At 74.6% G+C, this 227,557-nt stretch carries 208 protein-coding genes, 5 tRNA genes and 1 riboswitch (2 of these 214 cut by a window edge); of the genes, 89 read left to right on the plus strand and 124 right to left on the minus strand.

Annotated features, from left to right (window positions below; translation table 11 throughout):
* The 12 genes from ACI79T_RS02855 to ACI79T_RS02910 all read left to right on the plus strand — a co-directional run.
* Window positions 1-348: the 3' portion of a flagellar basal body-associated FliL family protein gene (locus ACI79T_RS02855; RefSeq protein ID WP_456608538.1), read on the plus strand. It extends 135 nt beyond the left edge of the window; 348 of the gene's 483 nt are visible here — the last part of the coding sequence; its start codon lies off the left edge, out of view; its stop codon occupies window positions 346-348.
* Between the two features lie 177 nt (window positions 349-525).
* A complete protein-coding gene (locus tag ACI79T_RS02860) occupies window positions 526-1,509 on the plus strand; it encodes a flagellar motor switch protein FliM (protein ID WP_456608539.1) in 984 nt (327 codons plus the stop codon).
* Window positions 1,506-2,249, plus strand: a complete 744-nt coding sequence (gene fliN, locus ACI79T_RS02865; protein ID WP_456608540.1) for a flagellar motor switch protein FliN — start codon at window positions 1,506-1,508, stop codon at window positions 2,247-2,249. Before ACI79T_RS02860 ends, fliN begins: the two co-directional genes overlap by 4 nt.
* Before the next feature lie 70 nt (window positions 2,250-2,319).
* Window positions 2,320-2,757, plus strand: a complete 438-nt coding sequence (locus ACI79T_RS02870; protein WP_456608541.1) for a FliO/MopB family protein — start codon at window positions 2,320-2,322, stop codon at window positions 2,755-2,757.
* Window positions 2,754-3,593 carry a flagellar type III secretion system pore protein FliP gene (gene fliP, locus ACI79T_RS02875; RefSeq protein WP_456608542.1) on the plus strand — a complete coding sequence of 280 codons (840 nt, stop codon included), beginning with the start codon at window positions 2,754-2,756 and terminating at the stop codon, window positions 3,591-3,593. The genes ACI79T_RS02870 and fliP overlap by 4 nt, the downstream gene beginning before the upstream one ends.
* Complete coding sequence (gene fliQ, locus ACI79T_RS02880; RefSeq protein WP_269191466.1) at window positions 3,593-3,868, plus strand: flagellar biosynthesis protein FliQ; 276 nt, start codon at window positions 3,593-3,595, stop codon at window positions 3,866-3,868. Before fliP ends, fliQ begins: the two co-directional genes overlap by 1 nt.
* A 4-nt stretch (window positions 3,869-3,872) precedes the next feature.
* The gene (gene fliR, locus ACI79T_RS02885; protein WP_456608543.1) at window positions 3,873-4,637 is read left to right on the plus strand and encodes a flagellar biosynthetic protein FliR; all 765 of its coding nucleotides are present in this window, start codon (window positions 3,873-3,875) and stop codon (window positions 4,635-4,637) included.
* 22 nt (window positions 4,638-4,659) lie between these two features.
* Window positions 4,660-5,808: an EscU/YscU/HrcU family type III secretion system export apparatus switch protein gene (locus tag ACI79T_RS02890; RefSeq protein WP_456608544.1), complete on the plus strand. Its 1,149-nt coding sequence runs from the start codon at window positions 4,660-4,662 to the stop codon at window positions 5,806-5,808.
* A gap of 131 nt (window positions 5,809-5,939) precedes the next feature.
* Window positions 5,940-7,985 carry a flagellar biosynthesis protein FlhA gene (flhA, locus tag ACI79T_RS02895; RefSeq protein WP_456608545.1) on the plus strand — a complete coding sequence of 682 codons (2,046 nt, stop codon included), beginning with the start codon at window positions 5,940-5,942 and terminating at the stop codon, window positions 7,983-7,985.
* Window positions 7,966-11,181, plus strand: coding sequence for a hypothetical protein (locus ACI79T_RS02900; protein WP_456608546.1), 3,216 nt, complete (start codon window positions 7,966-7,968; stop codon window positions 11,179-11,181). Before flhA ends, ACI79T_RS02900 begins: the two co-directional genes overlap by 20 nt.
* Window positions 11,178-11,423 (plus strand): hypothetical protein, encoded by a 246-nt coding sequence (locus ACI79T_RS02905; RefSeq protein WP_456608547.1) that lies wholly within the window; start codon window positions 11,178-11,180, stop codon window positions 11,421-11,423. The genes ACI79T_RS02900 and ACI79T_RS02905 overlap by 4 nt, the downstream gene beginning before the upstream one ends.
* A 220-nt stretch (window positions 11,424-11,643) precedes the next feature.
* Window positions 11,644-12,579: a type IV toxin-antitoxin system AbiEi family antitoxin domain-containing protein gene (locus ACI79T_RS02910; protein ID WP_456608548.1), complete on the plus strand. Its 936-nt coding sequence runs from the start codon at window positions 11,644-11,646 to the stop codon at window positions 12,577-12,579.
* A gap of 92 nt (window positions 12,580-12,671) precedes the next feature.
* On the opposite strand, the gene ACI79T_RS02915 is transcribed toward ACI79T_RS02910, so the two are convergent.
* The 4 genes from ACI79T_RS02915 to ACI79T_RS02930 all read right to left on the minus strand — a co-directional run bounded on the left by ACI79T_RS02915 (window position 12,672) and on the right by ACI79T_RS02930 (window position 16,772).
* Window positions 12,672-13,967, minus strand: a complete 1,296-nt coding sequence (locus tag ACI79T_RS02915) for a PhoH family protein (protein WP_456608549.1) — start codon at window positions 13,965-13,967, stop codon at window positions 12,672-12,674.
* 328 nt (window positions 13,968-14,295) lie between these two features.
* Window positions 14,296-14,724 (minus strand): hypothetical protein, encoded by a 429-nt coding sequence (locus ACI79T_RS02920; RefSeq protein ID WP_456608550.1) that lies wholly within the window; start codon window positions 14,722-14,724, stop codon window positions 14,296-14,298.
* Window positions 14,725-14,727: 3 nt separating this feature from the next.
* Complete coding sequence (locus tag ACI79T_RS02925; protein WP_456608551.1) at window positions 14,728-15,945, minus strand: DUF885 domain-containing protein; 1,218 nt, start codon at window positions 15,943-15,945, stop codon at window positions 14,728-14,730.
* 47 nt (window positions 15,946-15,992) lie between these two features.
* A complete protein-coding gene (locus tag ACI79T_RS02930) occupies window positions 15,993-16,772 on the minus strand; it encodes an isoprenyl transferase (protein WP_456608552.1) in 780 nt (259 codons plus the stop codon).
* 141 nt (window positions 16,773-16,913) lie between these two features.
* Between ACI79T_RS02930 and trhA the strand changes: the two genes are divergently transcribed.
* Window positions 16,914-17,726, plus strand: coding sequence for a PAQR family membrane homeostasis protein TrhA (gene trhA, locus ACI79T_RS02935; RefSeq protein ID WP_456608553.1), 813 nt, complete (start codon window positions 16,914-16,916; stop codon window positions 17,724-17,726).
* 26 nt (window positions 17,727-17,752) lie between these two features.
* Here trhA and ACI79T_RS02940 read toward each other — a convergent pair whose 3' ends face one another.
* From ACI79T_RS02940 to mca, 8 genes are all read right to left on the minus strand, one after another.
* Window positions 17,753-18,769 (minus strand): HAAS signaling domain-containing protein, encoded by a 1,017-nt coding sequence (locus tag ACI79T_RS02940; RefSeq protein ID WP_456608554.1) that lies wholly within the window; start codon window positions 18,767-18,769, stop codon window positions 17,753-17,755.
* Window positions 18,766-19,128, minus strand: a complete 363-nt coding sequence (locus tag ACI79T_RS02945; RefSeq protein ID WP_456608555.1) for a PadR family transcriptional regulator — start codon at window positions 19,126-19,128, stop codon at window positions 18,766-18,768. Before ACI79T_RS02945 ends, ACI79T_RS02940 begins: the two co-directional genes overlap by 4 nt.
* Before the next feature lie 64 nt (window positions 19,129-19,192).
* On the minus strand, window positions 19,193-20,443 hold the full coding sequence (locus ACI79T_RS02950; RefSeq protein WP_456608556.1) for a geranylgeranyl reductase family protein: 1,251 nt from the start codon (window positions 20,441-20,443) through the stop codon (window positions 19,193-19,195).
* Window positions 20,444-20,477: 34 nt separating this feature from the next.
* Window positions 20,478-20,978, minus strand: coding sequence for a hypothetical protein (locus tag ACI79T_RS02955; protein WP_456608557.1), 501 nt, complete (start codon window positions 20,976-20,978; stop codon window positions 20,478-20,480).
* Between the two features lie 239 nt (window positions 20,979-21,217).
* Entirely contained in the window at window positions 21,218-22,657 is a 1,440-nt protein-coding gene (locus ACI79T_RS02960) for a sodium/glutamate symporter (RefSeq protein ID WP_456608558.1), read from the minus strand.
* Window positions 22,658-22,840: 183 nt separating this feature from the next.
* Window positions 22,841-23,656, minus strand: coding sequence for a discoidin domain-containing protein (locus ACI79T_RS02965; RefSeq protein ID WP_456608559.1), 816 nt, complete (start codon window positions 23,654-23,656; stop codon window positions 22,841-22,843).
* Between the two features lie 62 nt (window positions 23,657-23,718).
* Window positions 23,719-24,048 carry a hypothetical protein gene (locus tag ACI79T_RS02970; RefSeq protein ID WP_456608560.1) on the minus strand — a complete coding sequence of 110 codons (330 nt, stop codon included), beginning with the start codon at window positions 24,046-24,048 and terminating at the stop codon, window positions 23,719-23,721.
* Window positions 24,045-24,932 carry a mycothiol conjugate amidase Mca gene (gene mca / locus ACI79T_RS02975; protein ID WP_456608561.1) on the minus strand — a complete coding sequence of 296 codons (888 nt, stop codon included), beginning with the start codon at window positions 24,930-24,932 and terminating at the stop codon, window positions 24,045-24,047. Before mca ends, ACI79T_RS02970 begins: the two co-directional genes overlap by 4 nt.
* A gap of 245 nt (window positions 24,933-25,177) precedes the next feature.
* Between mca and greA the strand changes: the two genes are divergently transcribed.
* Together greA and ACI79T_RS02985 are read left to right on the plus strand one after the other, a co-directional pair.
* Window positions 25,178-25,678 (plus strand): transcription elongation factor GreA, encoded by a 501-nt coding sequence (gene greA / locus ACI79T_RS02980; RefSeq protein WP_456608562.1) that lies wholly within the window; start codon window positions 25,178-25,180, stop codon window positions 25,676-25,678.
* Window positions 25,679-25,685: 7 nt separating this feature from the next.
* Window positions 25,686-26,018, plus strand: coding sequence for an RNHCP domain-containing protein (locus ACI79T_RS02985; RefSeq protein ID WP_456608563.1), 333 nt, complete (start codon window positions 25,686-25,688; stop codon window positions 26,016-26,018).
* Window positions 26,019-26,099: 81 nt separating this feature from the next.
* On the opposite strand, the gene ACI79T_RS02990 is transcribed toward ACI79T_RS02985, so the two are convergent.
* From ACI79T_RS02990 to ilvA, 4 genes are all read right to left on the minus strand, one after another.
* Window positions 26,100-28,163, minus strand: coding sequence for a M3 family metallopeptidase (locus ACI79T_RS02990; RefSeq protein WP_456608564.1), 2,064 nt, complete (start codon window positions 28,161-28,163; stop codon window positions 26,100-26,102).
* Window positions 28,164-28,428: 265 nt separating this feature from the next.
* Window positions 28,429-29,238: an ABC transporter permease gene (locus ACI79T_RS02995; protein ID WP_456608565.1), complete on the minus strand. Its 810-nt coding sequence runs from the start codon at window positions 29,236-29,238 to the stop codon at window positions 28,429-28,431.
* Window positions 29,235-30,233 (minus strand): ATP-binding cassette domain-containing protein, encoded by a 999-nt coding sequence (locus tag ACI79T_RS03000; protein WP_456608566.1) that lies wholly within the window; start codon window positions 30,231-30,233, stop codon window positions 29,235-29,237. Before ACI79T_RS03000 ends, ACI79T_RS02995 begins: the two co-directional genes overlap by 4 nt.
* Window positions 30,234-30,338: 105 nt before the next feature.
* A complete protein-coding gene (gene ilvA, locus ACI79T_RS03005; protein ID WP_456608567.1) occupies window positions 30,339-31,601 on the minus strand; it encodes a threonine ammonia-lyase in 1,263 nt (420 codons plus the stop codon).
* Between the two features lie 228 nt (window positions 31,602-31,829).
* Here ilvA and ACI79T_RS03010 point away from each other — a divergent pair, with 228 nt between their 5' ends.
* Together ACI79T_RS03010 and ACI79T_RS03015 are read left to right on the plus strand one after the other, a co-directional pair.
* Window positions 31,830-33,293 carry a sigma 54-interacting transcriptional regulator gene (locus tag ACI79T_RS03010; protein WP_456608912.1) on the plus strand — a complete coding sequence of 488 codons (1,464 nt, stop codon included), beginning with the start codon at window positions 31,830-31,832 and terminating at the stop codon, window positions 33,291-33,293.
* 1 nt (window position 33,294) lies between these two features.
* On the plus strand, window positions 33,295-35,280 hold the full coding sequence (locus ACI79T_RS03015; RefSeq protein WP_456608568.1) for a VWA domain-containing protein: 1,986 nt from the start codon (window positions 33,295-33,297) through the stop codon (window positions 35,278-35,280).
* Window positions 35,281-35,378: 98 nt separating this feature from the next.
* On the opposite strand, the gene ACI79T_RS03020 is transcribed toward ACI79T_RS03015, so the two are convergent.
* Window positions 35,379-36,731, minus strand: coding sequence for a DUF2252 domain-containing protein (locus ACI79T_RS03020; protein WP_456608569.1), 1,353 nt, complete (start codon window positions 36,729-36,731; stop codon window positions 35,379-35,381).
* Between the two features lie 95 nt (window positions 36,732-36,826).
* Between ACI79T_RS03020 and ACI79T_RS03025 the strand changes: the two genes are divergently transcribed.
* Together ACI79T_RS03025 and ACI79T_RS03030 are read left to right on the plus strand one after the other, a co-directional pair.
* Window positions 36,827-37,858, plus strand: a complete 1,032-nt coding sequence (locus ACI79T_RS03025; RefSeq protein ID WP_456608570.1) for an SGNH/GDSL hydrolase family protein — start codon at window positions 36,827-36,829, stop codon at window positions 37,856-37,858.
* A gap of 130 nt (window positions 37,859-37,988) precedes the next feature.
* Window positions 37,989-39,209 (plus strand): acetyl-CoA C-acetyltransferase, encoded by a 1,221-nt coding sequence (locus tag ACI79T_RS03030; protein ID WP_456608571.1) that lies wholly within the window; start codon window positions 37,989-37,991, stop codon window positions 39,207-39,209.
* 96 nt (window positions 39,210-39,305) lie between these two features.
* Here ACI79T_RS03030 and ACI79T_RS03035 read toward each other — a convergent pair whose 3' ends face one another.
* The 17 genes from ACI79T_RS03035 to ACI79T_RS03115 form a co-directional block, all read right to left on the minus strand.
* On the minus strand, window positions 39,306-40,157 hold the full coding sequence (locus tag ACI79T_RS03035) for a Bax inhibitor-1/YccA family protein (protein ID WP_456608572.1): 852 nt from the start codon (window positions 40,155-40,157) through the stop codon (window positions 39,306-39,308).
* 151 nt (window positions 40,158-40,308) lie between these two features.
* A tRNA-Leu gene (locus ACI79T_RS03040) sits at window positions 40,309-40,382 on the minus strand.
* A 41-nt stretch (window positions 40,383-40,423) separates the two neighbouring features.
* Window positions 40,424-41,191, minus strand: a complete 768-nt coding sequence (locus ACI79T_RS03045; RefSeq protein ID WP_456608573.1) for a uracil-DNA glycosylase — start codon at window positions 41,189-41,191, stop codon at window positions 40,424-40,426.
* Between the two features lie 10 nt (window positions 41,192-41,201).
* Window positions 41,202-42,152, minus strand: coding sequence for a Ppx/GppA phosphatase family protein (locus tag ACI79T_RS03050; RefSeq protein ID WP_456608574.1), 951 nt, complete (start codon window positions 42,150-42,152; stop codon window positions 41,202-41,204).
* Window positions 42,149-42,679, minus strand: a complete 531-nt coding sequence (locus ACI79T_RS03055; protein WP_456608575.1) for a DUF501 domain-containing protein — start codon at window positions 42,677-42,679, stop codon at window positions 42,149-42,151. Before ACI79T_RS03055 ends, ACI79T_RS03050 begins: the two co-directional genes overlap by 4 nt.
* A complete protein-coding gene (locus ACI79T_RS03060; protein ID WP_456608576.1) occupies window positions 42,676-43,284 on the minus strand; it encodes a septum formation initiator family protein in 609 nt (202 codons plus the stop codon). The genes ACI79T_RS03055 and ACI79T_RS03060 overlap by 4 nt, the downstream gene beginning before the upstream one ends.
* 10 nt (window positions 43,285-43,294) lie before the next feature.
* The gene (eno, locus tag ACI79T_RS03065) at window positions 43,295-44,572 is read right to left on the minus strand and encodes a phosphopyruvate hydratase (RefSeq protein ID WP_456608577.1); all 1,278 of its coding nucleotides are present in this window, start codon (window positions 44,570-44,572) and stop codon (window positions 43,295-43,297) included.
* Between the two features lie 32 nt (window positions 44,573-44,604).
* Window positions 44,605-45,939 (minus strand): mechanosensitive ion channel family protein, encoded by a 1,335-nt coding sequence (locus ACI79T_RS03070; RefSeq protein ID WP_456608578.1) that lies wholly within the window; start codon window positions 45,937-45,939, stop codon window positions 44,605-44,607.
* Window positions 45,940-45,990: 51 nt separating this feature from the next.
* Entirely contained in the window at window positions 45,991-46,914 is a 924-nt protein-coding gene (locus tag ACI79T_RS03075; protein ID WP_456608579.1) for a MazG family protein, read from the minus strand.
* A gap of 4 nt (window positions 46,915-46,918) precedes the next feature.
* Window positions 46,919-47,902, minus strand: a complete 984-nt coding sequence (locus ACI79T_RS03080; protein WP_456608580.1) for a peptidylprolyl isomerase — start codon at window positions 47,900-47,902, stop codon at window positions 46,919-46,921.
* A 227-nt stretch (window positions 47,903-48,129) separates the two neighbouring features.
* Window positions 48,130-51,666: a transcription-repair coupling factor gene (gene mfd / locus ACI79T_RS03085; protein ID WP_456608581.1), complete on the minus strand. Its 3,537-nt coding sequence runs from the start codon at window positions 51,664-51,666 to the stop codon at window positions 48,130-48,132.
* A gap of 162 nt (window positions 51,667-51,828) precedes the next feature.
* Window positions 51,829-52,281 carry an adenylyltransferase/cytidyltransferase family protein gene (locus ACI79T_RS03090; RefSeq protein WP_456608582.1) on the minus strand — a complete coding sequence of 151 codons (453 nt, stop codon included), beginning with the start codon at window positions 52,279-52,281 and terminating at the stop codon, window positions 51,829-51,831.
* Window positions 52,282-52,416: 135 nt separating this feature from the next.
* The gene (locus tag ACI79T_RS03095; RefSeq protein WP_456608583.1) at window positions 52,417-53,076 is read right to left on the minus strand and encodes an arsenate reductase/protein-tyrosine-phosphatase family protein; all 660 of its coding nucleotides are present in this window, start codon (window positions 53,074-53,076) and stop codon (window positions 52,417-52,419) included.
* Window positions 53,063-54,589 (minus strand): polysaccharide biosynthesis tyrosine autokinase, encoded by a 1,527-nt coding sequence (locus ACI79T_RS03100; RefSeq protein WP_456608584.1) that lies wholly within the window; start codon window positions 54,587-54,589, stop codon window positions 53,063-53,065. Before ACI79T_RS03100 ends, ACI79T_RS03095 begins: the two co-directional genes overlap by 14 nt.
* Window positions 54,586-55,968 (minus strand): hypothetical protein, encoded by a 1,383-nt coding sequence (locus ACI79T_RS03105; protein WP_456608585.1) that lies wholly within the window; start codon window positions 55,966-55,968, stop codon window positions 54,586-54,588. The genes ACI79T_RS03100 and ACI79T_RS03105 overlap by 4 nt, the downstream gene beginning before the upstream one ends.
* The gene (locus ACI79T_RS03110) at window positions 55,965-57,392 is read right to left on the minus strand and encodes a lipopolysaccharide biosynthesis protein (RefSeq protein WP_456608586.1); all 1,428 of its coding nucleotides are present in this window, start codon (window positions 57,390-57,392) and stop codon (window positions 55,965-55,967) included. The genes ACI79T_RS03105 and ACI79T_RS03110 overlap by 4 nt, the downstream gene beginning before the upstream one ends.
* Window positions 57,393-57,505: 113 nt before the next feature.
* On the minus strand, window positions 57,506-58,585 hold the full coding sequence (locus ACI79T_RS03115; RefSeq protein WP_456608587.1) for a polysaccharide pyruvyl transferase family protein: 1,080 nt from the start codon (window positions 58,583-58,585) through the stop codon (window positions 57,506-57,508).
* 131 nt (window positions 58,586-58,716) lie between these two features.
* Between ACI79T_RS03115 and ACI79T_RS03120 the strand changes: the two genes are divergently transcribed.
* Window positions 58,717-59,760, plus strand: a complete 1,044-nt coding sequence (locus ACI79T_RS03120) for a glycosyltransferase (RefSeq protein WP_456608588.1) — start codon at window positions 58,717-58,719, stop codon at window positions 59,758-59,760.
* Between the two features lie 31 nt (window positions 59,761-59,791).
* Here the strand turns inward: ACI79T_RS03120 and ACI79T_RS03125 are convergent, their stop codons facing one another.
* The 15 genes from ACI79T_RS03125 to ACI79T_RS03195 all read right to left on the minus strand — a co-directional run bounded on the left by ACI79T_RS03125 (window position 59,792) and on the right by ACI79T_RS03195 (window position 80,094).
* Window positions 59,792-60,751: a glycosyltransferase family 2 protein gene (locus ACI79T_RS03125; protein ID WP_456608589.1), complete on the minus strand. Its 960-nt coding sequence runs from the start codon at window positions 60,749-60,751 to the stop codon at window positions 59,792-59,794.
* Window positions 60,748-62,847: a glycosyltransferase gene (locus ACI79T_RS03130; RefSeq protein WP_456608590.1), complete on the minus strand. Its 2,100-nt coding sequence runs from the start codon at window positions 62,845-62,847 to the stop codon at window positions 60,748-60,750. Before ACI79T_RS03130 ends, ACI79T_RS03125 begins: the two co-directional genes overlap by 4 nt.
* Window positions 62,840-64,123 (minus strand): Coenzyme F420 hydrogenase/dehydrogenase, beta subunit C-terminal domain, encoded by a 1,284-nt coding sequence (locus ACI79T_RS03135; RefSeq protein ID WP_456608591.1) that lies wholly within the window; start codon window positions 64,121-64,123, stop codon window positions 62,840-62,842. The genes ACI79T_RS03130 and ACI79T_RS03135 overlap by 8 nt, the downstream gene beginning before the upstream one ends.
* A 158-nt stretch (window positions 64,124-64,281) precedes the next feature.
* Window positions 64,282-68,772, minus strand: a complete 4,491-nt coding sequence (locus tag ACI79T_RS03140; protein ID WP_456608592.1) for a PKD domain-containing protein — start codon at window positions 68,770-68,772, stop codon at window positions 64,282-64,284.
* A gap of 326 nt (window positions 68,773-69,098) precedes the next feature.
* On the minus strand, window positions 69,099-70,307 hold the full coding sequence (locus tag ACI79T_RS03145) for an acyltransferase family protein (RefSeq protein WP_456608593.1): 1,209 nt from the start codon (window positions 70,305-70,307) through the stop codon (window positions 69,099-69,101).
* A 17-nt stretch (window positions 70,308-70,324) separates the two neighbouring features.
* Entirely contained in the window at window positions 70,325-71,005 is a 681-nt protein-coding gene (locus ACI79T_RS03150) for a hypothetical protein (protein WP_456608594.1), read from the minus strand.
* Complete coding sequence (locus tag ACI79T_RS03155) at window positions 71,002-71,766, minus strand: CDP-alcohol phosphatidyltransferase family protein (RefSeq protein ID WP_456608595.1); 765 nt, start codon at window positions 71,764-71,766, stop codon at window positions 71,002-71,004. The genes ACI79T_RS03150 and ACI79T_RS03155 overlap by 4 nt, the downstream gene beginning before the upstream one ends.
* Entirely contained in the window at window positions 71,763-73,004 is a 1,242-nt protein-coding gene (locus ACI79T_RS03160) for a DUF1972 domain-containing protein (RefSeq protein WP_456608596.1), read from the minus strand. Before ACI79T_RS03160 ends, ACI79T_RS03155 begins: the two co-directional genes overlap by 4 nt.
* A gap of 153 nt (window positions 73,005-73,157) precedes the next feature.
* Complete coding sequence (locus ACI79T_RS03165; RefSeq protein ID WP_456608597.1) at window positions 73,158-74,525, minus strand: sugar transferase; 1,368 nt, start codon at window positions 74,523-74,525, stop codon at window positions 73,158-73,160.
* Between the two features lie 331 nt (window positions 74,526-74,856).
* Window positions 74,857-75,423: an aminoacyl-tRNA hydrolase gene (gene pth, locus ACI79T_RS03170; RefSeq protein ID WP_456608598.1), complete on the minus strand. Its 567-nt coding sequence runs from the start codon at window positions 75,421-75,423 to the stop codon at window positions 74,857-74,859.
* A gap of 89 nt (window positions 75,424-75,512) precedes the next feature.
* A complete protein-coding gene (locus ACI79T_RS03175) occupies window positions 75,513-76,226 on the minus strand; it encodes a 50S ribosomal protein L25/general stress protein Ctc (protein WP_456608599.1) in 714 nt (237 codons plus the stop codon).
* Between the two features lie 168 nt (window positions 76,227-76,394).
* Entirely contained in the window at window positions 76,395-77,435 is a 1,041-nt protein-coding gene (cysC, locus tag ACI79T_RS03180) for an adenylyl-sulfate kinase (RefSeq protein WP_456608600.1), read from the minus strand.
* Between the two features lie 47 nt (window positions 77,436-77,482).
* Entirely contained in the window at window positions 77,483-78,463 is a 981-nt protein-coding gene (locus ACI79T_RS03185; RefSeq protein WP_456608601.1) for a ribose-phosphate diphosphokinase, read from the minus strand.
* 13 nt (window positions 78,464-78,476) lie between these two features.
* Window positions 78,477-79,988 (minus strand): bifunctional UDP-N-acetylglucosamine diphosphorylase/glucosamine-1-phosphate N-acetyltransferase GlmU, encoded by a 1,512-nt coding sequence (gene glmU, locus ACI79T_RS03190; RefSeq protein ID WP_456608602.1) that lies wholly within the window; start codon window positions 79,986-79,988, stop codon window positions 78,477-78,479.
* 30 nt (window positions 79,989-80,018) lie between these two features.
* A tRNA-Gln gene (locus ACI79T_RS03195) sits at window positions 80,019-80,094 on the minus strand.
* Window positions 80,095-80,327: 233 nt separating this feature from the next.
* On the opposite strand from ACI79T_RS03195, the gene ACI79T_RS03200 reads away from it, so the two are divergent.
* Window positions 80,328-81,293, plus strand: coding sequence for an acyl-CoA desaturase (locus ACI79T_RS03200; RefSeq protein WP_456608603.1), 966 nt, complete (start codon window positions 80,328-80,330; stop codon window positions 81,291-81,293).
* A gap of 148 nt (window positions 81,294-81,441) precedes the next feature.
* The gene (locus ACI79T_RS03205) at window positions 81,442-82,023 is read left to right on the plus strand and encodes a TetR/AcrR family transcriptional regulator (RefSeq protein WP_456608604.1); all 582 of its coding nucleotides are present in this window, start codon (window positions 81,442-81,444) and stop codon (window positions 82,021-82,023) included.
* Window positions 82,024-82,045: 22 nt separating this feature from the next.
* On the opposite strand, the gene ACI79T_RS03210 is transcribed toward ACI79T_RS03205, so the two are convergent.
* From ACI79T_RS03210 to ACI79T_RS03240, 7 genes are all read right to left on the minus strand, one after another.
* The gene (locus ACI79T_RS03210) at window positions 82,046-82,984 is read right to left on the minus strand and encodes a 4-(cytidine 5'-diphospho)-2-C-methyl-D-erythritol kinase (RefSeq protein ID WP_456608605.1); all 939 of its coding nucleotides are present in this window, start codon (window positions 82,982-82,984) and stop codon (window positions 82,046-82,048) included.
* The gene (gene rsmA / locus ACI79T_RS03215) at window positions 82,981-83,886 is read right to left on the minus strand and encodes a 16S rRNA (adenine(1518)-N(6)/adenine(1519)-N(6))-dimethyltransferase RsmA (RefSeq protein WP_456608606.1); all 906 of its coding nucleotides are present in this window, start codon (window positions 83,884-83,886) and stop codon (window positions 82,981-82,983) included. Before rsmA ends, ACI79T_RS03210 begins: the two co-directional genes overlap by 4 nt.
* Window positions 83,853-84,944 carry a ubiquitin-like domain-containing protein gene (locus ACI79T_RS03220; protein ID WP_456608607.1) on the minus strand — a complete coding sequence of 364 codons (1,092 nt, stop codon included), beginning with the start codon at window positions 84,942-84,944 and terminating at the stop codon, window positions 83,853-83,855. Before ACI79T_RS03220 ends, rsmA begins: the two co-directional genes overlap by 34 nt.
* 347 nt (window positions 84,945-85,291) lie before the next feature.
* Window positions 85,292-86,131, minus strand: a complete 840-nt coding sequence (locus tag ACI79T_RS03225; protein WP_456608608.1) for a hypothetical protein — start codon at window positions 86,129-86,131, stop codon at window positions 85,292-85,294.
* Between the two features lie 93 nt (window positions 86,132-86,224).
* Window positions 86,225-87,127, minus strand: a complete 903-nt coding sequence (locus ACI79T_RS03230) for a TatD family hydrolase (protein WP_456608609.1) — start codon at window positions 87,125-87,127, stop codon at window positions 86,225-86,227.
* Window positions 87,124-88,929, minus strand: a complete 1,806-nt coding sequence (gene metG / locus ACI79T_RS03235; protein ID WP_456608610.1) for a methionine--tRNA ligase — start codon at window positions 88,927-88,929, stop codon at window positions 87,124-87,126. The genes ACI79T_RS03230 and metG overlap by 4 nt, the downstream gene beginning before the upstream one ends.
* A 73-nt stretch (window positions 88,930-89,002) precedes the next feature.
* Complete coding sequence (locus ACI79T_RS03240; RefSeq protein ID WP_456608611.1) at window positions 89,003-89,683, minus strand: hypothetical protein; 681 nt, start codon at window positions 89,681-89,683, stop codon at window positions 89,003-89,005.
* Window positions 89,684-89,864: 181 nt separating this feature from the next.
* Between ACI79T_RS03240 and corA the strand changes: the two genes are divergently transcribed.
* Together corA and ACI79T_RS03250 are read left to right on the plus strand one after the other, a co-directional pair.
* A complete protein-coding gene (gene corA, locus ACI79T_RS03245) occupies window positions 89,865-90,986 on the plus strand; it encodes a magnesium/cobalt transporter CorA (protein WP_456608612.1) in 1,122 nt (373 codons plus the stop codon).
* Between the two features lie 198 nt (window positions 90,987-91,184).
* The gene (locus ACI79T_RS03250) at window positions 91,185-92,108 is read left to right on the plus strand and encodes a DUF559 domain-containing protein (protein ID WP_456608613.1); all 924 of its coding nucleotides are present in this window, start codon (window positions 91,185-91,187) and stop codon (window positions 92,106-92,108) included.
* Between the two features lie 78 nt (window positions 92,109-92,186).
* Here ACI79T_RS03250 and rsmI read toward each other — a convergent pair whose 3' ends face one another.
* Window positions 92,187-93,023: a 16S rRNA (cytidine(1402)-2'-O)-methyltransferase gene (gene rsmI, locus ACI79T_RS03255; RefSeq protein ID WP_456608614.1), complete on the minus strand. Its 837-nt coding sequence runs from the start codon at window positions 93,021-93,023 to the stop codon at window positions 92,187-92,189.
* Between the two features lie 53 nt (window positions 93,024-93,076).
* On the opposite strand from rsmI, the gene ACI79T_RS03260 reads away from it, so the two are divergent.
* Window positions 93,077-94,609 (plus strand): dolichyl-phosphate-mannose--protein mannosyltransferase, encoded by a 1,533-nt coding sequence (locus ACI79T_RS03260; protein ID WP_456608615.1) that lies wholly within the window; start codon window positions 93,077-93,079, stop codon window positions 94,607-94,609.
* A gap of 8 nt (window positions 94,610-94,617) precedes the next feature.
* On the opposite strand, the gene ACI79T_RS03265 is transcribed toward ACI79T_RS03260, so the two are convergent.
* The 7 genes from ACI79T_RS03265 to galU all read right to left on the minus strand — a co-directional run bounded on the left by ACI79T_RS03265 (window position 94,618) and on the right by galU (window position 100,345).
* Window positions 94,618-95,142, minus strand: a complete 525-nt coding sequence (locus tag ACI79T_RS03265; protein WP_456608616.1) for a DUF4396 domain-containing protein — start codon at window positions 95,140-95,142, stop codon at window positions 94,618-94,620.
* A gap of 239 nt (window positions 95,143-95,381) precedes the next feature.
* The gene (locus tag ACI79T_RS03270) at window positions 95,382-96,026 is read right to left on the minus strand and encodes a ScbR family autoregulator-binding transcription factor (RefSeq protein WP_456608617.1); all 645 of its coding nucleotides are present in this window, start codon (window positions 96,024-96,026) and stop codon (window positions 95,382-95,384) included.
* A 136-nt stretch (window positions 96,027-96,162) separates the two neighbouring features.
* Window positions 96,163-96,236, minus strand: a tRNA-Ala gene (locus ACI79T_RS03275).
* Window positions 96,237-96,311: 75 nt separating this feature from the next.
* Complete coding sequence (sepX, locus tag ACI79T_RS03280) at window positions 96,312-97,037, minus strand: divisome protein SepX/GlpR (protein ID WP_456608618.1); 726 nt, start codon at window positions 97,035-97,037, stop codon at window positions 96,312-96,314.
* Between the two features lie 179 nt (window positions 97,038-97,216).
* The gene (locus tag ACI79T_RS03285) at window positions 97,217-97,849 is read right to left on the minus strand and encodes a GNAT family N-acetyltransferase (RefSeq protein ID WP_456608619.1); all 633 of its coding nucleotides are present in this window, start codon (window positions 97,847-97,849) and stop codon (window positions 97,217-97,219) included.
* 11 nt (window positions 97,850-97,860) lie between these two features.
* The gene (gene glp, locus ACI79T_RS03290) at window positions 97,861-99,312 is read right to left on the minus strand and encodes a molybdotransferase-like divisome protein Glp (RefSeq protein ID WP_456608620.1); all 1,452 of its coding nucleotides are present in this window, start codon (window positions 99,310-99,312) and stop codon (window positions 97,861-97,863) included.
* A 112-nt stretch (window positions 99,313-99,424) separates the two neighbouring features.
* Window positions 99,425-100,345 carry a UTP--glucose-1-phosphate uridylyltransferase GalU gene (gene galU / locus ACI79T_RS03295; protein ID WP_456608621.1) on the minus strand — a complete coding sequence of 307 codons (921 nt, stop codon included), beginning with the start codon at window positions 100,343-100,345 and terminating at the stop codon, window positions 99,425-99,427.
* Between the two features lie 26 nt (window positions 100,346-100,371).
* Here galU and ACI79T_RS03300 point away from each other — a divergent pair, with 26 nt between their 5' ends.
* The 5 genes from ACI79T_RS03300 (at window position 100,372) to ACI79T_RS03320 (ending at window position 105,788) form a co-directional block, all read left to right on the plus strand.
* Window positions 100,372-100,965: a 5-formyltetrahydrofolate cyclo-ligase gene (locus ACI79T_RS03300; protein ID WP_456608622.1), complete on the plus strand. Its 594-nt coding sequence runs from the start codon at window positions 100,372-100,374 to the stop codon at window positions 100,963-100,965.
* A 42-nt stretch (window positions 100,966-101,007) separates the two neighbouring features.
* Window positions 101,008-102,345, plus strand: a complete 1,338-nt coding sequence (locus tag ACI79T_RS03305) for an SLC13 family permease (RefSeq protein WP_456608623.1) — start codon at window positions 101,008-101,010, stop codon at window positions 102,343-102,345.
* A gap of 85 nt (window positions 102,346-102,430) precedes the next feature.
* Window positions 102,431-103,618, plus strand: coding sequence for a CaiB/BaiF CoA transferase family protein (locus tag ACI79T_RS03310; RefSeq protein WP_456608624.1), 1,188 nt, complete (start codon window positions 102,431-102,433; stop codon window positions 103,616-103,618).
* Window positions 103,615-105,141, plus strand: coding sequence for a carboxyl transferase domain-containing protein (locus ACI79T_RS03315; RefSeq protein ID WP_456608625.1), 1,527 nt, complete (start codon window positions 103,615-103,617; stop codon window positions 105,139-105,141). The genes ACI79T_RS03310 and ACI79T_RS03315 overlap by 4 nt, the downstream gene beginning before the upstream one ends.
* A 194-nt stretch (window positions 105,142-105,335) precedes the next feature.
* The gene (locus ACI79T_RS03320) at window positions 105,336-105,788 is read left to right on the plus strand and encodes a DUF5313 family protein (protein ID WP_456608626.1); all 453 of its coding nucleotides are present in this window, start codon (window positions 105,336-105,338) and stop codon (window positions 105,786-105,788) included.
* Between the two features lie 10 nt (window positions 105,789-105,798).
* Here ACI79T_RS03320 and ACI79T_RS03325 read toward each other — a convergent pair whose 3' ends face one another.
* Genes ACI79T_RS03325 through ACI79T_RS03335 form a run of 3 tightly spaced genes read right to left on the minus strand, consistent with a single transcriptional unit; the run spans window position 105,799 to window position 109,071 of the window.
* Window positions 105,799-108,189, minus strand: coding sequence for an ATP-binding cassette domain-containing protein (locus tag ACI79T_RS03325; RefSeq protein ID WP_456608627.1), 2,391 nt, complete (start codon window positions 108,187-108,189; stop codon window positions 105,799-105,801).
* Window positions 108,190-108,205: 16 nt separating this feature from the next.
* Entirely contained in the window at window positions 108,206-108,616 is a 411-nt protein-coding gene (locus ACI79T_RS03330; protein WP_456608628.1) for a VOC family protein, read from the minus strand.
* A 5-nt stretch (window positions 108,617-108,621) separates the two neighbouring features.
* The gene (locus tag ACI79T_RS03335) at window positions 108,622-109,071 is read right to left on the minus strand and encodes a helix-turn-helix transcriptional regulator (RefSeq protein WP_456608629.1); all 450 of its coding nucleotides are present in this window, start codon (window positions 109,069-109,071) and stop codon (window positions 108,622-108,624) included.
* A gap of 192 nt (window positions 109,072-109,263) precedes the next feature.
* Here ACI79T_RS03335 and ACI79T_RS03340 point away from each other — a divergent pair, with 192 nt between their 5' ends.
* The 6 genes from ACI79T_RS03340 to mscL all read left to right on the plus strand — a co-directional run bounded on the left by ACI79T_RS03340 (window position 109,264) and on the right by mscL (window position 113,408).
* A complete protein-coding gene (locus ACI79T_RS03340; protein ID WP_456608630.1) occupies window positions 109,264-109,857 on the plus strand; it encodes a helix-turn-helix domain-containing protein in 594 nt (197 codons plus the stop codon).
* A complete protein-coding gene (locus ACI79T_RS03345) occupies window positions 109,854-110,585 on the plus strand; it encodes a B3/B4 domain-containing protein (RefSeq protein ID WP_456608631.1) in 732 nt (243 codons plus the stop codon). The genes ACI79T_RS03340 and ACI79T_RS03345 overlap by 4 nt, the downstream gene beginning before the upstream one ends.
* A gap of 55 nt (window positions 110,586-110,640) precedes the next feature.
* Window positions 110,641-111,582 carry a DMT family transporter gene (locus tag ACI79T_RS03350; RefSeq protein WP_456608632.1) on the plus strand — a complete coding sequence of 314 codons (942 nt, stop codon included), beginning with the start codon at window positions 110,641-110,643 and terminating at the stop codon, window positions 111,580-111,582.
* A 309-nt stretch (window positions 111,583-111,891) separates the two neighbouring features.
* On the plus strand, window positions 111,892-112,233 hold the full coding sequence (locus ACI79T_RS03355) for an FmdB family zinc ribbon protein (protein WP_456608633.1): 342 nt from the start codon (window positions 111,892-111,894) through the stop codon (window positions 112,231-112,233).
* An 88-nt stretch (window positions 112,234-112,321) separates the two neighbouring features.
* A complete protein-coding gene (gene cpaB / locus ACI79T_RS03360; protein WP_456608634.1) occupies window positions 112,322-112,945 on the plus strand; it encodes a Flp pilus assembly protein CpaB in 624 nt (207 codons plus the stop codon).
* 46 nt (window positions 112,946-112,991) lie between these two features.
* Window positions 112,992-113,408, plus strand: a complete 417-nt coding sequence (gene mscL, locus ACI79T_RS03365; protein ID WP_456608635.1) for a large conductance mechanosensitive channel protein MscL — start codon at window positions 112,992-112,994, stop codon at window positions 113,406-113,408.
* A 7-nt stretch (window positions 113,409-113,415) separates the two neighbouring features.
* On the opposite strand, the gene ACI79T_RS03370 is transcribed toward mscL, so the two are convergent.
* Window positions 113,416-114,108 (minus strand): YbaK/EbsC family protein, encoded by a 693-nt coding sequence (locus tag ACI79T_RS03370; protein WP_456608636.1) that lies wholly within the window; start codon window positions 114,106-114,108, stop codon window positions 113,416-113,418.
* A gap of 138 nt (window positions 114,109-114,246) precedes the next feature.
* Here ACI79T_RS03370 and ACI79T_RS03375 point away from each other — a divergent pair, with 138 nt between their 5' ends.
* Both ACI79T_RS03375 and ACI79T_RS03380 read left to right on the plus strand, forming a co-directional pair.
* Window positions 114,247-114,606, plus strand: a complete 360-nt coding sequence (locus tag ACI79T_RS03375; protein WP_456608637.1) for a VOC family protein — start codon at window positions 114,247-114,249, stop codon at window positions 114,604-114,606.
* A complete protein-coding gene (locus tag ACI79T_RS03380; RefSeq protein ID WP_456608638.1) occupies window positions 114,603-115,016 on the plus strand; it encodes a PaaI family thioesterase in 414 nt (137 codons plus the stop codon). Before ACI79T_RS03375 ends, ACI79T_RS03380 begins: the two co-directional genes overlap by 4 nt.
* Here the strand turns inward: ACI79T_RS03380 and ACI79T_RS03385 are convergent.
* Both ACI79T_RS03385 and ACI79T_RS03390 read right to left on the minus strand, forming a co-directional pair.
* Window positions 115,013-115,927 (minus strand): MSMEG_6728 family protein, encoded by a 915-nt coding sequence (locus ACI79T_RS03385; protein ID WP_456608639.1) that lies wholly within the window; start codon window positions 115,925-115,927, stop codon window positions 115,013-115,015. The genes ACI79T_RS03380 and ACI79T_RS03385 overlap by 4 nt on opposite strands.
* Before the next feature lie 99 nt (window positions 115,928-116,026).
* The gene (locus ACI79T_RS03390) at window positions 116,027-116,872 is read right to left on the minus strand and encodes an NAD-dependent protein deacetylase (RefSeq protein WP_456608640.1); all 846 of its coding nucleotides are present in this window, start codon (window positions 116,870-116,872) and stop codon (window positions 116,027-116,029) included.
* Window positions 116,873-116,996: 124 nt separating this feature from the next.
* Here ACI79T_RS03390 and ACI79T_RS03395 point away from each other — a divergent pair, with 124 nt between their 5' ends.
* Window positions 116,997-118,010, plus strand: a complete 1,014-nt coding sequence (locus ACI79T_RS03395; RefSeq protein ID WP_456608641.1) for an ion channel — start codon at window positions 116,997-116,999, stop codon at window positions 118,008-118,010.
* 21 nt (window positions 118,011-118,031) lie between these two features.
* On the opposite strand, the gene ACI79T_RS03400 is transcribed toward ACI79T_RS03395, so the two are convergent.
* Genes ACI79T_RS03400 through ACI79T_RS03410 form a run of 3 tightly spaced genes read right to left on the minus strand, consistent with a single transcriptional unit; the run spans window position 118,032 to window position 119,630 of the window.
* Window positions 118,032-118,478, minus strand: a complete 447-nt coding sequence (locus tag ACI79T_RS03400) for an SRPBCC family protein (RefSeq protein WP_456608642.1) — start codon at window positions 118,476-118,478, stop codon at window positions 118,032-118,034.
* A 53-nt stretch (window positions 118,479-118,531) separates the two neighbouring features.
* A complete protein-coding gene (locus ACI79T_RS03405; RefSeq protein ID WP_456608643.1) occupies window positions 118,532-118,888 on the minus strand; it encodes a hypothetical protein in 357 nt (118 codons plus the stop codon).
* Between the two features lie 46 nt (window positions 118,889-118,934).
* Complete coding sequence (locus tag ACI79T_RS03410; protein ID WP_456608644.1) at window positions 118,935-119,630, minus strand: LuxR C-terminal-related transcriptional regulator; 696 nt, start codon at window positions 119,628-119,630, stop codon at window positions 118,935-118,937.
* Window positions 119,631-120,207: 577 nt separating this feature from the next.
* On the opposite strand from ACI79T_RS03410, the gene ACI79T_RS03415 reads away from it, so the two are divergent.
* Window positions 120,208-121,215, plus strand: coding sequence for an anti-sigma factor RsbA family regulatory protein (locus ACI79T_RS03415; RefSeq protein ID WP_456608645.1), 1,008 nt, complete (start codon window positions 120,208-120,210; stop codon window positions 121,213-121,215).
* Between the two features lie 28 nt (window positions 121,216-121,243).
* Here ACI79T_RS03415 and ACI79T_RS03420 read toward each other — a convergent pair whose 3' ends face one another.
* Together ACI79T_RS03420 and ACI79T_RS03425 are read right to left on the minus strand one after the other, a co-directional pair.
* Window positions 121,244-123,982 carry a SpoIIE family protein phosphatase gene (locus ACI79T_RS03420; RefSeq protein WP_456608646.1) on the minus strand — a complete coding sequence of 913 codons (2,739 nt, stop codon included), beginning with the start codon at window positions 123,980-123,982 and terminating at the stop codon, window positions 121,244-121,246.
* A 211-nt stretch (window positions 123,983-124,193) separates the two neighbouring features.
* Window positions 124,194-124,269, minus strand: a tRNA-Arg gene (locus ACI79T_RS03425).
* A gap of 173 nt (window positions 124,270-124,442) precedes the next feature.
* Between ACI79T_RS03425 and ACI79T_RS03430 the strand changes: the two genes are divergently transcribed.
* The 3 genes from ACI79T_RS03430 to ACI79T_RS03440 are packed head-to-tail and all read left to right on the plus strand — an operon-like array spanning window position 124,443 to window position 126,497.
* Window positions 124,443-124,775, plus strand: coding sequence for a GNAT family N-acetyltransferase (locus ACI79T_RS03430; protein ID WP_456608647.1), 333 nt, complete (start codon window positions 124,443-124,445; stop codon window positions 124,773-124,775).
* Between the two features lie 33 nt (window positions 124,776-124,808).
* Complete coding sequence (locus tag ACI79T_RS03435) at window positions 124,809-125,618, plus strand: Fpg/Nei family DNA glycosylase (RefSeq protein WP_456608648.1); 810 nt, start codon at window positions 124,809-124,811, stop codon at window positions 125,616-125,618.
* Between the two features lie 48 nt (window positions 125,619-125,666).
* On the plus strand, window positions 125,667-126,497 hold the full coding sequence (locus tag ACI79T_RS03440) for a hypothetical protein (RefSeq protein WP_456608649.1): 831 nt from the start codon (window positions 125,667-125,669) through the stop codon (window positions 126,495-126,497).
* An 8-nt stretch (window positions 126,498-126,505) separates the two neighbouring features.
* Here the strand turns inward: ACI79T_RS03440 and ACI79T_RS03445 are convergent, their stop codons facing one another.
* Window positions 126,506-126,814, minus strand: coding sequence for a putative quinol monooxygenase (locus ACI79T_RS03445; protein ID WP_456608650.1), 309 nt, complete (start codon window positions 126,812-126,814; stop codon window positions 126,506-126,508).
* Window positions 126,815-126,958: 144 nt separating this feature from the next.
* Here ACI79T_RS03445 and ACI79T_RS03450 point away from each other — a divergent pair, with 144 nt between their 5' ends.
* On the plus strand, window positions 126,959-128,302 hold the full coding sequence (locus ACI79T_RS03450) for an NADP oxidoreductase (RefSeq protein WP_456608651.1): 1,344 nt from the start codon (window positions 126,959-126,961) through the stop codon (window positions 128,300-128,302).
* Window positions 128,303-128,418: 116 nt separating this feature from the next.
* Here the strand turns inward: ACI79T_RS03450 and ACI79T_RS03455 are convergent, their stop codons facing one another.
* The 6 genes from ACI79T_RS03455 to ACI79T_RS03480 form a co-directional block, all read right to left on the minus strand.
* On the minus strand, window positions 128,419-129,525 hold the full coding sequence (locus tag ACI79T_RS03455; RefSeq protein WP_456608652.1) for an inositol monophosphatase family protein: 1,107 nt from the start codon (window positions 129,523-129,525) through the stop codon (window positions 128,419-128,421).
* Window positions 129,518-132,325, minus strand: coding sequence for a phosphoenolpyruvate carboxylase (ppc, locus tag ACI79T_RS03460; protein WP_456608653.1), 2,808 nt, complete (start codon window positions 132,323-132,325; stop codon window positions 129,518-129,520). The genes ACI79T_RS03455 and ppc overlap by 8 nt, the downstream gene beginning before the upstream one ends.
* Window positions 132,326-132,377: 52 nt before the next feature.
* Complete coding sequence (locus tag ACI79T_RS03465; protein ID WP_456608654.1) at window positions 132,378-133,238, minus strand: tetratricopeptide repeat protein; 861 nt, start codon at window positions 133,236-133,238, stop codon at window positions 132,378-132,380.
* A 118-nt stretch (window positions 133,239-133,356) separates the two neighbouring features.
* A complete protein-coding gene (locus ACI79T_RS03470; protein ID WP_456608655.1) occupies window positions 133,357-134,337 on the minus strand; it encodes a TIGR03557 family F420-dependent LLM class oxidoreductase in 981 nt (326 codons plus the stop codon).
* Between the two features lie 38 nt (window positions 134,338-134,375).
* On the minus strand, window positions 134,376-135,575 hold the full coding sequence (locus tag ACI79T_RS03475) for an ABC transporter permease (RefSeq protein WP_456608656.1): 1,200 nt from the start codon (window positions 135,573-135,575) through the stop codon (window positions 134,376-134,378).
* A complete protein-coding gene (locus ACI79T_RS03480) occupies window positions 135,572-136,489 on the minus strand; it encodes an ABC transporter ATP-binding protein (RefSeq protein ID WP_456608657.1) in 918 nt (305 codons plus the stop codon). The genes ACI79T_RS03475 and ACI79T_RS03480 overlap by 4 nt, the downstream gene beginning before the upstream one ends.
* A 144-nt stretch (window positions 136,490-136,633) precedes the next feature.
* Here ACI79T_RS03480 and ACI79T_RS03485 point away from each other — a divergent pair, with 144 nt between their 5' ends.
* Window positions 136,634-137,302: a UdgX family uracil-DNA binding protein gene (locus tag ACI79T_RS03485; protein WP_456608658.1), complete on the plus strand. Its 669-nt coding sequence runs from the start codon at window positions 136,634-136,636 to the stop codon at window positions 137,300-137,302.
* A gap of 118 nt (window positions 137,303-137,420) precedes the next feature.
* On the opposite strand, the gene ACI79T_RS03490 is transcribed toward ACI79T_RS03485, so the two are convergent.
* A complete protein-coding gene (locus tag ACI79T_RS03490) occupies window positions 137,421-138,797 on the minus strand; it encodes an MFS transporter (protein ID WP_456608659.1) in 1,377 nt (458 codons plus the stop codon).
* 162 nt (window positions 138,798-138,959) lie between these two features.
* Window positions 138,960-139,607 carry a pyridoxamine 5'-phosphate oxidase gene (gene pdxH / locus ACI79T_RS03495; protein WP_456608660.1) on the minus strand — a complete coding sequence of 216 codons (648 nt, stop codon included), beginning with the start codon at window positions 139,605-139,607 and terminating at the stop codon, window positions 138,960-138,962.
* A 147-nt stretch (window positions 139,608-139,754) separates the two neighbouring features.
* On the opposite strand from pdxH, the gene ACI79T_RS03500 reads away from it, so the two are divergent.
* The 3 genes from ACI79T_RS03500 (at window position 139,755) to ACI79T_RS03510 (ending at window position 144,802) form a co-directional block, all read left to right on the plus strand.
* Window positions 139,755-140,873, plus strand: a complete 1,119-nt coding sequence (locus ACI79T_RS03500) for a citrate synthase 2 (protein WP_456608661.1) — start codon at window positions 139,755-139,757, stop codon at window positions 140,871-140,873.
* A gap of 102 nt (window positions 140,874-140,975) precedes the next feature.
* Window positions 140,976-142,088 carry a phosphoserine transaminase gene (gene serC / locus ACI79T_RS03505; RefSeq protein ID WP_456608662.1) on the plus strand — a complete coding sequence of 371 codons (1,113 nt, stop codon included), beginning with the start codon at window positions 140,976-140,978 and terminating at the stop codon, window positions 142,086-142,088.
* 32 nt (window positions 142,089-142,120) lie between these two features.
* Window positions 142,121-144,802, plus strand: a complete 2,682-nt coding sequence (locus ACI79T_RS03510) for an ATP-binding protein (RefSeq protein WP_456608663.1) — start codon at window positions 142,121-142,123, stop codon at window positions 144,800-144,802.
* A gap of 13 nt (window positions 144,803-144,815) precedes the next feature.
* On the opposite strand, the gene ACI79T_RS03515 is transcribed toward ACI79T_RS03510, so the two are convergent.
* Together ACI79T_RS03515 and ACI79T_RS03520 are read right to left on the minus strand one after the other, a co-directional pair.
* Window positions 144,816-146,285 (minus strand): circularly permuted type 2 ATP-grasp protein, encoded by a 1,470-nt coding sequence (locus ACI79T_RS03515; protein ID WP_456608664.1) that lies wholly within the window; start codon window positions 146,283-146,285, stop codon window positions 144,816-144,818.
* Entirely contained in the window at window positions 146,282-148,183 is a 1,902-nt protein-coding gene (locus tag ACI79T_RS03520; RefSeq protein WP_456608665.1) for a prolyl oligopeptidase family serine peptidase, read from the minus strand. Before ACI79T_RS03520 ends, ACI79T_RS03515 begins: the two co-directional genes overlap by 4 nt.
* 246 nt (window positions 148,184-148,429) lie before the next feature.
* Between ACI79T_RS03520 and sepH the strand changes: the two genes are divergently transcribed.
* From sepH to ACI79T_RS03540, 4 genes are read left to right on the plus strand one after another with little or no spacing between them, the layout of a single operon-like run.
* Window positions 148,430-149,344 (plus strand): septation protein SepH, encoded by a 915-nt coding sequence (sepH, locus tag ACI79T_RS03525; RefSeq protein WP_456608666.1) that lies wholly within the window; start codon window positions 148,430-148,432, stop codon window positions 149,342-149,344.
* 52 nt (window positions 149,345-149,396) lie between these two features.
* Window positions 149,397-151,181: an ABC transporter ATP-binding protein gene (locus ACI79T_RS03530; protein ID WP_456608667.1), complete on the plus strand. Its 1,785-nt coding sequence runs from the start codon at window positions 149,397-149,399 to the stop codon at window positions 151,179-151,181.
* The gene (locus ACI79T_RS03535) at window positions 151,178-153,052 is read left to right on the plus strand and encodes an ABC transporter ATP-binding protein (RefSeq protein ID WP_456608668.1); all 1,875 of its coding nucleotides are present in this window, start codon (window positions 151,178-151,180) and stop codon (window positions 153,050-153,052) included. The genes ACI79T_RS03530 and ACI79T_RS03535 overlap by 4 nt, the downstream gene beginning before the upstream one ends.
* 36 nt (window positions 153,053-153,088) lie before the next feature.
* Window positions 153,089-153,562, plus strand: a complete 474-nt coding sequence (locus ACI79T_RS03540) for a general stress protein (protein ID WP_456608669.1) — start codon at window positions 153,089-153,091, stop codon at window positions 153,560-153,562.
* 4 nt (window positions 153,563-153,566) lie between these two features.
* Here ACI79T_RS03540 and ACI79T_RS03545 read toward each other — a convergent pair whose 3' ends face one another.
* Window positions 153,567-154,373 (minus strand): TrmH family RNA methyltransferase, encoded by an 807-nt coding sequence (locus tag ACI79T_RS03545; protein ID WP_456608670.1) that lies wholly within the window; start codon window positions 154,371-154,373, stop codon window positions 153,567-153,569.
* 95 nt (window positions 154,374-154,468) lie between these two features.
* Here ACI79T_RS03545 and ACI79T_RS03550 point away from each other — a divergent pair, with 95 nt between their 5' ends.
* From ACI79T_RS03550 to ACI79T_RS03565, 4 genes are all read left to right on the plus strand, one after another.
* Complete coding sequence (locus ACI79T_RS03550) at window positions 154,469-156,538, plus strand: putative bifunctional diguanylate cyclase/phosphodiesterase (RefSeq protein WP_456608671.1); 2,070 nt, start codon at window positions 154,469-154,471, stop codon at window positions 156,536-156,538.
* Between the two features lie 89 nt (window positions 156,539-156,627).
* Entirely contained in the window at window positions 156,628-157,347 is a 720-nt protein-coding gene (locus ACI79T_RS03555) for an ABC transporter ATP-binding protein (protein ID WP_456608672.1), read from the plus strand.
* A complete protein-coding gene (locus tag ACI79T_RS03560) occupies window positions 157,344-158,114 on the plus strand; it encodes an ABC transporter permease (RefSeq protein ID WP_456608673.1) in 771 nt (256 codons plus the stop codon). The genes ACI79T_RS03555 and ACI79T_RS03560 overlap by 4 nt, the downstream gene beginning before the upstream one ends.
* Complete coding sequence (locus ACI79T_RS03565; protein WP_456608674.1) at window positions 158,030-158,749, plus strand: TetR/AcrR family transcriptional regulator; 720 nt, start codon at window positions 158,030-158,032, stop codon at window positions 158,747-158,749. The genes ACI79T_RS03560 and ACI79T_RS03565 overlap by 85 nt, the downstream gene beginning before the upstream one ends.
* Before the next feature lies 1 nt (window position 158,750).
* Here the strand turns inward: ACI79T_RS03565 and ACI79T_RS03570 are convergent, their stop codons facing one another.
* On the minus strand, window positions 158,751-159,587 hold the full coding sequence (locus ACI79T_RS03570) for a thioesterase family protein (protein WP_456608675.1): 837 nt from the start codon (window positions 159,585-159,587) through the stop codon (window positions 158,751-158,753).
* A gap of 27 nt (window positions 159,588-159,614) precedes the next feature.
* Between ACI79T_RS03570 and ACI79T_RS03575 the strand changes: the two genes are divergently transcribed.
* Window positions 159,615-160,583, plus strand: coding sequence for an aldo/keto reductase (locus ACI79T_RS03575; RefSeq protein WP_456608676.1), 969 nt, complete (start codon window positions 159,615-159,617; stop codon window positions 160,581-160,583).
* Between the two features lies 1 nt (window position 160,584).
* On the opposite strand, the gene thpR is transcribed toward ACI79T_RS03575, so the two are convergent.
* The 5 genes from thpR to ACI79T_RS03600 are packed head-to-tail and all read right to left on the minus strand — an operon-like array spanning window position 160,585 to window position 164,994.
* Window positions 160,585-161,178 carry an RNA 2',3'-cyclic phosphodiesterase gene (gene thpR, locus ACI79T_RS03580; RefSeq protein ID WP_456608913.1) on the minus strand — a complete coding sequence of 198 codons (594 nt, stop codon included), beginning with the start codon at window positions 161,176-161,178 and terminating at the stop codon, window positions 160,585-160,587.
* Complete coding sequence (locus tag ACI79T_RS03585) at window positions 161,139-161,522, minus strand: hypothetical protein (RefSeq protein ID WP_456608677.1); 384 nt, start codon at window positions 161,520-161,522, stop codon at window positions 161,139-161,141. Before ACI79T_RS03585 ends, thpR begins: the two co-directional genes overlap by 40 nt.
* A gap of 59 nt (window positions 161,523-161,581) precedes the next feature.
* The gene (locus ACI79T_RS03590; protein ID WP_456608678.1) at window positions 161,582-162,916 is read right to left on the minus strand and encodes an MFS transporter; all 1,335 of its coding nucleotides are present in this window, start codon (window positions 162,914-162,916) and stop codon (window positions 161,582-161,584) included.
* 47 nt (window positions 162,917-162,963) lie between these two features.
* Complete coding sequence (locus ACI79T_RS03595; protein WP_456608679.1) at window positions 162,964-163,398, minus strand: MarR family winged helix-turn-helix transcriptional regulator; 435 nt, start codon at window positions 163,396-163,398, stop codon at window positions 162,964-162,966.
* A 27-nt stretch (window positions 163,399-163,425) separates the two neighbouring features.
* On the minus strand, window positions 163,426-164,994 hold the full coding sequence (locus ACI79T_RS03600) for an NCS2 family permease (RefSeq protein WP_456608680.1): 1,569 nt from the start codon (window positions 164,992-164,994) through the stop codon (window positions 163,426-163,428).
* A 105-nt stretch (window positions 164,995-165,099) separates the two neighbouring features.
* On the opposite strand from ACI79T_RS03600, the gene ACI79T_RS03605 reads away from it, so the two are divergent.
* Window positions 165,100-165,327, plus strand: coding sequence for a DUF2530 domain-containing protein (locus ACI79T_RS03605; RefSeq protein WP_456608681.1), 228 nt, complete (start codon window positions 165,100-165,102; stop codon window positions 165,325-165,327).
* Between the two features lie 7 nt (window positions 165,328-165,334).
* Here ACI79T_RS03605 and ACI79T_RS03610 read toward each other — a convergent pair whose 3' ends face one another.
* Window positions 165,335-166,147 (minus strand): DUF3027 domain-containing protein, encoded by an 813-nt coding sequence (locus tag ACI79T_RS03610; protein ID WP_456608682.1) that lies wholly within the window; start codon window positions 166,145-166,147, stop codon window positions 165,335-165,337.
* Between the two features lie 65 nt (window positions 166,148-166,212).
* Between ACI79T_RS03610 and ACI79T_RS03615 the strand changes: the two genes are divergently transcribed.
* Both ACI79T_RS03615 and ACI79T_RS03620 read left to right on the plus strand, forming a co-directional pair.
* Entirely contained in the window at window positions 166,213-167,739 is a 1,527-nt protein-coding gene (locus ACI79T_RS03615) for an MFS transporter (protein ID WP_456608683.1), read from the plus strand.
* Complete coding sequence (locus ACI79T_RS03620; RefSeq protein ID WP_456608684.1) at window positions 167,736-168,200, plus strand: DUF2771 family protein; 465 nt, start codon at window positions 167,736-167,738, stop codon at window positions 168,198-168,200. The genes ACI79T_RS03615 and ACI79T_RS03620 overlap by 4 nt, the downstream gene beginning before the upstream one ends.
* A 6-nt stretch (window positions 168,201-168,206) precedes the next feature.
* On the opposite strand, the gene ACI79T_RS03625 is transcribed toward ACI79T_RS03620, so the two are convergent.
* The gene (locus ACI79T_RS03625) at window positions 168,207-168,602 is read right to left on the minus strand and encodes a cold-shock protein (RefSeq protein WP_456608685.1); all 396 of its coding nucleotides are present in this window, start codon (window positions 168,600-168,602) and stop codon (window positions 168,207-168,209) included.
* A 143-nt stretch (window positions 168,603-168,745) separates the two neighbouring features.
* Here ACI79T_RS03625 and ACI79T_RS03630 point away from each other — a divergent pair, with 143 nt between their 5' ends.
* Together ACI79T_RS03630 and ACI79T_RS03635 are read left to right on the plus strand one after the other, a co-directional pair.
* Window positions 168,746-169,105 carry a YidH family protein gene (locus tag ACI79T_RS03630; RefSeq protein ID WP_456608686.1) on the plus strand — a complete coding sequence of 120 codons (360 nt, stop codon included), beginning with the start codon at window positions 168,746-168,748 and terminating at the stop codon, window positions 169,103-169,105.
* On the plus strand, window positions 169,102-169,419 hold the full coding sequence (locus tag ACI79T_RS03635; RefSeq protein WP_456608687.1) for a DUF202 domain-containing protein: 318 nt from the start codon (window positions 169,102-169,104) through the stop codon (window positions 169,417-169,419). Before ACI79T_RS03630 ends, ACI79T_RS03635 begins: the two co-directional genes overlap by 4 nt.
* Here ACI79T_RS03635 and ACI79T_RS03640 read toward each other — a convergent pair.
* Entirely contained in the window at window positions 169,406-169,972 is a 567-nt protein-coding gene (locus tag ACI79T_RS03640) for a hypothetical protein (RefSeq protein ID WP_456608688.1), read from the minus strand. The genes ACI79T_RS03635 and ACI79T_RS03640 overlap by 14 nt on opposite strands.
* A 77-nt stretch (window positions 169,973-170,049) precedes the next feature.
* Between ACI79T_RS03640 and ACI79T_RS03645 the strand changes: the two genes are divergently transcribed.
* Together ACI79T_RS03645 and ACI79T_RS03650 are read left to right on the plus strand one after the other, a co-directional pair.
* Complete coding sequence (locus ACI79T_RS03645) at window positions 170,050-170,817, plus strand: endonuclease/exonuclease/phosphatase family protein (protein WP_456608689.1); 768 nt, start codon at window positions 170,050-170,052, stop codon at window positions 170,815-170,817.
* A 50-nt stretch (window positions 170,818-170,867) separates the two neighbouring features.
* The gene (locus ACI79T_RS03650) at window positions 170,868-171,179 is read left to right on the plus strand and encodes a hypothetical protein (RefSeq protein WP_456608690.1); all 312 of its coding nucleotides are present in this window, start codon (window positions 170,868-170,870) and stop codon (window positions 171,177-171,179) included.
* On the opposite strand, the gene ACI79T_RS03655 is transcribed toward ACI79T_RS03650, so the two are convergent.
* The 3 genes from ACI79T_RS03655 to ACI79T_RS03665 all read right to left on the minus strand — a co-directional run bounded on the left by ACI79T_RS03655 (window position 171,176) and on the right by ACI79T_RS03665 (window position 173,709).
* Window positions 171,176-172,831 (minus strand): AMP-binding protein, encoded by a 1,656-nt coding sequence (locus ACI79T_RS03655; RefSeq protein WP_456608691.1) that lies wholly within the window; start codon window positions 172,829-172,831, stop codon window positions 171,176-171,178. The genes ACI79T_RS03650 and ACI79T_RS03655 overlap by 4 nt on opposite strands.
* Before the next feature lie 7 nt (window positions 172,832-172,838).
* Window positions 172,839-173,069, minus strand: a complete 231-nt coding sequence (locus tag ACI79T_RS03660; RefSeq protein WP_456608692.1) for a hypothetical protein — start codon at window positions 173,067-173,069, stop codon at window positions 172,839-172,841.
* 115 nt (window positions 173,070-173,184) lie between these two features.
* Entirely contained in the window at window positions 173,185-173,709 is a 525-nt protein-coding gene (locus ACI79T_RS03665; protein ID WP_456608693.1) for a hypothetical protein, read from the minus strand.
* 52 nt (window positions 173,710-173,761) lie between these two features.
* Here ACI79T_RS03665 and ACI79T_RS03670 point away from each other — a divergent pair, with 52 nt between their 5' ends.
* The gene (locus tag ACI79T_RS03670; RefSeq protein ID WP_456608694.1) at window positions 173,762-176,014 is read left to right on the plus strand and encodes a helicase-associated domain-containing protein; all 2,253 of its coding nucleotides are present in this window, start codon (window positions 173,762-173,764) and stop codon (window positions 176,012-176,014) included.
* 6 nt (window positions 176,015-176,020) lie between these two features.
* On the opposite strand, the gene ACI79T_RS03675 is transcribed toward ACI79T_RS03670, so the two are convergent.
* Window positions 176,021-176,521, minus strand: a complete 501-nt coding sequence (locus ACI79T_RS03675; protein ID WP_456608695.1) for a DUF1648 domain-containing protein — start codon at window positions 176,519-176,521, stop codon at window positions 176,021-176,023.
* A gap of 143 nt (window positions 176,522-176,664) precedes the next feature.
* On the opposite strand from ACI79T_RS03675, the gene ACI79T_RS03680 reads away from it, so the two are divergent.
* On the plus strand, window positions 176,665-178,350 hold the full coding sequence (locus ACI79T_RS03680) for a DNA repair helicase XPB (protein WP_456608696.1): 1,686 nt from the start codon (window positions 176,665-176,667) through the stop codon (window positions 178,348-178,350).
* Here the strand turns inward: ACI79T_RS03680 and ACI79T_RS03685 are convergent, their stop codons facing one another.
* The gene (locus ACI79T_RS03685; protein ID WP_456608697.1) at window positions 178,351-178,752 is read right to left on the minus strand and encodes a hypothetical protein; all 402 of its coding nucleotides are present in this window, start codon (window positions 178,750-178,752) and stop codon (window positions 178,351-178,353) included.
* Between the two features lie 187 nt (window positions 178,753-178,939).
* Between ACI79T_RS03685 and ACI79T_RS03690 the strand changes: the two genes are divergently transcribed.
* Window positions 178,940-180,346: a DUF3592 domain-containing protein gene (locus ACI79T_RS03690; protein WP_456608698.1), complete on the plus strand. Its 1,407-nt coding sequence runs from the start codon at window positions 178,940-178,942 to the stop codon at window positions 180,344-180,346.
* A gap of 8 nt (window positions 180,347-180,354) precedes the next feature.
* On the opposite strand, the gene ACI79T_RS03695 is transcribed toward ACI79T_RS03690, so the two are convergent.
* Both ACI79T_RS03695 and ACI79T_RS03700 read right to left on the minus strand, forming a co-directional pair.
* A complete protein-coding gene (locus ACI79T_RS03695; RefSeq protein ID WP_456608699.1) occupies window positions 180,355-182,538 on the minus strand; it encodes a DUF222 domain-containing protein in 2,184 nt (727 codons plus the stop codon).
* Between the two features lie 88 nt (window positions 182,539-182,626).
* Window positions 182,627-183,175, minus strand: coding sequence for an N-acetyltransferase family protein (locus ACI79T_RS03700; RefSeq protein WP_456608700.1), 549 nt, complete (start codon window positions 183,173-183,175; stop codon window positions 182,627-182,629).
* A gap of 74 nt (window positions 183,176-183,249) precedes the next feature.
* On the opposite strand from ACI79T_RS03700, the gene ACI79T_RS03705 reads away from it, so the two are divergent.
* The 5 genes from ACI79T_RS03705 to ACI79T_RS03725 all read left to right on the plus strand — a co-directional run bounded on the left by ACI79T_RS03705 (window position 183,250) and on the right by ACI79T_RS03725 (window position 189,281).
* Window positions 183,250-183,756 (plus strand): 2Fe-2S iron-sulfur cluster-binding protein, encoded by a 507-nt coding sequence (locus ACI79T_RS03705; RefSeq protein WP_456608701.1) that lies wholly within the window; start codon window positions 183,250-183,252, stop codon window positions 183,754-183,756.
* Complete coding sequence (locus tag ACI79T_RS03710) at window positions 183,753-184,769, plus strand: FAD binding domain-containing protein (RefSeq protein ID WP_456608702.1); 1,017 nt, start codon at window positions 183,753-183,755, stop codon at window positions 184,767-184,769. Before ACI79T_RS03705 ends, ACI79T_RS03710 begins: the two co-directional genes overlap by 4 nt.
* On the plus strand, window positions 184,766-186,868 hold the full coding sequence (locus ACI79T_RS03715; RefSeq protein WP_456608703.1) for a xanthine dehydrogenase family protein molybdopterin-binding subunit: 2,103 nt from the start codon (window positions 184,766-184,768) through the stop codon (window positions 186,866-186,868). Before ACI79T_RS03710 ends, ACI79T_RS03715 begins: the two co-directional genes overlap by 4 nt.
* Window positions 186,869-187,065: 197 nt before the next feature.
* Complete coding sequence (locus tag ACI79T_RS03720) at window positions 187,066-188,835, plus strand: DEAD/DEAH box helicase (protein WP_456608704.1); 1,770 nt, start codon at window positions 187,066-187,068, stop codon at window positions 188,833-188,835.
* A gap of 92 nt (window positions 188,836-188,927) precedes the next feature.
* Entirely contained in the window at window positions 188,928-189,281 is a 354-nt protein-coding gene (locus ACI79T_RS03725) for a VOC family protein (protein ID WP_456608705.1), read from the plus strand.
* A gap of 18 nt (window positions 189,282-189,299) precedes the next feature.
* On the opposite strand, the gene ACI79T_RS03730 is transcribed toward ACI79T_RS03725, so the two are convergent.
* The 3 genes from ACI79T_RS03730 to ACI79T_RS03740 all read right to left on the minus strand — a co-directional run bounded on the left by ACI79T_RS03730 (window position 189,300) and on the right by ACI79T_RS03740 (window position 193,558).
* A complete protein-coding gene (locus ACI79T_RS03730; protein WP_456608706.1) occupies window positions 189,300-192,290 on the minus strand; it encodes a helix-turn-helix transcriptional regulator in 2,991 nt (996 codons plus the stop codon).
* Window positions 192,291-192,352: 62 nt separating this feature from the next.
* Window positions 192,353-192,484, minus strand: coding sequence for a hypothetical protein (locus ACI79T_RS03735; protein WP_456608707.1), 132 nt, complete (start codon window positions 192,482-192,484; stop codon window positions 192,353-192,355).
* 342 nt (window positions 192,485-192,826) lie between these two features.
* Window positions 192,827-193,558 (minus strand): phospholipid scramblase-related protein, encoded by a 732-nt coding sequence (locus ACI79T_RS03740; RefSeq protein ID WP_456608708.1) that lies wholly within the window; start codon window positions 193,556-193,558, stop codon window positions 192,827-192,829.
* 63 nt (window positions 193,559-193,621) lie between these two features.
* Here ACI79T_RS03740 and ACI79T_RS03745 point away from each other — a divergent pair, with 63 nt between their 5' ends.
* Both ACI79T_RS03745 and ACI79T_RS03750 read left to right on the plus strand, forming a co-directional pair.
* Window positions 193,622-194,893 carry an ArgE/DapE family deacylase gene (locus tag ACI79T_RS03745; protein WP_456608709.1) on the plus strand — a complete coding sequence of 424 codons (1,272 nt, stop codon included), beginning with the start codon at window positions 193,622-193,624 and terminating at the stop codon, window positions 194,891-194,893.
* Window positions 194,890-195,531: an HD domain-containing protein gene (locus ACI79T_RS03750; RefSeq protein WP_456608710.1), complete on the plus strand. Its 642-nt coding sequence runs from the start codon at window positions 194,890-194,892 to the stop codon at window positions 195,529-195,531. Before ACI79T_RS03745 ends, ACI79T_RS03750 begins: the two co-directional genes overlap by 4 nt.
* Here ACI79T_RS03750 and ACI79T_RS03755 read toward each other — a convergent pair.
* The gene (locus ACI79T_RS03755) at window positions 195,488-195,772 is read right to left on the minus strand and encodes a DUF4031 domain-containing protein (protein ID WP_456608711.1); all 285 of its coding nucleotides are present in this window, start codon (window positions 195,770-195,772) and stop codon (window positions 195,488-195,490) included. The genes ACI79T_RS03750 and ACI79T_RS03755 overlap by 44 nt on opposite strands.
* A 19-nt stretch (window positions 195,773-195,791) precedes the next feature.
* Here ACI79T_RS03755 and ACI79T_RS03760 point away from each other — a divergent pair, with 19 nt between their 5' ends.
* From ACI79T_RS03760 to ACI79T_RS03775, 4 genes are all read left to right on the plus strand, one after another.
* A complete protein-coding gene (locus ACI79T_RS03760; RefSeq protein ID WP_456608712.1) occupies window positions 195,792-196,154 on the plus strand; it encodes a bleomycin resistance protein in 363 nt (120 codons plus the stop codon).
* On the plus strand, window positions 196,151-197,146 hold the full coding sequence (locus ACI79T_RS03765) for a Gfo/Idh/MocA family protein (protein WP_456608713.1): 996 nt from the start codon (window positions 196,151-196,153) through the stop codon (window positions 197,144-197,146). Before ACI79T_RS03760 ends, ACI79T_RS03765 begins: the two co-directional genes overlap by 4 nt.
* Window positions 197,143-197,973: an SDR family oxidoreductase gene (locus ACI79T_RS03770; RefSeq protein ID WP_456608714.1), complete on the plus strand. Its 831-nt coding sequence runs from the start codon at window positions 197,143-197,145 to the stop codon at window positions 197,971-197,973. Before ACI79T_RS03765 ends, ACI79T_RS03770 begins: the two co-directional genes overlap by 4 nt.
* 107 nt (window positions 197,974-198,080) lie before the next feature.
* Window positions 198,081-198,707: a hypothetical protein gene (locus ACI79T_RS03775; RefSeq protein ID WP_456608715.1), complete on the plus strand. Its 627-nt coding sequence runs from the start codon at window positions 198,081-198,083 to the stop codon at window positions 198,705-198,707.
* Between the two features lie 9 nt (window positions 198,708-198,716).
* Here the strand turns inward: ACI79T_RS03775 and ACI79T_RS03780 are convergent, their stop codons facing one another.
* Window positions 198,717-199,514, minus strand: a complete 798-nt coding sequence (locus ACI79T_RS03780) for a DUF72 domain-containing protein (RefSeq protein WP_456608716.1) — start codon at window positions 199,512-199,514, stop codon at window positions 198,717-198,719.
* Window positions 199,515-199,691: 177 nt separating this feature from the next.
* Between ACI79T_RS03780 and ACI79T_RS03785 the strand changes: the two genes are divergently transcribed.
* Both ACI79T_RS03785 and ACI79T_RS03790 read left to right on the plus strand, forming a co-directional pair.
* Complete coding sequence (locus ACI79T_RS03785; RefSeq protein ID WP_456608717.1) at window positions 199,692-201,812, plus strand: fibronectin type III domain-containing protein; 2,121 nt, start codon at window positions 199,692-199,694, stop codon at window positions 201,810-201,812.
* Between the two features lie 72 nt (window positions 201,813-201,884).
* A complete protein-coding gene (locus tag ACI79T_RS03790) occupies window positions 201,885-202,250 on the plus strand; it encodes a VOC family protein (protein ID WP_456608718.1) in 366 nt (121 codons plus the stop codon).
* A 100-nt stretch (window positions 202,251-202,350) separates the two neighbouring features.
* Here the strand turns inward: ACI79T_RS03790 and groL are convergent, their stop codons facing one another.
* The 3 genes from groL to thrC all read right to left on the minus strand — a co-directional run bounded on the left by groL (window position 202,351) and on the right by thrC (window position 205,910).
* On the minus strand, window positions 202,351-203,976 hold the full coding sequence (gene groL / locus ACI79T_RS03795) for a chaperonin GroEL (protein ID WP_456608719.1): 1,626 nt from the start codon (window positions 203,974-203,976) through the stop codon (window positions 202,351-202,353).
* Between the two features lie 252 nt (window positions 203,977-204,228).
* Complete coding sequence (locus ACI79T_RS03800) at window positions 204,229-204,429, minus strand: cold-shock protein (protein WP_456608720.1); 201 nt, start codon at window positions 204,427-204,429, stop codon at window positions 204,229-204,231.
* A 179-nt stretch (window positions 204,430-204,608) separates the two neighbouring features.
* Window positions 204,609-205,910 carry a threonine synthase gene (gene thrC, locus ACI79T_RS03805; protein WP_456608721.1) on the minus strand — a complete coding sequence of 434 codons (1,302 nt, stop codon included), beginning with the start codon at window positions 205,908-205,910 and terminating at the stop codon, window positions 204,609-204,611.
* Window positions 205,911-205,922: 12 nt separating this feature from the next.
* A riboswitch (SAM riboswitch) is annotated at window positions 205,923-206,049 on the minus strand.
* A gap of 58 nt (window positions 206,050-206,107) precedes the next feature.
* On the opposite strand from thrC, the gene ACI79T_RS03810 reads away from it, so the two are divergent.
* Window positions 206,108-206,929, plus strand: coding sequence for an HAD family hydrolase (locus ACI79T_RS03810; RefSeq protein ID WP_456608722.1), 822 nt, complete (start codon window positions 206,108-206,110; stop codon window positions 206,927-206,929).
* On the opposite strand, the gene ACI79T_RS03815 is transcribed toward ACI79T_RS03810, so the two are convergent.
* The 5 genes from ACI79T_RS03815 to rarD all read right to left on the minus strand — a co-directional run bounded on the left by ACI79T_RS03815 (window position 206,926) and on the right by rarD (window position 213,701).
* Window positions 206,926-207,813, minus strand: a complete 888-nt coding sequence (locus tag ACI79T_RS03815; protein WP_456608723.1) for an ABC transporter permease — start codon at window positions 207,811-207,813, stop codon at window positions 206,926-206,928. The two genes, ACI79T_RS03810 and ACI79T_RS03815, sit on opposite strands and share 4 nt — an antisense overlap.
* A gap of 76 nt (window positions 207,814-207,889) precedes the next feature.
* Window positions 207,890-210,763 (minus strand): alpha/beta fold hydrolase, encoded by a 2,874-nt coding sequence (locus tag ACI79T_RS03820; RefSeq protein WP_456608724.1) that lies wholly within the window; start codon window positions 210,761-210,763, stop codon window positions 207,890-207,892.
* Between the two features lie 77 nt (window positions 210,764-210,840).
* The gene (locus ACI79T_RS03825) at window positions 210,841-211,980 is read right to left on the minus strand and encodes a LytR C-terminal domain-containing protein (RefSeq protein WP_456608725.1); all 1,140 of its coding nucleotides are present in this window, start codon (window positions 211,978-211,980) and stop codon (window positions 210,841-210,843) included.
* Between the two features lie 347 nt (window positions 211,981-212,327).
* On the minus strand, window positions 212,328-212,666 hold the full coding sequence (locus ACI79T_RS03830) for a DUF3263 domain-containing protein (RefSeq protein ID WP_456608726.1): 339 nt from the start codon (window positions 212,664-212,666) through the stop codon (window positions 212,328-212,330).
* Window positions 212,667-212,783: 117 nt separating this feature from the next.
* Window positions 212,784-213,701 (minus strand): EamA family transporter RarD, encoded by a 918-nt coding sequence (gene rarD / locus ACI79T_RS03835; RefSeq protein ID WP_456608727.1) that lies wholly within the window; start codon window positions 213,699-213,701, stop codon window positions 212,784-212,786.
* A 63-nt stretch (window positions 213,702-213,764) separates the two neighbouring features.
* Between rarD and ACI79T_RS03840 the strand changes: the two genes are divergently transcribed.
* Window positions 213,765-214,163: a DUF5313 family protein gene (locus ACI79T_RS03840; RefSeq protein WP_456608728.1), complete on the plus strand. Its 399-nt coding sequence runs from the start codon at window positions 213,765-213,767 to the stop codon at window positions 214,161-214,163.
* Here ACI79T_RS03840 and ACI79T_RS03845 read toward each other — a convergent pair.
* Window positions 214,163-214,235 (minus strand) — tRNA-Thr (locus tag ACI79T_RS03845). The genes ACI79T_RS03840 and ACI79T_RS03845 overlap by 1 nt on opposite strands.
* Window positions 214,236-214,331: 96 nt before the next feature.
* Window positions 214,332-215,009, minus strand: coding sequence for a hypothetical protein (locus ACI79T_RS03850; RefSeq protein ID WP_456608729.1), 678 nt, complete (start codon window positions 215,007-215,009; stop codon window positions 214,332-214,334).
* A 155-nt stretch (window positions 215,010-215,164) separates the two neighbouring features.
* Here ACI79T_RS03850 and ACI79T_RS03855 point away from each other — a divergent pair, with 155 nt between their 5' ends.
* The 3 genes from ACI79T_RS03855 (at window position 215,165) to ACI79T_RS03865 (ending at window position 218,646) form a co-directional block, all read left to right on the plus strand.
* Window positions 215,165-215,938 carry an ABC transporter permease gene (locus ACI79T_RS03855; RefSeq protein ID WP_456608730.1) on the plus strand — a complete coding sequence of 258 codons (774 nt, stop codon included), beginning with the start codon at window positions 215,165-215,167 and terminating at the stop codon, window positions 215,936-215,938.
* Window positions 215,939-216,047: 109 nt separating this feature from the next.
* Window positions 216,048-217,322: a S1C family serine protease gene (locus ACI79T_RS03860; protein ID WP_456608731.1), complete on the plus strand. Its 1,275-nt coding sequence runs from the start codon at window positions 216,048-216,050 to the stop codon at window positions 217,320-217,322.
* 43 nt (window positions 217,323-217,365) lie between these two features.
* Complete coding sequence (locus ACI79T_RS03865) at window positions 217,366-218,646, plus strand: DUF445 domain-containing protein (RefSeq protein ID WP_456608732.1); 1,281 nt, start codon at window positions 217,366-217,368, stop codon at window positions 218,644-218,646.
* A 28-nt stretch (window positions 218,647-218,674) separates the two neighbouring features.
* Here ACI79T_RS03865 and rlmB read toward each other — a convergent pair whose 3' ends face one another.
* The 5 genes from rlmB to ACI79T_RS03890 are packed head-to-tail and all read right to left on the minus strand — an operon-like array spanning window position 218,675 to window position 222,770.
* On the minus strand, window positions 218,675-219,652 hold the full coding sequence (gene rlmB, locus ACI79T_RS03870; RefSeq protein ID WP_456608733.1) for a 23S rRNA (guanosine(2251)-2'-O)-methyltransferase RlmB: 978 nt from the start codon (window positions 219,650-219,652) through the stop codon (window positions 218,675-218,677).
* Complete coding sequence (gene cysS / locus ACI79T_RS03875) at window positions 219,634-221,040, minus strand: cysteine--tRNA ligase (RefSeq protein ID WP_456608734.1); 1,407 nt, start codon at window positions 221,038-221,040, stop codon at window positions 219,634-219,636. Before cysS ends, rlmB begins: the two co-directional genes overlap by 19 nt.
* 25 nt (window positions 221,041-221,065) lie before the next feature.
* Complete coding sequence (ispF, locus tag ACI79T_RS03880; protein ID WP_456608735.1) at window positions 221,066-221,578, minus strand: 2-C-methyl-D-erythritol 2,4-cyclodiphosphate synthase; 513 nt, start codon at window positions 221,576-221,578, stop codon at window positions 221,066-221,068.
* Entirely contained in the window at window positions 221,575-222,249 is a 675-nt protein-coding gene (ispD, locus tag ACI79T_RS03885; RefSeq protein ID WP_456608736.1) for a 2-C-methyl-D-erythritol 4-phosphate cytidylyltransferase, read from the minus strand. Before ispD ends, ispF begins: the two co-directional genes overlap by 4 nt.
* Window positions 222,250-222,287: 38 nt before the next feature.
* Window positions 222,288-222,770, minus strand: a complete 483-nt coding sequence (locus ACI79T_RS03890; protein WP_456568578.1) for a CarD family transcriptional regulator — start codon at window positions 222,768-222,770, stop codon at window positions 222,288-222,290.
* Window positions 222,771-222,891: 121 nt separating this feature from the next.
* Between ACI79T_RS03890 and ACI79T_RS03895 the strand changes: the two genes are divergently transcribed.
* The 4 genes from ACI79T_RS03895 to disA all read left to right on the plus strand — a co-directional run bounded on the left by ACI79T_RS03895 (window position 222,892) and on the right by disA (window position 227,195).
* Entirely contained in the window at window positions 222,892-223,752 is an 861-nt protein-coding gene (locus ACI79T_RS03895; RefSeq protein ID WP_456608737.1) for a UbiA family prenyltransferase, read from the plus strand.
* A gap of 148 nt (window positions 223,753-223,900) precedes the next feature.
* Window positions 223,901-224,527: a copper chaperone PCu(A)C gene (locus ACI79T_RS03900; protein WP_456608738.1), complete on the plus strand. Its 627-nt coding sequence runs from the start codon at window positions 223,901-223,903 to the stop codon at window positions 224,525-224,527.
* Between the two features lie 97 nt (window positions 224,528-224,624).
* Window positions 224,625-225,992: a DNA repair protein RadA gene (gene radA / locus ACI79T_RS03905; RefSeq protein ID WP_456608739.1), complete on the plus strand. Its 1,368-nt coding sequence runs from the start codon at window positions 224,625-224,627 to the stop codon at window positions 225,990-225,992.
* Between the two features lie 117 nt (window positions 225,993-226,109).
* Window positions 226,110-227,195 carry a DNA integrity scanning diadenylate cyclase DisA gene (disA, locus tag ACI79T_RS03910; RefSeq protein WP_456608740.1) on the plus strand — a complete coding sequence of 362 codons (1,086 nt, stop codon included), beginning with the start codon at window positions 226,110-226,112 and terminating at the stop codon, window positions 227,193-227,195.
* 28 nt (window positions 227,196-227,223) lie between these two features.
* Here the strand turns inward: disA and ACI79T_RS03915 are convergent, their stop codons facing one another.
* Window positions 227,224-227,557 carry the end of a MucR family transcriptional regulator gene (locus tag ACI79T_RS03915; RefSeq protein ID WP_456608741.1) on the minus strand. The gene runs 344 nt beyond the window's last position, so 334 of the gene's 678 nt are visible here — the last part of the coding sequence; its start codon lies off the right edge, out of view; the stop codon is at window positions 227,224-227,226.

Genomic DNA, 227,557 nt, shown 5'->3' on the forward strand with positions numbered 1-227,557 from the left:
AGCTCGGGCGAGGCCGAGGCCGTGGAGCCGGTGTCCAGCGGCACCTACCTCCCCCTGGACGCGGTGGCGGTGAACCTCGCCGGCGGCGGGTACCTGAAGATCGGCGTCGCGCTGGAGCTGACCGAGGAGGGGGCCGCCGCCGGCGACGGGCACGGCGGTGGCGGCGTCGACGGCACCAAGGCCATGGACCTGATCATCTCCACGTTCTCCCAGGCCGCGCCGGCCGACGTCACCGGTGCCCGCGAGGCACTGAAGGAGTCGCTGCAGGCCAAGATCGTCGAGGCCTACACGAGCGACGGCCACGCGACCGTCATGGGGATCTACTACACCGAGTACGTCACCCAGTGACCTCGGGCCGCAGCGCTCTCGCGCCGCGGCAGCTCGACCACGCAGGGGTGCCCTCCGGTCACGGAGGGCACCCCTGACGCGCACCATGCGCCCCACCCGTCACGCCACTCCCTGGCGGCACGGTCGCCGCTCGGCGCCCGGTCAGGGTGGTCCCGCTCTCCGCCGATGAGAGGTTGCGTGACCACCCCCGAGACCGGACCGGCTCCGGCCGCCGCCCCGGCCCCGGCACCCGCCGCCGGCCCGAGCGGACGCAGCCGCCGCGGGGAGCCGCGCACCTACGACTTCCGCCGCCCGACGAAGCTCTCCCGCGAGCACGTCCGGGTCATGCAGATCGCCCAGGAGGACTTCGCCCGCCAGGCGACGACGATCCTGACGACGTTCCTCCGCGCCGGCGCCCGCCTCGAGCTCAGCAGCATCGAGCAGTTCTCCTACGACGACTACATCGGGACGCTGCCGAACCCCTGCTTCATCTCGACGTTCACCATGGAGCCGCTGGCCGGCAAGGGACTGCTCGCCTTCCCGCTCGACATCGCGATGGCGATGGTCGACCACATGCTCGGCGGATCGGGCAACGCCAACCAGCCGAACCGGCCGATGACGGCGATGGAGACCACCATCACCAACCACCTGCTGGAGCGGCTGCTCGACGAGTTCGCCACCTCGCTGGGCACCATCACCGAGATCCAGCCGGTGCTGGTCGGCCGCGAGTACAACCCCCAGCTCGCCCAGGCCGCCGCCGGCTCGGACACCGTCATGGTGGCCACCTTCGCCATGGCCGTCGGGAGCCGCGAGGGCGAGGCGACGGTCGTGCTGCCGTTCTCCTCCTTCGCCCCGGCCCTCAACAACGCGGCGTCCCCGCAGCTGTCGGAGTCCGCGCTGCGCAAGCGGCAGCGGGCCCGCGAGGCCCTGGCCGCCCGGCTCAACTTCGTGCCGGTCGACGTGAGCGTGCGCTTCGCCCCGCTCACGGTCTCCTCCTCCGACCTGCTGTCCCTCGCCGTCGACGACGTCCTGCTGCTCCGCCACCCCCGGGACAGCCCGCTCGAGGTCACGACCAACGACACGACGTTCGCCTACGCGATCGCCAGCAACCACCGGCGCCGACTCGCCGCCTCGATCGTCCCCACCCCGCACGCTCCGCACGCCGCGAAGGACTCCGCATGACCGCGCCCCGCACCGACTCGCAGGACTCCCAGACCGTCACGGCGGTCGTCGCCGCGGCCGCCCGCGCGGCCGCAGCCCTGGTCCCCTCGACCTCCGTGCTGACGGCCGGCGCCCCGGTCAGCGATCCCGACACGGTCCCCCTGCCCCCGGCCGCGGCCGTCGCGGTGACCGCCGGGCTCTCCGGCGAGGTCTCCGGTGACGTCGTCCTGGTGATCTCCGGTGACGTCGTCGACGCCCTGCAGAACTCACCCGTCGGCCAGATGGACGTCGCCGCCGCGCTGCGCCCGGCCCTCGAGGCGGCCGCCGCGGCCCTCGGCCGGGTGCGGGTGGCCGCCGAGCGCACCGAGGAGCCGGTCGCCGCGCTCGACGGGCTGCGCGACAAGGGCATGTTCGTCGCCGTCCCGCTCCTGGCCGACGGCGAGCACCAGGCGACGCTCGCCCTCCAGGTCACCCTCCCCGCCGCCCGCAACCAGCGCGGCAGCCTCGAGCTCCTCCGGCACGTGGCCATGGAGGTCACCGTCGAGATCGGGCGCACCCGGATGACCGTGCAGGAGCTGCTCTCGCTGCACCCCGGCGAGGTCGTCGAGCTCGACCGCGCCGCCAGCGCGCCGGCCGACCTGCTGGTCAACGGCACGCTGATCGCCCGCGGCGAGGTGGTCGTGGTCGACGAGGACTTCGGGCTGCGGATCAGCGAGATCGTGACCGACGCTGCGGCGGAGCTGGGAGCCGCGGCCTCATGAGCGACCCTCGCACCCCACGTCCGGGGGTCTCCGCGGTCGTCGCACCGACGAGCGTGAGCGAGTCGGCCCGATGACGTGGATGATCATCCGGCTCTTCCTGTCGCTGGCCCTGATCGGCGGCGTGCTCTGGTTCGCCTCCCGGCTGGCCAAGAAGAAGGGCCTCGGCCAGGGCAACGGCCTGATCGAGGTCGTCGCCCGGCAGCGCATGGGCCGCACCAGCACCGTCAACGTCGTCCGGATCGCCGACGTCGTCCTGGTCATCGGCGCCACCGAGGAGCAGGTCACCCTGCTCGCCGAGGTCGACGCCGAGGCCGTGGAGGCCGCCCTCGGCGAGCGGCGCGCACCCGCGCGGCTGCGGGCCGCCGGCGAGGCCGGCGACGGCGCACCGGCCATCCCGGCCCAGGTCGCCCGCTCCTCCGACGGTGTACTCGCCGGGTCGGTCCTGGACCGCAACAGCTGGGGCACGCTGGTCGACGGGCTCCGTGAGCGCACGGTCCGCAAGTCATGACCGCCCTCGTGCGCCCGCTGCCGCGACCGGGTAGCAGCCGGTGGCGCGCCGCCGTCCTCCTGCTGGTGCTGCTGCTCGCCACCGTGGCGGCGGTCCTGCTCGCCGGCCCGGCGTCGGCCGCGCCGACGACCCCCACCGACCCGACCGCTCCCGTCGACCCCACCGTCGACGGCACCGTGGACATCTCCATCGGGGACGGCTCCCCGAGCAGCTCCATCACCCTGATCCTCGCGATCACGGTGCTCTCGGTCGCGCCGTCCGTGCTGCTGCTGGCCACCTCGTTCACCAAGATCATCGTCGTCCTGGGGCTGACCCGGAACGCGCTGGGCATGGCGACGTCGCCGCCGAACCAGGTGCTGACCGGCATCGCCCTGTTCCTCACGCTGTTCGTGATGAGCCCGGTGCTCTCCGACATCAACGAGCTCGCCGTCCAGCCGTACATGGACGGGACGATGTCGGTGTCGCAGGCCTACGACGCCGGCGTCGTGCCGCTGCGCGAGTTCCTCCTGGACAACACCCGCGAGGACGAGCTCAAGCTGATGATCGGGCTCTCCGGCGAGGAGGCCCCCGCGGACCCCACCGCGGTGAGCATGACCACGCTGATCCCGGCGTTCGTCCTCTCGGAGCTGAAGAGCGCGTTCATCATCGGGATGGTCATCTTCATCCCGTTCCTGGTGCTCGACATGCTCGTCAGCGCCGCGCTCATGTCGCTCGGCATGATGATGGTCCCGCCGACCATCGTGTCGCTGCCCTTCAAGCTGCTGCTCTTCGTCGTCGTCGACGGCTGGGCGCTGATCACGACAGCCCTCGTGGGCTCGTACGGGGGTGCCGGCTGATGAGCGACGCCGACGTCACGGAGATCGCCGCGCAGACCATGATGGTCGCCGCGAAGGTCGCCGCCCCCATCCTGCTGACCGCGCTGCTGGTCGGTTTCCTGATCTCGTTGTTCCAGGCGGCGACGCAGATCCAGGAGGCCACGCTCTCCTTCGTCCCGAAGATGATCGCCGTCTCCATCGCCCTGCTGGTGACCGGGAACTGGGTGCTCTCCGAACTGGTCAGCTTCACCCACACCCTGTTCGACCAGCTACCCGCGCTGCTCGACCGGACGTAGCGCCGTGGACCTCTCGGTCCCGGCGGTCACCCTCGCCGCACTGCTCCTCGGCACGGCGCGCGCCGCCGGCTTCATCCTCTTCGCCCCGCCGTTCAACGCACGGGTCATCCCGGCGCCGGTCAAGGGCGCGCTGGCGCTGGCGCTGTCGGTGCTGCTGTCCACCCAGATCGCCCCGACCCTGCCCGCACCGACGGCCGGCTACCTGCTGGTCACCGCCCTCACCGAGGTGGTCATCGGCGCGGCGCTGGGCTTCGTCGTCCAGGTGCTGTTCACGGCCGTCCAGATGGCCGGCGACATCCTCGACGTCGCCGGCGGCTTCTCGCTCCAGCCGGGCTACGACCCGCTGGCGATGACCCAGAACAGCTCACTCGGCAAGCTGCACTACCTGCTGGCCACCACCCTGCTGTTCACCAGCGGCGGGCACCTGCTCATGGTGAAGGGCTTCGCGACCTCCTACGAGGGCCTGCCGGTGGGCGGGAGCGTGCCGACCGACCAGATCGCCGCGGTGCTCATCACCGCGTTTTCCATGATGTTCCTGGCCGCGCTGCAGATCGCCGGGCCGATGGTCGCGGTGCTGCTGCTCGCCGACGTCGCCCTGGCCCTGCTCAGCCGGGCCGCTCCGGCGCTCAACGTCTTCTCCCTGGGCTTCCCGGTGAAGATCATGCTGACCCTGGCGATGCTGGGGCTCACCTTCCCGCTGCTCCCTCCCGCCCTGGACGGCCTGCTCGAGCACGGCGCCCGCGCCATGATCTCCCTGCGCAGCGGCTGATGGCTGATCGGACGGTGGCCTGATGGCCAAGGACGGACCGGGCGGTGAGAAGACCGAGGCACCGACTCCCCAGCGCCTGAAGAAGGCGCGCAAGGAAGGGCAGATCCCACGCACCCAGGAGCTGGGCACCTGGCTGGGCGTGGCGGCGGCGAGCTTCCTGCTCCCGATGCTCGTGGGAAACGCGTTCGAGGCCGTCCAGCAACTGTTCGTGCACGTGGCCTCGGTGGTCAAGAACCCCGAGGCCGCCACGGTGACCGCACTGCTGGGGAAGGCCCTCCTGGCCTTCCTGACGACGCTGCTCCCGACGGCGATCGCGCTCATGCTCGTCGGCGTGGCGTCGTCGGCCGCCCAGGGCGGCGTGCACGTGACGGGCAAGCCGATGCAGCCCAAGCTCAAGAAGCTCAACCCCTTCCCGGGCATCAAGCGGATGTTCGGCACCCAGGGCCTCTGGGAGACGGCGAAGGCGCTGATCAAGACGGCCGCCCTCGGCACCGTCGTGCTCGTCACCAGCGACCGGGCGCACGCGCTGGTCTCCTCCGCGGGGGCACTGCCGCTCTCGGCCGTCGCCGCCACCTTCGCCGACTCGGCCATCCTGATGTTCCGCGTCGTCGCGGTCACCGGCCTGGTCCTCGCCGTCGCCGACTACGTCGTCGTGCGCAAGAAGATGATGAAGCAGCTCAAGATGAGCAAGTACGAGATCACGCAGGAGCACAAGCAGGCCGAGGGCGACCCGTACATGAAGGCGCACCGCCGCGGGGTGCAGATGGCGATGTCGCGCAACCGGATGATGAGCGAGGTCGCCGAGGCCGACGTCCTGCTGGTGAACCCCACCCACGTCGCCGTCGCGCTGAAGTACGACGCCGCCCAGGGCGCCCCGCGCGTCGTCGCCAAGGGCGCCGGCGCGGTCGCGGCGAAGCTGCGCGAGAAGGCGGCGGAGGCCCGCGTCCCGATGGTGCAGGACATCCCGCTGGCCCGAGCGCTGCACGCCTCCTGCGACCTCGGCCAGGAGGTGCCGCCGCAGCTGTTCACCGCGGTCGCCCGCGTGCTGGCGTTCGTCATGCACCTCGGCGCCCGCGGGGTGCGCGGCGGGCTCCACCGCCCCGGCTTCGAGGCCCCCGACACGACCGACCTGCCGAAGGCCGGCCGGCGCCGCCCCACCGTCGCCGCCTAGCGCCCTGGGGCGGGTGTGACGGGTGGGCCCGGGCGGCCGGCGGCCCGGAGCGGACCCGTACCGCGGCGCACCCCGCCTGCCGATGAGGGAGGGGTGAGCCAGCGTCCGTCGTACGAGCCCGGAGCGGGCGAGTGAAGGGCCTGGGCAAGGCCGCCGTACCGATCGGCGTGGTCTCGATCGTGCTCATGCTGGTGGTCCCGCTGCCCGCGGCGCTGCTCGACCTGCTGCTCGGCCTGAACATCACCGTCTCGCTGCTCATCCTGCTGGTCGCGATGCAGATCAGGAAGCCGCTGGACTTCGCCGTCTTCCCGTCGCTGCTCCTGGTCGCGACGCTGTTCCGGCTGTCGCTGAACGTCTCCTCCACCCGCCTGGTCCTCACCGACGGCTACGCCGGCAAGGTCATCGAGGCCTTCGGCCACTTCGTGATCGGCGGCTCGCTGATCGTCGGGCTGGTGGTCTTCCTGATCCTGACCATCGTCCAGTTCGTGGTCATCACCAACGGCGCCGGCCGCGTGGCCGAGGTCGGTGCCCGGTTCACCCTCGACGCGATGCCCGGCAAGCAGATGGCCATCGACGCCGACCTCAACGCCGGGCTGATCAACGAGGCGCAGGCCCGCAAGCGCCGGCACGAGGTCACCGCCGAGGCCGACTTCTACGGCTCGATGGACGGCGCCTCGAAGTTCGTCAAGGGCGACGCCATCGCCGGCATCGTCGTGACGCTGGTCAACCTGATCGGCGGGTTCGCGATCGGTGTCATGCAGCGCGGGATGGCGCCGGGCGAGGCCGTCTCCACCTTCTCGCTGCTGACCGTCGGCGACGGCCTGGTCTCGATGATCCCGGCGCTGCTGCTGTCCACCGCGACCGGCATCATCGTCACGCGCTCGGCCACCGAGGGCGACATGGGCACCGACCTGCTCGCCCAGCTGGGCCGCTTCAAGCAGCCGGTGCGCATCGCCGGCGGCGCGGCCATGGCGCTGTGCCTCCTGCCCGGCCTGCCCAAGCTCCCGTTCTTCGTGATCGGCGCGCTCTTCCTGTTCATGGCCACCCGCCTCACCGACGAGCCGGAGGTCGACGAGGACGCCGAGGCCGCTGCGGCCGCCGCCGAGCAGGAGCCGGCGCCGGACTCCCCCGAGGCCATCGCCGAGAGGATGCGGGTCGACCCGCTGGAGCTCGAGGTCGCCTTCGACCTCGTCGACCTGGTCGACGCCGCCCGCGGCGGCGACCTGCTCGACCGGGTCAAGGCGCTGCGCCGCAAGGTCGCCATGGAGACCGGTCTGGTCATCCCGCTGGTGCGCACCCGCGACAACCTCGACCTGCCCTCGTCGCAGTACGTCATCTGGCTCAACGGCGTCCCGGTCGCCAAGGGCACCTCCCCCGCCGGCACGATCCTCGCCATCGGTGACGCCCTGGACGGGCTGCCCGGCAAGCCGACCCGCGAGCCGGTGTTCGGCCTGGCTGCCAAGTGGGTGCCCGCCGAGCTGCAGCGCGCGGCCGAGATGGCCGGGGCGACCGTCGTCGACCGTTCCTCGGTCATCACCACGCACCTGGCGGAGATCGTGCGGCAGAACGCCGCCGATCTCCTCGGCCGGGAGGACGTCCGCCTGCTCGTGGAGATGGTGCGCCGCACGCACCCGGTCGTCGTCGAGGAGCTGACGCCCACCCTGCTCACCCTGGGAGAGGTGCAACGCGTGTTGCATGCATTGCTCGCCGAGGGTGTGTCGATCCGCGACCTGGTGCGCATCTTCGAGGCACTCTCTGTACGTGCCAAGCACTCGACCGAACTCGACGGTCTCGTCGAGGCGGTCCGGTCGGCGCTCGGGTCGGCGATCAGCCAGCCCTACGTCACGCCGGACGAGCGGCTGCACGTGTTCACCCTGGAGCCCGCGTTCGAGCAGCGGCTGCTCGAAGCCGTCCGCCAGACCGAAGCGGGCGCCGTCCTGGCCCTCGACGCCGGCGCGGTGGACGCTCTCGTCCACGGCTGCAGCGGCCTGCTCGAGGAGGCCGAGCGGCAGGGCCTGTCCCCGGTCCTCGTCTGCTCGCCCCAGGTCCGCGCGGCCCTCGCGCGGCTGATGCGCCAGATCCTGCCCCGGCTGCCGGTCATCTCCTACGCGGAGGTGTCCCGGACGGCCCAGATCGAGTCGCTGGGAGTGGTGAGCGGTGCCGTTGCGATCCGTTGAGGCCGCCACGCGCGACGACGCGATCGCGGCCGCGCGCGAGCAGTTCGGGCCGCACGCCCGCGTCGTCGGTGTGCGCCGGGTCCGGTCCGGTGGCGTGCTCGGCTTCTTCGCCACCGAGCGCTACATCGCCGAGGTGGCCCCCGACCAGTTCCTCCGGCCCGGCGTCCCCTCGCCGTCGACCGGACCCGTGCCCGCCCCCACCGTCGGCGCCTACGACTCCCCGCTGGCGTCGGCCGCCCCCGCGCGCGCCCGCACGACGGCACCCGCCCGCAACGGCGCCGCAGCGTGGGCAGCGGAGGCCGCACGCCCGGCTCCGGCCGAGGCGTCGTCCAGACCGCCCCGTTCCGCCCCGGCCGTGTCGGTGCGCCCGGTGACTCCCCGCTCCACCCACATGGTGACGCGGCCGCTAGAGGACGACGTCCGTTCCGACGTCCGGCTCGACGACCGGCTCGACGACCGGCTCGACGAGCTGGCCGGCCTGCTCGGCGGCACCACGTCGGCTTCCCGTTCCCGGCCGGCCTCCGGCTCGGTGTCGGCCTCCGGCTTCGCGCGTGGCGACGTCGCGGCGGCCCCGGCCACCGGCTATGGCAGCGCAGCTGCCACCCGCGCCACGTTCCCGCAGGCCGTCCGCGACGCCGCGCCCGCAGCCCGGGCGCAGACCACCACGGCGGCGGCGAAGCAGCCGACGACCGCGACGCCGGACGACGACCCGGCGCCCTCACCCTTCACGGCGGCGCTCGCCCGCATGGTCTCCGGGGACCGCGAGGTGCGCCAGGCCGTCGCCGAGGCGCTGGAGCGGCCCGTCGAACTGCTTCCCGAGACGCCGGCACCCGCGCCGTCCGCGGACCAGGCACCCGGCATGCCGGCGCCCCGTCCCACCCTGGCCGCGGCCATCCGTTCAGCAGATCCGTCGATGCGGTCCCAGGCCGTGCACCAGGAGGAGACCACGGTGAGAGAACAGGCCACCGCGCCGCCCTCCACGTCCACGACCACGTCCGCGGACGCCATGCCGGAGCTGCCGCCCTGGGCGGAGCCGGAGCCCGTCGCGCCGTCGCCGTCGACGCGGCAGGAGGAGATCGCCGAGGCGCTGCGCGCGGCCCTGGCCCAGGGGCACTCCGACGAGGCCCTCGCCGGCATCCTGCGCAAGATGCTCGCCGGGGACCCGCCGCAGGAGGCGATCGCAGAGTCGGTCGCGGAGCCGTTCCCCGAACCGGCACCCGTCGAGCCCGTGGCCGCACCCGTCCTCGACGAGCCGGTGGTGGTCGAGCAGTTCGCGGCCGAGCCCGTCGCAGCCGAGCCGTCCGTGGCCGAGCCCGTCGTCGCCCAGCCGTTCGCGGCCGAGCCTTTCGCGGCCGAGCCGTTCCTCGCCGAGCCCGCGACCGCCGAGCCTGCGACCGCCGAGCCGGTCGCTGCCGAGCACGTGGGGGTCGCAACGGGCCCCGTCGCCGTCACCGAGCCGACCGTCATCGAGCCGGCCGCCCCGCTGTTCGCCACTCCCCTCTTCACCACCCCGGTCGTCGCCACCCCGGTCGTCCCGGCACCGGTCGTCACCGCACCGGTCGTCACGGCGCCGGTGGCCGAGGTGGCCGTCGACCTCGCGGTCCCGTCGTCGTTCTCCCTGTTCGACGCCCCGGCTCCCACGTCGACGAGCCACGACCTCGGCTGGGGCTCCCCCGCCGCAGACACGCCGCTGTGGGGCGGGCCGGCCACCGACGCCGACGTCCCCGCCTCGCGTACCGACGACCCGATCTGGGCCGACATCCTCTTCGGCGACCCGGTTCCGCCCGCGCCCGCGGACGCCGTCGTGGCCGCCGCCCCGGTCGTCGAGGACTGGGTGCCGTCGGTCACCGCAGAGGCGCCCGCTCCCCTGCCCGCCGACGAGACGACCACCGCCGACGAGACCCCCGAGGCCCAGGAGCAGCCCGCCGCACCCGTGGCCGAGGCATCCGCCCCCGCTGCCCAGGAACCGGTCGAGGACGAGGCGGTGGCCGAGGCGCCCGCCGAGGCCGAGGTGCCTGCCTCCCCGGAGGTCGTCGAGGCCACCCAGGTCGTCGAGGCCGTCGAGGCCGTCGAGGCCGTCGAGGCCGCAGAGGTCGCCGAGGTAGCGCCGATGCTCGCCCGCACGGCCAGCGACCCCGCCCCCCTGTCGATGTCCATGGACGCGACCACCGTCATGCCGCGGGTGTCCCTGCTCCCGCCGCTGCCGGGTTCGCGGGGCCGCGGCGGCCTGCCCCCCGTGCCGCCGTCGTCCTCCCGGCCCGGCCCGTCGACCCGGGCGTCCGGCGTTCGCAGGGACGGCGAGCGGACCGCCCCCGAGGCGGCTGCGGTGACCGAGTCCCCTTCCCCGGCGCCGCGCGCCCTGGCGACGGTCACCCGCCTGCCGGTGGGCCCGCTCATGGCGAGCGACGACCTGCCCGACATGCCGGAACTCGACGACGACGCCGACGAGGGCTTCGCGATGTTCCCGCGTGTGGAGGCCCCGTCGGCCGCGGCACCGCGCACCGCTGCTCCCGTCCCGGCCACGCCCGGCGAGGTCGTGGCCCGGCTGGCCGGCCTCGGCGTCCCCCAGGAGCTGCTCGGCGAGGACTTCGCCGGCCGCGTGGCGGTCGACGGCACCTACGCCGCGCTCACCCGCGCACTGGCCGCCCGGCTGCCCGAGATGCCCCGGATGCCCGATGGCGCCGGCGAGGTGCTGTTCCTGGTCGGGCCGGGGGTCGAGACCCTCCGCACCGCCCGGGCGCTGGCGGTCTCGCTGCGCCTGGACCCCGATCGGGTGCAGTGGGCCACGCGCGGTGACCTGGCGGGCCTGGCCCCCAAGGGCAGCCGCGTGACCACCGTCGACGCCGCGATCGACCGCCGGCAGGAAGCGGCGAACGCCGGCACGGTGACCATCGTCGCCGTCGACGCACCGCTGCGCAGCGACGTCTACTGGCTGACGCAGATGCTCACCGTCTGGTCGCCGACCGCGGTCTGGGCCGTCGTGGAGGCGACCCGCAAGCCCGAGGACCTGGAGCCGTGGCTCGACGGCCTGGCCCGGGTGGACGCGCTCGTCGTGCAGGACACGGATCTCAGCGCCGACCCCGCCGCGGTGCTGCGGCGGCTGGCCGTGCCCGTGGCCCTCCTCGACGGCGCGCCTGCCACGCCGCACCGCTGGGCGTCGCTCCTGTGCGAGCGCCTGGACAGCCCGCAGGCATGAACCCGCTGCGCTGGGACGTGCTCCTCGTCGGGTTCGTGCTGGCCGTCCCCGTGCTCGCGCTCGGGCTGCGCGGGGACTTCACGACCGAGGAGGTGGTGAGCCGGCTGCCGTGGTGCCTGGCCGCCGGCTGGGGCGCGGTCGCGCTGGTGCGCGCGGTCCTCGCGCCGCCGAAGCCGGCCCCGAAGTCGCGCCGTCGTCAGGCGGCGCGGCCGGCGCCCGCCGAGGAGCCGGCCGACGCCTGACCTGCTCCACCCGGCCGCCGCTCTGGGGGTCGAACTCGCGGTCCCGACCTGCTCCACCCGGCCGCCGCTCTGGGGGTCGAACTCGCGGTCCCGGGGTCTAGTAGGGCTCCCCGAGCGCGAGCAGCACCCCCAGAGCGCCCGTCGTCCACAGCCGGGTCGTCCGTCCACGCGATCGCCCGGACGCTGGTGGCGACGCCGTCGGGCGCCGGACGGTCGACCCATGACCGAACTCCCGGACGTCCCGCCCCTGCTCCTCCGCCGCGAGGCCGTCGCCGCCGGCTGGTCCGACGACGAACTGGGCCGCGCGGTGCGTTCGGGCGACCTGACCCGGCTGCGCCGAGGGGCGTACGTCGACGCGATCCCGCCGCCGGCGTCCGCCGCGCGCCACCGTTTGCTCGTGCGCGCGACCCTGGCGGCACTGCGCCGGCCGGCGGTGGTGAGCCACCAGTCGGCGGCGGTGCTCCTCGGGCTGCCGCTGTGGAACGTGCCGCTCGACCGCGTCCACGTGACCCGCCGCCCCGGCTCCTGGAGCGACCGCAGCGACGTGCTCAGCTGCCACGTCGCCCGCCTGCGCGACGACGAGGTGGTCGACGTCGACGGGGTGCCGGTCACCGACCCCGTCCGCACGCTGCTCGACCTCGGTCGCTCCCAGCCGCACGAGACGGCGGTCGTCAGCATCGACGCCGCCCTGCACCGCGGGCTGCTGACGCACGACGCGCTTCGGGCCCGGCTGTTCGACGTGGTGGGGGCGCCCGGGGCCCGCAGCGCGGCGCGGGCGGTGGCTGCGGCGGACGCCCGCAGTGAGAGCGTCGGCGAGAGCCGCAGCCGGGTGATCCTGCACCGGTGGAAGCTCGCTCCGTCTGCGCTGCAGTTCGAGATCCGGTCCGCCGGCGGCGCCCTGGTCGCGCGGACCGACTTCGCCTGGGAAGACGCCCGGCTGGTCGGCGAGTTCGACGGCCGGGTGAAGTACGGCCGGCTGCTGCGACCGGGAGAGGAGCCCGGCGACGCCGTGTTCGCCGAGAAGCTCCGGGAGGACGCCGTCCGGGACGAGGACTGGGACGTGGTGCGCTGGGTGTGGTCCGACCTCGCCGTACCGCACCGCCTCGCCGCACGGGTGCGCCGGGCCCGCGAGCGGGCGGCCGGCCGACGCCGGTGACCGCTCTGGGGGTGGTTCTCCCGCTCCCCGGGTCCCGCAGGACGCGCAGAGCACGGGGAACACCCCCAGAGCGACCGGGGCGGCAGGCCAGGTCAGAGCGGCAGGTCCTCCAGCATCTCGGTGACCAGCGCCGCGATCGGCGAGCGCTCGGACCGGGTGAGGGTCATGTGGGCGAACAGGACGTGGCCCTTGAGCTTCTCGATGACCGCCGTGACGCCGTCGTGCCGGCCCACCCGGAGGTTGTCGCGCTGGGCGACGTCGTGGGTGAGCACCACCCGGGAGTTGCTGCCCAGCCGGGACAGGACGGTCAGCAGCACGCCGCGCTCCAGCGACTGCGCCTCGTCGACGATCACGAACGAGTCGTGCAGCGAGCGCCCGCGGATGTGGGTCAGCGGGAGCACCTCGATGAGGTCGCGCGCGGCGATCTCCTCGAGCACCTCCTTCGACACCAGCGCACCGAGGGTGTCGTACACCGCCTGCGCCCAGGGCGACATCTTCTCGCCCTCGCTGCCCGGCAGGTACCCGAGCTCCTGCCCGCCGACGGCGTACAGCGGCCGGAAGATGACCACCTTCTTGTGCGCTCGCCGCTCCATCACCGACTCGAGCCCGGCGCAGAGCGCCAGCGCCGACTTGCCGGTGCCCGCCCGGCCGCCCAGCGAGACGATGCCGATCTCCGGGTCCAGCAGCAGGTCCAGCGCCACGCGCTGCTCGGCCGAGCGCCCGTGCAGCCCGAACGCCTCCCGGTCGCCGCGGACCAGGCGGACCTGTTTGTCCGGCAGGACCCTGCCGAGAGCCGATCCGCGCGAGGACAGGAGCACCAGCCCGGTGTGCGTGGGCAGCTCGGCCGCGGCCGGCAGGAAGGCCTCCCCCGTCTCGTACAGCTCGTCGAGATCGGCGTCGTCGAGGCTCAGCTCGGTCATGCCGGTCCAGCCGGCGTCGACGGCATCGAGCACGCGGTACTCGTCGGCCTCCAGCCCGACCGCCGCGGCCTTGACCCGCAGCGGCACGTCCTTGGTCACCAGGCAGACGTCCCGGCCCTCGGCCCGCAGGTTGAGCGCCACCATCATGATCCGGCTGTCGTTGCTGTCGTTGCGGAAGCCGGCCGGGAGCACCGACGGGTCGCTGTGGTTCAGCTCGACGTGCAGCGTGCCGCCCTCCTCCCCCACCGGGACCGGCGCGTCCAGCCGGCCGTGGGTGACCCGGAGGTCGTCCAGGATGCGCAGCGTCTGGCGGGCGAACCACCCCAGCTCCGGGTGGTTGCGCTTGTCCTCCAGCTCCCCGATGACGACGAGCGGCAGCACCACGTCGGCGTCCCCGAAGCGCAGCAGCGCGCCGGGGTCGGAGAGCAGGACCGAGGTGTCGAGGACGAACGTGCGGCGAGTGTTCACGAATCGGCTCCCGTGGGGCGCCACGCTGAGGACAGCGCGCGCCCCGGCTCGAAGGTGACCGGGCCCCGGCACAGGGGCCGGGTGCCGGCCCCTCTGGACGACGAACGCTGTCGCACCAACCGGGCCTCCCGTGAACGGCGAGGGCAGCTCGCCGTTCACCTCGGACGCTATGCCCGGGGAGTGACATCCACGTGACGTACAACCCACGACGAGGGGTGGATGTCACCCGGAAGACTCACCGGCACCAGCCGTCCCACCCGGTCGGTCACCCCCGATGCCCCACCGGACGGCGGCCACCGGTCCCGCCGACGGCGTCAGCGGGCGCCGGTCACCACCGCTCGCCGGTGCCGTCTGTCCGGCGGCGCAGCGCGGGGCGCTCGACGGTGTCGGTCCGCTCGCCCGGGGCCGGCGCCCCCCGGGCCTCGTCCTCCCACGCGGGGTCGTCCCACGCGTCCGCGGACCGCCCGTCCGCGGCCCACTCTTCCTCTCCCGCCCACTCCTCCTCGTCGACCCACTCGTCCTCGTCGGCCCACTCCTCCTCGCGGGCCCGGTCGCCCTCGTACCGCTGGTCCCACGAGGGCCGGGACGGGCGCCGCGGGCGGAGGGCCACCAGCGCCCAGAGGGCGGGCACCGCCAGGACCGGCCACTGCACCGCGGGGTCGCCGAACCGGACCATGCCGGCGACGAGCAGCGCCGCCAGCCAGCCCGCGGTCCACAGACCCAGGAACCGGGCCTGTGCCGGGGTGCGGGCGCGCACGGGTCAGGCGGCCGGGGTCTCGGCGGCGATCCGCTGGGGGGTCAGCGGCTCGTCGAGCAGGCGGAGGAAGCGGTCGGCGACCGGCTGGTCCGCGGGGCGGGCGGCCAGCCACCGCGACAGCAGGTCGAAACCCTCCACGTAGGTGGAGATGTAGGCGCGCCACAGCGGGTCGGTGAGGAAACGGATCTGCTGCCGGGCCCGCTCGGGGCTGACCAGCGCCCAGCGCTGCAGGTAGGCGCTCACCTCGTCGGCGTCGGCCCCCCGGTCGTGCAGCAGGACGGCGGCGTCCTGCCGCACCCGGTTCAGCGGGGCCGCCGCGGCCGCGATCCGCTCGGCCAGGACGCCGTCGAACCGCAGACCGAGGTCGCCGAGGATCTCCGCGGACCAGGCCCCCCACCCCTCGCCGATCGCGGCCGGGACGCCGAGATCGGCCAGCCCCTCGGCCATCAGGCACTCGGGGGTGTTGACCAGGAAGACGGTGTGCTCCAGCCGCCCGGCCCGCTCGACCAGGCCGCGCTCCTTGCGGCAGTGCTCGGTGTGGTGCCCGGGATACGACTCGTGCGCCACCAGGTGCGACAGCTGGGAGAGCCGGTGCGGCAGGTCGGCGTTGATCGCGACGCGGGACCGGTAGCCGCCCTCGTAGTAGTTGAACCCCGACCACGGCTTGTCGGTGACCACCTCGTAGCGCACCGTCTCCACCTCGGGGAGCCCGTACCGGTCGCGCACCCGGTCGCGCAGCGCGCTGGACAGCGCCTGCACCGCGGTCTCCAGCCGGTCCGGCGGGCACTCCTCCCGGCGCCGGTGCGCCGCGTACCGCTCGGCCAGCGAGCCGTCGCCGGGCAGCAGGTCGTCCAGCTCGGCGTGCGCAGCGGCGTAGGCGGCCTCGTCGCCGAGCTCGACGTCGACCTGGAAGTAGCCGCGGACCTCCTCGACGAAGCCGACCGGCTCCCCGCTCATCTTCCGGGCGCTGCACTCCAGGCCGGTGAGCTGCCCGCGCAGGAAGTCCGCACGATCGTCGGGCAGCCCCGCGGCGTCCAGCTCGCGCAGCAGCTCCCGCGCCCGGTCGCGCAGCTGCCGCGGCGTGGGGGCCGGCTCGTCCTGCACCTGGGCGCGGATCCGGGGGTCGCCGGTGTAGGCGTCGACGAAACCCGACTCCAGACGGTCGAAGCGCAGCCCCAGCCGCACGTACTCCAGGGCGACGTCGTGAGCTCCCGCGGTCATGGGAGCAGTTTCGCAGCCGTGGCCGCGGTCCGGGCCGGCCGGCCTCCCTACCCCCCGAAGCGGCGGTGGCGCGCGGAGTAGTCGCGCAGCGCGCGGAGGAAGTCGATCCGCCGGAAGTCCGGCCAGTAGACGTCGGTGAAGTGGAACTCCGCGTTCGCCGTCTGCCACAGCAGGAAACCCGACATCCGCTGCTCACCGCTGGTGCGGATGACCAGGTCGGGGTCTGGCTGGCCGCGGGTGTAGAGGTGGTCGGCGATGTGCTCGACCTCGAGCACCTCCACCAGCTCCTCGAGTGAGGTCCCCTTGGCCGCGTGCTCGGCCAGCAACGAGCGGACCGCGTCGGCGATCTCCCGTCGTCCCCCGTAGCCGACGGCGAGGTTCACCGTCGCCCCAGGGCGGTCGCAGGTGTCCTCCTCGGCCTGCTTGAGGACGACGACCGTCTCCGGCGGCAGGACCTCGGCCGCGCCCATCTGCCGCACCTTCCACCGCCGGTCCGGGCGGGACAGGTCGACGGCGACGTCCTCGATGATCCGCAGCAGCGGCTGCAGCTCGGAGTCGGGGCGGCGCAGGTTGTCGGTGGAGAGCATGAACAGCGTGACCACCTGCACCCCGGCGTCGTCGCACCAGCCCAGCAGGTCGACGATCTTGTCCGCGCCGCGGCGGTGCCCGTGGGCGACGTCCTCCAAGCCGATGGAGCGTGCCCACCGCCGGTTGCCGTCCATGATCACGCCGACGTGCCGCGGCACGTCGGCGTCCACCAGCGCCCGCGCCAGCCGCCGCTCGTACACCTGGATGAGGGCGTCACGGACCCGCCGGCGCACGCTCACGGCGGTCACCCTAGGCCCCCTGCCGCCGGTCGGCCGGGAGCCCGCCGTGGCCGGTCGCGCCGCCTCCGCCGTCCGCGCTGGCAGCAAGCTCACAGAGCGCAGCAGATGCCGCACAACCTACGGCTCCGTAGCCTCGCAACCATGAGCGCCCCGCCCCCTGATCGCGCACCGGTCCGGCTCGAGGCCGACGGCGCGGAGCTCGAGGCCCCGGCCCCGCAGGCGTTGGCCGCCGTCGCCGCGGAGGGCGAGCAGGTCGAGCACGCCTGGACCGCCGCGGACTTCGACGACGACGACTGGGACCACCCCGACACCCGCCCCCGCGCGCGCGGCTGGATCCACCTGTTCTCCTTCTTCGGCGCGATCGTCGCCGGAGCGGTCCTCGTCCCGCTGGCCGCGATGCAGGGCGCCCGGGCCGGGTGGCCGGTGGCGATCTACTGCCTGACCATCTGCGGGCTGTTCGGGATCAGCGCGCTCTACCACCGCCGGCGCTGGTCACCACGCGGCTGGAAGATCATGAAGCGGCTCGACCACTCGATGATCTTCCTGTTCATCGCGGGCACGTACACGCCGTTCGCACTGCTCGCCGTCAACCAGCCCACCGGCTACTGGATCCTCGCCGGCGTCTGGGCCGGCGCCCTCGCCGGCGTCAGCCTCAAGATGACCTGGCCGACGGCGCCGCGCTGGGTCGGCGTGCCGCTGTACATCGGCCTCGGTTGGGTCGCGGTCTTCATCCTCACCGACATCCTGCACATCGCCGGCGTCGCCTCGCTCGTGCTGCTCGCCGTCGGCGGGCTGCTGTACACCGTCGGCGGGATCACCTACGGGATCAAGAAGCCGAACCCCTGGCCGGGCACCTTCGGCTACCACGAGGTGTTCCACGCGATGACCGTCGTCGCGGCGATCTGCCACTACATCGCCGTGTACTTCGCGGTGTACAACTCCCCCTTCGTCTGACCGCCCGCCCCACCGGGGGCGGCCCGTCAGGGAGTCGGCTCCGGCACGAGGCCGGGGGTCGGCTCGACCGGGCTCCCGGTCGACGGTGCCGACGACGAGGGCGCCGCCGGCGAGGACTCCGGCGCCGTGCTGGGCGCCCCCCACACCGGGTTGCCCCACTGGTCGTAGGTGAGCTCGCGCTGGACCTGCGGATAGGCGTTGGCCGGTGCGGGCGGGTCCTCGGCCAGCCGCTGGATCTCCTCGCCGTCCGAGGTGTACTCGGCCAGGTTGTCGATCGGGCGGCCGTCCTGGTCGTAGAGCAGCACCCCGCTCAGCGGCTCCCCGGTCGAGGAGTACGGGTGGATGTTCGTGATCGGCGACCCGTCCTCGTGCGTGAGGGTCGTGGGCCCCGGGACGGCGTAGTCGTACGCCTGCACGGGCTCCGGCTGGTCGGCGACCGCGACGAGGGCGACGAACGCGAGGAGCGCCAGCGCCCCGTTGACCGCGACGGCGAGCCAGGTAGCCCCCGTCCCGGGGTCCCGCCGCGCGCGGAGTCCGCGCCGTACCGACCAGGTGATCGCGGCGCCGGTCACCACCAGCCCGACCAGCGGGCTCACGCCGAGGGAGGGGACGGGGAACGACGTGCGGCCGAAGAGGACGGCGTCGACGGCGACCAGCGGCGCCCAGGCCCGCAGCACCCACCACGCCGGGCGCAGCTCCGGCAGGAAGTCCCGCACCGCGGCGAACTGCCGGGAGCTGCGCAGCCGGTCCAGGCGCTCGTCGAGCTCGGCCCGCCACGTCGCTCCGGGTGCGCCCGTCGTGCCGGTGGGCTCCGTCCGGCCGGGCAGGCCGGCCGCGCGGCGCAGTTCGGCCGCGTACTCGGCGGGCGGCCCCAGCCGCACGGTCAACGGCTCGCCGCCCTCGCCGGCCACCTCGACGAGGTGCTCCTCGAGGTCGTCCAGCACCTCGGCCAGCCGGTCGGCCGGCACGTCGGCCAGCTCGGCGCGCACGTCCCGGGCGTAGGCCAGCACCTCGACGTCCGGCTCGACCCGCGGAGCGGTCATGCCGCCACCTCCTTCCGCGCGGCGAGCAGCGCCGCCATCGTGTCGGCGAACCCCGACCAGGTCTTCGCCGAGCTCTCCAGCTCGGCCCGTCCGGACGCGTTGAGCCCGTAGTACTTGCGGTGCGGACCCGCCACCGAGGGGACGACGTAGGAGGTCAGGTGCCCGGCCGCGAACAACCGGCGCAGGGTGCCGTAGACCGAGGCGTCCGCGACGTCGTCGAGGCCGGCGGCCCGCAACCGGCGGACGACGTCGTAGCCGTAGCCGTCCTCGTCGTCCAGGACGGCCAGCACGGCGAGGTCCAGGACCCCCTTGAGCAGTTGCGTCGTGTCCATCCGTGCCTCCACCGCGGTCAGTGGCACGCACACTACTGCACAGTGCGCAGTAGTCCGGTCACGGTGACACCGGCGCGCCCGGCGCCGGTGATCAGCTGAACGGCGGCCGGTCGTCCAGGCGGACCGAGAGCCGTCCGGCGGTGCGCCACAGGCGGGCGACGACGTCGCGGTCCTCGTCGGTGACCAGGTTGCCCATCACCCGCAGCGCAACGGTCATCAGCGCCCGCGAGCGCATGCCGACCGGCCCCGCCGCCGGCAGGAAGCGCGGCACCGTGAGCAGGCCGGCCAGCCGCCGGGCGACGGAGAACGCCTCGCCGTAGTGCCGCCGCAGCGTCGCCGGCCACGCCGCCGTCCAGTCGTCCTCGTCGAGCAGCCCGGCGAGGGTGCGGCCGGTCTCCAGGCCGTAGTCGATGCCCTCGCCGTTGAGCGGGTTCACGCACCCCGCCGCGTCCCCGATCAGCGCCCAGTTGCGCCCGGCCACGCCGGACACCGCACCCCCCATGGGCAGCAGCGCCGACGCCGGCAGCCGGACGTCGCCGTCGAGCCGCCACTCCTCGCGACGGGCGTCGGCGTAGGTCTCCAGGAGCGACTTCAACTGCACGCCGGCCGGGCGGCGTGCGGTGGCCAGGGTGCCGACGCCGATGTTGACCTCGCCGGCCTCGGCGCCCAGCGGGAACACCCAGCCGTAGCCGGACAGCAGCTCCCCCTCGGCGCCGCGCAGCTCCAGGTGCGAGGAGATCCACTCGTCGTCGGCGCGACCGGAGGTCACGTAGCCGCGGGCGGCGACCCCGTAGGCGGTGTCCCGGTGCCACTCCCGCCCGAGCACCCGCCCCAGCGGCGAGCGCACCCCGTCGGCGACGACGAGCCGGCGACAGGAGACGGTGCTCCGACTGTCGTCGGCGTGCTCGAACACCACGCCGGTGACCCGGTCGCCGTCGCGCTCGACGTCCACCGCGCGGGCGCCGTCCGCGGCCACGGCGCCGGCGGTGAGCGCCGCCTGCCGGATGCGGGCGTCCAGCTCGGCGCGCGGCACGGCGCTGCCGTGGTCGGGGAAGGCGCCGCCCGGCCAGGGCAGCTCCCACTCCCGGCCGAACCCGGCGGCGCGCAGGCCGCGGTTGCGCGCCTTCGACCGCGCCCAGTCCCCCAGACCGAGGTGGTCCAGCTCTGCGATCGCCCGCGGGGTCAGGCCGTCACCGCACGTCTTGTCGCGGGGGAAGACCGCGGCGTCGGTGAGCACCACGTCCCGGCCGGCGCGCGCGGCCCACGCCGCGGCGGCGGAGCCGGCCGGGCCCGCCCCCACCACGAGGACGTCGGTGGCTGCGGGAACGGCATCGGCGGGCACGGCGCCCAGTGTCCCCGCCCGCCGACCGCAGGGGTCAGCCGACCTGCGGCCCCCGGGCGCGCACCTCCTCGACCGACGTCATGGCGTCCCGCAGCTCGGTCAGCCACTCGTCGGTGTGCTGCCCCACCAGCCGCACCGCCCAGGCCAGCGCCTCCGACCGCGACCGCGCCACCCCGGCGTCGACGAGCGTGTCGAGGACCAGCCGCTCGGGCTGGCGCAGCCGCGTCATGACCGGCACCGAGGCGTGGGTGAACAGCTGACGGACCTCCCCGCAGGCCGCGCCCCAGGCCACCGAGCGGCCGTAGCGCTCCTGGGCGGCGTCGGCGATCGCCATCCGCTGCCCCCGGGTCTCCTCCCGGAACCGCTCGATCCGCCCGGCCCGGGCAGCCTCGGGGTCCCCGTCACCGGCGGACGGCTCCGCCAGGGTGCCCACGACGGTGATCTCGTCACGGTCGACGGTGAGGTCCACCGGGCCGGTGAACCAGCCGTCGGGCAGCCGCCCGGCGAACCAGCCGGCGATCTCGGCCCGGTCCACCGACGGCGGGGCGTCCGCCGCCCGACCGCGGGGCCCTCGACCCCGGCCCCGACCGAAGCCGGGACCGAGGGGTGCGTCGGCGAAACGATGTCCGTGCATGGCGGCCTCCCGGTGCGCAGTGATTACACCGTTACACGGTAATCGCCAGAGAGACCGCCGGACAGGGCCGCCGCTACGCCCGCAGCGGACACGTCGTCCTCCCGCGGAACGGGACGGACCGGCCGCAGGTGGCGCGCCGGTCAGCCGCTCGGGGCCCGGGCCTCCTCCTCGGCCGGTGATCGGCGGCCGAACCAGAAGATGCCGATGCCCAGCGACACGACGAGCAGGACGGCCATGAAGATCAGCAGCGGGATCGGGCCGAACTGGGCGATCAGCGGCAGCGACGCCGCGGTGACCAGCCCGCCGCCGAAGAACGGCTCGAAGGCCAGCTGCTTGTAGCCGAAGGCCTCCATCGCCGGGGTCGCGGCGTTGGGGTCGGCGACCCGGATCAGGATCAGCCCGGTGGCCGTGACGCCGAGGGACTGCCCGAGGTCGCCGATGCCGCGCTCGAACCAGAACCGCGGGATCATCCGGCGGGCCAGGAAGACGAACACCCCGATGTTCCAGGACAGGCCGGCGACGGCCAGCAGCAGGAACGTCACCCAGTTGTCCGCGATCGCCTGGATGGACAGCGTGGCCAGGGCGCTGATGATCAGCAGGTCCAGCGAGATGCCCTGGATCCGCAGCATCATCTGCCGGTCGACGATGCCGGTCCGGTCGAACCGGTCGACCACCTTCTGCACCATGACGCCGCCGATCATCGCCAGCGGGAACAGCGGCACGAACTCGAAGAGCTCGACGGTGTCGGCCCACAGCGCCGCCTCCAGCGCCTGCAGCCCCTCCAGCAGGGCCAGCCCGACCAGGATGGCGACCGCGACGATGGCGAAGTGGATGGCCAGCGGCTCGACCGACGCGGTGCGCACCGTCATCGTCGCGGCCGGCTTCTGCTCCTCCTTCTCGTAGAGCCCGCGCTGCTCGGCCAGCGAGGTCTTCGCATCGCTCTCCAGGACCTCGGCGCGGCCGGTGTGCACCCCCCAGTTGATGAGCGCGATGCCGACGACGACACCGGCGACGACGCCCACCGTGGCCAGGCCGAGCGCCAGGTCCTGCCCCTGGGGCAGACCGAGCTCCGCGAAGGTGTCACCCAGCCCCGCCGCGGTGCCGTGCCCGCCCTCGAAGCCCACCTCGATCAGCGCGCCGACCATCGGGTCCTGGCCGAGGAAGGGCACCAGCAGGAGGACGGCGAGCAGCAGCCCGATCACGTACTGGCCGGAGGCCATCGTCACGCCGAGGGCGAGCTGCGGGCCGGCCAGCTCGGCGGCCTCCTTCACCTTGGGGATCCGCTCGCCGAGGAACAGCGTCGCGAAGACCACCGAGATGAGCAGGCCCGGCAGCGACGCCCAGACGTCGAGGAACCCGGCCGGCCACAGGCCGCCGGAGAGCGGGGCGCCCTCCCCGCCGATCGCCTCGGCGATCGAGCCCACCACCTCCGGGCCGATCAGCAGGGCGAGGAAGCCGCCGATGATCGAGCTCGGCAGGAAGAGCTTCTGGGCGATCCGGGACCGGATCCGGATCAGCTTGGCGACCAGCAGCAGGACGCCGAGCACGAGCAGACTGAGTCCGATGAGGTCGGGGGACACGGTGCCTCCGTCGCCTGGGTGCTGCGTCGGGCCACCTGCCCCGGCGTCCCGACCGAGGTGGGACACCTTCGCGGGTCCGCGCGCCCCGGACAACCCCCGGTTGCGCCGGCTGTGCGGCGACACGGCGCGCCGGTCCGGACTTCCCGGCGCGGCGCGGGCCGGCGCCCGGCGGTGGCGCTGCGGTCAGCGGCGCTCGAGGAACTCGATCTCCGCCGCACCGGTGTTGCCGCCGCTGGTTTTCACCGCGTCGATCCGCAGCACCTGACCGGTGAAGGCCGTCTCGTTCACCACGACGGCCGTGCCGGCCGCGAAGGGCCCGTGGGTCTGCCCGTCGTCGGCGGTGACGGTGAAGGTCTCGATGACCGCCGAGCCGTCGCTCATCGACCGGCTGCGCAGTGTCACGCCCACGACGTCCACCGGGCGGCCCAGGTCCAGGGTGACCGAGGCGTCGTCGCCGTCGCCATCGCTGGACCACTCCGTGCCGAGGTCGCCGTCGACGGCGTTGGCCGCGGCGTACGCGTCGGAGAACTCGGAGCTGACGTCGACGACCTCGGCACCGACGACCGCCTCCGCGCCGGGTACGGCATCGGGCTCCGCAGGCGGCGTCCGGAAGCTCATCAGCTCGCTGCGGTAGAGGCTGCCGTCGGCCCCGGACCCCTGCACCCGGTAGGAGTACTCGGTGTCCGGCTCGAGCCCGCGCATGACCGCCCGGTGCTCGGCGTGCGCGCCACCGCCCATGTCGGCGTCCGTGGCGATCCCCTCGCCGACGGACCCGCCCCGTCCGAACACCACCGCGCAGGCCATGTCGATGCTGGTCGAGACCTGCAGCGTCGCCGACGTGCCCGACGGGTCCGGCACCACGACCGGCGCCTCGACGAACACCTGCTCCGCCGCCAGGACCTCGGGACCGGCGGAGGTCGGGGCCGCCGGCCCGGCGCACCCGGTGAGGACGACGACGGCGGCGGTCACCAGCAGGAGCCGCCGCGGGAAGGGGGTCACGGGCGGATCAACGACCCGGTCGGAGCGCACGTTCCACCTGGCCGCGCCCGCCGGCCCGGGCCTCAGCTCCGGTCGTCGCCGTCCCGGCGCGGCGGCTCGATGGCCAGCGGCGCACGCCGCAGCGTGTCCAGCAGCTCCTGACCGGGTTCGCGCCGGGCCTCCTCCAGGCCGGAGAGGTCGTCGGGAACCTCGACCGCCTCCTCCTGGTCCGCCGGGTCGAAGCTGCGCGGCAGCTTCTTCAGGTGACCGCTCATCGACTTCACCAGCAGCGCCGCCGCGATGAGCAGGAGCAGGAGCAGGAGCAGGCCGAACGGGCCGGCCTTGCCGACGTCCTCGGGCTGCTGCTGCTGGGCGGCGGCCAGGATGCTCACTGCGGCCACGGATGCGGTCATCGGACGGTCACCTCACTGCGGATGCCGGCGAACAGGTCGTTCTCCGGGGTGGTGGTGTCGATCAGCGAGCGGGCCAGCTCGTAGTCCTCCGTGGGCCAGATCTGCTGCTGGGTGTCCACCGGGCAGGCGAACCAGCGGCCCAGCGGGTCGATCTGGGTGGCGTGCGCGATCAGCGCGGCGTCGCGCACCGGGAAGTACTCGCCGCACGGCACGCGGGTGGTGACCCGGTGCGAGATGTCGTGGGCGGGGTCCCACTTCTCCAGCCACTCGGCGTAGGGCGACTCCGCGCCGGTCGCGAGGATGGCCTCGTGCAGCGCCTTCGTGCGGGGCAGCGTGAAGCTCATGTGGTAGTAGAGCTTGCTCGGCTGCCACGGCTCGCCGAGCTCGGGGTAGCGGTCGGGATCGCCGGCGGCCTCGAAGGCGTGCACCGAGATCTCGTGGGTCTTGATGTGGTCGGGGTGCGGATAGCCGCCGCGCTCGTCGTAGGTGGTGATCACCTGCGGCTTGAAGCGGCGGATCAGCGCGACCAGCGGAGCCGCCGCCTCCTCGACCGGGACGAGCGCGAAGCAGCCCTCCGGCAGCGGGGGCAGCGGGTCGCCTTCGGGCAGCCCCGAGTCGACGAAGCCGAGGAACTCCTGCTCGACGCCGAGGATCTCGCGGGCCCTGGCCATCTCCTCGGCGCGGATCTGCGGCAGCCGCTCCCACACCTCGGGGCGGTCCATCGCCGGGTTCAGCACCGAGCCGCGCTCGCCCCCGGTGGCGGTGGCCACCATCACGCGGACGCCCTCGGCGACGTACTTCGCCATCGTGGCGGCGCCCTTGCTCGACTCGTCGTCCGGGTGAGCGTGCACGGCGAGCAGGCGCAGCTGGTCGGGTTGGGTCACCGCAACAGTGTCCCTCGCCGGACGACGACGATGACGGATGGCCACGGAGGTGTGGCCGATGCCTCGCAGGTGAGCCACCCGAACAGGCGGAACGTGTCGTCGATCACAGGTCGGTACGATACGGTTCCGCATCCTGCGAGGGGCGGCGGATCGCAGCGTCGGCCGCTCCCGCGGTGTTAGCTTGGCCGGATCGACCACCGCCGTCCGCACCGGGCGGCACCCCCGAGTTCCAGGAGTTCTCCCACGTGTCCACCCCCACTGACGAGCACGACGGCATCTGGCTGACCCAGGACGCCTACGACCGGCTGAAGGCCGAGCTCGACCAGCTGGTGGCGAACCGCCCGGCCATGGCCGCCGAGATCAACGCCCGCCGCGAGGAGGGCGACCTCAAGGAGAACGGCGGCTACCACGCCGCCAAGGACGAGCAGGGCAAGCAGGAGGGCCGGATCCGCCAGCTCACCGACCTGCTGCGCAAGGCCAACGTGGGCGAGCCGCCGACGAAGGTCACCCACGCCGCCACGGGCACCGTCATCACCATCCGGTTCGAGGGCGACGACGACACCGAGAAGTTCCTGCTCGGGTCGCGCGAGATCGCGGGCACCACCGACCTGACCGTCTACTCGCCGGAGTCGGCCCTCGGCTCGGCGATCATGGGTGCCAAGCCCGGCAAGAAGGTCACCTACCAGGCGCCCAACGGCCGGGACATCACCGTCGAGGTCATCGGCATCGAGCCGTTCGTCCCCTGACCGGCCGGTGACCGGCCCGCGCGCCCGCTCCCGGCGGGCGGAGAACACCGGCTTCCCGTGCGTGCACTGCGCCGCGCCGGTGCCGGCGAACACCGACGGGCACTACCGCAACCACTGCCCGTACTGCCTGTGGTCGCTGCACGTCGACGACCTGCCGGGTGACCGCGCCAGCGAGTGCCGGCAGCCGATGGAGCCGATCGGGCTGGTGGAGAAGTCGGGCAAGGGCTGGCAGGTGGTCCACCGCTGCACGGCGTGCGGCCACCGCCAGCCCAACCGGCTGGTCCGTGACGGCGCGGCCCCGGACGACCTGGACCTGGTGCTCGACCTCCCCTGGCTCTGAGCGCCCGCTCTGGGGGTCGAACTCGTGGACCGAGGGTCCTGCAGGACTCCCGGAGGACGAAGAGGACCCCCAGAGCGGGCGTCAGCCGGTGGGGGCCAGGCCGCGACGGCGGAGCAGCGGACCCGGGTCGGCGTCCCGACCGCGGACGGCACGGAAGGCGTCCAGCGGGTCGACCGAGCCGCCCACCGCCAGCAGCCGCTGACGGAAGGCGTCGCCGTTCTCCCGGCGCAGCCCGCCGTTCTCCTTGAACCACTCCACCGTGTCGGCGTCGAGGACCTCCGACCAGATGTAGGAGTAGTAGCCGGCCGAGTAGCCGCCGGCGAAGACGTGCTGGAAGTAGGTGGTCCGGTACCGCGGCGGCACGAGGTCCGACGCCACCCCCGCCGCCTTGAGGGCGGCGCGCTCGAACGCGATCGGGTCGCCGACCTCGGTCTCGGGCGTGATCCGGTGCCAGGCCTGGTCCAGCAGGGTGGCGCCCAGGTACTCGAGGGTCGCGAACCCCTCCCCCCACAGCTGCGCGGCGTCGATCGCCTCGACGACCGATGCCGGCAGCGGCTCCCCGGTCTCCACGTGCCGGGCGTAGTCGGCGAGGACCTCGGGCCACAGCGCCCACATCTCGTTGACCTGGCTCGGGAACTCCACGAAGTCCCGCGGCACGGCGGTGCCGGCGAAGCGGGGGTAGGTCACCGCGGAGCTCAGTCCGTGCAGCGCGTGCCCGAACTCGTGGAAGAGGGTGTTCACCTCGTCGAGGGTGAGCAGCGTGCGCTGGCCGTCCGGCGCCCGCGACACGTTCAGGTTGTTGACGACGACCGGGCGGGTGCCGAGCAGCCGCGACTGACGGACGAACGAGCTCATCCACGCCCCGCCGCGCTTGCCCTCCCGCGCGAAGAAGTCACCCAGGTAGAGCCCGACCTCGGCGCCGTCGGCGTCGCGGACCTCCCACACCCGGACGTCGGGGTGGTAGCCGGCGAGGTCGGGGCGCGGGCTGAACCGGAAGCCGTAGAGCCGTTCCGCCGCGGAGAAGACGCCGTCGACCAGGACCCGGTCCAGCTCGAAGTACGGGCGCAGGGCGGCGGTGTCGACGGCGTAGCGCTCGGCGCGCACCCGCTCGCTGTAGAAGGCCCAGTCCCAGGCGGCCAGCTCGACGCCGTCGCGGGCGGCGGCCTCGCGCAGCACCTCGGCCTCCGCCTCCGCGTTCGCCACCGAGGCGGGCACCATCGAGGCGAGCATCTCGTCGACGGCGGCCGTGGTGCGGGCGGTGGAGTCGGCCAGCACGAGGTCGGCGTGGGTGTCGAAGCCGAGCAGCCGGGCGCGTTCGGCCCGCACCCGGGCGATCCGCTCGGCGACCGGCCGGTTGTCGTGCTCGCCGGCCGAGGCGCGGGTCACCGACGCCTCGAACACGCGCCGCCGCAGCTCGCGGGCGCGCAGCTTGGTCAGCACCGGCTGCCCGGTCGGCAGCACCAGGGCAAGCAGGTGGCCGTCGAGACCGCGGTCGGCGGCCGCCTGCGCGGCCGCGTCGATCTCCTCCGGGGAGAGCCCGTCGAGGTCGGCGGCGTCGGCGACCGGGACGGCGGCGGCCTCGGTGGCCAGCTGCAGGTTCTGCCCGAACGTCGTGGACAGCTCCGACAGCTGCTGGTTCAGCTCGCTGAGCCGGGTGCGGCCGTCGGCGTCCAGCCGGGCCCCGGCCAGCACGAAGTCCAGGTGGTAGCGCTCGACCAGGCGGAGCGCCTCCGGGTCGAGACCGGCGTCGTGGCGCGCGGCGTGCACCGCGTCGACCCGGGCGAAGAGCGCCGGGTCCAGCCGCAGTGCGTCGTCGTGGGCGGCGGCCAGCGGCGCGACCTCGCGCTCGATCTCGCGCAGCCGCGGGGTGGCGACCGACGACGAGAGGTTGCCGAACACCGACCACGCCCGGTCCAGCAGCGCGCCCGAGCGCTCCAGGGCGACGATCGTGTTCTCGAAGCCGGGCTCCTCACCCGACCCGACGATCGCCTCGACCTCCCGACGCTGCTCGGCCATGCCGGCAAGCAGCGCCTCCCGGCAGTGCTCCAGGTCGATGTCGCCGAAGGGCGGCAGTTCGAACGGCAGCTCCGACGGCGCGGCGAGGGGGTTGGCAGCAGACAGGGCGGGGACGTCGACGGTGCTCATCGCCGCCCATTACATCGCGATCCTCCGGAGTGCACCGCCATCACATCGCGATCCTCCGGACCGCACCGCGGCCAGGAGCCGTCGCCGACCGAGCGGAGCCGCTGCGTCACGCCTGCGCGGAACCCTCCGGGCCCCACTCGGCGCGACCGTGCCCACGCTCGGCCAGGAGCGCCCCCGGCCCCCGCGGAGTCGCTGCGTCATGCCTGCGCGGAACCCTCCGGGCCCCACTCGGCGCGACCGTGCCCCGCTCGGGTCGGTCGTCCCCTCAGCGGCCGGCGGCGTGCCGGTAGGCCCGCACCGAGAGGGGGACGAAGACCGCCAGGATGATCACCACCCAGATCAGCGTGTAGAGCACCGGGTTCTGCAGGGACCAGGCCTCGGGCGTCGGTGCGAGCGGGGACGTGTTGCCGAACAGGTTGCGCGCGGCCTGCACCACCGACGACACCGGGTTCCACTCGGCGAAGGTGCGCAGCACCGACGGGAAGGTCTCCAGCGGGACGAAGGTGTTGGCGACGAACGTCAGCGGGAAGATCACGATGAAGCTGGCGTTGTTCACCACCTCCGGCGTCCGGACGAGCAACCCGACCATGGCCATCAGCCAGGAGATCGCGAAGGCGAAGAGGAGCAGCAGCAGGAACCCGCCGACCGCCTCGCCGACCGAGGAGTTGATCCGCCAGCCGACCACCAGGCCGGTGAGGGCCATGACCGTGATCGAGATGATGTTCAGGCCGGCGTCGGCCACCGTCCGGCCGATGAGGACCGCGGACCGGGACATCGGCAACGAGCGGAACCGGTCGATCAGCCCCTTCTGCAGGTCCTCGGCCAGGCTGGCGCCGGTGGTCGTGCTCCCCAGCACGATGGTCTGGGCGAAGATGCCCGGGAGCAGGAACTCCCCGTAGCTGGTGCCCGGCGGCAGCTGGATGGCGCCGCCGAAGACGTAGCGGAACAGCAGCACGAACATGATCGGCGACAGCGTCGCGAACACGATCAGGTCGGGCACCCGCTTGACCTTGATCAGGTTCCGCTTGGTGATGACGGCGCTGTCGGACAGCGTCGCGGCCAGACTGCTGCTCATCGGGTGCCTCCGGTGGCGGCCGGCTCGGCCGTGGTCTCGTCGGGGGTGGCGACCTCCTCGGCCACACGGCCGGTGAGCGCCAGGAAGACGTCGTCGAGATCGGGCCGGCGCAGGCCCACGTCGACGATCTCGGCCGTGGCGCCGTCGAGCCGGCGGAGCGCGTCGGCGAGCACCTCCGCGCCGCCGCTCACCGGCAGCGACAGGCGACGGGCCTGCACGTCCAGGAGCGGCTCGTCGACCGCCAGGGGGCGCAGCCGCTCGACCATGCCGGGCAGCACGGCGGAGTCGGTGACGGTGAACTCCAGCCGCTGCCCGCCGACCTGGGCCTTGAGCTCGTCGGCGGTGCCCCGGGCGATGACCCGGCCGCGGTCGATGACCACCATCCGGTCGGCCAGCCGGTCGGCCTCCTCCAGGTACTGGGTGGTGAGCAGGATCGTCGTCCCGCCGCCGGCGAGGTCGGCGATGAACTCCCACATGGCCAGCCGGCTGCGCGGGTCCAGGCCCGTCGTCGGCTCGTCGAGGAACAGCACCCGCGGCCGGGCGATCAGCGAGGCGGCGATGTCCAGCCGGCGGCGCATGCCGCCGGAGTAGGTCTTGGCCGGGCGGTTCGCCGCCCCCGCCAGGTCGAACCGCTCCAGCAGCTCGCCGGCCCGCGTGCGCGCCTCGGCCCGGCCGAGCCGGTACAGCCGACCCACCATCTCCAGGTTCTCGAAGCCGGTCAGGTACTCGTCGACCGCCGCGTACTGGCCGGTCAGCCCGATGGCCGCGCGCACCTCGTCCGCCTGGCTCGCGACGTCGAGCCCCACCACCTCCGCGCGCCCCTCGTCGGCGGCGAGCAGGGTGGCGAGGATGCGCACCACCGTCGTCTTGCCCGCGCCGTTCGGGCCCAGGAGCCCGAGCACCGAGCCCTCGGCCACCGTCAGGTCCACTCCGTCGAGCGCGGTGGTCGCGCCGAAGCGCTTGACCAGCCCCTCGACGACGATCGCGTCGGTCATGGCGCGGACGCTAGGCCCGCCCACCGACAGTTCTCGACCACTTTTCTCGATCGCGCGCACACCCGTGCCCCTCGCTCCGCGCCCCGCGCGGTGCGAGGTCGGGAGCTAGGACCGGGGCTGTGCCACGGACTCATCGGTGGCCGGCTGCTCCGGGGTGACGGCGTAGCCGGCCCGGCGCAGCGCCGACACCACCTCGTCGGCGTGCACCGGCCCGCGTGTCTCCAGGACGACGAACACCTCGACCTCGCCGATCCGCAGGCGGGTGCCGGTGCGCTCGTGCTCGACCTCCAGCACGTTGGCGCCCACGGCGGCGAGCTCGGCGAGCACGGCGGCCAGCGATCCCGGGCGGTCCGGCACCCGCAGGCGGAGCGAGAGGTACCGCCCCGCCGACGCCATGCCGTGCTGCACGACCTTGAGCAGCAGCACCGGGTCGATGTTGCCGCCGGAGACGACCGCCACCAGCGGCGGCTCGAACGCCGTCGGGTCGGCCAGGACGGCGGCCACCGCCGCGACACCGGCGGGCTCGACGACGAGCTTGGCCCGCTCCAGGCAGAACAGCAGCGCCCGGGACAGGTCCTCCTCGCTGACCGTCCGCACCTCGTCGACCAGGCCGCGCACGTGGGCGAAGGTCAGGTCCCCGGGCATGGGGACGGCGATGCCGTCGGCCATCGTCGCCATGCTCTCCAACGCGACCGGGCGGCCCGCGGCGAGCGAGCCGGGGAACGCCGCCGCCGACTCGGCCTGCACCGCGACGACCCGCACGTCGGGACGGCGGGCCTTGACGGCGGCCGCGATGCCCGACACCAGTCCCCCGCCGCCGGCGCAGACCAGCACCGTCGCGACCTCGGGGCACTGCTCGAGGACCTCGAGGCCGACCGTGCCCTGCCCGGCGATCACGTCGGGGTGGTCGAACGGGTGGATGAAGACCGCCCCGGTGCGCTGGGCGTGCTCGGCGGCGGCCAGCAGCGGCTCGGCGAGCGACTGTCCCAGCATCTCGATGGTCGCGCCGTAGTGGCGGGTGGCGGCCAGCTTGGGCAGGGGCGCTGTCTCCGGCATGTAGACCGTGGCCGCGGCGCCCAGGAGCCGCGCGGCGAGCGCGACGCCCTGCGCGTGGTTGCCGGCGCTGGCGGCGACGACTCCGCGGGCCCGCTCGTCGTCGGTCAGCCGGGCGATCCGCGTGTAGGCGCCGCGGATCTTGAACGACCCGGTGCGCTGCAGGTTCTCGCACTTGAGCCACACCGGGCCGCCCACGCGGTCGGCCAGTCCGCGGGAGTGCTCCAGCGGGGTGCGCCGGACGACGCCGGCCAGCAGCTCCGCCGCCGCCTCGACCTCCGCACCACTGACCAGGGGGATCTCGGGTGCGGACATGCGCCGATCATCTCAGGAGAGCGCCGTCCGGAACGTGACCGCCAGCGGTCGCGCCGAGTGGACCCCGCAGGGCGAGGACGGCGGCTGACCGGCACCGGTCGTGCCTGCGTGGGCCCGGAGGGTCCGCGCAGGCACGACGCAACGGCTCCGCGGAGCCGGGACGGCAATTGATCGCGGTGTCGTCCAGGGGACGACGAACGGGCAGAGCGTCGTACCGTGGCGGGGGTGATGGATCCGGCCGCACCAGCCAGCCCCTCCCCCTCCTCCACGACGCTCGGCGAGCTCCGCACGACCGGTGCCACGTACCGCCCGGTCAAGGCGGAGATCCGCGCGAACCTGCTCGCCCGCCTCGCCGCCGGTGAGCCCACCCTGCCCGGCATGGTCGGCTTCGAGGACACCGTCCTGCCCGAGGTCGAGCGGGCGCTGATCGCCGGTCACGACCTGGTCCTGCTCGGTGAGCGCGGCCAGGGCAAGACCCGGCTGATCCGCACCCTCGTCGGCCTGCTCGACGAGTGGACCCCGGTGCTGGTCGGCAGCGAGCTCAACGAGCACCCGCTCAGCCCGATCAGCGTGTGGGCGCACCGGCAGATCGCCGAGCACGGCGACGCCACCCCCGTCGGCTGGCTGCACCGCAGCGAGCGGTTCGGCGAGAAGCTGGCGACGCCGGACACCAGCGTCGGCGACCTGATCGGCGACGTCGACCCGATCAAGGTCGCCGAGGGCCGCACCCTGGGCGACCCGGAGACGGTCCACTACGGCCTGGTCCCGCGCACCAACCGGGGCATCTTCAGCGTCAACGAGCTGCCCGACCTCGCCGAGCGCATCCAGGTCGCGCTGCTCAACGTCCTGGAGGAGCGCGACATCCAGATCCGCGGCTACCGGGTGCGGCTGCCGCTGGACCTGCTCCTGGTCGCCAGCGCCAACCCGGAGGACTACACCAACCGCGGGCGGATCATCACGCCGCTCAAGGACCGGTTCGGCGCCGAGGTGCGCACCCACTACCCGATCGAGCTCGCCGACGAGATCCGGCTGCTGGAGCAGGAGGCCCAGACCGCCGGGCTCGGGGCACCCGACGGTCAGGACGCCCTCGACGCGCCCGTCGTCCCGGCGCACCTGGTGGAGATCGTCGCCCGGTTCACCCGGCTGGTCCGCGAGTCCAGCCACGTCGACCAGCGCTCCGGCGTCAGCGCCCGGTTCGCCATCGCGGGCCTGGAGACGGTCGCCGCCTCCGCCGTCCGCCGGGCCGCCGTGGCCGGGGAGACCCGGCCGGTGGCCCGGGTCGTGGACCTGCCGAGCATCGTCCCGGCCAGCCGCGGCAAGGTGGAGTTCGCCGACGCCGGCTCGGACCCCGACGACGACCGCGAGCTGGAGATCCTGGAGCACCTGCTGCGCCAGGCGACCGCGCAGACCTTCCGGGCCCGCTGCGCCGGGCTGGACCTCACCGGCCTGCAGGAGCACTTCACCGGCGGGGAGACCGTCGAGTCCGGTGACCTGGTGCCGGCACCGGCGCTGCTGGGCCAGCTGGGCACCATCCCGAGGCTGGCCGAGCTGCTCGGCCGGCTGGGCGTGCCGGAGGGCGACCAGTCCGCCGAGCAGGCCGCGGCGGCGGTCGAGTTCGCCCTGGAGGGGCTCTACCTCACCCGCCGGCTGGCCAAGGACACCGACGGCGGCCGCACCGTCTACGGGGCCTGACATGAGCACGCGACGTCCGCGGGGCTACCGGTACGGGGCCTGGCGGGGCGGCCCCGACCCGCTGGCCCCGCCGTACGACCTCGGCAACGCCGTCGACGAGATCGGTGACTCGGTGCTCGGCGGCAGCGGCGTGCGCGAGGCGCTCCGCGAGCTGCTGCGCCGCGGCACCGAGGGCCGGCGCGGGCTGGACGAGCTGCGCCGGGCGGTCCGCGAGCGGCTGCGCAAGGCCCGCTCCGCCGGGCGGATGGACGGCACCCTCGAGGAGGTCCGCGAGCTGCTCGAGCGGGCCGTCGACGCCGAGCGCCGCGAGCTGTTCCCCGATCCGGACGACGCCGCGCGCCTGGCCGAGGCCGAACTCGACGCGCTGCCCGAGGACACCTCCGGGGCGGTCCGCGCGCTCAAGGACTGGTCGTGGCGTTCGGAGGAGGGGCGGCAGGCCTACGAGCAGATCCAGGACCTGCTGCGCCGCGAGGTCCTCGACAGCTCCTTCGCCTCCATGAAGCAGGCCCTGCAGAACGCCGGCGAGCAGGACATGCAGGCGGTCAAGGACATGATCGCCGACCTGTCCCGGCTGGTCGACGCGCACAATCGCGGCGAGGACACCGACCAGCAGTTCGCCGACTTCATGGAGGAGCACGGGCAGTTCTTCCCCGACGACCCGCAGTCGGTCGAGGAGCTGATCGACTCGCTGGCCCGCCGGGCGGCCGCGCAGGAACGGATGATGGCCGGCCTCTCCCCCGAGCAGCGCGCCGAGCTGTCGGAGCTGATGGCGCAGACGATGGAGGACATGGGGCTGGCCAGCGAGATGGCCCACCTCTCCGACGCGCTGCGCCAGGCCCGCCCCGACCTGCCCTGGGGCCAGCGCGGGCAGGTGCCCGACGGCGAGCAGTCCCTCGGCATGGGCGACGCCACCAGCGCCGTCGCCGAGCTGGCCGACCTGGAGGCGCTGTCCAACCAGCTCTCGCAGGGCTACGCCGGGGCCTCGCTGGCCGACGTCGACGAGGAGCTGCTGCAGCGGGCGCTGGGTCGCTCCGCCGCCGACGACCTCGCCGCGCTCCGGCAGCTCGAGCGCGAGCTGGAACGCCAGGGCTACCTGAACCGCTCCGGCGGCACCCTCGAGCTCTCCCCCAAGGCCGTCCGCCGGCTCGGCGCCACCGCGCTGCGCCGGGTCTTCGCCCAGCTGGACGCCACCGGCCGCGGCGAGCACGACGTCGCCGACGCCGGCGCCGCGGGCGAGCTCACCGGCAGCTCGCGGGAGTGGCGGTTCGGCGACGAGCAGCCGCTGGACGTCGTCCGCACGGTGAAGAACGCCGTGCTCCGGACGGCGCACGAGCCGCGGGGGGACGGCGACCGGCACGTGCGCATCGCCGTCGACGACTTCGAGGTGGTGGAGACCGAGCGGCGCACCGGGGCCGCCGTCGCGCTGCTGGTCGACCTCTCGTACTCCATGGCGCTGCGCGGCACCTGGGGCGCGGCGAAGTCGACGGCGATGGCGCTGCACTCGCTGGTGACCACCCGTTTCCCGCAGGACGCCATCGAGATCATCGGCTTCTCCTCCACCGCCCAGGTGCTGCGGCCGGAGACCCTCGCCGAGCTGAGCGTGGACACGCTGCAGGGCACCAACCTGCAGCACGGGCTGATGCTGGCGCGGCGGTTCCTGGCCCGGCACCGGGACGCCGAGCCGGTGGTCCTGGTGGTCACCGACGGGGAGCCCACCGCCCACCTGGAGGACGACGGCACGCCGTTCTTCTGCTGGCCGCCGATGCCCGAGACGATCGCCCGCACCGTCGCCGAGGTGGAGCGGGTCGCGCGCTCGGGCGCCACGGTGAACGTCTTCGCCCTGGATCCCGACCCCGGGCTGGTCCACTTCGTGCACGACCTCACGCAGCGCGCGGGTGGACGGGTCTTCCAGCCCGACACCGAGCGGCTGGGCGAGTACGTCGTCGCGGACTACCTGCGGACCCGCCGCGGCCGCCGCGCCCGCTGAGACCGGACCTCGTGCCGGGACCGCCCCGTCGGCCCGGCGCCCCTGGGCAAAGGAGGCTATGCCTACGGTTTCGACCGCGTAGACGTAGGCATAGCCTCCTATGCCCGGTCCGCCGGCAGGGGGTGCGAGCCGCTGGAGCTGATCCCCGGGATGGCCCCCGCGCGGAAGGCGTTGACGAACAGCCGGTGGTCCTCCTGCGTCCGGTGGGCGTAGGAGTGGGCGAACTCGACCAGGTCGGCGACGAACTCCTCCCGCCGGTCGCCCACCAGCGCGGTGATCGCCTCCTCCGTCTGGAACGGCACCAGGGTGTGGTCGCTGTCGGCGTCGCCCACGCAGTGCAGCTTCGCGGTGGCCCGGCCGAGCTGGGCCATGAGCGGGGCGATCTCCTCCGGCTCGGTGAGGTCCTCCCAGTCCAGGTCGAGCTCGTAGGGCGAGAGCTCGGCGACGACGAACCCGCGGCCGTCGATCTCGGTGTAGCCGAGGAACTGGGAGGTGTTCGCCTGCAGCGCCCGCTGGCTCAGCGCCGTCCGGTGCCCCTCGTTCTCGAAGTAGGCGCGGATCTCCGGATCGGTGACCACCCGGCTGGGCGCCGGCACGTTGCCCTGCTTCAACGACAGGACGACGTCGTTCTCCAGCGCCTGGTCGTAGCCCTCCAGCAGCACGTTGTAGGCGGGCAGCCCCGCGCTGCCGATGCCGAACCCGCCGGTGCCGATGACGTCCTTGACGTTGTAGGTGACCTCGCGGCGCCGCTGCCCCTTCGGCACGGTCTCCCGGTAGCGCTCGACCGCCGCCAGCACGCGCTCCCGCTCGTCGTCGCCCAGCCGCCGGTTGCGCGGGCGTTCGGCGAACCGCCGCTGGTAGCCCTCGATCACCGTCATGCGGTCCAGCTGCCCGAGCCGGGTGCGGGTGGTGGTCTCGAAGATGAGCTCCCGCACCACCCCGTCGGTGTTGTCGGCCCGCAGCGCGAAGGAGCGGTCCTCGTCGGAGCGGGTGAAGGCCTCCACTTGGTCCAGGTAGGCCCCCAGGTAGCCGCCCAGCAGCTCGCCGATGACGTCGTCACCGAGCGCCTTGCGCCAGGCCAGCAGGGCGAAGCTGGCGCAGAACCGGCGGAGGTCCCAGCTGACGTGCCCGAGGTAGGCCTCGTCGAAGTCGTTGACGTCGAAGACGATCCGGCCGGCGCTGTCCATGTAGGTGCCGAAGTTCTCCGCGTGCAGGTCACCCTGGATCCACACGCGCGACGTGCGCTCGTCGCACCACCGATCCTCGAACGTCGCCATGTCCGCGTAGAACAGGGGCGCACTGCCCCGGTAGAAGGCGAACGGATCGGCCGCCATCTTCCGGAACTTGGTCCGGAAGGCGTCGGCATCGGCGTCCATCAGGTCGCCGAACGCCTCGACGAGGACGTCGACGATCTGCCGCGTCCGGTCGTCGGTGTCCGGGGACGGGCTCATACCAGGGAGGGATGGGGGCACAGGTTGCACCGTAGGCGGCCGATAACGTCGGTGGTGCCCCGACGACGCAGGCACCGACCAGGAGCGGAGGGACCATGACGCGCACCGACACGGCCCGACGGCTGGCCACCGGAGCCGCGTACGGCGGCGGCGGCGTCGGTATCGCCGGAGCTGCCCTGGTCGCCCTGCTCCGCGAGGAGGCCCGGTCCGCCCGGCGCAAGGTGGAGTCCCGCACCCACAAGAGCGACCCGCCCTCGGGCGACGGCGTCTACGGACGGGGCCGCGGCAAGCCGATCGTGCTCACCGTGCTGGGTGACTCCAGCGCCGTCGGGCTCGGCGTGGAGCGCGCCGCCGAGACCCCGGGCGTGCTCGTCGCCGCGGGCCTGGCCGAGCTGGCCGAGCGGCCGGTCCGGCTGCTGCGCCTGGCGAAGTCCGGCGCCCGCGCCGCCGACCTGGAGGTCCAGGTCGACCGCGCGCTGGCCGAGCAGCCGACGGTCGCGGTCATCATGATCGGCGCCAACGACGTCACCGCCCGGACCTCGACGGCCGTCTCGGTCGGCCACCTCACCGACGCCGTCCGCCGGCTGACCGCGGCCGGCTGCGAGGTCGTCGTCGGCACCTGCCCCGACCTCGGCACCATCCGGCCGATCGCCCAGCCGCTGCGCACGCTGGCCCGCCGGTGGAGCCGGCAGATGGCCGCCGCGCAGACCATCGCCGTCGTCGAGGCCGGGGGCCGCACGGTGTCCCTGGGCTCCCTGCTCGGCCCGGCCTTCGCGTCCGACCAGACCATGTTCAGCGTGGACGAGTTCCACCCCAGCGGCGCCGGCTACGCCGCCGCGGCGGCGGTCCTGCTCCCCTCGGTCGCCGACGCGCTCGGCGTCTGGCCGGCCCGCGCCGACCGCGGCCTGCGCTCGCTGCGCCGTGACACCGTGCGGCCGGTCGCCCGCGCCGCGGCACGCGCCGCCAACCGCCCCGGCACCGAGGTGCAGGCGGCCGAGGTGGCCGGCTCCGAGACCGGCCCGCGCGGCCCGTGGGCGCTGCTGCGCCGCCGCCGCCCCACCGGGGTGCCGACCCCCGAGCAGGCCGAGCACGCCGAGACGGAGGCCGCGACCCCGGTCGCCGGCTGACGACGTGACCCGGGCCACACCCGTGGCCTGCTCGCGCACACCGGGACTCCCCGCCGCCCGGCCGGGGTAGTTTCCGAGGTGACCGACGTCCGGCGATCCGCGTCGGACCCCCCTCATCGTGGAGGTTCCCATGCCCGAAGCCGTCATCGTCGCGACCGCGCGCTCGCCCATCGGCCGCGCCTTCAAGGGCTCGCTCAAGGACATGCGGCCCGACGACCTGGCCGCCGCCGTCGTCCGCGCCGCCCTCGACAAGGTGCCCGCCCTCGACCCCACCGACATCGACGACCTGATGCTCGGCTGCGGCCTCCCCGGCGGCGAGCAGGGCTACAACATGGGCCGCGTGGTCAGCGTGCTGCTGGGCATGGACCACCTGCCCGGCACGACGATCACCCGCTACTGCTCCTCGTCGCTGCAGACCACCCGCATGGCGCTGCACGCCATCAAGGCCGGCGAGGGCGACGTCTTCATCTCCGCCGGTGTGGAGACCGTCTCCCGGTTCGTGAAGGGCAACAGCGACGCGATCCCGGACACGAAGAACCCGGTGTTCGCCGACGCCGAGGCCCGCGTGGCCAAGGTGGCCGAGAGCGGCGCCGACTCCTGGACCGACCCGCGGGAGAACGGCGACACCCCCGACGTCTACATCGCGATGGGGCAGACCGCCGAGAACCTGGCGCTGCTCAAGGGCGTCACCCGCGAGGAGATGGACGAGTTCGCCGTCCGCAGCCAGAACCTCGCCGTGGAGTCGATCGACAACGGCTTCTGGGAGCGGGAGATCGTCCCGATCACGCTGCCCGACGGCACCGTCGTCAGCACGGACGACGGCCCGCGGCGGGGCACGAACCTGGAGGGCCTCTCCGGCCTCAAGCCGGTCTTCCGCCCCGACGGCCGGGTCACCGCCGGCAACGCCTGCCCGCTCAACGACGGCGCCTCCGCCGTGGTCGTCATGAGCGACACCAAGGCCGCCGAGCTGGGCCTCACCCCGCTGGCCCGCGTCGTCTCCACCGCGGTCACCGGCCTCTCGCCGGAGATCATGGGCTACGGCCCGGTGGACGCCTCCCGCCTGGCCCTGAAGCGGGCCGGCATGACCATCGACGACATCGACCTGGTCGAGATCAACGAGGCCTTCGCCGCGCAGGTCATCCCCAGCTACCGCGACCTGAACATCCCGATCGACAAGCTGAACGTGCACGGTGGCGCCATCGCCGTCGGGCACCCCTTCGGCAGCACCGGCGCCCGGATCACCGGCACGCTGATCAACGGCCTGCAGACCAAGGACAAGACCTTCGGCCTGGAGACCATGTGCGTCGGTGGCGGCATGGGCATGGCGATGGTGCTCGAGCGCCTCAGCTGATCCCCGCTCCGGGGGCTGCCGTCGGCGGCAGCCCCCGGACACGACAGTGGCCCGGCCCCCTCGCGGGGACCGGGCCACTGTCGTGTGTGGACGAGGTCAGTCGTCCTGGAGGTAGCTGAGCAGTCGCAGGATCTCGATGTACAGCCAGATGACGGTCACGAGCAGACCGAAGGCGATGTACCAGGCGAACTTGGCCGGCGCCCCACGACGGATGGCCTCGTCGGCCATGTCGAAGTCGAGCAGCAGGAAGAACGCCGCCACACCGATCACCAGCAGGCTGAAGCCGATCGCCAGCGGACCGCCGGAGCGCAGGCCCAGGCCGTCGCCGCCACCGATCCAGGCGGCCACGAAGTTGGCCACCATGAGGACCAGGACACCGATACCGGCGGCCATGACCCAGCGGGTCAGCTTGGGGGTGACCCGGATGGCGCCGGTCTTGTAGACCACCAGCATGCCGGCGAAGACACCGAAGGTGCCGATCAGCGCCTGCATGACGATGCCCGGGTAGACGTCGTTGAACGCCTCGCTGATCGTGCCGAGGGCGACACCGTAGAGCCCGCCGTAGGCCAGCGTCGCGGCCGGGTTGGCGATCTGCTTGAAGGCGATCACCAGGCCCAGCACGAAGGCGACCAGCACGGCCGGGATCGCCAGCCCCCACGCAGCCTGACCGGGCATCGCCCAGGTGGCGGCGGCGGAGACCACGGTGACCAGGAACGCCAGGCCCGTCTTGGTGACGACGTCGTCCATCGTCATGTACCGCGTGTCCGCGGTCGTCCCGTACGGGGACGGTGCGGTGTACGCGTCCTGCTGCGGCGCCGGGGCGCCGTACTGCGTCGGGGCCCCGTACTGGGGCGCGCCGTACTGGGACGTGTTGCCCCAGCCGGCCTGCTGCTGGCCGGGGCCCGCGTTCCCGAACCCACGGCTGAACGCCGGGTTCCTACTGGCCATCGTCATCTCCTCGAGGTGACTCGTCGGTCGTGGAGCCAACCTCCTGCACTCCACTCGGTCAGGTCAACGCCCGACACGCCCGAAGCGTTCCAGGACGCCGGGAGATCCCCCGCCCGGGTGTCCTGGGTCACGCCGGCGGTGGGCGGTGCGGTGCCCCCGGTCGGGTTCGAACCGACGCTGGGACCCTTTTAAGGGGCCTGCCTCTGCCGATTGGGCTACGGGGGCGCGGTGCGCACGCTAGCGGGCCGGGGACGACCCCCGGGACCTCACCCGGCGGTCGCAGCCAGTTCCGTCGCCCGGGTCAGGATGGCGTCGAGCATCGGTTCGGTGAGCTTGCCGGTGAAGGTGTTCTGCTGGCTCACGTGGTAGCTGCCCAGCAGCGTCAGCGGGCCTCGGGGCCCGGTCAGCTCCACCTCGACGCCGTGGCCGAACGCCGGCCGCGGCCGGGGCAGCGCGTACCCGGCGGCGGCGAGCACCGGCCACAGAGCCGTCCAGCCGAAGCCCCCGAGGACGACGACCACCCGGAGCCGGGGCAGCAGCTCCAGCTCACGGGCCAGCCACGGCGAGCAGGTGTCGCGCTCCGCCGGCGTGGGGGCGTTCGCCGGGGGCGCGCAGCGCACCGCGGCGGCCACCCGGACGTCGGTCAGCTCGAGCCCGTCCCCGAGGTGCGTGGAGGTGGGCTGGTTCGCCAGCCCCGCCCGCCAGAGCGCGGCGAAGATCCAGTCGCCGCTGCGGTCACCGGTGAACACCCGGCCGGTGCGGTTGCCGCCGTGGGCGGCCGGCGCCAACCCGACGACGGCGATCCGGGAGTCCGCCGGGCCGAGCCCGGGCACCGGGCGGCCCCAGTAGTCCTCGTCGCGGAACGAGGCCCGCTTGACCTGCGCGACCTCCTCGCGCCACGCGACCAGCCGGGGGCAGGCGTAGCAGCCGGAGATGCGCTGGTCGAGCACGGCGAGGTCGCGGACCGCCCGGGCGCCGCGGACCACGCCCGCCGGTGTGCGGGTGACCGGGAAGCCGTCGGCGTCGAGTGCCATGCGGAGCCGCTCAGCCGCGGGCGAGGCGCAGCGCGATGCCGTCGAGGATGTCGTGCTCGCTGACGGTGACCTCGGGCAGGCCGAACTCGTCCATGAGCACGCGCAGGACCAGCGCACCCGCCCCGATGACGTCGACCCGGCCGGGGTGCATGACCGGCGACGCCGCGCGCTGCGCCCGGGTGGCCGCCAGCAGCCCGGCGGTGACCCGCCGGACGTCGTCGACCGGGATCCGGGAGCCGTGGATGGCGTCGGAGTCGTAGGTGGGCAGGTCGAGCGCGAGCGCGGCCACGGTGGTCACCGACCCGGCCAGCCCGACCAGGGTGGCGGCCCGGCCCACGGGCACCTCGGCGGTCACGTCGGCCAGCGCGGCCCGGATGTCCCGCTCGGCGAGCGCGATCTGCTCGGGCGTCGGCGGGTCGTCGTGCAGGTGGCGCTCGGTGAGCCGGACGCAGCCGATGTCCACCGACCGCGCGGCGAGCACGCCGTCGGCGTCGCCCAGGACGAACTCGGTCGAGCCGCCGCCGATGTCGACCACCAGGTAGGGCGGGCGGGGCGGCTGCAGGCCGTGCGCCGCCGCCGCGGCGGCGACCGAACCGGTGGCGCCGAGGAACGACAGCTCGGCCTCCTCGCGGCCGGTCACCACGTCGGGCGTGCGGCCCAGCGTGGCCCGGACCATGTCCTCGAAGTCGGCGCGGTTCGCCGCGTCCCGGGTGGCGCTGGTGGCCACCATCCGGACGTCGGTGGCGCCCAGCTCGCGGGCCGCCGCCGCGTACTCGGCCAGGACCAGCCGGGTGCGCTCAATCGCCTCCGGTGCGAGCCGGCCGGTGGCGTCCACGCCCTGGCCGAGCCGCACCACCTCCATCCGGCGGAGCAGGTCGGTGTGCCCACCCTCGGCGGGCACGTCGGCCACCAGCAGGCGGATGGAGTTGGTGCCGCAGTCGATCGCCGCGACCCGGGTCACGCGTCGTCCTCGGGGCCAGAGCTCTCGGAGGATGGGCCCTCCGGGAGTGCGCAGCGGCCCTTGGCCCACCACTCCCCCATGCCCTCGACGGCGCGGTCACCGATCGGGTTCACCCCGGGGCCGGCGGCCAGCGCGTGCCCGGCGAGGGCGTGCAGGCACTTGACCCGGTCGGGCATGCCGCCGGCGGTGGCGCGGGTGGGCAGCACGTCACGGGCGTCCCGGGTCGCCAGGTACGACTCGTGCGCCGCCCGGTACCCCTCGGCCAGCGCGGGGTCGGTGGCCAGCTCGTCCTGCCACTCCCGCATCCGGCCGGCGGACTCCAGCCGGCTCGCGGCGGCCGAGGCCCGCGGGCAGGTCAGGTAGTAGAGCGTCGGGAACGGTGTCCCGTCCTCCAGCCGCGGCGAGGTCTCGACCACGTCGGGCTGGCCGCACGGGCAGCGGTGCGCCACACCCACCAGCGCTCTCGGCGGCCGGCCGAGCTGCCGCGCGACGACGTCCCGGTCCTCCGGGGTGACCGGCTCGCTCACTCCCCCGCACCTCCCGTGCCCGTCTCGTCGGTCCCGTCCCCGCCGTCGGCCTCTTCCACCGACCGCATCAGCCCCTCGTACCAGGACAACGGCTCGGGCTGCACCGCGGCGGCGGCCAGGGTGCCGGCGTCGCCCTCGACGGCCTCACCGTCGACGACGATCACCAGCCGGTCACCGGGGAGCACGTAGGACAGCCGCTCCCGCGCCTGCCGCTGCGCGTAGGCCGGGTCGGACTGCCGCTCCAGCTCGCCCTCCAGGTCGGCTGCCCGCTGGTCGAGCGCCTCCCCCTCGGCCGCGAGCCGGGTGAGCTCCGCCTGTCCGGCCAGATACTGCCGCAGGGGGCCGGCCAGGGTGAGCGCCAGCAGCAGCACCAGCCCGACCAGGACGACCGCGCGGCCGGTGAACAGCGGCCGGCGACGGACCGCCGGAGCGGCGGCCGCGCGCCGCTCCGGACGGCGGTTGGGACGCCGCTGCCCGGGCCGGCTGGACGCGCCCGACCGCAGCCCGGTGCGCACCGGCCGGGTGTGCTGCACCCGCGGCACCCGGCCGGTCGTCCGTCGTCCGTCGGCCGGGGGGCCGCCCCGCCGGCCACGAACGCTGCTCATCGGTCCCAGCTCAGCCGTTCAGCCGGGGGAACGCCCCCGCACCGGCGTAGCGGGCGGCGTCGTCCAGCTCCTCCTCCAGGCGCAGCAGCTGGTTGTACTTGGCCACGCGCTCGCTGCGCGCCGGGGCACCGGTCTTGATCTGCCCGCAGTCGGTGGCGACGGCGAGGTCGGCGATCGTGGTGTCCTCGGTCTCGCCCGAGCGGTGGCTCATCATGCAGCGGTAGCCGCTGCGGTGGGCCAGGTTGACCGCGTCGAGGGTCTCGGTGAGCGTGCCGATCTGGTTCACCTTCACCAGCAGCGCGTTGGCCGCACCGCGGGCGATGCCGTCGGCCAGCCGCGTCGGGTTGGTGACGAAGAGGTCGTCGCCCACGATCTGCACCCGGTCGCCGAGCGCGGCGGTCATCGCGATCCAGCCGTCCCAGTCCTCCTCGTCGAGCGGGTCCTCGATGGAGACGATCGGGTAGGCGTCCACCAGGCCCCGGTAGTAGTCCACCAGGTACTCCGCCGAGCGGGACTGGCCCTCGAAGTCGTAGCCGCCGTCGGTGTGGAACTCGGTCGCGGCGACGTCGAGGGCGAAGGCGATGTCGGCGCCGAGGGTGTAGCCGGCCTTCTCCACCGCCTCGGCGATGAGGTCGAGGGCGTCCCGGTTGCTGGGGAGGTCGGGGGCGAATCCGCCCTCGTCGCCGAGGCCGGTGGCCAGGCCCCGGCCCTTCAGGACGGCCTTGAGCGCGTGGTAGGTCTCGGTGCCCATGGCGAGCGCCTCGGCGAAGGTGCCGGCGCCGATCGGGGCGATCATGAACTCCTGGACGTCGACGTTGCTGTCGGCGTGGGCGCCACCGTTGAGGATGTTCATCATCGGCACGGGCAGCAGGTGCGCCGACGGTCCACCGACGTAGCGGAACAGCGGGAGGCCGGCGGAGTCGGCGGCGGCGCGCGCGACGGCCAGGCTCACGCCGAGGATGGCGTTCGCGCCCAGGCGGGACTTGTCCGGGGTGCCGTCGAGGTCGAGCAGGCGCTGGTCGATCAGCCGCTGCTCGCTGGCCTCGTAGCCGACCAGCTCCGGGCCGATGACGTCGAGGACGCCGTCGACGGCCTTGGTCACGCCCTTGCCGCCGTACCGCTCACCCCCGTCCCGCAGCTCGACCGCCTCGAAGGCGCCCGTGGACGCGCCGCTGGGCACGGCGGCCCGGGCGATCGTCCCGTCGTCGAGGGCGACCTCGACCTCCACGGTGGGGTTTCCGCGCGAGTCCAGGATCTCCCGCGCGCCTACGGCATCGATGCTCGGCACGGGGGCAGCCTAACCAGCTGCGCCAGGCGACCTCAGCTGCCGCGCGCCGGGTGGTGCTCGTCCGGGGGTCCGGGCGTCGTGTCGCGGTCGGCGACCTCCTCCTGGCTGGGCCCGGCGAACGCCCGCGAACGCTCCCGTGCCTCGGTGCTGCCGGTGAACAGCGAGCTGTCCGTCACCGACGGCGCCGCTGCCCGCCGGTCCGCCCGGCCGGCCGCCGGGGCGGCGGGGGTGCCCTCGACGCGCACCCGCGGCAGCCCTGCGGGGTGCTCCCGCTGCAGCCAGCCGACCAGCTGCTCGCGCACGTGGCAGCGCAGGTCGAACAGCGTCCCGGCGTCCTGGGCGCTGACCAGCACCCGCGCCCGCACCACCGAGCCGACCGCGTCGGTCACCTGCAGCACGCCCACCCGGCCGTCCCAGAGCTCCGGGCCCCGGTCGCCCTCGTCCTCCAGCAGTCGGTGCAGCTCGGTGCGCATCTCGTCGAAGGGCACCGTCCAGTCCACGTCCAGCTCCACCGAGCCGAGGACTGCGGACTCCTTGCGGGTCCAGTTCTCGAACGGGGTCGTGGTGAAGTAGGTGGAGGGCAGGACCAGCCGGCGGTCGTCCCAGATGTGCACGACGACGTAGGTCAGCGTGATCTCCTCGATCCGCCCCCACTCGTCCTCGACCACCACGACGTCGTCCACCCGGATGGCATCGGTGAAGGCCAGCTGCAGCCCGGCGAAGACGTTGGCCAGCGAGGTCTGCGCGGCCAGACCGGCGACGATCGAGATGACCCCCGCGCTGGCCAGGATGCCGGCGCCGGCGGCCCGGGCGGTGGGGAAGGTCAGGAGCATCGCGGCCACCGTCAGGATGGCGACCAGCACGATCGCCAGCCGGCGCAGCAGTCCGATCTGCGTCCGGACCCGGCGGGCGTGCCGGTTGTCGACGACGTCGACGTCGTACCGGGCCAGCGCCATGTCCGCGACCACCTGCACCGCGACCACCACCAGCCAGCCGACGGTCGCGATCAGCGCCAGCCCGAGGACCCGCACGACCGGGTCCCGCCAGTCACCGACCTCCGGTGCCGCGTCGAGCACCACGGTGACGGCGATGAGCACCAGCAGGGTGCGCAGCGGTGTCCGGCCGCGCCGGGACAGATCGGCGGCGACCACGGAGGTGCGGGCCAGCCGGCGCACCAGGACCCCGATCAGCACACCGACCAGCCAGGCGCCGAGAGCGGCGGCGGCCAGCAGGGCGAACAGCTGCCAGGTCTCCTCCGGGAGGACGTCCTCGACCTGCTCGACGGCGGCGCGGGCCTCGGTGGACGCGGGGGCGGGTGCGGACAGGGCGGCGCTCCTTCCTGCGGCGACGGGGGCGGTCGGTACCACCGGACAACGCTAGGTCCTGCCGGTCGGCCGGACACCCCCCGGCCGGGTGAGTCAGGCCCGGGCGCGCTCCTCCGCCTCGGCGTCCAGCTCGCCGGCGTACCGGCGGACCGCCTCGCGCAGCGCGTCCTCGGCGTCCCAGCCGCGGGCCTCGGCGGCCGCCACCACGGCGAGCAGCCGCTTGCCGAGCGCCTCGGGGCTGTCGACGGTCAGCTCCGCGGGCGCCGGTGTGGCCAGACCGGCCCGCCCGGCCCGGCGGACCAGGGCGGCGCCCCAGGACGCGGCCGGCTGCGACCGGGAGACGCCCTCGGTCGGCGAGCGGCGCTGCTTCTCCGCCTTCTTGATCTCGTCCCAGCCGGCCTCGACCTGCGCGACATCGCGCGGCCCGGCGTCGCCGAACACGTGCGGGTGCCGGCGGACCAGCTTGTCGACCAGGTCACCGGCCACGTCGTCGACGTCGAAGCGCCGCTCCTCCCCCGCCTCCGCGGCCACGCGGGCGTGAAAGACCACCTGCAGGAGGACGTCGCCGAGCTCCTCGCGCATCGCCACCGGGTCGTCGTCGACGATCGCGTCGTAGGCCTCGTGCGCCTCCTCGAGCAGGTAGCCGCGCAGCGAGGCGTGGGTCTGCTCGGCGTCCCACGGGCAGCCGCCCGGTGACCGCAGCCGGTCCATCACCGTGACGACGTCCAGCAGCCGCGCACCGGGCGGCTCGGGCGCCCCGACCACCGCCGGGACGTCGGGGAAGGCGGCCGCCTCGTCCGGCGACGCCAGGCAGACGACGGAGTCCGCCCGGGTGGCCGCGGCCGCGGCGCCGGGCAGCTCCTCCACCGCCACCCCGGCCGCCCGGAGCATCGCTGCCTCCGCGCCGGCGCCGGGCAGCGCGACGACCGCACGGTCGCCGGACACCGCGTGCCAGCCGGCCGCGCCGAGGAGTGCGGGCAGGCGGGGGTTGACGGTGACGACCAGGGCGACGGGCACCCGGTCAGTCTGCCGAAGCCGCTTCCGGCTCGTCCCCCAGGATGTCGACGACCCCGCCGTCTGCCGGCAGCAGCCGGCCCTCCTCGAGGACGCCGTAGCGCGGGTTGACCGTCGGATCGAGGTCGGCCCGGACCTCGTCGAGCAGCGGCTGCACGGCCTCCTCCACCGCCTCGGCGGCCTCCTCCTCGAGCTGCGGCCGGAGCTCCTCGAACGTCGGGTAGACCGTGCCGGTGCGCAGCGCGACGACGATCCCCCCGGTCTCGGGTACCGGCACCGCGACCGCCGTCCCCGGCTCCGCCGTGGTGAGCGGACCGGCCAGCACGGGCGGCAGCTCCGCGGGAGCCGCGCGGTCGAGAGCGGGCTGCGTGTACGGGCCGGCGAACCGGGCGGCCACCTCGGCGTAGCGGGCCGGATCGGCCGTCAGCTCCGCGGCCACCGCGTCGGCCGTGGCCTGGTCGGGCACCGTGACGTAGCCGAACTCGACCTGGCCGAGCTCCTCCCGGACCTCCTCGTACCGGGCCCGCAGCGCGCGTTCGTCGAGGGCGGCCACGTCCCCCTCCGCCTCGGCGAGCTCGAGGCGCAGCAGCTGCTGGCGCACGCTCTCGCGCACGTCGGCCCGGCCGATGCCCTGCTGGGCGAGGCGGCCGTAGACCGCGTCGGGGTCGTCGCTGCCCAGCAGCTCCTCGATCCGGCGGGTGACCTCGGCCTCGGTGACCTGCACGCCGTACCGCTCGGCCGCGGCGTCGTGGACCTCCCCCTCGATGAGCAGCCCGAGCACCCGTCGGGTGAGCTCGTCCTCGCGACCGGCCGCGGCGGCGGCGACCTCCGGGTCGGCCAGCCGCTGGTCGACGGCCGACTCCAGCTCGCCGACCGCGATCTGCTCGTCCCCCACGTAGGCGGCGACGGAGGGGTCTGTCCGGCAGCCGGCCAGGGCGACGGCGGCCAGTGCGACGGCGGCACCGGCCCGGGCAGCGCGGGAGATCAGCACGCCGGGAGACTCCCACACGTGGTGTGACCTGCGCCGCACGCCGCCCCGCTCGCCGTCCTAGGACGCAGCGGCGACCACACGGCCGCCCTCCGCGCTCCGGTCCGCTCCTCGCTCGCTGGCGCTCGCTGCGATGCTCCCGCAGCTGTCAGGCGGCAACCACACAGCCGCCCTCCGCGCTCCGGTCCGCTCCTCGCTCGCTGGCGCTCGCTGCGATGCTCCCGCAGCTGTCAGGCGGCGACGGGCTGGTCGAGCACCGCCTTCAGCGTCGCGTGCAGGTTCTCGAGCAGGGCGACGTCGCGCAGCGGCGTCCGGCGGTCCGGGCCCACCGGCACCTTGAGCGAGATGGTCCGCACCGCGGCCTTGTACGAGGCGCCGTCGGCCAGCCGGGCCAGCCGCATCTGCTTGGACTCCGGCAGGTCGACCGGGCCGACCCGGATGTTCCGGCCCTGCAGCGTCACCTCGGTGATGCCGAGCGACCGCATGGCCACCCGGAAGCGGGCCACCGCGAGCAGGTTGAGCACCGGCGCCGGTGCGGCCCCGTACCGGTCGGTGAGCTCGTCGAGCACGGCCTGTGCCTGCTCGTCGTCGGAGATGGAGGCGACCTTGCGGTAGGCCTCCATGCGCAGCCGCTCGCCGGGCACGTAGTCGTGCGGCAGGTGCGCGTCCACCGGCAGGTCGACGCGGACCTCCACCGGCTCGGCGGGGGCCTCCTCGCCGGTCACCTGCGCCCGGTAGTCGGCCACCGCCTCGCCCACCAGCCGGACGTAGAGGTCGAACCCAACACCGGCGATGTGCCCGGACTGCTCGCCGCCGAGCAGGTTGCCCGAGCCGCGGATCTCCAGGTCCTTCATCGCCACCGCCATGCCCGCCCCGAGGTCGGTGTTGTTGGCGATGGTGGTCAGCCGGTCGACCGAGGTCTCGGTGAGCGTGCGGGTCGGGTCGTAGGTGAAGTAGGCGTAGGCCCGCTCCCGGCCCCGGCCGACGCGGCCACGGATCTGGTGCAGCTGCGAGAGGCCGAAGGTGTCGGCGCGGTCGACGATCAGGGTGTTGGCGTTCGGGATGTCCAGGCCGGACTCGACGATCGTCGTCGCGACCAGGACGTCGTACTCCTTTTCCCAGAAGCCCACCATGATCCGCTCGAGCTCGTGCTCCTTCATCTGCCCGTGCCCGACGGCGATCCGGGCCTCGGGCACCAGGGAGCGGATCTTCGCCGCGGCCTTGTCGATCGACTGCACCCGGTTGTGGATGACGAAGACCTGCCCGTCGCGCAGCAGCTCGCGGCGGATCGCCGCGGCCATCTGCTTGTCGGCCCAGGCGCCCACGTAGGTGAGCACCGGGTGCCGCTCCTCGGGCGGGGTGAGGATCGTCGACATCTCGCGGATGCCGGTGAGGCTCATCTCCAGGGTCCGCGGGATCGGGGTGGCGGACATCGACAGCACGTCGACCGCCGTCCGCATCGTCTTCAGGTACTCCTTGTGCTCGACGCCGAAGCGCTGCTCCTCGTCGACGATGACCAGGCCGAGGTCCTTCCACCGGGTGGTGGGCTGGAGCAGCCGGTGGGTGCCGACCAGGATGTCGATCTCCCCGGCGGCCAGCTGCCGCAGGATCTCGGTGGTCTCCTTGTCCGACTGGAACCGGGAGAGCACCTTCACCGTCACCGGGAACTGCGCGACCCGCTCGGAGAAGGTCTTGAAGTGCTGGTTGGCCAGCAGCGTCGTCGGCACCAGGACGGCGACCTGCTTGCCGTCCTGCACCGCCTTGAAGGCGGCCCGGATGGCGATCTCGGTCTTCCCGTAGCCGACGTCGCCGCAGATGATCCGGTCCATCGGCACCGTCTGCTGCATGTCGGCCTTGACCTCGTCGATCGCGGCCAGCTGGTCGGGCGTCTCCTGGAACGGGAAGGCGTCCTCGAGCTCGCGCTGCCACACGGTGTCCGGCCCGAAGGCGTGGCCCTGGGTGGCCATCCGCGCGGAGTACAGCCGGATCAGCTCGCCGGCGATCTGCTTGACCGCCCGGCGGGCCGAGCTCTTGGTCTTCTGCCAGTCGGCGCCGCCGAGCTTGGACAGCGCGGGCGCCTCGCCGCCGACGTAGCGGGTGAGCTGGTCGAGCGCGTCGGTCGGCACGAACAGCCGGTCCGGCGGCTGGTTCCGCCGCGAGGGGGCGTACTCGACGATCAGGTAGTCGCGCTGCCCGCCGTTGACGGTGCGGCTGATCATCTCGATGTACCGGCCGACGCCGTGCTGCTCGTGGACGACGAGGTCGCCGGGCTGCAGCTGCACCAGGTCGACGGCGTTGCGCCGGCGGGCCGGCATCTTCACCGCGTCGCGCATCGAGGTGCCGCGCTGCCCGGTGAGGTCGTGCTCGGTGAGCAGCGCCAGGCCGACGCCCGGGAAGGCGAACCCGGTCTCCAGGTTGCCCTGGGTGACGTGGGTCAGCCCGGCGTCGGGCGCGCCGGCGACGTCCGGCACCAGCCGGACGCCGAGGTCGGCCTCGGTGAACTGGTCGGCGGCGCGCTGCGCGGGGCCGGGGCCGGGGAAGGTGACGACGACCCGCCAGCCGTCGCGGTGCCACCCGCGCATCCGCTCGACGGCGGCGCCCTGGTCGCCGTGGAACCGCTCGACGGGGCTTGCGTCGAGGGTGACCTGGTGCTCGTCGTCCTCGGCCTGCAGGGTGAAGGCCCCGGTGGTCCACCAGGGCAGCCCGCGGGTCCGGGCGGCGGTCTCCACGTCGGCGAGGTCGCGGAAGGACGACGCCCCGAGGTCCAGCGGGGCCTCCCCCGCCTCGGCCGCCGTCGCCCACGACGCGGCGAGGAACTCCTCGGCGGTGCGCACCAGGTCGGCGGCCCGGCTGCGCACCCGCTCGGGGTCGCAGACCAGCACGTGCGTGCCGGCGGGCACCAGGTCGGTGAGCAGCTGCATGGCGGCGTCCCCGATGAGGGCGGGGGTCAGCGACTCCATGCCCTCGACGGCGATGCCCTCGGCGAGCTTGCCCAGGACCTCGATCAGGCCGGGGTGCTCGACCGCGAGCGCGGCGGCGCGGGCGCGCACCTCGTCGGTGAGCAGCAGCTCCCGGCAGGGCGGTGCCCAGAGGCGGTCGGGACGCTCGTCCAGCGAGCGCTGGTCGGCGGCGGAGAAGTACCGCAGCTCGTCGACCTCGTCGCCCCAGAACTCCACCCGCACCGGGTGCGGCTCGGTCGGCGGGAAGACGTCGAGCAGCCCGCCGCGGACGGCGAACTCGCCGCGCTTCTCGACCAGCTCGACGCGGGTGTAGGCGGCGTCGGAGAGCGCCTGCGCGATGTCGTCGAGCTCGGCGGCGTCCCCGGGCTTGAGCTCGACCGGCGTCAGGTCGCCGAGGCCCGGCGACAGCGGCTGCAGGACGCTGCGGACCGGGGCGACCAGGACGTCGATCGTCCCGTTGGCGCCGGGGTGGGTGAGGTCGCGCAGCACCGCGAGCCGCCGGCCGACGGTGTCCGCCCGCGGGCTGAGGCGCTCGTGCGGCAGCGTCTCCCAGGCCGGGAAGACCTCGACCCGCCGGTCCGGCAGGAAGCAGCGCAGCAGGTCGGCGGCCGCGTCGGCGTCCCGCTCGCCGGCGGTGACGACCAGGACCGGCACCTGCGCCCCGCCCGGCGCGGCGAGCGCGGCGGCGACCAGCGGCTGCACCGGAGGCGGCGCGGTGACGGCGAGCTCGGCGCTCCCCGCGGCGGCGACCACGCGGGCCATCCCGGGATCGGTCAGGACGACGTCGAGCACGCCGCGCAGGGTCACGCTTCTTCTTCTCCCGGGGATCGGTCGGCCGCGCACGTGCCGCCGAGTGCGGCAGGGGCCGGAGCCCAGGTTAGTCCGCGCGGCGGCCGTCCGCCGGGGTCCGCCGGAGCAGGAACCGGGGCCGGTGCCCGACGGGTCCCGCGGGGCGTGCCGGAGGGGCGATCAGGAGGTGCGGGCGATCCGGCCCACGGGCTGCTCGGCATCGATGGCGGCCAGCGCCCTGCGCAGCACCGTGCTCGACGTGTGCATGGTGTACGGGAAGTAGTGCACCCGGACGCCGACCGCGGCGAAGTCTCGTTCGAGCTTGTCGCCCTTGGCGGTCCCGCGCCAGTCGTCGCCCTTGAAGATGACGTCGAAGCCGACCTCCCGCCAGGTGTCGACTTTGTCGGGCACGACCTCGGCGTGGACGTCGTCGACGAAGCGCAGGTTCCGCACGATCTCCATGCGCTCGGCCAGCGGGATCACCGGTGCGCGCCCCTTGGTCAGGAGCAGCATCTCGTCGGACACCACACCCACGATCAGCCGGTCGCAGTGCTCCGCCGCGTGCTTGAGGATGTTGAGGTGCCCGATGTGGAACAGGTCGTATGCGCCTGGCGCGTATCCGGTCACGGTCATGGGAACACCTCCGGTCCGTGGGATGGCCCGGCGGAGTTCTCCACCAGCCTTCACCCTCAGTCACCAGCACACCGATGCTTCGACTGGTCGACGAGCAGTCGCAGCAGGACGCTACGCCGCCGCGGTCACTGAGCGTCAGGATTCCGGGGAGGGATCACCCGATCGGGAGGGGTCGACGCCGGGTCGCAGGAGGGCCCGCACCAACTGGTCGACGGCTGCGCCGATCTGGCCCACCACGCGTGCGTGGACGGCAGCCGGCTGCAGGTAGGGGTCGTCGACCTCGAGCAGCTCCGGCAGCTGGACCTGCCCGCGACGGGCAGGCACCAGCCCGGGAAGCGCGGCCAGCCGTCCAGCCGGGTCGTCCGCGGTCCAGCCCGCGTCCGCGACCGCTCCGGCCAGTGCGGCCAGCTCCGGGAGCAGGAAGGTGCGCCGGACCGCCGCGGGCTCCAGTGCCACGACGGCGGAGCGGTGCCGCCGCGTCATGACCAGGACGACGTCGGCGGCCTGGATCTCACCGGCCGTCAGCTGCCGTGCGGTGAACGGCTCCGGCAGGGCGCCGGCCGCGCGGACCAGCTCCGCGATCGGTGGGTCGACCGGCTGACCCACGAGCGCGTGGGTGCCCGCACTGGCGACCGTGATGCCGGACCGCGCGCCGAGCCGGGCGGCGAGCAACCGCTCGGTGGCGGGTGACCGGCAGACGTTCCCGGTGCACACCGCGAGGACGTGGGTCCCGGCCCGGCCGGATGCGGGGCGGGGACGCCCGGGCACCGGTCGCGGGGGCTCAGCGACGCTCATCCACGGCCACCGGTGCGCGGCCCCGGGGCTGGACGGGCACCTCCGCCGCCACGCGCGCCGGCCGGTCCACGACCGGCCGGTCAGCGACCGGCCCGGCGGCGACCGGGCCCGGCACGGCACCCGTGCGCAACCGCGCCGCGAGGCGGGACCACCGGCCGGCGCCCGCAGGCCCGGTGTACGGGCCGTACCCGTACGTCGCGACCCCGGCGCCGCCGCGGAGCATGTTGAGCACCACGCCGACCAGCCGGGCCTCGACCTGGCGCAGCGCGTCCAGGCTCGCGGTCAGTTGCGCCCGCTGCAGCCGGCGGCCCGAGGCGACCAGGAGCACGCCGTCGGTGTGCGCGGAGAGCACCTGGGTGTCCGTGACGGGCAGGAGCGGCGCGCTGTCCCAGATCACCACGTCGTAGCGGTCCCGGACCTGGGCGGCCAACTCGGCCATGCCGGGCGAGGACAGCAGCTCCGCCGGGTTCGGCGGGATCTCGCCGGCCGTCAGCACGGCCAGTCCGGGCGCGCCCCACTCCTGGACGACGTCGTCGAAGGACGCCCGGCCGACCAGGACGGTCGACAGACCCGCCGCCCCCTCCAGGCCCAGCCGGTCGGCGACGGTGGGGCGACGCAGGTCGGCGTCCACGAGCAAGACCCGGTCGGTGGTCTCGCTCAGCGCGAGCGCGAGGTTCGTGGCGACGGTGGACTTGCCCTCGCCCGGGAGGGCGGAGGTGACGGCCAGCATCAGCGGCCGGCCACCGATCCGGAGGAACTGCGTCGCGGTGCGCAGCTGGCGGTACAGCTCTGCCTGCGGACTGCGCGGCAGCTGGTGCACGACCAGACCGCCGGCCGACGCCGGGTGGAGGGGCAGCTGGGCCAGGACCGGTGCGTCGGTCAGGGGACGGACGTCGTCCGCCGACCGCACCCGGGTGTCGAGCGCTTCCCGCAGCAGCGCGATCAGCACACCCAGGACCATCCCCAGCAGGGCTCCGACGACCAGGTTCAGCCGGGTGTTCGGCGAGGTCTGGTACCTCGGCTCCACGGCCGGTGCGACCACGGAGCTGCGGACCGTGGCGTTCCCCTGCGTGTCGACCGGCGCGAGGTCGTCGACCGCCTGGGTCAGGTGCTCCGCGACCGCGTTCGCGATCTCCGCCGCCTGCGCGGCGGAGGTGCTCGACACCTGGATCTCGAGGACGACCGTGTCGTTCGGCGTGGTCACCCGGATCTGCCGGGCGAGGTCCCGCAGGTCGGTCCCCAGCTCGAGGTCCTCGATGACCGGGCGCAGCACGGCTGCCGTGGTGGCCAGCGCCGCGTACGAGGCCATCTGGTTCTGGGTGAAGTTCGAGCCCTGCGCCAGCTCGTTGGCGTTGTTGCCGGACTGCAGCGAGAAGAACAGGCTCGCCGACGCGCTGTAGACCGGCGTCGCGGCGAGGCTCAGACCCAGGCTCGCGCCGAGGCAGACCGCCCCGACGACGACCACGGTCAGCCATCGCCGGACCAGGACGTCCAGGTATCCGCGCAGATTCACACTCGCCCCCCTGCCACCCGGGAGTCGAGCGGCTCTTGCTGGGACGAGGCTATCCGGGGAACGCCCAGCTCAGACCCCGAGTCATCCGTTGTGGGGAGGGGCCGGGGCAGGTCCGCGGGCGGCGTCGCAGGGCCCGGCGAGCGCGCCGCCTGCGCCCACACGGCCAGGCCGCCGACGAACCACACCAGGGTCGCGTACTGCGTGATCAGGGCGACCGTGGCCAGTGCCGGCACCTGGGCGACGATCGCGATGGTCGGCGGGGACGCCCGGCGGAGCATCACGGCGACCACCGCGGAGGCCAGCAGGACGAGGACGACCAGGAGCGGCAGCCACCCGTAGGTCAGCCCGTGCAGGATGAGCGCGCTGTCGATCGAGCCGAAGGAGTCGAAGCGCACCGACCCGTCGGCACCCCGCGAGAAGGCCGACGAGAAGCCCAGCACGTCGATCTCGCCCACGAGGGCGAGCAGGTCGGCCCGGTAGGCGGCGCTGTTCGTGGCCTCGTCCCCGGCGGCGAGGAACACCCGGCTCAGCAACGGCGCGGCGACCGCGAGGACCGCCGCGCCGGCCCCCACCAGGAGGACCCGCAGCCGGACGGTCAGCTCCCGCGCCACCAGCACCGAGAGCGCCACCCCGAACACGGCGGTGACCAGGCCGATGCGGCTGTAGGTCACGACCACCGCGCCGAGCATCAGCGCGGCGGCGGTCACCCGCACCCACGCCCGCACGGGGGCGGCCAGGACCAGCGGGAGGGCCAGGGCCAGGCTCGCCCCCAGGGCGATGGAGTGACCGAACGCCCCCTCGGCGCGGGCCACGCCGCCCCGGATCTGGATCCCGTCCCACAGCGCGCGCAGACCGGGTGAACCGGGGAACGACAGGAAGGGGTTGGTGCCGGTCAGGTTCTCGGCGAGCGTGGTGGCGGCGAGCAACGAGAACACCACGAGCACGAGGCGCAGCAACCGGTCCCACCCGACCAGCGAGGGCAGCAGGCGACCCACGAGGTACGCGCCCAGGTACTGCACCGCGGCCACGACCACGCTGGACAGCGTCGCCGCACCCACCGCGAGCGGGGCCAGGCAACCGACCACGAGGAGGACGACCAGCAGGTCGACGACGGTCACCCGGCCGCCTGCCCGCCGGATCCCCGGCACGGCGACGGCGAGCACGAGCAGGCCGGCGAGCACCTGGGGCTGGAGGTACACCCCCACGGAGACGCCGCCCCAGATGGGCACGAAGCACATGACGCCGAGGTAGCCGACCGCGAGCAGGATCGGCCGGCGCCGGCCGAGCACCAGCAGCAGACCGGCCACCGCGAGGGCCAGCGCAGCCAGCAGGAGCCGGTCGGCGGTCGGGCCGCTCACCGCCGTGAGGAGGCCGCTCATCGGACCGCCGGCGCGCGGGTGACGGCCTGCCGGCCGAGGCCGAGCACGGTGCGCACGTCGCGGCGCACGGGCGCGAGGACGACGTACAGCAGCGCGACGGCGAGCGCCCCGGCGGCCACCCCGGCCGCCAGACCCACCCAGGGCGAGGACTCCGCCACCGCAGCGGCGGCCAGCCGGGAGGCGGTCGCGACCACGACGAAGACGCCCAGCACGCGCGCCGCGCTGCCGACCAGGGGACGCATCGGCAGCGCCGTCGACCGGGAGAGCCACCAGAAGGACAGCGGCCAGGTGAGGAGCGGCGCCAGCGCGTAGCCGGCGGCGACCCCCACGACGCCCCAGGAGCTGCCGACCAGGACGCAGGCGATCTTCACCGTGGCCTGGATCAGCGAGTACCGGAGCAGCGCGCCGGTCAGGCCGCACGCCACGTACACCCAGTAGTTCGCGAGGCCGAGGGTCTGCACCGCTCCGGCGACCGCGAGCAGCGCCAGCAGGGGCGCGGCCTCCTGCCAGGTGTCCCCGAGCAGCGCCGACACCAGCTGGGGGGCGGTGCCCACCACGAGGCCGAGGCCGGCGACGAGGGTGTACCCCAGCGCCAGCTGGCCCTGCCCGACGTAGCGGGTGAGCCGCCGCGCCTCGTCCTGCACCGCCGCGAGCACCGGCAGCGCCACCTGGGTGATGGGGGCGCGGACCTGCGTCAGCGGGGTCATGAGCAGCTGGAACGCCCGGTTGTAGAGACCGAGGGCACCCGCTCCGAACCGTGCCCCGATGACCACCGAGTCGGCGTTGTTCGCCACGTAGCCGATCACCTGCGTGCCGACCATGTGCCAGCCGAAGCGGAGCAGCCCGCCCATCTCGGCGCCCCGGGACGGCAGGCGGGGACGCCAGCGGCCGCCGATCACGACGAGGACGAGCATCACGCCGTACTGGCCGAGCTGCTGGACGACGAGGGCCCAGTAGCCGGCGCCGGCCAGCGCCGCCCCCAGCGCCAGAGCCAGGCCGACGACGGCCGCGACGACGTCGGCGACCGCCAGCCGGCCGAAGAGCAGCCGGCGGGTGAGGTCCGCCCGGTACTGCGTGGCCAGGCCGCTGAGCAGGAAGGTGAGTGCCAGGGCCTGCCCGATGCCCACCAGCTCCGGCTGCCCGTACAGCGCGGCGAGGACCGGAGCCAGGCAGAAGGCGACCACCGCCAGGCCCAGGCCCAGGGCCGCGTTGATCCAGAACAGGTTCGCCCGCTGCCGCTCGGTCAGCGTGCGGGCCTGCACGGCGGCGGTGGACAACCCCAGGTCGCGGAAGATGTCCGCGACGCCGATGACCGCGGTCACCATGGCGATCAGCCCGTAGTCCCCCGGGGACAGGATGCGGGACAGCAGCACCACCGACAGGACCTGCACCAGGATCTTGACGCCCTGCCCGGCGACGGTCACGGCCGCGCCCCGCGCCCCGCGGCCGCCGAGGCCCCGCCCTGCGACCGGCTGCGCCGAGCCCGGCTCGACCGGCCCCGGTACCGCCTGCGGACCAGCGGGACCCAGGGTCCCGGTCACCGCAGCGCGTGCAGCGCGGCGGCGGCCGGCTCCAGCATCGCGGCGGCCCGCTCCCGCAGGTCCGAGACCTGAGCGGCCAGGGCAGGCGCCCGGTCGATGAGCGCCAGCGCGTCCTGCGCCGGCGTGGCGGCCGACCGCAGGTCCACCTGAGCGGTCCAGCCGAGGTCGGCGAGCAGCGGCTCGAACTTGCGCGAGTAGCTCAGCGGGATCGCGGGGGTGCCGACGGAGAGGGCGTTCAGGCAGGCGTGCATGCGGGAGCCGAGCACGAGCTCCGCGTCGGCGACCACGTCGCGGACCTCGGCGAGGGAGCCGGGCACGACCACCTCGACGTCGCCCCCCACCTCGGCGGCGAACGCCCGGACGGCGGCGACGTCGTTGTCCGGTGACGGCCCGTCCAGCACGTGGGCGAGCAGCGTGACCCTCCGGTCACGGGCCTGCAGCCCGGCGTACAGCTCGCGGACCGCGGCCCGGTACGTCCGGGGGTCGACGTGCGGGCTGCCGTTCCAGAGCAGCCCCGAGACGTTGAGGACGACGTCGCGACCGCCGGTACGCGGGGGCGTGGGCAGGGCGAAGACGACGTCGGTCGTGCGGACGTCCACCCGCCGGCCCAGCTCCTCGGCGCAGCCGGCGCTGCTGCCGTCGCGCGCCATGACCCGCGCCGCGGTGCGCATGCTGCGCCGCGCGATCAGCTCGCCGCGCCGGGACCGGAACGGCCCGATGGTCTGCGGACCGAGGACCAGCGGGACGCCGGACCGGTGGACGAACTCGCCGAGGGCGCTCATCGCCACGAGGCGGTCGAGGCCGTAGATGTCGGCGAAACTGTCGCCCGAGCGCGTGTCGACCACGAGGTCGAACGACCGTGCCCAGTTCCGCACCCCGTGCCGCCGGGTCACCCAGTCGTCCAGCAGGACCCGGGGCGAACCGACGCGGGCCGGCGCCGTCCGCGAACCGTAGTTCTGGAACTCCACGACGGCGTCCGGCCACACGGAACGGACCAGTGCGGCGGTGCCCTCGGCCAGTGCCCGGACGCCCAGGTTGGGCGACGTATCGTCGGCCCAGAGGACCAGGACGCGCATGCACACTCCCGGGTGGCGGTCGGTACCCGGACCGGCGGTCCGGCAGGATCAGGTCCTCATCCTGCGGCCGCCCCGGCCGTGACAGGTAGGACGAAGCCCCCGGCCTAACCCCGGGGAGTGACGGGAGTTCCGTGACCGTTCCCCGGGCGAGGCGGCCCTTCGTCGTCCTCCAGTCCTTCCCCGCTCCCCGGCCGACGACCAATCCCTACGTCGTCCTGCTGGGCCGGAGCCTGGCCGCTCTGCCGGACGTCGAGCTGCGCACCTTCTCCCGGCGCCGGGCCCTGCTGGGGCGGATCGACGTGTTCCACGCGCACTGGCCGGAGATCCTGGTCGACGGCCGGACCGGACCGAGGCGCGCCGCCCGGCAGCTGTTCTTCGTCCTCCTCCTGCTCCGGCTCGCGGTCACCCGCACGCCCTGGGTGCGGACCATCCACAACCCGGAGCTGCCCCGCGGGCTCTCCCGGCTGCAGGAGGCCCTGCTCCGGCTCGCCGAACGCCGGACCACGCTGTGGATCCGGCTGAACACCGACACCCCGCTGCCAGCCGGAGCCGCGGACGAGCTGATCCCCCACGGGCACTACCGCGACTGGTTCACCGCCCAGCCCCGGCACACCCCGGTCCCCGGACGGCTCGCCTTCGCCGGGCAGATCCGGGGGTACAAGGGCGTCGAGCAGCTGATCGAGGCGTTCCGCGGCACGGCCGCGGAGGCCCCGGATGCGGAGCTGGTCGTGGCCGGCCGGCCGACCAGCGACGAGCTGGCCGAGCGCATCCGGGCGCTGTCGGACGGCGACCCGCGGATCACCCTCGACCTGCGCTTCCTGCCCGACGACGACCTGGTGGCCACGATCACCGGCGCGGAGCTGGTCGTGCTCCCCTACCCCGAGATGCACAACTCGGGCGGCGTGCTGGCCGCGCTCTCCCTCGACCGGCCCGTCCTGGTGCCCGGCAACGAGGTGAACCGCGCACTGGCCGACGAGGTGGGCCGGGAATGGGTGCGCACCTTCGCCGGACAGCTGACCGCGGAGACGCTGCTGGCCGCGCTCCGGTCGGTGCAGCAGGCCGGCACGTCCGGCTCCCCGCGCCTGGATGCGCGCGGGTGGGAGGAGGCCGGGGCGAGGCACCTGGCCGCCTACCGCCGGGCCGTCTCGCTCGTCCGCCGGCGCGGGCAGGACTGACCGGGCCGAACCGCCGGGACGGCGGGGCGGGTCAGGCGCCGGGGCTGCCCGCGTACTCCTGGTAGCCGTGCCCGAGGGCGCCGGCGACCATCCCGGCTCCGCGGGCGAGGCTGCGCACCCCGCGCGCACGGTGGGTCAGGTCGCGGACGAGTGCCCCCGCCACCCAGCGCACTCCCCCGCCGAGCACGCGCGCTCCACCGCGCAGGGCTCCGCGCAGCCGCGCCGCGCACCGCGCACGCAGGGACGTGGCCAGGGCCAGGTCGACCCGCGTCATCGAGTTCCCCGAGCTGAACGCCCGGCGCACCACCCACCGGGGCGTCGCGCGCTCCAGCGGCACCAGGTCGGTCACCACCGCCTCGGCGCACCAGACCAGCCGGGCGCCGCGCGCGGCCAGCTGCCGGGTGAACAGGGTGTCCTCGCCGCCGGTCAGGCCGAAGCGCGCGTCGAACGCCAGACCGGCGGCGCGCACCTGCGGCAGGTGCAGGGCGAGGTTGTTGGTGGCGGCCACGTCGATCGGGGTCCCGGTGGGCAGTCGCCGGCGCTCGAAGAACCCGCCCGCGACGATCCACTCGGGCAGGGGCCCGGGGAAGCGCGAGGTGACCGTGCCGGCCACCGCGGCGGCGCCGGTCCGCTCGCGGGTCCGCAGCAGGTGGGCCAGCCATCCCGGGGAGGGCAGCTCGTCGTCGTCGATGAAGACCAGCAGCTCGGAGTCCGCGGCTTCGGCCAGGGCACGGTTCCGCCCGGCCGCGATCCCGGGGGTGGGTTCGTTCACGTGCACCAGCGAGACGGCGGGTGCGGTCCCCGCCGACCGCTCCGCGACGACCGGCCGTCCGGTGGCCCCCGGGTCGTTGTCCACGACCAGGACCCGAACCGGTCCCCACTCCGGGCACGCGTCCGCGGCCTGGGCGAGCAGCTCGGGCAGCAGTGCGCGGAGCAGCTCGGGTCGGCGGTACGTCAGCACGGCCACGGTCGTGCGCGCAGCCGCGCTCACCGCCGGTCCCAGGCCTCGTGCAGGCGGGCGGCCAGGTCGGCCCGGTAGGTCGCGGGCGCGTGCCGGATCGCCGCGCGCCCGGCATCGGCCAGGGCCTGCTCGCGGACGTCGGGCCAGTCAGCCACGAGCTCCGCGATCGCCGCGGCCCAGTCGTGCGGCCGGTCCGGGAGCACCCGGCGGGCCGACAGGTAGCCCTCGGCCGCCTCGCGCAGGCCACTGGTGTCGCTGACGACCAGCGGGCGGGCGGCCAGCACGGCCTCCACGGCGGTGTTGCCGAACGGCTCGTCGACCACGGACGGGACCAGCACGACGTCCGCGGCCGCGAGCGCCGGCCAGACGTCGGGCCGGAAACCGGAGAACGACACGACGTCGGTCAGCCCCTCCCGGTCGACGGTCGCCCGCAGCTCGGCCTCGAACCACTCGTAGCCGGGGAAGACCGAGCCCACCAGGTCGAGGCACGCCGGCACATCCCGGCGCCGGAGCTCGGCGAGGGCGGCGACGGCGACCTGCGGGCCCTTGCGCGGCGACAGCCGTCCGACGTAGACCAGCCGCACGGGACCGTCGAGCGCGGACCGCGCCGGCGTGACCGCGCCGGGCCCCGGGATCCCGTTGTAGACCACGGCGGCACGGTCCCGGACCGCGGGCGCCGACGCCGTCAGCACGTCCAGGCTGAACCAGCTGTTGACCACCACCGACGAGGCCCAGGAGACCGGCAGGGCGAGCAGCCGGCGCAGCAGCGGACCGGCCGACCGTTCGGCCTCGTGCACGTGGCACACCACCGGGATCCGCAGCAGCCGGGCCAGCACGATCCAGCTCGGGATGGTCAGCGTGCTGACGTAGACGCCGTCCCGGCCGGCCGTGCGCAGCAGCCGGACGGCCGGCAGCAGGCCGGTGGCCGCCTGGACCGCCAGCCGCACCGCGCCGCGGGGCCGCAGCGCCTCCTTGCGCAGCACCGGCATCGGGCAGCGCACCACCTCGGCGCCGAGCTCGCGCACGGCCGCCGCGAGCGGCCCGTCGTCCGGCAGCACCACGACGACCCGGTCGCCGCCGGTGAGCGCGGCCGCGGACTCGAGGAGCACCCGGTCGGAGCCGTACAGCTCCGCCCCGGGATGGGCGAGCAGCACCCGCCGCGGACCGCCCGACCGGGAGGCGGTGGGACGCGGCCGGCGGTGGGGCGCGAGGAGCGCGGCCAGTGCGATGCCCAGGCCCTCGACGGTGCCGCGCAGCGCGGCCCAGGCCGGCCGGGGGGACTGCACGAGCTGACGGCGACCGCCGCGGAGCAGGATCTCCCAGCTCACCGCCGGGGTCCGGACCACCCAGCGGAGCAGGGACCGGCGGGTCAGGTTCCGAGCGGCGAAGGCCAGCCGGTTGCGGCAGTTGTAGCGGTAGTACAGCGCGGACTTCGCGCGACCACGACGCTCGCCCTGGGTGCCGCCCTCGTCGTGCACCACCCGGAGGTCACGGCGCACCACGAGCCGGCCGCCGGCGGCCAGCGCGCGATGGCTGAGGTCGACGTCCTCCCAGTAGAGGAAGTAGCGCTCGTCGAAGCCGCCGACGAGTTCCCACAGCTGCTCGTGCACCACCAGGCAGGCCCCGGTCAGCCAGGGCTCCGCCTCGGGCAGCCGCGGGCGCCCCGGCCGGTCGCCGCGGATCCGGCCGTCCCGCAGCGAGAGGGTGGAGCCGCCGAACTCCTCCTCCCCCGCCGAGGACACGATCAGCGGGCTGAGCATCGCCATCGGCTCACGCAGGCTGTGCGCGCGCAGCTCGGCGATCACCTCGGGGGTCGCCTGCGCGTCCGGGTTCAGGCACAGGAAGGTGACGCAGCCCTGCGCCCGCGCGGCGGCGACGCCGGCGTTCGTGGCCGCGCCGAAGCCGCGGTTGTCCGGCAGCGGGAGGACCTCCCAGCCACGGTCGCGGCCCAGCCGGGTCACCGCCTGGCGTTCCCCGGCGGTGGAGAAGTTGTCCACGACGACGACGCGCACGTCGGGGCCCAGCTCCGCGGCACCCAGGAGGTTGTCGGCGAGCAGCCCCGCCGAGCCGTAGTTCACGACGACGACGCCGATCGGCCCACTCGCGGGGAGGGGGACGTCAGGCACGCGACCACCTGCGGACCCGTGCCCGGGCACCCCGGGCGGCCCGGACGTTCTCCCGGGGGGCACGCAGCACGGCCGCCACCAGTCCGAAGCCGCGGTAGCGCGGCACCGGGCGGCCGCCGAGGGCCGCCCCGAGCAGGCGGCCGGTCAGGGTCCGGCGACGGCCCACCTGCAGCGGCTGCACGGCCAGGACGGTCGCGAGGTCGACCGGCCGGGTGCTGAGCACCCCCGCGGCCACGGCGCGCTCGACCAGGTCGGCCCCCCGCCGGGTGCGGGCGATCAGCACGCTGCGGCCGGCGCCGTCGGAGAACACCGGGTAGCCCCGGTCGTCGGCGTGCCAGTAGTCACCGGCCACCACGTCGGCGCTCTCGCCGAGCCCGTCAGGGCAGATCTTGCAGCGCCACTGGGTGGTCGCCCCGAGATGCCGGCCCCAGGACTCGTCGTAGCCGGCGGTGACCGTCCGCTCGGCGGTGGTCGCGGTGAAGTCGCCCGGCCAGCCGTGCCCGCGGTACCGCAGGCCGGTCACCCGCTCGTCCTCGGGCACGCCCAGCTCCCGCAGCAACCCGGTCGTCGCCTGCTGGGTCGGGACACCGGCGCAGAAGAACGACATGAGCAGCGGGGCGCCGTCGGGGCGGCCGTCGCTCAGCGCGCGCAGGGCCGACACCTCGCACGGCTTGCCGACGACGGCGCCGTCGGCGGCCAGCGCCGCCGGGTGCGCCGCGTTGGAGACCGGGGCGTACCGCGAGCCGGCGGCGGCCAGCGCCCCCGCGGGGTCGGTCACGGCGACGGCGACCGTGCGCTCGGGGGCGGCCGCATCGGGCTGGGCGCCGACCACCTGGCCGACCTGCCCGCCGGCAAGCAGCCAGGCCGACAGCGCCGTGAGCACCCCGCCACTGCTCCCGGCGTGCCGCATCTCCGGATCGGTCGCCCAGGCCTCCCAGGCGGCGACCACGGGACCGAGGACGCCGTGCCGCACGGCGCCGGTCGGGTGCTGGGCCACCACGCGCCGTCCGGGGCAGCTGTTCGCGAACGCGTCGACCGCGTCGGCCGGGTCGACCGGCAGCGGGCGGGCGGTGATCTGCACGGGGACCGGTGCCGGCCGCGCGTACCCGTCGGGATCGAGCCGCATCTCCAGCCCGGGGTGCAGCTGGGCGCACGCGCCGCAGCCGGAGCAGTTGCCCGCGGCGACGACGCGGGACACCGCATCCAGCAGCCCGGGAGCAGGAAGGGAGGTGACGGCCGGCGGCACGAGCTGGTCGTGCCCGGCGGTGGAGGACATGTCGCTCTCCCGCGTGCGTGCGTCGGCTGGCCGGGACAGGCGTCCCGGGTCTGGGTCCATTCCAGCCCAGCCGGCCGGCGGGAGGCATCCCTCCTCGTGATGAAACACCGGAGGGGAGAGCTCAGGACGCTCTCCCCTCCGGTGTCTCGCGACGTCCCTCAGCCGACCGGGCGGACCGCCAGCTGGTCGAAGCGGGCGACCTGGGCAGTGGTCGCCGACCCCGAGATGTAGCTGTGCAGGTAGACCCCGCCGGCGGCCTGCAGCTCCGCGGTGCCGTCGGTGACGCTCAGCTGCCAGTCGGCCGGCTCCGTGCCGGTGACCTCCCACGCCTTGGCGCGCAGCGTCGTCGTCCCCGAACCCACCGCCTCCAGCCGGACCCGCAGCACCTCACCAGCGGTGTAGCCCTCCGGCAGCGTCACCGTCTGCAGCACCGTCTCCGCACCCGAGAGCACCCGCACGATCGACAGCTGGGCCGTTCCCCGCGAGGACACCCACAGCTTCGCCCGGTAGTCACTGGTGCCGATCCGCCGTGCAGCCACGCTCACGAACGAGCCACCACCGGTCGGCGCCTCCTGCAGCGCCAGGTCCACCTCGACCACGACGTCCTGCGCGGACACCGGCAGCCGAGCCCCGACGCTCTTGCCCGGCGCCACCGTCCACTGCCCCGTGCCACCGGTGACCGCGAAGTTCGCCGCCCCACCGCTGACCGCCCACGCACCACCGGTGTCGGCCTGACCCCAGCCACCGGACACCTCACGACCGAAGCCGTCCACCGCCAGCGGCGCCGGCTGGTCCGGGTCGGTGGGCTCGGTCGGCTCGTCGGGGACGACCGGCGCGGTCACGGTCACCGACCGGGTCGTCGTGGCCGTCGCACCGTCGTCGTCGGTCACCGTCAGCGCCACCTCGTAGGTGCCCGCCGCGGCGTAGGTGTGCGACGCCGTCACCCCGGTGCCGGTCGAGCCGTCCCCGAAGTCCCACGCCCACGCCTGCACCGCACCGTCGGAGTCGGCCGAGGCCGAGCCGTCGACGGCCACCGAGAGCGCATCCGCCGACACCGTGAACTCCGCCGTCGGCACCACGTTGTCCGGCTCCGGCTCCGGCTGCGGGGCGGGGGCCGTCCCCGGAGCACCGGCGTACAAGCGGTCGAAGCGGGCGACCTGGGCAGTGGTCGCCGACCCCGAGATGTAGCTGTGCAGGTAGACCCCGCCGGCGGCCTGCAGCTCCGCGGTGCCGTCGGTGACGCTCAGCTGCCAGTCGGCCGGCTCCGTGCCGGTGACCTCCCACGCCTTGGCGCGCAGCGTCGTCGTCCCCGAACCCACCGCCTCCAGCCGGACCCGCAGCACCTCACCAGCGGTGTAGCCCTCCGGCAGCGTCACCGTCTGCAGCACCGTCTCCGCACCCGAGAGCACCCGCACGATCGACAGCTGGGCCGTTCCCCGCGAGGACACCCACAGCTTCGCCCGGTAGTCACTGGTGCCGATCCGCCGTGCAGCCACGCTCACGAACGAGCCACCACCGGTCGGCGCCTCCTGCAGCGCCAGGTCCACCTCGACCACGACGTCCTGCGCGGACACCGGCAGCCGAGCCCCGACGCTCTTGCCCGGCGCCACCGTCCACTGCCCCGTGCCACCGGTGACCGCGAAGTTCGCCGCCCCACCGCTGACCGCCCACGCACCACCGGTGTCGGCCTGACCCCAGCCACCGGACACCTCACGACCGAAGCCGTCCACCGCCAGCGCGGTGGTCACCCCGACCGTCTGCGTCGTCGTGGCCGTCGCACCGTCGTCGTCGGTCACCGTCAGCACCACCTCGTAGGTGCCCGCCGCGGCGTAGGTGTGCGACGCCGTCACCCCGGTGCCGGTCGAGCCGTCCCCGAAGTCCCACGCCCACTCCTGCACCGCACCGTCGGAGTCGGCCGAGGCCGAGCCGTCGACGGCCACCGAGAGCGCATCCGCCGACACCGTGAACTCCGCCGTCGGCACCACGTTCGGGGCCGGCTCCGTGACCGTCACCTGGCGGGTGACCGAGCTCGTCGCGCCCTGGTCGTCGGTCACCGTCAGCGTCACCGCGTAGGTGCCCGCCGCGGCATAGGTGTGCGACGCCGTCGTGCCGGTGCCGGTGGACCCGTCACCGAAGTCCCACGCCCAGCCCGCGACCGTGCCGTCGGCGTCCGTCGAGGATGCCCCGTCCACGACCAGCTCCAGGTCGGTGGCCGCGCTCTCGAAGGCAGCCGCAGGGGCGATGTTCGCCGCCGTGCCGGTGCGCGCCGCGGTGTAGTGGTTGGCCACCTGCTCCGCGGTGAGCGCGGTCGGGTAGATGGCGGTCTCGTCCAGCTGGCCGCTGAACCACGTGCCGTTGCTGCCCCAGGTGGTGTCACCACCGAGCCGCCAGAAACCGTTGTAGACCTGGGCCGAGGTCGTGTCCGTCCGCGACGAGACCAGCGTGCCGTCGACGTAGAGCTTCATGCCCTCCGAGGAGAGGGTGGCCACGACCTGGTGCCACTGCCCGTCGTTGATCCGGTTCGGGGTCCGCACCGTGCGCTCCGCACCGGGGTAGACGCCGAAGTAGAGGTACCCGGACCGATCGAGGTACAGGTGCCGGTCGTAGCTGCCCGAGGTGCCGGTGCTCGCGTTGCCGAAGCCGACGAGCTTCCCGCCGCTGCGCGTCGTCGTGCGGACGAACGTCTCGATGGTGAAGGTCTGCGGGCCCGCGATCGCGGTCCGGGTGCTGGCCAGTCCGGCGGAGTTCCCGCTGAACTCGTAGGCGGTGTCGGAGTCACCGGCGAGTGCTCCGGTCTTCCCCCGGCTGACACCGCTGCCGGTGGTCAGGTCCAGCGCCGCGGACCCGAGGTCGTAGCCGGTCGTTCCGCCCGACTCGCCGAGCCGCCAGTGGTCCACCGCACCGTCGGCCCGCACGGTCGTGGCGTACGCGCCGTCGGCCGAGCTGCCCGTGGCGGCAGCGGTCACCGTGGCCGCAGCACTGGTGAGCGCGTTGCCGAACGGGTCGGAGACCCGGATCCGGTAGGTGTACTCGGCGCCCGGGGTCAGCCCCGTGTCCACGTAGCTCAGGCGGCTCGCGGCCAGCCGGTAGGTCGACGCGGCCGTCACCCGGTAGACCGGCGTCGTGGGCCGGTCACTGCGGTAGACCTCGTAGACGAGGTTCGCGTTGTCGCGGTCGGTGGTGGTCGACCAGCTGACCCGCACCGCCCCCTTGGCGACCGAGGCCAGTGCCGGGGTCAGCGCGGAGCTGCTGTCCGGGCCGACCTCGTTCGGCGCGAGCGCGGAGACCGCGAACCGGACCAGGCCGGCCTGCGCCTTGTTGTTCACACCGGGGAACTCCCCGGCGAAGACGACGTACTCGCTGTTGCCGGCGACCGACCAGCCGGCCTGCCCCTGGCCGGTGACCTGGCCGGACAGGAAGGTCGGCCACCAGGCGGCGATCGCCGGCGCGGGCTTGCCGGTGAAGTTCCGGTTGCGGATGGTGGCGGTGCCGACCGTGGCGCTGCTGGGCGCCGTGCTGTACGCCAGCGCGTACTGGGACAGCCGGGGGCTGGCCTCGGGGAACCCGCCGATGTTGCTGCACACGTGCGGGTGGCCGGCGACGTAGAGGGCGCCGCCGATGGGAGCGCTCGAGTAGCTGTCGCCGTGGCAGTCGGCCATCCACACCAGCTCGCCGGTGGAGGCGTCGGCGGCCAGCGCGCCCTCGAGGTTGCCCGGCCCCGAGTAGTCGTACCCGGTCGCGTAGACCTGGGCGCCGTCGGTGGAGAGGCTGTAGATGGCGGAGTGGTCACCCTGGTTGGTCACCAGCGTGCTCACCGCGAAGGGCAGGGTCGCTCCGGTGACGGCGTCGAGCGCGCCGATGCCGGAGGCCGCCTGGCCGTTCAGCGTGCCGAACCGGCCGCCGACCACGACCTTGCTCGCGTTGTCGGTGAGCACCATGGCCATCACCGAGAAGTTGATCGCCGTGCTGCCGTCGTAGTTCTTGCCGGCGCCCGCGACGGGTGCCCAGCTCCGGAGGCTGCCGTCGGACGCACTCACCGCGGCCAGCCGACTACGCGCCTCGCCGTTGACCGACTTGAAGCCACCCCCCAGGTAGACGGTGTCCCCGGTGGCGACGATGGCGCGCACCTGCGAGCCCATGATCGGCTTGAAGTCCGGCACCAGCTGGCCGGTCACGGTGCTGTACGCGGCGATCCGGTAACGGGGCTGTCCGTTGGCGCTGGTGAAGTCACCGCCCACGTAGATGCGCGACCCGTCCGGCGAGGCGGTGACGACGAGCGCCTGGCCGTTGAGGTCGGGCGCGAACGAGGTGATGAGGGCGCCGGTGCGGATGTCGTAGGCGAGCAGGTTGTTCCGGACCGTCTCCTGGGTCCCGGCTGCGGCTCCCGCCGGACGGGCGAAGCCGAACTTGCCGGCCACGTACACGGTGTTCCCCACCACGACCTGCGACCAGGCGACCCCGTCGATCTGGACCGTCGGCAGCGGATCGGCACTGACCGTGACCGGCGTCGTCGCGCTCGCGGGGTCGGCCGGTGCGGTGTCCGCCCGGGCGGCGCCGGGCGCCAGCACCCCGAGCGACAACGCGATCAGCAGTAGTCCCATCAGGCCCGCCGTCAGGCGACGACCCGTCATCACGCTCTGTGTGTCCATGTCCCCATCTCGTTCCCCCGCTCGCCCCCGGACCGGGTCGGCGAACACAGAAAGTAATGAAACCCGAGCAGCGGACGGAGCGACAGCACCCGATCGGATGGGCTTCCAGCAGGAACTTCTCCTCTACGTGAGCGAGCAACTGCCCACTGTCACAACTGTGCGTGAACGACGCGGATGTCACGCAGTGTGAGCTGATGATGCGTCCGTGCGCGGACGGGGTGGCAGCGATGCGCACGAAGGGCGCGCTCCCGGCCGGGGAACGCGCCCTCGGCGCACAGTGCCCGGGCACGGGGCGCCTCTCGGCACCGGGGACACCGGCGGCCCGATCAGGAGGTGGGGACCGACATCCCGTCGGCCTGCACGGCCGGGGTGGGCCTGCCGCCTGCCGGCACGGCGGCGACGCCGCGACGCCGGGTCCACGACCGGGGGCCGCCGGCAACGGCGGCGCGGTCGGCCGCCCGTCGGTCCAGCCGGCGCTTCCAGTTCATCGCCGGTCGCTCCACGGCGAACCAGGAGACGAACGCGAGCGGGAGGGTGGCCAGCACCGACACCACGAAGAAGAGGAGCGGGTGCGGGGAGTCCCAGCCGAGGGTCAGCAGCAGCTGCTGCACCGGGAAGCCGAACAGGAACAGGCCGAAGGACAGGTCGGTGCGGCGGTCCCAGCGGGGATGGCGCAGCCGGCTGCCGATCCAGAAGACCAGGTAGGCCAGGGCCGGGGCCGCGATCAGGCGGTAGTCGGAGAGGAACCCCCCGGCGGCGATGGCCACCACGGACAGCCCGGCCAGCCAGCCGCGCACGGGCACCCGATGGGCGAAGGCGTAGAGGCAGGCGCCGGTGAGGAACATGAGGGCGAACCGCAGGCCGCCGAGCCGGTAGCCACCGGGGTCCACCACGTCCAGCGCGCAGAGCAGGAGCAGGATCCAGGACGCACCCGTGAGCGCCAGCAGGAACCAGCGGTGCCGGGTGAGCCCCAGGACCGCCAGGAGGAGCAGCCCGGCGTAGGCGGCCATCTCCCACTGCAGGGTCCACACCGATCCGTTCCACGCACCCGGGTAGGGCACCCCCACCGGAGTGCCGGCGATGTCGAAGAAGCCGATCCGGGTGTCCAGGTTGGCCAGCACGTACGACCAGCTGCTGCGGGGGCCCTCGAACAGCGCGGCCACGCGCTGCCCCGACGCCAGCAGGGCCAGCGGTGCGATGACGAACGCCACCACCAGCAGGCTGAACCAGTACGCCGGCATGATGCGCAGCAGTCGCGCCCTGACGTAGCCGCGGACGTCCGGTCGACGCTCCCAGCTGGCCAGGATGAGGAAGCCGCTGATGGCGAAGAACCCGTCGGCCCGGAAGCTCCCGACGACCTGGCGCAGGGGTTCGTAGCCGATCTCCGTCCCGGTCAGCGGGAAGCTGTGCCAGAAGATGACGGTGGTGGCGAAGACCAGCCGGATCGTGCTCAGCCCGTTGTGCCGGTTGTCGAACTCCGCGGCCAGGGTCCCGGAGCGGTGCACGAGCCCTGCCGGGTCCGTCGCCGTCGTCATCGTCCTGGCCCCCCGGTTCAGGCCACCGCGCCGGTGAAGACCAGCAGCGGAGCACCGGCCACGAGTCCGACGGTCACGGTCACGACCTCGCGCTGGTCCGCGGGGACGGAGAACACGTAGCTGCCCTCGGCGGAGCCGCCGCCGGCCAGGGTGCCCTGCAACCACGAGGCGGCGTCGTCCTCGACCGGCGACGCGGCCACCTCCTCCGCGGTGTAGGTGAGCGCCACCTCCACGTCGGCCAGCTGCACCGGCGCGCCGGTGCCGTTGGTGATGCGGACGGTCACGGCGAGGGCCGGTCCGGCGATGTTGCCGGGGCCGGTCCCGGAGGCCTGGATCGCCGAGACGGACGACAGCTCGGCGATGATCCCCTGCCCGGCATCGACCGCGTCCTCCAGGCCGACCGCCTCGAGCGACGGCGGGGCGCCCTCGACCTGACCGGCGGTCGCCGGAGGCGGCGAAACGGTCTGCGGCGTCTGCGCCGGCGTCGCCGGGGCCGATGTCGTCGCCGGGGACGCCGGGGTGGACGACGTCGCCGCCGGCGTCGACGTGCTCTCCGCCGCTGCGCGATCGCGGTCGTCCGCGTCCGCCGGCCCCAGCACGGCGACCAGCGCGGCGACGACCGCCAACGCCACCGCCACGGCGAGCAGCGCGAGCCACGTACGGCGCGTGCGCCCCGGCGTCGGGTTCTCGGTCGTCATGCCGCCAGCCTTCCCATCTCTCCGAACCACTTGCGGCACGCCAGGGCCAGGTAGCCGGCCGTGGCGAGGAACAGCACGCCGTAGGCGGCGAGGAAGACCGACGGCGCGCCGAGCAGGAGGAACACCAGGCAGAGCAGCCCGTAGTCGGTGGGCACCACGAGCAGCGAGCGGAGCACCGACGGCCGGTCGTCCGTGCGCGTCGCCCGGGTGGTCGCGCCGTGCTGGGCGCGCAGCGCCTCGTTGAGCAGCGTGGCGAAGAACAGGACCACGGAGACCACGGAGAAGCCCAGCGGCAGCAGCAGGACCGCGTCGCCGTCGAACGTCCCGGAGCGGTGGAGGCCCACGAGGAGCGCCAGGTGCAGGCTGGCGATCTTCACGGCATCGACCATGTGGTCCAGCCACTCCCCCGCCGGCGACCCGCCGCCGCGCAGCCGGGCCACCTGCCCGTCCGCGGAGTCGAGGGCGTAGCCCACCACGAGGCACGCGGACACGGCGAGGCCGACCGGCCAGGACGGTGCGGCCAGGGCCAGCAGTGCGATCCCGGCGAACGTGAAGACGGCGCTGATCGCGGTGACGGAGTTCGGCGTGAGCCCCACCCGGTGGGCGAGCGCGGCGAGCAGCCGGCCGAACGGGCGGTTGACGAAGCGGGAGTAGGCCGGTGCGCCGACGGCGCCCTTCTGCGCCGTGGACAGCCGCTGCAGGATCACCCGCAGCGCCTCGGGCGGCGTCCCGTCCGGACGGTGGCCGACGGTCGCGGTCACTGCTGCCCGGCCCGTAGCTGCACCGACTCCGGAGCGGGCGCCGGCAGGGGGATGACGACGCCGGGCGCCGTGGCCGGGCGGGACGCCTGACGGTCGTGCGGCGACCACGTCCCGGACCGGCGGCCACTGGGCCGGCGCCCCGGCACGTCGTGGGCGGCCAGCCGGCCCGCCAGCTGCTCGTACCCGGATGCCACGTCGTCCCAGTCGTACCGGCGCGCCAGCTCCCTGGCGCGGCGGCCGGCCGCGCGCACCCTCCCCGGGGCGTTCTCGGCCGCGTCGACCAGCCGGGCGACGTCCGCCGCGTCCGTGAAGTAGCGGCCCGCGTCCCCGGCGACCTCCCGGTTGAAGTCGACGTCGAAGGCGAGCACCGCCGCGCCGGCGCCGAGGGCGCGCAGCAGCGAGGGGTTGGTGCCGCCGACGGAGTGCCCGTGCAGGTAGGTGAAGGAGCAGGCGTACAGCTGGTCGAGCTGCTCCTGGTCCCAGACACCGCCGAGGAAGCGCACCCGGTCGTCGGCCAGGTCGTGCACGCGCCTGGTGTAGCCGTCGGCGTAGGGGGCGGAGCCGACCACGACGAGCGGCTTGCGGGCCCCGCTGCGCCGGTAGCCGTCGACGATCAGGTCGACGTGGTTCTCCGGCTCGAAGCGGGCGACCACCAGGTGGTACCCGCCGGGCTCGAGCCCCAGGTCGGCGAGGCGGTCGCCGCCGGGCCGGACCAGTGGCGCGCCGTAGGTGAGCAGGGAGGTCGGCGCCCCGAACTCCGTCCGGTAGTAGTCGGCGATGCCCTGCGCGTCGGCGATGAGCGCGTCGGACCACCGGACGGCCAGCGCCTCCGCGGCCCGGTAGTAGCGCTGCCCGACCGGGCCCCACTTGGCCCGCTTCCACTCCAGCCCGTCGACGTGCGTGGCGACCGGGATGCGGAACGCGCGCAGTGCCGGCAGCAACGGCGCGTTGGCGGCGTTGAACACGAACGCCGCATCGGTCCGGTGCGCCACCAGGTGGGCCACCGACAGCGCCGAGTGGCTCAGCGTCTCCAGGGCCCGCGTGCGTGCCGCAGGGAGGTGGACCAGCTCCATGCCCAGGTGCCGCGCCGGCCGCTCGACCTGGCCGGAGGTGGTCCGGCAGTACACCACCACCTGGTGCCCGCGGTCGGCCAGCCGACGGCCGACCTCCTCGACGGCGGTCTCGAAACCGCCGTACCGAGCGGGTACGCCGCGCGTACCGACCATGGCGATCCGCATGGTCCCTCCGTCCGTGTCCCGGCGCGTGCGGCTCCACCGAGCTGGTGGATCCGCTTCGACACCTCTCTCACCAGCAGTTTCGGCGAGGAGACGGCTGACGACGCCGTTCGGCGGGAGCGCGTGACCCGTGCGAGTGACGCCCGGACGAGGGGGTCAGTAGGCCCCGGAGCGGGAGAGCACCGCCCGCCCGGTCTTCCAGAGGATCAGGATGTCCAGCGCCAGCGACCAGTTCTCCACGTACCGGAGATCGAGCCGGACGGACTCCTCCCACGAGAGGTCGCTGCGCCCGGAGATCTGCCACAGCCCGGTGAGCCCGGGCTTGACCAGGAGCCGGCGCCGGACCGAGGTGTCGTAGCGCGCGACCTCGTCGGGCAGCGGGGGCCGCGGTCCCACCAGCGACATGGAGCCACCGAGCACGTTCAGCAACTGGGGCAGCTCGTCCAGCGAGAGCCGGCGCAGCAGCCTGCCCACCGGCGTGACGCGCGGGTCGGTGCGCATCTTGAACAGCAGACCGTCGGAGATGTTGTCCCCGCGCAGCTTCTCCAGCTGCCGGTCGGCGTCGACCACCATGCTGCGGAACTTCAGCATCGTGAACGACTTCCCGCCGAGGCCGACGCGCTCCTGCCGGAAGAGCACCGGCCCGCGGCTGGTCAGCCCCACGGCGCCGGCCAGCACCAGCAGCACCGGGGACAGCAGCAGCAGCGCCAGCGCGGCGACCGCGCGGTCCATGCCGCCCTTGACCACCCGCCGCCACCCCTCGAAGCAGGGCTGCTCGACGGACAGGAGCGGGAGCCCCTCGAAGGGGCGGATGTGCAGCCGGGGGCCGGCCACCTCGATCAGGCCCGGGGCCACCAGGAGTTCGATCCCGGTGCCCTCCAGCTGCCAGGAGAGCTGCCGCAGGTACTGCGCCGCGGTCTCGCTGGCCGAGGTGACCGCGATGGTGTCGGCGTCGTGCGCCGAGGCGAGGGCGAGGACGTCGTCGAGGCCACCGACCGGCACGCCGGCCTGGTGGGCCACACGGACGCGATCGGCCGGGGTCACCGCGACGGCCACCACGTCCAGCCCGGCGTACCGCTCGCGCTGCAGCCGGGTCACCAGCTCGAGAACCGCTCCGCCACGCCCCACCACCACGACCTTCTTGGTGCAGCGCCCGGCCGCGCGCAGCCGGCGCAGCCGGGTGCGCGCCAGGTACCGCACGAGCAGGGTGGCGGCGGCCAGCACGGGGATCGCGACCAGGACCAGGGCCCGGCTGAGCTCCAGCGCCGTGACGTAGGAGATGAAGCTGGCGGTGGCGAGGAGCAGGAACCCGGCCCGGCCCACCCGCCGGTACTCGTCGCTGCCGGTGCCGTACACCCGCTCGGAGTACGCGCCGGTGGCGCCGAGCAGGACCGGCCAGGCGGCCAGGAGGGTCACTGCCGCCCACAGCAGCGGGGTCCCGAGGGTGAGCTCGTCCGCGCGGGGCAGGAGGACGGCGGCACCGGCGACGCCAGCGAGCGCGGTCTCCGCCGCGATCAGGGCCACGCTGTAGGACCGCGCCCAGGCCGGCGCCGGGCGGCGGGCGAGCGACCGGGCCGCGGCGGTGGACCCACCGGAGGGACCGGACAGGATGTCGGCCCCAGTGCTCGCCTGATGGCGTTCCAGAAGCATTCGTCCCCCCGAACGATCTCACGCACCGTAGTCACGGGCGCACTCCGCTTCCGGAGGCGTACACCTGACCAGCCGTTCGGCCTCCGTGCGAATGTTGATTGCGGTCAACACTCACAGAGCGTGATGGGCGGGTCAACGCGGGGGCCGTCGCTTCACCCGATCGGGCCGGGTGGCCTGCGTCCCCGCGAGCGACGGAGGGGTGCGTTCAGCTCCGGGGGTGGACCTGGTTCTGCGCGGCCTCGAGCCCGCCGGCGAGGAGCGCCTCCGCGGCGTCGGCGGCCTCGACGAGCAGCAGGTCGAGCTCCTTGCGCTCGGTGCTGGAGAAGTCCTTGAGGACGAAGTCGGCGGGGTCCTGCCGGCCGGGTGGGCGGCCGATGCCGACCCGGACGCGCAGGTACTCCTTCGTGCCGGTGGAGCGGGTGATCGACCGCAGGCCGTTGTGCCCGCCCTCCCCGCCGCCGCGCTTGAGCCGCACGGCGGAGAAGGGGATGTCGAGCTCGTCGTGGACGACGACCAGCTGTTCGGGGGGCAGCTTGTGGTAGTCCAGCAGGCCGCGGACCGGGCTGCCGGACTCGTTCATGTAGGTCGAGGGCACCGCCAGCACGACCCGCCGTCCGGCGAGCCGTCCCTCACCGGAGACCGCGCGGGCACGGGCACCCTTGCCCGGGGCGAGCCGGATCCCGGCGCGCCGGGCCAGTTCGTCGACGACCATCGCGCCGACGTTGTGCCGGTTGCCGGCGTAGGCCGGGCCGGGGTTGCCCAGCCCCACCACGAGGAACGGCCCCTCGGGTACCGGGGACGCCGCAGGGGCGCCGGCGGTGCCGGCGCCCCTGCGGGCCGTGCTCTCGGTCAGCGGATGCCTCAGTCGTTCGTGCTGTTCTCGGCGGCGTCCATCGACTCGCCGCTGCCCTGGTCGAGCGGCTCGGGCACGACGTCGCCCTCGCCGGCACCCTCGGCGGCCTCGTCGGAGTCCTCGCGCTCGATGCCGGCCTCGGCCTCCAGCTCGGCGAGCTCCGCCTCGAGGGCCTCGGCGGTGGGCGCGCCGAGGAAGCCGATGACCAGGGCCTCGGGGTCGGTGATCAGCGTCGAGCCGGCCGGCAGGACCAGGTCGCCGGCGGCGATGTTCTGCCCGGCGTCGCGGCCGGTGACGTCGACCTCGATGCTCTCCGGCAGGCGGGTCGCGTCGGCCTCGATGGAGACGGTGTTGAGCTGGTGGTTCGGGATCGCGTCGGGCGCGGGGGTGCCCACGATGATGATCGGCACGTCGACGGTGGTCTTCTCGCCGCGACGGACGAGCAGCAGGTCGACGTGCTCGTGCTGGCGGGTCAGCGGGTCGCGCTGCACGGCCTTGGTCAGCGCCAGCTGGTCCTTGCCGTCCAGGACGATGGTCAGCAGGACGTTGCCGCCGCCGTTGCGCAGCGCCGCGGCGAACTCGCGGGCCGGCAGGGACAGGTGGACGACGTCCTGGCCGTGCCCGTAGAGAACGGCCGGGATGCGGCCGGCGCGGCGGGTGCGGCGGGCACTGCCCTTGCCGAACTCGGTGCGGGTCTCGGCGTCGAGGCGGAAGTCGGCCACGGTGGTGTGCTCCTCAGAAGGGTGGATCGGTCTGCGGCCCGGCGACCGGGCGCAGCACACCCCACGGGGCACGCGCACGTCGATCACGGAGTACGGACGGACCGTCTCCCTCGCCGGGCAACGGGAGCCAGGTTACCCCAGCGCGCCGGGAGCCGGCGCAGGGGACGGTCAGCGGGCGCGCACGACCGCGTCGAGCACCAGGCGGGCGCACGCCTCGACGTCCTTGCCCGTGGTGTCGACGGTGATCTCGGCGTCGGTGGGCACCTCGTAGGGGTCGCTGATCCCGGTGAAGGCCGGGATCTCCCCGCGGCGCGCCTTCGCGTAGAGCCCCTTGCGGTCCCGGGCCTCGCACTCGGCCAGCGGGGTGGCGACGTGCACCAGCACGAAGCTGTCCCGCCCGGCCTGGGCCACCACCTCGCGCCGGACGTCGGCCCGCACCGAGGCGTACGGGGCGATCGGCGCGCAGACGGCGATCCCGCCGTGCTTGGCGATCTGCGCGGCCACCCAGCCGATCCGCCGCACGTTGGTGTCGCGGTCCTGCTGCGAGAAGCCGAGCCCTGCCGACAGGTGGTGGCGGACCTCGTCGCCGTCGAGCAGCGTGACCGTGGAGCCGGCCTCGAGCAGCAGCTCGACCACCCGCCCGGCGATCGTCGACTTCCCCGCCCCGGAAAGCCCGGTGAAGAACAGCACCGTGCCACCCGTCCGGGCCGGCTCCGGGTCGACCCGCTCACCCAGCAGCGTCGCGCCGTACCGCGCGGCCAGGTCGGCCCAGGCCACCTCCGGGGAGGCGGCGGTCACCGGCACGAGCACCAGCTCGACCTCGCGCCCGGTCGCACGGACGCCGGCCCAGGCGGCGGCGCCGGCGGAGACCGCGGCGGAGTCCGCCGGGGTCCCGGCCACCGGCAGCAGGGCCAGCACGCGCCCGGGGAGCTCCGCCGCGTCGGCGGGGGGCCGGCCGATCCAGGCCGCCGGCGCCGACCACCCGCGCTCGGTCAGCCACCGCGCGACGGCGTCGGGCGAGCGCCAGCGCGGGATCGCGGCCACCGCGAGCGCGTCGCCCTCGCGGACGGCCACCGGCACGCCCTGGGCGTCCTCGAAGGCGTCGCCCGGCGGCAGGTCGGGCACGGCGGCGCCCAGGCCGAAGGCGTAGCGGGCCACGGCCGCGACCTGGGCGTCACTGAGTCGGGAGCGGGCTGGCACGCCGGCCATCCTCCCAGGGCACCGTGCGCACCCGGCGCCCCCGGTGGGTCAGCGGCTCAGCTGGCCCCGTCGAACAGGCTGGTGACCGACCCGTCCTCGAAGACCTCCTTGATCGCGCGCGCCAGCAGCGGGGCGATCGACAGGACGGTGAGCTTGTCGAACTGGCGCTCCGGCTCGATCGGCAGCGTGTTGGTCACGATGACCTCGCTGACCTTGCTGTTGGACAGCCGCTCCACCGCGGCGCCCGACAGGACCCCGTGCGTGGCGGTGACGATCACGTCCGCGGCGCCGGCGTCGAAGAGCGTCTCGGCGGCCTTCACGATCGTCCCGCCGGTGTCGATCATGTCGTCGACCAGGATGCAGACCCGGCCCTCGACGTCGCCGACCACGCGGTTGGCGACGACCTCGTTGGCGACCATGGGGTCGCGGGTCTTGTGGATGAAGGCCAGCGGGGTGCCGCCGAGCTTGTCGCTCCAGCGCTCGGAGACCCGGACCCGGCCCGAGTCGGGCGAGACGACGGTGATGTCGCGGTCACCCCAGCGGTCGCAGACGTGCCGTACCAGCAGGTCGAGGGCGAAGAGGTGGTCGACCGGGCCGTCGAAGAAGCCCTGGATCTGGGCGGTGTGCAGGTCGACGGTCATCAGCCGGTCGGCGCCCGCGGTCTTGAACATGTCGGCGACCAGCCGGGCGGAGATGGGCTCCCGGCCGCGGTGCTTCTTGTCCTGCCGGGCGTAGGGGAAGAACGGCGCGACGACGGTGATCCGCTTGGCCGAGGCGCGCTTGAGCGCGTCGACCATGATCAGCTGCTCCATGAGCCAGGTGTTGATCGGCGCGGTGTGGCTCTGCACCACGAAGGCGTCGCAGCCGCGCACCGACTCCTCGAAACGCACGAACAGCTCGCCGTTGGCGAACTCGTAGGCGGCCGTCGGGGTGGGCGTGACGCCCAGGTGACCGGCGATCTCGTCGGCCAGCGCCGGGTAGGCCCGACCGGAGAAGAGCATCATGCTCTTGTTCGTCGTCTGCCGGATGGCACTCATCGGCTCGCTGTCCCTAGCTGTCGGAGTCCGCACGGGAGGACTCGGACCGGTCCTCCCGGGGTGCCTCGGTCCGGTTCTCGGCCGCTGCCGCGGCCTCCGCAGCGGGCGAACCGGACCGTCGGCGACGCACCCAGCCTGCCACATTCCGCTGGGGTGCCCGAGCGACGGCCATGGCCCCCGGCGGGACGTCGGAGGTGATGACCGACCCGGCGGCGGTGTAGGCGCCGTCCCCCACCGTGACCGGCGCCACGAGCATGGTGTCGGAGCCGACCCGCACGTGGTCGCCGATGGTCGTCCGGTGCTTGGCCACACCGTCGTAGTTGACGAACACCGTGGCCGCCCCGATGTTGGTGCCGCGGCCGATCGTCGCGTCACCCACGTAGGACAGGTGCGGGATCTTCGCCCCCTCGCCCACCTGCACGTTCTTCGTCTCGACGAAGGCGCCGACCTTGGCGTCGCCCGCCAGCCGCGTGCCCGGGCGCAGGTAGCTGAACGGGCCGACGGTGGAGTCCGGTCCGATGACCGCCCCGAGGCAGTGCGACCGGACGACGGAGGCCCCCTCCCCCACCTCGGTGTCCTCCAGCGTGGTGTCCGGCCCCACGTGGGCAGCGTCACCCACGGAGGTCACCCCCCGGAGGTGGGTGCCGGGCTCCAGGACGGCGTCCCGGCCCACCGTCGCGGTGACGTCGACCCACGTGGTCGCCGGGTCGACGACGGTGACCCCGCTGCGCATCAGCTGGTCGAGCACCCGGTCGTTGAGCGTCCGGCGGCGGGCGGCGAGCTCCCGGCGGTCGTTGCAGCCGAGGACGTCGTCCGGGTCGTCGGCGCGCACGGCGGCGGTGGGCGCCCCGCCGGCGACCAGCGGGGCAAGCGCGTCGGTCAGGTACTGCTCGCCCTGGGCGTTCCCGGTGCCCAGGCCGGCCAGGACCCTCCGGAGCGTTCCGGCGTTCGCGACGTAGACGCCGGCGTTGACCTCGCGGATCGCCCGCTGCTCCGCCGTGGCGTCGCGCTCCTCGACGATGGCCTGCGGCGCGCCGCGCTCGTCCCGGACGATGCGGCCCAGCCCGGTCGGTTCCTCGACCTCGGCGGTCAGCACCGTGAAGACGCTGCCGGCCGCGTCGTGCGCCGCCACGAGCGCCTCGAGCGTCCCGGTGGTCAGCAGCGGGGAGTCCCCGTTGACGATGAGGACGGCACCCTCGAGGTCGGGGACGGCGGCCAGCGCGACGGCGGCGGCGTGGCCCGAGCCGAGCTGCTCCTCCTGGAGGACGGGCAGCGCGGCGGGCGCGATCTGCGCCAGGTGCTGCTCCACCTGGTCGCGACCGGAGCCCACGACCACGACGGTCGTGCCGGCGCCCAGCGGCGCGGCCGCCGCGAGCACGTGGCCGAGCATGCTGCGGCCCCCGAGTTCGTGCAGCACCTTGGGGCGCGACGAGCGCATGCGCGTGCCCTGCCCGGCGGCCAGGACCACGACGGCGGCCACGGACGGAGCGGGTGCGGGGCTGGCGGCGGGCTGCACGTGGGTCACGGATCTCCTCGGTCGGCGACGACGGACGTCTGGCTGGGGGACTCGGACTCGAACCGAGACTGCACGGCACCAAAGGCCGGCGGGCTGCCGATTACCCCATCCCCCACACCCGGTGCCGCTGCCGGCCCGGGGGCGCCGGTGCACCGGCGCCCGGAGCGAGCCTAGGGCCACGGGGCGGGAGCGGGCACCTGCCCGGAGGGCCGCCGTCCCCCGCTCGGGTCGCCGCCCTCCCTACGGTGCCGTAGGTTACGGCCACGGAGCCGGGCCAGACACGCGCCGGCCGTATCCCCCCTCGGTCGCCCCGGAGGCCTCTTGTCCGCTCCTGCTCGTACCCGGCCCATGGCGCCACCGCGCGCCGCAGAACCGCACGCCGGGCTGCCGGCCAACGCGATCGGCCGGCGCAAGAGCGTCCTCGAGATCGTGACGCTCTACGCCTTCGTGGTCGTGCCGTTCCTCGCCATCGCGGCGGTCGTCCCGGCCGTGTGGGGCTGGGGGCTCTCATGGCTCGACGTCGGGCTCGCCGTCGGCTTCTACTTTTTCACGCTGCTCGGCGTGACCGTGGGCTACCACCGGTACTTCACGCACGGCTCCTTCAAGGCCAAGCGCCCCCTGCGGCTGCTGCTGGCCGTCGCCGGCTCGATGGCCGTGCAGGGCCCGGTCGTGCAGTGGGTGGCCGACCACCGGCGGCACCACGCCTTCTCCGACCGCGACGGCGACCCGCACTCGCCGTGGCGCTACGGCACCGACGCCCGCGCTCTGCTCAAGGGGATGTTCCACGCCCACCTGGGCTGGCTGTTCGAGCGGCGCAAGACCAGCCAGGAGCGCTACGCCCCCGACCTGATGAAGGACTCCGCGCTGGTCACCACCGACCGGTTGTTCACGGTGTGGGCGGCGATCAGCCTCTTCCTCCCGGCCGTCATCGGCGGCCTGGTGACGGCGAGCTGGGCCGGCGCCTGGACGGCCTTCTTCTGGGCGGGCCTCGTCCGCATCGGGCTGCTGCACCACGTCACCTGGTCGATCAACTCGGTCTGCCACGTCGTCGGCGACCGCCCGTTCGTCTCCCCCGGCCGCGACCGGGCGACGAACTTCTGGCCGCTGGCGATCCTCAGCGCGGGCGAGTCGTGGCACAACCTCCACCACGCCGACCCCACCTGCGCCCGGCACGGTGTGCTGCGGGGGCAGATCGACATCAGCGCCCGCACCATCTGGGTGTTCGAGAAGCTCGGCTGGGCGTGGAACGTGAAGTGGCCCGACCCGGTGCGGCTCGCAGCCAAGCGTCGCGTCCCCGCTGCGGCCGGCAGCTGACGGTCCCCTCCCCGGCGCCTCCTCCGCCCGGGCGCCGCGGGAACTCCCGGGTGCCCGGGCGGAGCCGTCCTCCGGGCATGGTGGACCGGTGACCACGCGGAGCACAGCGCCCCCGGCCGGGTCCCGTCCCCGGCGGGGCCGGGTGCGCATGACCGGTCCCGAGCGGCGCAGCCAGCTGCTCGACGTCGGCCGCGAGCTGTTCGCCCTCAAGGGCTTCGACGCCACCTCCGTCGAGGAGATCGCCGCGCACGCCGAGGTGAGCAAGCCGGTCGTCTACGAGCACTTCGGCGGCAAGGAGGGGCTGCACGCCGACGTCGTCGAGCGGGAGATGCACCGGCTGCTCGACCGGTTCGGCACCGCCCTGTCGGTACCCGGCCACCCCCGCGAGCTGCTCGAGCGCGCCGCGCTGGTGCTCCTCGACTACATCGAGGCGGACACCGACGGCTTCCGGGTGCTCACCCGCGACGCCCCCGTGACCAGCGGCGGCGGCACGTTCGGGTCGCTGATCGGGGACCTCGCCCACCAGGTGGAGCACGTCCTGGCACGGGAGTTCGCCGCCCGCGGCTACCGGCCCGAGCTGGCCCCGCTCTACAGCCAGGCGCTGGTGGGCATGGCTGCGCTGGCCGGCCAGTGGTGGCTGGAGACGCGCTCCCCGGGCAAGCACGAGGTGGCCGCCCAGCTGGTGAACCTGGCCTACAACGGCCTGTCCCGCCTCGACCCGAACCCGTAGCCGGGCCGGGGCCGCGGCTCGGTCAGGGGACCACGCGGGCGCCGGGCACCGGCCCGGTGACCGCGCGCACGGTGCGGAAGATCCCGACCCCGGCCAGCTCGGCCGCCAGCCGGACGGCGCCCGGCTCGTCGGGCGCCAGCGCCGCCACCGTGGGGCCCGACCCGCTCACCAGCACGGCCAGGGCGCCGGCGTCCTGCGCCGCGCGCAGGGCCCGGCGCAGGTCCGGCCGCAGGCTCAGCGCGGCGGGCTGCAGGTCGTTGGAGAGCGCCGCGGCGAGCTGGGCCGCGGTGCCCGCGCGCAGGGCGGCGAGGACGGGGTCGGCCGGCGTCGGCTCGGCGACGTCGGGCACCCGGCCCCGGGCCCGCAGCCGGTCCAGCTCGCCGTAGACGGCCGGCGTCGAGAGCCCCTCTCCCGCGATGCCCAGCACCCAGTGCCACCGGCCGGCGGCCAGCACCGGCGCCACCTGCTCGCCGCGGCCGGTGCCCAGGGCGACCCCGCCGACGAGGCCGAACGGCACGTCGCTGCCCAGCTGGGCGGCCAGTTCCAGCAGGTCCTCGCGCGCGGCCCGGGTGCCCCACAGCGCGTCGAGGGCGACCAGCGTCGCGGCGGCGTCGGCGCTCCCGCCGGCCAGACCGCCGGCCACCGGGATGCTCTTCGCGACGTGCAGGTCGGCGTCGGGGCGGACGCCGGCGGAGCCGGCCAGCAGCTCGGCGGCCCGCCAGACCAGGTTGGTGCGGTCACCGGGCACCTGCCCGGGCCCGCTCGCCGCGCCGGTGCCCTCACCGGTCAGCCGGAGGGACAGGCCCTCCCCCGGCCGGGCGGTGACCGTGTCGTGCAGGGACACGGCGAAGTAGACGGTGACCAGGGCGTGGAAGCCGTCCTCGCGCAGCGGCCCCACGCCGAGGTGGACGTTCATCTTGGCCGGTGCGCGGACGACCACGGCGTCCTCGCCGGCGCTCACGGCTGCACCGGGTCGGTGGCGGCCAGGCGCGCGAAGTCGGTGACCGAGAGCTGCTCACCGCGGGCCGAGGGGTCGATGCCGGCCGCCCGCAGCCGCACCTCGGCCGCGGCCGGGCTGCCCGCCCAGCGGGCGAGCGCCGCCCGCAGGCCCTTGCGGCGCATCCCGAAGGCCGCGTCCACCACGGCGAAGGTCGCCTGCCGGTCGCCCGGCGGCGGCGGACGCCGGACCAGCTCGACGAGCCCGGAGTCGACGTTGGGCTCGGGCCAGAAGACCCGGCGGCCGACGGTGCCCGCGCGGCGCACCGAGCCGTACCAGGCGGCCTTGACCGACGGGACGCCGTAGGCGGGCGCCCCGGGAGCCGCGGCGAGCCGCTCGGCCACCTCGGCCTGCACCAGGATCAGCGCCCGGTCCAGGGTGGGCAGCAGCTCCAGCAGGGTGAGCAGCACCGGGACGGCGACGTTGTAGGGCAGGTTTGCCACGAGCGCGGTCGGCGGCCGGCCGGGCAGCTCGGTCACGCGCAGGGCATCGCCCTCGACGACGGTCAGCCGGTCGGCGAGGTCGGGGCGGCGGGCGGCGACCGTCCGCGGCAGCAGCGCGGCCAGCCGGGGGTCGATCTCCACCGCCGTCACGTGCGCCGCCACCGGCAGCAGACCCAGGGTCAGCGAGCCGAGGCCCGGGCCCACCTCCAGGACGACGTCGTCGGGCCGCACACCGGCGGTGCGCACGATCCGCCGGATCGTGTTGGCGTCGTGCAGGAAGTTCTGCCCCAGGGTCTTCGTGGGACGCAGTTCGAGCTGCTGGGCCAGGTCGCGGATCGCGGCCGGGCCCAGCAGCCCGTCGGCCTGCTCGGGTTCGGTGGTCAGCGGGATCAGCTGAACAGGCGGGGCCCGCAGTGCGGCCACTGGCCGGCACCGGAGCGCTGGTACAGCAGCTGGGCCCGGTAGGTCTGCTCGTCCGCCGGGGCGGCCGACGGCAGGCCCGAACCACCCACGGCCTGCCAGGTGGCCGTGGAGAACTGGTACAGCCCGTGGTACTTGCCGGTCCCGCTGACCGCGGTCGGGCGGCCGCCGGACTCGCATGCGGCCAGGGCGGCCCAGTTGAGGCCGTCGGCGGAGGGGCTGTTCGTCGGGCGCGCCTTGGTGCCGACCGTCACGAGCTCGTCGACCGGCGCCCGGGTGACGGTGGTGGACAGCTGCTCCCGGCCGGTCTCCCGGCCGTCGACGACGGTCACGCGGAAGGTGGTGGTCTGCTCGCCGGCGACGCCCTGCTGGGTGACCGTCTCGTCGCCCGTGAATGCCTCGGCGTCCTCGGTCTCCACCCGTCCGTGCGCGACCGGGGTGACCTCGGTGACCTCGGAGACCTGCACCCGGTACACCTGCAGGCGCATCCGGTTCAGCAGCGCCTGCGTGGGCTTGAGGCTGGTGCGGTCGGTGTCGCCGAGCGCGATGCCCTGCTCGGCGAGCAGGTCGCCGGCGGTCGCGGCGGTCGTGGTAACCACGCGCTCGGCGCCGTCGGCCACGAGCACGATCTCCTTGGGCGTGGTGATCGTCAGCTGCATGCCCTCGAGCGGCAGGCGGTCGCTGCGGCTCGCGGAGAGCACCAGCCCGTCGGCGCGGAGACCGAGCTGGTCGAGCGCCTCCTCGACCGACAGCGCGGTCACCTGCACCTGGCGGGAGACGCCGTCGATGGTGAGCTCGAGCGGCCGGGCCCGGTTGAGGACGACGGTGGAGCCATCGCTCACCACCTGGTCCGCCGCGGGGAGGACGACGTCCTGGGCGGCGAGGGTGAGGCCCTCCTCCTCCAGCATGTCGCCCACGGTGTCGGCGTAGGTGCCGACGTCGCGGGTCTGACCGTCGACGGTGAGCGCGACGGACTTCTGGGCGAGGAAGAAGGCCAGCGTCCCGCCCACCAGTCCGACGAGGACGAGGGCGAAGAGGCTGAACTGCAGGGAGCGACGCACGACACTTCCAGGGGTCACAGAACCCGGGCAGGAGAACGGCTGGACCGCCGAGTGCGGCCCGACCGCGGTTCCCGGCTCGAGCGGCGGCCCCCCGGGGATCCGGAGCAGGGACGCCACCCGGGTCGCTCTCCACCCCGGCTGTCGATCACGACACGATAACGAACACTCTGCGCGTGGCAACGGTGCACAACGAGTGAAACAGACCGCGACATCGCGCACCGTGGACGCGCCGGTACCCCTTGTGACGGACGTGCCGGGTGGGACGGGTGTGACGAGAAGGTAGTCACCCGTTCCGGGGTGACCAAGCCCACCGGGTTCGCCGGACCCCTCACCGGGGACCCGAGAGCTCAGCCCGCCAGCGCGGGAGCGCTCGACCGCACCGGTCGCAGCCAGCTGAACAGGAAGACGGTCACGGCCAGCCCGGCCGCCAGCGCGGAGAAGCCGCCGGCCACCAGGGCCACGGGCAGCACGTCGAAGTTCTCGCTGACCCGCTCCCCCAGGTCGAGGCCGGCGCCCAGCAGCAGCGTCCCGAACGGCAGCAGGGCCGTCACGCTGGCGGCCGCGGTCACCAGGTGCGCCGTCCACGTCCGCAGCGCCTCGTCGATCGGCACGTCGGCGCCCTCGGCGGGAACCGGCCGGACCAGCGCCCGGAGCAGCGCCCCCTCGGCCAGCAACCAGGCCACCAGCGGCACGCCGACGACCGCCCAGGCGGTGGTGCTCCCCAGCTCGCCGGAGGACCACAGCCACCCGGCCGTCGCCAGCTCGGCGGCGACCACGAGGCGCATCGTCCAGACCAGCCAGGCGGAGATCTGGTCGCCCTGCCGCGGGCGGCGCGGCGGGGAGCTCAGGGCCCAGCGGGGGCGGGGACGCGTCGCCTCGGCCAGCAGGACCCCCGCCAGCAGGCCCACCGCGAGCAGGGGGATCCAGAGGAAGACCGACGCCTCGGCGAGGAGCACCACGCTGGCCACGATCCCGGCCAGGCCCAGGACCAGGCCCAGCCGGCGCCAGCGGCGTCCGTGCGCCGCCTGGCGCCGCAGCGTCGCCAGCCCCTCGGGGGTCGGCTCGGCCAGCTCCACCCCGCCGCCGGCGACCGCACGGCGGTCCGCCGCGAGCTTCCAGCCACGGGCCAGCAGCACACCCGGCACGAGCAGAGCGACGAAGACCACGACGGCGATGAGACGACCCACGGCAACATTGTCGTCCTCCGGACGACACCGCGGCCACGTACAGTCCGCTATTTCTGTTGAGCCCCACATATCCCGCTCGGGACGACCTCGCGGCTACCGGGGAGCGTCGTCCGCCCAACTGCCGAAGACGCGCTCGGCGGTGGTGGTGAGGGTGTCGCAGAGCTCGGCCAGCTCGGTACCCGTGACCTCCGCGAGCGCACGGACGGTGTGCGGGACCAGCCGCGAGGCGTTCGGGCGGCCACGGAACGGCACCGGGGTGAGGAACGGGGAATCGGTCTCCACCAGGAGCTGGTCCACCGGGGTCAGCGCCGCCGCCTCGCGCAGGTAGCCGGCGTTGCCGAACGTGAGGGTGCCGGCGAAGGAGAGGACGTGCCCCCGCTCGACGCAGGCCCGTGCGAACGCGGCGTCGCCGGAGAAGCAGTGGAAGACCGTGTGCTCGGGCGCGCCCTCGTCGTCGAGCACCCGGAGTATCTCCTCGTGCGCGTCCCGGTCGTGGATGACCAGGGCGATGCCGTGCCGCTTGGCGATGTCGATGTGCGCGCGGAACGACGCCTCCTGGGCGGCCCAGCCCTCGGGACCGGTGCGGTAGCGGTCCAGGCCGGTCTCCCCTACCGCCCGCACCCGGGGCAGCGCCGCGAGCCGGTCGATCTCGGCCAGCGCCGTCTCGGTCGCCGCCCCGGCGCCCGCCTCATTGGGGTGCAGCGCGACCGCCGCCAGCACGTTCGGGTGCCGGGCGGCGAGCGCAGCCGACCAGCGCGAGGAGGCGACGTCCACACCGACCTGCACCAGGCGGGGGACGCCGACCGCCTCCGCCGCGGCGATCTCCGCGTCGACGGCGTCGTCGGAGGCCCACTCGCCGTGCTCGTCCCCGGCCGGCCGCTCCCCCAGGACGATGTCCAGGTGGGTGTGGCTGTCCAGCGCGGGCGCCGGCAGGGGCTCCGGGGACGGCGGCGGCTCGCCCCGCCGGTTCGCGCGGGACGACGCCGAGCGACTCACGCGGAGTCCCCGCCTTCCTCCAGGCGCCGGATCTCCTCCTCGACGACGGACTCGTCGAGCTTGGTGAAGATCGGCTTCGGCGGCGCCAGCGGCGTCCCGGGCGCCGCCAGCGGCGTCGACGCCCACACCGCCTGCCCCTGCGCGTAGTCGCCGGTGATCACCGGGTACGGCGAACCGTCGTCGAGGTCGGTGACCTCCTCGATCCGCGGCGCGACCGACCAGGTGCCGGTGCCACCGAGCAGCTCGTGCACCTGCTGGGAGGAGTGCGGGAGGAACGGCGTCAGCAGGGCGTTGCAGTCCTTGATCGCCTGCAGCGCGGTGTGCAGCACGGTGTCCCGGCGGGCCGGGTCCTCCTTGAGCTTCCAGGGCGCCTGGTCCGACAGGTACTTGTTCGCCTCGCCGACGACCCGCATGGCCTCGTTGATCGCGGCCTTCTGCCGGTTGCGCGAGAGCAGCTCGCCCACGGGGGCGAACGCGCCGGAGGTGGTGGCCAGCAGGGCGCGGTCGTCGTCGGTCAGCTCCCCCGGCGTCGGCACGGCACCGACGTTCTTGGCCGCCATCGACACCGAGCGGTTGACCAGGTTGCCCCAGCCGGCGACCAGCTCGTCGTTGTTGCGCCGGCGGAACTCCGCCCAGGTGAAGTCGGTGTCCTGGTTCTCCGGGCCGGCGACGGCGATGAAGTAGCGCAGCGCGTCGGCGTCGTACCGGGCGAGGAAGTCCCGCACGTAGATGACCACGTTGCGGGAGGAGGAGAACTTGCGCCCCTCCATGGTCAGGAACTCGCTGGACACCACCTCGGTCGGCAGGTTCAGCCGGCCCAGCGACCCCGCGCTGCCGCCCTTGTCGCCCTCGCCGTTGTAGCCGAGCAGCTGGGCGGGCCAGATCTCGGAGTGGAAGACGATGTTGTCCTTGCCCATGAAGTAGTAGGCGTCGGACTCCGGCGTCTGCCACCACTGCCGCCAGGCCTCGGGGTCGCCGGACCGGCGGGCCCACTCGATCGACGCCGACAGGTAGCCGACGACGGCGTCGAACCAGACGTAGATGCGCTTGTCCGGCCGGTCGCGCCAGCCGTCCAGCGGCACCGGCACGCCCCAGTCGATGTCGCGGGTGTAGCTGCGCGGCTTGAGGTCCTCGAGCAGGTTGACGCTGAAGTTCAGGACGTTGGGCCGCCAGCTCTTGCGGGTGCCCAACCAGTCGCCGAGGGCCCGGGTGAACGCCGGCAGGTCGAGGAAGTAGTGCTCTTCCTCCACGAACTTCGGCGTCTCCCCGTTGATCTTGCTGACCGGGTTGACGAGGTCGATCGGGTCGAGCTGGTTGCCGCAGTTGTCGCACTGGTCGCCGCGCGCGCCGTCGTAGCCGCAGATCGGGCAGGTGCCCTCGATGTAGCGGTCGGGCAGGGTGCGGCCGGTCGACGGGCTGATCGCGCCGAGCGTCGTCTTCGGGAAGACGTAGCCGTTCTTCAGCAGGCCGAGGAAGATCTCCTGGCTGACCGCGGCGTGGTTGGCCGTCGTCGTCCGCGTGAAGAGGTCGTAGCTGAGCCCGAGGGACTGCAGGTCGCCCACGATGATCCGGTTGTTCCGGTCGGCGATCTCCCGGGGCGTGATGCCCTCGGCGTCGGCGGCGACGGTGATCGGGGTGCCGTGCTCGTCGGTGCCGCTGACCATGAGGACGTCGTCCCCGGCCATGCGGTGGTACCGGCTGAAGACGTCGGAGGGGACGCCGAACCCGGAGACGTGGCCGATGTGCCGCGGCCCGTTCGCATAGGGCCAGGCGACTGCGGTCAGGATGTGCCGATCACTCACGGCGTTGAGCCTAGGCGGCGGGGTCCAGCCGGTCGCCCGGGCGGGCTACCGACGCGGCCCCCGACGGTGGGTGTCAGGGCTGCGAGACGACGCTCGTGGCCGCGTCGGACGGGTCGGCGTCGACCGGGCCGAGGAGGGCGAGGCCACCGAGCGCCAGGGCGATGAGCCCTAGGGTGACCGTGCACAGCGACCGGTGCAGGAGCACCGGATCGGGCCGCCGCACCCGCACGCGCGGGCCCTGCAGCACCCACGCCCGGGCCGACGGCGAGTCGACGAGGAGCAGCTTGCCGATCGGCAGCGCGAGCGAGGCCGCGAACAGCAGCGGCAGCGGGACGCCACCGACGAGGGTCTCGGGCAGCGGCACGAGGAACGCGACGACGCCCAGGGCCGACACCACGGCGACCTCGATGCCGGAGGTGACCACCAGGAGCCTGCTGCTCGAGCCGTCGATCAGCGCCGCGCCCGCACCGGCGGCCAGGACGATCCAGCCGGCCAGCACGACCAACCCGAGGACGACCAGCCAGCCGGCCGGCCGCACCGGAGCGACCAGGACGGCGTCGACCCGGGTCAGGCCCGTGGCCAGCAGGCCGACGGCCTCGAGGACGGCGAGCACCCCGGCGACGAGCGCGGGAGCCGGGATCCGGCGTCGCGCGCCGGGGGCGCCCGGGATCGCCGCGGCACCGGGCACCGGCTGCGCCGGACGGGCGTACGGGGACCCGACGGTGTCGCGGACGTCGAGGACGGTGCTCGCCACGAAGCTTCTCTCCCTGACCGGTGGGGCTGTCCCCGGTCAGGTCGGCGCTCCGGGCGGGTCCCTGGACGACGCGCCGGCCGTTCTCACCCCTTCGGGGCAGGGCGGTCGCACGGGCGGGTGGCCCCGCACGCCTACGCTGCACACCGCCGAGGACGACCAGTCGGGAGGAGTGCGGACCGCCGTGAGCACCAGCGACGACCTGCCGGCCGCACCGCTCGAGCTGCCCTCCCAGGTGCCGCCGGGGTCGCCACCGACCCTGCGGCCCCGCCCCGCCGGGCAGCAGCAGCGGATGCCGACCCGTCGCCCCGAGTCGGCGGCCGTCATCGACTGCGCCGTCTACGTCGACGGCCGGCGCCAGGAGGCGGTGGCCGCGCAGGACGCGCTGCGGGTCGCCGAGGAGCGCGGCGGGTTCGTGTGGCTGGGCCTCTACGCCCCGGGCGAGGACGAGCTGGGGGCGATCGCCGGGGAGTACGACCTGCACCCGCTCGCGGTCGAGGACGCCGTCTACGCCCACCAGCGGCCGAAGCTGGAGCGCTACGACGACGCCCTGTTCATGGTGCTCAAGACCGCCACCTACATCGAGCACGAGGAGCTCACCGCGACCAGCGAGGTCGTGGACACCGGCGAGGTGATGGTCTTCCTCGGGCCGAACTACGTCATCACCGTCCGGCACGGGGAGCACGGCGGCCTGGCCGACCTCCGGCAGCGGCTGGAGGACCAGCGGGAGCTGCTGTGCCTCGGGCCCGCCGCGGTGCTCTACGCCGTCGCCGACCTGGTGGTGGACTCCTTCGTCGACGTCGCGGCCGCGGTCGAGGAGGACGTCGAGGAGCTGGAGGCCTCGGTGTTCAGCCCCCAGCGCACCGACGACATCGGCCGGCTCTACCAGCTCAAGCGGGAGCTGATGTCGCTGCGGCGGGCGGTCTCCCCGCTCGAGGTCCCGCTGCAGAAGCTGGCCGAGCGGCCGGTCGACGTCGTCCCCGAGGCGATGCGCTCGTACTTCCGGGACGTCTTCGACCACGCCATCCGGGTGCGCGACCAGGTGGGCGGCCTCGACGAGCTGCTCACCTCGATCCTGCAGGCGTCGCTGGCCCGGACGCAGATGGCCGACAACGAGGACATGCGGAAGATCTCGGCCTACGCCGGCATCATCGCCGTCCCCACCGCCATCGCCGGGATCTACGGCATGAACTTCGAGTACATGCCCGAGCTCGACGAGCCGTGGGGCTATCCCGCGGTGCTGCTGGTGATCCTGACGGCCATCGTGCTGCTCTACCGCGGTTTCAAGCGCAACGGCTGGCTGTAGCCCCTCGCGGCCTTGCGGCCCTCCACATGCCCCGGCCGTCCCCAGGCATAGGAGGCTTTGCCTACGGTTTCGTGGCCGGATCTGTAGGCATAGCCTCCTATGCCGCCCAGAGCTCTGACCGCGGGTCGCCCCCGCGAGTTGTCCACAGATCGCTGCGTTGGCTCCCAGCCGAGTGACCGAGCCAACGAGGCTGCCCACATGGACTGGCAGAAGGCCATCGGCGACACAGTGCGCGACCACGGCGGGCTGGCCACGCGCCAGCAGCTGCTCGAGCGGGTGCCGCGCCAGGTGCTCGACAGCCATGTCGGCCGCGGGCACCTCGTGCGGGTCCTTCCCAAGGTCTACCGACTGCGGGACTGCGTCGAGGACGACGGGATCATCCTGCGCGCGGCGCTCCTGCACACCGGCCCGGTTGCGGCGCTGAGCCACACGACCGCACTCGCCGTGTGGGGCCTACGCCCGTTGGAGCGGCCACTTCACGTGACGGTGGACCAGAGCGTCAAGAGAGCCGGAGCACCCGACCTGCTCGTGCACCGCCGGCTGCGCTTCGACCCGGAGTCCGCGCAGTGCGTTCAGCGGCGCGACCTCCTCATCACGACACTGCCCCGGACCGTCATCGACTCGTGGCCCTTGCTGCCGACCGTTGAGCGCCGTCCACTCGCCTTGGACCTCAGCAACCGCGGGCTGGTCACCGCGCGACATCTCGATGAGGCACTGGCGGAGCGCCCCAATGTCGCAGGCCGGCGGGGCCTGCGTCAGACCATCGATCTCATCGCCGACGGCTGCAGGAGCGAACTCGAGGCCCACGGCGTCCTCAACGTGTTCCGGCACCGCTCGCTGCCGTCGAGCGTCGGCCAGTACCAGATACAGCTCCCGGCCGGTCGGATCAGGCTCGACCGGGCATGGCCGGAGGTGAAGCTGGCAGTGGAGCTGGACGGCGCCCAGCACCACACCTCTCCGGCGGACCGCCGCAAGGACCTTGCCCGCGACCGGGAGCTTGCCGCACTCGGCTGGGTCGTCCTCCGTTTCACGTACGCGGACGTCCTGCGTGACCCAGACGGTGTGCGAGCAAAGGTGCTCGCTGTCTACCGCGCTCGCCTCGCACAGCTGCACGTGAGCTGAGACTTCACAGGCATAGGAAGCTATGCCTGCGGATCAAGGCTGAATACGCAGGCAAAGCCTCCTATGCCTGCAAAGGGGCTAGCCCTTGGCGGCGACGACGGCGTCGTAGACGGTGCGGCGCGGGAGCCCGGTGCGCTCCACGACCGCCCGGATGGCGTCCTTGCGGGTCGCCCCGGCCGCCTCCTCCGCGGCCACCTCGGCCGCGAGCTCCGCCGGCGACAGCTCCACGGCCCGCTCCGGCGCCCCGGCGACGACGAGGGTGATCTCGCCGCGCACGCCGTCGGCGGCCCACGCGGCGAGCTCGGCGAGACCGCCGCGCCGGATCTCCTCGTGGGTCTTGGTCAGCTCGCGGCAGACGGCGGCCGGCCGGTCGTCCCCGAGCACGGCCGCGGCGTCGGTCAGCGCGTCGGCCAGCCGGTGCGGGGACTCGAAGAACACCATCGTGCGGCGCTCGTCGGCCAGCGAGGCGAACCGCGACCGGCGCTCCCCGCCCTTGCGCGGCAGGAAGCCCTCGAAGCAGAAGCGGTCCACCGGCAGTCCCGAGACCGCCAGCGCGGTGATCACCGCCGACGGCCCCGGCACGGAGGTGACGTCGACGCCGGCGTCGATGGCGGCCCGCACGAGCGTGTACCCCGGGTCGGAGACCGAGGGCATGCCGGCGTCGGTGAGCAGCAGGACCGTCCGCCCCTCGGTCAGGGCCGCCAGCAGGCCGGGCAGCCGGGCGCGCTCCACCGACTCGTGGAAGGTGACCACCCGGCCGGTGAACGTGACCTCGAGGTCGGCGGCCAGCCGGTGCAGCCGCCGGGTGTCCTCGCACGCGAGGACGTCGGCGGTGGCCATCGCCGCCCGCAGCCGCGGGCCGACGTCACCGGGCTGCCCGAGGGGCGCCCCACCCAGCACCAGCCGTCCGCTCACGCCGACGAGCCTGTCACGACCGGGCGGGCGCGCGTGCCACCTACCCTGACCGCATGGCGGTGCTGGCACCCGAGCGGGCGGACGAGGACCCGCGCGGGACCCCGCCCCCGGCGGCCCCGCGGGTGCGCCGCCGGCGACCGCCGCGGCCCCGGCGGGACGTCATCCCGCTGCCCACCGACCGGCGGACGGCGTGGATCATCGCCGCCGTCCTGGGCGTCCTGGCCCTGACCACCCGGCTCTGGGGCATCGGCTACCCGAGCGACCTGGTCTTCGACGAGGCGTACTACCCGCCGGAGGCGCGGGAGCTGCTGATCTGGGGGCACGAGTACAACCGCGGCTACACGTTCATCGTCCACCCGCCGCTGGGCAAGTGGCTGATCGCGGCCGGCGAGCAGGTGTTCGGCTACACCTCCTTCGGCTGGCGCTTCCCCTCCGCGGTGGCGGGCTCGATCGCCGTCGTCGTGCTGTTCCGGCTCGGTCGCCGGCTGACCGGTTCGACGCTGGTCGGCCTGTTCGCCGGGGTGCTCCTGATCGTCGACGGCTTCGCGTTCACCATCTCGCGCATCGGCCTGCTCGACGTCTTCCTGCAGGTGTTCGTGCTCGGCGCGGTCGCCTGCCTGGTGGTCGACCGCGACGTCGTGCGGGGCCGGGTGCGGGCGGCGGGCGAGATCGCGGGCGACGGCTTCCGGCTCGGTCCGCGGGGCTGGCGGATCGCGGCCGGCGTCCTGTTCGGCTGCGCCTGCGCGGTCAAGTGGAGCGGGGTCTGGTTCCTGGCCTTCTTCGCCGTGCTGTCGCTGTTCTGGGACCGGGGGGCCTGGCGGGACGCCGGGGCGCGGCGCCCCACCCGGACGGCGGCCCGCCGAGGGCTGCCCGGTGCGCTCTGGGCGCTGGCCGCGGTCCCGGTGCTCACCTACCTGGCCTCGTTCACCGGCTGGTTCCTCGGCGAGACGTCGCAGGGCAGGGCGTGGGCGCAGCAGAACCCCGACACCGCCTACCCGTGGGTGCCGGACGCGCTGCGGTCGCTGTGGCACCAGCACGCCGAGTGGCTCCGGTTCCACAGCGAGCTGTCCAGCCCGCACCCGTGGGAGTCCGGCCCCTGGTCGTGGTTGGTCAACGGCCGGCCCATCCTGCTGTGGAACCCGCAGGGCATCGTCGACGCCCAGGGCGAGCAGGTGGTGCGCTACATCCTCATGGTCGGGACGCCGGTGCTCTGGCTGGCCTTCGCGCCCGCCATGCTGTGGCTGCTCTGGCGGATCGGTGCGCGGCGGGACCCAGCCGCTCTCACGGTCGCCGTCGGGATCGCCGCGGGCTGGCTGACCTGGTTCGTGAACCTCGACCGGACGATGTTCATCTTCTACATGGCGCCGGCGCTGCCGTTCTTCGTGCTCGCGGTCGCCCTGGGGCTGCAGGACGTGGTCGGGCGGCCCGGCGGCGGCGAGTGGCGACGGCGCGCGGGGCTGGCCGTCGCCTGCGGGTACGTCGCCGTCGTGGCGGCCACCTTCGTCTTCTTCTGGCCGGTGCTCACCGGGCAGCCCCTCTCGCACGCCGAGTGGCTGCAGCGCATGTGGTTCCCGTCCTGGTTCTGACCGGGCGCTCAGGAGTGGTGCTCGTGGACGACGGCGTGCCCCTTGCCGCGGCCGATGAGCGCCCGGTTGACCGGCACCGTCACCACGAAGGCGACCGCCAGGGCCACGGCGAGCGAGCCCCAGAACAGCGGTGACCCGAGCCCGGCGTCCATCGCACCCGGGATGGCCAGCATGATCCCGTTGTCCACCACCTCCATGACGAGGATGGAGACGGTGTCGGCCGCCAGCGCCACCCGCACCGCCGCGCGCAGCGCCAGGCCCGAACGCAGCACCGGCACGATCGTCAGCGAGTAGCCGAAGACGAACGCCAGTGCGACGGCGAGCGTGATCGTGGCCCCGTCCGACCAGCCCAGCGCGGTGCCGATCACCATGCCGAGCACCTCGCCGATGGCGCAGCCGGTGAGGCAGTGCAGGGTCGCGCTGATGGCGAGGCGGGTGAGCGCCTGCCCTTCCGAGCCGCCGTGCGCGGCATGCCCCGTTCCGTGCCGGTCCCCGGACCGGGCCGTCGCCGGCGGGTGGTGGTTCTCGGTCATGGCGACACCTCTCTCGACGCGTTCGACGACGCGAGGAAGATACCCCCCAGGGGTACCCGCCGCCAGTGCCTCCGGACTCCTCCACGGATGCCGGGACGGAGTCGGCCTTCGACCGGTGGCGGAACTCGACCGCTCACCGAGGAGCTCGCGGGACCGACCGCGAGGCACGTCACGGTGACGCTCGGGCAGGGCGACGCCGTCGTCGCCCGCGGGCGGGTCGACTGCGCGGGCAGGTCTGGTCAGGCCGGGGAGGCGGGCTGCAGCTGCGGCAGGACCAGGGCCCAGAAGGAGTCCAGCCGCCTCGCCAGGTCCCGCCGCGCGCTCAGCTCCTGCGACACCTGCTGCATCCCGAAGAAGCTGGCCACGATCACCTGGGCGGTGCCCACCGGATCGGCCGCGGCGTTGATCTGCCCCCGCTGCTGCCCCTGGGTGATCAGCTGGGCGAGCGCGTGCTGCCAGCCGACGTAGGGCTGCGGCAGCTTGGCCAGGGCCTCGGGTGGGAGCTCGGACGTCAGGCGCTTGGAGGCCCGGACGACCGGGTCCTTGGCGAACTGCTCCCCCGCCACGTACGTGACGGCGACCAGCGCCGCCAGGGCGTCGTCGTGGGAGTCGATGACCCCGCGCAGCATGATCGGCCACGTCTCGAACATCTGGTGGACGACGGCGACGGCGACGCTCTCCTTGGACTCGAAGTGCCAGTAGAGCGCGCCCTTCGTCATCCCGGTGCCGGCGACGATGTCGCTGAGGGACGTGGCCGCGTAGCCGCGTTCGCTGAACTCGCGGGCGGCGATGTCGATGATGAGCTGGCGGGTGGCGGCGCTGTCGCTCGCCCGCCCGCGCGCGCGCCGCGGTGGAGACGAGGCGCCGACCGGTGTCTCAGCCATGGAACCGCCTCCCGCGGGACGACCCGCCCCCGTGTCGACGTGCAGCGTAGCGGGCGTGGCGCTGCGATTCCCCGTCCGACGCGACGACGGCGCCGCCGGGGTACGGGACCCCGACGGCGCCGGCCGCTGACCTGGGTGGAGCTGAGGGGATTTGAACCCCTGACCCCCTCGATGCGAACGAGGTGCGCTACCGGTCTGCGCCACAGCCCCCTGTGCGGCAAGAAGACTACCGCCCGGCTCCTCCGGCCCTGCCACCGGGGCAGGGCCGGAGGCCCGTGTCGATCGTCAGGCGCCGATCACGCGCGGCGGCTGGTACTCGTCGATGTCGGCGAAGCCGATGTCGTCGTCGTCGAGCCCCACGACGGCGCTGTTCTGCCACCCGGCGGGCGCGGGGGTGCGGGCGGCGACGACCCGGCCCGGCCGGAGCGCGTGCACCGGGGCGAGCGGGAGGCTCGGGTGCTGCAGGGCGGGCAGGGCGTCCTGCGCGACCGTCTCGTGCACCGCGGGGGACGCCGTGCGCTGGACGGGCGCCGGCACCTCCGCCGGGCGGGCGGCCGTCCGGACGGCGGCCCGCTCGGCCTGCCGTGCGGCGGACCGGGCGGCGCGACGGGCGGCGAGCCGCTCACGACGGGCGACCTTCCGCAGCACGAGCACGTACCCGACCGTCGCGACGGTGAAGAACGCCTGGGCGATCCACAGCCACGGGGTGAGGAGCAGCGCCCCGGCCAGCGAGGCGAGCGTGAGGGCCACCAGACCCCCCAGCGCCCGGCGGCGCAGCGCGTGCACGTCCACCTTCAGCTCACCGGTGGTGCGCAGGACCTCGCGGTCGATCGACACCCGCTCGGTCTCGGCGTGCCGCACCGGATCGACCGACCGCCGCCGCTGCAACGTCCGACCCGCGTCGGCAGCCTCCAGCCGGCCGTCCTGGGCGTCACCGCGGGTCACCACCATGGGGACCAGCACGACGAACCAGAGCACGACCAGAGCGGCCAAGAGAACGCCCGATCCCATGAGAACACCACCTGTCACATCAGTCACTCGCCGGGCGAGGTTATGCAGCTCAGCGGGCGGGATCCGGGAGGCGCGCGGGCGTGTCGCTGATGTCTTGTGGGACCGGTGTGACGGGGGACGGCGTGTCACCGCCACCCATCCAGGCGGCGGTGACCCTGCGTGCTATGCCGACCGGCCGATCACCCGGCGGCCGGCCCCGGGGTCATCCCCCGCCAGCGGTCGAGCACCCCCCGGGGCAGGTCGTCGGCGAGCAGTGCGTACGCCAGGTGGTCGCGCCAGGCGCCGTCGATGTCCAGGTAGCGCCGCAGCAGGCCCTCCTGCTGGAAGCCCAGCCGCTCCACCAGCCGCCGGCTCGGCAGGTTCTCGGGCCGGATGTCGGCCTGCAGCCGGTGCAGGCCCACGGGACCGAAGGCGTGGTCGCACACCAGCGCCACGGCCAGCGAGGCGATGCCCCGGCCGGCGACCGACCGGTCGATCCAGTACCCGAGGTACCCGGCGCGCAGCGCGCCCCGCACGATGTTGTCCACCGTCACCTGGCCGACCAGCCGGCCCTCGACCCGGACGGCGAACGGCAGCGAGGTCCCCAGGCGCGCCCGGCGGGCCATCGCCCGGCGCATCGCCCGGTAGGCCGCCGGGGTGTGCCGGGCCTGCCAGGCGATACCGGCCGTCGGCTCCCACGGGCGCAGCCAGTCCTCGTTGGCCGACCGGACACGGCTCCACTCCACCGCGTCCCGCCGGCGCAGCGGGTGCAGCTCCACCGGGCCCCAGGCCAGGCTCGCGGGCCAGCCGGGGTGCAGGACGGGATCGATCACGGGGGCCCGCGTCAGCCGCCGAGCAGCAGCGGCATGACGGTGACCAGCCCGCCGGCGGCCACCTCGGTGACGTCCTCGTCGATGACGATCAGGCAGTTCGCGCGCGCCATCCGGGCCAGGAGCGCATCGGTGGCGTCCCCCACCGGCTCGACGACGTAGCCGCCGTCGGGGTGCCGCATGACGGTGCCGTGCAGGTACTGGCGGTACCCCAGCGGGGAGAGCAGCGGCTGCCCGGCGATGGCCTGCACCGTGCGGCGGAACAGCTGGCGCTTGCCCAGCATCAGCCGGATGGCGGGCCGGACGAACACCTCGAACGCGACGAGCGCGGCGACGGGCTCCCCCGGCACGCAGATGACCGGCACCTCGTCCCGGCCCAGCCGGCCGAAGCCCTGCGCGGGGCCGGGGTGCATCGCCACCTGGCGGAAGCGCATCCGGCCGAGGCCGGCCAGCGCCTCCTGGACCATGTCGAACCCGCCGCTGGCGAAAGTGCCGGAGATGAGCACCAGGTCGCTGCGCAGCAGCTGGCTCTCCAGCACCTCGGTCAGGCGCCGCTGGTCGCCGGGCAGGATCCCCGACCGGTAGGCGTCCGCCCCGGCGTCCCGGGACGCCGCGGCCAGCGCGTAGCTGTTGACGTCGACCACCTGGCCGGGCGCGGGGGTGGCGCTGACGTCCACGAGCTCGCTGCCGGCGCTGAGCACGACGACCCGCGGCCGGGGCCGGACGAGCACCCGCTCCCGGCCGACAGCGGCCAGCAGGCTGATCTGGGCGGGGCCGATCGGGGTCCCGACGTGCACTGCGGGGTCTCCCGGCGCCACGTCGTCACCGGTGCGGCGGACGTAGCTGCCGGCGGGTGGCGCGGCCTGCACCGCGACCCGGGCCGCCCCGTTGTCGGTCCACACCCCCGGGACGACGACGTCGGCGCCGGTGGGGAGCATCGCGCCGGCCGCGACCTTCAGCGCCAGCCCCGGCCCGATGGAGGACGGCGCACCGGCCCCGGCCACGCTCTCGCCGACGACGGCGAGCTCCACCGGCGCGGTCACGGTGGCGGCGGCGACGTCCTCCGCGCGGGCGGCGTAGCCGTCCAGCGCCGCCTGGTCGAAGGCGGGCAGCGCCCGCTGGCTGACGACGTCCTCGGCGCAGAGCAGCCCCTGCGCGTCCAGCACGGCCAGCTCGATCGGGTCCGGCTGCGGCACCGCGGCCAGGATCTCCTCGAGGTGCCGCTCGACGGTGCGCACCTGCGGCGAGGCGTCGGAGCGGCCGTCGGCCGGCAGCGGTACGGGGCCCGTCATCCCGCGCGGCGCGGGGACCCCGTCGCCGGCCGGCCCGGCCGCGGCCCGGTCGCCGTGCGGCCCGATCGGCCCGGTGACCCGGGGCGGGGCCATGGGCAGGTCGACCTGTGCGGTGTCCCGGTGCACCCGGGATCCTCCGCCGCCGATGTTGCCGTCGTCGCTCTGCCCGGACATCCTCACCACCGTCGTCCCGCGGTGCCGTGGGCCGGCACCGCCCCTGCGGCAGCGCCGGCCCGGAGGGGGCCGGCGTCGCGCCGCGGTCCGATCGTGCCCTTGCGGGCGCCGGTCAGGACGACGACGCGCCCTCGGCGGGCAGCTCGGTGACGAAGTCGCGCAGCCAGCCGCGCAGCGACGGGCCGAGGTCGTCGCGCTCGACGGCCAGCCGGATCACGGCCTTGAGGTAGTCCAGCTTGTCGCCGGTGTCGTAGCGCCGGCCGCCGAAGACCACGCCGTGGACCGGCTCGCCGCGCTCGACGAGGGTGGCCAGGGCGTCGGTCAGCTGGATCTCCCCGCCACGTCCGGGCGTCGTCTGCCGCAGCACCTCGAAGATCTCCGGGGACAGCACGTAGCGCCCGATGATCGCCAGGCTGCTGGGGGCCTCGTCGACGGGCGGCTTCTCGACCAGGCCGGTGATCGCGACCACGTCGCCGCCGTCGGCGGTGGGCTCGACGGCCACCGCGCCGTACTTGTCGATGTTCTCCCGGCCCACGTCGAGCAGCGCGATCACCGAGCCGCCGTGCTCGGCCTGCACGGCGAGCATCTGCTCGAGCAGGTGGTCACGGGCGTCGATCAGGTCGTCACCCAGCAGCACCGCGAACGGCTCGTCACCGACGAAGGCGGCCGCCTGCAGCACCGCGTGCCCCAGGCCCAGGGCCTCGCCCTGGCGGACGAAGTGCACCTGCGCGACCTCGGTGGACTCGTGCACGGCGGCCAGCCGCGAGGCGTCGCCCTTCTTCTCCAGGGCAGCCTCGAGCTCGGGGGTGCGGTCGAAGAAGTCCTCGATGGCGGCCTTGTTGCGGCCGGTGACCATGAGCACCTCGGGCAGGCCGGCGCGCGCGGCCTCCTCGACGATGTACTGCAGCGCCGGCCGGTCCACGACCGGGAGCAGCTCCTTGGGCACGGCCTTCGTCGCCGGCAGGAAACGGGTGCCCATCCCTGCGACGGGGATGACCGCCTTGCGGGCCGGACGGGTGCTGGACGTCGACATGCAGGCAGCCTAGCTAGCCTGCGCGGATGAGCGCCCAGCCCGCCGGGAACGACCCCAAGGCAGCGGCCCGTGCGGCGCTGCTGCGCCGCCGGCGCGACCGGCCCGACGACGAGCGGGCGGCGGGCTCCGCCGCGGTGGCCGCGACGCTCGTGGCGCGGCTGGCGGGGACCCCGGTGGTCGCCGCCTTCGTGCCGGACGGGACCGAGGCCGGCTCCGGCCACCTCCCCGGGGTCCTCGCCGCGGGCGGTGCCCGCGTGCTCCTGCCGGTCGTGCCCGCGCGGGGCCGGGAGCTGGACTGGGCGGAGCACTCCGGGGAGCTCGTGCCCGGCCGGTTCGGCCTGCTGGAGCCCCCGGGGCCCCGGCTGGGTGCGGCGGCGATCGGCGCGGCCGGGGCGGTGGTCGTCCCGGCGGTCGCGGTCGCCCGCGACGGCGCCCGGCTGGGCCGCGGCGGCGGGTTCTACGACCGCGCGCTGCGGCACGCCCGCCCGGGTGCGGCGCTGGTCGCCGTCGTCTTCGACGACGAGCTGGTCGACCGGCTGCCCACCGAGCCGCACGACGTGCGGATGACCGCGGTGGTCACCCCCTCCGGGGGATGGCAGGCGCTACCGGCGGGTCACTGACACAGTGGACCCGCCGCACCCCCCGACGACGTGGGAGGGACCGTGTCCCCAGAGATCGTGACCATCGTGGCGTTGGTCGTCATCTTCGCCATCGCCACGTTCCTGCCGATCAACATGGGGGCGCTGGCGTTCGTCGGCGCCTTCGTCGTCGGCACCCTGGCGGTCGGGCTGACGACCGACGACATCATCGCCGGCTTCCCCGCCGGCCTGGTGCTGACGCTCATCGGCGTCACGTACCTGTTCGCCATCGCGCAGAACAACGGCACCGTCGACCTGCTGGTCCGGGGCGCGGTGAAGCTGGTCGGCGGCCACGTCGCCGCGATCCCGTGGGTGATGTTCTTCGTCACCGCGGTGCTCACCGCCATCGGGGCCCTCTCCCCGGCCGCGGTGGCGATCATCGCGCCGATCGCGCTCACCTTCGCCGCGCGGCACGACATCAGCCCGCTGCTGATGGGCATGATGGTCATCCACGGCGCCCAGGGCGGCGGCTTCTCACCGATCAGCGTCTACGGCGTCACCGTCAACGGCATCGTCGAGCAGTCCGACCTCGAGGGCAGCCCGCTCGCGGTGTTCCTCGGTGCGCTGTTCTTCAACATCGCCATCGCCGCGGTGCTCTTCCTCGTGCTGGGCGGCCGGAAGCTGATCGGCCGCAAGGTCGCCGCCGAACCGGTGCCGCACAGCGAGCACGCGCACGGCACGCTCGTCCGGGGGCACGGGGCCGCCCCGGGGCCCGGGGTGGGCGGGGACGACGACGAGCACATCCACCCCGACCGCCCGGAGCCGGTCCGCTTCGAGCAGATCCTGACGCTGGTCGGGCTGGTCGTCGTCGCCGTCCTGGCCCTGGCCTTCGACCTGGACATCGGGTTCGTGGCGATCACGGTCGCCGTCGTCCTGGCGCTGTTCTCCGCCCAGCAGCACAAGGGCGCGATCACCCAGATCAGCTGGTCGACGATCCTGCTCATCGCCGGCGTGCTGACCTTCGTCTTCGTGCTGGAGGAGGCGGGCACGATCGACTACGTCGGGGACGCGGTCATCGGGCTGGGCGTGCCGCTGCTCATCGCGCTGCTGCTGGCCTACATCGGCGGGGTGGTGTCGGCCTTCGCCTCGTCGACGGCGATCATCGGCGTCGCCATCTCGCTCGCCGTGCCGTTCCTCCTGTCCGGGGAGATCAGCGCGGTGGGCGTCGTCGTCGCCCTGTCCGTGGCCTCGACCATCGTGGACGTGAGCCCGTTCTCCACGAACGGTGCGCTGGTGCTGGCCAACGCGCAGGACGTCGACCGCGACCGCTTCTACAAGCAGATCCTGGCCTACGCCGCGATCGTCGTGGCCGTCGGACCGCTGCTGTCCTGGCTGGTCTTCGTCGTCCCCGGCTGGCTGTGACCCACCCGACGTCCGATATCTCACCGCTGAGAGACTTTTCCAGGCCTCCGCCGGAACCGGCGGCCACGGAGCGAGGGAGACCACCATGCCCGGACCTCTCGACGGCGTCCTCGTCGTCGACCTCACCCGCGCCCTGGCGGGGCCGCACGCCGCGATGATGCTGGGCGATCTCGGCGCCCGCGTGATCAAGGTGGAGAGCCCCGGCAGCGGGGACGACACCCGCGGCTGGGGACCGCCGTTCGTGCAGCCGGAGCACGGCGACCGGGAGTCGACCTACTTCCTGTCGACGAACCGGAACAAGGAGTCGATCACCCTCGACCTAAAGGACGAGGCGGACAAGGCGGTGCTCACCGAGCTGCTGCGCCGCGCGGACGTGCTGCTGGAGAACTTCCGCCCCGGCACGCTGGCCCGGCTCGGCTTCGGCACCGACGTCCTGGCCGAGCTGAACCCGCGGCTGGTGACGCTCGCGATCAGCGGGTTCGGCCACGACGGCCCCGAGGGCGGCCGGGCCGGCTACGACCAGATCGCCCAGGGCGAGGGCGGGCTGATGTCGCTCACCGGCTCCGGGCCCGACGACCCCCAGCGGGTCGGCGTCCCGATCGGCGACCTGCTGGCCGGCATGTACGGCGCCTACGGCGTGGTCGCCGCGCTGATGGAGCGGGAGCGGACCGGCCGCGGGCAGGTCGTGCGCACCTCGTTGCTGGCCGCGATCGTCGGCGTGCACGCCTTCCAGGGGACGGCGTGGACGGTGGCCGGGAAGGTCGGCGCCGCACAGGGCAACCACCACCCCTCGATCGCCCCCTACGGGCTCTTCCACTGCCGGGGCGGGAGCGTCCAGGTGGCCTGCGCCAACGAGTCGCTGTGGCGGAAGCTGTGCGCCGAATTCGGCTTCGACCCCGAGGCGCCCGGGATGGCCACCAACGGCGACCGCGTGGAGCACCGCGACGAGGTGATCGCGCTGCTCGAGGGCGCGTTCGCCGACATCCCCGCCGAGGACCTGCTGGCCCGGCTCGCGAAGGTCGGCATCCCGTCGGGCAAGGTGCGCAGCATCGACGAGGTCTACGGATGGGACCAGGCGCTCTCCCAGGGCCTGCTCGTCGACGTCGAGCACGCGACGCTGGGCTCGCTGCAGCTGCCCGGGCCGCCGCTGCGCTTCTTCGCGGCCGGCGCCGACGGGGAGACCGAGACCACCCGCCGGGAGCACGCCGCCCCGCCGGTGCTGGGTGCGGACGGCGACGCGATCCGCGCGTGGCTGGACGGTTCGGCCCCGTGACCGGGACGCCTCGGCTCGACGCGCGGGCCCTGCGCGACCTGGTCCTCGACCCCGGGTCGTGGCAGTCCTGGGACTCCCCCATCCGGGCCCGCGACGTCGCCGAGAGCTATGCCGCCGAGCTGGCCCGTGCGGCGGAGAAGTCCCGTCAGGACGAGTCGGTGATCACCGGGGAGGGGATGCTGCGCGGCCGCCGCGTCGCCGTCGTCGCCGGGGAGTTCGGCTTCCTGGCCGGCTCCATCGGGGTGGCCGCCGCGGAACGGCTGATCGCGGCCGTGGAGCGGGCGACCGACGAGGGGCTGCCGCTGCTGGCGGCCCCGGTGTCCGGCGGCACCCGGATGCAGGAGGGCACCGTCGCCTTCCTGCAGATGATCGGCATCACCGCGGCCATCGCCCGTCACAAGGAGGCCGGGTTGCCGTACCTGGTCTACCTGCGCCACCCCACCTTCGGCGGTGTGCTCGCCTCCTGGGGATCGCTCGGGCACGTCACCATCGCCGAGCCGGGCGCCTCGATCGGCTTCCTCGGCCCGCGGGTGTTCGAGGCGCTCTACGGCGAGCCGTTCCCCGCGGACGTGCAGACCGCCGAGAACCTGGCCGAGCACGGCCTGATCGACGCCGTCGTCCCGCACGAGGAGATCGCCGAGGTCGCCGACCGCGCGCTGCGCGTGCTGTCGGCCCGGCAGACCTGGCACCTCGACGTCCGCGACGGCGTGCGCCCCACGCCCGAGGACGGCACCGACGCCGACGACCCGGAGGACGGGCGCAGCGCCTGGGACGTCGTGACGGCGTCCCGGCGCGCCGACCGTCCGGGGGTGCGGCGGCTGCTGCGCACCGCGGCGACCGACGTCGTCGGGCTGTCGGGGACCGGGGCGGGCGAGAAGGACCCGGGGCTGCTGCTGGCGCTGGCCCGCTTCGGCGGGGCCCCGTGCGTGGTGCTGGGCCAGGACCGGCGCGGGCAGTCGATGTCGGCGCCGCTGGGACCGGCCGCGCTGCGGGAGGCCCGCCGCGGCATGCACCTGGCCGAGCAGCTGAGACTGCCGCTCGTCACGCTGATCGACACCCCCGGGGCCGCGCTCTCCCGCGAGGCCGAGGAGGGCGGGCTGGCCGGGGAGATCGCCCGCTGCCTGCACGACCTCGTGGTGCTCAAGGCCCCCACGCTGGCGGTGCTGCTCGGGCAGGGCACCGGTGGCGGGGCGCTGGCGCTCGTCCCGGCCGACCGGGTGCTGGCCGCCGCCAACGGCTGGCTGGGCCCGCTGCCGCCGGAGGGCGCCTCGGCGATCGTGCACCGCACCGTCGACCGGGCCGACGAGATGGCGGCGGACCAGGGCGTGCGGGCGACCGAGCTGTGGCGGGCGGGGATCGTCGACCGGGTGGTGCCCGAGCGGCCCGACGCCGCCGACGAGCCGGCCGAGTTCTGCCTGCGGCTCGGCCGGGTGCTGGGCGAGGAGCTGGCCGGCCTGCTCGGCCGCGACGACACCGAGCGTTTCCGCACCCGGCTGCACCGCTACCGCCACCTCGGCCGCTGACCCCACCGGAATGATCAGGTGACCTGATCATCAGGGGTCCTGGCTCACGGTCGACGGTGAGCCAGGACCACCGGTGGTGAGCCAGGACAACCGCCCCGGCCCCGAGTCACCGCCCCGCACCGCCCACGGCTGGCACCATCGACGTCAGCGCACCGCGAGGTGCGACCCGCACCGACCTGGAGCACCGAGCCGTCATGGCGCACCCCGCAGACCCTGGCACCACCGAGCCGGTCGTCCGGCCCGCGCCGCACCGGTGGCTCTGGTACGCCCTCGGCGGCGGGCTCCCCGAGCGGCACCGCGGCTGGGTCCTGCACGACACCACGACGAGCACCTGGTGGATGCGGCACGTCACCCGGATGCTGGTCCAGCTGGCGGTACCGATCGCGCTGGTCGTGATCCTGCTGCCCGCCCCGCTGGCGCTGCGCCTGGCGGTCGCCGGTGGCGGGATCTTCCTGGGGCTGATCTTCTCGCTGGCCTACATGCCGGAGACCACCGAGAACCGGGTGGTGAAGGCCGGCTACCCGCCCGGTACCGCGACCGCCATCCGGGACCGGGCCGGCGTGGCCCGGCAGCAGCGGGAGAGCGAGGGCAAGCGGGTGGCGGCGGCGAAGCGCGCCGCTCGCTACCGGGAGCGCACCGGCCGCTGACCGGCGTCCGTCAGGCGCCGACGTAGGCCGCGAGGTGCTCGCCGGTGAGCGTGGACCGGGCGGCCACCAGGTCGGCCGGTGTGCCCTCGAAGACGACCCGGCCGCCGTCGTGCCCCGCTCCGGGTCCGAGGTCGATGATCCAGTCGGCGTGCGCCATGACCGCCTGGTGGTGCTCGATGACGATCACCGACCGGCCGGCGTCGACCAGCCGGTCGAGCAGGCCGAGCAGGTTCGCGACGTCGGCCAGGTGCAGGCCGGTCGTCGGCTCGTCGAGGACGTAGACGGCGCCCTTCTCCGCCATCTGGGTGGCCAGCTTGATCCGCTGCCGCTCCCCGCCGGATAGCGTCGTGAGCGGCTGGCCGAGGGTGAGGTAGCCGAGCCCCACGTCGGCGAGCCGCTCCAGGATCGTGTGCGCGGCCGGCGTGCGCGCCTCGCCCTCGCCGAAGAACTCGGCTGCCTCGGCCACCGGCATGGCGAGCACCTCGGCGATGTCCCGCCCGCCGAGCCGGTACTCCAGCACCGCCGCCTGGAACCGTTTGCCCTCGCACTCCTCGCAGGGGGACTCGACGGTCGCCATGACGCCGAGGTCGGTGTAGATGACACCGGCCCCGTTGCACGTGGGGCAGGCGCCCTCGGAGTTGGCGCTGAACAGCGCCGGCTTCACCCCGTTGGCCTTGGCGAACGCCTTGCGGATCGGGTCGAGCAGGCCGGTGTAGGTGGCCGGGTTGCTGCGTCGCGACCCGCGGATCGCGCCCTGGTCGACGACCACGATCCCGTCCCGGCCGGCGACCGAACCCTGGACCAGGGAGCTCTTGCCGGAGCCGGCCACCCCGGTGAGGACGACGAGCACCCCGAGGGGGATGTCGACGTCGACATCCCGCAGGTTGTGCGTACCGGCGCCGCGCACCTCCAGCGCGCCCGAGGGCGTGCGGACCGACGGCTTCACCGAGACCCGGTCGTCGAGGTGCCGGCCGGTGAGCGTGCCGCTGGTCCGCAGCTCCTCGACGGCGCCCTCGAACACCACCTCGCCACCGCCGGTCCCGGCGCCGGGACCGAGGTCGACGACGTGGTCGGCGATCGCGATCGTCTCCGGCTTGTGCTCGACGACGAGCACCGTGTTGCCCTTGTCCCGCAACCGCAGCAGCAGGTCGTTCATCCGCTCGATGTCGTGCGGGTGCAGGCCGATCGTCGGCTCGTCGAAGACGTACGTGACGTCGGTCAGCGACGACCCGAGGTGGCGGATCATCTTGGTGCGCTGCGCCTCGCCGCCGGACAGGGTGCCGGCCGGCCGGTCGAGCGAGAGGTAGCCCAGCCCGATCTCGGCGAACGAGTCGAGCAGGTGCTGCAGCCCGGCGAGCAGCGGCGCCACCGAGGGCTCCCGCAGGTCCCGGACCCAGGTGGCGAGGTCGCTGATCTGCATCGCGCAGAGGTCGGCGATGTTCTTGCCGCCGATCTTCGACGAGAGGGCCTCCTGCGTGAGGCGGGTGCCACCGCAGTCGGGGCACGTCTGGAAGGTCACCACGCGTTCCACGAAGCGCCGGACGTGCGGCTGCAGCGCGTCGACGTCCTTGGAGAGCATCGACTTCTGGACCTTCGGGATCACGCCCTCGTAGGTGAGGTTGACGCCCTCCACGTTGATCTTGGTCGGCTCCTCGTAGAGGAGGGTGCGCATCTCCTTCTTCGTGTACGTGCCGATCGGCTTGTCCAGGTCGAGGCCGATGCCCTGGAAGAGGCGGCCGTACCACCCCTCCATGCTGTAGCCGGGGACCATCAGGCCGCCCTCGTTCAGCGACTTGGACCCGTCGTAGAGCGCCGACAGGTCGAAGTCGTTGATCGACCCCATCCCCTCGCACCGGGGGCACATGCCGCCGAGCCGGGTGAAGGTGACCTTCTCCGCCTTCGTCTTCCCTGCGCCGCGGTCGACGGTGATGGCGCCGCTGGCGCTCACCGAGGGCATGTTGAACGAGTAGGCGTTGGGCGAGCCGATGCGCGGCTCCCCCAACCGGCTGAACAGGATGCGCAGCATCGCGTTGGCGTCGGTGGCCGTGCCCACGGTCGAGCGCGGGTTGGCGCCCATCCGCTCCTGGTCGACGATGATCGCCGTCGTGAGGCCGTCGAGCAGGTCGACCTCGGGTCGGGCCAGCGTCGGCATGAAGCCCTGCACGAAGGTGCTGTAGGTCTCGTTGATCAGCCGCTGCGACTCCGCGGCGATGGTGCCGAACACCAGCGAGCTCTTGCCCGAGCCCGAGACCCCGGTGAACACCGTCAGCCGGCGCTTCGGGATCTCCAGGCTGACGTCCTTGAGGTTGTTCACCCGCGCGCCCTGCACGCGGATGAGGTCGTGGCCGTCGGCGGGGTGCGGCGCGGCCGCCCGGGGCGCCGTCCTGGTGTCGGTGCTCATCGTGCCTCCGTGCCGCTCAGGTCAGCTGCTGGATGCGGATCATGTTGCCCGCCGGGTCGCGGACGGCGCAGTCACGGAGGCCGTAGGGCTGGTCGGTGGGCTCCTGGACGACCTCGGCGCCGCCGCGCTCCAGCGTCGCGAAGGTGCCGTCGAGATCCGCCGTGGCCAGGTTGACGCCGAAGAAGCTGCCCTTGGCCATCAGCTCGAGGATGGTGCGCTTGTCCTCGTCGGTGAGGCCTGGGCCGGCGGTCGGCGGGTGCAGCACGATCGCGGTGTCCGGCTGCCCGGGAGGGCCGACCGTGATCCAGCGCATCCCCTCGTACCCGACGTCGAGGCGGACCTCGAATCCGAGCACGTCGCGGTAGAAGGCCAGCGAGGCCTCCGGATCGGTGTGCGGGAGGAAGCTGGAGTGGATGGTGATGTCCATGGCGGTCACGCTAGGGACGGCTCCGGGGCCGGTGCTTCTCGATTCCTGACCGGTCGGGTCACCTGCTTGGCCACGCAGGACGGCATCCCCTCCGTCGCGCGTGCCTCCTGGCGCCGGTAGACGCTCGGCGGCATGCCGACCAGTTCGGTGAACCGGGTGCTGAACGTGCCCAGCGACGAGCAGCCCACCGCGAAGCAGACCTCGGTGACGCTGAGGTCGCCGCGCCGCAGCAGCGCCATGGCCCGCTCGATGCGGCGGGTCATCAGGTAGGCGTAGGGCGACTCGCCGAACGCGGCCCGGAACTCGCGGCTGAGGTGACCGGCCGACACGTGCGCGCCCCGCGCCAGCGCCTCGACGTCCAGCGGCTGGGCGTACTCCCGGTCGATCCGGTCCCGGATCCGGCGCAGCCGCGCGAGGTCGCGCAGCCGCTGATCTGCGGCGGATCCGCTGGTCACGCCCGGGATCGTGCCACGTCGCGGCGACGCCGTCCCGGTGCTTCCTCCTCAAGCCGGGTCTCCACCCGCAGCCCCGCGTCGTTCGACCGGTGCCCCTGCACAGCCATCACCACACCTCCTGATGCAGTATGTTGCACTCTAGGAGGCGGCGTAGCTGCGTCCCGTCGAGATGACGCGAGGGAGGCGGCTCAGATGATGGCCGAAGTGGTCGCGGTCAACGAGGTGATCGGGCGGCGGGTTCGGCAGCACCGGACCGCCCGCGGCTGGACGCTGGATGAGCTGGCCGACCGCTCCGGGGTCAGCCGCCGCATGGTCATCACCATCGAGCACGGCGAGGGCAACCCGAGCATCGCCACGCTGCTGCGGATCAGCGACGCCCTCGGTGTCGGGCTGCCGGTGCTGGTCGACGTCGAGCGCCCGCACGCCCTCACCGTGACCGCGGCCGGGCGGGCGCCAGTGCTGTGGCACGGCGATCACGGCGGGCAGGCGGTGCTGGTCGCCGGCACCCAGCCGCCCGACGTCGTCGAGCTGTGGGACTGGACGCTGCAGCCGGGCGATGCGAACACCAGCGAGGCGCACAGCGCCGGCACCCGGGAACTGCTGCTCGTCCTGGAAGGCGCAGTCGACCTGCGCGTCGGTGACCGCACCGAGCGGCTGACCGTGGGCGACTCCGCGGCCTTCGCCGGCGACGTCGCCCACGGCTACGCCACCCCCGCCGACGCCGCCGGCCCTGCCCGCTTCGCCCTCACCGTGTTCCAGCCCCACGTCACCGGGAGCCATTCATGACCGACCCCCAGCAGTGGCTCGCCGCCGCCACCGTCGACGACGCCGTGTTCGCGCTGCGGCCGGACTACCGCGTGGTGCTGCTGACCGCCGACGGCCTGCAGGGCGGCCCCAGCGACGAGGTCAGCGAGCAGGTCCTCGCCGCCGCCGAGACCACCGCGCGGGAGCGGCTCGACGGGCGCAAGCCCGAGGAGCTGCCGCACCTCGCCGCGTGGCGGGAGGCCTACCGGGCCTTCGGCGCCAAGCCGCAGCGCACCCGGCCCAGCGTGGAGGCGCTGATGCGCCGGCTCGACCCCAACGGCCTGCCGCGCATCGACCGGATCACCGATGTCTACAACGCCGTCTCCATCGCCTCCATGCTGCCCTTCGGTGGGGAGGATCAGGCCGCCTACGCCAGCCCGCCGCGACTCGTCCGCGCCGACGGCACCGAGGCCTTCGACACCATCGCCGGCGGCGAGGCGGTCGTCGAGCACCCGGAGGTCGGCGAGGTCGTCTGGCGCGACGACGCCGGCGTCACCTGCCGCCGCTGGAACTGGCGGCAGTGCACCCGCACCGGCATCACCACCGCCACCACCAGTGCCGTCTTCATCCTCGACGTGCTCGATCCGCTCACCGATGACGACGCACACGCCGCAGCCGACGCGCTCACCGAGGGCCTGCTCACCTTCAGCCCGGACGCCACCTTCCACCGCCGGCTGATCACCCGCGCCGACGGAGCTGCACCATGCTGATCCACCCCCGGGACGACGCCCACGATGACCCGTCACGCGCCTGGCCGGCCGACGGGTGAGCGCAACGCTGGACACCAGGCGTCGTCCCCGCTGGGGTGTCCGGTTCAGCCGGCAGGAGATGGCGCTGATCGCCGTCACCGCCGTCTGGGGCGCCACGTTCCTCATCGTCCACCTCGCCATGCAGCACGGCGGGCCGCTGCTCTTCGTCGGCCTACGCTTCCTCGCCGCCGGCGCGATCAGCCTGGTCATCTTCCGCCGGACGCTGACCGGGCTGACCCGGCGGGAGCTGGGTGCCGGCGCGGCGATCGGCGTGACGATCTTCGGCGGCTACGCGCTGCAGACCATCGGCCTGCAGACCATCCCCAGCAGCACCTCGGCCTTCCTCACCGCGCTCTACGTCCCGCTCGTGCCGCTGCTGCAGTGGGCGGTGTTCCGCCGCGCACCCAAGCCCGCCGCCTGGGCCGGGGTGGCGCTCGCCTTCACCGGACTGGTCCTCCTGGCCGACCCTGGGTCGGCGGGGCTGACGCTGAGCACCGGAGAGATCCTGACGCTGGTCAGCACCGTCGCCATCGCCGCGGAGATCGTCCTCATCGGCCTGTACGCCGGCACCGTCGACCTCGGCCGGATCACCGTCGTACAGCTGCTCGTCGGCGGCGCCCTGTCGGTGGCGATGATGCCCGTCGTCGGCGAGGCCGTCCCGTCCTTCTCCTGGCTCTGGCTCGCCGCTGCGATCGGTCTCGGCGCCGCCAGCTGCCTCATCCAGATCACCATGAACTGGGCCCAGCAGTCGGTGTCCCCGACCCGGGCCACGGTCATCTACGCCGGTGAGCCGGTGTGGGGCGGCGTCATCGGGCGCCTCGCCGGCGAACGACTGCCCGGCCTCGCCATCGTCGGCGCCGCCCTCATCGTCGCCGGCGTACTCGTCAGCGAGCTCAAGCCCCGAACCCGGGAGCCTCGCCGCCGCCGCGATGACGTCGAACCGGCTTGCCGCCGATAACGCGCGTGTCGGGGCGTCGTTCGCCAAACCGCAGGGGCGTGTCCCGGGAGTGCCGGCGCGCGTGCGTGCCGCCTATGGGCGCAACGACACCCCCGCCGGGCTCCGCAGCGGGTACATCGGTCGCAAGTCACCCTCGCCGCCGCAAAGCCGTCCTCGGAAGCTGCCGCAATCGCACCCTCGGACGGCGCAAACCTCACACTCGCCGACACGCGCGTGGACGCGCGGTACCGGCATGGCGCATCATTGGCAGTCGCCGGGTGCGAGTGCCAACTCGGCGCCCACCTCCGCTCGACCAGGGAGAGCACGACCGTGCCCACGTACCAGTACGCCTGCACCAACCCCGAGGGCAAGCACGAGTTCGAGGTCGTGCAGTCCTTCAGCGACCCGTCCCTGACCGAGTGCCCCGAGTGCGGCGTCCCGGTGCGCAAGGTCTACGGCTCGGTCGGCGTCGTCTTCAAGGGGTCGGGCTTCTACCGCACCGACAGCCGGAAGAGCAGCTCGGCGTCGGAGACCGCGGGCAACGGCTCGTCCAGCGGCACCTCGACGCCGGCGCCGGCCAAGGAGAGCTCGTCGAGCAAGGAGGGCTCGTCGAGCTCCGCCGGCTCCTCGACCACGTCGTCGTCCGGCAGCGGGGCCAAGGCCGCCAACTGACGGCCGCGGGTCGTCCACAGGGCGCCCTGCTCTCCACAGATCGCCGCGGGCCCGGCTCGCGGAGGTCCACAGCGCGCAGGGTCGGGGCATGCCGCGCCTGCGTCGCCCTCGCTCCCCGCTGCTGGCCGCCCGGCGGGCGGCCGCCGCCCTGCTGACCGCCCTGGCGCTCGTGCTCGCCCTCCGGCCCGCCGCAGCGCCGGCGGCGGACCCCGCCCCGGCCGGCGTCCCCGTGGTCGTGGCCGCGACCGACCTGCCCGCCGGTACCGCGCTGACCCCGGCCTCCCTCGCGCTGGTCCGGCTGCCGCCCGGGACGGTGCCCGACGGCGTCGTCGGCACCCCCGAGCTGCTGGTGCACCGGGTCCTGGCCGGGCACGTCCGCCGCGGCGAGCCGCTCAGCGACGCCCGGCTGGTCGGCGCCGGGCTGAGCGCGCTGCTGCCGCCGGGGCAGGTGGCGGCCCCCGTGCGGCTGGCCGACCTGACGGTCGCCGCGCTGGTCCGCGCCGGCGACCGGGTCGACGTCCTCGCGACCGGGACCGAGGCGGCCTCCGCCGATCGGGTGGCCGAGGGCGCGCGGGTCCTGGCCGCGCCCGCGGCGGAGGCGGACGACCCCGGTGCCGGCCTGCTGGTCCTGGCCGTCGACGAGGCCACCGCGGCGCGGCTCGCCGCCGCCTCGGCCGGCGCCACGCTCACCGTCAGCCTGCCGCCGCCCTGACCCGCCGGCCGCGCGGACCCCGGCCCGGGCGGCTTGGATGGGCGGCGTGCTGAAGGGTTTCAAGGAGTTCCTGTTCCGCGGCAACGTCGTCGACCTCGCCATCGCGGTGGTGATCGGCGCGGCGTTCACCGACGTGGTCAACGCCTTCGCCGAGTCATTCCTCACCCCGCTCATCGGCCTGGTCGGTGGCGGGGGCGAGCTGGGCGGGACCTTCCAGGTGGACGGCCAGACCTTCAGCTGGGGCGCGTTCCTCAGCCAGGTGATCACGTTCGTGCTGACCGCGGCGATCCTCTACTTCGTGGTGGTGCTCCCGGTGCGCCGGCTGTTCGACCGCCGCGCCCGCGGCGAGGAGCCCGGCCCGGTGGGTCCGACGGAGGTCGAGATGCTCGTCGAGATCCGCGACCTGCTGCGCGCCCAGCAGGGCCTGGGGCCGGCGGCTCCGACCCGTCCCCCGACGCCCTGAGCCGGGATCAGTCGCTGCCCCAGTGCGGCGGCCGGTCCTCCAGGTAGCGCCGATCGTCGTCAGAGCCGTCGGAGGGTCGCTCGCCCCAGCCGACGTCGCTCTCGTCGGGCGCCCGCTCGCGCGGCGGCAGGACGGGAGCCGGCGCCGACGGGGCCGCCGGCAACGGCTGGCCGAGCCCCTCCAGCACCACCGCGCCGGGCAGCCCGGCCAGCAGCGCCCCGGGCACGGCGAGCTTGCTCCCCCGGGTGCCCGAGCCGATGACCACCAGCTCCGCCGCAGCGACGGCGGGGTCGACGAGCACCGGCCAGGCCCCGGGCAACCCCACCGGGGTGATCCCGCCGTAGGCCATGCCGCTCTCCGCGACGGCGACGTCCTGCGGTGCGAAGGACGCCTTCCGCGCGCCGAGGTGCCGGCGCACCAGCCCGTTGACGTCGGCGCGGGTGGTGGCCAGCACCAGACAGGCGGCCAGCGTGGTCTCCCCCGCCCGCCGGGCCGCGACGACGACGCAGTTGGCCGAGGCGGCGAGGGGCACGTCGTAGGCCTCGGAGAACGCGGCCGTGTCCGCGAGGTCCTCGGCGATCTCGGCGACCCACGCAGCGCCGGGCAGCCCCGGTAGCGCCGCGGCGACCGGCGGGGCCAGCAGGTCGGGCCGGTCGGCGGCCGGGAGCCAGCGAAGCGAGCCGAGAGCGGGGGCGGTCATCGGGCAGCGGAGAGGGACGACACGGGTCGATCCTCGGGCACCGGGGCGCCCGCGCGCAGCCCGGGGGTGGCGGCATCGCCGCGGAGGCCGTCCGGGATCCGGCTGTCCGCCGCCGTCCCGGAGCGCCAGGATGGGGCCATGATCGGTCAGTTGCACTCCGTCGTCATCGACGCACCCGACCCGTATGCGCTCGCCGGCTTCTACGCCGATCTGCTCGGCATGGAGGTGAGCAGGGGTGGGCCCGGCGACGACTGGGTCGTCGTCACCGGCGCCGGGTACCGCATCGCCTTCCAGCAGGCGCCGGACCTGCAGCCCCCCGCGTGGCCGGATCCGGAGCGCCCCCAGCAGTTCCACCTCGACATCCGGGTGGCCGACATCGAGGAGGCGGAGCCGAAGGCGCTGGCGCTCGGCGCCCGGCAGCTGCCCGGTGGCGGCGGCGACTTCCGCGTCTACGCCGACCCGGTGGGCCACCCCTTCTGCCTGGTGTGGGACGCGTGAGCGGGGAGCGGCCGGTCGCCGTCACCGTCGCCAGCCCGTTCGTGGCGGCCATGAAGTTCACCGTCACCGAGAGCAGCGGCACCCGGGTGGCCGGGCACGTCGACCTCGGCCCCGACCAGCACACCCCGTGGGGCGTCGTGCACGGCGGCGTCTACTGCTCGGTGGTCGAATCCGCCGCCAGCATCGGCGCGAGCACGGCGGTGCGGGAGCAGGGGCAGTTCTCCGTCGGCGTGAACAACAACACCGACTTCATCCGCTCGACCACCAGCGGCCGGCTCGACGTCGTGGCCGAGCCGATCCAGCAGGGGCGCACCCAGCAGCTGTGGCAGGTGCTGCTCACCCGCGCCGAGGACGGCACGCTGGTCGCGCGCGGGCAGGTGCGGCTGCAGAACGTCCCGCTGCCGGGTTAGCCCAGCACCGCCGGGTCCAGCACGACCTGGAACAGCGCGCGCGGGTCCTGCAGGGTCGCGGGTGGCCGGGCGGCCGCCCGCGGCACCACCCGGTCCCAGCGCGCGAACCGCCGGTGCGGCAGCAGCTCCCGTCCCTGGAACAGGTAGTCCCCCACCACCTCGCCGACCAGCAGCCCGGCGCCGTGCTCGATGGGCAGCGCCACCGGGTCACCCGGTCGCATCTCGTCGAGGAAGGCCGACAGCTGGCGCAGGTCCTTGGCCGGGCGGCGTCCGGAGATCTCCTTGGCGAGCGCGCGGAGCTCGGCGGGATCCAGCCCGGTCGCGTCGACGTCGATGCCCGACTGGGTGCCGAGCCCGATGACCCCGGCCGCCAGGCAGGCGCCGAGCTCGTTGTGCGCACGGGGCCGCACCACCCACACCCGCACGCCCTCGGGCTCGGGCGCCGGCGGCAGGTCGTCCGGGCCCGGCCACAGGTAGGGCAGGTCGTCGGGCTCGGGGCCGAACCGCTCGGTGAACGGGCCGCGGTAGAACTCCGGGTCCTTGGCGATCAGGTTCGAGCGGTGCGAGCGGTGCAGCGCCTCGTTCCCGATCCACGACGGGAGCAGACCGGCGGCCGCCAGCTCCGCCTGCGGCAGCCCGACGACGTCGGGAGCGAACTCGCCGATCAGCGTCTCGGTGCTGTCGGCGAAGCCGCGCTCGCGCCAGACCCGCACCATGGCCAGCCCGTAGCTCACCAGCGCCGCGGTGCGGCCGCGCCACATGGCGACCGCGGGGTGGCTGGCCCAGCCGTAGTCGGGCAGCTCCAGCGCCCGGAGGATCTGGAGGGTCTCCACCCGCTGCTTGCCCAGGCGCGGGGAGTCGAGCAGCCGCGCGCTCTCCTCGAAGTCGGCCACCGGCACGAAGGTCTGCATCGCGGCCGTTCCTGCCCCTGCGGGCGCCGGGTCAACCGCCGAGCGCCCGCCGACCGTCGACGATCCAGCGGCCGTTTCCCGTGCGCTCGACCTCCCGGGTCATGCCAGCCGGCGGGCCAGCTCGGGCAGCACGGCACCCAGCGGCGCGTCGACCTTGAGCGAGGCCTTCGCGTCGCCGCGGGTGGCCCCGGAGTTGACGATGGCGACCGGGATGCCGCGCTTGGCGGCGGCGATGACGAACCGGTAGCCGCTCATCACCGTCAACGACGACCCCAGGACCAGCAGCGACCGGGCGCCGTCGACCAGCGCGAAACAGGCGTCGACGCGGTCCCGCGGCACGGTCTCGCCGAAGAAGACCACGTCGGGCTTGAGCGGGCCGCCGCCGCAGGCCACGCAGTCCACCATCACGAACCCGTCGAGCGCCTCCTCGGGCAGCTCGACGTCGCCGTCCGGGTTCACCTCGTCGGTCGGCTCGGGCCGGAAACCGGGGTTGACCGCCCGCAGCCGCAGGTCGAGGGCGGCGCGCGAGGCGACGTCGCCGCAGGCCAGGCAGACGGTGCGGTCCAGCCCGCCGTGCAGCTCCAGGACGTCGCGGGCGCCACCGGCCTGGTGCAGCCCGTCGACGTTCTGGGTGATCACCTCGCCGACGACCCCGGCCTGCTGCAACTCCGCGACCGCGCGGTGCCCGGCGTTGGGCCGGGCCTCGGCGATCTGCCGCCAGCCCACGAAGCTGCGCGCCCAGTAGCGGTGCCGGCCACGGGGATCACGGGTGAAGGTCTGGTACGTCATCGGGGTGTGCCGGCGCAGCGACCCGCTCGCGCCGCGGTAGTCGGGGATGCCCGAGTCGGTGGACAGCCCGGCACCGGAGAGGACGAGCGCACCGCCGTCGTCGAGCAGGCCGGCGAGCTCGGAGAGGCCCTCCACAGGAGAGGTCGCTACGGTCACTCCGCCATCGTCCCTGCCGAGCCGCGAATGCGCCGCCGGCCCGATCGAGGAGGCCGACCGTCGTCCGCACGCCGTCCGTCCCGACCACCCGCCGTCGCGACCCCGCCCGCCGCGGGGGCGTCGCGTGACCGGGTGGTGGTGGGACGTCCTCGGCCTGGCGATCGTGGCCTTCGCGGTGGTCGACGAGGTGCGGACGACGCTCGCGGTGGCCAGCGGTCCCGGCCCGCTGACCCGGCTGATCACCGACGGGGTCTGGCGGCTGGCCCGGCGGCCCGCCGTCGCGGACGCGGCCCCGGTGCGCTTCATCGGTGGCCCCGGAGTCGTCGTCATCGCGGCGACGGTCGGGGCCTGGTTCTCCCTGCTCTGGCTGGGCTGGTCCCTGGTCTTCCTCGGCGACGAGGAGGCGGTCGTCGGTTCCTCGAGCGGAGCACCGGCGTCGGTCTGGGAGCGGTTCTACTTCGCCGGCTACAGCGTCGCCACCCTGGGCAACGGCGGGTACCAGCCCGCCGGCGCGGGCTTCCAGCTGGCCACCATGGCCGCGGCGCTGACCGGGATGCTGCTGATCACCCTCGGGGTCTCGTACCTGACCTCGGTGATCTCCGCGGTGGTGGGCAAGCGGAGCTTTGCGTCCCAGGTCACCGGGTTCGGGGGCAGCGGCGCGGAGATGGCGGCGGGCCTCGCCGTACCCGGGTCGGCGGTCCCGGCGGTGGTGTCCCTGTCGTCGCTGTCCGCGACCCTGTCGACGCTGGCCCAGCAGCACCGGGCCTATCCCCTGCTGCACGCCTACCGCCCGCGGGCGGCGGAGCTCGGCACCGCCCCCGCGGTCGCGGTGCTGCTCGACGCGACCCTGGTGCTGTCGTCGTCCGCCGACCCCGCCGACCGGCTTCCTGCCGGGCTGCGCCGATCGGTCGTCTCCGCCGTGCAGCAGTACGTCACGCACGCCCCCGCGGCCGGAGGTGGACGTTCCCCGGCGGCGCCGGCGCTCGACCCGGCGGAGATCGGCCGAGCCGGGCTGGAGGTCGACTCGGCGCAGCTGGCCCGGCAGACCGCCGCGTACGCCGAGGTCCGGGATGAGCTGTCCCGGCGGATCGGGGCGGCCGGCTACCGGTGGCCCGGGGACGACCGCTCGTCGTCCTGACGGACGGCCGGTACCGGCTGCTCAGCCGGGAGTGACCGCCTGCTCCAGCCGGGTCAGCATCGCGTCCTGGATGCGGGCCAGGCCCTTGGGCGCGAACGTGCGCTCGAAGAAGCCGCCGATGCCGGTGGCGCCGGTCCAGGTGGTGCGTGCCCGCACCGTGCTGACCCCGGCGTCCGCGGGTGTGACGGTCCAGGTGGTCACCATGCTGGAGTTGGTGTCGGTCTCCACGAGCGCCCCGTCCGGGGTCTCGGAGACGACGACGTCCTGCTCGCGCACCCGCTTGGACGTGGCCTGCAGCCGCCAGTGCACCTTCGTGCCGGCCCCCTGCCCGCCGGCGTCCACGCGGTACTCGCTGTACTGCTCGGGGAGCACCTTCGGCCGGGTGACGGCGTAGTCGGCGAGCGCGGCACGGACGACGTCCGCCGGTGCCCGCAGGACTCGTTCGGTGGTGGCGACGACCTGACCCATGCCGCCCATCCTGCCCGCCGCCGGACCGGCCGCGCCTGCCCCCTCCCCCGTGGCTACGCCTGCTCCTCCTCGTTGTTGAGGTACGAGCAGCGGAACCGGGCACCGGCCATCGTCTCGGTGAAGCGCGCCTCCCACAGGGGGTCGTCCGGCGGGAAGGTGTCGAACACCCGCTCCTCGAGCACCTCCGGGTGCCCGTCGGGCCCGGGGCAACTGCGGCGCAGCAGCACCCGGGTCATGCCGTCGACCTCGTCGTGCGCCGCGTGCCAGCGGGCCGCGGCGACCGCCCGCTCCCGCCACACCCGTTCGCTGGCGGGCAGCGGCCGGCCCGCCGGCTGCGGGACCGAGACGATCCAGACGACGATCCCGGCCAGCAGGAGGAGCAGCAGCGCAGCCGCCAGGACGCCGACCATGCCCAGCACGGTAACCCCGCCGGGCATGCGCGGCGGTGGCCTCGGGTCAGACCTCGACGGAAGCGGCGGTCAGGCTGTGCGCACCGCAGGTGCAGCCGTTGCGGGCCGACAGGACCATCGAGACGGCGTGTGCCCGGTCGCGGGCGCCCAGCTTGCGCAGGATCGCCTTGACGTGGGACTTGACGGTGTCCTCCGAGATGAACAGGTTCTCGCCGATCTTCCGGTTCGACTGGCCCAGGATCAGCTCGTCGAGCACGTCGGACTCGCGGCGGGTCAGCGGGACCTCGGGGGTCAGCTCGCGGCCCACCGGCGCGGCGCCGCCCTCGACCCGGCGGATCTGCGGGTCGACGACGGTGCGCCCGGCGCGAGCGGCCAGGATGGCCCAGCCCAGCAGCGTGGCGGAGGTGTTCATCAGCAGATAGCCGCGGATACCGGCGGCCAGCGCCTCGTTGACCACGGCGGGGTCCTCGGAGGTGGCCACCGCCACGATCGCCGTCCGCGGGAAGCGGCGGCGCACGTCGCGGATCGCGTTCAGGGTGACGCCGCGCCCGGAGCCGAGCTCCACCACCACGGCGTCGGGACGGGCGGACTCGGCCAGCGGCACCGCGCGCCGGGTCTCCCCGGCGGCACCGACGGCCTGCATGCCGGCGGTCTCGTCGATCATCCCGACGAGGCCGCGACGCAGGACCGGGGCGTCCGCGAGGACGAGGACTCGGGTGACGCCGGTGCTGGAGATGGACACGCTGGTGGCTCCGCTCACGTTCGGTGATGACCTGACCTGCATTCCATCGACCGGGTGAACTCACTGCTTGAGCAGCAGTTTTCCGGGCTCCGTCCGGACGGGCCCCGCCTGGCTACGCCGCGCGGCGTGCGCGACCCGATCGCCCGGCGCCGGCAGCGCCGGAGCGTGCTGCCGTCCTGGGCGCGGTCGTCGTCCTGGTGGCCGGCTGCGGCAGCCCCGACCTCCTCGACCCGACCGAGGAGCCGCTGATTACCGAGGCCCGGTCCCCCGGACGGGGAGTTCTTCGGCGAGCAGGGGCTGGCTGATCTCATCGGCCCGCGTTGGCCGTCGGCGACCCGGCGCCGGAGACGCTGCGGCGGCTGGTGCGCAGCGTGCTCATCCACCGGGGCGACCAGCCGCAGGACCCGCCGGCATCGTCGTCCTGGAGTGGCTCACCGGCGACACTGAGCTCCTGAAGCCCTGACCGCCACGGCTCCGGCCGGGCGCGCCGCGACACACGCTCGGGTGACCGGATACGGAACGGCGTCTACCGTGGAGCAGGCCGCCCCTACTGAGTGTGCGCGGCACGACATGGGGGTTGGACGCGTTGGGCCTCGACACCACGGGGAGCACCGAACGCCACGGCAGTGCGACCGGCACCGGGCCGAGCGGCTGCGCGGGGCCGGGCTTCCGGCATGACGGACTGTTCTACGACTCGGTCGAGGACCTGGCCGCCGTCGCCGCCCCGTTCCTGCTGGAGGGGCTGGCCGCCGGAGACGGCGCGGTGATCGCCGCCGGCCCGCAAGCCACCGCCGCCCTCTGCGACGCGATCGGGCACGACCCGTTGGTCCTGGTGCTCGAGCGGCACGCGCTCTACCGCTCCCGCACGCCGACCGCGCTCACCACCTTCCGCGGACTGGCCGAGCAGGCCGGCCCCGGCCGGCGGGTCCGGGTCGTCGGCGAGGTCGACTTCGGCACCACCACGGCCGACTGGCACGAGTGGCAGCGATACGAAGCGGTGATCAACACCGCGTTCGCCGAAACGCCACTGTGGGGGCTGTGCCTGATGCACACCGCACTGCCCGAGCCGCTGCTGACCACCGCCCGGCACACCCACCCGCACCTGATCACCGGCGCCGGCCGGACGGCCAACCCGGACTACCTCGACCCGGTGGACTACCTGGCCGGCCTGCCGGTGCCCGATGAACCGCTGGAGCGCACCCCGCCCGCCCTCGCCGTCGACGACGTCACCGACTTCATCGGCCTGCGGCGTACCGTTCGCCGCCTGCTGAGCGCCGCGGAGGGCCCCGAGGACCTGATCGAGGACTTCCTGCTCGCCGTGGACGAGATGACGTCGAACGGGCTGCGGCACGGTCGCCGCCCGGTCGGCCTGCGGCTGTGGACCGCACCCGGGGAGCTGGTGTGCACGATCCGCGACGCCGGCACCGGCCCGGCCGACCCGTTCGCCGGGTACGGGCCCGCGCACGGTGCAGACCTCTCCGCCGGCGGCATGGGCCTGTGGCTGGCCCGCCAGCTGTGCGACCACGTGGCCCTGCGCCGCGACGAGCACGGGTCCAGCATCCGGCTCACCACCCGCTGGACCTGAACCCGGGCCCGCACACCGGGGCCCGGGTTCAGTCGACCGGGAACCCTCGCGGCACCCGGTGCGGGCCGGCCTCGGCCGGGCGCGGCTGGTCCTGCGGATGCAGCCGCACCGCGACCAGGGCGACGTCGTCGCCGGGCGCCTCGGGCAACATCCGGGCCAGCAGTTCGTCGCACAGCTCATCCAGGCCGGAGCCGACGAGGTCGGCCAGCGCGGCCTGCAGCCGGGCGGTGCCGACGTCCAGATCGGAGTCACGGCGCTCGACGAGCCCGTCGGTGTAGAACACCACGACCGCGTCGCGGTCCAGCGTCACCTCCGACTCCCGCCGCGGTGCCTCGGCGTCCACCCCGAGCAGCAAGTCGGTGCGCTCGGTGGTCAGCGCAGTCACCACGCCCTCGGCGGTGACCACCATCGGCGGCGGGTGCCCGGCGTTCGACCAGCACAGCCGAGTCAGCCCCGCCGCACGCTCGTCGTCGGTCTGCTCCAGCCGCGCCACCACGGTGGTGGCCAGGATCGGTGACTGCAGCGTCTGCATCACCTCCTCGACCTGGCGCAGGACCGACGCCGGTCCGCCGTGATCCAGGGCCCCGACGGTGCGCACGATGCTGCGGATCTGTCCCATCGCAGCAGCGGCCTCGACGTCATGGCCGACCACATCACCGACGACCAGCACGGTGGCACCGCCGGGCTGCATGAAGGCGTCGTACCAGTCCCCGCCGACTTCGGCGGCCTGCGCCGCAGGCACGTAGCGGACCACGATCTGCAGGTGGTCGGGCTCCGGCGGAGGCGTCAGCAGGGACCGCTGGAACCCCTCGGCGAGGTCGCGCTGCTGCCGGTACAGGCGGGCGTTGTCCAGTACCAGGCCGGCGCGGGCGGCGACGTGGCGGGCGGTGACCAGGTCGGCCGGAGCGAAGGCACCCCACTCGGTGCCGGTGCAGAGGGTGAGCAGCCCGACCGGCCCGTTCCGGCCCGGCAGCGGGAGCACGGCGACCGACTCCGGTGCCAGCTGCTTCACCAGGTCCCGCACCGGCCCGGGCTGGATCATCGCCGCACCCCTGGCCGTGGCATCCCGGGTGAGCAGCTGCAGCTGCCCGGTGCGCATCGCCTGCACGATCAGGGCGTCATCACGGAGCGCACCCAGCCGGGCCTGTGCGTAGGCGTCCACGGCGTCCCGTAGCTGCGGGTCGTGGTGCCAGGAGGTGACGTTGCGCAGCGCCCGGCGGTCGCCGCCGGCCTCGTCGTCGTCGATGAGCGTGACGACGCACCAGTCGGCGATGCCGGGCACCACCAGCCGGGTCAGCCGGCGGGCGGCCTCGGCGGCGTCCAGGGTCGCCGACAGCTCCTCGGTGATCCGCGACAGCAGCCGCTCCCGCTCCACCGCCCGATCCGACAGCTCCTGTTCGCGACGGCGGGCAGTGATGTCGAGGAAGTACAGCGAGAGCCCCGCAGCGTTGGGCACTGCGCGGACCTCCGCCCAGAGATCGAGCGGCGGCGGGTAGAAGGCCTCGAAGACCACCGGCTGACCGCTCTCGGCGGCACGGCGGTAGTGGTCCTCGAACTCGGTGCCGACGGCGGCCGGGAACGCCTCCCACAGAGTACGTCCCAGCAGCCGGGCGGCCGGCGTGCCGGTGACCCGCTCGGCCTCGGCGTTGACGTGGGTCATGACCCAGTCGGTATCCATCGCGATGAACCCCACGGCCATCGAGGCGACCAGCTGCGCCAGCCGGTCCTGCGCCCGCCGGCGGTCGGAGACGTCCCACGCCGTCCCCAGCAGCCGGACCGGCCTGCCCTCGCCGTCGGTCAGCGCCTGACCGCGGGCGGCCAGCCACCGGTGGGAGCCGTCGGCGAGCACGATGCGGTACTCGGCGTCGTAGGTCCCTGCCGCGTCGACGGCGTGCTGGACACGGGCGATGACGTCGGCGACGTCGTCGGGGTGGACGTGGGCGTAGACGTCCTCGGGGCGGCCGGTGAAGGCGGCCCGGTTCATCCCCGACAGGTCCAGCAGGCGGTCGTCGACGATCAGCTCGCCGGTGGCCAGGTCCAGGTCGAAGGTGCCCACCTGCCCGGCGTCCAGCGCCAGCGACCACCGGGACCGGTCGACCTCCTGCTGCGCCTGCAGCTGCCGCGCCTGCGCCGCGGACTCCTGCGCACGGGCCGTGGCCTCGTCGGCGCGCTGCTGTGCTGCCCGTAGGTGGAGCTCCGAGCTGCAGGCGCCGGCCAGGTCGGTCAACACTGCGATGTCATCGGCCGACCAGGTACGTGGCCGGCTGTCGATGGCGCACAGCGAGCCGACCACCACGCCGTCGGCGTCGGTGACCGGCACGCCGGCGTAGGCGATGACGTGCAGGTCCGGGATCGCGAGGTTGTCGGCGACCAGCGGGTCGGTGCGGGCATCGGTGATCACCAGCGGGGACGCGGAGCGCACCACGTGCTGGCAGAAGGAGTGGCTCAGCGGTGTCCTGCGGGTGGACTGCCACGGCTCGGGCAGCCCCAGCGCGCCGGGGAACACCTGCTCCTCGACGGACACCATGGTGACCAGCGCGACCGGTACGGCCAACTGCCGGCGCACCAATCGCGCGAAGCGCTCGAACGCCGGATCCGACCGCGCCGGCAGCGCAGTGCCCGCAGGCAGCGAGCCAGTCACAGAGTTCCCCCAAGACCAACCAGCGCGGATGTTCGCCGCCCGGTGGTCGACGTCTTCGATGGCATGGGCGATGTCGTCGAGCTCGTCCTGCAGCCGCCCAGCTGCGTCGGTGTGGCCCTTCTCCATCAGCGCCTGGCGGGCACTCGGGCGGCCAACTGTAGGCGCTGACTGTCCGACAGGGCACTGTGCAGGCTCATGTCGCTCCATGACACGACGTGCAGTCTCGAGCAACGACCGCGGACCCGAGCCCCTCGCCACGAGGCCGCGGCCTCTGTCATGGACATCCGACACCAGGCCCCGTCGATCCACTCGACGGCCGCCTGACCGGACGTCCCGCTGGTGCCCCCGGCAGGATTCGAACCTGCGACACACGGTTTAGGAAACCGATGCTCTATCCCCTGAGCTACGGGGGCCTCGGGTGCGCTTCGACCCGCGCCCGGACCTTCGCCGAGAGGTTATCGGGTGGCCCGGCGGAACCCTCGCCGCACCTGACTCGTCGGTACGGAAGAGAGACGGCGCCGTTCCAGGGGGTTACCGTGCTGGGGCACATACCGAGCTCCGGCAACGGCGCCGGAGGTCAGGGAGGGTGGACACGACGATGGAGACCACGGTGGTCGACGTCCCCGAGCGGGGACGCTTCGAGGTACGGCAGGGCGAGCGGGTCGTCGGACTCGCCAGCTATCACGTCGAGAACGGGCAGATGACCCTTCCGCACACGGAGGTCGATCCCTCCGTCGGTGGCCAGGGCATCGGGACGACGCTGGTCGCCGAGGTCCTCGCCGCCGCCCGGGAGCGAGGCCTGACCGTGCTGCCGTACTGCTCGTTCATCCGCCACTACATCCACCAGCACCCCGAGCTGATGGACCTGGTCGCCGTCGACGACCGCCCGCACTTCGGGCTGGAGACCGCCGCTCGCTGATCGCCACCGCGCGGCGGCCCCTAGGCTGCGCGGATGCCCGAGGGCCACACCCTGTTCCGCCTGGCGCGGGAGCAGCAGCTGCTGTTCGCCGGCCGGCCGGTGCACGTCAGCAGTCCCCAGGGCCGCTTCGACGCCGGCGCGCGCCTGCTCGACGGCCGCGTGCTGGACGAGGTGTTCTCCTACGGCAAGCACCTGTTCGCCCGCTTCGGCGGCGACAGCCTGCACGTGCACCTGGGCCTCTACGGCAGCTTCACCACCGGCGCCGGTGCGCCGCCCCCGGCCAAGGGGGCGCTGCGGATGCGCTGGGAGGCCGACGGTCCGGACGGCGCCGGGGTGTGGACCGACCTGCGCGGCCCCACCGCCTGCGAGGTGCTGGCCGCGCCCGAGGTGGACCGGATCCTCGACCGGCTGGGCCCCGATCCGCTGCGCCCCGGCGCCGACGGCACGGTCGCGCACCGGCGGATCGCCGGCAGCCGCACGGCCGTCGGCGCCCTGCTCATGGACCAGTCGGTGCTGGCCGGCGTCGGCAACGTGTACCGGGCCGAGGTGCTCTTCCGGCACGGCATCTCGCCGTTCCGCCCCGGCCGGCAGATCGACGCCGAGCTGTGGGGCGCGGTGTGGCGGGACCTGGTCACGCTGCTGCGGGCGGGCGTCCGGATGGGCCGCATCGTCACCACCCGGCCCGAGGACCGCTCCCGCCGCAGCGGCGCGGTGCGGCGGGAGGACGCGCACTACGTCTACCGGCGCACCGGTCTGCCGTGCCGGCTCTGCGGCACCGAGATCCGCACCCAGGTGATGGTCGGGCGCAATCTCTACTGGTGCCCGGTCTGCCAGGCCGCCTGACCTGCGGCGCCGCCTCGCCGCTCCACCCCGCGTGTACCGTCGGGAAGGATGAGGCACCGGTCACGTTGGGCGATCACGGTGACCGCGGTGGCCGGCCTGGTCGGCATCCCCGCCGCGGCCTCGGCCGCGCCCGCCGAGCGGGACGACCGGGTGCGCACCGTCGGCTACGACGTCTCCCACCCGCAGTGCGGCACCGACCTGCCCGAGGACGCCGCGTTCGCCGTCGTCGGGGTCAACGGCGGCCTGGCCACGCGGACCAACCCCTGCCTGTCCGAGCAGCTGGAATGGGCGGCCGGCTCGACGGGCGACGTGCCCGGTCAGCCGGCGCTGCAGCTGTACCTCAACACCGCCAACCCCGGTCAGGTGCGCAGCCTGGTCACCACGTGGCCGTCCGCCGGCGACACGCCCTACGGCGAGTGCGACGGCGGCAACACGATGGCCTGCAGCTGGCAGTACGGCTGGGAGCGGGCGCGCACCAGCGTCCAGTCGTTCTTCCGCCCCGCCGCCCGCGCGGTGCAGCTGGACAGCCGGCCCGAGCACTACACCTGGTGGCTGGACGTCGAGACCATGAACACCTGGCAGTCCGGGTCCGAGGACGCTCTGGAGCGCAACCGGGCAACCCTCGAGGGCATGACCGAGTACCTCACCGACCGGGACGGCCGGGTGGGGCTGTACTCGACGGGCTACCAGTGGGGCCGGATCGTCGGCGACGTGCCGACGGGCAGCAACCTGGCCGGCCTCGACAGCTGGCTGGCCGGCGCCGCCGACCGCGCGGACGCGCGCGAGACCTGCGGCGACGACCCGCTGGTGCCCCGCGGCAGCGTGACGATGGTCCAGTACATCGAGGACGACCTCGACCACGACCACGCCTGCCGCTGAGGCCGGGATTAGATCGCGCCCTTGTCCGCGTCCCCGGCCGGGACGGCGGCGAGCCGCTTCACGTCCAGCGGGGCGGCCAGCTTGCCGGCCAGCGCCGCACCCAGGGTGGTGAGGGCCTCGGCCTTGCCGTGCGTCCGCAGCGCGTCGGGGCTCTCCCACCGCTCCACCATCACGAAGACCCCCTCGGCCTCGTGCAGCGCGTACAGCTCGCAGCCGGGCTCCGCGTGCACCTTCGGCACGGCGGCGAGGATCGCCTCGCGGACGGCATCCACCTCGTCGGGCTTCGGGGTGATGGTGGCGACGACGACGACGGACACGGGGGCCTCCTGGAGGAGCGGGAAACGGAACGACCCGGGCGGTTGCTCTGGTGGAGCGGCCCCGGCCGGGTCAGGATGCCAGTCGTGGTGGATGACGGCGTTCCCCCTCCCCCGACCACCGGCCATCCGTTGCGGGTGGCCGTCGTGGGCGCCGGCCCCGCGGGCATCTACGCCGCGGACGCGCTGACCCGGCAGAGCGAGATCCCCGTCGCGATCGACCTGATCGACCGGCTGCCGACGCCGTTCGGCCTGGTCCGCCATGGGATCGCGCCCGACCACCCGAAGATGCGGGCCATCCGCGACACCCTGCACCGCAGCCTCGACCACCCGCTGGTCCGGTTCGTCGGCAACGTGGAGGTCGGCACCGACCTCTCGCTGACCGATCTCCGGGAGCACGTCGACGCCGTGATCTACACCTACGGCGCCGCGCTCGACCGGCACCTGGGCATCGAGGGCGAGGACCTCCCCGGCAGCCTGCCCGCCACCGACGTCGTGTCCTGGTACACCGGGCACCCCGACGCCGACCGCGCCACCGTGGAGGCGGCCCTGGCCGGCGTCCGGTCGGCCCTGGTGATCGGCGTGGGCAACGTCGCGCTCGACGTCGGGCGGATCCTCGCCCGCACCGCCGAGGAGCTCGAGCCCACCGACATGCCCCAGCACGTCATCGACGTCCTGGCCGCCGCGCCGGTGCAGGAGGTGACCGTGCTGGGTCGCCGCGGGCCGGCGCAGGCGACGTTCACCACCCAGGAGCTGCGCGAGCTCGGCGGGCTGGCCGCGGCCACGGTGCTGGTCGACCCCGCCGACCTCGAGCTCGACGCCGACGCCGAGGCGCGCGCGGCCACCGACCGGAACGCCACCCGCAACCTCGCGGTGCTGCGGGACTGGTCGCACCACGAGCCCGAGCCGGGGCGCACCCGGCTCCGGCTGCGCTTCTACTCGCGGCCGGTGCGGCTGCTGGGCACCGACCGGGTGACCGGCGTGGAGGTGGAGCGCACCGCCGTCGACGGGGACGGCCGGGCGATCGGCACCGGCCGGTTCGAGGTGCTCCCGGCCGACCTGGTGGTGCGGTCGGTGGGCTACCTCGGGACGCCGCTGCCCGGGCTGCCGGTCGACCAGCGCACCGGCACCGTGCCGCACGACGGCACCGGGAGGGTGCTGCGCGACGGCCGGCCCTCGGCCGGCGAGTACGTCGCCGGGTGGATCAAGCGCGGGCCGAGCGGCGTGGTCGGTCACAACAAGCACGACGCGCGGGAGACCGTCGCCGGGCTCCTGGCCGACGCCGCGGACGGGACGCTGCGCGTGCGCGGCCCGGTCGACGACCTGGTGCACACCCTGCTGGCGCGCGGCGCCGAGCCGGTGCTGCTCGACGACTGGCGGGCGATCGACGCCGCCGAGCAGGCGCTGGGCGCCACCCGCGGCCGGGCGCGGACCACGCTGCACGAACGGGAGGCGCTCATGGCCGCCATCCGGGCCGCCACCGCCCGCTGACCCCGGGGTGCCGCGGACGGAGCCCCGCACCCGGGAGCGATGTGCGTCCATGGCGTGCTCGCGGCCGACGAACGCGCCCCCGGCGCACATCGCCCGGCAGCTGCCGGGGTGCCGCGCTACCCGACGGCGGCGATGAGCTCCCGGGCCACCGCGTCGTCCGCGGCCGCCACGAACCGGATCAGCCCCTCGGTGTCCGGGTCCAGCCGCAGCGGCTCCCCCGCGTCGGTGAGCGCCACCCCGCCGACGGCGAGCAGCACCGCCAGCCCACCGGCGACGTCGTGCACGTGGGTACCGGCCCGGTCCAGGTCGTGCCAGGCCGCGGCCGCACCGTCGGCCACCAGGCACAGGTCGACGGCGGTGCAGCCGGTGATGCGTACCCGCCGCGCCGTCGAGGGGACGGCGACCGCCCCGCCGCCGGGGCCGCTGGGCACCACCACGGTGCTGCCCGGCCGCGGGGAGATCGGCACCGCGTCGCGCTCGGCGCCCACCCCGGCCACCCCGGTCCACCGCCGCCCGGAGGCGAGATCGGCGACCAGGCCGGCGACCGGTACGCCGTCGCGCACCAACGCCGCGGAGAAAGCCCACGGCGGCAGCCCGGCGGAGAAGTTGCCGGTGCCGTCCAGGGGGTCCAGCACGATCCACGGCTCCCCGGGGCCGACCACGTGGTCCAGCCGCTCCTCGCTGAGCACGGTGACCCCGAGGGGTGCGAGCACCTCGACGGCGGCGGCGTGCGCGGCCTCGTCGGCGGCGATCGACGGGCTGCCGTCGCCCTTGGTGCGCTCCTCGCCGCTGTCGCGGGCCAGCGCCACGGCGATCTCCACCCGGGTGGCGGCCAGCGCGGCCAGGTGCCGGAAGCGGTCGGCCTCGGTCGCGCCGGGGCCCGGCAGCGGCACGGCGATGCAGCGGTCGGTGCTGCCGTGCCGGGCCCGCTCGCAGCCCCAGCCGGCGGCCAGGGCGCGCACCGCCGGGTGGTCCAGCGGGACGCCGGTGCGCCGGAGGACGACCGCCTCGGCGTAGCCGTCGGGGTGCCACTGCCGCCGCACCAGGGCGGCCTGCCCGTCACCCAGCAGCACCCGCAGCCGGGGGTCGTGCACCGCCGGCGCCAGCCCGGCGGGCGGCAGCCCCAGCGCCAGCGCCGCGGACCGCACGTCGGCACCGCTGACCGCCACCCGGAGGTCGCCGTCCGCGGCCGCCCGCGGGCGCAGGAACCAGCGCTCAGCCACTGTTGCGCAGTGCGGTCGCGATCCCGTTGATCGTCAGCTGGATGTTGCGGCTGGTGAGCTCGTCGTCCTCCCCGCTCCGCCGGCGCCGCAGCATCTCCACCTGCAGGTGGTGCAGCGGCTCGAGGTAGGGGAACCGGTTGCGGATCGAGCGGGCCAGCGCCGGGTTGTCGGCCAGCAGGTCGTCGTCGCCGGTGATGGCCAGCGCCATCCGGCAGGTCCGCTCGTGCTCCGCGGCGATCCGGTCGAACACCCGGGCCCGCAGCTGCTCGTCGGGCACCAGCTCGGCGTACCGGGCGGCCAGCTCCAGGTCGGTCTTGGCCAGCACCATGCCCATGTTGGACAGCACGGTGCGGAAGAACGGCCACCGCCGGTGCAGGTCGCGCAGCTGCTGCAGCCGCTCGTCGGAGCCGCCCACCCAGGCCTCCAGCGCCGAGCCGGTGCCGTACCAGCCGGGCAGCATGATCCGGGTCTGCGACCAGCTGAACACCCAGGGGATCGCCCGCAGGTCGGTGATGGAGTTGCCGGCCTTCCGGGAGGGCGGCCGGCTGCCGATGTTCAGCTCGGCCAGCTCCCCGATGGGGGTCGCCGCCCGGAACCACTCCACGAACCCGGGCGTCTCGTGCACCAGCTCCGCGTAGGCCCGCCGGGCGCGGGCGGCGAGGTCGTCGAGGACGGCGTAGGCCTCGTCGGCGTCGTCGCCGAGCCCCTCGACGTCGAGCAGGGTCGACTCCAGCGTGGCGGCGACCAGCGCCTCCAGGTTGCGGCGGGCGAGGTCGGGGTCTGCGTACTTCGCGGCGATCACCTCGCCCTGCTCGGTGACGCGCAGCGCGCCGGCCACCGCACCCGGGGGCTGGGCCCGGATCGCCTCGTAGCTGGGGCCGCCCCCGCGGCCGACGGTGCCGCCGCGGCCGTGGAAGAGCCGCAGCCGGATGCCCTCGCGGCGGGCGACCTCCACCAGGTCCAGCTCGGCCCGGTACAGCGCCCAGTTGGCGGCGAGGTAGCCGCCGTCCTTGTTGCTGTCGGAGTAGCCGAGCATGACCTCCTGCGCGTCACCGCGGGCGGCGACCAGCGACCGGTAGAGCGGCTGGTCGAGGACGGCGCCGAGCGTGGTGGCCGCGGCCTGCAGGTCGTCGATCGTCTCGAACAGCGGCGAGATGCCCACCGGGCAGGTGGGGCCGTCCTCGCCGGCCGGGTCGAGCAGGCCGACCTCCTTGAGCAGGACGGCGACCTCGAGCACGTCGCTCACCGACTCGCACATGCTGATCACGTAGTTCGGGATGGTCCGCGGCCCGAGCAGCGCCACCCGCTCGGCGGCGGCGAGCAGGACGTCGAGCTCCTTGCGGGTCTCCTCGGACAGCTCGGCGTCGGGGCGCACCAGCGGCCGGCGCAGCGTCAGCTCCCCGGCCAGCAGCTCCACCCGCGCCGCCTCGTCGAGGGATGCGTAGTCCTCGCACACGCCGGCCCAGGCCAGCAGCTCGGCGACGACCTGCTCGTGGACGGCGGAGTTCTGCCGCAGGTCCAGGCCGCAGAGGTGGAAACCGAAGACCTCGACCGCTTCGCGCAGCCGCAGCAGCCGGTCGTCGGCCAGCGGCCCGGCGCCGTGGCTGCGCAGCGAGGCGTCGACGACGTCGAGGTCGGCGCGCAGCTCGTCGGGGCCGTCGTAGGGCGGCAGCACCCCGCCGGGCTCGCCGTCGCCGGGCACCGAGCCCAGCACGCGGGCGGCGGTGGACGCCAGCCGCGCGGAGATCCCGGTGAGCGCCCGCCGGTAGGGCTCGTCGGCGCGGAACGGGGAGTCGTCGCGCGAGGCCTCGGCGAGCGAGTACAGCTGCGCCGTCGGGGTGACCAGCCGGTCGGACATGGACAGCTCGCTGCGCAGCGCCGCGAGCTCGGCCAGGTGGTGGCCCAGCGCGGTCTCCGCCTGCCGGGTGGTGGCCCGGCGCAGCGCCTCGGCGGTGACGAAGGGGTTGCCGTCGCGGTCGCCGCCGATCCACGAGCCGGGCAGCAGCATCGGCCGGCGCAGCACTCCCGCACCCGGCCAGCGCTGCTCCACCGCCTGCCGGAGCTCGGCGTTGATGGCGGGCACGACGTCGAACAGCGACAGCTCGTAGTAGCGCAGCGCCTCGTCGATCTCGTCCTGCAGCCGCAGCCGGGACAGCCGCAGCAGCGCCGTCTGCCAGAGGGTGAGCACCGAGCGCCACAGCTGGGCGGACCAGGCGGCGTCGACGTCGTCGTCCTCGGCGGAACGGTCGCGCTGCCGGATCAGCTCGGTGATCTGGCGCTGCACCTGGAATACCGTCTTGCGGCGGACCTCGGTGGGGTGCGCGGTGACCACCGGGCAGACCAGCGCGCCGGCGAGCTCGCGGGCCACCGTGTCGACCGGGATGTCCGCCTCGTCCAGCAGCGCGAACGACGCGGCCAGGCTGCCCTGCTGCGGCGGCGAGCCGGCGCGCCGGTGGTGCCGGCGGCGCCGCTCGTGGTGGATGTCCTCCGCGAGGTTGGCCAGCACGGAGAAGTGGCTGAACGCGCGGATGACGTGGTTGGCCGACCGCACGTCGAGCCCGGCGAGCCGGCGGGCGAGGTCGGCGCGGTCGACCTCCGAGCGGCGGATGCGGAAGGCCTCCACCCGGGTGGACTCGACCAGCTCGAGGACGTCGGGCCCGGCCTGCTCCCCGATCACCTCGCCGAGGACCCGCCCCAGCAGCCGGATATCGGCGCGCAGCGGCTCGTCGTCGGCGCGGTCACCGGGACCGGTGGACCCGTGGTGGCGGAGATCTGCGACGTCGACCGTGGCTTCGGACACACCGCGAGTATCGACGACGCGTGTGACGGGACCGTGTCGCGCCCCCCGCCGATCAGTCGAGCTCGAGCTCCCGCAGGCACTGCGCGGCCAGCCGGTCGCCGGCCGCGGCACCGAGCCGGAACTGCTCGACGGCGCCCTCCAGGTCCCCCCGGTCGGCCAGGAGCACCGCCAGGTTCTGGTGGCAGTACGGGTCACCGGCGGCGATCCCGCTGCGGTAGGCCTCCTCGGCGGCCTCCTCGTCGCCCAGCTCCTCGCGGTAGAGGTTGCCCAGCGGCAGCCAGGCCACCTGCTCCCCCAGCTTGGCGCCGCGCTCGAGCACCGAGCGGGCCTCGGCGGAGCGGCCGGTCTCGCGCAGCAGGTGCGCGAGGTCCGCCCGGGCGGCCGGGAAGTGGTGCTGCCCGGCCCGGAGCGCGTCCTCGAGGGCCGGGTCGAGCGTCGAGCACCACCGCCAGCAGGCGACGACGGCCGCCGCCTCCTCGTCGCCGGCGGCGGCGAACTCCTCGGCCACCGCCATCGCCTGGTCGCGCTCGCCCTGCTCGCGGAGGAGGAACGCCAGCTGCAGCCCGCCCTCCAGGTCCCCGGCGGCCGCGGCGCCCCGGTAGGCGCGCATCGCGCCGGCCAGGTCACCGAGGTCCTCCAGGACCAGGCCGAGGTTGCGCCAGGCGTCGGCCTCGCCGTGGCGCAGCGCGAACTCGTAGGCGTCCACCGCCTCCGACCAGCGGTTCTGGGCGGCGAGGGAGTTGCCGAGGTTGTAGGCGGCCACCGAGTCGCCGAGGTCGAAGGCGCGCCGGAAGCAGTGCTCCGCGTCCTCCTGCCGGCCGGCGTCGGCCAGGTCGCAGCCGAGGTCGATCAGCGCGTCGGCGTCGTCGGAGGCGAGCAGCCGCCGCAGCCGCCCGTCCAGGTCCTCGGTCATGCCGCCGATGATCGCGGCGGCACGACCGCTCGCGCGCCCCTCTGCGCGGGAACCTCACCCCAAGGGAGCGGCCCGGGGGGCTCCGGTCACCCGATCAGCTGTCCCCCCGGGCTCGGCGTCAGCTCCCGAACGCCTCGCGCCAGGCCGGCATGAGGTCGCGCTGGGCCCACTCGAGGTAGGGCTGCTGCTGGTCCCCGCCGATCTGCACGAGGGCCAGGTGGGTGAAACCGGCGTCGGCGTACTCCTTGGCGCCGGCGATCACGGCCTCGACGTCGTCCCCGCACGGGATGCTGCCCTCGACGTCCTCCTCGCGGACGAACTGGGCGGCGGCGTCGAAGGCAGCCGTCCCCGGCAGCTCCGCGTTGACCTTCCAGCCCAGGCCGAACCAGCGGAACAGCGTGTGCGCGCGGGTCACGGCGGCGGCCTTGTCGGTGCCGTAGCTGATCGGCATCTGGGCGACCTTCGGCTTGCCCGCACCCCCGGCGGCCTCGAACGCCTCGACGAGCTCGGCGAGCGGATCGGTCGCGACCAGCACGTCGGCCAGCTCGCCGGCGATCGTGGCCGCCTGCTTCCCGCCGGCCGCGAAGCCGATGGGCACCCGCTTGTCCGGCAGGTCCCAGAGCTTGGCCGACTCGACGTCGAAGTGCTCGCCGCGGAAGTTCGTGTAGCCCTCGCCGTCGAACAGGTCGCTGATGATCTGCAGCGCCTCCATGATCATCTCGTGCCGGACGTCGGCCGGCGGCCAGCCGGCGCCGACGACGTGCTCGTTGAGGTTCTCCCCCGCGCCGAGGCCCAGGGTGAACCGGCCGCCGGACAGGATCTGCAGCGTCGCCGCCTGCTGGGCCACCACGGCCGGGTGGTAGCGGAAGGTCGGGCAGGTCACGTACGTCATCAGCGGGATGCGGCTGGTCGCCTGCGCCGCCGCGCCGAGGGTCACCCAGGCGTTCGGCGAGTGCCCCATCTCGTCCAGCCACGGGAAGAAGTGGTCGCTGCTGACCGCGAAGTCGAAGCCGGCCTCCTCGGCGCCCACCACGTGGCTCACCAGGTCCTTCGGCCCGGCCTGCTCGGTCATCATCGTGTAGCCCAGCTGCATGCCCATGCCGCGCGGCTACCCCGGCCCGGTTGCGTCCAACCGGCTCAGCCGCGCCCGCCCCGCATCGCGTCCCGCAGCTTGGTCTTGCCGCTGGTGCGCAGCAGCGCCCCCGCGTAGATGCGACCGCCCAGCCGGACCGCCGCGGCGATGGCGATCAGCATGAGCACGACCGCGAGGGCGACCTCCCACAGCGCCGCCTCGCCCGCCGCCTGCCGGACCGGCATGACCAGCGGCGAGAGACCGGGGATGTAGGAGGTGACGACGGCGAGCGTGCCGCTCGGGTCGGCGGCGGCCTGGATGCCGATGAAGAACCCGACGACGAGCAGCAGGATCATCGGCGTCAGCACGCTGCCGAGGTCCTCCTGCCGGCTGACCAGGGACCCCGCCATGGCGAAGATCGACGCGTAGAGGGCGTAGCCGAGGATGAACCAGGCGATGACCGAGACGACGGTGCCGATGAGGTCGCCGGGCACCGCGACCAGGTCGAAGGCGAGCGCCCCGCCCACGGCGATGGCGCCGATGAGGACGATCTGGGCCAGCCCGAGCACACCCAGTCCGATGATCTTCCCGGCGAGCAGCTGCCAGGGGCGCATCGTGGCCAGCAGCAGCTCCACCACGCGGCTGGACTTCTCCTCGACCACGCCCTGCGCGACGAACTGGCCGAACAGGATCAGCAGGCCGTAGAGCATCGCGACGCCGATGATCGCGACCAGCACCTGCTGCTGCTGCTGGTCGTCGTCGTCCCCCTGCAGGGCCGTGACCTCGACCTCCGGCACGGCGCTGAGGTCGACCCCGGCCTCGGCCAGCAGCTGGCTGACGGCGACGCCGGTGACCGCGGCGTTCACCACCGCCTCCATCGTCGAGTCGCGCTCGTTGACCAGCAGCTCGGGGCGGGCACCGGCGAGGAGGGCCCCGTCGACGTCCTCGGTCTCCACCGCCTGCCGCGCGGCCGCCTCGTCGGCGAGCTCGACCACCGTGACGTCGACGCCGACGGCCGCGCCCTGCGCCTCGATGGCCGGGCCCAGCTGCGAGGTGTCGCCCACGATGCCGAGCCGGCCCTCCTGGCCGCCGGAGCCGAGGGCCACCTGGAAGCCCAGGATCCCGACGAGCAGGACGACCGTCAGGACCACGCCGACGATGAAGTTCTTGTCGCGCAGGCGGGTGGAGATCTCCCGGCCGGCGACGAGCCGCACGAGCTCGCCGCTGCCCGGCGTCTTCTCCGGAGTGCTGGTCGGGGCGGTCACGCCGCCACCTCCTCGTCGGTGCGCGGGTCGGCGACCGCCTCGCGGAACAGCTCCACCAGGCTCGGCTCGCGCCACGCGAAGTGCGTGACCCGGCCGGTCCCCAGGGCGGCCGCCAGGACGGTCTGGTCGTCGGTTCCGGGGGCGAGGTCCAGCAGCGTGTCGCCCGCCTGCTCGGAGACCACCCGGACACCGGGGACGGCGGCGGCCCAGCCGGGAGGCGCGTCGGGGACGACGACCCGGAGCACCCGCCCGGCCTCGCGCCGGCGCAGCTCGTCGACGGTGCCCGAGGCCACCATCCGGCCGCGCGCGAGGATGCCGACGGAATCGCAGAGGCGCTCGACCAGGTCGAGCTGGTGGCTGGAGAAGACCACCGGGACCCCGGTGCGGACCTGGTCCAGCAGCGCCTCGGCCAGGGAGTCGACGCCCACCGGGTCCAGCCCGGAGAACGGCTCGTCGAGGATCAGCACCTCCGGCCGGCTCACCAGCGCGGCGGCGAGCTGGACCCGCTGCTGGTTGCCCAGCGACAGCTTCTCGACGGGGTCACCCCGGCGGGCGCCCAGGCCCAGCCGCTCCACCCACTCGTCGGAGGCGCGGGCGGCCGCGGCGGCGTCCAGGCCGTGCAGCCGGGCGAAGTAGGTGACCTGCTCGCCGACCTTCATCTTCGGGTAGAGCCCGCGCTCCTCGGGCATGTAGCCCACCCGGCGACGCAGCTGCTGGTCCAGCGGCCGGCCGTGCCAGCGCACCGCACCGGCGTCCGCGACGACCAGCCCCATGGCGATCCGCATCGTCGTCGTCTTCCCGGCGCCGTTGGAGCCGCAGAAGCCGAACATGGAGCCCGGGCGGACGTGGAAGCTCACGCCGTCTAGCACCTGGTTGTCGCCGTAGCTCTTGTGGAGCCCGTCGAACTCGAGCACGTGTCCTCCTGCTGTCGATCACTGCCGTGAGAACCGTAGCGGCCCTCACGATCTTCACGGGGCTGGGCGCACCCGGAACCGCAGGTGAACGCTGTGTGACAGGTCCGCCTCGCGGCCGGTGCCGGGGTGCGGTGTCATCGGTGCATGAGCGAGCGCGACGGCGGAGCGCAGCCGCCTCCCGGTGCCGGGCTGGACCAGCTGCGCGGGGCCGCCGCGGGGTGCCGGGCCTGCGAGCTGTGGCAGGACACCACCCAGACCGTCTTCGGCGAGGGCCCCGAGACCGCCCGGGTGGTGTTCGTCGGCGAGCAGCCCGGCGACCAGGAGGACCGTCGGGGCGAGCCGTTCGTCGGCCCCGCCGGGCGGCTGCTGGACCGGGCGCTGACCGACGCCGGCATCGACCGGTCCGCCACCTACGTCACCAACGCCGTGAAGCACTTCGGGCACGTGGTGAAGGGGAAGCGGCGGATCCACCAGACGCCCCGCCCGGAGCACCTGCGGGCCTGCCGGCCGTGGCTGGACGCGGAGTTCGCCGTCCTGCAGCCGGAGGTGGTCGTCGCCCTGGGGGCGACGGCGGCCAAGGCGCTGATCTCGCCGTCGTTCCGCATCACCCGCGAGCGCGGACAGCTGCTCCCCTGGACGCGACCGGGCGCCCCGGCGCCGACGGAGGACGACGACGAGGACGCCCCGCACCAGACCTGGATCGTCGCGACCACGCACCCGTCGGCGATCCTGCGCACCCCCGACGACGCCCGGGCGGCGGCCTACGACGCGCTGGTCGCCGACCTCGAGGTGGTCGCCCGCGCGCTCGCCTGAGCCGTGTCGGATCCCGTACCGGCGAGTAGGACCGGGGAGGATCGGATATGCAGGAGGGGGTCCGGCCGGTCTCGCCACTCTCGGGGGCGGGCGAGCCCGGCCGGACCCCGCGCCTCGCTCAGCCGGCCGGGCGCGGATCCGCGTCGACGGTCGACCGCGAGGCGCGGAAGAGCCAGAACGAGGGCACCAGCAGCGCGACGGCGACCATCGCGAGGACCACGACGACGCCGCCGGAGACCATCGCCACGGTCACCCCTGCCGCGCTGGCCAGCGCCCCGGCCCGCAGGTCCCCGAGCCGCGGGCCCCCGGCGACCACGACGATGAAGACCCCCTGCATCCGGCCGCGCATCTCGTCGGGCGCGGCCAGCTGCAGCATCGACGAGCGCAGCACCGCGCTGACCATGTCGCCCGCACCGGCCACCGCGAGGAAGAGGACGGCCAGCCACAGCGACGACGCCAGCCCGAAGCCGATGATGGCCACGCCCCAGACGACGATGGCGACCAGGACGGCCGCGCCCTGCCGGTCGATCCGCGACACCCAGCCCGACGTCAGGCCCATCACCAGCGCGCCGATGGAGACACCGGCGAACAGCCAGCCCAGGGCGTTCGGCGAGCCGGCGAAGCGGGTGGCCTCCAGCTCCGGGAACACCGCCTGCGGCCAGGCGAAGAGCATCGCGATGATGTCGACGACGAACGTCATGAGCAGCACCGGCTGGGTCCGCAGGAAGGCGAACCCCTCCCCGACGCCGCGCACCGCGGCGCCCAGCCGGACCACCCCGACCCGGCCGCCGGGCGGCAGCGCCGGCAGACCGCGGAGCAGCAGCGCCGCGACGAGGAAGCCGACCGCGTCGATCACGTAGGTGAGGAACAGCTCGCCGGCGGCGATGAGCACGCCGGCCAGCAGCGGCCCGGCGATCACGCCCACCTGGCGCACGGTCATCGCCAGGGCGTTCGCCGCGGGCACCAGCTCCGTACCGACCAGCGCGGGGATCGCGGCGCTGCGGGCCGGCTGGTTCACCGCCGCGAAGGCGGAGACGAAGGCGGTGAGCAGCCACAGCAGCCCGAGGTGGCCCTCGCCCGGCAGCAGCGCCTGCAGCGCCAGCAGCGCGCTGGTGACCGCGGCCCCGGTCGAGCTGATCAGCATCAGCCGGCGCCGGTCCATGACGTCGGCGATCGCTCCGCCGAGCAGCCCGAAGACGATCAGCGGGACGAGCGCGACGAGCGACGTCACGCCCACGTAGAAGCTGTCGCCGGTGAGCGCGTAGACCTGGAACGGGACGGCGACCAGCGTCATCTGCTGGCCGATCATCGTCAGGGCCACCCCGCCGAACAACCGGCGGTAGGCGGGGATCCGGAGCGGCGTCGTGTCCACCGCCCAGCCGCGCCGGCGGCGCACCGGCTCGGGGACCGGTTCCTCCACCCCCCGCCCCGGCTCGACCGGATCCACCGGGTCGACCGGGGCGCGCCGGCTGTTCGGATCGACCGGCTCGCTCACGGTGTCACCGGTTCGCTCCCGCGGCGCGCTCCGCTCCTCGCTCGCTGGCGCTCGCTGCGATGCTCACGCACCTGTCCGCTCACGGTGTCACCGGTTCGCTCCCGCGGCGCGCTCCGCTCCTCGCTCGCTGGCGCTCGCTGCGATGCTCACGCACCTGTCCGCTCACGGGGCGAGCCGCTGGACGATCCAGCCCCCGCCCTCCGCCTCGTCGAGCACGAAGCGCAGCCGGTCGTGCAGCCGGTCGCCGCCGCCCTGCCAGAACTCGACCTGCTCCGGGACCACCCGGTAGCCACCCCACTCCGCGGGCCGGGGCAGCTTGCCCTCCGGCGCCTGCGCGTCCAGCCGCCGCACGCGCTCCTCGAGCTCCTGCCGGGAGGCGACGACGGTCGACTGCACCGAGGCGGCGGCGGCCACCTGCGAGCCGCGCGGCCTCGGGTCCCACAGCGCATCGGACGCCGCGTCGCCGATCCGCTCCACCCGGCCGGTCACCCGCACCTGGCGCTGCAGCGCGTGCCACGGGAAGACCAGCGCCGCCCGCGGGTTGACCGCCAGCTGCGCGCCCTTCGCCGAGGCGTAGCTGGTGCCGAACACGATGCCGGCGGCGTCGTAGCCCTTCATCAGCACCACCCGGGCGTCCGGGGCGCCGTCGGCGTCGGCCGTCGCCACCACGACGGCGTTGGGCTCGGGGAGCTCCGCGGCGACGACGTCGCCGAACCAGCGGTCGAACTGCTCGACCCAGGTGGGGGCGAGCTCGTCCTCGCGCAGCCGGCCGAGGGTGTAGTCGTTGCGCATGCGGGTCAGGTCGGGCACGCAGTCATGCTGACACCGCGGAGGGTCCGGAGCGCGGGCGGACCGCCCCCCGCGTGCCGGGACGGTGCCGTCGGCCTTAGGGTCGACTGGCAATCGTGCGCCAGTCCCCTGCGCGCACGTGGGTCCGCGCGCAGAGGAGCATGCGAGATGGCCGACGACTTCGTACCCGGCCTGGAAGGCGTCATCGCCTTCGAGACCGAGATCGCCGAACCCGACAAGGACGGCGGTTCGCTGCGCTACCGCGGCGTCGACATCGAGGACCTGGTCGGCAAGGTCACCTTCGGCAACGTCTGGGCGCTGCTGGTCGACGGCAAGTTCGGCCCCGGGCTGCCGCCGGCCGAGCCGTTCCCGATCCCCGTGCACAGCGGCGACGTCCGCGTCGACGTGCAGGCCGCCCTGGCCATGCTGGCGCCGTTCTGGGGCTACCGCCCGCTGCTGGACATCTCCACCGAGGAGGCCCGGGACCAGCTGGCCCGCGCCGCCGTCATGGCGCTGTCCTACGTCGCCCAGTCCGCCCGCGGCATCGGCACCCCCGCCGTCCCGCAGAGCCGGATCGACGAGGCCTCCACCATCGTCGAGCGCTTCATGGTGCGCTGGCGCGGCGAGCCCGACCCCCGCCACGTCGCCGCCGTCGACGCCTACTGGACGTCGGCCGCCGAGCACGGCATGAACGCCTCCACGTTCACCGCCCGCGTCATCGCCTCGACCGGCGCCGACGTCGCCGCCGCGATGTCCGGTGCGATCGGCGCGATGTCCGGCCCGCTGCACGGCGGCGCCCCCTCCCGCGTGCTGCACATGCTCGACGACGTCGAGAAGACCGGTGACGCGGAGAAGTACGTCAAGGACCTGCTCGACCGCAAGGAGCGGTTGATGGGCTTCGGCCACCGCGTCTACCGCGCCGAGGACCCGCGCGCCCGCGTGCTCCGCCGCTCGGCCCAGGAGCTGGGTGCGCCCCGCTTCGAGGCCGCCCTGGCGCTGGAGAACGCCGCGCTCAAGGAGCTGCGCGAGCGGCGTCCCGACCGGCCGGTCGAGACCAACGTCGAGTTCTGGGCGGCCATCGTCCTGGACTTCGCCGAGGTCCCGAGCCACATGTTCACGTCGATGTTCACCTGTGCCCGCACCGCCGGCTGGTGCGCGCACATCCTCGAGCAGAAGAACACCGGCCGCCTCGTGCGCCCGTCGGCCCGCTACGTGGGCCCCGACTCCCGCAAGCCGCAGGAAGTCGAGGGCTGGGACACCATCAACCCCGAGGCCGCCGCGATCTGAGCACCGCCGCACCCGACGACGACGGCCCGGCCGCACACCGCGACCCGGGCCGTCGTCGTCGGCGCTCCGCCCGACGCACGTGAACCGGAAGGCTTCCCCCGGATGACCCTCACCATCCCCACCGAGCTCCTGCCTGCGGACGGCCGGTTCGGGTGCGGTCCGTCCAAGGTGCGCTCCGAGGCGCTGCGGGCGCTGGCCGGCGACGGTGCGGCGATCATGGGCACCTCGCACCGCCAGGCGCCGGTGAAGAAGCTGGTCCGGCGGGTGCGGGAGGGGCTCACCGAGCTGTTCGACCTGCCCGACGGCTACGAGGTCGTGCTCGGCAACGGCGGCACCACCGCGTTCTGGGACGCCGCGCTCTTCGGGCTGATCCGCGACCGCGCCGCCTTCGGCACCTACGGGGAGTTCTCCGCCAAGTTCGCCTCCGGCGCGAAGGAGGCCCCGTTCCTCGGCGACCCGGTGATCGTCACGGCCGCCCCCGGGTCGCTCGCGCTGCCCTCCGCGACCGAGGGCGTGGACGCCTACGGCTGGGCGCACAACGAGACCTCCACCGGCGTGATGGCGCCGATCGCCCGGCCGTCGGGCACCGAGGACGCGCTCGTGCTCATCGACGCCACCAGCGGCGCCGGCGGACTGCCGGTCGACGTCTCGCAGACCGACGTCTACTACTTCGCGCCGCAGAAGTCCTTCGCCGCCGACGGCGGCCTCTGGGTGGCCCTGATGTCGGCCGACGCACTTCAGCGGATCGCCGAGATCAAGGCGTCGGGCCGCTGGATCCCCGGGTTCCTGGACCTGTCGATCGCCGTCGACAACTCCGCGAAGGACCAGACGTACAACACCCCGGCCATCGCCACCCTCTTCCTGCTGGCCGACCAGATCGACTGGATGCTCTCCCTCGGCGGGCTCACCGGCGCGGTCGGCCGCAGCCGCGAGTCCGCCGGCCGGCTCTACGGCTGGGCGGAGAAGTCGTCGTACGCGACGCCGTTCGTCGCCGACCCCGACCACCGCAGCTACGTGGTGGGCACCATCGACTTCGCCGACTCGATCGACGCCGCCGCCGTTGCGACGACGCTGCGCGCCCACGGCGTCGTCGACGTGGAGCCCTACCGCAAGCTCGGCCGGAACCAGCTGCGCGTCGGCATGTTCCCGGCGGTCGACCCCGATGACGTGACGGCGCTGACCGCCTGCATCGACTACGTGGCGGAGCGTCTCTGAACGAGCTGCCGGCTCCCGGGCAGGAGGCGAGCGTGGGCTCGGGTCGGCCGTCCGGCCCCGCCGGCGACGACCTCTTCACCGCCGGCGGGGAAGCCGGCCGGATCATGGCGGGGCTCGACTGGGCGAGCACCCCGTTCGGGCCGGTCGGGACGTGGCCCGCGAGCCTGCGTCACGCCGTGCGCACCGTGCTGGTCTCCAAGTTCCCCATGGTCCTGACCTGGGGCCCGGAGTTCCGGCAGTTCTACAACGACGCCTACGCCCCGCTCATCGGCGCGAAGCACCCGGCGATCGGCGAGGACATCCGGGTGACGCTGGCCGAGGGCTGGGAGGCGCTCGGCCCGCCGATCGAGCACGCCATGGCCACGCTCGAGGCCTCCTGGCTGCCCGGCCTGCTGCTCCCGCTCGAGCGGTCCGGCTACCGCGAGGAGACGTACTTCACCGTCTCCCACGCACCGGCATTCGACGACGACGGCCGGGTCGCCGGCATGCACGCGGTCTGCACCGAGGTGACCGGCGAGCTGCTCGCGGCCCGCCGTCAGCAGTTGCTGCACACGTTGTCCGCGGAGGGCGCCCGGCTCGGTGACGAGCGCGCGACGGTCACGGCCATGTGCACCGCGCTGGGCAGCGACGCCCTCGACATCCCCTTCGCCGCGGTCTACCTGTCCGCCGACGACGGCGCCTTCCGGCGGGTGGCGGCCACCGGCGTCGACGGGGACCTGCTGCCCGCGGTGACCGAGGGCGCCGCAGCGCTCCCCCCGGTGAGCGGGCTCGGGGTCACCGGTGGCCCCTGGGGGGATCCGGTGACCGAGTCGGTCGTCCTCCCCCTGTCGGTGAGCCGGGATGCCGCGCCGGTGGGCCTGCTGGTGCTGGGCACCTCGCCCAGCCGGGCGCTGGACGCCGACTACCGCACCTTCCACGAGCTGGTGGCCGGCCAGTTCACCGGTGCCCTGGTCAACATCCGGGCGTTCGAGCGCGAGCGGGAGCGCGCGGAGTCCCTGGCCGCGCTGGACCGTGCCAAGACCACCTTCTTCGCCGACGTCAGCCACGAGCTCCGCACGCCGCTCACGCTCCTCCTGGGGCCGCTGAGCGACGTCCTGGAGACGGCGGACCCACCGCTGACCGACGACGTCCGCGAGCAGCTCACCCTCGCCGTCCGCAACGGGCAGCGGTTGCAGCGGCTGGTCAACGACCTGCTGGACTTCGCCAGCATCGAGGCCGGGCGGGCGACCCCGGTGCGGGTGGCGACCGATGTCGCCACGTTCACCGCGGAGCTGGCCGGCATCTTCCGCTCGGCCGCCGAGCGGGCCGGCCTGCGGCTCACCGTCGACTGCCCGCCCCTGGACCGCCCGGTCTTCGTCGACCCGCGGATGTGGGAGAAGATCGTCGTCAACCTGCTGGGCAACGCGGTGAAGTACACGTTCGTCGGCGGCATCGAGGTGGCCCTGCGCGGCACCGGGGAGGGCTTCCGGCTCACCGTCGCCGACACCGGCGTGGGCATCGTGGCCGAGGAGCTGCCGCACCTGTTCGAGCGGTTCCACCGCGTCGCCGGGTCCGCCGCGCGCACCCGGGAGGGCACCGGCATCGGCCTGGCGCTGGTGCAGGAGCTGGCGGCGCTGCACGGCGGCGCGGTCACGGTCACCAGCGAGCCGGGCCGCGGCAGCACCTTCACCGTCGCACTCCCCTCCGGCCACCCCGACGCCGCACCGGCCGACTCCGCCGCGGTGCCGTCCGAGGCCGCGCACGGCGAGGCGGCCAGCTGGGAGGAGGAGACCTCCCGGCCGGCCGGCACCGCCCCGGGTGCGGTCGGCGGCGCCGACGTGCTGGTCGTCGACGACAACGCCGACATGCGCGCCTACCTGACCCGGCTGCTCGGCCCGCACTGGACCGTGCGCACGAGGGCGAACGGCGAGGAGGCGCTCGCCGCGGTCGCCGAGCGCGCCCCGGACCTGGTGCTGACCGACGTGATGATGCCGCGGATCGACGGCTTCGAGCTGCTGCGGGCGCTGCGCGCGGACCCGGCCACCCGCGAGATCCCGGTGATCATGCTGACCGCCCGGGCCGGGCAGGAGGCCTCGGTCGAGGGTCTGGAGGCCGGCGCCGACGACTACCTGGCCAAGCCGTTCCGCGCCGCCGAGCTGCTCGCCCGGGTGCGCGTGGCGCTGGAGCGGGCCGCCGGGCGCGGAGCCGGCCCCACCGGCCCGCCCGGGCCGGCACCCGTCCGGGCACCGGACCCGGCCCCGCTCCGCCCGCCGCCGGCCCCACCGGCCGGCCGACCGGACCCGGCCGGCCGACCGGACCCGGTGCCCGCCCCGCGGAGCTCCCCCGCGCCGGCCGGCTCGCACCGGGCGCACTGGCGGCTGCCCTCGGAGCCCGCGTCGATCCCGGTCGTGCGCCGGCGGCTGCGCGCGCTGCTGGCCGAGGCCGGGATCGACCCCGACCACGCCTACGACCTGCTGCTGGCCGCGTGCGAGGCGGCCACCAACGCGATCGAGCACGCCCAGGACCCGGCCGAGCCGTTCGTCGAGGTCTCCGCCGCCGTCGGGGGCGGCCTGGTCGAGATCACGATCCGCGACTCCGGGCAGTGGCGGGAACGGGCGCCCAGCATGGACCGCGGCCGCGGCTCGACCCTGATGAGCGCCTTCGGCGACGTCACCGCCGTCCCCAGCCCCTCCGGCACGACGGTGCGGATCCGGTCGGGGATCGCCGCCGGCTGACCCCCGGCCGGCCTCAGCGCAGCAGCCAGGTGTCCTTGCTGCCGTCGCCGGGCGCACCCGGCAGGTCGGGCCCGTCCCCCTCGGCCACCCGGGTCAGGGCGACGGGGAGGGCGGTGGTGGTCGCCCCGGCCACCGAGAACACCCGCAGGGCCACCGGCCGGGGGCGCAGCTCCCCGTCGACCAGCGTCGGGGCCGTCGAGGGCACCACCGGCTCCCGCGCCACGAACCGGTGCGGCGCCGCGGAGATCTCGGCGCGCAGCGCGGCCAGCCCGGCCGCCGAGCACGCCGGACCCGAGACGACGTCCCGGCCGCCGTACCCCGCCACCGACTGCACCTCCAGCTCGTGCAACCGGTCCCGGACGGCCGCCTCCGCGACCGGATCGGCCAGCACCCAGGTCCGCGCCGAGTCCAGCAACGGCTCCTCGCCCAGGTAGAAGCGGACCAGCGCCGGCACCCAGGCGTAGGCCGCGGCGTCGTCGGCCACCCCGTTCCCGGGGACGTTCGCGATCCCCAGCCGCCCGGCCCGGACCGCCTCGGTGAGGGCCGTGTCCAGCGGCAGGCCCGGCCCCGTGGGGTAGGCGCCGAGCAGCGCGTCGTCGAAGTGCCGGTAGAGGACGTCGACCGGCACCCGGCCACCGTCCACGGCGGCCTCCACTCCCCCGTCGCTGCGCGGCCACAGGTCACCCGCCCGCACCAGCGGTGCGCCCAGCGCCTCGGCCAGCACCTGGTGCTCGAACCAGGCGTCGGCGCTCTCGCCCTGGGTGAGCACGGCGATCCGCGGCGGGCGGGACGTCGCCGGGGGCGCGGCGGCGGCCAGCGCGGCGGCCAGCAGCGCGACGGCCTCCGCCGGGTCCCGGGGCTGCCGGCCGGCGAACAGCTCCGGCACGGCCGCCCGCGCGCTCGCCCGGTCGGCCAGCGCGTACCCGATCCCCGAGGCCACCCGCAGGTCGTCGCGCACGACCACCCAGCGGTCCCCGCTCGTGCGCACCAGGTCGGCGGCCGCGACCGTCGCCCGGGGCTGGCCCGGCCAGGCGCCGGCCACCGCGTCCGGATCGCGACCGGGCGCGTGCGCCACCGCCCACTCGGGCAGCACGCCGGCCCGGACGACCTCCGGGGCGCGGTCGCGGTCGCCCCGTCGCCGCCCGGCCGGGCGGTAGACGTCGGCGAGGAAGGCGTTGAGGGCGCGGTGCCGCTGGGCCGTGCCGCGGGCCAGCGCGGCCCAGGTGCCTGCGTCGACCAGCCGGGGCACCGGGTCCATGGGCACCGGATGCACCTGCTGCCGGCCGTCCGCCCAGGCCGAGACGGCGACGCCGTGCTCCGCGCGCCAGGCCGCCAGGTGCCGGGCGGCGGCGGTCAGCCCGTCGGGCCCCAGCTGCCCCAGGGCAGCGACCGGCCCGGCCCATCCCTCGCGCAGCCGGCCACCCGGACCGACGGCCTCGTCGGTGCGGGCGGTGGAGTACCCGGCGAAGAGTTCCCCGTTCACAGCCACCGATCGAACCAGGCGGCGAGGCGCTCGCCCAGTTCGACCAGGTGGTCGCGGCCCACGATGGCGTGCCCCTCGCCGGCGAACAGCAGCAGGTCGACGCACGCACCCCGCGCCTGCAGCGCCTGGTGCGCCTGCACCGACTCGGCCACCGGCACGTTGGTGTCGCGGTCCCCGTGCGCCAGCAGCACCGGTGAGGTGAGCCGGTCCAGGGCCGTCATCGGCGAGATCGCGGCGAGCATGTCGCGGTCGGCGACGGGGTCGCCGTACTCGGTCACCGACGCCGCGGCCATCCACGGCTCGGTGCCGGCGAAGAACGTGCGCAGGTCGCTCATCCCGGCCAGCGAGGCGCCGGCGGCGAAGAGGTCCGGCCAGCGGGTGAGCGCCACCAGCGTCAGGTACCCGCCGTAGGACCACCCGTGCGCGCCGACCTGCCCGGGCGCCGCGATGCCGGCGGTCACGAGCTCGTCGACCGTCGTCCGCACGTCGGCGAAGGACGACTCGCGCGCCGCCCCGTCGTCGGAGGTCATGAAGGCGCGGCCGAACCCACCGGAACCGCGCACGTTGGGGGCGAAGACGGTGAGGCCCGCGGCCACCATGCTCTGCGTGATCGGCGACCAGCCCGGGCGCTCCTGGCCCTCCGGGCCGCCGTGGAAGCTCACCACCGTGCGGTTCGGGCCCCGGCTGCCCGCAGGCGTGTACAGCCAGCCCGACAGCGCGACCCCGTCGGGGGCCACGTACCGGTGCAGCACCGGCTCGACCAGCCCGCGTGGGTCCGGGCGCTCCGGCGAGCAGGCCAGCAGCTGCGCGCGACCGCTGCCGTCGAGCGGCACCCGCCAGAGCCCGCGCGGCGCCCGGGGACCGGACAGCTCGGCGATCAGCGCGTCGGCGCCGACGGCCGGCGCCCAGCCGGTGAGCACCGGCTCGGGCAGCGGGATCCGGCGGACCACGGCGCCGTCGGACACCGCGTGCAGCCACAGCTGGCTGATCCCGTCGGCGGTCCACAGCGCGAGGACGGTGCCGTCGGGACGCACCGCGTAACCGTCCAGGTCGGCGTCGGCCCGGTACAGGACCGTCCGCCCAGGACCCGGGACGCCGTCGTCGTCCAGGGGAACGGCGACCAGTCCGGCGCGGTCGGCGCCGGGCAACCCGGGGAGGGCGGCGCGGACGTGCACCGTCCGGCCGTCCGCGGAGAACCGGCCGTCCTCCGAGGCGATGCCGCCGGGGGCGTCCAGCGGGAGCACCCGGCGCTGGATCCCGGTGGCGACGTCGATGACGACCGAGTGCCGGAAGACGCGGGGACCGCGCCGGGCGAGAACGGTGCGGCGGTCGGCGGAGAGGGCCGTGACGGACAGGAACCCACCGGAGGCCAGCGTCCGCAGCTCGCCGGTGCCGATGTCGACCAGGACGACGTCGGCGTCGGGCCCGTTGCCCGGTGCGATCGAGCAGACGTAGTGGCCGGGCCCGGCCCAGGCGCCGGGGACGACGGTCGCGCGCGGGTCCTGGCCGGCGACCAGCCGGGCACCGGTGCCGTCGGGGCGGACGACGTGCAGCTCGGCGCAGATGGACCCGCCGGGGCTGACGAGGTAGGCCAGCCACGCGCCGTCGGGCGACCAGGCGACGGAGACGACCTCCTGGTCGGCGCCGGACACCTGGCGCGGGGGCGTCCGTCCGTCCAGGGCGGCCACCTCGAGGCGGGGCAGCCCCGAGCGGTCGGTGACGTAGGCGATCCGGCGGCCGTCGGGGGACGGCGCCGGGCACCAGGCGGCCGAGGCACCGGCGACGCGGGCGACGACCCCCCGGACCGCGGCCGGCAGCGCCTCGGGCGGGGCCAGCGACTCCAGGGCGGGGAACCCCGCCGGCGCGGCCGTCCACTGATCGGTCACCGGGCTGGCCATCGCTCCTCCTCGGCTCGTGTCGTGCCGCTGGCGGACCCCCGACTCTGCCGGGGTCCTGTTGCGGTCGTGTGTCAGGGCTGTCATCGGCGTGCAACGACCGCACCGGCACCCCCCGGCAGGGGGAGCCGGCTGCGGCACCGCGTGCGCGCCACGCCGAGCCGCCTGCGCGCGGCGCCCGCCGGACCCCGATAGCCTCGGGAACCGGGCTCTCGTCCGGGCCCGCCGCGCCGGTTGCAGGAGGTCGCCATGCGCACGCTGCGCCTCGTGGCGCTCTCCGACGACGGGAAGAATCTCATCCTGACCGCGGAAGGCCCCGACGCCCCCGACGGCGGGGAGCGGTTCGAACTCCCGATCGACGACCGCCTGCGGGCGGCCGCCCGCGGAGACGCCCGCCGGCTCACCCAGATCGACGTCGACCTCGGCACGGAGCTCTCGCCGCGGGTGATCCAGTCCCGCATCCGCTCCGGCGAGACACCCGAGCAGGTCGCGACCGCCACCGGCGCGCGGGTGGAGCGGATCATGCGCTTCGCCCACCCCGTGCTCCAGGAGCGCGAGCGGGTGGCCGGGCAGGCCCGCGAGGCCCGGGTCCGGCTGACCGAGGGCGCCCCCGGCGCCATCCTCCAGCAGTTCATGGTCGAGCGGCTGCGGCTGATCGACACCGACATCGACGCCGTCGAGTGGGACGCCTTCCGCGGCGAGGACGGCACGTGGGTGGTCACCGGCGCCTGGCGCGCCGGGGCGAAGTCCGGCACCGCCCGGTGGAACTACGACCTGGCCTCGCGCACGGTCACGCCCGCCGACGCCGCGACGACCGACTTCAGCGAGGGCACCCGGCTGGTCCGGGTCGTCCCCGAGGTGCCCGCCGGCCTGCCCTCGCCCCTGCCCCGCAGCCGCCCCGTCTCGGTGGTCCGGGCGCCCGAGCCGGCTCCCGCGCCCACCCCCGTCGTCCCGGCGGAGGACGAGGCGCTCGTGCGCGACGTGCACGCACCCGACGGCTCCCCCGAGGACGACGACATGACCGCGCTCCTCGACGAGGTAGCCGAGCACGACACGGTCGTGCTCGGCCGGGGCGCCGGCGACGGCACCGACGACGACGAGGACCCGCGCGCCCGGATCCCGGCGTGGGAGGACATCGTGTTCGGGGTGCGGCGCAACCGCTGACCGCGAAAGTCGTTCGCCGACGTCACTACCCGCGCCTAGCCTGAGCAGCGCCATGGACGACGAACCGCACTCCCCCGAGCCCGACGCCCACGGCCGGCTCTCCGCGCTGACCCGTCTCTGGCCCTTCGCCCGCCCGTACCGCGGGCTCATCGCGCTCACCTTCGGCGCCGCCCTGCTCGCCACGCTGGCGCAGATCGCGCTCCCCCTGATCGCCGCGGCGATCGTCGACGGGCCGATCGCCGAGGGCGACCGGGCCGGCCTGCTCCCGCTGCTCCTGCTCGCGCTGCTGTTCGGGCTCGCCGAGGCCGCGCTGTTCTTCGTGCGCCGCTGGGCGATGAACCGCAGCTGCCTGCGGATCGAGCGCGACCTCCGCGACACCCTGTACTCCCGGTTGCAGCGGCTCCCGGTCGCCTTCCACGACCGCTGGGCCTCGGGTCAGCTGCTCTCCCGCGCGACCACCGACGTCTCGACCGTCCGCCGCTTCGTCGGGTTCGCCGCCGTCTTCCTCGTGGTCAACCTGATCACCTGCGTCGTCGTCCTCGTGCTGCTGTTCGTCACCTACTGGCCGCTGGCGCTGGCCGTCGCCCTGACCACCGTCCCGCTCACCGTCCTCGGGCTGCGCTGGGAGCGCAGGTACAACGTGCAGTCCCGCCGCGTGCAGGACCAGCAGGGCGAGCTGGCCACCGACGTCGAGGAGGCGGTGCAGGGCATCCGCGTGGTGAAGTCGCTGGGCCGCGGCGGGCTGGTCTTCGACCGGTACGACGCGAAGGCGACCCGCCTCCGCCGGCTCGAGCTGGACAAGGTGCGCACGCTGGCGCTGATCTGGTGCCTGTTCGAGTTCCACCCGCAGGTCACCCTGGCGCTGATCCTGGTGGGCGGCGCGACCGCCGTGGGCACCGGCGCGCTGACCGTCGGCGGGCTGGTGGCCTTCGTCGCGCTGTTCACCGTGCTGCTGTGGCCGATTCTCTCGCTGGGCTTCCTGTTCGCCTTCGCGCAGGAGACCGCCAGCGCGTGCGACCGCATCGGCGAGCTGCTGGACGCCCCGGTGACGATCGAGGACCGGCCCGGGGTACGGCCGGCGCCCGTGGGCACCCCCGCCCGGCTGCGCTTCGAGGGGGTGCGCTTCGCCCACCCCGGTGCGGCCGGGCCGGTGCTCGACGGCGTCGACCTCGACCTGAGCCCCGGCGAGACCGTGGCCCTGGTCGGCGCCACCGGCTCGGGCAAGACGACGCTGACCGCGCTGGTCCCCCGGCTGTACGACGTCACCGACGGGCGGATCACCCTGGACGGCACCGACGTCCGCGACCTGCCGCTGGCGCAGCTGCGCAGCGTCGTCGCCACCGCGTTCGAGGAGGCGACGCTGTTCTCGATGAGCGTGCGGGAGAACCTCACGCTCGGCCGGCCGGACGCCGGCGACGCCGAGGTGGCCGAGGCGCTGCGGGTGGCCCAGGCGCAGTTCGTGCACGACCTCCCCTGGGGGCTGGACACCCGCATCGGCGAGCAGGGGCTCTCGCTGTCGGGCGGGCAGCGCCAGCGACTGGCGCTGGCCCGCGCGGTGCTGGGACGCCCGTCGGTGTTGGTGCTCGACGACCCCCTCTCCGCCCTCGACGTGCACACCGAGGCGCTGGTGGAGCAGGCGCTGCGGGAGGTCCTGGCGGAGACGACGGCGCTCGTGGTGGCCCACCGCGCCTCCACGGTGCTCCTGGCCGATCGGGTGGCGCTGCTGGCGGGCGGGCGGATCACCGCCGTGGGGCCGCACCGCGAGCTGCTGGCGACGGTGCCGGCCTACCGCGACCTGCTGGCGCAGGACAGCGAGCTGGCGGAGGCCGGCTCGTGACCGCCGACCAGAGCATCCCCGAGCGCAGCACGCACGATCAGAACACCGCCAATCAGGGCACCGCCGACCACGCCTGGCGCGGGGTGGCCACCGAGGACGCCGACGCGCTCTCCGCCGACGCCGGGGTCTTCCTGCGGGCGCGGTCGCGGCGGCTGCTGCGCGAGCTGTCGCACCCGCACCGGCGGACGCTCTGGGGCCTGCTGCTCACCATCCTGGTGCAGAACGGCGCCTGGCTGGCCGGCCCGCTGCTGATCGGCCTCGGCATCGACGTCGCCGTCCCCGCGCTGCTCGAGGGGGATCCGTGGCCGCTGGTGTGGATCAGCGCCGCGATGGTCGTCGCCGCCGTCGTCGACACGGTGCTGCGCTACGTCTTCCTCACCCGCTCCGGCCGGATGGGCCAGGCGGTCCTGCTGGAGCTGCGCCGACGGGTGTTCACCCACGTCCAGCGGCTGCCGCTGTCGTTCCACGAGCGGTACACCTCGGGCAAGACCATCAGCCGGCTCACCAGCGACGTCGAGGCGCTGGCGGAGCTGCTCGACGAGGGCCTGGACAGCCTGGTGACCGCGCTGTTCAGCGTGTTCACCATCGGCGTCGTGCTGCTGGTGCTCGACCTGCCGCTGGGCCTGGTCGCGCTGGCCGGCTTCCCCGCGCTGTTCTGGGTGGCCCGCTGGTTCCAGCGCCACTCCACCGCCGCCTACCGGCGCACCCGGGAGACGATCGCCGCGCTGATCGTCCAGTTCACCGAGACCTTCGGCGGCATCCGGGCGGTGCAGGCCTTCCGCCGGGAGGAGCGCAACGACCGGCTGCACGCGGCGCTCGACGAGGACAACCGGCGGGCGCACGACCGGGCCTTCTGGCTGATCGCCGTCTTCATCCCCGCGGTCACGCTGATCGGCAACGTGGTCACCGTCGCCGTGCTGGGCATCGGCGCCCTCCGGGTGATCGACGGCGGTCTCGCCGTCGGCACGCTCGTAGCGTTCCTGCTGTACCTGCGCCGGTTCTTCGACCCGCTGCAGGACGTCGCGATGTTCTACAACAGCTACCAGTCGGCCTCGGCGGCGCTCGAGAAGCTGTCCGGGGTGCTCGAGGAGCGGCCCACCGTCGCCGAGCCCGCCGACCCGGTGCCGCTCCCCCGGGCCGCCGGGGAGCTGGTGCTCGACGGCGTCCGCTTCGGCTACACCGGCTCGGTGGTGCTGCCGGAGCTGGACCTGGCCGTCCCCGCCGGGCAGACGGTGGCCCTGGTCGGCGCCACCGGCGCCGGCAAGTCGACCCTCGCCCGGCTGGCCGCGCGGTTCTACGACCCGGTCGGCGGCCAGGTGCGGCTCGACGGCGTGCCGCTGGACCGGCTCACCGACGCCGACCTGCGGCGGGCCGTGGTCATGGTGACCCAGGAGAGCTTCCTGTTCTCCGGCACGATCGCCGACAACATCGCCTTCGGGCGGCCCGGCGCCACCCGCGCCGAGGTCGAGGCGGCGGCCCGGGCCATCGGCGCCCACGAGTTCGTCACCGCCCTGCCCGACGGCTACGACACCGAGGTGCAGCGGCGCGGCGGACGCCTGTCGGCCGGGCAGCGCCAGCTGGTCGGCTTCGCCCGGGCGTTCCTCGCCGACCCGGCCGTGCTCATCCTGGACGAGGCGACCAGCTCGCTCGACGTGCCCAGCGAGCGGCTGGTGCAGCGTGCGCTGCACACCCTGCTGGCCGACCGGACGGCGCTGATCATCGCCCACCGCCTCTCCACCGTGGAGATCGCCGACCGGGTGCTGGTCATGGAGGAGGGCCGCATAGTCGAGGACGGCGCCCCCGCCGACCTGGTCGCGGGCACCGGCCGGTTCGCCGGCCTGCACCGGGCCTGGGCCGACAGCCTGGCGTGAGTGGAACACGACGCCGGCGTGGGTAGTTGACCAGGCATGAGTGCTTCGGTGTCGATGCCGCTGGGCGGCGTCCAGGTCGGGTCCTATGACAGCTACGAGCAGGCACAGGCGGCGGTCGACCACCTGTCCGACGAGAAGTTCGCCGTCGAGAACGTGACGATCATCGGCACGGACCTGCGGATGATCGAGACGGTGACCGGCCGGCTGACCATGGGCCGGGCGCTCGCCGCCGGCGCGGCCGGGGGCGCCTGGTGGGGTCTGTTCGTCGGTCTGCTGCTGGGCATCTTCGCCCCCGACGGCAGCGGCTGGATCGGCTCCGTGCTGACCGGCCTGCTGATCGGTCTCGCGTTCGGCGCGGCCTTCGGCGGGATGGGTTACGCCGCCACCCGCGGCCGCCGCGACTTCACCAGCACCAACAAGATCACCGCGAGCCGGTACGACGTGATGTGCCACCCGGCCCACGCCGAGGAGGCCCGCGCCATTCTCGCCCGCTTCTCCCTGCGGGGCTGACCGCTCAGCGCAGCGTCGCGAAGGCGACCGCCGCCGCGGCCGCGACCCCCAGGGAGTCCACGCCCGACCGCATCGGGATGCGGGCCCGCACCCGGGCCGCCTGCTGTGCCTCCGGCGTGAGCCCCGGACCCTCGGCACCCAGCAGCACCGCCGTCCGCGGGTGCGCGGCCGGGTCCAGGTCCGCCAGGTCGATCGCGTCGGCCGCGGGCGTCAGCGCCACCGTCGTGTAGCCGGCGTCGTGCACCCGGCCGAGGTCGGTCGGCCAGTCGGGCAGCACGGCGAACGGCAGCGCCAGGACGTGGCCCATCGAGACCCGGACCGAGCGCCGGTAGAACGGGTCCGCGCAGCGCGGGTCGAGCAGCAGCCCGTCGATGCCCAGCGCGAGCGCCGACCGGGCGATCGAGCCGAGGTTCTCCGCGTCGTTGAGCGCCTCGAGGACCGCGAGCCGGCGGGGCGCCACGGGATCCGGACCGGCCAGCAGCTCGTCGAGGTCGGCCGGCGGCCGCCGGTCGGCCGAGGCGATCACCCCGCGGGTGAGCCGGAAGCCGATCACCTCCGACAGCAGCCACTTGTCCGCCTCGTAGGCGGGGACGTCGTCCGGCAGCTCGAGCGCGGCCACCCGCCCCGGTACCCCGAGGACCGCGCGCACCCGGTACGGCGAGGCCAGCAGCCGCTGCACGGCGGGCACCCCCTCGACGATGACCGGCCCGCCCCACCGGGGGGTGCCCTCCGGCCGGTCGCCGGCCTTGAGGTTCCGGAAGTCGGCCACCCGCTCGTCGTGCGGATCGGTGATGACGACGGGAGCGGGCATGCCGTCGATTCTGCCCGGACGCCCGGCGCCACCCCGCCGAGGGAGCCGCGCGGCCGCCTGCTCAGGTCCGGGCGCCCCGCTGCCGATGCTGTCGCGTGGCACCCACGACGACGGCCCGGCCCGCGGAGCGCGCGCAGCCGCGCCCCCGGCTCGGCGTCTTCCCGCGCCTGGCCCTGGGGATGGCCGCGCTGGGCATCTGCATCGGTGCGGTCTTCCCGTACTTCGCCGAGCTCCTCGCCGTGCCGACGCAGTACTCGCGGGCGTCGACGTTCCGGCTCGCCTGCCTGGCCGCGGGGATCGCCCTGGGTGCGGCGAACTGGGTGCTGGCCAGACGGGTCATCGGCCGCCGGCTCCAGCTGCTCGCCACCCGGCTGACCGAGGTCGCCGACACCGTCGGCGGCCCCCTCGGCTCCGCGGGCATCCCGCACGACGCGCTGACCCTCCCCGTGGGGGCGCCCGACGACCTGGGCCGGACGGCGGCGGCGTTCAACGCGATGCTCGCGGCGCTCGACCGGGAACGGCGGTTCCGTTCGGTCGTGCAGGCCACCAGCGACGTCATCGCGCTCGTCGACCCCACCGGGCGGATCTCCTTCGTCTCCGACTCGGTCGCCGACCTGCTCGGCCGTCCGCCGCAGGAGCTGGTGGGCGAGCGTCCGCGCGATCTCCTCCACCCCGACGACCAGGCGCGGCTCGGCGACTCCGACGGCCCCGCCGACCTCCCCGGCGTCCTGCTCGTCCGGCTCCGGCACCGCGACGGCGACTGGCGCCACCTGGAGGTCACGTCGTCGGACCGCCGGACCGATCCGGTGATCGGCGCCCTGCTGCTGACCGCCCGGGACGTCACCGAGCGGATCGAGTTGCAGGATCGGCTGGCCCACCAGGCCACGCACGACGAGCTGACCGCGCTGCCGAACCGCGCGGCGGCCCTGGCGAGCGGCGCCCAGCTGCTGGCCGCCCGGCGGGGCGGCGAGCGCGTCGCCGTCGCCCTGCTGGACCTGGACCGCTTCAAGGAGGTCAACGACACCCTCGGGCACAGCTACGGGGACCGGCTCCTCGCGCAGGTCGGCCCGCGGCTGCGGCCGCACGTCCGCGACGTCGACGTCGTCGCCCGGCTGGGCGGGGACGAGTTCCTCCTGCTGCTCCCGGACGTGACGCCCGAGGGCGCGCGGACCGCCGCGGAGCGGGTCCGGGCCGCGCTGGGCGAGCCCTTCCTGGTCGACGGACTGGCCCTCGACGTCGACGTGAGCATCGGCGTCGCCGTCTCCGCGGACGGCCCGGTGGACATCGGGTCGCTGCTGCGCCAGGCCGACATCGCCATGTACACGGCCAAGGAGCGGCAGAGCGGTGTCGAGGTCTACGACGCCGCCGCGGACGGGCACGACCGCGGCCACCTCCTGCTGCTCTCCGAGTTCCGGCGCGGGCTCGCCGAGGGGCAGCTCGTGCTGCACTACCAGCCCCAGGTGTCGCTGCACACCGGCGAGGTGGTGGCGGTGGAGGCGCTGGTGCGCTGGCAGCACCCCGAGCGCGGGCTGCTCCTGCCGGGGGCGTTCCTGCCCGCCGTCGAGCGGACCGGGCTCATCGAGCCGCTCACCGACCGCGTCCTGGACCTCGCGCTGGCCCAGGTGCGGCAGTGGTCCGAGCGGGGCCTCGGCGTCCCCGTGGCGGTGAACCTGTCGGCCCGTTCGGTCCACCGCTCCGATCTGCCGGCCCGCGTGCTGTCCGCCCTGGCGGCCCACGGGGTGCCGGCCGGCATGCTCCGCCTGGAGCTGACCGAGAGCGCACTGGTCGCCGGGCCCACCCGGGCGCGCGACGTCCTCACCCGCCTGCACGCCGCGGGGGTGAGCCTGTCGATCGACGACTTCGGCACCGGCTACTCCTCGATGGGGCGCGTCCGGAACCTGCCGGTCAGCGAGGTGAAGATCGATCGCAGCTTCGTCGCCGAGCTGGCGACGACGGCCGACGACGCCGCCCTGGTCCGGTCGGTCGTGGACCTCGGGCACGAACTCGGGCTGACCGTGGTGGCGGAGGGCGTGGAGGACGCGGTGACGGCGTCCGCGCTGGTGGACCTGCGGTGCGACGTCGGACAGGGCTACCTCTTCGGCGCCCCCGTGAGCGCCGCGGAGATGACCGGCTGGCTGGCCGGCCGACTCGCACCGGCCGTCTGAGCGCATCGGGACCAAGGACTCCGTTGACGCCGCCCCAACAACTCATTTAGCGTTGAGTTCATCAGCCGTTGACTTCTTGGGAGGCCGGCATGGACGCCGTCACCGTCACCGATCTCGTCGTCGACCGGGGGCGCCGTCGCGTCCTCCCCGGTCTCTCGTTCGCCGTCCCGGCCGGGCAGGTCACCGGGCTGCTCGGACCCAGCGGCAGCGGGAAGACGACGCTCCTGCGCGCCCTCGTCGGGGTCCAGCGGGTCCGATCGGGCACCGTCACGGTGCTCGGCGAACCGGCTGGCTCCCCCGCGCTGCGCCGCCGGGTCGGCTACGTCACCCAGGCGCCGAGCGTCTACGCCGACCTCACCGTGCAGGAGAACGCCCGCTACTTCGCCGCCCTCCACGGGCGGGGCGCCACCGACGCCGATGCCGCGATCGCCGACGTCGGCATGGCCGGCGCCGCCGGCCAGCTGGTCGCCGACCTCTCCGGCGGCCAGCGCGGGCGCGCATCCCTCGCCTGTGCCCTGGTCGGCACGCCGGAGGTGCTCGTGCTCGACGAGCCGACGGTCGGGCTGGACCCGGTGCTGCGCGCCGAGCTGTGGGCCCGGTTCCACGCCCTGGCGGCGGCCGGCACGACGCTGCTCGTCTCCAGCCACGTGATGGACGAGGCCGGCCGGTGCGACCGCCTGCTGCTGCTGCGCGACGGCGAGCTGATCGCCGACTCCACGCCGGCGCAGCTGCGGGCCGACGGCGGTTCCCCGGACCTCGAGGAGGCGTTCCTGAACGTCGTCCGCGCCCGGACGGAGATGGCCGCGTGATCACCGCCCTGGCGAGCCCCCGGCTCACCGCCGCCACCACCGGCCGCGTGCTGCGCCAGCTGCGGCACGACCACCGCACCATCGCGATGATGCTGGTGCTGCCGAGCCTGCTGCTGGGCCTGCTCTACCTCCTCTGGAAGGACGTGCCGACCCTCCCGGGCCAGCCGGGCACGTTCGACCGCGTCGGGCTGACCATGCTCGGGATCTTCCCCTTCGTCGTGATGTTCCTGGTCACGAGCATCGCGATGCTCCGCGAGCGCACCTCCGGCACCCTGGAACGGCTGCTGACCACTCCCCTGGCCCGGCTGGACCTGCTGCTCGGGTACGGGGCCGCCTTCGGGCTGGCCGCGGCGCTGCAGGCCGCGGTCACCGTGACTGTCGCGACGACGCTTTACGACCTCGACGTGACCGGCTCGATCGCCCTCGTCGTGGTCATCGCCGTCGCCGACGCGGTGCTGGGCGTCGCCCTGGGGCTGCTGGCCAGCGCCTTCGCCCGCAGCGAGTTCCAGGCGGTGCAGTTCATGCCGGTCGTCGTGCTGCCGCAGTTCTTCCTGTGCGGGCTGCTGGTCCCCCGCGAGCAGATGGCCGGCTGGCTGCAGGCGGTCAGCGACGTCCTGCCGCTCACCTACGCCGTCGAGGCCCTGCAGGAGGTCGGGCGCTCCGCATCGGCGACGGGCACGATGTGGGCCGACGTCGGGATCGTGTCCGGCGTCGCCCTGCTCGCCCTCGCCCTGGCGGCGGCGACCCTGCGGAGGAGGACGGACTGAGCGCAGAGCCCGACGACCGGGAACCGGCACGCGCACGACGGTCGGGACGGCGCCCCGGGAACCCCGACACCCGGGACGCCGTCCTGGCGGCGGCCCGGGCGGCGTTCGCCGAGCGCGGCTTCGACGGCGCCACCATCCGCGGGATCGCCGCCGCGGCCGGGGTCGACCCGGCCCTCGTCCACCACTACTTCGGCAGCAAGGACAAGCTCTTCCTGGCCGCGATCGAGGCGCCCGCCAACCCCGCGGAGCTGCTCCCCGAGCTGCTGGCCGGCGGGCGGGACGACCTCGGGCGCAACGTCGTCCGGCTGCTGCTGACGGTCTGGGACGGCCCCATGCGGCCGGCGGCGCTCGCGCTGGTGCGCTCGGCGGTCACCAACGACTGGTCGGCGCGGCTGCTGCGCGAGTTCCTGGTCACCCAGGTGCTGCGCCGCGTCGTGGGCACGCTCGACCTGCCGCCCCGCGAACGCGAGATCCGCGGGTCGCTGGCCGCCTCCCAGCTGATCGGGCTGGTGATCGGCCGGTACGTGCTGCAGATCGAGCCGCTCGCGTCGGCGTCCCCGGACTGGCTGGTCGCGACCATCGGACCGACGGTGCAGCACTACCTCACCGGGGAGGTGGAGCTGCCGCTCCGGTGACTCAGCGGGGGGCGCGGGCCAGCTGGCGGCTCTGCGCGACCAGCCGCCCGGTGGAGTCCCAGATCCGGCACTCCTCGTCGAGCCAGCCGCCGGCGATCTCGGTGGCCCGCGACTCGGCCAGGCACCACCCGGGAGCGGGCAGCGCACGCACCAGCACCTGGAGCTGGACGGTCGGTGCCCAGCCCATCAACCCCATCGACCAGATCGTGGGGGGGAGCGCGTCGGCGAAGAGCAGCAGGGCGAACGGGTCGGGTTCCCGCCCCTCGGCGAGCCGCATCCAGGCGCGCATGACCGGCTCGCCCGAGGGGGTGCCCAGTGCCCAGCCGGCGGTCGCCGGGTCCAGGCGGGTCTCCACCCGGTGCCGCAGCCCCACGGCGGGCACGGGACGCCCGCCCATGTCGGCGCCCGGCTGCGCGTCGAGGCACTGCTCGACCGGCGGCACCTCCGGCGCGGGCGAGGAGGAGTGCACCGGTTCGTCGCCGGAGAGCGTCGCCGACGTCACCTGCACGCTCAGCGTGGGCCCCTCGGCGCCGCTGAGGACGACGCCCGCGTGCGCGAGGGTGCGCCCGGCCGGGCCCGGCGTCACGGCCAGGGTGGCCGGGCCGGGCGGCGTCGCCCGCAGGTAGCTGGCCGACACCGCCACCGGGTGCGGGTGCGGGCTGTCGGCGACGGCCGCCCGCGTCGCGACGGCGAGCAGGTACCCGCCGTTGAGGATCCCGCTGCCCACGTCCCAGCCGGGCAGGAGATCGGCGGCGTAGCCGCCGGCCTCGGCGCGGTGGACCGTCGTCGCGCGGTCGAACTCGGAGTCGGCGGTGGCGAGCTGATCGTCCTGCGGCACGTCGGACAGGGTGCCAGGGTGGCGGCCATGGACTACACCCACCTCGGCCGCAGCGGCCTCTCGGTCTCCCGGCTGTGCCTGGGCACCATGAACTTCGGCTGGAAGACCGAGGAGGGCGACTCGCACGCGATCATGGACCGGGCGCTGGCCGAGGGCGTCAACTTCTTCGACACCGCCAACGTGTACGGGTTCGACGCCGGCAAGGGCCGCACCGAGGAGGTCCTCGGCAGCTGGTTCGCGCTGGGCGACGGACGCCGGGAGAAGACGGTGCTGGCCACCAAGGTCTACGGCGGGATGTCGGACTGGCCCAACGACACCTTCCTCTCCGCCCGCAACATCGTGCGCGCGTGCGAGGGGTCGCTGCGCCGGATGGGCACCGACTGGATCGACCTCTACCAGTTCCACCACGTCGACCTGCGCACGCCGTGGGAGGAGATCTGGCAGGCCTGCGAGACGCTCGTCGCCCAGGGCAAGGTCCTCTACGTCGGCTCGTCCAACCACGCCGCCTGGCAGATCACCCGCGCCAACGCGGTGGCCGAGCGCCGGCACTCCACCGGGCTGGTCAGCGAGCAATCGCACTACAACCTGCTCACCCGGCACGTGGAGCTGGAGGTGCTCCCGGCCGCGGAGCACCTCGGCGTCGGCATCCTGCCATGGAGCCCGCTGGCCGGCGGGCTGCTCGCCGGCGTCCTGGAGAAGACCGAGGGCGGCCGGCGCAACGACGAGCGCACGCAGCAGCGGATCGAGGCGCACCGTCCGGCGCTCGAGCAGTACGAGGCGTTCTGCCGCGACCTCGGCCACTCCCCCGCCGACGTCGGCGTGGCCTGGCTGCTGCACCAGGCCGCGGTTACCGCCCCGATCGTCGGCCCGCGCACCATGGCGCAGCTCGAGGGGGGCCTGCGGGCGCTGGAGGTGCGCCTGGACGAGGCGGCGCTGGCCCGGCTCGACGAGATCTTCCCCGGCTACCGGGCCGCCCCGATGGAGTACGCCTGGTGAGTCACCCGACCGGCCAGGTCGCCAGCGTCTCGTGGCGGGCCCCGGCGCCGAGGTGGCTCTCGACCAGCCGCACGTCGGCGACCGGCCACTCCGGCCCCCGGTAGCCGGCCAGCCGATCGGTCAGGGCGCCGTCCGCGGGGCGGCCCGGACGCCAGCGCCCCAGCGTGAGGTGCGGCCGGAACGGCCGCTCCTCCACCGGCAGGCCGAGGTCGCGCGCGGCGGCGGCCAGCCGACCGGCGAGCGCGACGAGCGGGGCGACGTCGCCGTCCAGCCCGGCCCACGCGACCTGCGGACGGCGCAGCGATCCGAACCGCCCACCCCCGGCGAGCCGCAGCGTCATCGGTGGCGTCGCGGCGACGGCGGGCGCCGCGGCGGCCACCAGGCCGGGCACCGTGAGCTCGGGCACCGCGCCCAGGAACAGCAGCGTCAGGTGCCACTGCTCGGGGCGGCCCCAGCGCGGCGCGCCCGGGGCGTCGCGCAGCGGTGCGAGGACCCGGTCGAGGTCGCGGCGGGCGGGCGCGGGCGGCTCGACGGCGAAGAACAGCCGGTGCGGGTTCAGACGGGCACCTGCAGCCCGGCCCGGCGCAGCGCGCAGGTGAGCCGCAGCCGCTCGATCTCGCGGGCCCGGTCCTCCCGCAGGGCGGCCAGCTCCGACGGCTCACCGAGCATGGCGGCGGCCTCGAGGAGCACGTCGTCGTAGGCGGCCTGCACCGCCCGGCGGCGGACCATCGGCGCCCCGGCCGGGACGACGGCGACCTGGCGGCCCAGCCGGCGCAGATCGGCCGCCACCAGCTGCAGCGACCGGGCGGAGGGAGCGGGGTGGCGAGCGGCCCGGCGACGGGCCGACCAGGCCTCCAGCCGCCGGGTCAGCGGGCCGAGGAAGGCGATCAGCCCGGCGAAGACGGCGAGCAGCGCGACGAGGTGGATCAGTGCGGCCATGGTGGACTCCCGCGCACGTGCGGAACCGGTGGCGCCGACGGTACGCCCGCGGAGCGCGGTCAGCGCAGCTGCTGACCCGGCGCCTTCTCGGCCATCTTCTCCTCCTCGGCGCGGACCTGCGGGGACGGGACGGCGGGCCGCTGCGGACCGACCTGGAGGCGGAACCGCAGCGGTGCCCGCTCCAGCCGGACGCGGACCGACCGGCGGCGGGCCAGCAGCGCGGCCGCCCCGAGCCCGGCGACGACGCACACCCCGCCACCGAGGATGAGACCCCACGGGGCGCCGAAGCGTTCCGACACCCAGCCGACCAGCGGCGCCCCGACCGGGGTGCCACCCATGAAGCACATGAAATACAGCGCCATGACGCGCCCGCGCATCTGCGGGTCCACGCCGAGCTGGACGAAGCTGTTGTTGGCCACGCTGAACATCAGCCCCGCCGCGCCGGTCGGCACCAGGAGCACGGCGAAGGCGAGGTAGGTCGGCATCAGGCCGGCGATCAGGGTGAAGGCGCCGAAGACCACCGCGGAGCCGACGAGGAACCGCTGCCGCGGCCGGACGTTGCGCCGGGTGGAGAGCAGGGCGCCGCTGAGCGAGCCGACGGCGAAGCAGGTGGAGAGCAGGCCGAACGCCTCGGCCCCGAGGTCGAACGTCTCGCGGGCCATCAGCGCGATGGTGACCTGGTAGTTGAAGCCGAACGTGCCGAGCACGAAGGCCAGGCCCATGGCGAGCAGCAGGTCGGGGTGCGCCCAGGTGTAGGCCAGCCCGGCGCGCAGCTGACCGCGGCCCCGGGCGACCGGCGGGCTGGGCAGCAGCTCGTCGGCGCGCATGCCGGCCAGCGCCACGATGGTGAAGGCGAAGCTGGCCGAGTTGATGAAGAAGGCCGGCGCGGTGTTCCCCGACGCCGCCCCGATCAGCAGCCCGGCCAGCGCCGGCCCGACCAGTCGGGCGCCGTTGAAGATGGTCGAGTTGAGGCTGACCGCGTTGGTGATCAGCCCGGGGCCGACCATCTCCGAGACGAACGCCTGCCGCACCGGCACGTCGACCGCCGACACCGAGCCCAGCGCCCCCGCGAGCACGAAGACGTGCCAGAGCTCGACCGAGCCGGTGACCACCAGCAGCGCGAGGACCAGCGAGAGCAGCCCCATGAGCGCCTGGCTGATCAGCAGCAACCGGCGCTTGGGGTAGCGGTCGGCGAGGACGCCGCCGTACATGCTCAGCAGCAGCGAGGGCCCGAACTGCAGCGCGGTGATCAGCCCGAGGGCGACGCCGCTGTCATCGGAGAGCTGCAGCACCAGCCAGTCCTGGCCGATGCGCTGCATCCAGGTGCCGGTGAGGCTGAGCAGATTGGCCGAGGCGTAGCGGCGGAAGTTCCGCACCCGCAGTGCGCGGAACATGCCGGTGCTCTGCTCGGACGGCGCCCGCTGGTCAGTGCTCGTGCAGGTCACCCACTGGCGAGCTTGTCCATGATCTCGGCCGCCTCGCGCAGCACCGCGCGCTCCTCGGCGGTCAGCTCCTGGAGCCGGCCGGCCAGCCAGGCCTCCCGCGCCCGCGCCTCCGCCGACAGCATCTCCTCGGCGGCCGGGGTCAGGTCGATGACCACCTGGCGCCCGTCGGTCGGGTGCGGGGTGCGGGTGACCAGCCCGGCGTTCTCCAGGGCGACGACGACCCGGGTCATCGACGGTGGCTGCACCCGCTCGTGGCCGGCCAGCTCCCCCGGGCTCATCGGGCCGTGCCGCTTCAGCGTCGACAGCGCCGCCAGGTGGGTGAGCGTCACCGAGGTGTCCACCCGTTGGTTGCGCAGCCGCCGCGAGAAGCGCATGACCGCCAACCGCAGCTCGTGCGCGAGCGCGGCGGTGTCGAGCGTCGTCCGGCTCACGATAGTTAGCCTAACTCAGGAGGTCGGTCAGAAGAGCTGCTGCAGCGGCTCGAGGGCGAAGTAGACCAGGAACATCGCCGCGATGACCCACATCAGCGGGTGGATGTCCCTGCGCCGCCCGACGACCAGGCGCAGCAGCACGAAGCTGATCACGCCGGCGCCGATGCCGTTGGTGATCGAGTACGTGAACGGCATCAGCGCGATGGTGAGGAACGCCGGGATGACCAGGGACATGTCGTCCCACGCCAGGTACCGGATCTGGGTGACCATGAGCGCGCCGACGATGACCAGGGCGGGAGCGGCGGCCTCCGCGGGGACGACCGCCACCAGCGGGGTGAAGAACACCGCCACCAGGAACAGCAGACCGGTGACGATGCTGGCCAGACCGGTCCGCGCGCCGTCGGCCACACCGGCGGTGCTCTCGATGTAGGTGGTGTTCGACGAGACGCTGCCCGCGCCGCCGGCAGCGGCGGCGATGGAGTCGACGAGCAGGACCGGCTGGGACCTCGGCAGGTTGCGCTTCTCGTCCAGCAGGTCGCCCTCCGCGCCGACGGCGGTGACGGTGCCGACGGTGTCGAAGAAGTCGGCGATCATGATCGAGAAGACGATGAGCAGCGCGGCGAGGATGCCGATGCGCTCGAAGCCGCCGAAGAGCGAGAAGTTCCCGAGCAGCGAGAGGTCCGGGGTGCTCACGACGTCGTCGGGCAGCTCGGGCACCTGCAGCCACCAGCCGCGCGCGTTCTCGCCGGCGTCCCCGAACCGCGGGCCGATGTCGGCGATCGCCTCCACGACGATCGCCAGCACCGTGGTGACCACGATGCCGATCAGCAGAGCGCCCTTGACCTTGCGGACGACGAGCACCGCCATGAGCAGCAGGCCGACGACGAACACCAGCGTCGGCCAGCCCGCCAACTGCCCACCGACGCCGAAGCTGATGAGCGGGTTCCCCGGCCGGATGATGCCCGCGTCGGCCAGGCCGATGATCGTGAGGAAGAACCCGATGCCGACGGCGATCGCGGTCTTCAGCTGCGGCGGGATCGCCTCGAAGACCGCCCTCCGGAAGCCGGTGAGCACCAGCACCGTGATGAGCAGGCCCTCGAGCACGACCAGACCCATGATCTCGGGCCAGGACAGCTGGGTCGCCGCGAACACCGCGACGATCGCGTTGATGCCCAGCCCGGTGGCCAGCGCGAACGGGTAGCGGCCGACGACGCCCATGAGGATCGTCAGCGCACCGGCCAGCAGAGCGGTGACGGCGGCGATCGAGGCGAACGGGAGCACCGTGCCCTCGACGTCGGCGCCGGGCACGTCGCCGGGTCCCGCGATGCTGGTCAGGATGATCGGGTTGAGCACCACGATGTAGGCCATCGTGAAGAAGGTCGTGAGCCCGCCGCGCACCTCCCGACCGACGGTCGACCGGCGGGCACTGATCTCGAAGTAGCGGTCCATCCCGTTCTTCGGGCGCGGCCGCGGGCCCTCGCTGCGGCGCGGGATGGTGGGCGGCGTGCCCGCCGAGACGTCGGCCGGGGTGTCCCCCGTGGAGACCGGGTCACCAGCGGCGCTGGCGCCACCGGAGGGACGGGACTGCTGGGGCATGCGGACTCTCCGGGCGGTGCGGGCGGCCAACGAGCGGCGACAGCGTGCCACACACCCGGCACAGGCACGTCGACCCGGGACCGCGCCGCACTCTAGGGTGCCCCCGTGCCCGGTCCCCACAAGCAGGCCCCGCCACCGCTGCAGGTCGACACCGCCCGCGTGGTGATCGCCGGGATCGCGGTGTGGGCGGTGGCCCTCGTCGTGCTGCTGTTCCTGGGCGACCGGGTGGACCGGATGTGGACCTGGACGTGCCTCGCCGCGATCGGCCTCGCGCTGCTCGGGCTGGGCGTGATGAAGCTGCAGGGCCAGCTCGGCTCGCGCGACCGCGGCTGAGCCGCGGTCAGTCGCTCAGGACGTCGTACTCCGAGGTGTCGTAGCGGGCCGAGGTGACCACCTCGGTCGGCTCGACCACCACGAGCGTCGCCTGGCTGTGCGCACCGCAGCCGTAGTCGGCGGTGACCACCCGGCCCTCGGCGGGCGCGTAGGCGTTGCCGCAGGCGCCGACCACCTGGCGCAGCGACCCGGCGAGCGGGAGGTAGAAGCCGCAGGTCGCGCACGGCCCGGGCGCCTGCCGGGCCATGGGCGCCGTCGGGCCGAACTCCCCCGCGGTCCAGCGGGCCACCGCCTCGGACCGGCCCTCGCGGGACATCACCCGCTCCCGGCCCAGGCCGATCTCCCCGGCGACGACCCGACCCTCGGGGTCGTCGGCGGAGTCGTCGTCGACCGTGTACGCCGGCGCCAGGCGCGGGTCGTCCTCGGTCGCCGGCAGGACGTCGCCCACCGAGAGGTCCCCCGGGCGCAGCCGCTCGTGCCACGGCACCCAGGCCGGCGCCAGCAGCGCCCGGTCGCCGGGCAGCAGCACGACCTCGTCCACGGTGACCAGGTCCTCGCCGGGGACCCGCGCGATCGTGACCGCCCAGTGCCAGCCGACGTAGCCGGGCAGCCGGCTGGCGAAGGTGTGGGTGAGCACCTCGCCGAGGTGGGCCGGGGCGTCCTCGGCGGACACGGTCTCGGGCATGGCGCCCAGGTGCTCGCCGACCGCGTCGGCGTCACCGGCCGCCTCGACGGCGGCCGCGCGGGCCGGCTCGATCGCGGCGGTCAGCGGGTCGACCGCGGCGGAGGCGGACCGGACTGCTGCGGGGGACTGGGGCACGCCCCCCATTGTGGCGGACGACCGGGTGTCCGGCACCGACCGGACTCCCAGGTCGGTGCGGCACCATGGTCGGCGTGCCCGCCTCCCGCCGTCCGCCCGGTGCTCCCCGGCGGGTGCGACTGTCCCGCCGGGCGGTGCCGGCCGAGCCGGACCGGGTCGACACGACCCCGCTCGACGTCGGGCGTCCGCAGACCCGGCCGCTGCCGTCGGCGACGCCGCCACCGGGCCCGGCGGCCGGACCGGCCAAGGTCACCGTCACCCGCGTCGCCGCCGCCCGCAGCCGCGAGCTCACCCTCGCCGCGGCCCGCCGGGTGCGCACGGCCAGCCGCGCCGACGGCGCCGGCGAGAGCGGCCTGACCCAGCTGCTGTGGGTCAACGCCCTGCACATGGCCGGGGACGCGATGATCGCCGTCTCCCTCGCCGGGACGCTGTTCTTCGCCGCCACCACCGACGCCCAGCGCGGCAACGTCGCGCTCTACCTGCTGGTGACGATGGCGCCGTTCGCCCTGCTCGCCCCGGTCATCGGGCCGGCGCTGGACCGGCTGCAGCGCGGCCGGCGGTGGGCCATGGCGGTCTCGCTGGGCGGCCGGGCGGTGCTGGCGCTGGTCATGGCCGCGCACTTCGACGACCTCTGGCTGTACCCGGCGGCGCTCGGGGTGCTGGTGCTGTCCAAGGCGCACAACGTGCTGCGGGCGGCGGTGGTGCCGCGCGTGCTGCCCGGCGCGATGTCGCTGACCTCGGCGAACGCCCGGCTGTCGGTGTTCGGGCTGGCGACCGCCGGGGTCGCCGGCGGGCTCGGCGCCGGGGTGGCCGCGCTTCTCGGCTTCGACTGGGAGCTGTGGGCCACCGCCGCGGTGTTCGTCACCGGTGCGGTGCTCGCCGTCCGGCTCCCCGCGCACGTCGACGTCCCCGTCGGCGAGGAGCCGGCCGACGTGCTCACCACCGCGGAGATCCCGCTGCCCGGCCGTCGGCGCCGGGTGACCCCGCACGTGGTGCTCGCGCTGCGGGCCAACGCGGCGCTGCGCGGGCTGGGCGGGTTCCTCACGATCTTCATGGCCTTCCTGGTGCAGGCCACCTTCGCCGACGGCTGGGAGGCGACGCTGGCCCTCGGGGCGCTCGCGGTGGCCGCCGGTGCCGGCAGCTTCGCGGGCACGGCGGTCGGGTCGCGGCTGCACACGGCCGCCCCCGACCGGCTGGTGCTCTACGCCGCCTCGACGGCCGCGGTCGTCACCGTCCTTGCCGCGGTGTTCTACGGCTTCGGCATGGCGGTGCTGGTGGCCGCCGTCTCCGCCGTGGCGAACGCACTGGGGAAGGTGTCCCTGGACGCGATCATCCAGCGCGAGGTGCCCGAGAAGCTGCGCGCCTCGGCCTTCGCCCGGTCGGAGACGATGCTGCAGCTGGCCTGGGTGGTCGGCGGGGCGCTGGGCATCGCGCTGCCGCCCACCGGCTGGATCGGGTTCACCGTCGCCGCGGCGCTGCTCGCCCTCGCCGTCGGGCTCCTCCTGTGGACCCTCCACCGCAGCCGCACGCCGGCGGCCGCGGCGGGGCCCGTCGATGCGCCGACGACGCCGATGGGACCGTCGTGGACGTGAGAAGGCCCGCGACCGCATCCCTGCTCGCCCTCTGCGCCGCCGGCTCCCTGGCCGGCTGCGCGGGCGAGCCCGACACCCCCGGCGACGTCCGGGTGCAGGCCGGGAGCCAGGACGTGACCGCCCGGCCGAGCCAGTACTGCCTGGACGGCGAGGGCCAGCGCTACCAGGTCACGCCCCCGGTGGTCGAGGTCTCCCCCGACACCACCATCTCGCTGACCGTGCCGGAGCGGATCGCCGAGCGCGGCTGGCAGGTGCAGGTGTTCGACGAGACGCTGGAGGAGGTGATCGGCGAGGTCGACGTCCCGGCGGGCACGGAGACGTTCGCGGAGATCAGCTCCTCCGACGTCGTCCCGCCCGCCTTCTACCTCGTCGTCGTCGAGGACAAGGGCGGTGACTGCGGCGAGTTCACCGGCGCCTGGCCGATCGGGTTCCTGCGCGCCGGGGGGAACCTCCAGGGCTGAGCCGGCTCAGGCCTCCAGGTCGGCGGCGACCGCGCGCAGCACCGAGCCGACCTTGCGCGACTCCGCGCGGTCGGGGTGCCGGCCGTGGCGCAGCCCCTCGCCGACGTCGTCGAGCAGCTTGATCAGGTCCTCGATGATCGGCACCAGCTCGTCGGGCTTCTTCCGGCTCTTCGCGGCCACGCTGGCCGCCACCGAGGGCAGCGGGTCGAGGACGCGCACCTGCAGCGCCTGGTCGCCCCTGCGGCCGGCCACGATGCCGAACTCCACGCGCTGGCCCGGCTTGAGCTCGGCGGTGCCGGCCGGGAGGGCGTCCTTGTGCACGAAGACGTCGGGCCCGTCCTCGCGGGACAGGAAGCCGAAGCCCTTCTCCGCGTTGAACCACTTCACTCTGCCGGTGGGCACGGTGGGATCCCTCAGTTCTCGGTGTGACGCGGCCCGGAGGCCGGTCGGACGACGACGGCGCTGCTCGTTCCACAGGTTAGCCGCCGCTGCGCTCCCCCGACCTGGCGATTCCGGTGCCCGCACGTCGTCCCTACCCTGGGCCGGTGCCCGAGCCCGCGGACGGCCCCGACCATCCCGACTACCGGTTCACCCTGGCCAACGAGCGCACCCTGCTGGCCTGGCTGCGCACCGGCCTGGCCCTGGTGGCCGGCGGGGTCGCCGTCGCCACCTACGCCCCCGACCTCGGCGTGCGCTGGGGCAGCGCCGCCGTCTCCCTGGCCCTGGTGCTGATCGGGCTGGGCACCGCACTGGCCGGCTACCGCCGCTGGCGGGGCAACGAGGCGGCGATCGCCGCGGGGCGGGCGCTGCCGTCGAGCACGGTGGTGCCCGCGGTGGCCGCCGCCGTCGCTGCGGTCGTGGTGGTGGTCGGCGTGCTGGTGGGCGTCGAGGTGATGCGCGGGTGAGCGCGGTGGAGACCCAGCCCGAGCGCACCGCCCTGGCCTGGCAGCGCACCGGCCTGGGCGTGCTGGCGGTCGCCGCGCTGCTCGGGCACCGGGCGCTCGAGGCCGGACGCCCGGTGCTGCTCGTCGTGGCCGGGCTGGCCGCGCTGCTCGGCCTGGCCGTGCTCGGCGGCCTGGCCCCGGCGCGCTACCGCCAGGTGCGGGACCGGGTGGCCGGTGGCCGGGCCGTCACCACGCCTGCGCCGGCCCGCGCGGTGACCGCCGTCGTGGTGCTCACCGCGCTCGCCGCCGCCGTCGCGGTGCTCATCCCGGGCTGACGTCGGGGACGATGCCGAGCCGGTCCAGCAGGGCCAGGAAGACGACGGCGAAGTCGTTGCCGGCGACCTCGCGGGCCACCTGCGGCCAGTCGACCTGCTCGCGCATCGCCCGGGCGACCGGCAGCAGCCGGCCGAAGTCGCAGTAGTGCTCGTCCAGGGCCATGAGCTTGGCGGCGACGACGTCGGTGGCGCCGAGCACCGGCATCTGCACCGAGAGGACCGGCAGCGTCTCCGCCCGCTCCAGCAGGTCGGTCCCCGCGGGGCGGCCGCACGTCCGCCAGACCACGTCGACGAACACCTCGCCCTGCACCACCTTGAGCAGCCAGTCCTCGGCGGGGTCGGCCACCTGCAGACCGGCGTCGGCCAGCGCCTTCGCCGCCCGCTCGGACTCGGCGGCCGGCACCACGAAGTCGGCGTCGTGGTCGGGCTCGGGTGCGCCCCGCACCCACGCGGCGTAGCCCCCGCACAGCGCGAACGGCACCTCGGCCTGCTTGAGCGCGACCGCGGTCCGCTTCAGCAGGTCGCGCACCTGGTCGCGCGGGGTGGGATCCACGCGTTCCTCGCTACCCGCTGCCGCCGCGCGCACGCACCCGGGGGTAGATCCGGCACCGGGCGGGGCACAGGACGCAGGTGCGCATCGCCACCTTCAACCTCCTGCACGGCCGCTCGCTCGAGGACGGCCGGGTCGACGTCGACCGGCTCGCCGCGGCGGTGAAGACCCTCGACGCCGACGTCCTGGGTCTGCAGGAGGTCGACCGCGACCAGCCGCGGTCGCTCGGCGCCGATCTCACCGCCGTCGCGGCCGAGGCGATGGGCGCGGTGGACTCGCAGTTCGTCGCCGCACTGTCCGGAACACCCGGGGGCACCTGGATGGCCGCCACCGGCGACGAGCAGCCGGGTTCGGCCAGCTACGGGATCTCGCTGCTCTCGCGCTACCCCGTCGTCTCCTGGCGGGTGGTGCGCCTGGACCCGCTGCAGGTCAGCGTGCCGCTGTGGTCCCCGCAGTCGAAGCGCCCCTTCCTGGCCCGCGACGAGCCGCGGGTGGCCGTGGCCGCCGTCCTGGACGGCCCGTTCGGCCAGTTCACCGTCTGCAACACCCACCTGTCGTTCATCCCGCGCTGGAACGGCCGGCAGCTGCGCACCCTGGTGCGCTCGCTGGCGGGCACCCGGGAGCCGCTGGTGCTCATGGGCGACCTGAACATGCAGCAGCGCGCGGCCGCCCGGAACAGCGGGCTGACGCCGATCGGCTCGGCGGCCACCTTCCCGGCGCCCCGGCCGACCCGGCAGCTTGACCACGTGCTGGTGCGCGGCGCCCTCCGCGCGAGCGGGCCGGCCGAGGCCGTGCGGCTGCCGCTGTCGGACCACCGGGCGCTCGTCGTACCGGTCGAGGCGGGCTGACCGGCGCCGACCGGTCGCGGCGCGCCACCACCGGGTGGATCATGATCGACATGACCGCCCGGATCCTGTTGCTCGTCGCCGGCATCGTGCGCACGGTGTTCGCGGTGATCGCCGCGGTGATCGTCGTCCACGCGGTGTTCGTGCTCTTCGAGGCCAACCCGGCCAACGTGCTGGTGCAGTTCGCCGCCGACTGGCGCGAGTCGTTCGGCTGGTTCACCCGCGACCTGTTCACGCCGTCGGACCCGAAGATCGCCGAGGCGGTCAACGCCGCCCTGGCCGCGCTGATCTGGGTGGTCGTGGGCAGCCTGCTGTCGAAGCTGATCGTCCGGCTGGCCCCCTCGTCCTCCCGGGTCGACGCCTAGGCGTACCGGCGCTCCGCCGCCCCCTGCAGACCGAGTTCCTCGACCGACACCGAGCGCATCTCGACCTTGCGGATCTTGCCGGTGACCGTCATCGGGAACTCGTCGACGACCTTGACGTACCGCGGCACCTTGTAGTGGGCCAGCTTGCCGGCGCAGAACTCGCGGAGCGCCTCCGCGGTGAGCGGCTCCGCGCCCTCGCGCAGCCGCACCCAGGCCATCAGCTCCTCGCCGTAGCGCTCGTCGGGGACGCCGATCACCTGCGCGTCGACGACGTCGGGGTGGGTGTAGAGGAACTCCTCGATCTCCCGCGGGTACACGTTCTCCCCGCCGCGGATCACCATGTCCTTGATCCGGCCGACGATGTTGAGGTAGCCGGCGTCGTCCATGACGGCGAGGTCGCCGGTGTGCATCCAGCGCGCGGCGTCGATGACCTCCGCGGTCTTCTCCGGCTGGTCCCAGTAGCCCAGCATCACCGAGTAGCCGCGGGTGCAGAACTCCCCCGGCGTCCCGCGCGGGACGGTCAGCCCGGTCGCCGGGTCGACGACCTTCACCTCCAGGTGCGGGTGCACCTGCCCGACGGTGGCGGTGCGGCGCTCGAGGTCGTCGTCGGCGCCGGTCTGCGTGGAGACCGGTGAGGTCTCGGTCATGCCGTAGCAGATGGTCACCTCGGTCATGCCCATCTCGCTGACCACGCGCTTCATGACCTCCACCGGGCACGGCGAGCCGGCCATGATGCCGGTGCGCAGTGAGGAGAGGTCGTACTCGGCGAAGTTCGGCAGGCCCAGTTCGGCGATGAACATCGTCGGGACGCCGTACAGCGAGGTGCAGCGTTCGTCCTGGACGGCCTGCAGGGTCAGCGCCGGGTCGAAGCCAGGGGCCGGGATGACCATGGTGGCGCCGTGCGAGGTGGCGCCGAGGTTGCCCATCCCCATGCCGAAGCAGTGGTAGTAGGGCACCGGGATGCAGACGCGGTCGGCCTCGGTGTAGCCGCAGCCCTCGCCCACGAAGAAGCCGTTGTTGAGCAGGTTGTGGTGGGTGAGCGTGGCGCCCTTCGGGAAGCCCGTCGTCCCCGAGGTGTACTGGATGTTGATCGGGTCGTCGGCGGACAGCTCCGCGGCCCGCTCGGCCAGCAGACCGCCGTCGGCGGCGCGGCCGGTGTCCATCAGCCGCGTCCACTCGGGTGAGCCGAGGAAGACCACCTCGCGCAGGTCGGGGCAGTCGCGGCGCACCTCGCCGACCATCGCGCGGTAGTCGCTGGTCTTGAACTCCGGCGCGCTGACCAGCACGGAGATGCCGGCCTGCTGCAGCACGTAGGCGAGCTCGTGCGTGCGGTAGGCCGGGTTGATGTTGACCAGGATCGCGCCGAGCTTCGCGGTCGCGTACTGGACGAAGACCCACTCGGCGCAGTTGGGCGCCCAGATGCCGACCCGGTCGCCCTTCCGCACGCCGAGGGCGTCCAGGCCGAGCGCGCAGGCGTCGACGTCGGCGACGAGCTGCGGATAGGTCCAGCGGCGACCGGTGGCGCACTCGACGAGCGCCTCGTGGTCGCCCACCCGCGCCGCCGTCCGATCGAGGTTGGCCCCGATCGTGTCCCCGAGCAGCGGGACGGTCGAGGTTCCGCTGCTGTAGGACGGCAGCGCGGGTGCGGTCATCGCTCGCTCACCTCCGGCGCCGGCCCTCGGCGGTCTGCACGCCGGCCCGGTTCGGCTTGTCGGTCGGGTGCGCGTAGCGCAGCCGGTCGGCCGGGAGCGGGAACTCGTGGTCCTGACCGAAGGGCGAGAGCCCTCCGGCGACCGAGGCCGAGAGCTCCGTGAGCGGCGGGCCGCCGTCCTCCGACTCGCCCCAGGTGGGTTCCACGAGGTGCGCGTGCTTCTCGTTGCGCTTGGCCATGACGCCTCCGTCTGCGGTACCGGGTGCACCGCACGGTGCACCGTTCCCCTCCATCTTGGCCGATCCCGCCCGGGACGCGCACGCCACCGCCCCGGGAGGGGCAGCGGTGTCGTGCTCAGCGCGCGCGGGTCGCCTCGCGGGCGCCGTAGACGGTGCCCGCCCCGTCGGCGGTCAGCACCCACCGGTCCCCGCCCACGGGCGCGGCCCGCACGGTGCCGCCGTCGAGGGCCTGCACGGCCCGGGTGCGCCAGACGGCGGTGCTCAGCAGCCGCAGCCGGACCGGCTCGTCGGACAGCTCGTCGAAGCCGTAGGGCTCGAACGACAGCAGCGCCGGCCCGGCGATCCGCAGCGTGCCGGTGCGCCAGGCGGTGCCCGCCAGGGCCCGCTCCCAGCGCCGGGTGCGCAGCAGGCCGCCGGCCCCCGCCACCACCGCGGCCAGCCCGCCCACGACCAGGAGGGTGACGCCCAGCCCGGCCCCGGGCAGCCGCCCGCCGCCCGAGCCGGCCACCGTCACCGCGGCGACGCCGAGCAGGATCCCGAGGACGACGGCGATCAGGCCGCCCCCCAGCCAGCGCAGGGCGCCCACCTGGTGGGCGGCGAGGGCCGTCCGGGTCTGCGGGTCGTCACTCGCCGGGTGCATGCGCCCATGCTGGCAGGAGCACCGGCGCGGTCGGCGACGTAGCGTGGACCGGATGTCCACGGAACCCCCTGCGACGCTCGCCGCCTGGCTGCGCACCCGCAGCGACGAGCAGCTGCGTGCGTTGCTGGTGGCCCGGCCCGACGTCGCCCGCCCCGCCCCCTCCGACGTCGTCGCGCTGGCCAGCCGCCTGGCGGTGCCGGTGTCGGTCGACCGCGCGCTCGACGAGCTGGACGCCGCGACGCTCCAGGTGCTCGACGTGGTACTGCTCGCGCCCACCGACGGCATGGCCCCGGACGAGCTGATCGCCGCGCTGCCCGAGGTACCCGACGACGTCCTCACCGGCGCCGTCGAGACCCTCACCACCCGGGCGCTGCTGTGGGGCGACGAGGTGCTGCACGCCCCCGACCCGGTGCGCCGCGCCGTCCGGCACCCCGCCGGCCTGGGCCGCCGCGCGCTCGACCTGCGCGTCCAGCTGCCCGCCGACCTCCCCGCCGCGGTGGCCGAGCTGGCTCCCGAGGAGCGCGCGGTCCTGGAGAAGCTCGCCGGGGACCGGCCGGTGGGCCACCTCCCCGACGCGCCCGCCAACGGCGCGACGACGCCGGCCCGCCGGCTCCTGCAGCGCGGTCTGCTCGCCCGCATCGACGCGCTGAACGTCGAGCTGCCCCGGGAGATCGGTGTGCTGCTGCGCGGCGGCTCCCCCTACGGCCCGCCCCGGCGCCGTCCTGCGCCCGCGCTGGTCACGCGCGAGCCGAAGGTGGCCGACCGGCAGGCCGCCGGGGCCGCGCTCGAGTCCGTGGGGCGGGTCGGCGAGCTGCTCGCGCTGCTCGAGGAGGAGCCCGCCGGGCTGCTCCGCAGCGGCGGCGTGGGCGTGCGCGACCAGAAGCGCCTGGCGCGGGCGCTGCACGTCCCGGAGCCGGAGGCCGCGTGGCTGCTGGAGCTGGCGTTCGCCGCCGGGCTGCTCGACGTGGGCGGGCCGCACCGCGACGAGTGGCTGCCCACCCGCGCCTACGACGTGTGGCGGGAGCAGGACCTCGCCGACCGCTGGGCGGTCCTGGCCGCCGGCTGGCTGGACGGCGTGCGGCTGCCCTCGCTGGTCGGCGTGCGCGACCTCGCGGGCAAGGCGGCCAACGCGCTCTCCCCCGACCTGGTGCGGCACACCGCACCGGCGATCCGCCGGTCCGCGCTCACCGTGCTCGCCGAGCAGCCGCCCGGCTCCGGGCTGGCGCCGGAGGACCTGACCGCGCTGCTGCGCTGGCGCACCCCGCGCCGGGCCGACCGGCTCGCGCCGGTGCCCGACATGCTCGCCGAGGCCGCGCGGCTCGGCGTCCTGGTGTCCGGGGTGCTCTCCACCGCCGGCCGCGGGCTGCTCGCCGCGGGTGAGGACGGCGCCGCCGACGGCATGCGCGGGCTGCTGCCCGAGCCGGTGGACCACGTGCTCGCCCAGCCCGACCTCTCCCTCATCGCCCCCGGCCCGCTGGTCGCGGAGCTGGCCGACACCCTCGCCGTCGTCGCCGACGTCGAGTCCTCCGGCGGGGCGACGGTGTTCCGGGTGTCGGAGTCCTCGGTCCGCCGGGCGCTGGACGCCGGCTGGTCGGCCTCGGACCTGCACGACTTCTTCAGCCGCGCGTCCCGGACCCCGGTGCCCCAGGCCCTGGACTACCTGGTCGACGACGTCGCGCGCCAGCACGGGCGGCTGCGGGTGGGCGCGATCGAGTCCTACGTGCGCTCGGACGACCACGGGCTGCTGTCCCAGGTGCTCAACGACCGGCGGACCGCGGCCGCGGAGCTGCGCCGGCTGGCCCCCGGGGTGCTGGTCAGCGGGCTCGGCGCCGACGAGGTGCTCACGGTGCTCCGCGAGGCGGGCTACGCGCCGGCCGGCGAGAACCCGGGTGGCGCCGTCCTCACCCGGCCCCCGGCCCGGCCCCGCGCCGCCGGCCGCCGGCCCGGCAGCGAGTCGCACCCGGCGCCGCGGGCCCTCTCCCCCGACGATCTGGACGCCACCGTCCGGGAGATCCGGGCCGGCGACGCCGCGCTCGCCGCCCGCCGCGGCGAGGCGGTGCGCCAGGTGCCCGGCGTGACGACGGCGTCGACGCTGGAGCTGCTGTCCCGGGCGGTGCGCGACGGCGTGCCGGTGTGGCTGGGCTACGTCGACGCGCAGGGCAGCGGGAGCCAGCGGGTGGTGCAGCCGGTGTCGCTGGCCGGTGGCTTCCTCTCCGGCTACGACGAGCGGCGCAGGGAGAACCGGACCTTCGCGGTGCACCGGATCACCTCGGTGGCCCTGGTGGAGCCCGACGCCGCGGGCTGAGGGCGGTCAGCCCGACGGCGGCACGGCGTACCGGCGGGTGTACGACCACATCACCCGGCCGAGGACGACCACGAGGTAGCCGCCCACCAGCACCAGCGGCCAGGGGCCCAGCGCCGGGTCCGCCGCCGTCGCGGCGCGCACGACCAGCCAGTCGACGGCGGTCAGCAGCAGCATCGTCCAGGCGCCGAACAGCCACAGGTCCGCGACGATCAGGCCGCGCAGCCGGCCGAGGTTCTCCGGCCGTTTCCAGTACTGCGGGTTCGGCACGTTGATCAGGCCCGGGCCCGCCCTGCGCACGAGCCACACCGAGCCGGCGAAGACCGCGACCATGCCGAGGCCCAGCAGCGCGGTGAACCACAGCGCTGCGGTCCGGCTGGTCCAGTCGTCGGGCTCGCCGCCGGCGCCGAAGTGGATGGGCACCCGCTCCGGCAGCCGGCTCCACGACCACGCCCAGACGGCGGCGTAGAGCACCGTGGACGCGGCGAACCACGTGCGCGGGCCGCCCATGCGGGCACCGTAACCGCGTCGGCCGGAGTTGAGGGACGGCGCACACCCGCCGACCGGAAGGGGCTGTCGCCCCCCGGCGTTACCGTGAGCAGTCCGGCGCGATCCGTGCGCGTCGTCGTCCCGAACCCCGAGGAGTCCACGCGTTGAGCGACGGCCCGCTGATCGTCCAGTCGGACAAGACCCTGCTGCTCGAGGTCGACCACCCGCAGGCCCGGGACTGCCGGGCGGCGATCGCGCCGTTCGCCGAGCTGGAGCGGTCGCCGGAGCACGTGCACACCTACCGGGTGACGCCGCTCGCGCTGTGGAACGCCCGGGCGGCCGGGCACGACGCCGAGCAGGTCGTCGACGCCCTGGTGCGGTATTCCCGCTACCCGGTGCCGCACGCGCTGCTGGTCGACGTCGCCGACACCATGGACCGCTTCGGCCGGCTGACCCTGGCCAACCACCCCGTGCACGGCCTGACGCTGACCTCCTCGGACCGCGCCGTGCTCGAGGAGGTCGTCCGCTCGAAGAAGGTCGCCCCGATGCTGGGCGCCCGGATCGACTCCGACAGCGTCGTCGTGCACCCGTCCGAGCGCGGCCGGCTCAAGCAGGCGCTGCTCAAGGTCGGCTGGCCGGCGGAGGACCTCGCCGGCTACGTGGACGGCCAGGCGCACCCGATCGAGCTGGACCAGGCCGACTGGCACCTGCGCGACTACCAGCAGGAGGCCGTCGACGGTTTCTGGGCCGGCGGCTCGGGCGTCGTCGTGCTGCCCTGCGGTGCCGGCAAGACGCTGGTCGGTGCCGCCGCCATGGCCGAGGCGAAGGCGACCACGCTGATCCTGGTGACCAACACCGTCGCCGGGCGGCAGTGGAAGCGCGAGCTGATCGCCCGGACGTCGCTGACCGAGGAGGAGATCGGCGAGTACTCCGGTGAGCGCAAGGAGATCCGGCCGGTCACCATCGCGACCTACCAGGTCATCACCACCCGCCGGAAGGGCGAGTACCGGCACCTGGACCTGTTCGACGCGCAGGACTGGGGCCTGATCGTCTACGACGAGGTGCACCTGCTGCCGGCGCCGATCTTCCGGCTGACCGCCGACCTGCAGTCCCGTCGCCGGCTCGGCCTCACCGCCACCCTGGTGCGCGAGGACGGCCGTGAGGACGACGTCTTCTCGCTCATCGGGCCGAAGCGGTACGACGCACCGTGGCGCGACATCGAGGCGCAGGGCTACATCGCGCCGGCCGAGTGCATCGAGGTGCGGGTGTCGCTCGACGACGAGGAGCGGATGACCTACGCGGTCGCCGAGCCCGAGGAGCGGTACCGCATCGCGGCGACCGCGCAGTCGAAGCTGCCGGTGATCCGCCGGGTGCTGGAGCGGCACCCCGAGGAGCAGAAGCTCGTCATCGGCGCCTACCTCGACCAGCTGGAGGCGCTGGGCGAGGCGCTGGACGCCCCGGTGATCCAGGGGTCGACGACGAACAAGGAGCGGGAGCGGCTGTTCCAGGCGTTCCGCATCGGGGAGATCAAGACGCTCGTCGTCTCGAAGGTCGCCAACTTCTCCATCGACCTGCCCGAGGCCGCGGTCGCCGTGCAGGTGTCCGGGACGTTCGGCTCGCGGCAGGAGGAGGCCCAGCGGCTCGGCCGGGTGCTGCGGCCCAAGGCCGACGGCCGGCAGGCGCACTTCTACACGGTGGTCAGCCGGGACACCCTCGACAGCGAGTACGCCGCGCACCGGCAGCGGTTCCTCGCCGAGCAGGGCTACGCGTACACGATCGTCGACGCCGCCGACCTGGCCGGCCCGGGCGAGGTCAACGGCCCCGACTGGGTGGACGAGCCCGCGGACTGATCACGGCGCCGCCAGCTGGTCGACCGAGCCAACCGGGACGATCCCCTCGGCGCGCGACCGGACGGCCGGGTCGACGGAGACGAAGAGGTCGGCCTGCAACCGGGTGACGGCCAGGTACTCGGCGCCGGTCGTCGAGTCCAGGCCGTGCTCGCGGGCGATCGCCCAGGCCACCTGACGGGAGACGCGGTCGCCCAGCGAGCGGATCTTCACGCGGGTCATCGCGTCGTGCTGCGCCAGGGCCTCGCGCTCGGTCAGGTCACCCCGGCGGACGGCGGCGAACAGCAGGTCGAGCGCCTGCGAGCGCACGACCTGCGGTGCGACCAGCTGGTGGCCGGGCGCCACGGGGATGCCCTCGGCCACCAGGTGCAGCAGCGTGGGCGCGTCGATCACGAACCGCGTCATGCGGCCGGACCGTAGCGGCGTCCGCCCCTCAGTAGGGCGGTGGGCTTCAGTCGGGTGACGACGCGCCGATCACACGGGGGTGCAATTCCTCCGCCGGGGAACCTCGACACCCGCGGTAGCCGGCTGCCGCGCTCGGCTGGCCTACGGGTACGGCCGGCTGCGACGGGGTCGGCTCGACTTGTCGACCGTGCGGCCGACCTGGCGCCGATTCGGTGAGCACGTCGACCTGACCGGTGCATCGCTGGTCGCCTCCTCGGTACTCGCCGATGGCCCGGACGGGTCGGCCGATCTGCTCCTGGACCTCCGCGACGGAGACCCGGTGCAGTTGCGCCTTCGCACCACCGATGCCGTCGAACTGGCCCGCCTGCTGGCAGCGGGCGCGCCGGCCGGCACCGCCGCTCCCGAACCGCCGCCCGTCCGGCGCAGGCCGCCCCGCGGCTGGGCCTCGATCGCCGCCGTCGTGACCGGGGCCCTCTACGTCGGCCTCTACGTCGTCATGGCCGTCACCGGGTACTCGGCGACGGCGACGGTCACCGGCGGGAGCGGCGACGGCTTCTGCGACGTGGTGTGGGAAGACGACCCCGGTCGACAGCACAGCGGTGAAGCCAGCTGCTCCGACGAGTCGACGGGCAGCACGATCGACGTCCTCGTCTCCGGCTGGCCCTTCCCCGAGGAGGCCATCACACCTGGCGACTTCGTCCTCGAGACGCTCGTCGTAGGGATTCCGCTGTGCGGGCTCGGCGGGGTGCGGCTGCTGTTCGTGCGGAGACGTGCCGTGCGGTGGCGCCGCGATCTGGCGTCGCCATCGTCACCGGGGACGGCGGAGGCATCGCCGTGTGCTGCCGAGGCCGCTGCGACGAACCGGGCCCTCGCCAGCAGCCGCCGCTGGACCGCGGCGTTCTTCGCGGTGGGGATCCTGTCGATCACGGGCTTCGTCGTGGGTACGAGCGTCGTCTTCGACCAGAGTGCGGAGCTGCGCGAGTCCGGGGTGCAGGCGGCCGGCACCGTCGAAGAGGTCCGTCCCGGCCGAGCTCTCACGACGGGGACCGCGCTCGTCCGCTACACGGTCGATGGCGTGGAGAGATATGGGACGGTGGCACTGGGCGACTCCACCGACCTTTACTCGGAGGACCAGACCGTCACGGTCTACTACGATGCGGCCGATCCGGGCCGGATGACGATCGACGACCAGGACAACCAACCTTCGTGGTCGGTCCTGCTCATGGTGTTGGCCCTGGTGGGCGGGCTCGGGATCCTCTGGCTGGCCGGCCACCGCTCGGTGCGAGGGCTCGTCATCGAGCGGCTGCTCTGGAGTCGACCGTGGCAGCGGGTCCGCGCGGACGTCGAGTTCCACGGTGCCGGCCTCGTGGTCCGGCTGGACGACGGTTCGGTGTGGCGCTCGCAACGGTGGTCCGGTTGGCGCAGACGCGAGCCTGCGGAGGAGCGCACGTCCCTGCCCGGAGACACGGCACTGCCCGGAGATGAGCAGGCCGACGCGGACGACCGGTCCGTCTGGTGGGTCGACGACGGGACCAGGGCCGTCTTCGCTCCCGACCGGGGCGGTCCTCTCGTCCTCACCCGTCGTAGCCGTTGACCTCGTCCTCAGAACGGCGGCGGTGAGGTGCACGCCAGCAGGCCGGTCGGGGTGGTGACCGTGAGGGTGCCGTCGGCGGCCAGCTCGTGCTGCCAACCGGGCGCCTGGTGCTTCCCCCGGTGATGCGGCGTGCAGTAGCCCACCAGGTTGGCGGCGCTGGTCTCGCCGTCGGGGTACGGACGGTCATGGTCCAGCTCGCCGCCGCAGGGCACGGGACGGCGGCAACCGGGGAACCGGCAGCGGCGGTCGCGGGCGCGGACGTGGCGGTCCAGCGCCGCGCCGGGGCGGTATCCGCGGGCGGGTGGTGGTGGGCCCAGGCCTGGCCGGCCGGTCAGGTCGTGGGTGCAGGTCTCCGGGTGCCGGCGGCAGGCGGTGGCCCCGCAGGTGGAGAGCCGGCGCAGCTCGCGGGCGTCGGTGAGGGCCAGCAGCGCGCCGGTGAGCTCGTCGACGACGGCGATCCGGGGGCGGTCGACCAGTCCGCCGCCACCGGTCGCCTGCAGCAGGTCGGCCAGGGCGGTGCGCTGGGCCTCGGTGGCGGCGGCGAGGGCTGCCAGCGTGTCGTCGGCGGAGGTGACGCGGCCCGCCGGGCTGCGCTCCCACGCCTGCTGGTCGACGGTGCTGGCGCGCTGGGCGGCGATGACGGCACGCTCGGCCCGGCCCACGGCTCGCTGCAGGTCGAGCAGCGCCGTGCCGGCGACGTCGAGGGCGCGGTCGGCCTCCGCCCATGTGCCGGCGGCGGACCCGGGTGGTGCCACGGACCCGTCGTGCACCGCGCCGTCATCCCCGGCCATCCGGGACTCACCGCGCCGGGACCAGTCGCGCGAGGACTCGGCATGCGGGGACTCAGCGCACGGGGACTCGTCGTCGGGCCACGGCGTCCTGCCGGACGGGGGCGTGTCGTCCGGGCAGGGCTTTCCGTCGGACCAGAACGTGTGGCCCGACCAGGAGGCGCCATTCAGGGGCGCGTCGAACACACCCATCTCCACGGCAGTGGGCATGCAGTCGAACCGTGCCTGTTCGGCCCAGTGGCGCTCCGTCTCCTCCGGTGGCGGGTCTGGCTCGCCACGCCACTCCTGCAGCACCAGCGCCTCGGTGGCCGCCCACCAGTCGGCCAGTTCCTCCTCCATGGAGTACCGGCGCCGCGGCGCGGTATCCGGTCCCGCGTCCGCCGGGGTGACCGCGGTGGGGCCGGGATCGGGCGTGGGAGGGTTCGGGGCAGCAGCGGGGTTCGGCACGGTCAGGGTGGCGACCGGTGACGTGTCCTCGGGGAGCAGGCCCAGCGCCCGGGCCAGGGCTCGCACCATCTCGGCGGGCACCACCTGACCGCCGATCTCGCCCGGCTGCTCGCCACCGAGCACGGTGCCCACCCCGGCAACCACGGTCAGCTGCGCCTGCACCGGCGCGTGGTCGTGCTCACCGGGCCTCAGCACCAGGTCCAGCAGGCAGTCGGCCATCTTCTGCCCCCGCGTGCGCGTGTCGTCCGGACGGGTCTCGAGGGCGTCGGCGTACCGGCCGAGCGCGTCCAGCAACGCCTGCGCCTCCGGCACGGTGAGCAGTGCGCTGAGCACCGCCATCCCGTCCTCGGGATCGGGGCGCACGGAGACCCCGCGGCGGCGGAGCGCCCGGGCCAGCCGGCCGGCGACGTCCCGGGCATCCCGGCGCAGCACCACCCGGCGTGCCTTGTCCCCCAGCTGCGCCGGCGTGGTGACCCGCCCGACGGCCCACGCGAGCACCTCGGACTCGACCTCGGCACGGACCTTCGCGTCGGCGATCGGCGCGACCGTGCCCAGCATCGGCCACAGGTGCCCGTCGTGGATCGCGCCCGCCTCCAGGGCGTCGAGCGTGCGCGGCAGCCGGTGCACGAGGGTGAGCGAGCGGGCGAGCAGCGCCTCGGCCGCCTGCGACGAGATCTCCAACGCGACGACCAGTTCCTGGGCCGCCCACTCGCTGACGTCGGCCAGGACCTCCGGCCGTGCGGCCCGGCGCTCGGCGCTCATGGCCCCCGGTTCGCCCGGCGGCCGGTCGGCCGACGCGGGCCGCGTGGCGGCGAACTCCGCGACCGCCCGCGCGCGCAGGGCGGTCTGGCGGGCGATCTCCCGGCCGGCGGCCTGCACCGCGCCGAGCGGCCCGGACGCCCAGCCGGCCGCCGGCGCACCGGCTGGTGCGCTGGTCGTCGAGGCGGCGTCCGTCATGTATCGAACATACGTTCGACTACCGACAGTTCCCACGATCCCACCCGGGCAGGCTCGGGCCGCTGGGCTGAAGCACGGGCGGGCGAGCTCAGGCCGTGCCGAGCCGCAACCCCATCAGCACCTCGTCGCGCCGGTCGTCGGCGGTGATCTGCAGCGCCCCGGGCCAGCAGCCCGTGACCACCCAGCCGTAGCGCGCGTAGAAGTCCTCCAGCCCCATCCCGCCGCGCACCTCCAGCCGGAGCGCGTCCAGCCCGAGGTCGTCCCTGGCCGCCCGGGCGACCTCGGTCACGAGCGCGCCGCCCACCCCGGAACCACGCGCGGGCAGCGCCGTCTGCACGTGGGTCACCCGGCCCCAGTGGGCGACCACCGGATCGGCGTTGCCGGTGAGCACGAGCCAGCCGGCCAGCTCCCCGTCGCGGGTGGCCACCAGGAGCCGGCGCAGCCGCGCGTCCAGCGCGCGGACGAGCTCGTCGACCACGGGACGGACGACGTCGTCGGCCACCGGGAGCCGCTGGGCGAACCCCACCGCTCCCCCGGCGTTCGCCACGTCCCGCCAGCACGTGGTGAGTTCCCTCGGCAGCGCCGCGGGCACCTCCCCCGGGGAGCAGTACCAGCGGAGGTCGGGCGCGGCGGTCACCGGAGCAGCCTCGCAGGACGCCGTCCGCCACACCCCGGTGGTTGGGCGCCGACCGGACCGGGCACCGGCGGGCCATGGACGCGGACATCACCCTGCGGGTCGACGGCGAGACCCGCCGGCTGACCGTCGACACCCGCACCTCGCTGCTCGACGCGCTGCGCGAGCGGCTGGGCAACACCAGCCCGAAGAAGGGCTGCGACCACGGTCAGTGCGGGGCCTGCACGATCCTGCTGGACGGGCAGCGGGCGCTGTCCTGCCTCGCGCTCGCGGTCGCGCACGACGGCGCGGAGATCACCACGGCCGACGGGCTGGCCCGCGACGGCGAGCTGCACCCGGTGCAGCGCGCGTTCCTCGAGCGGGACGCCTTCCAGTGCGGCTACTGCACGCCGGGGCAGGTCTGCTCGGCGGTGGGCGTGATCGAGGAGTTCGGGAAGGGGTGGCCAAGCCACGTCACCGAGGACCTCACCGCTGACCCCGAGATGACGCACGACGAGGTCGCCGAGCGGATGAGCGGCAACCTGTGCCGCTGCGCGGCCTACGTGAACATCACCCCCGCCGTGCAGGAAGCGGCCGGGGCATGAAGCCGTTCGCCTTCGCCCGGCCGAGTGACGTCGCCGAGGCGGTCCGGGACGTCGCCGCCGACCCGAACGCCGTCTTCCTCGCCGGGGGCACGAACCTCGTCGACCACCTCCGGCTGGGCGTCGCCCGCCCCGACCTGGTCGTCGACGTCCGGACCCTGACCTCCCGGGAGATCACCGACCTCCCCGACGGCGGGCTGCGGCTGGGGGCCGCCAGCACCAACAGCGAGGTGGCCGCCGACCGGCGGATCCGCGAGCGCTACCCGGTGCTCGCCCAGGCGCTGCTGGCCGGCGCGACCGGGCAGCTGCGCAACATGGCGACGACCGGCGGCAACCCCCTGCAGCGCACCCGGTGCCCGTACTTCCAGGACGTGACGACGCCGTGCAACAAGCGGGAGCCGGGCACCGGCTGCTCCGCCGTCGGCGGCTACGTCCGCTACCACGCGATCCTCGGGACGCCGGGTGCGCTGCCGGACCCCACGGCACCGGAGACCTGCATCGCCACCCACCCCTCCGACATGGCCGTCGCACTCGCGGCGCTCGACGCGCAGGTGCACACCCTCGGCCCGGCCGGCGTCCGGGCCATCCCGTTCCCCGAGCTGCACCGGCTGCCCGGCGACGACCCCTCGCGGGACACCGTGCTCGAGCACGGCGAGCTGATCACCGCGATCGACCTGCCGCCGCTGCCCGCGGGGACCCGGAGCGCCTACCGCAAGGTGCGCGACCGCGCGTCCTACGCCTTCGCGCTGGTCAGCGTCGCGGCCGTGGTGCACGACGGCGACGTCCGGATCGCCCTCGGCGGCGTCGCGCACAAGCCGTGGCGGGCATCCCGCGCCGAGGAGATCCTCCGCGGCGGGCCGCTCACCGAGCACACCGTGCGCGCCGCGATGGACGCCGAACTGGCCACGGCCCAGCCGCAGCCCGGGGTCGAGGGCGGCAACGGCTTCAAGATCCCGCTCGTCGCCCGCACCGTCGCCGCCACCCTGCGCACCCTCGTCCCGGAGGAGCAGTCATGACCGACCTGCTGGAGCCGCGCGCGATCGGTCAGGGCCTGGTCCGCCGGGACGGCGAGGTCAAGGTGCGGGGCACCGCGACCTACGCCTACGAGACGCCGGTGGAGAACCCCGCCTACTGCCACCCCGTCCAGGCCACGATCGCCCGCGGCCGGGTGACGGCCATGGACACCGCGGCGGCCGAGGCGCTGGACGGCGTGCTGAGGATCGTCACCCCGTTCGACGCCGAGCGGCTGGCGAGCTCCGAGGACGCCGAGTACGCCGTCCTGCAGAGCCCCGAGGTGGCGTTCCGCGGGCAGCTGATCGGCGTGGTGATCGCCGAGACCTCGGAGGTGGCCCGGCAGGCCGCCGACGCCATCGGGGTCACCTACGCCGAGCAGGAGCACGACTCGGCGCTGGCGATCGACCGGGACGACCTCTACGCGCCGGAGAAGGTCAACGCCGGCCACGAGACCGACACCGCCGAGGGCGACGTCGCCGCCGCGATGGCCGAGGCCCTGCGGGACGGCGGGGTGACGCTGGAGCGCACGTACTCCACCGCGATGTACCACAACAACCCGCTGGAGCCGCACGCGACGACGGCGCTCTGGGACGCGGACGCACAGTTCCTGACGCTGTGGGACTCGACCCAGGGCGTGCACCCCGACCGCGCCGCGGTCTGCGAGGTCTTCGGCCTGGACCAGGATCAGGTGCGGGTGGTCTGCCCGTACGTGGGCGGCGGGTTCGGCTCCAAGGGACGGCCGCACGCGAACGTCATGCTCGCCGCGCTCGCCGCCCGGGCGCTGCCCGGCCGCCCGGTGAAGCTGGCGCTGACGCGCCAGCAGATGTTCTTCCTCGCCGGCTACCGCACGCCGACGATCCAGACGATGCAGCTGGCCGCTGACCGGCGCGGCCGACTGCAGGCCATCGCGATCGACGTGGTCGAGCAGACCTCGCGGATCAAGGAGTACGCGGAGCAGACCGGCGTCCCCACCCGGATGATGTACGCCGCCCCGAACCGGCGCTCGACCCACCGGCTGGCCGCCCTCGACGTCCCCGTGCCCTCGTGGTTCCGCGCCCCCGGCGAGTGCCCCGGCATGTTCGGCCCCGAGGTCGCGATGGACGAGCTCGCCGAGGAGCTCGGCATCGACCCGGTGGAGCTGCGGATCCGCAACGAGCCCGAGGTCGACCCGGAGACGAAGAAGCCGTGGTCGAGCCGGAACCTGGTGCGCTGCCTGCGCGAGGGCGCCGAGCGGTTCGGCTGGGAGCGCCGCGGCCCGGGCGGCGGTCGGGAGGGCGACTGGCTCGTCGGGTACGGCGTCGCGTCGTCGGTCTACCCGACGATGCGGCAGGCCACCTCGACGGCGAACCTGCGGTACGAGGACGGCCGCTACGTCGCCGAGATCGGCGCCGCCGATCTCGGCACCGGCGCGTGGACGATCCTGCCCCAGATCACCGCCGACACCCTCGGCGTCGACGTCGCCGACGTGGAGGTGCGGATCGGCGACACCCGGTACCCGACGGCGTCCGTGGCCGGCGGCTCCTCCGGGACCAACACCTGGGGCTCGGCGCTGGTGGTGGCCGCCCGGGCGTTCCGCGACAAGTTCGGCGGTGCACCGGCTGACGGCGACGAGATCTCCGGCGACGTCGACCAGGCGGCGAAGGACGACACCCACGCGCCGTACGCGTTCGGCGCGCAGTTCGTCGAGGCACGGGTCAACGCCGACACCGGCGAGATCCGGGTGCCGCGGCTGCTCGGCGTCTTCGGGGTCGGCCGGGTGGTCAACCCGCGCACCGCCCGGTCGCAGCTCATCGGCGGCATGACGATGGGGCTGTCGATGGCGCTGCACGAGAACAGCGTCTGGGACCCGCGGCTCGGCCAGGTGGCCAACCACGACCTCGCCGAGTACCACATCACGGTCAACGCCGACGTCGGCGAGATCGAGGCGCTGTGGATCGACGAGCACGACCCGTACGTCAACGCGATGGGCACCAAGGGCATCGGGGAGATCGGCATCACCGGCACGGCTGCCGCCGTCGTCAACGCCGTCCACCACGCCACCGGCGTGCGGGTGCGGGACCTCCCGGTGACGTTGGACAAGCTCCTCCCGGGGCTCCCCTGACTCCTGCGGCGGGCGTGACCGGCGGGGCGTGACGGGTCGGTCCGGCACGGGCATGACTCTTCCCACAGCGTCGGCGACGGTCGGTGAACGTGCTGGTCAGCGGCGTGGCCACCGCTCGCCATACGTTCCGGCGGCGGTGGCGCGCGGGAGGGGGCCGTTGGGCGTGTCGGCGCCGCGGCAGCGAAGATGTCCTCGACATGGCGACTGCAGCAGCAGCGGCGGCCCGGGCCCCGCAGACGACCAGCCGACCGCTCCGGGCATGGCAGCAGGCCGCCCTCGGCCAGTACGAGGAGGCCTCCCCCAAGGACTTCCTGGTCACCGCTACGCCGGGCGCCGGGAAGACGACCTTCGCCCTGACGCTGGCCGCCCGGCTGCTGTCGCGGCGGGAGGTCGCCCGCGTGGTCGTCGTCGCCCCCACCGACCACCTGCGCCTGCAGTGGGCCGAGGCCGCCGACGCCATGGGCATCGTCCTCGACCCGAACCTGACCAACGCCGTCGGACCGGTGCGCGCCGGCACCCAGGGCTACGTCACCACCTACGCGCAGGTGGCGGGCAAGCCGATGCTGCACGCCGCGCGGTCCACGGCCGTCAAGTCGCTGGTGATCCTCGACGAGGTGCACCACGCCGGTGACGGCCTCTCCTGGGGCGAGGCGGTCGAGGAGGCCTACGGCATGGCCGCGCGCCGGCTGTGCCTGACCGGGACGCCGTTCCGCACCAAGCCCGACGAGCGCATCCCCTTCGTCCGCTACGAGGAGGACACCTTCGAGGGCGAGGCCGGCGGCCTGGTCAGCCGCGCCGACTACACCTACGGCTACAAGGAGGCGCTCGCCGACAACGTCGTCCGCCCCGTCGTCTTCGCCGCCTACACCGGCACCTCGCGCTGGCGGAACTCCGCCGGCGAGGTGGTCGCCGCGTCGCTGTCGGAGGCCGGCACCAAGTCGGTGGAGATGCAGGCCTGGCGCACCGCCCTGGACCCCAAGGGCCAGTGGGTGCCGCACGTCATCGCCGCGATGGACGACCGGATCACCCACCTGCGCGAGGAGGGCGGCATGCCCGACGCCGCCGGGCTGATCCTCGCCAGCGACCAGGACGACGCCCGCGACTACGCCAAGATCGTGCGGCGGGTCACCGGGAAGGCGCCGGAGCTGATCCTCTCGGACGACCCCAAGGCGTCGAAGAAGATCGAGCGCTTCGCCACCGGGTCCGCGCGGATCGCCGTCTGCGTGCGCATGATCTCCGAGGGCGTCGACGTCCCCCGTGCCGCCGTCCTCGCGTGGATGACCTCGTACCGGACGCCGCTGTTCTTCGCCCAGGCCGTCGGCCGCGTGGTCCGCTCCCGCTCGCCGCACGAGTCGGCGACGGTGTTCCTCCCCGCCGTCCGGCCGCTGCTGTCGCTGGCCGCCTCCATGGAGGAGCAGCGCAACCACGTCATGCCGCCGCCGCGGACCCAGCCCGACGAGGAGCTCGAGGCGCTCGACCTGCCGCCGCGGGAGCCGAAGGAGGGCGAGATGAAGCAGTGGGAGGCGCTGGAGGCCGACGCCCGCTTCGCCCACGTGCTGAGCAGCGGGACGGCGCACACCGGTGAGGGCCGCCCCGCGCTGGTCGCCCCCGAGGAGGAGGACTTCCTCGGCATCCCCGGCCTGCTCACCCCCGAGCAGACCGCGTCGCTGCTGGCCAAGCGGGACGACGAGCTGCGGATCCGCATCGCGCAGAGCCACCGGAACGACGACGACTTCATGGTCGTCGAGGACCACCCCGACGAGGACGACGCCGGCCGCTCGTGGCGGGACGCCGCGGAGCTGCGCCGGGAGATCAACCGCCTGGTCAACCGGGTGGCGGCGCGGACCTCGCAGCCGCAGGCCGTGGTGCACACCCAGCTGCGCCAGTCGGTGCCCGGCCCGCCGTCGGCGTCGGCTTCGGTGGACGTCCTCCGCGCCCGCCGCGAGCGCCTCCGCACCATGCTCTGAGCGCTCCGGCGGGACCCATTGCGTCCGGGCCGGGGATGGACACGCTCACGGCCCTGGGGCCAGGATCGGCGGACCAGCCTGCAGGAGGCCCCATGCGCGTCACCCGCATCATCGCCGACCTCCCGGTGGCGGACGTCGAGGCGGCGAAGGGCTTCTACACCGACTACCTCGGCCTCGGCACCGAGGAGTTCAACCTGGGCTGGGTGGCCCGCTTCACCTCCCCGGACACCGGTGCGAACCTCCAGCTGGTGAGCCGCGACGCCTCTGCGCCCGAGGTCCCCGCCATCTCCGTGCAGACGGACGACGTCGAGGCCGCCTACGCCGAAGCGCAGGAACTCGGCTACGAGATCGTGCATCCCCTCACCACGGAACCGTGGGGCGTGCGCCGGTTCTTCGTCCGGGCACCGGACGGCACGGTGATCAACATCGTCCGCCACCGCGACTGAGCCGCCGCGAGCGGCGTGTCAGGGCGCGAACAGACCGCGGGCAGCGGCGAGGGCGACGGCCTCCGTGCGGCCGTTCGCGCCGAGCTTGGCCAGGATGTTGCTGACGTGCACGCTCGCGGTCTTCTCGCTGATGTAGAGCTCCGCGCCGATCTGCCGGTTGGTACGGCCCTGAGCGAGCAGGCCGAGCACCTCCGCCTCCCGCGGGGTGAGGACGGCGGAGATCTCCGGCGTCCGGACCCCGGCGACGTCGAGCCGGCCCCGCCGGGCGAGCGCCTCCACCGCCTCGCGGAGCGGCCGGGCGCCCAACCGGACGGCCACCTCGTGCGCGGCACGCGCCTGCTCGACTGCGCCCGCCCGGTCGTCGACGGCCAGGAGCGCCTCGGCCAGCCGCCACCGGGACCGGGCCAGTTCGTACACGTGCCAGGGGTCGAACGCCGCGACGGCCGCTCGCCACAGCTCGGGCTCGGCCCGCCCGTGCAGCCGCGCCTCCTCCGCCTCCACCCGCGCCAGCCACGCCGCCGCCTCGACCTGCAGCGCGGCCGCCACCTTCCGCCGGTAGACGTCGGCGGCGTACCGCGCCGCGTCGACCAGCGCGGCGCCGGTCGGGACCCAGTGATCGGCGGCGGCCGCGTCGCCCACGAGACGGGCCGCCGCCGCCGCGTCGCCCACCGGCCCCAGCGCACCGGCGACGATGCGCAGCACGGCCAGGTGGTCCTCCGGCCACTGCTCCCGCAGCCGCCGGCACGCCTCGCCGGCGACCGCCGCCGCCGTCACCGGGTCGCCCGCCCAGCCGGCGAGGTCGACCTCCGACGCGGCGGTGACCAGGCCCAGCAGCACGTGCTCGCGCAGCCGCGGGATGAGCCCGCGGGCCCAGTCGATGCGCTCGCGCGCGGCCGGCTCCCCCCGCCCGACCAGGACGAGCAGGGCGTCGGCACGCACGTGCGCGGCCATCTCCGGCACCCGGGCGAGCAGGTCCGCCTCGGCCAGGCTGGCGTCCCACTCCCCGGCCATGTAGAGCGCGGTCACCTCCAGGTGCTGGAGCTCGGCCGGGTAGTACGACCACTCGACGCCCAGGTCGCGGGCCCGCCGGGTACCGCGCCGGGTCCACCGCAGCGCCTCGTCGATGCGGCCGGCCTCGAATGCCACCGTGGCGAGGTTGAACAGCACCCGCATCGCGACGTCCACGTCGCCGGACCGGTCCGCCCGCGCCAGCGCCTCGTCCAGCCGGGCGCGCGCCGCGACCGGCCCGGCTCCCGGCCGGCAGCGGACCTGGGTGACCGCGATGTCGGACCAGGCGCCGTCGAGGCCCAGCGCGTCGGCCGCGACCAGCGCCTCCTCGGCCGCCGCCTCGGCCTCCGCCACGTCGCCGACGTCGTAGCTGAGCCGCGCGTACGTGGCCGCCGCCCAGGTGCGCACCTCCGACGGCGGCTCCGCCGGTACCAGGGCCATCGCCGCGGCACTCTGCCGGTGCGCCCCGGCGACGTCCTCGACCCGCACCATCGCCTGGGCGAGCGTGTAGTGCACCCGGGCCCTCGTGGCCGGGTCGCCGTCGGGGCCGAGCACCTCCAGTGCCGAGCGCAGCAGCGCGACGGCGCGGTGCAGCTCCCCCACCGTCCGCGCGGCGGCCGCCGTCTCCGTCAGCAGCGCCACCTGGTCGCGGCCGGCCCGCTCCGCGGCGTCGGGCACGGCGGACCACAGTGCGAGCGCGCCCTCCAGGTGCTGCAACTGCTCGGCCGGGGCGCCCACGCGGCACGCCTCCGCGGCCGCCTCCAGGGAGGCGCGCAACGCCCCCGGGAGGTCGTTGCTGCCCCGGGCGTGGTGCGCCCGCTCGGCCGCGGTGCCGGCGTCTGGGCGGTCGGCCAGGTACCCGGCGATCGCTGCGTGCAGCCGCACCCGCTCGCCCGGCAGCAGATCGGCGAGGACGGCCTCCCGCAGCAGCGCGTGCCGGAAGCGGTAGCGGCCGTCGTCGGAGACCACGAGCAGGTGGTGGTGCACGACCTCGGCGAACGCCCGGTCCAGCTCGTCGGAGGTCAGCTCGCCGATCGCGGCGACCAACTCGTGGCGCACCCGCCGGCCGGCGACGGCGGCCACCCGCAGCACGCGCTGCGCCGCGGGTGACCGCTGCTCCACCCGCGCCAGGAGGACGTCGGCCAGCGCCAGCGGCAGCCGCTCGCCGTGCAGGCCGGCGGCCAGCAGCTCCTCGGCGTAGAACGCGTTCCCCTCCGCCCGCGCGACGACGTCGTCGATCGCGTGCTGCGGGAGCCCGCCGGTGCGGACGGCGAAGTCGCGCACCAGCTCCCCCAGCGCCTCGTCGGGCAGCGGCGGGAGATCGACGCGCTCCACACCGGGCAGGCGCACCAGCTCGGCCAGCAGCGGGCGGAGCGGGTGCCGGCGGTGCAGGTCGTCGGCCCGGTAGGAGACGACGACGGCGACCGGTTCGTCGGTCAACCGGGCCAGGAGGTAGCGCAGGAGGTCCCGGCTCGACCGGTCGGCCCAGTGCACGTCCTCGAGGACCAGCAGGAGCGGGCCGGTCGTGGCCAGCTCGCACAGCAGCCCGGCGACGGACTCGAACAGCTGCAGGCGGCCGTCGTCGACCGGCTGGGGAGCGGCCCGGTGCGGCAGCGGACTGCCGAGGTCCTGCCCCTCGGCCGGGGGCCGCACCGGCACGACGGCACCGGGGCGGCCGGCGATCAGGCCGGCGAGCACCGGGTTCTCGCGCGCGGTCGGCACCAGGTCCGGGTCGGCGGCGACCGGGCGCAGCAGGTCGACGAAGGGCAGGTAGGGCAGGCCGACGTCGCCGAGGTCGACGCAGTGCCCGGTGAGCACCCGCACGCCGCGCGCCGCCGCCCGGCGGGTCAGCTCGTCGAGCAGGCGGGTCTTGCCCACGCCTGCGTCACCGGCGAGCAGGGCGGCCGACGTCCGCCCGGCGACCGCGCGGTCGACGTGCGCGAGCAGGCGGGCGAGCTCGTCGGCCCGGCCCACCAGCGGAGCGTCGTCCCAGCGTGACACGGCAGCGATCGTGGCACGCGGGGACGACAGGACCACCGCGGCTCCGCCCCGTCCGGGTGTGCTCAGCGCGAACGCCGACGAAGTCGCGCCCAGGGGCCCGGCCGGCTACGGGCGCCGCGGCCGAGCGACTGCAGCACCTCGCGCCGGTAGGCGAGCTCGGCCTCCAGGCCGGGGTTCGGGTAGTGCAGGGTCATGGCCGTTCCTTCCTCGTCGGGGGTGACGGGAGGAACGGTCGTGCTGAGGCGGGGGTCCGGGCATCGGGCGACCACGCCGTCCCGGGCCTCGCGCGGGGCCTGAGGCCCCCTTACGACGATCGGCCCCACCCGGAGGGCGGGGCCGATCGGAGGTGAGGTCCGGACCGGATGACGGCCGCCTCGCGGCGAGATGCACAACGCGGCTCCAGGCCCCCGACCGAGGTCGGGGCGGTAGTCCGTGAAGGCGTAACCAAATGGCACCCGGGGGCACGATGCACCCGGCCCGGACAGGTACGAGGCTACCCGTGCTTCCCGGGCCGACACCCGCCCCCGCGGCACTTTTCAGTTGAAGCCGCGGTCGTCCTGCTTGAGGGCGGTGTCGACGGTCAGGGCCGAGGCGATGACCATGCTGGCCAGGGGCTCGGGCAGGCGGTAGTGCACCAGGACGACGTAGCGGTCGGCGGTGGTGAACAGCGTGCGGGCCAGCCCCTCCCACTTCTTCGTGATCCGCGCGACCTCCACGCCGGCCGCGTCGGTGATCGCGAAGTCCCAGGCCCGCCAGTTCTCCGCCTGGATCGCCCCGACCAGCCGGCCGCCGGCCACCAGGTCGAACCGGATCTTCCCGAAGACGGTGGCCTGCACGATCTCCCCGACCGGCGCACCGTCGGGCCGCTGCACCACCACCCGCGACCGCACGAACTTCGCCGGCCGGGTGAGCACCAGCACCGGGCCGCGGGCCTCGCGCACCTCGAGCCGGTGGGTGAGGAACTGGTCGAGGTTCGAGACCAGCCGCACCGCCTTCTTCAGCGGGCTCTGCCCCACCTGGACGACGGCGCCGATCTGCCGGCCGTCGCCGTCCAGGACGGCGTACTCGTTGGTGAGCTCGATCAGCTTGGTCTTCTGGTTGACCAGGAGGACCGGCTGGTCGTACAGCGAGGGGCCGGTGGCCGCGGGCGGAGGCGGCGGCGCGGCCCGCTGGACGTGCTCGGTCCACCCCTGACCGTCCCACCACCGGATATCCGGGCCACCGCCCGGATCGGGGTACCAGCCGGGCGGGGGCGGGGGTTGGCTCACGGCCGACAAGCTAGCCGTCCGCACCGTCCCGGCCCGTCGGCGACGCGTGCCAGACTCCCGCGCATGGCCGACCCCACCGCCGTCGAGGCGCGCGTGCTGTCCGCCGTCGACGAGCAGTGGGCGGTGGACCGGCTCTGCGCCATGATCGCCGTCCCGTCGGTCGGGGGGAGCGCGGCCGAGAGCGAGGTCCAGCACCTGCTCGGCGACTGGCTGGACGAGCTCGGCTGCACCGTCGACCGGTGGCCGATCGACCTGGTGGAGGCGGCGAGCGCCCCCGGCGCCCCGGGCCAGGAGGTCGTGCGCAGCGAGGCGTGGGGCGTCGTCGGCACCGTCGACGGCGCCGAGGACGGCGCGCCGGCGCTGGTGCTCGCCGGGCACACCGACGTCGTCCCGCCCGGCGACCGCGACCTGTGGGCCGGCGATCCGTTCGTCCCCCGGATCAGCGGCGGCGCCGTGCACGGCCGCGGCGCGTGCGACATGAAGGCCGGGGTGGTCGCGATGCTGGCGGCGGTGCACGCCCTCCGGACGGCGGGGGTGCGCCTGGCCCGCCCGCTCGCGCTGCACGGCGTCGTCGGCGAGGAGGACGGCGGCCTCGGCGCCTGGGCCACGCTGCGCCGCGGGCACACCGGCGAGCTGTGCGTCATCCCCGAGCCCACCGCCCGGGCCGTCGTCACCGCCCACGGCGGGGCCCTCACCTTCCGGCTGGAGGTGAGCGGCCACGCCACCCACGCCGCCATGCGCGACCGCGGCGTCAGCGCCGTCGAGCTGTTCGCGCACGTGCACGGGGAGCTGCTCGCCTTCGAGGCCGAGCGGCAGCGCGACGCCGACCCGCGCTTCGGCGAGGCCCGGTTCCCGCACGGCATCTCCATCGGGCGGGTGCAGGCCGGCGACTGGGCGAGCTCCGTCCCCGACCGGCTGGTGGCCGAGGGCCGGTACGGGGTGCGGCTGGGCGAACCCGTGGAGACGGCGCGGGCGGCGCTGGAGGCGCGGCTGGCCGACGTCTGCACCGCCCACCCGTGGCTGGCCGCGCACCCGGTGCGGCTGACTTGGACCGGCGGCGCCTTCGCCAGCGGCGAGCTGCCGGCCGGCTCCCCGCTGCTGCCCGCGATGCGCTCCGCCGTGGTGGACGCGGGCGGCGACGAGCCGGCCGAGCGGGCGATCGCGGCTGGTACCGACCTGCGGCTCTACGCCGCCGCGGGCATCCCGACGCTGCACTACGGCCCGGGCGACCTGCACCTCGCGCACGGGCCGCAGGAGTCGGTACCGGTGGCCGAGCTGGTCACCGCGGCCCGCGCCTTCGCCCTGCTGGCGCTGCGCAGCTGCGGGGTCCGGTGAGCGGCCCCGTCGGCTTCGACGCCTGGGCGGAGCTGGCCGGCGACTCCCCCACCTCCCGCACCGAGTGGGCCGCCCTCGTCGCGGCGTGGAGCGAGCCGCACCGCACGTACCACGACCTGGCGCACCTGGCGGCGGTGCTCGGCCTGGTCGACCGGCTGGTCGCCGACGTCCCCGATCCCGCCGCCGTGCGGCTGGCCGCCTGGTACCACGACGTCGTCTACGACCCCCGGCGGTCGGACAACGAGCAGATCAGCGCCGACCGCGCCCGCGCCGGCCTGCGCGGCCTGGTCCCCGACGAGCGGGTCGAGGAGGTGGCGCGGCTGGTACGGCTGACCGCCGGGCACGACGTGGCCCGGGGCGACGCGAACGGCGCGGCCCTCTGCGACGCCGACCTCGCCGTGCTCGCCAGCCCACCGGCCGCCTACGCGGGTTACGCGTCCGCGATCCGCGCGGAGTACGGGCACCTCGACGACGAGGCGTTCACCGCCGGGCGGATCGCCGTGCTGGAGCAGTTGCTGGCGCTGCCCCGGCTCTACCGGCTGCCCGCCGCCGAGGCGTGGGAGCCGCTGGCCCGCGCGAACCTGACCGCGGAGCTCACCCTGCTGAAGCAGCGGGCCGGCGGGGCTTCCGGAGCCTGAGACCCGCGGCCAGCAGGCGCCGCAGCAGCTCCCGGCACTCGACCGCCTCGGCGCCGGCCGCGACCGCGACGTCGTAGAGGTCCTCGGGGACGTCGTAGTGGTCGCCCTGGAAGGCCCGCCGCGGGATGCCCAGCTCGGCCGCGACGAAGGCGTGCAGCTCGTCGTAGCTCACGTCGCTGACCAGGTGGGACCAGCGGCGGCCGCGCCACGGCCACACCGGGGAGTCGATCAGCACGGTCACCCGTGCCAGTCTGCCGGGCATGACGCGCCAGCACCCGCCGGTCCGGATCTCGCCGATCTTCCCCGTCACCGACCTGGCGCGGGCGATGGAGCACTACGCCGCCCTGGGCTGCCACGTCACCGCCCACGACGAGGGCTACGGCTTCGCCGCCCGTGCCGGGATCGAGATCCACCTGGTCGTCGTCGCCGACCACGACCCGCTCAGGACAGCCGCCGCCGCGTACCTCCACGTCCCCGACGCGGACGCGCTGGCCGACGAGTGGGCGGACGTGCCGCGCACCGGACGCCCGGTGGACACCGACTACGGCCTGCGCGAAGGGGCGCACATCGACCCGGACGGCAACCTGCTGCGTTTCGGCTCACCGCTACCGTCTCGGGGGTGAGCACAGAGATCCGCTGGGGAGTCGTCGGTCCGGGCCGCATCGCCGAGAACGTGGTGCACGACTTCGCGCACGTGCCGAACGCGCGACCGGTGGCGGTCGCCTCGCGGTCCCCTGAGCGGGCCGACGCCTTCGCCTCCCGGCACGGGCTGGACCGAGCGCACGGCTCGTACGCGGCGATCATCGCCGACCCGGACGTCGACGTGCTCTACCTGGCCACCCCGCACCCGCAGCACCACGCGCTCGCGCTGGCCGCCCTCCGCGCGGGCAAGGCGCTGCTGGTGGAGAAGTCGTTCACCGCGACCACCGCGGGCGCGGTCGAGGTGGTGGACCTGGCCCGGGAGACCGGGGTCTTCGTCATGGAGGCCATGTGGACGCGTTTCCAGCCGGCCGTGGTGGCGGTGCGCGAGCTGATCGCCGACGGCGCCATCGGCGAGCTGCGCTCGGTGCAGGCGGACCTGGGCGTGGCCCGCGAGTACGACCCGGCCGACCGGCTCTTCGCCATGGCGCTCGGCGGCGGCGCACTGCTCGACCTGGGCGTCTACGTCGTCTCCTTCGCGCAGATGCTGCTGGGCACGCCGCAGCGCGTGGTCGCCGCCGGCTCGCTGTTCCCGTCGGGGGCGGACGCCGACGCCTCGCTGCTCCTCGACTTCGGCGACGGCCGCACGGCCTCGCTCACCACCTCGCTGCGCAACGCCCTGCCGGGGCAGGCCCGGGTGTTCGGGACGACCGGCTGGATCGACGTGCTGCCCCGCTTCCACCACCCGGACACGATCGTGCTGCACCGCGCCGGCGCCGAGCCGGAGACGATCACCCGGCCGCAGACCGGCACCGGGTACGCGCACGAGCTCGTCGAGGTCACCGAGTGCCTGCGCGCCGGCCGGACCGAGAGCGCCGTCATGCCGCTGGCCGACACGCTCGTCGTGCAGGACGTGCTCGGGCAGGCGGCGGAGCAGCTCGGCGTGCGGCACGCCGAGGCGACCGACGTCCTGTGATCGTCGTGACCGCCGCCGGCGGGGCCACCGGCACCGCCGTCGTCCGGGCGCTGCAGGCCCGGGGCGAGGAGGTCCGCGCGGTCGTCCCGTCGCGCCGCCCGCGCCCGGCGCTGGACGTCCTCGGCGCCGAGGTCGTCGTCGGGGACCTGACCGGCGACCTGTCCCCCGTCCTGGCCGGCGCCGACGCGCTGTACCTGATCTGGCCCAACTTCGACCCGGGCGAGGCGACCGGTGCACCGGCGGTCCTGGCGCAGGCCGCCCGGTCCGGGGTGCGCCGGCTGGTCTACCACTCGGTGCTGCGCCCCCAGGCCCGCGCGATGCCGCACCACGCCGCCAAGGACCGCGTCGAGGAGGCTCTCGACGGCGCGGTCGCGGGGACGGCGGCGCGGTGGCGGGTGCTGCAGCCCTGCGCGTACGCCGACAACCTCGACGGACAGGTCGCCGCCGCCGTGGAGAGCGGCGAGCTGCGCAGCCCCTGGGGGCTGGAGCAGGCGCAGTCCTTCGTCGACCTGCGCGACGTCGCCGAGGCCGCGGCGGTGCTGCTCACCGCGGACGGCCTGGACAGCGGCACCTTCGAGGCGGTGGGCCCGGAGGAGCTGACCGCACCCGACGTCGCCGCGCTGCTGTCCGCACGCTCCGGGCGCCCGGTCACCGCCGTCGACGTCCGGGCCGACGACGACGGGACTTACGCCGGCCGCTGCCGGACCACGATGTTCGACTGGTACCGCGCGCACGGGTTCACCGGCAGCCCGCGCGTGCTCACCGACCTGCTCGGTCGGCCGCCGCGCACGGTCGCCGAGCACCTGGCCCAGCTGCCGACCGGATGACTCCGTCCGGGTGATCCCGCCCCGGTCGGCTGCAGCCGCCCGCTCCAGCTGCCGATAACCGTCCGAACAGCCGCGCCCGCGGTCCGTCGTTCGGAAGGAACTCACCCGTGGCACTGCTCGAAGGATTCGCCGCCGTCGTCGCCAAGATCGCCGGTGCCGGCACCGCGGCACAGGTGGCCACCGGCCTGGGCATCGCGGCCGCCGGCGTGACCGGCGCCGGCGCGGCAGGCGCGCTCCCGGCCCCGGTGCAGGACACCGTCGCGTCGGCCCTGGAGACGGTCTCGCCCGTCGACCTGCCGGGGACCGACGACGCCACCGACGCCGACTCGACGAGCCCGGACACCACCGAGGTGGCGCCGCTGGAGACCGAGGTGGAGCCGACCGAGACCGAGCCGCTCGAGACCGAGGTGGAGCCGACCGAGACCGAGCCGCTGGAGACCGAGGAGCCCGCCGAGGACAGCGGCCTCCGCGGGCTCGACAACGCCGTCACGCACGCCGACGAGCACGCCCAGGAGGCGCTGGCGGCCGCTCAGGCACGCCAGGCGGCCAACGACGCCGAGAAGGCCGCCCGCGACGCCGCCAAGGCCCAGGAGCAGGCCGCGCGCGAGGCCGAGAAGGCCGCCCGGGAGGCTGCCAAGGACGCCGAGCAGGCCGCCCGCGACGCCGAGAAGGCCGCTCGCGGGGCAGCCGAGCAGGCCGGCGCGGACGCCGGGCGCGGGGCCGGGAACGGCTGACCCGCGCCGTCAGGCCGGGGGGACCTCCACCGGCGCCCAGGCCACCCCGGTCGCCTGGTCGGCCGTGGGCACACGGGTCGGCGTCCCCCCGGCCCGGCGGACGCAGTCGGCGAACCGCACCGCGTCGATGACGGCGTTGCAGCCCGGGTCGTTGTTGAAGTACACGAGGACGTCGTCGTCGCCGTAGGTCGCCACGAGCCGGTCGGCCCACAGCTGCAGGGTCTCGGCGCGGTAGCCCCACCCCTCGAACCCGTGGTGGAAGCGCAGGTAACCCCAGTCGGTGGTGCGCCAGAGCGGTGCGATCGGCTGCTCGTCCCGGTCGGCCCAGCACAGCGCAGCCCCGTACCGCTCGAGCAGCACCCGGATCTCGTCGGTCCACCACGACTCGTGCCGCGGCTCGACCGCCACGCGCGTGCCCACCGGGAACTGCGCCAGGCACTCGCTGAGCAGGTCGGTGTCCGCCTTCAGCGTGGGCGGCAGCTGGAGCAGGATCGTGTCCAGCTTCTGCCCCAGACCCTCGGCGCGGCCCATCAGCCGGCCGACCGGCTCCTCCGGCTCGCGCAGCCGCTTGATGTGGGTGAGGAACCGGCTGGCCTTGACCGCCCAGCGGAAGTCGGCAGGCGTCCGTTCCTGCCACTTCTGGAACGTCTCGAGCTCGGGCAGCCGGTAGAAGGCGTTGTTGCTCTCGACGGTGGCGAAGTGCTCGACGTAGTGCTCGAGCCACAGCCGCTGGGCGAGCTTCTGCGGGTAGAAGGCGCCGCGCCAGTCGCGGTACTGCCACCCCGACGTCCCGATGATCACCGTCACGGTCAGCCGCCTACCCCGGGCGACCACGCGTGAACGTCCCGGCGCCCGGGGGCCGCCCCCTCCCCTTTTGGGGGGTCCCCGTCCCCCACCCCTCGGCTGCCTCGCCACCGCTCCGCTCGACGACCGTGTGCACGTTCCCTCGACCGGGGAGAACGAGCGCGAACCGCGGAGCAGGCCATGACCAGAACAGGACCGACCACCGGGCGCGGTCGCGGAAGAGAGGCCGGACCTCTGGCCACCTCCGCGACCGGACCGCTCCACCCCGCCGGCCGGAGGCGCCGCGCCCTGGCGGGCGGCCTCGCGGCCATCACCGCCACCGCCGGGCTCATCGGAGTCGCCACGAGCGCCTCTGCCGGCAACCCGCCGAGCGGGCCGGGCAACATCGAGGTGTTCCCCGACCGCGACATGATCGCCATCGAGGGCTACACCGCCCAGGCCGGCCAGACCGCGACCCTCGCCGTCACCCGTGACGGCCAGACCGTCGGCACCGCCACGGGGGTCGTCGACGACACCGGCTTCCGGGAGTGGAACCACGACTCGGCCAGCTGCTTCACCGGCGTCACGCCCGACCTCCGGGCCGGTGACGAGGTGTCGCTGTCCTTCAGCGGGTCCCCGCTGGTGGACGGCATGCAGGTCGGCTCGGCGGCGATCACGCAGGTGACCGCCAGCGACCCGGCGGAGGGGAACGTCAACTCCGTGACGTTCTCGGGCAGCTACGGCGCCGACGTGAGCCTGGACCGGTTCGCCGTCGAGGTCGTCAACCCGGCGATGCGGGACGAGGGCGCCATCGGTGAGCGGGCGATCGGCTGGAGCCCCACCGAGGTGCCCGACGAGGTCCCGACCGGCTACACGGTCTCGGGCACCGCGGCGAACGGCGAGTTCTCCGTGACCTTCGGCGACCTGTCGCCGTCGGACCAGCAGCTGGTGTTCGAGGGACAGGCGGTGGCGCTGAGCTGGATGGCCGAGGCCACCACCGTCGAGGCACAGCTCGGCCTGACCCTGGCCGAGTACGGGCTCGCCAGCGGTGGCGCTCCCGGCTGCCCACCCGGCCCGGACGGAGCCGAGCCTCCCGTCAGTGAGTACTCCACGGTGTGGAACGCCGACGGCACCGCAGCCACGGTCACCTGGGCGTCCGCGGCCCCGGTCGCGGGTGGCGCGCCGGTCACCGGTTACAGCGTCACCGCCATCGACCAGGCCACCCAGCGGCAGGAGGGCTACCGGGTGGGCGCGGGCGCCACGCAGGTCGTCCTGGACGGCTTGACCGGCGGTGCCCTGTACACCATCGAGGTCCGTTCGATGGTCGGCAGCGAGATCGGCGCTCCGTTCGCCCTGGCCGGGACGATCGCGCCGCCCAACGAGGACGGCTCGGCGGACACCACGGCTCCCGTGGTGACCACGAGCCCCGAGCTGACCGGCACCACGGCGGTGGAGACCTCCTCCCTGACGCTGACGGCCGACGAGGGGACGCTCTACTACACGACCGACGGGAGCCCGGTGACGACGGTGGAGGGCGGCAACGTCCCGTCGGCCACCGCGACGCTCTACACGGCGCCGATCCCCGTCACCACGGCCAACACCACCGTGCACTACGTCGCGATCGACGCGGTCGGCAACGCCACGCACGGCTCCGGCGTGGTGTCGCCGGCGCCCGCTGCCCCGGCCGTCGCGCCCACGGGGCTGGCGATCACCGGAACGGCCGGCGCCGGACCGGACCCGGCCGCGCCCCAGGGACGGGTCGACCTCGCGTGGAACCCGGTGCCGGACGCCACCGGCTACCGGGTCCGGGTGTTCCTGCGGACGGACGCGACGGCGACGGACGCGGCCACGGTCGTGCTCCAGGCCGACCGGGACGTGGTCGTCACTGGTACCACGGCCCAGGTGACCGGCCTGCCGAAGAGCGCCGACGGTCAGCGGTACGTCTTCCGGGTGCAGTCCAGGACCCCGGCCGCCACCGCGTACAGCACCCTGTCGGCGGGGGTCAACCACCGGGTGGTCGGCGACGACGTCGCGATCGGGCTGGCCCAGTTCCGGGCCGGGGACGAGTTCCGGATCTCCGGGTCGGGCACCGTGCCGGGGGCGACGATCACCGTGCACCGCACCAACGCCGCGGGCACCGGACCGGCGGCGGCTCCGATCGCCGGCTACCCGACCGGCGTCGTGGGCGCGGTCGAGGCTCCGGAGAACGTGGGCGCCTGGGAGATCACCGTCGACCCGGCACCCGCGACGGCACCGACGGAGATCTGGATCAAGTCGAGCGAGGGCAGCGTCTCGGGGCCGTTCCCCGTCGAGGTCCGCTGAGCACACCCGTCGAGGGCCCGTCACCATCCGGTGGCGGGCCCTCGGTCTGCCGGGATGTGGTGAGGTCGGGGCATGGCCGACGCCCCCGCCCGGTTCAAGGACCTCTGCCTCGACGCCCGCGACCACCACGCGATGGCCGACTGGTGGGCCGCGGCGCTGGGCTACGTGCGCAAGGACGTGCTCGACGACGGCACCGCCCGGGAACGCGACTGGCCGGCGCTGATCATCGACCCCTCGGGCGCCGGGCCCGACATCTGGATCAACCCGGTGATCGAGTCCAAGTGGGTGAAGAACCGCATGCACCTCGACGTCGTCGGCGACCGGGACGCGCTGGTGGCGGCCGGCGCCCGGGTCGTGCGCGCGCAGGGCGGAGACCTCGACTGGGACGTGCTGGCCGACCCCGAGGGCAACGAGTTCTGCTGCTTCCCGCCGGAGTGACCCGGCCCGCGGACGCCGACAGGGGCGGCCCGCCGAAGCGGACCGCCCCTGCCGGGCAGTGCTGGTGGTGCAGGTCCCTCTCAGGACCGGGTGGCCGGACTCAGAAGTCCATGCCCGCCATGCCATCGCTGTTCGGCATGGCCGGAGCGTTCTTCTCCGGCTTGTCGGCGATGACGGCCTCGGTGGTGAGGAAGAGCGCCGCGATGGAGGCGGCGTTCTGCAGCGCCGAGCGGGTGACCTTGGCCGGGTCGATGATGCCGGCCGCGACCAGGTCCACGTACTCGCCGGTGGCGGCGTTGAGGCCCCAGCCGGTCTCCGAGTTGCGCACCTTCTCCGCCACGACGCCGCCCTCGAGGCCGGCGTTGATGGCGATCTGCTTCAGCGGCGCCTCGAGCGCGACGCGCACGATGTTGGCACCGGTCGCCTCGTCGCCCTCGAGCTCCAGCTTGTCGAACGCGACGGCCGTGGCCTGCGCGAGAGCGACGCCACCACCGGCGACGATGCCCTCCTCGACGGCGGCCTTGGCGTTGCGCACCGCGTCCTCGATGCGGTGCTTGCGCTCCTTGAGCTCGACCTCGGTCGCGGCGCCGGCCTTGATGACGGCGACGCCACCGGCCAGCTTGGCCAGGCGCTCCTGCAGCTTCTCCCGGTCGTAGTCGGAGTCCGACCGCTCGATCTCGCTGCGGATCTGGTTGACCCGGCCCTGGATCTGGTCGGTGTCACCCGCACCCTCGACGATCGTCGTCTCGTCCTTGGTGACGACGACCTTGCGGGCCCGGCCGAGCAGCTCGAGGTCGGCGGTGTCGAGCTTGAGGCCGACCTCCTCGCTGATGACCTGGCCACCGGTGAGGATGGCGATGTCGCCCAGCATGGCCTTGCGGCGGTCACCGAAGCCCGGGGCCTTGACGGCGACGGACTTGAAGGTGCCGCGGATCTTGTTCACGACCAGGGTCGCGAGGGCCTCGCCCTCGACGTCCTCGCTGATGATGGCCAGCGGCTTGCCCGACTGCATGACCTTCTCCAGCAGCGGGAGCAGGTCCTTGACCGAGCTGATCTTCGAGTTGACGACGAGCACGTACGGGTCGTCGAGGACGGCCTCCATGCGCTCGGTGTCGGTGACGAAGTAGGGCGAGATGTAGCCCTTGTCGAAGCGCATGCCCTCGGTGAGCTCGAGCTCGAGGCCGAAGGTGTTGCTCTCCTCGACGGTGATGACGCCTTCCTTGCCCACCTTGTCCATCGCCTCGGCGATGAGCTCGCCGATGGCGGGGTCGGCGGCGGAGATCGACGCGGTGGCGGCGATCTGCTCCTTGGTCTCGACGTCCTTGGCCGTGGAGAGCAGGTACTCGCTGACCGAGGCGACGGCGGCCTCGATGCCCTTCTTCAGGGCCATCGGGTTGGCGCCGGCGGCGACGTTGCGCAGACCCTCGCGCACGAGCGCCTGGGCCAGCACGGTGGCGGTGGTGGTGCCGTCACCCGCGACGTCGTCGGTCTTCTTCGCGACCTCCTTGACGAGCTCGGCCCCGATCTTCTCCCACGGGTCCTCGAGCTCGATCTCCTTGGCGATGCTCACACCATCGTTGGTGATGGTGGGCGCGCCCCACTTCTTCTCAAGAACGACGTTCCGGCCACGGGGGCCGAGGGTCACCTTGACGGCGTCGGCGAGGGTGTTCATCCCTCGCTCGAGGCCGCGGCGCGCCTCTTCGTTGAACGCGATCATCTTGGCCATGTGGTGATGTCCTCCGAGCATGGATCGCTGCACGGCCGGGTTCGGCGCCCGCGACGGACGACACCAGCGACGTGGACGCTCCGTCGGCCCACGGACCGGTGCCTCACCGTTCCGACCTGATTGGCACTCGGGAGCCCCGAGTGCCAGAAACGAGTTTGGCACTCGACCCTGCCGAGTGCAAGAACGGGGGTCCCCCGGACGAGCGGAGGCCCGGACCCCGAGGGGTCCGGGCCTCCGTGGAAGGCGCTGCGATCAGGCGCTGCGGACGGCGTCGGCCTGCGGGCCCTTCGAGCCCTGGACGACGTCGAACTCGACGCGCTGACCCTCGTCGAGGCTCTTGTACCCGTCCATCTGGATGGCCGAGTAGTGGACGAAGACGTCCTCGCCGCCGTCCACGGCGATGAAGCCGAAGCCCTTCTCGGCGTTGAACCACTTCACGGTGCCCTGTGCCACGTGTGCTCCCACGTATGTGCGCGCGGACGGCTCCTCTGGATCGGGGAGCCGGGTCCACCTCTTCCGCTCGTTCGAGCACGAACATGGAACTGGAACCGCGCGAGAAGGTACAGCAGCACCCACCCTGCGCAGGCGGTTCGTCACCACCGTGTCACCCGGACCGGCGGCCGTGCCGGCCGTCAGCCGATGAGGCCCGCGGCCCGCACCGACTTCAGCGACGGCTCGACCCGGTGGGTCGGGCCCACGACCGGCTCCAGCGGGTCGAGGGTCTTCAGGCCCTCGCCGGTGTTGAGGACGACGGTCTCCTTGGCCGGGTCCAGTCGACCGTCGCCCACCAGCTGCCGGAGGACGGCGACGGTCACCCCGCCCGCGGTCTCGGCGAAGACACCGGTGGTGCGGGCGAGGTCGCGGATGCCCTGCACGATCTCGTCGTCCCCGACCCGGCCCACGGCGCCGCCGGTGCGGCGGATCGCGTCGAGGGCGTAGGGGCCGTCGGCCGGGTTGCCGATGTTCAGCGACTTGGCGATCCCGGTCGGCTTCACCGGCTTCACGACGTCCCAGCCGTTGTCGAACGCGGTGGCGATCGGGTCGCAGCCGGCCGACTGGGCGCCGAAGATCGTCCACTCGGTGGCCTCGACGATGCCCGCGGCGGTGAGCTCGCGGAAGGCCTTGTCCACCTTCGTCAGCAACGAACCCGAGGCCATCGGGATGACCACCTGCGCCGGGATGCGCCAGCCCAGCTGCTCGGCGATCTCGTAGCCCATCGTCTTGGAGCCCTCGGCGTAGTAGGGCCGGACGTTCTGGTTGACGAAGGCGGTGTCCTCGAACTCGTCGGTCTCGGCGAGCTCGCTGGTCAGCCGGTTTACGTCGTCGTAGGAGCCGTCGACGGCGACCAGCGTCTGACCGTAGACGGCCGACTGCACGACCTTCCCGGGCTCCAGGTCGGCCGGGATGAAGACGAACGACGGCAGCCCCACGCGGGCGGCGTGCGCGGCCACGGAGTTGGCCAGGTTGCCGGTCGAGGCCGCGGCGATCTTCGTGTAGCCCAGGCCCTTGGCGGCGGTCGCCGCGAGGCTGACCACCCGGTCCTTGAACGAGTGGGTGGGGTTGGCCGAGTCGTCCTTGACCCAGAGCCCGCCGGTCAGCCCCAGCTCGGCGGCCAGCCGGTCGGCACGCACCAGCGGGGTCATGCCCGGGTCCAGGGAGACGCGCTCGGCGGGGTCCTGGCCCACCGGCAGCAGCGCCACGTACCGCCAGATGTTCTGCGGGCCGGCCTCGATCTGCGCCCGGGTGACCGCGCGCATGAGCTCGGGGTCGTAATCGACCTCGAGCGGGCCGAAGCACTCGGCGCAGGCGTGCTCGGCGATGAGGCCGAAGGTGGCCCCGCAGTTGCGGCAGACGAGCCCGCGGGCCGGACAGGGCGGGGTCGGGCCACCGGCGGACGAGTCGGCCTGTGCGGAACCGGGAGCGGTGAGAGTCATGCGACGACTACCTCCTCATCTTCCCCGCGTCGGGCCGTCGAGCCGCGCGGGACGGAATTGGCACCTCCCGCTGCGCGAGCGCAGTCGGCGGTTGCCGGGGCTTCATCGGGCCGTGTCCCTCTGCCCCTCTGGATGAGTGAACGGACAGCATCGTACCCGCGGGTGGTACCGGATCCGTCGCGGGACAGGATGTGCGCGTGGCAGCGCGCATCGTCTACACCGATCTCGACGGCACCATGGTCGGCCCGCGGGGCTCCTTCTGGCACACCGCCGGCCGCGAGCTGACCGACGGACCGGCCGGCGCCCTGCTCGATCTGCACCGCGCCGGGGTGGCCCTGGTGCTGGTCAGCGGGCGGACCTACGAGCAGGTGGTGGAGGCCGCACGGATCTTCGCCGCCGACGGCGCGATCGCCGAGCTCGGCGCCACCATCGGCTGGGGCTCGGGGCGGAACACCCACCGGCTGCGGGGCGAGCTGCCCGCCGGGTACGGCGAGCGCACGGCCATGGACGTGATGGCCGAGCTCGGCGTCGTCGAGGAGCTGGTGGCCGCGCACCCCGGCCGGCTGGAGTGGCACGCGCCCTGGCACGCGACCCACTCCACCGACGCGCTGCTGCGCGGCCGGGTGGACGCGCTCGCCGTCGACGCGTGGCTGGCCGAGCGGGAGCTGGGCTGGCTCACCCTCAAGGACAACGGGGCGATCCCGGCAGCGTCGTGGATGGGGCTGGACCCGGACCCGGCACCGCCGCGGGTCTACCACCTGATGCCGCGCGGCATCTCCAAGGGCGCCGCCATCGCCTGGGACCTGGAGCGCCGGGGCCTGTCCCCCGACGACGCGGTAGCGATCGGCGACAGCATCAGCGACCTCGACATGGCGCCCGCCGTGGGCCGGCTGTGGATCACCGCGAACGGCGGGGCGGTCGACGGGATGGCCGCCGCACTGGCCGCCGTCCCGAACGCGACCGTGACCGACGGCGCCATGGGCGAGGGCTGGGCCCAGGCGGTGCGCGCCAGCCTCTAGCTGGTGACGTCGCGGCGGGCGAAGTGGCGGAAGCCGAGCGCGGTGAAGATCGCGATGTAGACCAGTGACTGGATCACCCCGCGGAACATGTCGCCGGAGTCGACCGGCGTCTGCAGCAGGTCGGTCCAGGCGAACTCCTCCGCCGTCGGGAACCAGTCGCGGATCGAGCCCAGCTGCTCCACCTGGTCGAGGATCGCGAAGACGAACATGGTGAAAACCGCGCCACCGACGGCGGCCAGCGGCGCATCGGTGATCGTGGAGAACCAGAACGCCAGCGCCCCGACGACCAGCAGGTGCACCGCCAGGTAGCCGAGCATCCCGGCCAGCCGCAGCATCCCCTCGCCCTGGCCGATCGAGACCCCGACCGGCGTCTGGATGTCGCCGAAGCCGAACGCGATGCCGCCGGCCACGACGGCCACTGCCGCCAGGGTGAGCAGCGCGGCGACCGACTGCACCAGCGCCGCCAGCCACTTCTGCCGGAGCAACCGCATCCGCGGCACCGGCGTGGCCAGCGCGTACCGCAGCGACCCCCACTGCGCCTCGACGGCCACGGTGTCGCCGAAGAACAGCGCGTACACCACGACCAGGAAGAAGCCGGTGGTCGCGAACAGCACGAACAGGGTGAAGTTCAGCCCGCTCGCCGTCGCGACGTCGACCAGGTTGATCCGGGAGTTCTCGGCCGCCTCCTCGCTGGCGCCCAGCTGCAGTGCCGCGATGAGCACCAGCGGCAGCGCGACCATCAGCGCGAAGACGCCGAGGGTGCGCCGGCGCTTGAACTGCCGGCGCAGCTCCACCGACAGCCGCAGCGTCCGCTCCGGCCGGTAGCCGGCGACCGCGCCGGTCGGCTGCACGTGCTCGGTGTCGCTTCCCCGGGTCGCGCTCATGCCCATGGTTCGACTCCGCCCTCGTTCCGCTCCTCGGTCGCTAGCGCTCCCTGCGATGCTCGCTCGGGCGTCCTTCTCACGACTCCCCCACCAGCGCCAGGAAGGCGTCCTCGAGCCGTCGCCGCGGCGTGAACTGGTCGACGGCGATGCCCGCAGACACGAGCGCCTGCAGCACGTCGGCCCGACGCGCGCCGTCGAGCTCGGCCACCAGGCCGTCGTCGGTCCGACCGGCGGTGACCCCCGGCAGGGCGGAGAGGACGGCGATCGCCCGGTCGGTGTCCGCGTCGTCGGCCAGGCCGACCAGCACCGAACCGCCGGCGCCGACGATCTCGTCCACCGTGCCCTGCGCGATCTTCTGCCCCTTGGCCATGACGACGACGTGGCTGCAGGTCTGCTCGATCTCGCTGAGCAGGTGGCTGGAGATGATCACCGTGCGGCCGGTGGCGGCGTAGTCGCGCAGCACCTCGCGCATCGCGTGGATCTGCGGCGGGTCGAGCCCGTTGGTCGGCTCGTCGAGGACCAGGAGGTCGGGCAGGCCGAGCATCGCCTGGGCGATCGCGACGCGCTGGCGCATGCCCTGGCTGTACCGGCGCACCGGCCGGTCGATGGCGGCACCGAGCCCGGCCACCCGGATGGCCTCGTCCATGTGCGCGTCCTCGGCCGGCCGGCCGGTGGCCGCCCAGTAGAGCGTCAGGTTGTCGCGGCCGGACAGGTGCGGCTGCAGACCGGTGCCCTCCACGAACGACCCCAGCCGGGACAGCACCGGCGCGCCCGGGGCGGCGGCGTGGCCGAACACGCTGATCCGCCCCTCGGTCGGCCGGATCAGCCCCATCAGCATCCGCAGCGACGTCGTCTTGCCGGCGCCGTTGGGGCCGAGCAGTCCGAGCACCTGACCGCGTCGCACCTCGAAGGAGAGGTCCCGGACGGCGACGAAGCCGTCCTTGTAGGCCTTGGTGACGCCGGTGAACCGCAGCGGGACGTCCTCGCCGTCCGGCTCCACCTGCGAGATCTGCCGACGGCGGCGGCTGCCCCACCAGCGGGCGGCCAGCCAGCCGAGCAGACCGAGGGCGGCGACGACGGCGAGCAGCACCCACCAGCGCGAGGTGCCGCCCGTGGACTCGCTCCGGCCGTCCACCACCGGCGCCGCCAGCTGGGTCGTGCCGTCGGCCACCCCGTTGACCGCCCCCGGCCCGGCCAGGCCGACGGAGTAGACCGCGGCCTCGTCGGGGAGGGCGTAGGCCTGGTCGGTGGAGGACACCAGCACCCGCATCGTGTGGCCGGCCTCGAAGCGGTGCACGATGCCGGGCAGCGTGACGCTCACCCGGGTGGGGACGGTGGGATCGGTCGAGAGGCCGGTGAGGGCCAGGGGCGCCACCAGACCGCCGGGCAGCGTGCTGGCGCCGTCCGGGCCGACGTCGTAGAGCTTGGCGAACAGGGTGGCCGAGCCGCTGGGCGAGGCCACCGCGAGGTCGACGGTCGACGCGCCGACGACCTCGACCGCGGCGTCGAGGGGCTCGCTGTCGAAGGCGGCGAACTGCCCGGGGAGCTCCGCGGTGGTGCCGCCGAGGGCCGCGGTGAGGGCGCCGAGGCCCGGGACGGTGGTGAGCGCCGCGGGCGTCCCGCCGGCGGGGGTGACGACCGGTTGTACGGGCCCGGCGACGGTGACCGCCCGGCGGGTGGCCGGCTCCGCGCCGTCCAGCCCGGGGTAGTTCTCCGCGACGACGGTCTGGCCGCCGCCCTGCACGCTGCCGATCGAGGCGCCGAGCCCGGTGGGCGACGGGAACTCGAAGCCGGTGCCGGGGTCCTCGCCCTCGCCCCGCAGGTGCCAGTCGAACCAGCCGGCGACCAGGTCGCGCAACTCCTGCGCCTGCCGGTCGGACGACGACGCGTCGTGGCCGCCGGCGAACCAGACGACCTTCACCGGCGTCCCGGCCGCGGCGATCCCACGGGCGTTGGCGTCGGCCTGGCCGAGGCCGAAGAGCGAGTCCTGGGTGCCCTGGACCAGCAGCGTGGGGGCGTCGATGCGGTCGAGCACGCCGGCCGGGCTGCTGCGGTCGAGCACCGCGGCGACCTCCGGCGTGAGCGTGCCCGAGGCGGCGGCCGTCTGGTACGCCTCGCACACCTCGATCCGGAACCGGCCGCAGGTGAGCAGCAGCTCCGCGGCCTCGGGGTTGTCGGCGGCCTGCTCGAGCAGCGCGGGCGGGAGGGCGCCGAGGGCGGCGCCGGACGCGGCGCCGGGCGCGCCCCCGCCGCCGCCGAGGGCGTCCAGCAGGCCGCCCGACGAGCCGATGCCGAAGAACAGCCCCGACCACAGCCGCTTGTAGACGCCGGCCTCCTCCGTCTGCGGGACAGCGGCGACCGTGTCGGCCGCCGTCTCGCCGGTCTGCGACGGGAACAGCGCGGTGGTCAGCGAGTGCCAGGTGATCTGCGGCGCGATGGCGTCGATGCGCTCGTCGTAGGCGGCGCCGAGCAGGGCGAGGGCCCCGCCGTAGGAGCCACCGGCGACCCCGACGCGCGGGTCACCCTCGCCGTCGAGCTCGACCTCCTCGCGCTCGGCCAGCAGGTCGAGCAGCGTGGAGAGGTCGGCGATCTCGTAGCGCGGGTCGTTGAGACCGATCCGGCCGGTGCTCGCGCCGAACCCGCGGGCCGAGTAGGTCAGGACGACGTAGCCCCGCTCGGCCAGGTCGGTGGCGTCGTCGGCGACCGACCGCTTGCTGCCCCCGAAACCGTGCGCCAGCACGACCGCGGGAGCCGGACCGTCGGTGCCCGGGAGGTACAGCGTGGTGTCGAGCTCGACGGCGTCGTCACCGGAGCCCGACGGAACCAGGGCCTCCTCGGTGCTCACCTCGGCGGCGCCCGCCGGGGGCGCGAGGACCAGCAGGCCGGCGGGCAGGGCGAGGGCGAGCAGGGCGGCGGCCGTGGCGCGCGCACAGCGCGGGCGGGGACGCACGAGCCCGCGGAGGGAGCGCACGGAGCGCCCAACGGCCGGGCGCCCGTGCGTGTTCCGGGCGCCCGCGGCGATCGGGGTCAGGGCTGCCAGTTGCCCGTGGCGACGACGACCAGGCCGGGCGCCGGGACGTCGGTGACCTCGAAGAAGCGCGGTGCGGGGCCGGCCAGCTCGGGGAACTGGTCGATCAGCTGCAGCGCGGCCTGGCGCTGCTGCTCGTCGCCCTCGGTGAAGAACACCGTGGTGGCGGCGACATCGGTGCCCGGGTAGGCGCCCACGCCGGGCGACTCCCAGCCACCGGCGACGACGACCCCGGAGATCTTGCCCGCCAGCCCGGTCACGCTGGTCGCGTTGAGCACGGTCACCGGGACGCGGACGGGCGTGGTGACCGGCGGCTCCACGGCCACCGGGTCGAGGGAGAGCGTCGGGATGGCCGCGGTCGGCGCGGCGACGGCCGGCGCGCTGGCCGGGGCGGGCGCCGACTGGGCGGCGGGCTCCTCGTTCGCGGGCGCGGTGACCTGGTAGACGCCGAGGACGGCACCGGCGACGACGGCCATGGCCACCAGGCCCGTGAGCACGCGCCGCGGCTTGCGCTCCGGCTCGTCGTCGAAGATCACCTCGGGCGTGCCGTTGCGCTTGGCCGCCTTGCGGCGGACGGCGTCGGCGGCCTGGCGCTCGGCGCGGTAGGCGGCCCGGCCGCCCTTGACCGGACCGGTCCCGTGGACGGCGGCGCCGGCCACGCGGTCCTCGGCGTCGATGTCGATGTCGCCGTACGCGGCGTCGAGGTCGTCGTACGCGGCGTCGAACTCCGGCGCCCCCTCGCGGCGGCTGGTCGTGCCGCGCTCCGGGATGGCGGTGGTGGCCGGGGCCGGGGGCGTCCGCAGCACGTCCACCGCGGCGTCCGCGGCGAGGCGCGACCGGCCGGTGCCCTCGGTGCGGGAGGGCTTGGTCCAGTCCCCGTAGGACGACGGCGGCGCACCCGACGGCGCGGTCTGGCGCGGGACCCGGGGCACGCGCGGGACGCGCGGGGCGGGGGTGCGCCCGCCGAGGCCGCCGCTCGGGCCGGTGGTGACCAGGGGGTCGTCGTCGACCAGGACCGGGGACGCGGGCAGGCTGGTGGCCCGGGCGGGCCCGCCGGACAGCGCATCGCCGGCGGCGACGGGGGCGAGGACGTCGCGGGCCGGTGCCGCGATCTCCTCCCGTGGCTCGGGGTGGGGCACCGCGCGGAACGGTGCGGCACTGGTGCGCGGCGCGGGGGCGGCTGCCGGGCGGGGGGCGGGCGCGGCGGCACCGCCGGCCGGGCGGGCACCGGCCGGCACCGGGGGCAGCGGGAGCCGGGGGCGCGAGACCTGACGGGCGCCGTCGCCGGCGGGCGTGTCCAGCAGGACGTCGCGGCGCCCGGAGCGCTCGCGGCCGGGTGCCGTGGCGTGGTCGCTCAGCTGCGCGGCCCTGTCGGGCCCGGCGCTGTCGGGGGCATCGGTCCGGCGCCGCCCGGCGGTCGCAGACGCGTTTCCCTGACCTACTCCGTCACTGCCTGACGCCGCGTGCCTGCCCACGGTGACTGAATCTAATCCATGTAATTCGCATTGCCCAGGATCTGCGGCGAACGGGTTCGCTGTCGCGCCGTGCGCAGCCGGCGGAGGCGCCGGACCACCAGGGGGTCGGCAGCCATGGCCTCGGGGCGGTCGACCAGGGCGTTGAGCGCCTGGTAGTACCGGGTGGGCGTCGTGCCGAACAGGTCACGGATCGCCGTCTCCTTCGCGCCGGCCCGCCGCCACCACTGCCGCTCGAAGCCGAGCATGTCGTGCTCGCGCCGGGACAGCCCTGCGCCGCTGACCTGCGCGGTCGCCTCCCCTGACCCGTCGGCCCGGGGCGGGGAGACCACGGGGGCTGGGTCGCTGCTCATGTCGGTCCATCTCCTGCCACGCTCCGCCTCCCGGGGACCCCCGGGCGGCTCGAGAACGACCGTAGCGCCGGGCACCGACGTTTCCGGACGAGCGCCGCGCCGTGCTCCCACGGCTGCTCAGGGGGTGGGGACCACGGCGTCCTGGCCGGCTCTCCGGGCGCCGGCCCGAGCGTGTCGCAGGGTGTCGGCGGTGAAGACCGCCAGTGCCACCCAGACGATCACGAAACCGGCCAGCCGGGCGGGCGGCATCGGCTCGTCGTAGACGAAGACGCCGATGGCCAGCTGCATCAGCGGGGTCAGGTACTGCAGCAGGCCCACGGTGGACAACGGGATCCGCCGGGCGGCCGCCGCGAAGAGCAGCAGCGGCACCGCCGTCGCCACGCCTGCGCTGGCCAGCAGCAGGGCGTGTCCGACCCCGGCGTTGGCGAAGGTCCCGTTCCCGCCGGTGTGCAGCACCGCCAGGACGACGCCGGCCGGCAGGGCCACCAGCACGGTCTCCAGGAACAGCCCCGGCGCCGCCTCGACCCGCACGACCTTCTTCATGAGGCCGTACAGCCCGAAGCTGAGGGCCAGCCCCAGCGCGATCCACGGCGGGCGCCCGTAGTCGACGGTCAGCACGACGACGGCGACGGTGGCGATGCCGACGGCCACCCACTGCAGCGGCCGCAGCCGCTCGGCGAAGACCACGACCCCGAGCAGGACGCTGACCAGCGGGTTGATGAAGTAGCCGAGCGAGGTCTCCACGACCTGGCCGGAGTTGACGCCGTAGACGTAGATCAGCCAGTTCACCGCGATGAGCACCGCGGCACCGGCCAGCACCAGGACCGTGCGCCGGCTGCTCACCGCCGCACGCACGTGGCCCCACCGCCGGACGACGGTCAGCAGCAGCCCCACGAACAGCAGCGACCAGAGCACCCGGTGCGCGACGATCTCCAGCCCGCCGGCGGGCTCCAGGAGGGGGAAGTAGAGCGGGAACACGCCCCAGAGCGCGTAGGCGCCGAGCCCGGAGACCACCCCCAGGCGACGCTCGTCCACGGCCGGACGGTACGCCCGGGCCACGCGGCGTCGGGCGGCGCATCGGCGGCCTACCGTCGGGGCGTGCGCAGACAGCGGCCGAACCCCCTGCAATGGGTCTGGTACGCCCTCGGTGGCGGGCTCCCCCGGGAGCTGGCGCCGTGGGTGCTGGCCGACACCACGTGCAGCACCTGGGTCTGGCGGCACCTGGCGCGGGCGCTCGTGCAGCTGCTACCGGTCGTCGTCGTCTGCCTGCTGCTGGTGCCGGTCCCGCTGGCGTACCGGATCAGCGCCGCGGGCGGCGGCCTGATGCTGGGCCTGCTGTTCTCACTCGCCTACATGGTGGAGACCATCGAGCACCGCGTCGCCAAGGCCGGTTACCCGCCGGGCACGGCGGCCCGGGTGCGCGCCGAGCGGGTCGAGCGCACGCGGGTCGAGCGTCTGGGGCGCTACCGGCGCGACGGCGCGGGCAGCTTCGACTGAGCCGACGAGGGGACTCGAACCCCTAACCGCCCGATTACAAGTCGGGTGCGCTACCAATTGCGCCACGCCGGCGGGACATGAGCTCCAGGCCCCGGCACCAGGATAGGGACACCCCGGAAGACGTCCCGCATCGCCGGACAACGGCCGGGCGCCCCTGCCGACGGTCGGTCAGGCGGCCTCGGTCTCGGTGCTGGGGTCGGCGCGCGGCGGCTCGCTGCGGACGAAGCCGGCCGGGTCCCCGCCGCGCAGGGGTCCGGCGGCGAGCCAGCGGGCGAAGCCGGCCGGGTCCCGCCGCTCCAGCTCGTCGAGCACCTGGGCACGCCGGGAGACGATCCGCTGCCGCGCCGCGGGGGCCAACGAGCCCTGCAACGCGGTCCCGGTGCGCAGCCACTCCTCGCCCAGCGCCGCGGTGGGCAGCCCCGTGACGGCGGGGGACGGCGGCGCCCAGCCGCCGGCGACGGCATGGACGCCGGACGCGGTCGCCGGGCGGGCTGCCGCCTCCCGGCGGTCGCGGGCCCAGCGCGCCGCGGCCCAGACGGCGACGCCGGCACCGACGAGCAGCAGGGCCAGCGCACCGCCGGCCAGCACGGCGGTGCCGCTGACGACGAGCAGGGCGCCGATCGTCATGGCCGCGGCCTGGCCGGCGGCCTCGACGGCGGAGCGACGCGCGGGCGCGGGGTCCTCGCGGGCCACCCCCGCGGCCACGCACCCGGCCAGCGCGCCGGAGACGCAGACGGCGACCAGCCCGGGACCGCGCAGCGCGATGCCCCCGACGACGGCGACCACGGCGGCGCACACCAGACCGAGACCGATCAGGAACCGGAGGAAGGGACCACGGACAGGCACGGGCAGTCTCCACGGCGCGCTGGAACGGGGCTGACGCCGGGAGGCACCCGCCGTCGCCAGCGCCACTACCCCGCTGCGGACGCCGATGCACACGCGACCGCGAATCGATCACCCGCTCCGCCGGGCCCCGGTGGCACCCGGCAGGATCGGCGGTCGTGGGTTCCTCCGTGGTCGACGTCGACCTGCGCCTCGGCGTCGTCCTCGTCGCCCTGACCGCGCTGGCCGCAGTCAGCGGCCGGATGTCGGGTCTCGGCGAGGACCGCGCGGTGCTGGTCGCCGCGGCGCGGGCCACGGTGCAGCTCGCCGTCGTCTCCGCGGTGCTGCTGGTCGTCGTCGACTCGCTGTGGCTCTCCGCCGCCTTCGTGCTGCTCATGGTCACCGTCGCGACCGTCACCGCGGCCGGCCGGACCACCGACCTCCCCCTGCGCTCCCCCGGCGCCCTGCCCCGGCTGGCCGCCACCGCGCTCCCGGTCGTCGGCGGCGCCGCCCCCGTCGTCGCCCTCGTCCTGGCCAGCGGCACCGTGCCGCTGCGCGGGGAAGCGGTCATCCCGATCGCCGGCATCCTCGTCGGTGGTGCGATGACCGCCACCTCCCTGGCCGGCCGGCGGCTGCGGGAGGAGCTGGCCCAGCGGCACGGCGAGGTGGAGGCGGCCCTCGCCATCGGCCTGCTGCCGCGCGACGCCGTCCTCCTGGTCGCCCGCCCGGTCGCCGGCACCGCGCTCGTGCCGCCGCTGGACCAGACGCGCACCGTGGGCCTGGTCACCCTGCCGGGCGCCTTCGTCGGCGTGCTGCTCGGCGGCGGGACCCCCCTGGAGGCCGGCGCCGCGCAGCTGCTGGTGCTGATCGGGCTGCTGGCCGCCGAGGTGCTGGCCGTCTGGGCGGTCACCGAGCTGGTCGCCCGCGGTCGGCTGCTGCCCGTCCCCCGCTGAACACCGCACCCAGGAAGCTCACAGGCTCCCTCCAGCGTTGCACCAGCAGAGGGTCGGACAGTAGGTACCGACGCAGCAGCCGGACGGCTGCCAGGAGAGGACCGCACACGTGAGCGACCACCAGTACCCGGGCGCCGGCCAGCAGTTCGCCTGGCAGCCACCGCAGCAGCCGACGACGCCCCAGCCGATGACCCCGCCGACCTACCCCGGTTACGGCGGCCTGCCCACGGCCACCCCGCCCGCTCCGGCGACCGAGCAGCCCGCCGCCCGCCGCGGCGGACGGCTACGCATCGGGCTCGTGGGCCTGGTCGCCGGCGCCCTCATCGGCGGCGGCGCCGGCGCGGGCGTCACCGCGCTGCTCGACGAGCCGGTCGGCACGACCGGTGCCTCGGCCTCCGCCCAGAGCGTGACCATCGAGAACCCGGAGCGGGCGACCACGGCCACGGCCGCCGCGGCGAAGGCCGCCCCCAGCGTCGTGACCGTCTACGTGACCACGGCCACCAGCGCGGGCAGCGGGTCCGGCGTCGTCCTGACCGCCGACGGCTACGTGATCACCAACAACCACGTCGTCGCCGCCGACGGCGCGGGCTCCGGCACGGTGCAGGTGCGCACGGCCGACGGCACCCTCTACGACGCCGAGATCGTCGGCACCGACTCCTCCTTCGACCTCGCCGTGCTGCGGCTGGAGGGCGCCGACGACCTCGTCCCGGCGACCTTCGCCGACTCCGACGAGGTGCAGGTCGGCGACATCGCCGTCGCCATCGGCGCCCCGCTGGGCCTGTCGAACACGGTGACCGACGGCATCATCAGCGCGACCGGGCGGGCCGTGGCCACCGGGTCCACGCAGGACGACGCCACCGTGCTCGACGCCACCGTGCTCGACGCCATCCAGACCGATGCCGCGATCAACCCCGGCAACTCCGGCGGCGCGCTGGTCGACGGCGCCGGCGAGGTCATCGGCATCAACACCGCCATCGCCACCGTCGCCTCCAGCGCCCCCGGGTCGCAGTCGCAGAGCGGCAACATCGGCGTCGGCTTCGCCATCCCCGGCAACACCGCCCAGCGCGTCGCCCAGGAGATCATCCAGACCGGGACCGCGAGCCGCGCGTTCCTGGGGGTGACCGCGAGCACCGCCGCCGACGACCAGAACCGCGAGGTCGGCACGGGCGCGGAGGTGGTCACCGTCGAGCCGGGCAGCGCGGCCGAGGAGGCCGGGCTGCAGGCCGGTGACGTCGTCACCGCCGTCGGCGACCGCCCGATCACCACGTCCACGGAGCTGACCGCGGCGATCCGCAGCCGGACGCCCGGCGAGACGGTCGAGCTGACCGTGCGCCGCGGCCTGGAGACCCGCACCGTCGACGTCACCCTGGGCCAGACCAGCTGATCCCCGGGCGGCCACCCGGAGCCCGGTCCCTAGGCTGGGCCGGGTGGCCGCTCCCCGACTGACCGCGCCCCTCGCCGAGTCGCTGGACGACCCGGCGCGGGCCCGCGACCTGGCCCGGATGAAGCGGTTGGCGACCGGGTTGTTCCTGCTCGCCGCCGCGGTCTTCCTGGCGTGCGTGCTGGTCGGCGAGGACGCCGGCGCCTGGATCGGCTACGTCCGGGCGACCGCGGAGGCCTCCATGGTCGGCGCGCTCGCCGACTGGTTCGCCGTCACCGCGCTGTTCCGGCACCCGCTGCGGCTGCCGATCCCGCACACCGCGATCATCCCGCGCAAGAAGGACCAGATCGGCGAGAGCCTGGGCGCCTTCGTGCAGGAGAACTTCCTGACCCGCGCCGTGGTCGAGGAGAAGCTCACCACGGTCGACGTCCCCGGGCGCCTGGGTGAGTTCCTCGGCGCACCCGGACGGCCGGAACGGCTGGCCGGGGACGCCGCCGCCGCCGTCACGGCGCTGACCGAGCTCCTGCGGGACGAGGACCTCGAGCCGGCGGTCGCCGCCCTGGTGGACCGCAAGCTGCACGAGACCCCGGCAGCGCCGGCCCTGGCCCGGGTCCTGGAGCTGGTCGTCGACGGCGACCGGCACCAGGAGGTCCTCTCGGCGGCGCTGCGCCTGATGGCCCGCTTCCTGCACGAGAACCGGCTGGTGTTCCGGGCCCAGCTGGGCGACGCCTCCCCCGCCTGGGTGCCCGACTGGGTCGACGACCGCGTCTTCGACCGGGTCTTCGCCGGTCTCCAGGGCTTCTTCGACGAGGTCGGCGCCGACCCGCGGCACGAGCTGCGGCGGTCCTACGACGCCCGACTGCGCGCCTACGTCCACGCGCTGCGGACCGATCCCGACACCGCCGCCCGCGTCGAGGAGCTGAAGCAGGAGGTCCTCGAGCACCCCGCCGTCCGCACCTGGTCCGGCTCGCTGTGGACCAACGCCAAGAACGCGGTGCTCGTGGCCGCCGCCGATCCCGACTCCGAGCTGCGGACCCGGCTCACCGCGCTGATCCTCGACGGCGCCACGATGCTCCGCACCGACCCGACCGTGCGCGAGCTGGTGCAGCGGCACGCGCACGGCGTCGCGGGCTACCTGGTCGAGCGGTTCTCCGGTGACCTGGCCGAGCTGGTCAGCAGCACCGTCGCCCGCTGGGACACCGACGAGACCAGCCGCCGGATCGAGCTCCAGGTGGGCCGCGACCTGCAGTGGATCCGGGTCAACGGCACCGTCGTCGGCGGCCTCGCCGGCCTGGTGATCTACACGGTCGCCCAGCTGCTGGGCTGAGCCCGGTCGACTACCGGCCGAGTCGCGATCAGCGGCGCGCTGCTGCGGCCGCGTACAAGGCGATGCCGGCGGCGACGCTGACGTTGAGGGACTCGGTGTCGCGGTCGATCGGGATGCGCACGACGACGTCGCACTTCTCCCGCACCAGCCGCGACAGCCCGGTGCCCTCGGCGCCGACGACCAGCGCGACCGGGTCGGCGAAACCGTCGAACTCGTGCAGGCCGACGTCGCCGTCGCCGGCCAGGCCCACGGTCATCAGTCCGGCGTCCTGGTAGGAGCCGAGCGTGCGCGCCAGGTTGACCGCCCGGGCCACCGGGATCCGGGCCGCTGCCCCGGCGCTGGTGCGCCAGGCGGACGCGGTCATCCCGACCGCCCGACGCTGCGGGACGACGACGCCGTGCGCGTCGAACGCGGCTGCGGACCGGACGACGGCACCCAGGTTGCGCGGGTCGGTGACCCCGTCCAGCGCGACGAGGAGCGGCGGCCGGCCGGAGTTGGCGGCCAGGTCGACGAGGTCGTCGGGGTGCGCGTAGTCGTAGGGCGGCACCTGCAGGCCGATGCCCTGGTGCAGCGCGCCCTGCGACATCCGGTCGAACTCGGCCTTGCCCACCTCCATGAGCGGCAGCCCCCGCTCGGCGGCCAGCGCCAGCGCCTCGGCGATCCGCTCGTCGGTACCGCGCTGGTTGTCGCCGGTCACGACGTACAGCGCGTTCGCCGGGATCTTGGCTCTCAGCGCCTCGACGACGGGGTTCCGGCCGAGCAGCAGCTCCGGCTGCTCCTCGGCCTTCGCGCGCGCACGGGCCCGGTCGGCCCGCTGCCGTTGCTCGGCGGCTGCGCGGCGCTGGGCCGGGTGGCCGGGCCGCGCCTCGGCCGGCGGGGTGGCACCCCGGCCGGCGAGGGAGCGGCGGTTCTTGCCGCCGGTGCCGGCGGTGGCGCGCTTCTTGCCCGCCCCGTCGCTGCGTCCGCGGCGCTGGCTGTTGCCGGCCATCAGTGGGTCAGCTCCCATCGGGGTCCCTGGGGGGTGTCCTCGACGGTGACGCCGAGGGCGGCGAGCTGGTCGCGGATCGCGTCCGCCGCCGCGAAGTCCTTGCGTGCCCGAGCGGCCTGACGCTGCTCGAGGGCGAGTCCGACCAGGCCGTCGGTCGCCCGGACCAGCTGCTGGTCACCGGAGCCGGTGGCGGCCCAGTGCGGGTCCATCGGGTCCAGGCCCAGCACGCCCAGCATGGCGCGCACCGAACCCAGCGTGCCGGCGACCGCGGCGTCGTTCCCGTCGGCGAGCGCCGTGTTGCCCTCGCGCACCGTCTCGTGGATCGCGGCCACGGCGGCGGGGGTGCCGAGGTCGTCGTCGAGCGCGACGCTGAAGTCGGCGCAGAGGACCGGCGCCCCGGCGTCGGCGCCGACCCGCTCGGCGGCGCGCTTCACGAACGACTCGATCCGCCGGTAGGCCGCCGCGGCCTCCTCCAGCGCCGAGTCGGTGAACTCGATGGTGGAGCGGTAGTGCGGCGCCACCAGGTAGTAGCGCAGCTCGACCGGCCGGACCCGCTGCACGACCTCGTCGACCAGGGCGGTGTTGCCGAGCGACTTGCTCATCTTCTCGCCGCCGAGGGTCACCCAGCCGTTGTGCAGCCAGTACTGCGCGAAACCGTCACCGGCGGCGCGGGACTGCGCCTGCTCGTTCTCGTGGTGCGGGAAGCGCAGGTCCAGACCGCCGCCGTGGATGTCGAAGTCGGCCCCGAGGTAGCGCTCGGCCATCGCCGAGCACTCGAGGTGCCAGCCGGGCCGGCCGCGACCCCAGGGCGTCGGCCAGGAGGCGGTCTCCGGCTCACCGGGCTTGGCGGCCTTCCACAGCGCGAAGTCGCGCGGATCCCGCTTGCGCTCGTCGGTCTCGGTGTCGGCCGCGGGCTGCAGGTCGCCGAGCTTCTGCCCGGTCAGCGCGCCGTACTCGGGGAAGGACCGGACGTCGAAGTAGACGTCGCCGTCGACCGCGTAGGCGTGCCCGCGCTCGATCAGGCGGGCCATCAGCTCCACCATGTCGGTGATGTGCCCGGTCGCCCGCGGTTCGTAGGTGGGCGGCAGGACACCGAGGACGTCGTAGGCGCGGGTGCAGGCGCGCTCGTTCTCGTAGGCCCAGGCCCACCACGGGACACCGTTCGCGTCGGCCTTCGCCAGGATCTTGTCGTCGATGTCGGTGACGTTGCGGACGTAGGTGACGTCGAGCCCCTGCGCGGTCAGCCAGCGGCGCAGCACGTCGAAGGCGAGGGCGGCGCGCACGTGGCCCACGTGGGGCGGGCCCTGGACGGTGAGCCCGCAGACGTAGACCGACGCCTCTCCCGGACGCAGGGGGACGAAGTCCCGGACCGCACGGGCTGCGGTGTCGAAGAGGCGGAGGCTCACTGCGCCGAGTCTACGGAGGCGCCGGTCAGGGCTGCGCCGCCCGCACCGTCGCCTCCCCCGTCCGGACCACGAGGGCCGTGGCCACGGCGGCGCGCCCCTCCCCGCGGCCGGTGAGGCCGAGCCCGTCGGTGGTGGTGGCGGTCACGCTCACCGGGGCGCCGAGGGCTTCGGTGAGCACGCCCTCGGCCTCCGCGCGCCGCGGCCCCAGCTTCGGCGTCGTGGACACCAGCTGCACCGAGGCGTTGCCCACCCGCCAGCCCGCCGCGGCGAGCACCTCGCGGACGTGCGCGAGGACGTCGGCGCCGCGGGCGCCGGCCCAGCGGGGGTCGTCGGTGCCCAGCAGCCCGCCGATGTCCCCGAGGCCTGCGGCGGAGAGGACGGCGTCGGTGAGGGCGTGCGCCACGACGTCGCCGTCCGAGTGCCCGGCGCAGCCGTCGGCGCCGGGCCACTCCAGGCCGGCCAGCCAGCAGGGCCGGCCCGGCTCGATCGGGTGGACGTCGGTGCCGATGCCGACGCGCGGCAGCTCCGGGACGGTCATCGCCGCACCTGGAGTTCAGCCAGAGCCAGGTCGTGCACGACGGTGATCTTGGCGGCCCGCTCGTCCCCCGGGACGGTGCGCACCGGGATGCCGGCGGACCGGACGACCGCGGCGTCGTCCGTCAGCTCGGCCGCGACGTCCAGAGCGGCGTAGGCGGCGACCAGGGTGGCCCGGTCGAAGCCCTGCGGTGTCTGCACCCGGCGAAGCGGGGCGCGGGGCACCGCCGCGGTGACCAGTCCGTCGTCGTCGACCACCACCGTGGTGTCGACGACGGGGAGGACCGGCACGACCGCGGGTGCACCGGCGGCCAGGGCGTCGAGCACCCGGGCCACCGCCTCGGGCGGTGTCAGCGGGCGCGCGGCGTCGTGGACCAGCACGACGTCGGGTACGGCCCGGCCGGGACCGGTCAGGGCGGCCAGCCCGGCACGGACCGACGCGGTGCGGGTGTCGCCGCCGTCGACCAGCCGGACCGTCCCGGGGAGCGCGTCCGTGAAGGCGGCGCGCTCGGCGGGCGGCACGGTGACCACGACCTCGGCGACGCCACCGGCCAGCAGGCCCTCGACCGCCCAGGCGACCAGCGGGCGCCCGGCGAGCGGGACCAGCGCCTTCGGCCGGTCGGCGCCCAGACGCGAACCGCTCCCGGCCGCTGCGACGATGGCGACAGCGTGCACGGGAGCGGTTCGGTTCGTTCTGGGTGGGCGCGGAGCGCTCAGCTGGCGAGGACCTCGTCGAGCAGGATCTCGGCCTTGTCCTCGTTGGTGCCCTCGGCGAGCGCGAGCTCGCTCACCAGGATCTGGCGAGCCTTGGAGAGCATCCGCTTCTCGCCCGCGGAGAGCCCGCGGTCCTTGTCGCGACGCCACAGGTCGCGGACGACCTCGGCGACCTTGTTGACATCGCCCGAGGCGAGCTTCTCCAGGTTGGCCTTGTACCGACGCGACCAGTTGGTCGGCTCCTCGGTGTGGGGCGCCCGCAGGACCTCGAAGACCCGGTTGAGGCCCTCCTGACCGACGACGTCACGGACGCCCACGATCTCCGCGTTGTCGGCCGGCACACGCACGGTCAGGTCGCCCTGGGCGACCTTCAGCACGAGGTACGACTTCTCGACGCCCTTGATGGTGCGCTGCTCGATCGCCTCGATGAGCGCCGCGCCATGGTGCGGGTAGACAACGGTCTCGCCGACAGTGAAGCCCATGTGGATGTGACCCCTTTCGCTGCCCCAAGGTTAGCACGGCACACTGACCAACGGATCCGGCGCGGGCAGTAAATATGCAGGTCAGGGGCCTGGCCCGAGGCCTCGGAGGGGTTGACAGAGCGTGCTCGATGTGCCTGTGGGGGGCTCGCGACCGGGGGCCACCGCCCGCGCCCTGGCCCTCGCCACCCATCCCGGACCGGCGGTCGCGGTCACCACCGTGGCCACCCTCCTGGCGGTCGCCGCGGACGTCCCGGCCGGCCGGGCCGCGCTGCTCTGCGCCGCCGTCCTCGCAGGTCAGGCCTCCATCGGCTGGAGCAACGACTGGCTCGACGCCGACCGCGACCGGGCCGTCGCGCGGGCGGACAAGCCGGTCGTCCAGGGCGCCGTGACGCCCCGGCTGCTGCGCCGCGCGGCCCTCCTCGCGGCCGGGATCGCCGTCGTCCTGTCCCTCCTCCTCGGCGTCGTCCCCGGCCTTCTCCTCCTCCTCCTGGTCGCCAGCGGATGGGCCTACAACGCCGGCCTCAAGCGCACGGTGTGGTCCGGCGCCGGCTACGTGGTCGGGTTCGGCGCCCTGCCCGCGGGCGTGGTCGCCGCCGCGCCCGGGGGCGCAACGGCCCCGTGGTGGCTCGTCACCGCGGGCGCCGCCCTCGGCGCCGCGGCCCACCTGGCGAACGTCGCCCCCGACCTGGAGGACGACCTGGCCACCGGCGTCCGGGGGCTCCCCCACCGGCTGGGCGCGCGGGTGTCGGCCGTCTCCGGGGCGCTGCTGCTCGCCGGTGCGTCCCTGGTGCTCGTGCTCGGCCCCCCGGGCCCACCCACGGCCGCCGGCTGGGTCGCGCTCGCGCTGACCGCGCCGGCCGCCGTCGTGGCCGCGCTGTCGGGCGGCGCCCAGCGCTTCCGCCGGCTGGCCTTCCCCGCCGTCATGCTGCTGACCGTCCTCGACGTCGTCCTGCTGGTCAGCGGTGGGGCGAGCCTGGTCTGAGCCCCTGGCCCGACGGCACCCGCGAGCCGGGACGCGCGGCGCCGACTGCTCCCTGCGGGCGGGGCGGGAGGGCGACCGATACGCTCCAGGGGTCTCCGTGCCACCGATCCCGCGGTGGCCGGCACGGTCCTGCTGGAGGTCGACGGCTGTGAACCGCGCTCTGCGCGCCGCCACGATGGGCGTTCTGCTCCTTTCCCCGCTCGCGCTCTCCGCGTGCAGCGCGGGGCAGGTGACGCAGACGGCCACCCAGGAGCGCGACAAGGTGGGCGCGATGGCCGAGGTCGGCGACATCACGCTGCGCGCCGCGAACCTCGCCTACCCCGACGGCGGTGCCTACGAGGCCGGCGACGACGCCACCCTCGAACTGGCCATCGTGAACGGCGCCAACGAGGGCGACACGCTGACCGGCATCACCGGCGAGGGCTTCGGCGAAGCCGTCATCACGCCCGCCGGGGAAAGCACCGGCACCGGCACCTCCGGCTCCGACGAGCTGGAGATCCCGGCCCGTTCGGCGACGTTCGTCGGCGCCGACGACGGCCCCGAGATCACCCTGACCGACCTGGACGAGGCGCTGACCACCGGCCAGCGCCTCGAGCTGGTGCTCACCTTCGAGAACGCCGGCGAGGTCACCATCAGCACCCCCGTGGCGACCCCGGACGAGACCCTCGAGCGCGACGAGTCGTTCGACTTCCACCACGAGGAGGAAGGCGAGTCCGGCGGTGAGGCCAACCGCGAGGACACCGAGGTCGCCGGCGGCGGCAACCCCGAGAACTGACCGCCGCTCCCGTTCCACCCGACGGCGGCTCCCTCCGGGGGGCCGCCGTCGCGCGTCTCCCGGGGAAGTGTCGGCAGCGGCGGTTAGCGTCCACGGCGTGCCCGCCCCAGGAGTGAAGTCCGCTCGCCCCGCCCACCGCTGCACCGAGTGCGGCTACGCCTCCGCCAAGTGGGTCGGCCGCTGCCCCGAGTGCCAGGCCTGGGGCACGCTGCAGGAGGCCGGCGCCCCGGCGACCGGCCTCCGCGCCGTCTCCGCCGGCCAGGTGAGCGCCCCCGCCCGACCGATCGCCCAGGTCGAGTTGGCCGGGGCCCGCGCGGTCCCCACCGGCATCGCGGAGTTCGACCGCGTGCTGGGCGGCGGACTGGTCCCGGGCGCAGTGCTGCTCGTCGCCGGCGAACCCGGGGTCGGCAAGTCCACCCTGCTGCTGGAGGTCGCCCAGCGCGTCGCGGCCAGCAACGGCCCGGCCCTGGTCGTGTCCGGCGAGGAGTCCGCCGGCCAGGTGCGGTTGCGCGCCGAGCGGATCGGCGCCCTGCACGACCAGCTCTACCTGGCCGCGGAGACCGAGCTGTCCGCGGTCCTCGCCCACGTCGAGGCGGTCAACCCCTCGCTCCTGGTCCTCGACAGCGTCCAGACCGTCCGCTCCCCCGCCGTCGACGGCACCGACGGCGGGTCCACCCAGGTGCGCGCGGTGGCCTCCGCGCTGACCGGGGTGGCGAAGACCCGAGGGATGACCACGATCCTGGTCGGCCACGTGACCAAGGACGGCGCCATCGCCGGCCCGCGCACCCTCGAGCACCTGGTCGACGTCGTCATCTCCTTCGACGGCGAGCGGCACTCCACGCTGCGCATGGTGCGGGCGACCAAGAACCGGTTCGGCCCCGCCGACGAGATCGGCTGCTTCGAGATCGGTGACGCCGGCGTCGTCGGCGTCCCGGACCCGTCGGCCCTCTTCGTGTCCCGGCGGGCCGACCCGGTGCCCGGCAGCTGCGTCACCGTCACGCTGGAGGGCAGCCGCCCCCTGCTGGCCGAGGTACAGGCCCTGGTGGCGAGCACCGGCGGAGGCGGATCGCCGCGCCGCGCGGTCAGCGGGCTGGACTCCCAGCGGGTGGCCATGGTCAACGCCGTGGTGGAACGGCGAGGGCGCGTGAAGCTCGCCGACGCCGACGTGTTCGCGGCCTCGGTCGGCGGCGTGCGCATCGCCGAGCCGGCCGCCGACCTGGCCCTGGCGCTGGCGATCGCCTCGGCCGCCAAGGACACCCCGCTCCCCGCCGGCATGGTGGCCCTCGGCGAGGTGGGGCTGTCCGGGGAGATCCGCCGGGTGGGCGGCACCGGGCGCCGGCTGGCCGAGGCCGCCCGCCAGGGGTACCGGGTGGCGCTTGTCCCCCCGGACGCCGGCTCCGCGCCCGCCGGCATGCGGCTGATCGAGGTCCCCGACCTGGGGGCAGCCTTCCACCGACTGTTCTGAGCCCGTAGGGTTCCGTATCGGGAGGTCGTCCACGCGGGCGGCCACCCCGAGCATGTCCGGGCCCTCGCCCGGGCACGTAGACTCAGCTGCCGTACCACTCGACCGTCAGGAGCGCTCGTGCCCGCCGCTGTGGACCCCGAGATCGCCCTGCGCGAACTCCTCGGCCGCATCGCCCCTGGCACGGCGCTGCGCGACGGCCTCGAGCGCATCCTCGCCGGTCGCACCGGCGCCCTGATCGTGCTGGGCTACGACCGCGTGGTCGAGTCCCTGTGCACCGGCGGGTTCGCGCTCGACGTGGCCCTCTCCGCCACCCGGCTCCGCGAGCTGGCCAAGATGGACGGCGCGGTGATCGTCTCCTACGACGGCACCCGCATCGTGCGCGCCGGCGTGCACCTGATGCCCGACCCGACCGTCCCCACGGAGGAGTCGGGCACCCGCCACCGCACCGCGGAGCGGGTCGCCGTGCAGACCGGCTTCCCGGTCCTCTCGGTGAGCCAGTCCATGCACATCATCAGCGTCTACGTCGCCGGCCGGCGGTACACCCTCGAGCACCCGACGACGATCCTGGCCCGCGCCAACCAGGCCCTCGCGGCCCTGGAGCGCTACAAGCTGCGCCTCGACGAGGTCGCCAGCACCCTCTCCGCGCTCGAGATCGAGGACCTGGTCACCGTGCGCGACGCGATGAGCGTCAGCCAGCGGCTGGAGATGGTGCGGCGCATCGCCGACGAGATCGAGGGCTTCGTCGTCGAGCTCGGTACCGACGGGCGGCTGCTCGCCCTCCAGCTGGACGAGATGCTCGCCGGCGTCGAGGAGGACCGGGGCCTGCTGGTGCGCGACTACCTGCCGCCCACCGGCCGCCGTCCCCGCACCATCGACCAGGTGCTCACCGACCTGCGAGCCCTGACCGCGACCGAGCTGCTCGACCTCTCCGCCGTCGCCCGGTGCTACGGGCTGCCCACCTCGCCGGACGCGCTGGACTCTCCCGTGAGCCCGCGCGGCTACCGGCTGCTGGCCCGGGTGCCCCGGCTGCCCGCCGGCATCATCGACCGGCTCGTGGACCACTTCGGCGGCCTGCAGAAGCTGCTGGCTGCCACCATCGAGGACCTGCTGGCCGTGGAGGGCGTCGGGGAGGCCCGGGCCCGCGGCATCCGCGAGGGCCTGTCGCGGCTGGCCGAGACCTCGATCCTCGACCGCTACAGCTGACCGCGCCGCTCCGGAGAACGGGGCGTGGTCAGCCGAGGACGAGCGGGGCGTCGCCGGAGACCAGGGTGTCGAGCCGGCCGCGGAGCACATAGCTGCCCGGCGACGGCGTCACCCGCGGGGCGGCGCAGCCCGGCTCGCTCGTCAGCCCGCCCCAGACCACGGGGAAGACCACCGTCTCCCCCGGCGCGAGCGTGCGCTGGTCGCTGCTGCTCTCCGGGAAGCAGTCGTTGCTGCCCCACACCCGGGCACCGGCGGAGTCGGCCATCACCAGCTCCTGGAGCTGCTTGTCCAGCGCCCGGACGCAGGGCACCGCCGAGGTGTTGGTCACCGCCAGCTCGAACGTCGGCTTCTCGCCCACCGCC

It is taken from the genome of Blastococcus sp. SYSU DS0619, from assembly GCF_054051035.1.

Bases quoted from the DNA above. Each gene is read 5' to 3' on its own strand.
- glp (WP_456608620.1), bottom strand. From the start codon at position 99,312: ATGTCCGGGCAGAGCGACGACGGCAACATCGGCGGCGGAGGATCCCGG.
- ACI79T_RS03115 (WP_456608587.1), bottom strand. From the start codon at position 58,585: ATGCGCGTCCTGGTCCTCTGGGCCGACGATACGTCGCCCAACCTGGGC.
- ACI79T_RS03340 (WP_456608630.1), top strand. From the start codon at position 109,264: ATGATGGCCGAAGTGGTCGCGGTCAACGAGGTGATCGGGCGGCGGGTT.
- ACI79T_RS03725 (WP_456608705.1), top strand. From the start codon at position 188,928: ATGCGCGTCACCCGCATCATCGCCGACCTCCCGGTGGCGGACGTCGAG.
- ACI79T_RS03660 (WP_456608692.1), bottom strand. From the start codon at position 173,069: ATGGCCAAGCGCAACGAGAAGCACGCGCACCTCGTGGAACCCACCTGG.
- ACI79T_RS03710 (WP_456608702.1), top strand. From the start codon at position 183,753: ATGAAGCCGTTCGCCTTCGCCCGGCCGAGTGACGTCGCCGAGGCGGTC.
- ACI79T_RS03400 (WP_456608642.1), bottom strand. From the start codon at position 118,478: ATGGGTCAGGTCGTCGCCACCACCGAACGAGTCCTGCGGGCACCGGCG.
- ACI79T_RS03150 (WP_456608594.1), bottom strand. From the start codon at position 71,005: ATGACGACCGAGAACCCGACGCCGGGGCGCACGCGCCGTACGTGGCTC.
- ACI79T_RS03145 (WP_456608593.1), bottom strand. From the start codon at position 70,307: ATGACGACGGCGACGGACCCGGCAGGGCTCGTGCACCGCTCCGGGACC.
- ACI79T_RS03685 (WP_456608697.1), bottom strand. From the start codon at position 178,752: ATGACGCGGTTCGTGATCGACGCGCCCACGCTGCTGCACCTGGTGGCC.
- ACI79T_RS03000 (WP_456608566.1), bottom strand. From the start codon at position 30,233: ATGACCGACGCGATCGTCGTCGAGGGGCTGGTCAAGCGCTTCGGCGCG.
- ACI79T_RS03500 (WP_456608661.1), top strand. From the start codon at position 139,755: ATGGCCGACGACTTCGTACCCGGCCTGGAAGGCGTCATCGCCTTCGAG.
- ACI79T_RS03420 (WP_456608646.1), bottom strand. From the start codon at position 123,982: ATGGAGAAGGGCCACACCGACGCAGCTGGGCGGCTGCAGGACGAGCTC.
- ACI79T_RS03540 (WP_456608669.1), top strand. From the start codon at position 153,089: ATGAGTGCTTCGGTGTCGATGCCGCTGGGCGGCGTCCAGGTCGGGTCC.
- ACI79T_RS03090 (WP_456608582.1), bottom strand. From the start codon at position 52,281: ATGACCGTGACCGGATACGCGCCAGGCGCATACGACCTGTTCCACATC.
- ACI79T_RS03265 (WP_456608616.1), bottom strand. From the start codon at position 95,142: ATGACCGAGAACCACCACCCGCCGGCGACGGCCCGGTCCGGGGACCGG.
- ACI79T_RS03785 (WP_456608717.1), top strand. From the start codon at position 199,692: ATGACCAGAACAGGACCGACCACCGGGCGCGGTCGCGGAAGAGAGGCC.
- ACI79T_RS03435 (WP_456608648.1), top strand. From the start codon at position 124,809: ATGCCCGAGGGCCACACCCTGTTCCGCCTGGCGCGGGAGCAGCAGCTG.
- ACI79T_RS03095 (WP_456608583.1), bottom strand. From the start codon at position 53,076: ATGAGCGTCGCTGAGCCCCCGCGACCGGTGCCCGGGCGTCCCCGCCCC.
- ACI79T_RS03745 (WP_456608709.1), top strand. From the start codon at position 193,622: ATGGCCGACCCCACCGCCGTCGAGGCGCGCGTGCTGTCCGCCGTCGAC.
- ACI79T_RS03890 (WP_456568578.1), bottom strand. From the start codon at position 222,770: ATGGGCTTCACTGTCGGCGAGACCGTTGTCTACCCGCACCATGGCGCG.
- ACI79T_RS03010 (WP_456608912.1), top strand. From the start codon at position 31,830: ATGGATCCGGCCGCACCAGCCAGCCCCTCCCCCTCCTCCACGACGCTC.
- trhA (WP_456608553.1), top strand. From the start codon at position 16,914: ATGAGCGCCCCGCCCCCTGATCGCGCACCGGTCCGGCTCGAGGCCGAC.
- ACI79T_RS03300 (WP_456608622.1), top strand. From the start codon at position 100,372: ATGAGCGCCCAGCCCGCCGGGAACGACCCCAAGGCAGCGGCCCGTGCG.
- ACI79T_RS03830 (WP_456608726.1), bottom strand. From the start codon at position 212,666: ATGAGCAGCGACCCAGCCCCCGTGGTCTCCCCGCCCCGGGCCGACGGG.
- ACI79T_RS03310 (WP_456608624.1), top strand. From the start codon at position 102,431: ATGCCCGGACCTCTCGACGGCGTCCTCGTCGTCGACCTCACCCGCGCC.
- ACI79T_RS03105 (WP_456608585.1), bottom strand. From the start codon at position 55,968: ATGAGCGGCCTCCTCACGGCGGTGAGCGGCCCGACCGCCGACCGGCTC.
- ACI79T_RS03465 (WP_456608654.1), bottom strand. From the start codon at position 133,238: ATGACCGAGGACCTGGACGGGCGGCTGCGGCGGCTGCTCGCCTCCGAC.
- cpaB (WP_456608634.1), top strand. From the start codon at position 112,322: ATGCCGCGCCTGCGTCGCCCTCGCTCCCCGCTGCTGGCCGCCCGGCGG.
- cysC (WP_456608600.1), bottom strand. From the start codon at position 77,435: ATGGCCGGCGTGCCAGCCCGCTCCCGACTCAGTGACGCCCAGGTCGCG.
- ACI79T_RS03020 (WP_456608569.1), bottom strand. From the start codon at position 36,731: ATGAGCCCGTCCCCGGACACCGACGACCGGACGCGGCAGATCGTCGAC.
- ACI79T_RS03140 (WP_456608592.1), bottom strand. From the start codon at position 68,772: ATGGACACACAGAGCGTGATGACGGGTCGTCGCCTGACGGCGGGCCTG.
- fliP (WP_456608542.1), top strand. From the start codon at position 2,754: ATGACCGCCCTCGTGCGCCCGCTGCCGCGACCGGGTAGCAGCCGGTGG.
- ACI79T_RS03470 (WP_456608655.1), bottom strand. From the start codon at position 134,337: ATGGGCATGCAGCTGGGCTACACGATGATGACCGAGCAGGCCGGGCCG.
- ACI79T_RS02870 (WP_456608541.1), top strand. From the start codon at position 2,320: ATGACGTGGATGATCATCCGGCTCTTCCTGTCGCTGGCCCTGATCGGC.
- ACI79T_RS03655 (WP_456608691.1), bottom strand. From the start codon at position 172,831: ATGACCGCACCCGCGCTGCCGTCCTACAGCAGCGGAACCTCGACCGTC.
- sepX (WP_456608618.1), bottom strand. From the start codon at position 97,037: ATGGGATCGGGCGTTCTCTTGGCCGCTCTGGTCGTGCTCTGGTTCGTC.
- sepH (WP_456608666.1), top strand. From the start codon at position 148,430: ATGCGCACGCTGCGCCTCGTGGCGCTCTCCGACGACGGGAAGAATCTC.
- ACI79T_RS03530 (WP_456608667.1), top strand. From the start codon at position 149,397: ATGGACGACGAACCGCACTCCCCCGAGCCCGACGCCCACGGCCGGCTC.
- ACI79T_RS03520 (WP_456608665.1), bottom strand. From the start codon at position 148,183: ATGGCCAGCCCGGTGACCGATCAGTGGACGGCCGCGCCGGCGGGGTTC.
- ACI79T_RS03650 (WP_456608690.1), top strand. From the start codon at position 170,868: ATGACCGCCCGGATCCTGTTGCTCGTCGCCGGCATCGTGCGCACGGTG.
- fliQ (WP_269191466.1), top strand. From the start codon at position 3,593: ATGAGCGACGCCGACGTCACGGAGATCGCCGCGCAGACCATGATGGTC.
- ACI79T_RS03160 (WP_456608596.1), bottom strand. From the start codon at position 73,004: ATGCGGATCGCCATGGTCGGTACGCGCGGCGTACCCGCTCGGTACGGC.
- ACI79T_RS03405 (WP_456608643.1), bottom strand. From the start codon at position 118,888: ATGGTCGGCGTCCTGGCGGCTGCGCTGCTGCTCCTCCTGCTGGCCGGG.
- ACI79T_RS03030 (WP_456608571.1), top strand. From the start codon at position 37,989: ATGCCCGAAGCCGTCATCGTCGCGACCGCGCGCTCGCCCATCGGCCGC.
- groL (WP_456608719.1), bottom strand. From the start codon at position 203,976: ATGGCCAAGATGATCGCGTTCAACGAAGAGGCGCGCCGCGGCCTCGAG.
- ACI79T_RS03035 (WP_456608572.1), bottom strand. From the start codon at position 40,157: ATGGCCAGTAGGAACCCGGCGTTCAGCCGTGGGTTCGGGAACGCGGGC.
- ACI79T_RS03375 (WP_456608637.1), top strand. From the start codon at position 114,247: ATGATCGGTCAGTTGCACTCCGTCGTCATCGACGCACCCGACCCGTAT.
- ACI79T_RS02970 (WP_456608560.1), bottom strand. From the start codon at position 24,048: ATGACCGCATCCGTGGCCGCAGTGAGCATCCTGGCCGCCGCCCAGCAG.
- fliN (WP_456608540.1), top strand. From the start codon at position 1,506: ATGACCGCGCCCCGCACCGACTCGCAGGACTCCCAGACCGTCACGGCG.
- ACI79T_RS03250 (WP_456608613.1), top strand. From the start codon at position 91,185: ATGGACTGGCAGAAGGCCATCGGCGACACAGTGCGCGACCACGGCGGG.
- ACI79T_RS03590 (WP_456608678.1), bottom strand. From the start codon at position 162,916: ATGTTCCGCGCACTGCGGGTGCGGAACTTCCGCCGCTACGCCTCGGCC.
- ACI79T_RS03760 (WP_456608712.1), top strand. From the start codon at position 195,792: ATGACGCGCCAGCACCCGCCGGTCCGGATCTCGCCGATCTTCCCCGTC.
- ACI79T_RS03320 (WP_456608626.1), top strand. From the start codon at position 105,336: ATGGCGCACCCCGCAGACCCTGGCACCACCGAGCCGGTCGTCCGGCCC.
- ACI79T_RS03205 (WP_456608604.1), top strand. From the start codon at position 81,442: ATGACCGGTCCCGAGCGGCGCAGCCAGCTGCTCGACGTCGGCCGCGAG.
- ispF (WP_456608735.1), bottom strand. From the start codon at position 221,578: ATGACCGTCCCGGAGCTGCCGCGCGTCGGCATCGGCACCGACGTCCAC.
- ACI79T_RS03555 (WP_456608672.1), top strand. From the start codon at position 156,628: ATGGACGCCGTCACCGTCACCGATCTCGTCGTCGACCGGGGGCGCCGT.
- ACI79T_RS03670 (WP_456608694.1), top strand. From the start codon at position 173,762: ATGTCCACGGAACCCCCTGCGACGCTCGCCGCCTGGCTGCGCACCCGC.
- ACI79T_RS03485 (WP_456608658.1), top strand. From the start codon at position 136,634: ATGAGCGAGCGCGACGGCGGAGCGCAGCCGCCTCCCGGTGCCGGGCTG.
- ACI79T_RS03270 (WP_456608617.1), bottom strand. From the start codon at position 96,026: ATGGCTGAGACACCGGTCGGCGCCTCGTCTCCACCGCGGCGCGCGCGC.
- ACI79T_RS03615 (WP_456608683.1), top strand. From the start codon at position 166,213: ATGGTCGGCGTGCCCGCCTCCCGCCGTCCGCCCGGTGCTCCCCGGCGG.
- ACI79T_RS03060 (WP_456608576.1), bottom strand. From the start codon at position 43,284: ATGAGCAGCGTTCGTGGCCGGCGGGGCGGCCCCCCGGCCGACGGACGA.
- ACI79T_RS03045 (WP_456608573.1), bottom strand. From the start codon at position 41,191: ATGGCACTCGACGCCGACGGCTTCCCGGTCACCCGCACACCGGCGGGC.
- ACI79T_RS03735 (WP_456608707.1), bottom strand. From the start codon at position 192,484: ATGACCCTGCACTACCCGAACCCCGGCCTGGAGGCCGAGCTCGCCTAC.
- ACI79T_RS03720 (WP_456608704.1), top strand. From the start codon at position 187,066: ATGGCGACTGCAGCAGCAGCGGCGGCCCGGGCCCCGCAGACGACCAGC.
- ACI79T_RS03440 (WP_456608649.1), top strand. From the start codon at position 125,667: ATGAGGCACCGGTCACGTTGGGCGATCACGGTGACCGCGGTGGCCGGC.
- ACI79T_RS03695 (WP_456608699.1), bottom strand. From the start codon at position 182,538: ATGACGGACGCCGCCTCGACGACCAGCGCACCAGCCGGTGCGCCGGCG.
- ACI79T_RS03330 (WP_456608628.1), bottom strand. From the start codon at position 108,616: ATGGACATCACCATCCACTCCAGCTTCCTCCCGCACACCGATCCGGAG.
- ACI79T_RS03325 (WP_456608627.1), bottom strand. From the start codon at position 108,189: ATGAGCACCGACACCAGGACGGCGCCCCGGGCGGCCGCGCCGCACCCC.
- serC (WP_456608662.1), top strand. From the start codon at position 140,976: ATGACCCTCACCATCCCCACCGAGCTCCTGCCTGCGGACGGCCGGTTC.
- galU (WP_456608621.1), bottom strand. From the start codon at position 100,345: ATGTCGACGTCCAGCACCCGTCCGGCCCGCAAGGCGGTCATCCCCGTC.
- ACI79T_RS03015 (WP_456608568.1), top strand. From the start codon at position 33,295: ATGAGCACGCGACGTCCGCGGGGCTACCGGTACGGGGCCTGGCGGGGC.
- thrC (WP_456608721.1), bottom strand. From the start codon at position 205,910: ATGACTCTCACCGCTCCCGGTTCCGCACAGGCCGACTCGTCCGCCGGT.
- ACI79T_RS03370 (WP_456608636.1), bottom strand. From the start codon at position 114,108: ATGACCGCCCCCGCTCTCGGCTCGCTTCGCTGGCTCCCGGCCGCCGAC.
- ACI79T_RS02890 (WP_456608544.1), top strand. From the start codon at position 4,660: ATGGCCAAGGACGGACCGGGCGGTGAGAAGACCGAGGCACCGACTCCC.
- ACI79T_RS03585 (WP_456608677.1), bottom strand. From the start codon at position 161,522: ATGGCCGCACTGATCCACCTCGTCGCGCTGCTCGCCGTCTTCGCCGGG.
- ACI79T_RS03715 (WP_456608703.1), top strand. From the start codon at position 184,766: ATGACCGACCTGCTGGAGCCGCGCGCGATCGGTCAGGGCCTGGTCCGC.
- ACI79T_RS02905 (WP_456608547.1), top strand. From the start codon at position 11,178: ATGAACCCGCTGCGCTGGGACGTGCTCCTCGTCGGGTTCGTGCTGGCC.
- ACI79T_RS03675 (WP_456608695.1), bottom strand. From the start codon at position 176,521: ATGGGCGGCCCGCGCACGTGGTTCGCCGCGTCCACGGTGCTCTACGCC.
- rlmB (WP_456608733.1), bottom strand. From the start codon at position 219,652: ATGGGAGCTGACCCACTGATGGCCGGCAACAGCCAGCGCCGCGGACGC.
- ilvA (WP_456608567.1), bottom strand. From the start codon at position 31,601: ATGTCCGCACCCGAGATCCCCCTGGTCAGTGGTGCGGAGGTCGAGGCG.
- ACI79T_RS03260 (WP_456608615.1), top strand. From the start codon at position 93,077: ATGGCGGTGCTGGCACCCGAGCGGGCGGACGAGGACCCGCGCGGGACC.
- ACI79T_RS02925 (WP_456608551.1), bottom strand. From the start codon at position 15,945: ATGACCGCGGGAGCTCACGACGTCGCCCTGGAGTACGTGCGGCTGGGG.
- ACI79T_RS03600 (WP_456608680.1), bottom strand. From the start codon at position 164,994: ATGCCCCAGCAGTCCCGTCCCTCCGGTGGCGCCAGCGCCGCTGGTGAC.
- ACI79T_RS03790 (WP_456608718.1), top strand. From the start codon at position 201,885: ATGGCCGACGCCCCCGCCCGGTTCAAGGACCTCTGCCTCGACGCCCGC.
- ACI79T_RS02990 (WP_456608564.1), bottom strand. From the start codon at position 28,163: ATGAGCACCGTCGACGTCCCCGCCCTGTCTGCTGCCAACCCCCTCGCC.
- ACI79T_RS03665 (WP_456608693.1), bottom strand. From the start codon at position 173,709: ATGCACCCGGCGAGTGACGACCCGCAGACCCGGACGGCCCTCGCCGCC.
- ACI79T_RS02995 (WP_456608565.1), bottom strand. From the start codon at position 29,238: ATGAGCAGCAGTCTGGCCGCGACGCTGTCCGACAGCGCCGTCATCACC.
- ACI79T_RS03385 (WP_456608639.1), bottom strand. From the start codon at position 115,927: ATGCAGACCTTCGTGCCGGTGGCCGACTTCGAGGAGAGCGCGCGGCTG.
- ACI79T_RS03545 (WP_456608670.1), bottom strand. From the start codon at position 154,373: ATGCCCGCTCCCGTCGTCATCACCGATCCGCACGACGAGCGGGTGGCC.
- ACI79T_RS02940 (WP_456608554.1), bottom strand. From the start codon at position 18,769: ATGACCGCTCCGCGGGTCGAGCCGGACGTCGAGGTGCTGGCCTACGCC.
- ACI79T_RS03705 (WP_456608701.1), top strand. From the start codon at position 183,250: ATGGACGCGGACATCACCCTGCGGGTCGACGGCGAGACCCGCCGGCTG.
- ACI79T_RS02910 (WP_456608548.1), top strand. From the start codon at position 11,644: ATGACCGAACTCCCGGACGTCCCGCCCCTGCTCCTCCGCCGCGAGGCC.
- ACI79T_RS03135 (WP_456608591.1), bottom strand. From the start codon at position 64,123: ATGTCCTCCACCGCCGGGCACGACCAGCTCGTGCCGCCGGCCGTCACC.
- ACI79T_RS03815 (WP_456608723.1), bottom strand. From the start codon at position 207,813: ATGAGCGCGACCCGGGGAAGCGACACCGAGCACGTGCAGCCGACCGGC.
- ACI79T_RS03200 (WP_456608603.1), top strand. From the start codon at position 80,328: ATGGCGCCACCGCGCGCCGCAGAACCGCACGCCGGGCTGCCGGCCAAC.
- ACI79T_RS03575 (WP_456608676.1), top strand. From the start codon at position 159,615: ATGGACTACACCCACCTCGGCCGCAGCGGCCTCTCGGTCTCCCGGCTG.
- ACI79T_RS03025 (WP_456608570.1), top strand. From the start codon at position 36,827: ATGACGCGCACCGACACGGCCCGACGGCTGGCCACCGGAGCCGCGTAC.
- ACI79T_RS03345 (WP_456608631.1), top strand. From the start codon at position 109,854: ATGACCGACCCCCAGCAGTGGCTCGCCGCCGCCACCGTCGACGACGCC.
- ACI79T_RS03185 (WP_456608601.1), bottom strand. From the start codon at position 78,463: ATGAGTGCCATCCGGCAGACGACGAACAAGAGCATGATGCTCTTCTCC.